We start from the raw sequence: 230,686 nt of genomic DNA on the forward strand, positions 1-230,686 counted from the left end.
CCGGTGGAAACAGCAACCAGTGCAGAGTTCTTGAAAGCACCGGTGGCAAAGGCATTGGCTTCGCCATTATATATCGCCACCTCAGGCATACCGATGCCCGCCTTTTCAGACAGGGCCTTGACAGTATTGACCAGCCAGAGCTCGGTTGATGTAGATGGAGACTCAATGACCCTGGCACCCGTTGACCATTTCGCCATGGGCTTGCTGATCAACAACGAGAATATGGCTCCGGTAAAACCGACAACCAGGGAAAATGCCAGCAGGGTCGATAATTGCAGGCCATTTGCCGTCAAAAAACGGTTCACGCCCAACACGGACAGTACGACAGACATGACGGCAATCACCGCCAGATTTGTCAGCAAGAACAAGACTATGCGTTTCATGAACACCTCCCTAAGGAACACACGATTCATGCTCTGTTAAATATGGCTTAAGCGCGCGTTTTCAAGGCAGCGTCTTCAAGCCAGAGACCATTGCTCCCACACAGGCCTGGCCATTTTTGGCAAAGGGAGCAAACGCCCTATATCGACCTCGGCATCCTGGGGAGAATGAAAATCAGAACCACGTGAGGACAAGAAACCATAATGAGCGGCAATCCTGGTGTACTCATCATACTGATCCAGCGTATGGCTACCGGTCACGGTTTCTATTGCCAGGCCACCAAGATTCTTGAATTCAGTAAAAAAGGCATCGTAAGCAAGCGGACTAAGATCATAGCGCCCCGGGTGCGCCACCACGGCCACACCACCGGCACCACGTATCCAGCCCACTGCCTCTGCCAGTGTCGCCCAGCGATGCGGTACAAAACCTGGCTTGCCATCTGCCAGATAATGCCTGAATACATCGGACACCGTGGCGCAGGCACCAATCTCCACAAGGTAACGGGCAAAATGCGAACGCGAAATCAGATCAGGGTTGCCGACATATTTGAGCGCACCTTCATAGCTATTGGCTATACCTGCCTTGCTCAGCAGCTCTGCCGCCATGTCACGTGCACGACGCTCACGGCCTGAGCGTGTTTGCGCCAGGCCATTGACCAGGCCAGGATTGGTTTCATCGATATTGAGGCCAACAATGTGGATAGTCTTGCCAGCCCAGGTAATCGAGATTTCCACCCCGGGAATATATCCCATACCCAGGTCCAGGGCGGCAGCACGCGCCTCAGGGATGCCACGCACCTCATCATGATCAGTCAGCGCCCAGACATCCACCCCATTTAACTTGGCGCGCTCCGCCAGTTGCGACGGCGTCAATACACCATCAGAGACGACGGAGTGACTATGTAAATCGGCATTTAATTCTGGAGATAACATGATGAGTACGGTGGAAAATCAGGCTGGCGGTGTTGATCTTTTCCAGACTGCCTGTTTTAGCCAGGAATTGCTTGTGCGTGCATCTATACATCGTGCACCTCTACACCGCCCTACTGAAGTATTGTACTCTCCAAGACAGGATCGTGCTGCACTGCACGATCCTTTGCCTTTATAGCATGACTTACAGCTTCATCTCTACACGCAATGTCCAGGTGGTATAGGTCTTGGATGTGTTGTAGTCAATACGATCTAGCGTGTCCGAGTTCACTATACTGCCACTCTGATAATCATTGGCCCGCAGATTATTGGCGGACAGGCGCACTTGCAAGTTTGGATTGAATTTCCACAAACCGTACAGGTCTACTTGACGTTTGATACCAGTCTGGTTGATCTGGACGTTGCTGCTTTGTATTTCGTAGGCTGGCGTCCAGTTGATATTTCCACCAACAGTCAGCGGAATACCTGCAGGACGATAATCAAGACCAAAATTGGCAGTTTGTGTAGGTTGCTGGTCAAGGCGATTATTAGGCCCTTTGATATCATCTACAGTAGACCAGAAATGGCTATAGTTGCTGCGCACATCAATAGCCGGGCCATCAGGGAAGAATTCCTGCAACTGGAATTTAGCTTCCAATTCTATGCCCTTGGTCGTTGCGTGACCGATATTCACAGGTTTGGAAATTTGGCGCGTCTTGTACAAACCATCTACCAAATCCAAAACCTGAACCGGATCTGTGCTTCTGCGTATCAGATTATTGATATCGCGAACAAAAAAGTTAGCACTGATAATACCTGCGCGCGTCAAATAATGTTCAAAAGCGAGATCAATACCTTTGGATAACTCCGGCTTCAAGAATGGATTGCCGGTACGGTCAGGGCGATAAAAGCTGTTTTGATTGGAAATGCTAGTCACAGCGATCAAATCATTCAGTGCTGGAGCACGGTAGCTTTGAGTCAGGCTGGCTCTGATCTGATCCTTGCCAGCACCAGGAATACGCCAGACACCATGCAAGACCGGGCTCCAGACACTACTGGTATTTTCTATCGCATTACCACCCACCGTGCTGCTGGTCCTGATGCCTTCCCAGCGCAAACCTGCGTAAGCAGAGAATTGTGGATTGATATCAAATTCGTCCTGTGCAAAAACAGCCAGGCGACGAGTATTGGCATCCAGGTTGTCACCGGATTCGGCAAACTGCGGCTTACCATTATCGATAGAAATACGGGTCTGGCTGCGCTTGCCCATTTCCAGATCCCAACCTGCCGCCAGTGTATGTCCTTCGCCATAAGGCATGGTGAACTTACCGCCAGTATTGATACTGCTGTCTTTGGTATTGTTGACATCACTGATCACGTCTATCTGCTTGCCATCCTTATCAAACTGGTAGCGCAAGGAATTGCTATCCATCTTGCCCAGGCCACCACCAAATTTGATATTCAGTTTGGAGTTCCCTTCAAACTTATGCTGCCAGTTACCAAAACCGCGCAAGAATGTTGTTTCTGCATGCGAAGCTGAGGTTGCCAGCGCAAATGGTTCAGTAGTGATGGAGGGATCCTGAGTGCGCAGAGTCGCATTAACGTCACTTCGATTATTAGAGTCACTACGTGAATTCATCAAAAATGGTTGCACCATCAAGGTATCGCCATTTTCAAATTTGTAGTTGAAGCGCGGCGTCAAATGTATGCCTGTCGTTTTCCTGTTAGTCTGATCGTATTGATTCTGTATCAAAGTATCATTACCAGCGGGATTTTTTTCGTTGGTAAAAGTACTGCCATCATCATGCTGACGATTCTGAAAAACAGAACCACTCAAGGCATACGACAAACTACCCATTTCGCCGGGCACTGTCAGCGACACATTCGGTGCCAGCCTGCCCTGTTCATAGCCCATGGATAATTTCAAATCGATATCTTTTTGCTTGTACTCTTCCCGCAACACAATATTGATGGTGCCAGCAATCGCCTGGGTGCTGTATTCAGCCACGGTACCGCGGATGATTTCTATGCGTTCTACCTGGTCAGGTGTCAGGCTGTCCATGGAGAAGCCGCGTGGCGCACGTTCACCATTGAGCAGTATCTGGGTATAACCATTGCCCATGCCACGCATGCGTATGTCACCGCCACGACCTGGCCTGCCACCGACGGTGACACCGGGCAGGCGTTTCAACACCTCACCGAGATTGCTGTCGCCATTTCTATCGAGTTCTTCACGGCCAAAGATAATCTTGGCGGCGGTCGATTGACGGCGCTCTGCCTGGTCAGTACGACCTCCACTGATGGTGACTTTTTGTATATTGTCCTTGCTGGCTGCTTCAGTTTTTTTGTCACCTGTCCTGGCCTTGGCCTTCGCATCCTGAGAATTTTCTTCAGTGCTTTTTACGGTTTCTGGTGGAGTAGTTTGCGCATAAGCAAACGTGGTCACTGAGAAAACACTGGCAACCGCCAGTGTCAGGGTACGCAATCTAAATTTTGGATACATAGGCTTCAAACAAGAAAATACAAAACTGCATGAGCACAGGCAAACCTGTACTCTCATGCCAAGATTGTATTTTTAAGCAAGCTTGAATACCAGCAAACACCGGTTCATATTTGTATAGAATTGAAACAGTGGGCTGGTGATGGTTACTTTGTGATACCAGACAAAACCTGAGGCTTTCAAGTCTTACGGAAGCGCCATAGGGCAATGGTGCCAAAAACTGCGGCAAAAGCCAGTTGCACGCCGACTGCTGGCAAAGCAGCATCCAGACCCAGGCCACGCCAGGTCATGGCATCGAGACCATCGACAGCCCAGCGTGTAGGCACGATCAGGGTCAGGCTTTGCAACCATTGCGGAAACATGAAAGACGGCATCCAGGCACCGCTGAGCATGACCATGATCAGAGTTGCAAACACCGATATGCCACGCGCCGCCTCAGGGGTTTTGCCAAAAGCAGCAATCAAAACCAAAGCTGGCTGTCATCAGGGAAAAAGAAATCACCACACCTATAAAGCCGGGCAGACTTCCCGCTATATGCACATTGAATACGAAGACGGCCACCAGGAAAATAAAACACATAAGGCCACAGGCAATCAAGGCACATGACAAGGCCCTGGCGATCAGCACCGTGTTCAAGCCAACTGGCGCGGCCAGCAAGCGGTTCCACAAACCCAGCCGCCTCGCCAGCAGTATACCTATGCCCGCATCTATCGCCATGAATAAAATAAACTGCACACTCATGCCTGCAAATGAATGAGCATAACCATTATATTTATTGGTGACTGGGTCACCTGCGGTCATAGCCTGATCCTTGGTAACAAAGGGCATGCTCAAGCCAGTATTTGCGGCCTTTGCTGATTTTGCTGCACCTGTTGATTTTGCAGCAGAAGCGCTAGCTGAATCAGCAGTTGCAGCAGTATCTGCGACTTCAGTTTTTTGCTGGCTAAGCTGGAATTTTTTCAGACTGCCAAGGAAGTCATGCAGCTCACCTTTATTTTTATTGGCATCATCCATCTTCTCCAGCTCTTGCAGGCTCTGGTCTATGTACTTGGTGCCTGACTTGCCACCAAACATTTCAGCACTGACACTTTGCATGACTTGCTGCGTCAGCATGCCCTTGACCATGGCCAGCACTGCAGTTTGCGAAGGGTCGTAAAAAATAAGCAGCTCCGGCTTTTCCCTGCCACCAAACAAGGCCCCGCCAGCCTGGTCACCAAATTTCTCAGGTATCAGGACTGCCATATTGAGCTTGCCTTTCAGTACCAGAGCCTTGGCTTCTTCCAGGGGCAATTCTTTAACCGACAGAGTGGTCTCTTCCTTCAAACCCTTCACTATTTTCTGGCTGATCACATGATCATCCTGACTGATCACGGCGATCTCTATCTTGGCCGCATCTTTAGCCTCTCTGCCACCAGTGACAAATCCAAAGAATGCGCCCAACAGGATAGGCATCACCAGATTAAGCAATAGAGCGCGACGGTCCGCCAGGAACAGTATCAGGTCTTTTCGTATCAGTGCGATCAGGGCAGTCATTATGGTTCCTCAGTATTTCGCATTCTTATTGGAGGGATTTCAGGCGCAAATTCAGAGAAAATCAGTCGCGCAAGCTACGCCCTGTCAGTGTCAGGAATACCGCTTCAAGATTGGTTTTTGCGGTCGCAAAATGATTGGTTTGATACCCGGCTTTTGCCAGCCAGCCAAGCAGACCTAAAGCGATCTCATGCTCAGTCAAAGTCACATCCAGATGCTTGCCCTGGTCTGACATATGCACACTATCTACACCTGGCAAGACACTCATGGCAGCAACATCTGCCTCAGTGATCTGCGTATTCAAATCTAATTGCAACGCTGCCTTGGCAGGCAAACGACGGTATAAATCTGCCGGGGTTTCATTGGCGATGACTTTGCCATGATCAATAATGACGATATGGTCAGCCAGGCGCTCAACCTCTTCCATGTAATGACTGGTATAGATAAGCGTGCGGCCTTGTGCCTTGAGTACATCCAGGCTGTCAAAAATCGCATTGCGGCTTTGCGGGTCGACACCTACAGTCGGCTCATCCAGTATCAATAATTCTGGATCATGTAAGAGTGCTGCGGCAATATTCAGGCGACGCTTCATACCACCTGAAAACGTCGAGGGTTTATCGCCTGCCCTGTCTGCCAGATTGACCAGTTCCAGCACAGCATCGCAGCTCTGTTGCAGCTTGCTGCCAGACAGGCCATACAAGGCACCAAACAATTTGAGATTTTCTCTTGCCGGCAATTCGTCATACAGCGCCAGGTCTTGCGGCACCAGCCCTATCTTGAATTTAACCGCATTATTGCCGCCCCCCATGGTCTGCCCATCCAGCAACACCTTGCCCTGTTCAGGCTGCAGCAAGCCACAAATCATGCTGACCGTGGTTGACTTGCCCGCTCCGTTTGGCCCTAGCAAACCCAGGGTTTGCCCGCGTTCAATAGTAAATGAAACATCATCAACGACCTTGCGTGCGCCATATGATTTAGTCAAGTTCTGTACATCCAGCAGCGTGCTAGCCATGGGATTTGCCTTAATGGAGAACAATTGAACACAATTTAAAGAACCATTGTCAGCAATGGTAATTCAAACAATGCTTTTACAGCAAACAAGAATCCTGACTATGCGCGAGTTTGCAACAGATGGGGCAATACCAGGGGTAAAGACATAAAAAAAACCTGCTTATTTGAAGTAAGCAGGTTTTCAGGTTCAGCCTGCCGTTTTCAGGCATGCTTTGATCTTCATGATCAGTCGGCGCGATCTGCCAGATTCAGGTTCAATTGCGAACGCAGCAAGTCTTCAGTATCTGGGCGCGGGCTATTACGCGCTGTTTCCAGCTTGTCGAGATAACCAGACGTCACATCACCCGTGATGTAAAAACCATCAAAGCAGGATGCTTCTATGTTTTTCAACAGCGGATTAACATCGGAAATCGAGCGCTTCATTGCCGCCACATCCTGATACACCAGCGCATCGGCAGTGATTTCACGACAGACTTCTTCTTCACTACGGCCATAGGCGATCAATTCACTGCGGGTAGGCATATCGATACCGTAAACGTTAGGGAATTGCACCGGTGGCGCAGCAGAGGCAAAAATCACACGCCTTGCACCAGATTCGCGTGCCATTTGCACGATTTCACGGCTGGTCGTGCCACGCACGATGGAATCATCAACCAGCAAGACACTCTTGCCCTTGAATTCAGAACCGATGGCATTCAACTTTTGGCGTACAGACTTACGACGCACTGCCTGGCCCGGCATCATGAACGTGCGGCCTATGTAGCGGTTCTTGATAAAGCCTTCGCGATAATCAAGGTTCAATTTTTGCGCCAATTCCATTGCAGATGGGCGGGAAGAATCAGGGATAGGCATGACAACATCAATTTCACCATCGCGGAATTGATTGCGCACTTTGTCGGCCAGGTATTCACCCATTTTCAGGCGGGTCAGATACACCGACGCGCCATCGATGATGGAATCAGGACGGGCCAGATACACATATTCAAATGCACATGGGTTCAAGCTAGGATTATCTGCACATTGCTGAGTGTGTAACTTGCCATCCATATCAACGAACAAGGCTTCACCCGGTTCTACGTCACGCAGGAACTTGAAGCCCAGGCCTTCGAGCGCAACTGATTCGCTGGCGATCATGTATTCAGTGCCGTTTTCGGTCTGTGAAACACCGACACACAAAGGACGGATACCAAAAGGGTCACGGAAAGCCAGCAAGCCATAGCCAGAGATTTGCGCAACGACGGCATACGAACCACGTACACGCCTGTGCAGCATGGCAACTGCGCGGAACAGGCCTTCAGGATCAAGTGAATAGCCGCTGGTGACTTCCTGTATCTGATGCGCCAGGATATTGAGCAAGACTTCAGAGTCAGAATCGGTATTCAAATGACGGCGGTCATTCTTGAACAGCTCTATCTTCAGCTCCACTGCATTGGTCAGGTTGCCGTTATGCGCCAGCACGATACCAAATGGTGCATTGACATAAAACGGTTGCGCTTCTTCTTCACTGGTGGAACCGGCGGTTGGATAACGTACCTGCCCGATACCTACATTACCAGGCAAAGAACGCATATTGCGTGTACGGAAAACGTCACGCACCAGACCATTCGCTTTATGCATGGCGAATTTATTGCCATGGTTTGTTGCGATACCAGCTGCGTCCTGACCGCGGTGCTGCAACAATAGCAGCGCGTCATAAATCAGTTGATTGACAGGATTATTTGAGAATACGCCTACGATGCCACACATGGTGGACTCCTAAAAAAAACAATTAAAACTTTACATGCTCCGAAACCGAGGCCGGCAGCAACGGAATCACCGTGCGCGCTGCGGTTTCTGCAAGAGGGCTAAGCCACGCATGGGTCCAGAACGGCTGTTGCGGTATGGATGTCATACCGCACACCAACACGGCTGCCAACACCAGTATGCAACCACGCGCCAGACCAAACAGACCACCCAGGCCCCGGTCTGCCAATGTCAGGCCGCTGGCCTTGATCATGGCATCCACCGCCATCATGATCAGCGCCATCAACAGGCGCACACCGATAAACAGGGCAATAAAGGCAACGATCAAGCGCAACATCTGGCCAGGCACCATGGATGGCAACCAGGTCGCCAATACATCACTATAGGCATTGGCAACCACAAATGCGACCACCCAGCTAACCAGCGACAAAATTTCTTTAATTAAACCGCGCAGCGTACTGATCACGATGGAACAAACCAGGATCAGCAGCACGAGATAATCAAACAATGTCACGCCAGATATTCCTTACTCATTAGTTAGGTGGCAGGCTGGCACTCAGGCCCAGCTTGCTTAATTTGGCGCGCATTTTATCTGCCTCTTCTTTGGAAGCAAAGGGGCCTACCCTGATCCTTGTCACTTCACCATTCGTGGTGATGATCTTTTGCGTATATGAACGTATATTCGCCGCATTCAGCTTGGCTTGCACTTCATCCACTTTGGATTGTGTAGAAAACGCGCCCGCCTGCACCGTGTAAGATGATTTTTCTGCAGGTTTGTCTGCGGCTTCCGGCTTGCTGACTACCGGCTTGGTAGCTGGCGGAGTTTTACCTTCGAGTATGGCCAGCGCACGGGCGGCTTCATCATCGGCACTACCAGGTTTGGCAACAACTGGTTTTACATCAGCTTTTTCAGTTTTTTCAGGCTTAGCAGGCTTGGCTTCAGCTTTAGGTTCATTTTTTGCCGCAGCCACATCCTTCTCCACCGCTTTGGCTGGAGCTGGAACTGGCTTTACCTCAACTTTTGGTTCAGGTTTGCTTTCTGCTTTTACTACAGGTTTGGTTTCTGTCTTAGTTTCAGGTTTTGCTTCTGTCTTTACCTCAGGCTTGACTGGCTTGGCCGTTGCTGGCGCAGTCTGGGCCAGCGTAGTACCGCCCGCAGTAGTCATGGACTTGACCTGTCTGTCGGCACCATCAGTGGCAGCGACTTTGTTTTTTGGCGTCGCTGGTACTTCTATGATTTCTTCAGGCGGCTCATCTGGCAGCTGTTTTTTGGATTTTGGTGCAACAGCGTCGGCAGTGATATCCGGCGTCTTGTCCTTGGAGGGAATGCGGACATTGATGTCATCAGGCAAAGGCTTGGGATCAGAATCCAGGATCATGGGCAAGCCTATGATGGCAGCAAGTGCCAGAGCAACGGCGCCTATCAAACGGCGTCTGGCACGTTTTTTCTCCGGCAATATGGGGTCATCGACCTTGGAGCGCCTTCTGGGCTCGGCCTTTTTTGTCCTGGAACGAGTTTCGATACTCTCTTCTTCAGCGCGGGAACGGAATTCGCCACTATCCTGAGTATCGGAAGTTTCTTGCTTCTGTGTAAAACGCGAGAGCAAACCCATGTGCAAATTTCTGGTTGGTTAGCCAACTGGTCTATCAACACAATCGTCAACAAACCAGTCCGCAAAAAACATCAATGGAGAGAAGAACGACGGGCGCGCATCACACCTGCAACCGTCAAAAACGATCCAAAGACCACTATTCTATCATTTTCGCCTGCCTTGCTGATGGCCTCTGCATATGCCAGCTCTGGCGACTCGAAACCAGTGACGGTTTTTTCAGTATCTGCCAGCACGCCAGCGGCGACCAATTTGTCTTTCAGTACCTCAACTGGGGCCGCGCGCGGCAAAGGCAAGGCCGTGACGCACCAGTGATCGACTTTTTCTTTCAATTGAGCAATCACGCCATCAATGTCCTTATCGAGCATGGAACCAAATACCGCGTAGGTATAGGCATGAAAACCCATATTGTCGAGATTTTGTGCCAGCGTAGCGGCGGCGTGCGGATTATGCGCTACATCCAGCACCACGGTAGGGCGACCTGGCATGACCTGGAAGCGACCCGGCAAATCCACCATCACCAGACCAGTACGCACTTCTTGCGCGCCGACTGGCAGTTCAAGCTTCAGTGCTTCCAGCGCGGCCAGCACGGCAGACGCATTCAAGAGCTGGTTGGCACCGCGCAAACTGGGATAGCCAAGGGAATTACGGCGCTGGCTGCGGCCCGCAAAATTCCATTGCTGCTTATCACCGTTATAGTTGAAATCGCGGCCAAACAGCCACAAGTCAGCACCTATGGCATTGGCATGGTCTATCAGGGACTGTGGTGGCAAAGGGTCACCACAAATCGCTGCCTTGCCCGGGCGGAAGATACCGGCTTTTTCAAAGCCTATCTTTTCGCGGGTATCACCAAGGTAGTCAATATGGTCGATATCAATGCTGGTAACAACGGAGACATCGGCATCAATGACATTCACCGCATCCAGGCGACCTCCGAGACCAACTTCGAGGATCACCACATCAAGCTTGGCATCAGCCAGCAATTTGCAAATTGCCAACGTAGTAAATTCAAAGTAGGTCAGCGAAATATCGCCACGAGCCTCTTCAACCGCATTGAAAGTAGAGATAAAGACATCGTCCTTGACCATCTCGCCATTGATGCGGGCACGCTCATTGAAGTCAAGAAAATGTGGCTTGCTGTAAAGGCCAACACGGTAACCGGCCTGCATCAGCACCGCTTCGAGCATGGCACAGGTAGAACCTTTGCCATTGGTGCCAGCGACCATGATGACAGGGCAATCATAGTGGATCGCCAGTTTGTTCTTGACCGCAGCAACGCGGTCCAGGCCCATGTCGATTTCTTTGGAATGGCGGGTTTCAAGTACGGCCAGCCAGTCAGCCAGGGTGGCAGGTAAATTTGTCATAAGATAAAAAAAGCCCGAACAAAATGCTTCGGGCTTATTAGGTATTCACTATAAATCAGGAAGATACTGCTTCAGCGGGCTGGTTTTGCAACAGCGCCAGCAACCGCGCGATTTCTTCACGCATCTTGCGACGGTCAACGATCATGTCGATCGCGCCTTTTTGCAGCAGGAATTCAGAGCGCTGGAAGCCTTCCGGCAATTTCTCACGCACGGTATTTTCAATCACGCGTGGGCCAGCAAAGCCGATCAAGGCTTTAGGCTCGGCAATCACTACATCGCCAAGGAAGGCGAAAGAAGCGGATACGCCGCCCATGGTAGGATCAGTCAGTACAGAGATGAAAGGCAATCTCTTTTCAGACAACTTGGTCAGCATGGACGTGGTTTTTGCCATCTGCATGAGGGACAACAAGCCTTCTTGCATACGTGCACCGCCGGTAGCCGTAAAGCAAATGAAAGGTACTTTTTGCTCCAGCGCTGCTTGCGCACCACGCACAAACCGCTCACCGACGACAGAACCCATGGAACCACCCATGAATTCAAACTCGAAACAAGCAGCAATCACAGGTACTGCCATGATAGAACCACCCATGACTACCAGAGCATCGGTTTCACCGGTAGTTTCCAGCGCATCTTTGAGGCGATCAGGGTATTTTTTGCTGTCTTTGAATTTCAGTGTATCGATAGGCAAGACTTCCTGGCCGATTTCATAACGACCACCTGCATCGAGCAATGCATCCAGACGTTCACGTGCGCCTATGCGCAAATGATGGCTGCATTTTGGGCAAACATGGATATTGGCTTCCAGATCAGAACGATACAGCACCGCTTCGCAAGAGGGGCACTTGACCCACAAACCTTCAGGAATCGACTTACGATTTGCAGATTCCGAGCGTTGTATACGCGGCGGCAACAGTTTTTCTAACCAACTCATGTTTTCTCCTTATGGCCGCCAGGCTGTCTTTTTAACAACCCGGCATCAGGTTCATTCTGGTAAAAGAACCAGTCAGGCGCGTATTTTACTCGTCCAAAGCCTGTCTGACACCAGAAATAAAGCTTTTCACTGCAGCAACTGCGGCAACTATGTCTCCACGCGGGGTATTTTCCAGTTCCTGAATGATGCGCGAGCCTATCACCACCGCATCCGACACTGTCGAAATAGCTCTCGCCGTCGCCCCGTCACGTATGCCAAAGCCCACACCTACTGGTACTTTGACATGCCTTTTGATACGCGGGATCATGGCGGCAACCGCATCCAGATCCAGTGCACCAGAACCGGTAACACCTTTCAGTGACACATAATACACATAACCACTGGCAATTTTACCAACTTGCGCAATGCGCTCATCGGTCGATGTCGGTGCCAGCAAGAAAATGGTATCCATCCCCTGTTGCTGCATTTTACTTGCAAATTCTTCACATTCTTCCGGCGGGTAATCCACTACCAGCACACCATCCACCCCAACTTCAGCAGCCTTGGTGATAAAAGCATCCTGCCCCATGCGCTCTATGGGATTGGCATAACCCATGAGCACAACTGGTGTCTTTTGATTACTTTGCCGGAATTCGCGGACGAATTGTAATACATCCCGCAAGCCAACTCCAAATTGCAGCGCTCTTTCAGAGGCGCGCTGAATGACAGGGCCATCCGCCATGGGATCAGAAAACGGCACGCCCAGCTCGATAATATCGGCCCCGCCCTCGACCAGAGCATGCATTAAAGGTACAGTTAACTCAGGCGCGGGATCACCTGCGGTGATGAAAGGGATTAAACCTTTTTTATTGCTGGCCGCCAAAGCAGCCATGGTATTTTGAATTCTTGACATCTTGTTGGTCCTTATTTGATGCGCTAACAACAATGTGATGGCATCAATCTCAATTCTTGATAGGGAAGACATGCAGGCCGCATCTCTGCATATGCGCCTGCATGTTTTGCTCAATGGCTGATCAGAACTTCAGTCCCGCCCGTTCGGCTACGGTATGCATGTCCTTGTCACCACGACCAGACAGATTTGCCAGGACTATCTTATCCTTAGGCAAAGTCGCTGCCAGCTTGGCGGCATAGGCAAGAGCGTGACTGGATTCCAGCGCAGGGATAATGCCCTCTATACGGCAACAGTCATGAAAAGCCTTGAGTGCCTCATCGTCAGTAATGGTCACGTACTGCGCGCGACCACTTTCCTTCAACCATGCATGCTCAGGCCCCACACCCGGATAATCAAGACCCGCCGACACAGAATGAGTTTCTATGACCTGGCCATTTTCATCCTGCAGCAAGTAAGTACGGTTACCATGCAGTACGCCAGGTGAGCCTGCTGTTAGCGAAGCAGAATGCTTGCCGCTGTCCAACCCTCACCTGCCGCCTCGACACCGATGAGCCTGACTTGCTGATGATCAATGTAAGGATAAAAAATACCCATGGCATTCGAGCCACCACCTACGCAAGCCACCACATAGTCTGGCTGACGTCCGGTTTGCTCAGGCATCTGCCATAAGCATTCTTCACCGATAACGGACTGAAAATCCCTGACCATCATCGGATAAGGATGCGGACCGGCCACCGTGCCTATGATGTAAAAAGTATTATCGACGTTCGCGACCCAGTCACGCATGGCTTCGTTCAGCGCATCTTTCAGGGTCTTGGAACCGGACTCTACCGGCACCACGGTCGCACCAAGCAACTTCATGCGATACACGTTTTGCGCCTGGCGCTTGACGTCTTCCGACCCCATATAGACCACGCATTCGAGTCCAAATCGGGCACAGATAGTGGCAGTAGCCACGCCATGCTGACCCGCACCAGTCTCAGCGATGACACGCGGCTTGCCCATGCGCTTGGCCAGCAAAGCCTGGCCGATCACATTATTGATCTTGTGGGCGCCGGTGTGATTCAAGTCTTCACGCTTGAAATAGATTTGTGCCCCACCCATCAGATCAGACCAGCGTTTGGCGTGATACACAGGTGATGGGCGACCGACAAAGTACTTCAATTCATTGCGAAACTCCTCCAGAAATTCAGCATCATGCTGGAATTTGGCATAGGCTTCTTTAAGTTCAGTCAATGCATGAGTCAGCGTCTCGGACACAAAAGTGCCGCCAAACTGACCAAAATGACCACGTGAATCGGGTAAATGATATTGAGCTGACTGATAAATTGCCTGACCGGCGATAGACTGGCGCTCGAACTGAGCATCCAAAGACTGGAGTTCTTTCATTTTCTTTCCTTCAAACTGGCTTGAAAGCGATGCGCCAGGGAGATACCCCAGATACCATCACTATTCCTGATTGTCTGCCAGACGCACCGCTGCGATAAACGCACGTACGCTGACCTCATCCTTGATACCCTTTGCCGCTTCGACACCACTACTGATATCGACCGCAAACGGGCGAACCTGACTAACTGCGCCAGTCGCGTTCTGTACGCTCAATCCACCACTTAAAACGACCCGAGGCGCGAGCTCTTTTGGAATGAGAGACCAATCAAAAACCTTTCCACTACCGCCATACCCATCAACATGGGTATCTAGCAATAAACCACTGAATAAAGGACTAGCCTTACGATAAGACTGTTCACATTCTAGCAAATCCTCAGGCCTTGTGTCAGCTTTGACGCGATAGGCACGAATAAAAGGACGATTGACACAAGCGGCCAGGCTCGCGCATTGCGCAGGCGTTTCATCGCCGTGGAATTGCAGCAATTGCACAGGAGCCTTGCTGATGACATCTTGCAAGCCTGCTTCATCGATATTGACGAACAAGCCGACCGACATGACGAAAGGAGGAATGTCGCGCAACAAAGCGCCGGCAGTATCAGGTGTAACATAACGCGGGCTGGGTGGATAAAACACGAAACCAAGGGCATCAGCCCCAGCCGCGACAACGAATCGCACATCTTCTGACCGGGTTAAACCGCAAATCTTGATTCTGGTTCTGTGTTGCATGGTACTTCCCAATGTAAAAATTTTTTCCATTCAAACTACTGCAAATTTTTGTGGCGCTCCGCAATCGCCAGTATCAAACAGGGGCAATTTACTTTGCTTCGGTATTACCCTTAAAGAATCGGGGTACCATTAATTTTTGCCTGTACACAAATCCAATAAGAACAAGCCCTATCAATGCCACCATAAAATATGGCAAACCAAGGCAGACGTTGATAACAGAACCAGCCAGCCAGGCATATAAAACATACGAAGCCGCGTTACTGCCCTTACGGGAACGATATGCGAGCCACACCGGAGGAAGTAAAACTTCCAATACAATCAGGAAATTTAGCGCATTTATGTCGTCGAACATAGTCAGACTTTTTTAGGTTAAAGGGCCAAAAATCATCACTCAGGATTAACTGAAAACCAAGACTAGATACAACACTACGGTAGCGACAAACAGCACGAGCACATGACTAGTCTTATTTTTTGGGTTAATCACAACTGCGTACGTAGTAAATCCAAACGCCGCACAGAATATCTTCAGGATTTGCACTGTAACCACAGACAAATGCGTTTCAGCAGGAGGCTCAGCCAAGAGCCCAATTACAAAACCAACAATTCCCAAACAGATAATTAGCTTTCTTTCCAAACTTAATCGCTGTTTTACCTGCATATTTTCCATAAGTATCCTTTAGTGCCATCAACAAGCCAAGCGCAAGCGATTGACACTACAAAGTAGAATGTTACCCATCAATTATCACAATATCAGGATATTCTGGAAAGTGCTCGTTTATAAAAAACTGGGAAATGATAATTGGCACACGCAATTTTCGAGCGCTTGAGTATATGCGGAGGCAATCAATTGATTGAAGCATGCGATAATCGATTACCATTTCATTCATAGACACCATGAATTCACCCGCGACAAAACCGCTCATTACCCGGCTATTCGGACTGGATATTTGCAATATGCGTTTTGCAGAGGCCAACCAGCATTTGCTGGAAGTTGCCAGCAAGCGTGACCATGCCAGCCGCGTGGTGGTGACGCCAAATGTGGATCACATGACCAAGCTCGAATATGAGCCTGAATTCAAGACCCTGTACGCGACTTCAGATTATATTTTTGCCGATGGCATGCCGATAATCTGGGCCAGCAAAATGTGCGCCCTACCCTTGCCGGAACGTGTGACTGGTGCGGACCTGTTTGTGTCGCTATGCCGGGGCTGTATAGAAAAAGATTTGTCTATTTTTGTTTTAGGCGGCATGCCGGGGCAAGAAAGCCTGTTGCTGGAATCATTCGCCAGGACTTACCCCGGCCTCAAAGTTGATATTTTTTGCCCATCCATGCAGTTCACTGCCGACGGTGCCGAAAGTGATCTGGCGATACAGCGCATACAGGCTGCAAAACCAAATATCCTTTTCATTTGCCTGGGCATGCCCAAGCAGGAAAGACTGGCATTTCGATATCGTGCGCAATTCACTAAAAACAATGTGCCATTAATATTGTGCGTAGGTGCGGCGATGGAGTTTGCATTGGGGCAGAAAAAACGTGCCCCGCTATGGATGCAAAAGACAGGCATGGAATGGTTCTGGCGCCTGGCAAGTGAACCGCGCCGTTTATGGCAACGCTACACGACACAAGCCTGGCGCTTTGTCGGGCTATTGCTGCGTGAGAGAAAAATACAAAAACAAATGCGCTGAACTCCAAAAACATTCCAGCAAGTTGCACTCTGAGTTTGGGTAAAACGATAAAAAAACCGCACAGATAACAATCTGTGCGGTTTTTTCTTGGGAGCTTATCTACTGCTTATCTTTACAAACTTATGCCACTTTTTTTGCATCGAAGAATTGTTCATCTTCAGTAGAACCATGCAAAGCGGTCGTAGAAGACTTACCTTGCTGGATAGTTTGTGTCACTGCATCAAAGTAACCAGTACCAACTTCACGTTGATGTTTAACGGCTGTAAAGCCCTTTTCTGCTGCTGCGAATTCTGCTTCCTGCAATTCAACGAAGGCAGACATCTGGCGGCGTGCGTAGCCATGTGCCAGGTTGAACATGCCGTAGTTCAATGCATGGAAACCTGCCAGTGTGATGAACTGGAATTTGTAGCCCATTGCGCCCAGTTCTTTCTGGAATTTAGCGATCGTTGCATCGTCCAGGTTTTTCTTCCAGTTGAAAGAAGGTGAGCAGTTATAGGACAGCAATTTACCTGGGAACTTGGCGTGGATAGCATCAGCAAATGCCTTCGCAAATTCCAGGTCAGGCTTGCCAGTTTCACACCAGATCAAGTCAGCATATTCTGCATAAGCCAGGCCACGGGAAATCGCTTGTTCCAGACCTGGTTTGGTTTTGTAGAAACCTTCAACCGTGCGCTCACCTGTGCAGAAAGGCTGGTCGTTAGGATCGACGTCAGATGTCAGCAAATCAGCGGCTTCAGCATCAGTACGGGCCAAAATCACGGTGGATGTGCCCATGATGTCAGCAGCCAGACGTGCTGCGTTCAGTTTTTCAATGGCTTCACGTGTAGGAACCAGAACCTTGCCGCCCATGTGGCCGCATTTTTTAACGGAAGCCAGTTGATCTTCAAAGTGAACACCAGATGCGCCTGCTTCGATCATGGCTTTCATGAGTTCAAAGGCATTCAAAACACCACCGAAACCGGCTTCAGCATCAGCCACGATAGGGGCGAAGAAGTCGATGTCATCTTTGCCTTCAGACCATTGAATCTGGTCAGCGCGTGTCAGTGTGTTGTTGATGCGTTTGACAACCAGTGGTACAGAATTGGCTGGGTACAGGGATTGATCAGGATACATTTCGCCAGCAACGTTGGCGTCGCCCGCAACTTGCCAGCCAGACAGATAGATGGCTTTCAAGCCAGCTTTAACCTGTTGCATGGCCTGGTTACCAGTCAGCGCGCCCAGGGCATTGATGAAAGGCTCGTTATTCACCAGATCCCACAATTTGATCGCGCCGTTTTTGGCGATGGTGTGCTCAACCTTCATGGAGCCGCGCAGGCGAACTACGTCTTCTGCCGTGTAATTACGCTTGATACCATTCCAGCGTGGATTGGTATCCCAGTCTTTTTGCAATTCTGCTACTTGTTGTGCGCGAGTTGTCATATTTCTCTCCTGTGGGCAAATCAAATGAAAAGGTGCATCCGTTGAGAGAAATAATAGAGTATTTTTTGCGGAGCAACAAGGTCTTATATAAGACATATGACAAATATTTAATCGTTTAAAATCAAACACTTAAAATTCATTTTTTGCGATATGAAATTATATTTCTTAGAATGAGAAAAATAATTTGTGCGGCGAGACAGAGATTTTTCACAATATGAAAAGTTGATTTCACATCATAAAATTTGGCAATTCAGTTTTTTATACAAAGAAAATTAAGTTTCAAATTCCCTCGGGAAACTGGAAGTTTTTAGTGCAGAACACGCGGATGCCACCACTGCACCCACAAGCCTCTCAAGAGACTCATTAACAATCTCAACAACAAGCTTAAAACATGCTTATTAAAAGGAGGACTTAAGCAACACTGCCCCAAAGCTTGCAGTTTACCGTACCCCAATTCGTCATGCCCGCGCAGGCGGGTATCCATGCCTGATCGCCGCCCCACCTGCATTACAAGCTCCGAGATTGATCAACGATGGATTCCCGCTAAAAGCACGCGGGAATGACGGCTTGAGATGCTCTGTATTGATTGCGCTCATTGTGATCTATGCATGGCCGACGTAAAAACCCGTCAATGCCAATTTTGCTTAAGTCCTAAAAAGGCTTATTCGAGCACAATCTCGTACCATGGCGATGGGAAGTCAAAGTCGAGCTCAAAACCATCCGGCTTTTTCCTGATGGCAGAACTGGCCAGTGCCTTCATGCGCACACCATTTCCATCCAGCGGATACACCGTCATCTTTTTGCTTTTGCTGGCGTGGAATAACTTGACCGGGATACGCTCCAGCCATACAGGCGCAAGGCCTTCCAGCGAACCCGAAGGTTTTCTGGCTGTTGCAGGATCAGGCTCCAGCGTCCACCCCCCAGATTGCCCCTCATAATTTATCAATTGTTTAGGACGTTCAGGTTGGACGCCAGCTTGCGTGGTCGTTGTAGCACCACTCAATACCAGCAACAGGTGGCGACTATGCTTCAAAGGCAAAGCATCGCGGCTGCTCAGCATAATGACGCCATATTGCCGCCCTTTTTCTGAGAACACAGGCAGGTATTTATCTGCTTCCATAGTGACAGAGCCCGGTGCTTTGCGCCCCGCGAACAGGCGCGTATAAGCAGTTTCTGCTGCCAGCCAAGGGCCAGATTCACTGTAACGTAATTGCCCCCCGGCAGGGGCCCAGGTCATATCATCTTCATGCCACAAGCTGGCAGTGTGCTGTACCGGTCCGACCGGCCTGGCTTGCGTGCCATACATCATGGCTACACGGGTATAAAAAGCATGCCGGTAATCAATACCGTATTGCGCCTGTAGCCAGGCAGGCATTCCACCGCCACTGACACCATCACGCAAAGCGCCCAGCATGGTGCGCTCTTCAGGTGCCAGGCTGATATTCATCTGTGTTGGCAATGGCTGCACCTGGTATTGTCTGAACAGGGCCGCCGCCATGCCGCTGACCACGAGTTGACCACTGTGGCCGCTAAGCCCAAAACTATCCGGCACGGGCCGCCATACATCACCATCAATGTAATGGAAAAGAAACAGCCCATCCCAATCCTGGGCGCTGGCAAACGCACTCATGACGGGCAGAATTTCTGCCGACTGCCGATTTGGAAAAGCCTGATTGAATTCACTGACCACAAAGGGCTTGCGCGCATCACGCACATAGGCTCGTTGCAACAGTGATTGCCAACCTTCACGCAAGACAGAGCTATTGCGTATGCGCCAGTCATTCCTGTCCCACTCCTTATGCGGAAAATCATAGTGATCTACATAGAAGTGCTCATCGACATAATCCATCTGCTGCTGCGCATCGGCCAGTGCCACTCCACCGAAATACATTTGTGTACCAGTCACAGGCAATAAGTCCCCAGCTTCCTGCCGTATAGTCTTGCGGATGAGGTTTAAATATTGCTGATCAAGATCGGACAAAAACCGTACATAGTCGAGCACCCTGCGGCCATTGCCCTTTTGATGTGGGCGGTATTGCTGCTGCAAGGAGACTGGCGTCTCCCAACCTAATTTATTGATGGCGCGTCGTGAAAAACGCTGCACGCCCGCAACCCAGCCTTCGCCATACTCAAGTATGCTGGCCTCTGATGACTTGACATTGATGACGCCTTTGCGCGGCATTGAACAGCTATCCCATAGCTTGCAGGCATTGTCGGCATGTCCATGCTGGCGCAGCACCCATTTTTGCCAGTGCTGCTGCAAGGCTCTTTCATATTCCCCTGTCAGGCCGTCGAGTTGCTTTCTTTGCCAGGCACCCAGCAAAGAAGATTCATTATTGATTTCAACCATGGCCAGGGCAGGATCATCCTTGAGTTCCAGCCTGCGCAATAGCTGCTGCACATACTCGCCCTGAAGACTGATCATGCGTGACTCAAACAAATGCAGTGGATGGCTGGCAAAAGGCATTTGTTCACCCGCCATCAAAGGCGTGACCTGATCAACCGCCGGGCGAAATTGATAGCCCACATGCAGGTTCAGATTGACATACAGGCCCTCGGCCTTGAGTGCATCAATAAACACACGCAAACGCCGCAAGGCTGTCTCATTAAAACTGGGGTAAGCGGCTGTCGTCAAAATACCACGCGGCTGCTCCAGGCTATCACTGAGAACACTGTCCAGATGATGCAGGCGAACTGCATTAAAACCCAACTTGCGCAAACGACGGGCGATTTTTTGTGCGTCTTTCTCTTCAGGGAAGTTCGCCACACCAGACAAGCTGATGCCAAAGAAGCGCACGCGGGCGTCGTCTTTGGTGCCGCCCCTGCCATCTGGCCCAATTCGGTAAAAATGCCCTTGTTTGACAAATACCCTGTCAGCAGCCTCCAGGGCATGATTCATGCCACCAAAATCCACGACTGGTGACAGGGCATCCTCATTGACTTCAAAACGGTACCAGGCGAGATCACCCGCTGCCGCAAAAGGTGGGCAGAGACAAATCAGGCTCAATAAAGCCAATCTGAAGGTGAACGGGACGTGAAATCGAAAATACTTCATAGTTTGGGGCGCAACAGACAAGGTAGCCATTAGAATATCGCACAAACACATGACATTAGTATTGAGAAATGCAAAATTTGTCCGTACTGCCCGGCAATACCAGCCTGAACCTGCTGGAAACCAGAATCGTCAAACTGATGATCGTTCTGTTCGTGGTTTTTTCCCTGTTACCTTATGGCATTTCCTGGGATTACACCGGCTCGTCTGCATTGACCATGGAAGGTTCGCTAACCACAAAACTGCAGTGGGGTGGCCTGTTTTTGCTGGCAACATTCATCCTGTATCGTCATTTACCCGAAGCCTTGCAAGATGTGCGGGCGATGAATCCCTTTCTGGCCTTCGTGTTGATATGGTGTCTGGCATCAAGCATCTGGTCGCCCTTGCCAGCGACGACCTTCAAACGTGCGATACAGCTCTATGGCCTGGTGATGATAGGTTTCAGCATACAGCTCGCTGAACATCCTTTAAAAATAATGGTGACCTATGTCTTGTATACCTTGACGGGTATGCTGATACTGTCCTTCTTTATGGCTGTTGCTGTTCCCAGCATAGGCATAGACTATGACCTCGGAGGTGCCTGGCGCGGTGCCTTGTCGCAAAAAAATGAGCTGGGCCAGGTTGCTGCCCTCAGCATTTTATTATGGCAAATCAAGGCGTGCAGAGAGACCGTGGGTATCCGCAGCCTGGCGCTGGGCATATTGTTTTCTTTTTTCATGCTGGTCATGAGTAAAAGCTCGACCAGCATGATCATCACCCTGCTGACTTCTGGCGTTTTCCATCTGCTGCGCAAGCGTCATATTTCGTCATCCTATTCATTAACACGGGCCAGCCTGGTCATTATTTGCCTGTTGACGATCGCTGTGTATGTCTTTTTTATGCAAGAATCGCGTCTGCCTACCTGGCAAGAAGCTGCATCACCTATTGCCAGCCTGTTTGGTAAAGGGACGGACCTGACCGGTCGTACCGATGTCTGGCAACTGGTAGAGATGGAAATCAACAAACACTATCTGTTTGGTCTGGGCTATGGCGCATTCTGGCTGGGGCCAGACAGTCTCTCGCAATTCGTCATTGATGCCCTGCACTGGATCCCCTTGCAGTCTCACAATGGCTATCTGGACATCCTCAATGAGCAAGGGCTGATTGGTTTGATACTGGTGATACTCACCCTGTTAATGCAGGCAAAAATGCTGATTACGCTTTCCCATCAGGACAGGCAGCAAGCTGCCTTCTGGTCCGCCATGCTGGTCGTCGTCGTGATTACCAATTTCACCGAAAGCAGCCTGTTTCGCGGCTTTGTATTCCAGAATGTATTCTTTATCTTCAGCCTGATTGCGGTCAGCTCATCGAGCCGGAGATTCAAACTCGCTAAATCAAACTCAGCAAACTCAGACCATTAATTTGCGTCCAAGGTTCTGAAAAGTCTGTTCTATGTAACGGTATGACAAGTGGGATAACATCAGCGAAAGCACCGTGATAAGTGCGATTCTGGGCAGTGTAGTCAGCTCCGGCAAAAAATGCGCGACGCTATGTGTTATCAGCCAGTGGTACAGGTACAGGGAATAACTGATACGTCCCAGATAGACGACGGGTGGCAGTTGCAGGAAATTGTTCAAGGCATTTTTTTCAAATACCAGCATCGGGAACATATAGAGCAAAGCCACCCCCTGCAAAGAGTAACGCAAGGATTCACGAAACTCTTCGTTACGGATAGCTAGTGTCATCAACATTAAAAAGGCACCACACAGAAAGGTCTGCTGGCGTGATAGCTTGGCAAAAAAAAGTGGGTAGTACACCTGTATGATAGCCAAGACCACTCCATACAAAATGGAATCAGCGCGGGTATCGGTCGCTGTATAAATTCTGTAATGCGGCAAATGATCCAGACCGATGGCCAGCACCAGATACACACGCCAGGCCAGCATCGCCAACAGGATTACCGCGATCAGACTCAAGAAGCGTTTTGGCAGGCGGATAAAACCGATAAACAAAAAAGGGAAAACAAAATAAAAATGCTCTTCCACTGCTAACGACCAGGTTATCGCCAGGGGTTGCTTGATCAACTCACCGCTGAAGCTGGAATAAATGCCGTAGTAATTCGCAAAATAAAAAAATACCGAGGCAACTTCTTTTTGCGGTGGCAACTCTCCGACAACAGCCATCAATGCCAGCGATATCAGCACAAAAAACAACAAGGCCGGTGTCAGCCTGAACAGCCTGCGCACATAAAAATTACGTATGCTCACACGGCCACTGGTATCCCACTCTGCCAGCATCAGTTTGGTGATGATGAAACCGCTGATGAAAAAGAATATCGTCACGCCCAGGCCACCAGGGAAGAGATGACCAAATCCTATATGCGACAGGAAAACCAGTGCAATGGATAAGGCACGCAAGCCATCCAGTGCCTGTAAGCGTTGGGATTGATGGGCCGTCATGAGTTATTTCTTTGCTGGCTGGCTGCCATAGGCATGGCTGGCGCTACCCCAGAAATAACTGAGTTTGCCCAGTTGAGAAGCCGCTACCCTGAGCCAGGTGAAGCTGCGCAGGAATTTAAAAGGTAACAACAGCAAGGCGAATAACAAGGCCAGCACAAATTGCGCGCAGGCCCGGGCACTTAGCAACAGCGCGGAACTGATTTTTTTGCCACCTTCAAGCATCGCCAGTTCGGTCCGGATGAATAATTGCCCGGTGCGGTAAGACCTTTGCAATAGCCATTTTGCGGTAGCCCTGTCGGCCGGAATAAATTCGTCAGCAGGAGCTTCATCGCACCAGACCATGACAGCACCCAGTTTATCCAGGCGGCGAAACAACATGGTATCTTCCCCACCCGTCGTACCAAAGGCGGGGTCAAACGGGCCTATGCCATCTTTTTGGGATGCAGCTATATCCTGCAATATTGAACGACGGACAAGCACGTTGCCACTACGGGCGTCCTTATGATCTATTTTTGTGCCGGTAGGCATGCGGCGGCGGTCAAAATAGCCACCCTCACGTATCCAGGCCGGTGTACTTTCTGAGTACTCAGGCAGCACCGGTGCAAATACTACGTCCGCATGTTCAACTTTTTGCACTTTCAGCAATTGCTCCAGCCAGTCTGGCACAGGCACTTCGTCATCATCAATCATGACTATCCATTGTCCGCTGGCTGCGGCAATAGCTGCATTTCTGGCAAGTGAAATATTTGAATTTGCCAGATTCAGCGCCTTGAGGCTTCCGGCGAAGACAGTTGCCATTTCAGCCAGCACGGCCGCAGCAGACTTGTTGACGTCATTATCAACAACCACCACTTCAATAGCCACGTCCCGTAAAGTTTGCGTCAAGATAGCTTGCAACAAGCGCCGTAACAATTCCGGCCTTTTATAAGTGCAAATGCAGATACTCAGTTCAGGCATTATGAACTCAGCTTTTCCGCCGGAATAGTCTGGACAGCAAACGCATTACCCAGGTGAATGGCGCAAAACGTACTGTCCCTGCAGGCTCATATTGATTGAAAATCGTTCCCAGCACCTCGACACCGGCTGCCTGCATGTCTGCCTTGGCCTGACGAAGCTCATCGACATAGGTATGGTCTTTTCTGGCTACCAGCAAGACGCTGCCGGTCTGATGCGCAACCATCTGGGCATCCGATGCCAGGGTCGCTGTATGGGTATCAACCACGAAAGCATCGAACTGATCAGAACAGGAATCGAGCAATTCACGCATGCGCGGTGCACGCAAAATCTCCAGAGGGTTAGGCGGTTGCGGCCCGGCTGGCAAGAAATGTAAATTGGGCATCAGCTGTATCAGGGCATCGGATGCTTTAATACGCCCGGCCAGTACAGAAGACAGACCATCCGGCTTGCCGAGTGAGAAATATTCATGCAGCTTACCGCTACGCAGATCAGCATCTATTAACAAAGTACGCTTACCAACTTGCGACAAGGCGATAGCCAGGCTGGCTGCCATATAGGATTTGCCATCGCGGCGAGCCGGGCTGACCAGGGTGATCTTGATTTTCTCCTGGCCGCTGAACTTCAACAGCAACTCACTGCGTAGACGGCGGATTTCTTCTGCCTCCTTACTGAAAGGGAAGTAAAAGAATTTCAAAGACTTGTCGGCACTGCCGTTAATCAGGTCCTTGGTTGAATACCCGAACTGCTCGCCCAAAGCCTGATCAAGCTGGGTCTGACTCAGGTAACCCAGCGCCAGTGCTGCATCACCAAACCTGAGTTTTTTTTCTTTTTGCAGTTGGGCGATCTGGTCGATCTGCTCAGGCGTGAGCAAACCTTTTTGCAGGAATAACTCGCCGAGCCGGCCTATTTTAGAGGCTGGTGGATTCATGGTTTCAGCTGTTTGCATGCAAACCACCCTCACCCTGTCCATTGCCGCTCAGTTTCTCATCAAATCCAATTTTTGCCATCACAGGTTCATCAAATTCACGTTCCAGATCTTCCAGGCAGCGCACGCGGCGGTTCATCAATTCGAGCAGGAAGGCCAGGCCAAAGCCAAACACGATGCCAGCCAGCAAGCCAAACACTAGGTTATTGCGCAGCAGTGGCTTGGCATGCTTCTCCGGCAGCTCTGCCCATTGCATGACTGAGGCATTTGAGATGGCCACATTACTGGTCATCAGCAACTCATCAAATTTTTGTATGGCGGCGTTGTAAATCTTTTGCACGCTATCAAGCTGACGCTGGTAAGAGCTGATGACATCCCTGTGTTTCTTGTTTTCAAACGTCTTTTTCTGATAGCTGGCGATCTCTGTTTCTATAACTTTTTCCTGCTGGCTCAGGCGCGCTTCAGAGGCACCAAGCATTTCAAATGCAGTGGCAGACTCTCTTTTGAGTTTGTCCAGCAGCGCCTGCCTCTCGTCATTGATCGCCATGTATTTGGGATGACGCACGCCCAGAGTAATCTTGGCATTGGCCAACTGTGTATCAAGCGAAATCAGGGCGGCTTTCAGGCCTGAGATATGGCCTATGCCAGCAATCTCAGGGATATCTGACTCTGGATTACCTTCGCGTACGAGTTTTTCCAGCGACTGGCGCTTCGCCTGGGCTTCCACTTTTTGAAGTTGCACATCAATCAGGCGCACACTCAAGGCATTCATTTGCTTGGATTCGATGTCAGCCCTCTCATCGACATCAACAATCTGATATTCCTGCTGGTAAGCCGTCAGTTTTTTTTGCAACTCATCAATCTGCCGGCTCATGGACTCTAGCTGGGCGTTGTATTGATCACGCCTGGCCCTGGCTGGTGCATTCATCATCTCCAGCGACAAATCTATATAGGCCTTGACGACAGCATTGGCAACTTCTTTGGCATGCTTGGGGTCACTCGATGAATACTGAATTTCTATGACGCGGCTATTCTTGTGCGGCGACACATCGGTATTCCTGACGATGGATTCAGCCAGTGCGCGCAAGCCGCGCTGCTCGCCATACCTTTGTACAAAGCGCTTGGCCTCTGGCGTGGTCTGCAAGCCCAGTGCCTGTATCACGCGTTCAGCAACCTGTACGCTCTTGATAACATCGAACTGGGTCTGCAGATAACTTTCATCCTGCATGGGGTGGAATTGGCGGCCACCAATAGGGTCATTGACGCGGTAATCGATAAAAATATCTGCTACCGCCACATAAGTCTTGGGCAAAATCAAACTGGCAACGGCCGCACCAACAACAGCGACTATCATGACAAAGGCGATTAACAGCTGGCGCGCCCGCAACATTGCCCCTATCTGGGCGAAGGACAAGACCAATTCACTTGGGGAGGTTTTTATCATACGCGTCAGAATATTCTTTCGTTGATAAATACCACATCGCCCGGCAATACCCGGTCGGCAATACCTGCAGAAATTTCGCGCAACTCGCCACTGTCTGTCTTGCGATGGATGATGATGCGCCGCACCGAACCTCGTTCAGTCACCCCGCCGCCTATGGACAAGACCCGCATGACATTCAAATCATCTTCCATAGGGTACATACCAGGACGGCGTACCTCACCATAGACATAAAAGTTCTTTAATTGAGGCACGAACAAAACATCATTCGGCTGGATTTTTTGTGCCAGCTCTGGCGCCAGCTTTGTTGCGTCCAGCTCCAGTTTGACGGATGCATATTCTTGCAATTCCGATGCAGGTTTGCCGGGTTCACGGCGCAAGATACGCAGGCTTTTCTCGGCTTTCTGTGAAACACCACCGGCCAGGCTCAAGGCTTCCAGAATGCTGATTTGTCCTGTCAGGGGATAGCGCCCCGGCCGCAATACTTCGCCGAGGACTGAAAAAGTCCTGCTTAGCTGTTGTATGACCTTGATGGAAACCCTGGGATTTTTAATGTATTGCCCCTGCTCCAGCTTTTTTGCGAAGGTGGCGGCAATTTCTGTTGCTGTACGGCCTTTGACTTCCACCGTACCCACCAGCGGCAAGGTGATGATGCCACTCTCGCCGATGGTGACATCGGCGGTCAGGTCGGGCTGTCCGAATACAGTAATAAGCAACTGATCGCCCTCGCCTATGACATCGGAGGCTGCATCGCCAGGCATGTCATCTGTGGCATTCTTTGCCGCGTTTGGTACGGGCACAGATGCTGTTGCTGGTGCTTTGTCTGCCTGAGGTATTTGCAACAACTGACTTTCCAGTTTCATGCCATTTGCAGGGATAGTCTTGATCTCTTGCGCCTGCACCTGCCCGATAAATGCAAACGCCAGCACTGCAGGCAGTAGTTTGCGGGCAGTTATCTCAGTAAAAGCAGAAAATTTGGACCAAATTGTCATCTGAATCAGGCATTTCTTATAAAGAACTTCATTTTATATTGCAATAGTAAGAATAGATGCAAATTTTTGTCAGGACAACAAAACCCTGTCGCAATAAGGCGGCAGCTTGATTGGCATTGCTATTTAATTACAAAAATTAACCTTTATTGAATTGTGGGCAACTCAAAGCTCAGTTAACATGCAAATAAAAGTAAGAAAGACTAATTATGCAAAGCCCGAGCACACAGCCATCAGCAAGTCCTGCCAGAGTGGTACCTCTGGTCATCATTGCGCCAGTGCGTGATGAAGCGGACCTGATCAGGCTGACGCTGGACTCCATGGTTGCCCAAACCGTCAAACCGGTAGAGTGGATCATCGTCGATGATGGTTCACAAGATGGCACCGCTGACATCGTACGCGAATATGCTGCCCAACATCCATTCATCAGGCTGGTACAACGCCCAGACCGGGGTTTTCGCAAGGTGGGTGGTGGCGTGGTGGCAGCCTTCAAATTTGGCATTACCCAGATTGAGCATCAGGAATATGAATACATCGCCAAACTTGATGGCGACATGTCATTTGGACCACGCTACCTGGAATGCATGTTTGAGCAATTTGCCCAGGAACCCAAGCTGGCCGCCGTATCCGGCAAGGTTTATCGCGAAGAAGAAGGCAAGAAGATAGAAGAAATCATCATTGATGAACATGTCGCAGGTCAGTTCAAGCTCTACCGCAGAACGGCATTTGAAGAAATTGGTGGTTTTGTCGAAGAAGTCTTGTGGGATGGCATAGATGTCCACACTGCCCGCATGAAGGGCTGGACCACCAAGAGCTTCTTGCATCCTGATGCGATACTCATGCATCACCGCCTCATGGGTTCGTCCGACAAAAATGTCTATCGTGGCCGCCTGCGTTGGGGGCGTGGCATCTGGTTCATGGGTTATCACCCTCTGTACGCACTGGCCTCAGGTATTTTCCGCATGCGCGAGAAACCATTTGTCATCGGTGGCTTGTTGATTATTGCTGGTTATCTCGGCGCTGCAATCAAACGTGCGCCCAGATATGACAATCCTGAATTCAGAGAGCATTTACATCGCTGGCAGTTGGGACAAATCAAAAAACTCTTTTCAGGGCAAAAAAACTAAACATGCAGGCCAGGTAATTTGTTTTAAAAACCACTGCAGCATCCCCAGGAATATCAGCGAAAAACCTTACCACCATGCTCAATGCTTCACCCGCCTCCAACACCTCACAATCAGCGCAAATTCTGGCAGCGTTTACTGGTGTCGCGTTTGGCATAACGACTTACCTGACGCTACTTGGCATCATCCTGTATTCAGACCATAGCGATATCGAAATTTTTGGCGTGCGCATGCTGATTGCAGGCCTCTCCAGCATCATCGTTTTCTCCAGCCAGCAACTATTGGGCACACTGCAAGAAAAGCATGTACTGGCCGCCTTCCCCAGCATTACCGCTCGCTGGTTTGTGGTGTTCATGATCGTGCTGATGAGCGCCTACGTCGATAAGTCTGCTGAAAGACTATCACGCGCCATCATGCTGATCTGGCTGTTTACCACGCCATTCACGCTTTTGCTGACGGCACTGATCATGCGCAAGCTGGCAGTGTTCTATTACTCAAATCCTTCAAGACGACGCAAGGCCGTACTGATCTGGTCTAATTCAGCCTGCGCCGACCTGGTAGAGTCACTGCGCAACACCCCTCTGGCCGCGATAGATTTTGTTGGCTTTTTCGACAACCGCAATGAATCCCGCCCGCCCAGCAACCTCGAAAGACTGGGTGATCTGAGTGACGCAGCCAATTGGATCGTTGATGCCGAGACTGGTCATGTGAATGTCGATGTAGTTTTCATAGGACTGAACACCAAGGAACCACCGGAACTGGCAGAGATCATCGCGATTCTGGAAGACAGCACTGCATCCACGTACTTTGTACCTGAATCGCTGATCTTTGGCATGCCAGGCATACAATTGCGTGAACTGGCAGGTCGCCCCGTGCTGGCATCAACAGAGACTCCTTTCATAGGTCTGGCCGCCCTGCCCAAACGCTTACTGGACTTGCTAGGTTCTTTCTTTGGTCTGATTGCTCTGTCGCCCATCATGCTACTACTCGCAATAGGCGTTAAACTGAGTTCCCCCGGATCCGTGTTTTTCAAACAGGTCAGGTATGGCATTGCCGGGCGGCCTATCAATGTTTATAAATTTCGCAGTATGCGGCAGAGCAAGCCAAATGAGCGGGTGGTTCAGGCTACCGTTGGTGATCCGCGGGTTACCAAATTTGGCCGCTTCCTGCGTCGTTCTTCACTGGATGAATTGCCACAACTCTTCAATGTCCTCAAGGGTGAAATGAGCCTGGTCGGCCCCCGCCCTCATGCAGTTGAACATAATGAGTTGTACCGCAAGCTGGTCAGTGGCTATATGTTCCGCCATAAGATCAAACCTGGCATTACCGGCTGGGCACAGGTCAATGGTTTGCGTGGCGAGACCGAGACCCTGGAGAAAATGGAAGAGCGCATTGAATATGATCTTTACTACATCCAGCACTGGTCAGTCTGGCTGGACATCGTGATTATCTGGCGCACCATCAAGGTAGTGCTAGGCGATAAAAACGCTTATTAATACAGATTTACTGATACAGGCTTACCTGGCAGTCTGGCGCAATTTACGTAAGTGTTGCCCGAAACTGGAAGCTTTCAATTTTTGCTTAGCGTGATACAACCCAGCCTGTAAGTTGCTCAAAATAGCCGGTGAGCTGACAGCCCCCTCGCACAATTGATTTGCGCCCGTGGCAAAACGCAGTTTGTATGGCTGGTCGCCCCGGCCCAAATCTATCGTAGTGATACCTGTTTGTGCGGCATGTCTGGCACATTGCGCCAGCAAGATCAAACCTGGCGAATGCTCGGCAAAGTCTGTGTGATACCAGGGGAACCAGTAATGCATTACCTTGCCGGAACACATACCAAAATGGGCCGCGATCAACGTATCTCCCGCATACAGCGTTGATAGCATGCCGGCAAAATCAGGCGCATTTGCGGCCCTGATTTCATCCATAACCCGCCTGACCCAATCCAGCCTGAAAATATCATGTTCAGCCCCGACAGTGCGCTGGAACTGATCGCGCTTGCCAGCGATCAAAGCAGCAAAATCAGTGTCGCTGCTGCTTTGCAAGTCAAAACGCAATTCACCAAACTTTTTGCTGAGCTTGCGTTCATTGGTAGCGACTTTTTTTAAGAGCGAGGCGTCGCGCATTTCTGTCAGGCGCTGCGCGTACACATCAAAGCCTCCCGTCAAATCCAGGATATGCGACTGACTATGTGTCCACGCATACTGGCTGAACTTACCTAAACCGGAAGGCATGTGATTAAAGGAAAAATAGCGGCACTGCATGGCGCTCAAGGCATCAGCGATGTGCAATTCCAGAGATGCATCGCACACCGGCCCCTGATAATCTGCCAGAAAATCACCTACGGAGACAGCGCGAAAACTACTCAAGGCATGAAAGGGCCAGATACCGACGACAACGCCTGCATCTTCCACTACCAGAATGCGGACATCATCCCTGGCATTGGCGATAATGGTGGTGAAAGCCGGAGAATAATATGGGCTATCATAGATAATGCTTTGACTGCGCAACTCCGCCCAGCGCGCCACTATAGGCGCGTCGAGTTCTTTTGCACTGATCAACCGGAATTTCATTTAGCCTTGCCCCGCCGGATAAAAATAAGTCTGCAGGCTCTGTTGTAAACCATTTTCTATACTTTGATCAACCAGACTCGACAATTGGCTCTCGCGGGTTGAATCGAACACAAACAGGCGATAAATATCTGACAGGCGCAAGCTCGCAGGGTTGACCAGCATGATCCACAATTCAGCCCCTGCTTCGTTTTTGCGTAACCAAAAGCGGCTGCGTGAAGCGGTGGTTTCAACCTTCACCCTGGCAACCCAGCCAGCTTCTGCCATACGTTCCAGCAAACCCTCAATTTCATCTATACCCAGTCTGGTCTCGGTACGTATGGTATTCACGCTCACGGCTGCAGTAGCATCTGCCAGACGGGCATCAACCAACACTTGCAAGATACTGACCGCATCTTCAAAAGCACTGCCTGGTGTGGGCACATGCCACCAACGTTCGAATTTGACGACAGGCAAAGCAGCAGCGATGACCGCGCCAATCAGGATGATCAACCAGGACACATAAATCCAGACCAGAAACAAAGGTACAGCTGCCAGGGCACCATACACGATAGTGTAGGTAGGAAACTGAATCACAAAGCTGGCGAATATGCGCTTGGCAATTTCAAATGCCAGCGCTGCAAACAGACCTCCCCAGACTGCATCGCGCCACTCAACCGCACGGTTGGGCACGATCAGATACAGCAAGGTAAATGCACCTGTCGTGAATGCAATTGAAGTCAGAGTATAAAATACCGCACCCAAAAACGGCACAGCCCCCACTACCCCACTGGTGGCAGTAAACAGGTAAGACGTGCTGGAGATGGAAACACCCACCAGCAAAGGTCCCAGAGTAACAATCGCCCAATACACCAGCAGCCTTTGCAAAGCCGGGCGCGGGCGCTTGACCTGCCAGATCTGGTTGAATGACTTGTCTATCATTGCCATGGTGGTAATGGCGGTCACCATCAGGGCCACGCCACTGATGGCAGAAACGCGGGTCGCCTTGGTGGCAAACTGCGTCAGATAACCCAAAATCGTATTGGAAATCCCCTTGGGCATCAGACTTTGAATAAAATACGCTTCCAGCGAAGTGCGGAAGGTATTAAATAGCGGGAAAGCTGTAAAAATGGCAAATGCTACAGTCAGGATAGGTACCAGGGCCAGTACCGTGGTAAAAGTCAGGCTACCGGCAACCTGTGGCAAACGACCTTCCTGCAAGCGCTGCAGGGCAAATTTGAAGAGATTGAGTATTTGTTTCCACGACAGACCACGCATAGTTTTACAGCCAGAGAGATGAATGCCTCGATTTTAACGAGAGAGCAAAGAAAAAGGCTTCTATAATACAAGCATGACTACACAAGAACTCACGATTTTAGTTTTATTTTACTCACGGCATGGCAATACCAGAAAAATGGCAGAATTTATTGCCCAGGGCATAGAAAGCGTGCCGGGCTGCAATGCCCGCCTGCGTACTGTGCCAGCCGTTTCCACAGTGGCAGAAGCAACCGCCTCTGATGTACCGTCAGATGGCGCACCCTATGTGGAATTGTCTGACCTCAAGGAATGCGCCGGGCTTGCCATGGGCTCACCCACCCGCTTTGGCAATATGGCGGCAGCCCTGAAGTATTTTCTCGATGGCACTGCCGCCGACTGGCTCTCTGGCACACTGACTGGCAAACCGGCCTGCGTATTCACCTCCACCGGCAGCATGCACGGCGGCCAGGAATCAACCCTGCTCAGCATGATGCTGCCACTGATGCATCACGGCATGCTGATGCTGGGCTTGCCCTATAGCCATGCTGAACTGATGACAACTTCAACCGGCGGCAGTCCTTATGGCGCAACTCATTGGGCAGGCCAGGATGGTGCACAAGCTATTTCAGAAGAAAGCCGCAAACTGGCAATCGCCCTGGGCAAACGCCTGGCAGAAGTCAGTAAAAAATTGCAGGCTGCAGCATGAGCACGGCCACACCAGAGAAAAAATATTACCTGCTCGCTTCTGCCAGCCTGATTGCCTTGCTGCTCCTGTGCATTTGCTGGGAATGGTTTCTGGCACCTTTACGCCCGGGTGGGTCATGGATGGTGCTTAAAACCCTGCCCTTGCTGATACCATTGCGCGGCGTACTCAAGCGCGATAACTACACCATGCAGTGGTCTTCGATGCTGATCTGGCTGTACTTCACCGAGGGTATAGTCAGGGCCTACAGTGACCGTAGCTCCCTGTCCGTAGCACTGGCTTTGGCTGAAGTTGGCTTGTCCATCTTGTTCTTTATTGCGGTCATCCTGTATTTACGCCCCTTGAAAAAAGCCGCAAAGGCGTTGGCAAAAGTGAATGCAGCAAATGTAGCAAAGGCAGCAGAACAGTGACCCCGGCAAGCGAAGACGATATCATGCACGCTGAATTTCTTGCTGATTGCATCAAGATTCTGGGCCATGATTTCGTCATCACGAATGCGTCAGACCAATACCCGTATTTGATGGACTGGCGCCAGCGCTATCTCGGCAAGGCAATGGCAGTGCTGCTACCAAAGTCTGCCGATGAAGTGGCAAGCCTGGTGCGGCTGTGCGCAACACATAAAATCGCCTGCGTACCACAGGGTGGCAATACCGGTCTGGTATTGGGCAGCATACCTGATCAGACAGGCCTGGCTGTAGTGATCTCCTTGAAACGCATGAATCGCATATTGGCGGTGGATGTCGCCAATAATACGATTACAGTCGAGGCTGGTTGCCTGCTGGCGCAGGTACAGACAGCAGCGAGCGAAGAGCAGAGATTATTTCCCCTGTCACTGGCCTCGGAAGGCAGTTGCACCATAGGTGGCAATCTCTCGACCAATGCTGGCGGCACCGCAGTTCTACGCTATGGCAATACCAGGGAATTATGCCTGGGGCTGGAAGTCGTCACTGCCCAGGGTGACATCTGGGATGGCTTGCGCGGCCTGCGCAAGGATAATACGGGTTACGATTTACGCGACCTGTTTATAGGCGCCGAAGGTACGCTGGGCATTATCACAGCCGCCGTGTTGAAATTATTCCCGCAACCCCGCGCCCAGATTACCGCATTCGCAGCACTTGATAGTGCGGATGCTGCCCTGGACCTGCTCAAGCACTGTCAACACGCACTGGGACCGACCCTGACTGCATTTGAATTGATCTCTGACTTCAGCCTGCAACTGGTACTCAAGCATTTCCCGCAACTACAGCATCCATTCGGGCGCAGCCATCCTCGCAGTTATCCTTATTATGCATTGCTGGAAATGTCTGACCACGAATCAGAAAGCCATGCAATTGCCCTCATCGAGCAAGTGCTGGAGCAAGCGATCAATGATGGCGACGCCGCCGATGCGGTCTGCGCAAGCTCGGTCAACCAATCAAGAACCTTATGGAAGTTGCGCGAGCATATTTCTGAAGCTCAGGCCAGGGAGGGGAAGAATATCAAGCACGATATTTCCATCCCGGTGTCGCAAATCCCACGCTTCATACACATCACGGATGCAGAATTAACAGCTGCATTTCCGGGTTGCCAGATCGTCTGCTTTGGTCATATGGGGGACGGCAACCTGCACTACAATGTCTCAGCGCCTGCTGGCAGCAGCGATGCGACATTCATCCTGCAACAGGCCGACATCAACCGCATAGTCCATGACCAGGTGCATCAGTTCAAAGGATCGATTTCTGCCGAGCACGGACTGGGGATGTTGAAACGCGATGAGATCAGGCTGTATAAATCCGGCTTGGAATTAAGCATGATGCGCGCCATCAAAATGGCGCTGGACCCACAGAATATTATGAATCCAGGCAAGGTCTTGTAAACCGCCTCAATGCATTTGCTGTACCAACTGCGTTGAGGCGAGAATAAATTTCAATTCGTCAATTGCCTAGGCGTATAACGGCGTGCCTGTGGGCCAGCCACTTCAGCAGCTTGCATATTGGTTGGCAACTGGAACACGCTGACTGCGCGCGTCAATTCTACGGCCTGCTCTTCCATACTCTCTGCCGCTGCTGCTGCCTGTTCAACCAAAGCCGCATTCTGCTGCGTCATTTCATCCATTTGCGTAATCGCCAGATTTACCTGTTCTATGCCTGAACTTTGCTCCTGGCTGGCTGCCGTGATCTCGCTCATGATGTCGGCCACATGCTGGACACTGGTGACAATCTCATCCATGGTCTTGCCTGCTTCATCGACGAGCTTGCTACCCTGATCAACCTTATCGACCGAGTCACTGATGAGGGATTTGATTTCCTTGGCTGCACTGGCACTGCGCTGTGCGAGATTACGCACTTCGGCAGCGACCACGGCAAAACCGCGACCTTGTTCACCGGCACGGGCAGCTTCTACCGCAGCGTTCAAGGCCAGGATATTGGTCTGGAAGGCGATGCCATCAATGACGCCGATGATATCGACGATCTTGCGTGAACTTTCTTTGATCGAGCCCATGGTATTGACCACTTGGCCTACGACTTCACCACCTTTTACTGCAACGCTGGAAGCCGAGACCACGAGCTGGTTGGCCTGGCGGGCATTGTCGGCATTTTGCCTGACGGTGCTGGTCAGCTCTTCCATGGAGCTTGCTGTTTCTTCCAGTGAACTGGCCTGAGATTCTGTGCGGCTGGACAAGTCGGCATTGCCTGAGGCAATCTCTTGCGAGGCTACGGTAATGGTTTCGGTACCTGTCTTGATCTTGGAGATCGTAGTCAAGAGATTTTCCTGCATCATTTGCAGGGAGTGCAACAGATCACCTATTTCATCCGTACCGCTCGCCTCTACATGCTGAGTCAAATCACCATTGGCAATCTGGTCAGCGATAATGGCAGAGCGTTTGATCGGGCCAGCAATGGTTCTTGCTATGAGCCATGCAGCAACAGAGCCTATGACTATCGTCAAAATACCAATAACCAGCATCCCCAGCCTGGCATTTTTGTAGTTGGTCAGCGACTCATCATAAGCAGCCTTCATCGCCTTGTGCTGTTGGCTGGCCAGCTCTGTCAGCGCCTGCATCCATTTTTCGTTTGGCGCATTGAATTCCGTCTGCAATACAGATGCTGCGTCGAAATAATTTCCTTCTGCGACCAGGCTTTTGATCTTGTTGGCAATCGCCAGCACCTGACGTTTTTGATCAAGAGAATTTTGCAGGGTATCTTTACCCTCTTTATCGTCTATTAATTTCTTTGCTGAAGTTTCAGAGGCATCATAGCCTTCCAGTATCTTGGCCAGCCTTTTGGTTTCGCGTTCGGCCTCTGCCATGTCACTGGGGGCCGTCATTTTGCGCAGCACCAGCGCCAGAGCCCGCCCCTGCTCACGCATATCCGTGGCAGCATCAAGACTGGCGACCTTGGTATTGAAAATATAATCCGTTGAAGCCTGCAACTGGCTCAGTCGAAACAAGCCAAGGACAAGCAAACCGCAGGACAGCAAGATGACCAGACCAAAACCCAGAGCCAGGCGACCACTAATCTTCAAACGTGACAATTGATTCATACATTTTCCTGAGTATCCGCAACTAACGAAGGATGAATATCAGATTAACAAGAGAAGAATTGAGAGTACCTCCCAATTTTTCCACGCACTCTGATTTTTATATTTTCAACACGCAAAACTTCAGAAAAAACCTGCTTCTACATGCACTCGTAATAGCAATTTGAATAGGCCTGCCAGTAAAGAATTAAGATCGAATTCCCTGAGCAATAAGTGGTACTACTTGCTCAGAGTATAGCCTGAAAAAAAGACCGTACACATGCGTCAATGATGACGAATTGCAACATCGACTCAAAATCACAACGCCTTTTTGCATACTCATTGCCCACTCAGGTATTTATGCACGCGGCAAAAACAATTCACAGCCTCAGATGAAAATTTATTTTCTATGGACCAGGTGTAGCCAGCTTGAACGACACCGTCTGCATGACCTGACCATCATCAAAACACAAGGAGCGTTCTGGCCATTGCAATGCAGCCAGCTTGCAATCCGACTCAGGAAAATCTTTATTTTTTCTCGCAGACCAGCGACCGCCAACAGAAAAGTCAACGCAAAACACATTGCCGGCTACACCATGCCATGCAAGCGGCGATGTATTCTCAAACAGGTCTTCGCCACCCTTGCCAACATGGACGCGGTCAAACGCATTGAAGCGACGCCAATAATGACCAACCACCACGGGCAGTTGCTCTGTGTATGCATTCCACCATTGCTCACGCCCCACAAAACGCCATTTGCCGCCAGAATAGAAAGGCTCATGCCATTTACTTTCTACTCCAGACGTCAGCACCCTCAAAGGATTATGCATTTGCATCAGAACATCATATGCTGCATGAGCATGCATGAATGGTGGCAGATGATCCGGGTTTTCCAGGCCGGGACTGTGTGCAGCCAGTTCAGCCTGCATTTGCGCAGAAAATTCCTGCGCCAACTGCCGCGTGTCGGCGTCCAGGCGGCGGTCATTTTCCATCACGCTGCCCAGAGCAAGATGACGTATTCCTTCTATATGCTCCGCGATCCATGCTGCGTGTACTACCCGCAGATCTTCGCGCTCAAGCGCAACGGGCAGAGATGCTAAAAAATTTAGGGTATCTGCTTTCTTTGCGGTATCCAGCCTTTTGAAAGGCGCGTACTTGGGTTCATCCCTGACTGCTCGCTCTTCAAAAAACCAGCCAGCACCATCTTTGGCACTACCGCGCAATAGATTCATTTCATGATTGCCCAATACCGCTACTGCCCTGCCCGCCTTGACCAGGCGCTCAAGCAATGCCAGCACAGCCGGGCTATCTGGTCCGCGATCGCAAAAGTCACCAACAAATACCAAGTTGCGCTCATCCAAGTGTTTGCCATCGGCATCATAACCAAGGTGATGCATCAAGTTGCAAAGGGCTTCATATTCGCCATGAATATCGCCAATAATATCCAGCGGGCCAGACGGCAGTTGTTGAATCAGACTCATCATTTTCCTTTTATTCTGTTACCACGCTACAGCTTTCCAGAAGCCATCAAAGTGACTGCATATCTTGCGGCAGCACAAAGTTGCAGTACCAGCAACTACCAACATCGAATCAATTTGATTTCATTTTAAATCCAATTGAATAATAGCATCAAATTGATTCGATGTTAAAATATTCGATACAATTCACCAACCGATCAGCATCATGCATCTGGAAACTCTGCCCGCAGCCCAGCGCGAACGTCTCGCATTTATAGAGTTTCGCTTGTGGTTTCTTGGTAACGTCACACGAAAAGACGTCATGGACCGTTTTGATATAGCCTCAGCGGCTGGCACGCGCGACCTGGTTTTGTACCGGGAACTGGCACCCGGCAATGTGCTGTATGAAGGAAAAATGTATCACTATCAGGAGAACTTCCAGCCCCTGTTTCAACATCAGGCAGACAGAGTATTGTCAGCACTGTGCTCAGGATTTGGAGATGGCGAGCGTGGCACTGGCACATCCTTGTTGGCACACGACATCCCCAACCGCCTGAATCAACCGGCACTGCAGGACCTGGCCAGAGTAACCCGCGCCATTCGTGGCGAATACCCACTAAGGCTGACCTATCACTCCATGAAAACCGGCCCATCCAAGCGGGAAATTGTCCCGTTGGCACTGGTGGATTCTGGCCTGCGCTGGCACGTACGGGCCTATGACAGAAGCAAACAAGAATTCCGCGACCTGGTACTGACACGCATGGATGACATCACAGATATCAAGCCAGGCGATAGAAGTCACGCGCTGCAAGCACATGAACAACTCGCTGCCGATGATCAATGGCAACGCATAGTCCATATCGAATTACAGCCCCATCCCTCGCACCAGCATCCAGAGTCCATCATGCGCGACTATGGGATGAAAAATGGCCAGCTCGAAGTCAAATTACGGGCTGCTATCGCTGGCTACGTCCTGCGTCAGTGGCAAGTCGATTGCTCACCAGATGGCAAACTTGACGGCAGCAACGCCAGATTGAGGCTGGCCGATCTGAGCGTGCTTGATGAGGTAAGTAATGCAGTACTGGCACCGGGATATCAGAAAATGAATATCTAGAAGATATGCGATCCCAACTCTTCTGCAATTTCATCACTACCATTCAATTTCAGAAACCAGGCAAAAGAAAAAAGCCCCTGAAGCAAGCGATGATGGCGAACTGCAACATTTACTCAAGTTGACATTACGTAAAATGAAGCAAATCAAATGGGAGCAGGATGCAAAGCCAGCGCCGCCAGCAATGCACTTTACCTTTTACACTTGCTGAAAAAAAGATTTTTGAGTTGATGAGACAAACACTACAGACGCACTACCCGACACCAGGAGCAGGCAAAACGAAGTAATTGCGCCACTCCTTTTTAGCAAGGTTCGACAATTAGCTCAGGGAATAGCAGACCAGCGCCGGCAATGCTCAAAGGCAAATTGTGAACCCCAGACTCCTGGCAGCACATCCGATTTGATCATGCCTATGAGTTCGGCGGTTTTACCCTTGTCTTTCGCATCACAGGCAAACTTGGCGAAGTGATTGATATTCCATGCATCGGGATATTTTTTCAATACATCGTCAATCCCTTTTTTCATAGTCGTCCAATCTACCTGTGATTCAGTAAACAGCCTGTTACGATATTGTGTCTGCGCGGCGTACCAGTAGATCCTCGCATACATACCATACCCTTCAACAGCCTCGGTACGCTCCAGCGCCTTACGAGCAAATTTCTCTATCGCATCAGCACTACCACCCCATTTGGGTGCGTAATAATCAATGGCATCAAAGTACAGAGGATAGAACTGAGGCATTTTACTGAGGCCCTCATCTATCAAGGCCTCCATCTTATTTTCTGGCCAGCTCTGGTACTTGGCGATTCCCTCCATTTGCTGGTACCAGTATGGATCCTTAGAGGCTATCTTTTTATGTGCTTCAAGATACACTCTCGCTTTTTCTACGTATGTATAGAATGGCTTCCAGTTTTTTTCTTGCACATCACCAGCAAAGCCACTACCTCTGGCGGTCCAGGCACGATTGATCAGCATTTCAGCATAAGCTAATTGAGCAGCAGCAGAATTAGGGTACGCTCTTTGCCATTTTTTTATGCGCCCTTCTATTCCAGACCATGCCTCGTCATCATTAGTGTTATGCCTGAATGATTTTGATAGCCCTACATAAAAGAGTGTTAACTTCCATAATCCACTCGACGTGCGGGCTTGAGGATCACGAAAAGCTGTTGCCATTTGCTCGAGCTCGGCAAATTTTCCGTTAATGGACAATTCTTTTACTTCATTCTCAATTTTTTCTCTATTCTCAGCTTCGTCGGCATAAGAAAATTGTGTGATCAATGTCATCAAGGACATGATCAAGCCCAGGCTAAGTTTTTTTAAATGCATTATCGGAGAACCTAAGTTTAAGTATATGCAAATAATCGCAAATTAATTCATGAATAGCAACTATTTAACAGGCACACACATAAAAAAACCCCTGCGGCGTAGGCAAGGGTTTTCATTATTTTTTGGCCTGCCCAGTAGGAATCGAACCTACGACCCCGAGCTTAGAAGGCTCGTGCTCTATCCAACTGAGCTATGGACAGTCTGTTGATGGCTAGCAAAACAGATGTTTGCGAGCCCAAAAACTGAAGGCTGAATAGTACATGGTATCGCTCTCACTTTCAAGAATGAAACCACTGCTGACAGCTAATTTACTTAGATTGCAGGTGGAATGCAATCTGCCAGGCGGCGGGCGCTGGTGGAGGCGAGTTCGGCGTCCACTGCTTCCACCATCACGCGCACCAAAGGCTCGGTGCCGGATGCGCGTATCAATACCCTGCCCCGGTCTGCGAGTTCGGCTTCAACCTTTTGCTTCTCTGCAACCAGCTTTTCATTTTTTTGCCAGTCGAAACCGGCTGGCACTTTGATGTTCAATAAGGTTTGCGGGAACAGTTGCAGATCATCGAAGCAGGCATCAAGGCTCTTACCGTTGCGCCTCAGAGCCGACAATACCTGCAGGGCTGAGACGATGCCATCACCGGTAGTATGCTTATCCAGGCACAGGAGATGACCAGAACCTTCACCGCCGAGCAGCCAGCCACGTTCCTGCATTTGCTCCAGCACGTAACGGTCACCGACTTTGGCGCGGGCGAAGCCCACACCGAGTTTTTTGAACGCCACTTCAACTGCCATGTTCGTCATCAAGGTGCCTACCACGCCCTCAACTTTGCCTATTGCCATGCGGTCCAGCACCATCAGGTACAGGAGCTGGTCACCGTTATAAATCTTGCCGTGCTTGTCCACCATCAACAAACGGTCAGCATCACCATCGAGGGCTATACCCAGATCGGCGTGATTGGCGCGCACCGCCAGTGACAAGGCATCTGGCGAAGTTGCGCCGACCTTGTCATTGATATTCAGGCCATTCGGTTGATTGCCTATGGCAATCACGTCTGCGCCCAGTTCATGGAAAACATGTGGGGCAATATCGTAAGCAGCACCATGGGCGCAATCAACAACGATCTTCAGGCCGCGCAAATCCAGCTCTGCCGGGAAGGTGCTTTTGCAAAATTCTATATAGCGACCATTCGCATCATTCAGACGGCGTGCCTTGCCCAGCTTCTCAGAGCTCACACATTGCATGGGACGTTCGAGCTCAGCTTCGATAGCCAGTTCAACCTCATCAGCCAGTTTGTTGCCGTTGGCCGAGAAAAATTTGATGCCATTGTCATCAAACGGATTATGCGAGGCCGAGATCACAACACCTGCTGACAAACGCAATGCGCGCGTCAGGTAAGCCACTGCGGGCGTCGGTGCCGGGCCAGACAGCATGACATCGACACCTGCGGCGGCAAAGCCAGCCTCCAGCGAGGCTTCCAGCAAATAACCGGAGATACGGGTGTCTTTGCCGATCAGGACTGTGGGGCGGGCGTCGCCGGTGACATTGGCTTGCGCCAGCACTTTGCCTGCGGCATAGCCGAGGCGCATGACGAAATCAGGCGTGATCGGTGCGACACCCACTTTGCCACGTATGCCATCTGTACCAAAATATTTTCTGCTCATATTCTTCCTGCTCATCAAGGGGATAATGCATCCCAGATTTTGTATGCATCGACAGTTTCTGCCACGTCATGCACACGGATAATGTTTGCGCCCATCTGTTTTGCCAGGAGGGCTGCTGCGATACTGCCTGCCATGCGTTCTGGTGCAGCCCTGCCTGTCAAACCACCGATCATGGATTTGCGTGAAACGCCAACCAGCACAGGCAAGCCCAGCTCTTGCTGGAATTGCGGCAAGTGCTTGAACATGGCTGTATTATGTTCCAGGGTTTTGCCAAAGCCAAAACCAGGATCAAGACAGATGCGATTGGCTTCTATGCCGGCATCTGTCAACGCATTCAGTCTATCGCGCAAAAAAGTTTTCACGTCCTGATTAACGTCTATATATTCAGGACTGACTTGCATGTCTTCTGGCGTGTTCTGCATATGCATGACACATAAGGCAGCTTCTGCATTTTGCACGGCAGCGATGGATGCAGGTGAGCGGAAGCCCTTGATATCATTGATCATATCGACGCCTGCAATCAGCGCTTCACGCATGACTTCGGGTTTGTATGTGTCTATGGACAAGGGTTTACCACAGTCACGCAAGGCATAGATGACAGGCATGACCCGGCTCAACTCTTCATCCAGCGGTAAAGGAGCAGAGCCAGGGCGGCTTGACTCACCGCCGATGTCGATGATATCGACACCATCTTCTATCATCTGTTCAGCACGGGCGATGGCGCTTTCGAGGTTCAGGTATTTGCCGCCATCAGAAAAAGAGTCAGGCGTGATGTTGAGCACACCCATGACCAGTGTTCTGGACTGGGCTCCACTTAAGGGATAGCGGAAACGGCCACATTGGAAATATTTCATTTTTTAAAAAGACTAAGGGTGAGGAATGACCCCCACCCTTGTACAAGAAATTCAAGAATTAATTGTGTGTTTTTTGTACGTCAGTTCAAGCTGGTGCAGTTGCATTAGGCGACACACCACCGGAAGAACTACCCGAGGAAGGACGGTTGCTTGACTGGCTCTGCTTTGGCGGACGTGGATCTATACCATTCATGATGTCATTAACCTGGTCAGCATCAATGGTCTCCCAATCCAGCAAAGCCTTGGTCATGGCCTCTACCTTGTCACGATTTTCTTCCAGAAGTTTACGCGACAAAGCATATTGAGTATCCAGAATACTACGAATTTCTGCATCCACTTTTTGCTGGGTTGCCTCGGAAATCGTTTTCGATGGGCCGCCAAAATAACCTTCACTCTGGCTATCTTCATAAACCATCACGCCCATGCTGTCGGACATACCAAAGCGCGTCACCATGGAACGTGCCAGTTTAGTAGCGCGAGAGAAATCATTGGACGCACCAGTGGACATCTGGCCTACAAAAATTTCCTCTGCAATACGACCACCAAACAAAATGGATATTTCTTCCAGCATTTTGTCTTTATAGCCACTCAGATTATCATGCTCAGGCAATTGCCAGGTTACACCCAGGGCAAAACCACGCGGCATGATAGTCACTTTATGGACGGGATCAGCCTTTGGCAAAAGCTTGGCAACCACTGCGTGACCAGACTCGTGATACGCAGTATTCCTGCGTTCTTCTTCACGCATGACCATGGAGCGACGTTCAGGGCCCATGTAGATTTTGTCCTTGGCATCTTCAAAATCCATCATTTCAACCAGACGTTTATTGCGTCTCGCTGCAAACAATGCCGCCTCATTGACCAGATTGGCCAAATCAGCACCAGAGAAACCTGGTGTACCGCGCGCCAGCACATCTGCCTTGACGTCCGCAGAGATAGGCACTTTGCGCATGTGGACATTAAGAATTTGTTCACGACCACGGATATCTGGCAAGCCAACAGAAACCTGACGGTCAAAACGGCCTGGGCGCAGCAAAGCTTTATCCAGTACGTCAGCACGGTTAGTAGCAGCAATCACGATGACACCGGAATTGGCCTCAAAACCATCCATCTCCACCAGCATCTGGTTCAATGTCTGTTCACGTTCATCATTACCACCACCCATGCCAGCACCACGATGGCGGCCAACAGCATCAATCTCATCGATAAAAATGATACAAGGTGAATGTTTTTTGGCATTCTCAAACATGTCGCGGACACGGGAAGCACCCACACCAACGAACATTTCAACGAAATCAGAACCGGAAATCGTGAAGAAAGGTACTTTTGCCTCACCAGCAATGGCGCGTGCGAGCAAAGTTTTACCAGTACCTGGAGGGCCGACCATCAACACGCCGCGCGGGATACGGCCACCAAGTTTCTGGAACTTGGTAGGGTCACGCAGGAAATCAACGATTTCACTTACTTCTTCTTTGGCTTCATCGCAACCGGCGACATCCGCAAAGGTCACATTATTGTTGGTGTCGTCCAGCATCCTGGCTTTGGACTTGCCAAAAGAGAATGCCCCACCCTTGCCACCGCCCTGCATCTGACGCATGAAAAATACCCAGACACCGATCAGCAAGAGCATCGGGAACCAGGAAATGAAGACTTGTGACAGGAAAGACTGCTCTTCGGGCTGTTTGACATCAAATTTGACGCCACTATCCACCAGATCACGTATCAAGCCCTTGTCCAGCACAGTAATCTGGGACTTGACCTTTTTACCTTCAGAATTGGTCGCCACGATGGTGCGGTTGGCCTCATCAATGGTCGCTTCCTTGATATGCTTGGACCTGACCTCATCGAGGAACTCGGAATACGCAACGGATGTAACGCCTATACCGCTGCTTTTTCCATCAAACTGCTTAAAAAGTGTAAAAAGCACCAGGGCAACCACCACCCATATAGCAGCTTTTGAAAACATATTATTCACGAGAACTCCTTGAACGCAGGATGCGCCATTTGATACTGTAAACGTTCATTCTACCCCCATTGGGTAGAGCTTGCTAGCCAGCATATGTTGGCAATATTGATGATTATCAAGAGGTAAATTCAATTATTCGGGATTTTTCAAGCCTTTTCCGAGCAAAAAGATCTCGGAAGACTTGTCTTTACTGGCTTTTGGCTTCTTGTTGAGTACAGTTTTGAACTCATCTTTAAATAATGTCACTATCGTGTTATAGCTGGGACCATGGAAGCATTTCACCAACAAAGCACCGCCCGGCTTAAGATGCGCCTTGGAAAAAGACACTGCGAGCTCGATAATATATTCGACACGCGCCGCATCAACTGTTGAGTTGCCAGACAGATTTGGGGCCATATCGGACAATACCAAGTCCACTTTGCGCCCCAACAATTTGGATTCCAATTGATCCAGCACTTCATCTTCACGAAAGTCGCCCTGGATGAATTGCACATCAGCGATAGGCTCCATAGGCAAAAGATCAAGGGCAAAAATCTCACCCAGGATGCCACCACCTTCTTTACCTGCGAGCTTATTCCTTACATACTGAGACCAGCTGCCTGGGGTTGCCCCGAGATCGACCACAACCTGCCCCGGGCGTATCAATTTTTCTGATTCATCTATTTCTTTTAGCTTGTAAACGGCGCGTGCACGATAGCCTTCCTTTTGTGCAAGTTTCACATAAGGATCATTAATATGGTCGTGAACCCAATTTTGATTGAATTTATTCTTTGCCATTCGCGTAAAATACTGCTTTTAAAGGAATTACTATGTTAAAACTTACGCCCGCTGAAAGAAGCGAACTCCGCTCCGAAGCACATGCACTGAAACCTATCGTATTAATCGGCGAAGCTGGATTGACTCCTGCTGTTATCAAAGAAATTGATGCTGGCCTGAATGCCCATGGCCTGATCAAGGTACGCGTATTTGGCGATGATAGAGAAGCACGCATAGGTATGTACGATACCATCTGCGCCGAGCTGAATGCAGCCCCAGTACAACATATAGGTAAACTTTTGGTGGTTTACCGTCCCAAACTGGAAGGCACAAAAGAAACCAAACTGGTTAAAAAAGGTAAAGGCATGCGCGAAGTTACTATCGTCAAGCCCAGCCCAAGCGGAACCAAAAAACCTACCGTGTCCAAAGTCATGGTCAAAGGCAATGAGCGCGTCACCCAGGGTGGCAATATCAAGCGCGCAAAACCACGCCAAAGCAGTGCAAAAAAATCATCTCTGGCCAACAGCTAAGCTTCAATACTGCTGACATCAATCAGTACAACCCGGCCTGACCTGGCCGGGTAATTACCTCTCTGTACGCTTAAACAGCTGTTGCATCAACCGCTGCAGAAATTCATATTCACAGACTGAATATGAATTGATTAAACGTACATCACATCCAGCACTTCATACTCGCGCACACCAGCAGGTGCCTGTACACCAACAACATCGCCGGCATACTTGCCTATCAAGGCTCGTGCGATAGGAGAAGTGATGGAGACCTTGCTCAATTTCAAGTCTGCTTCATCTTCACCAACGATCTGATAGCTGACTTTCTGCGAAGTTTCGAGGTCTTCCAGGTGGACTGTGGAGCCAAATACGACGCGCCCTTCAGCATCGAGTTCGCTAGGATCAATAATCTGCGCAGAACCAAGCTTGCCTTCGAGCTCAGCGATACGGCCCTCAATGAAAGCCTGGCGCTCCTTGGCGGCATCATATTCGGCATTTTCAGACAAATCGCCTTGTGCGCGTGCCTCAGCAATCGCATTGATCACATCTGGGCGCTCTTTGGTTTTCAGTTTATGCAATTCTTGTTTTAGCAATTCTGCACCAAACTTGGTGATAGGTACTGTACTCATGACATTCACACTTTTAAAAGTAAAAATACAGAGGCCACATCAGACACCAGCATTACCGATGCCATTTGTGACCTCTGTATCGAAGTTCATGTGTCCCGACCAAGTCAGGGACACTGTTATTTCTATCAGTTTAAGGTTTTATGCAGGCCTTGTAAATCATAAACATGCAATTCATTGAGATGACGCATGCCTTCGACCGCAGCTTCTGCACCGGCGATGGTCGTGAATGTTGTTGCACGGGCAATCAATGCAGAGGTACGGATAGCGCGTGAATCAGTAATGGCATTGCGCTTTTCTTCTACTGTATTGATGACCATGGCAATATCATTGTTCTTGATCATATCAACAACGTGTGGCCTGCCTTCGACAACCTTGTTCACCACTGACACAGGAATTCCCTCAGCAGCAATCGCGGTTGCCGTACCACGCGTGGCAACGATGGAAAAGCCCATCTCCACCAGATCTCGGGCCACTTTGACACCGCGTGGCTTATCACTGTTCTTGATACTCAGGAATACCTTGCCGGACGTTGGCAATTTCACGCCTGCTCCCAATTGCGATTTCACGAAAGCTTCGCCAAAGGTTTTACCCACACCCATGACTTCACCCGTCGATTTCATCTCTGGGCCAAGAATGGTATCAACGCCCGGGAACTTCACGAACGGGAATACGGCTTCCTTGACGCTGAAGTAAGGCGGCACGACTTCGGCACCGATACCTTGTGAATCAAGCGATTGTCCAACCATGCAACGTGCAGCAATTTTTGCCAGTTGCAAACCGGTCGCCTTGGATACATACGGCACGGTACGCGATGCACGTGGATTCACTTCCAGCACAAATACGACGTCCTTGCCATCTTGCTGCTGAATCGCAAACTGTACGTTCATCAGGCCAACGACATTCAAACCTTTTGCCATCAGCGCAGTCTGGCGCTTGAGTTCAGCAATGGTTTCTTGTGACAGGGAATATGGCGGCAAGGAACATGCGGAGTCACCAGAGTGAACACCAGCCTGCTCGATATGCTCCATGACACCACCAATGAAGGTACGCTCACCGTCAGACAGGCAATCAACGTCCACTTCAATCGCATCATTCAGGAAGCGATCGAGCAAGACTGGAGAATCATGCGACACCTTGACGGCTTCACGCATGTAACGCTCAAGATCACGTTGCTCATGGACGATTTCCATCGCACGGCCACCAAGTACATAAGATGGACGCACCACCAGCGGATAACCGATTTCTTGCGCCAGTGCCAAAGCATCAGCCTCCGTACGTGCTGTACGGTTAGGCGGTTGACGCAAGCCCAGGTCTTGCAGCATTTTCTGGAAGCGTTCGCGGTCTTCTGCAGCATCGATCATGTCTGGTGAAGTACCGACGATAGGAACGCCATTCGCTTCCAAATCCAGCGCCAGTTTCAAAGGTGTCTGACCACCATATTGCACGATGACGCCAACTGGTTTTTCTTTATCGACGATTTCCAGTACATCTTCCAGTGTCAGTGGTTCAAAATACAGACGGTCAGATGTATCGTAGTCGGTAGAAACGGTTTCAGGATTGCAGTTGACCATGATGGTTTCATAACCATCTTCGCGCATTGCAAATGCCGCGTGCACGCAGCAATAATCAAACTCAATACCCTGGCCGATACGGTTAGGACCACCGCCCAATACCATGATTTTTTTCTTGTCGGTCGGATTCGATTCGCATTCTTCTTCGTACGTCGAATACATGTAGGCTGTATTCGTGGCAAATTCACCGGCGCAAGTATCCACGCGTTTGTAGACCGGGCGCACGTTCAAAGCTTTACGCTTTTCACGAATCGCTGTATCTGTCGTTTTCAGCAATTTTGCCAGACGACGATCAGAGAAACCTTTTTGCTTCAGTTGCAGCATGAGGGCTTTGTCAACGCTGTCGAGTGACTGTTCATCCAGCCACAATTCGATATCGACGATGTCCTTGATCTGCACCAGGAACCATGGATCGATATGCGTCAGTTGATGCACTTCTTCCAGAGTAAAGCCTTGAGCGAAAGCGTCACCAACATACCAGATACGGTCCGGGCCAGGCTCACCCAGTTCTTTTTCCAGGGTCTCACGGTCCTGGGTTTTTTCATTCATGCCATCGACGCCAACTTCCAGGCCACGCAGGGCTTTCTGGAAAGACTCCTGGAAGGTGCGGCCTATCGCCATCACTTCACCAACAGATTTCATCTGCGTCGTCAGGCGGTTATCTGCCTGTGGAAATTTTTCAAATGCGAAACGTGGGATCTTGGTAACGACGTAATCGATGGAAGGCTCGAAAGAAGCTGGCGTAGCACCACCCGTAATTTCATTACGCAATTCATCGAGCGTGAAACCAACTGCCAGCTTGGCAGCAATCTTGGCAATAGGGAAACCAGTTGCCTTGGATGCCAGCGCAGATGAACGCGATACACGCGGGTTCATCTCGATGACGATCATACGGCCATCGGCAGGGTTGATGGAAAACTGTACGTTGGAACCACCGGTGTCAACACCAATTTCACGCAGCACTGCCAAAGAGGCATTACGCATGATCTGGTATTCTTTATCGGTTAGTGTCTGCGCTGGTGCAACCGTGATGGAGTCACCGGTATGCACACCCATAGGATCCAGGTTTTCGATGGAGCAGACGATGATGCAGTTGTCGGCCTTGTCGCGCACGACTTCCATCTCATATTCTTTCCAGCCTATCAACGATTCTTCGATCAGCAATTCATTGGTAGGCGATGCTTCCAGACCGCGCTTGCAAATCGTTTCGAATTCTTCCGGGTTGTAGGCAATACCACCACCTGTACCACCCATGGTGAACGATGGACGGATGATGACAGGAAAGCCCACATCCTTTTGCACTACCCATGCTTCATCCATGGAATGGGCAACGCCGGAACGCGCAGAACCCAGACCAATCTTGGTCATGGCGTTCTTGAATTTCAAACGGTCTTCAGCCTTGTCGATGGCTTCAGGAGAAGCACCGATCAGTTCGCAATTGTACTTGATCAGCACGCCGTTGCGATGCAAGTCCAATGCGCAGTTCAGTGCGGTCTGGCCACCCATGGTAGGCAGAATCGCATCCGGCTTTTCCTTGGCGATGATGCGCTCAACAACTTGCCAGGTGATAGGCTCGATGTAAGTCACATCGGCCATTTCCGGGTCAGTCATGATGGTTGCCGGATTGCTGTTAACCAGAATCACGCGGTAACCTTCTTCACGCAAAGCCTTGCAAGCCTGTGCGCCGGAATAATCGAATTCGCAAGCCTGGCCAATGATGATGGGGCCAGCGCCAATAATCAAAATACTTTTTATGTCGTTACGTTTTGGCATTCTCTTATTCTCCTGTCTTTGCCTTGGTCATCATCGCAGTGAAGCGGTCAAACAGGTAGGCAATATCATGCGGACCTGGTGAGGCTTCAGGGTGACCCTGGAAGCAGAAAGCTGGTTTATCAGTACGGGCAAAGCCTTGCAGCGAGCCATCAAACAAAGACACGTGGGTGACACGGCAATTGGCTGGCAAAGTTGCCGCATCGACTGCAAAACCGTGGTTTTGGGATGTGATCAATACCTGCTTGGTATCCAGATCCTGCACAGGATGGTTGGCACCGTGGTGACCGAATTTCATCTTGAGGGTTTTGGCACCAGATGCCAGCGCCATGATTTGATGACCAAGGCAGATACCGAAGGTAGGAACGCCCTTCTCTATCAATTCCTTCGCAGCAGCAATCGCGTAATCGCAAGGCTCAGGATCGCCAGGACCATTCGACAAAAACACGCCATCAGGATTCAGTGCCAGCACGTCAGCAGCGCTGGATTGCGCAGGCAATACAGTAACCTTGCAGCCGCGCTCGGCCAGCATGCGCAGGATATTGCGCTTGACGCCAAAGTCGAAAGCAACAACATGGAATTTAGGGTTTTGCAACTGACCATAACCCTGGCCCAATACCCATTCAGCTTCTGTCCAGTTGTATGCCTGCTTGACAGACACGACCTTGGCCAGATCCATGCCAGACAGGCCAGGGAAAGACTTGGCCAGTGCGATGGCTTTTTCAGCATCAGCACCTACCAGGATAGCACCACCCTGGGCACCTTTTTCACGCAAAATACGTGTGAGCTTGCGGGTATCAATACCGGCAATAGCGACAATATTTTGGGATTTGAGATAATCAGAGAGGGATTGTTCAGAGCGGAAATTCGATACCAGCAAAGGCAGGTCTTTAATGATCAAACCGGCTGCATGGATTTTGTCAGACTCTACGTCTTCGGCATTGACGCCGGTATTACCAATATGCGGATACGTCAGGGTAACGATCTGGGAACTATAACTGGGGTCAGTCAAAATTTCCTGATAGCCAGTCATTGAGGTATTGAAGACAACTTCACCTATGGTCTGACCGGCAGCGCCAATCGAATATCCAGTGAAAATGCTTCCATCGGCGAGAGCAAGTATAGCGGTGTCCTGGCCGGAACGAAGAAGGGACTGCGGAATGGGCAGCAAGGGCAACTCCTGTATTGTTACCGCCGCTGCGACGCCCCAAGCTGTCGTTTCCCTGGCCGCGCATGAATTGCCGCGCAGCCTGGAAAGATGATGGAGCGATGTGAATTTGGGTAGGCGCTACGGCGAGATTTCGGATTAGTTAAACCCTCGAATTATAGCGCGAAACGGCCCATCAGGCAAATACGAAATGCCTGATGGGCCGTGAAATTGCTTGCAAACTCAATAGTGTACGAGCGTGCGTTAATAATTTTCCAGAAATTATCCCTGACACCATCCCGCAAAACAGAATGTGTTATTCAATGTAAATATTTGAATTACAGACCCAGAGCAGCAATACCGGCTTTGGCGATTTGTGCATCTTCCGCCGACTTGACGCCTGAAACACCAACCGCACCAACGCATTGACCATCGACAATAATTGGCACGCCGCCTTCAAGCATGCCTTCCAGAGGGGCACTCAGGAAAGAATAACGGCCATTATTGATAATATCTTCATAGATTTTTGACTCACGCTTGCCCAGTGCGGCAGTAGCAGCCTTGGCTGGGGCAATTTGCGAAGAAATCGGGGCGACGCCGTCCAGACGCTGCAACCACATCAAATGACCACCATCATCTACGATAGCGATCACGACAGGCCAGTTATTGGCCTTGGCTTCCGCCTCGGCAGCAGCAGCAATCTTCTTGACATCATCCAGTGTCATCACGGGTTTTGTTTGCATAAATACCTCTCCATTAAATTCTGCGGATTGTACGCCAAGCAATTGCGCTTAGGTATACAAACAGTTTTTACCAATTTAGCCAGCTTATTGAGTCCTATTCAGCGCCAGGCCAGAAATCAGCCTGATACAAAACCCCTGACCATATTGTCATTATTTTAAGTAAATAGCGGAAACTTATTGTTACTCAGAAAGGTATCCCAAATAGTTTACATTTTTTCAGAGTTCGCTTACAGTTGAGCGGTTTTTCCAACCAGGTGCAAAGATGCTAATAACCGTTTCCAGAATATCAAGGAAAGCCAAATTAGTGCTTATCTCAACTATGCTGCTAGCAGCAGCGGCTAACCCAGCCTGGAGCGCAGACAATCCCTTCCCCGAGTCCTCGACCGCCTACACCAAACTGCAAGAAATCAAGCAACGCGCATCCGACCTCACAGTCAAAGCCATGGATTTGATGGGCATACGTTATAAGCGCGGCGGCAACTCACCTGAAAATGGCCTCGATTGCAGCGGTTTTGTCAGATATGTATTCAAAGATGTGGTCGGCGCCAATTTGCCACGCACCTCAGCAGAAATCAGTAAAGTAGGCGAACACGTAGAACAAAAGGATTTGCAGCCCGGCGATCTGGTTTTTATAACACGCTCAAACGCGGCTTTTCTCATGTAGGCATTTATCTGGGTGACAACAAATTCATCCATTCCCCTTCAGCAGGCGGCCAGGTCAGGGTGGAAAGCATGGACATCGCTTACTGGAAAAAACGCTTCAATGGCGCACGCCGCATCAATGATGATGAAGTCAAATAATTAGCATAAAAATAAATTATTTAGTACCAAGCAGTTCTAACTACAGATTTTCCCAACCTCAAAAAATAAAGGCAGAGCAAATCATGCCCTGCCTTATCTTCCCTCCTTTACCTCATCTCCGTCAGATCAGCGCTCCTGCATCGCCTTAATCTTTTGCTTAATCTCTGGCATCATTGCCATTGCCGCTTTTTCCCCTGCCAGGATAGCCAGATTGCGGCCATTAAAATCGTTACCCTTCATACCCGGCAATTCCGGGCGTATCACTATCTCGGCCTGCTTCAACTCAAACTGATTAATGCTCTGCCCCATGATGGCTACGGTTTGCAGTAACACATCAAGAGTCGCATTGGAAACCAGCGGCTCAGGCGGCGAAGAAATATTGACGGCAATCACCAGGTCAGCCCCCATTTCACGGGCAAAACGTACCGGCACTGGCGATACCAGACCACCATCAACATACAGGCGATCATTGATTTTCACAGGTTGAAATACGCCAGGCACAGCCGACGAAGCACGCACTGCCGCACCCGTATTCCCGCGCTGGAAAAGTACTGCATGGCCAGTTGCCAGGTCGGTCGCTACAGCACCAAATGGCTTGCGCAGTTTTTCTATCGGGGCTTGCACCACCAGACGGTTTACGTAGGCCTGCAGGGCATCACCCTTCAATACACCACTGGACTTGGAAAACAAAGGCAGCGACCAATCCGAGATGGTCACTTCATCCATGTCCAGGGCCATTTTTTGCAGGGCAAAACCATTATTGCCAGCCGCGTACATGGCCCCGACTACGCTGCCCGCACTGGTACCAACCACAACATCAGGATTGATGCCTTGCGACTCCAGCGCCTTGATGACACCTATATGGGCAAACCCACGCGCCGCACCGCCGCCAAGCGCCAGGCCTATGCGTATGGGCTTGAGTGTCTTTGCCGCAGGGATGGCGGGCGTCGCGGCAGGTGTTGCCTGTTGTGGCGAAGTATTGCAGGCAGACAGGCCAAATACCAGCATTACCGGCAAGGCGAGACGGACAAAAACAGAGTTTTTACCAGCAGCCAAAGCTGATGGACGGGAAAATAGACGCGACATGTGATTTCTAAGTTTCAACAGTAAATGAGGTGCAAGTTCCGGCGAAAGGGATTTTTTTGCAGGTGCGTGATTATATTTCTAAAATAGCCATAGCACCGGGCATGCTGAAAAAAACTGCTGAACAGACCAAATCACCATAGGCAGACTACCGATTTGATGAATTCACCTTCAAGCCAAATATCACAAAATCATGATATGCGGCATTCACATATTTATATGTCATGCCATAGAAATAATTAGTATTGATAATCCCGCACTTGTCGCGTAATTACCGACCCAATTATCCGGAAAGTCCCGCAACTTGCGGAGACACCATTCGTTAAACATTTGATGTCTGAAGCTACTCTTGAAAGATTTTATGAAAAAAATTTCCTGGCTACCGCCCCTCACTCCTATCGCGGCACTGGTAGCTCTTGCCCTGGCTGGCTGTGGCAGCAGCAACCCGACCACAACAACCAATGTAACGCCTGCCGTCGATCCCAACAGCATACCGGAAGGGACCGTCGTCAAACTGGCCCTGCTGGAAACCACGGATATCCATCAAAACATACTCAGCTACGATTATTACGGCCTGAAAGCCGATACCAGCCTGGGCCTGGAAAGAACCGCCGCCCTGATCAAGGATGCACGCGCAGAAAATCCCAATAATATCCTGCTCGACGACGGCGATGTCATACAAGGAACTTTGCTTGGCGATTATCAGGCACTGGCAGCACCCGTCACCTGCAGCGGCACACTAGCCATCTATAAAGTCATGAATGCCTTGAAATATGATGGTGCAGGCCTGGGGAACCATGAATTCAATTATGGACTGGGCTTTTTGAGTCAGATCACCAATACCGACTTTGGCCTGCCAGATGTCAGTAAAGCCGGCACCTGTGGCGCGCCTAACTTCCCACTGGTTTTGTCGAATGTTGTTGGCGCCAGCAGCCAGAAGCCGATCTTCAATCCTACTTCCATTATCAATAAACAGTTTGTCGCCACCAAGCCTGATGGCAGCAGCATGAATGTCAAGCTCAATGTCGGCATCATGGGCTTTGTGCCTCCACAAATCATGGACTGGGATCAAAAATCCCTGGCGGGCAAAGTCGTCGTCAATGGCGTGCAAGAATCTGCCAACAAATATGTACCTGAGCTGCGTGCCAAAGGTGCTGATCTGGTCGTCGCCCTGTCCCACGGCGGCCTGGATGCATCGCCCTACAGCCCAAAAATGGAAAACGGCAGCCTGCACCTGAGCACGACTGGTATCGATGCATTGATGCTGGGTCACGCCCATTTGATTTTCCCAGCACCTAAAGAAGTTGGTGCACCGGCCATCGATGCTTCGCTGGCTGCCCTGCCTGCTGCGATTGTCGATACCAAAAAAGGTCTGGTCAATGGCGTGCCAGCAGTCATGGCTCAAAGCTGGGGCCGCCGCCTGGGCATCATACAAATGACACTCAAATACCAGAGTGGTAAATGGGTAGTGCAAAAAGACCTGACCAATGTAGAAGCACGTGGCTTCAAGTATAAAGATGGCACCAACATCATTGACGCAGATGCCTCTATCGCGCCACTGGTTGACACCGAACACAAAGCCACCATCAACTACGCAACACAAGCACTGGGCACAACGACGGACTTTGAAATGTCTGCCTACTTTTCCCTGGTCGGCGATGTCTCTGCCATACAAATCGTCAATCAGGCGCAAATCGACTATGTGAAAAACTTTATCGCCACTTCAAATGATGCGACGATAGCCAGCTACAAATCCATCCCCGTCATTTCATGCAGCGCGCCATTCAAGGCAGGCCGCAATGGACCAACAGACTTTACTGACGTTGCACCGGGCGCCAGCCCAGCAACACCATTTGGTTTGCAAGTACGCAACCCAGGTGATCTTTACCTGTATGGCAATAACAATCTGCAAGCCGTCAAGATCAAGGGCTCTGACCTGAAGAACTGGCTGGAAACCGCAGCAAAACAATTCGGCCAGATAGACCCTGCACTGACGACTGAGCAAGACCTGGTGCCGTCTTATTCGACCATCTATAACTATGATGTGTTCTATGCAGACAATAATGCACTGATCTACCAGATCGATGTTACCCAGCCAGCAGGCAAGCGCATTGTCAACCTGACGTATGCGGGCAAGGCGGTAGGCGACAATGATGACTTTATCGTTGCGACAAATGATTATCGTGCCGGTGGTGGCGGTAATTTCCCTGGCATTGATGGCAGCAAGACCATTATCAAATCGCCAGATGCCAATCAGGCTGTGGTCAGCAATTTCGTCAAAAAACAAGGCAAGATCACCAGCACTGCCAATGGCACAGGCCAGAGCTGGAGTTTTGTTAAAGTAACGACCAAGGGACCTGTAATTTTGCGCTCTGCTCCAGGCAAGATTTCGGTTGCACAGGCCCTGGGCCTGAGCCGTGTCAAATCTGAGGGTGCCCTGGATGCCAGCGGCTTTGCCAAATATGCGATAGATTTAAGCAAGTAAACTCGCTGAAATTTGGCAAGAAAGTTTAGCAAGAAAGAACAAGCACGCACTTCAGTTTGAAGTGCGTGCCTACCAATAATGACGATATGCTTAACAACATAAGAATCAGTGCAGGCGTGGTACTACTATGCAGCCTGTGCGCCTGCGCACCGGTACCAACTACGGCAGAAATAGAATCTGCCGGCATACAGGCTTTGCACGCCCAACTGCCCTCCGCCATCGCCGCACTGCAAAAATGGGCATCTGCTGGCAATGCAGTAGCCCAGCGCGAACTGGGTCTGGCGTATGCAATACATCCTGAACAACAAGCCCAGGCTTTGCTGTGGCTGGAGCGTGCCGCAAAAAATCAGCATGGTGACGCAGAAGCGCAGTTTCAACTGGCAGAGGCCAACTATAAAGGTCGTCTTGGATTGACAAAAAATGAGTCGCAAGCCTGGAAATGGTATGAACTGGCAGCCAACAATGCTTATGGTAAAGCCAGTTTCATGCTGGCTCGCATGGCAAAATATGGCCAAGGCGTACCGCAAGATCTCACCTTATCTGTCAAATGGCTGGAAAAAGCCAGTGAGCAAGGCAATGCACAGGCCATGTTCCTGCTATCGAACGCCTATGCCGCAGGAGAAGGCGTCAAACAGGATCAGGCACTGGCCAGAAAGTGGCTGGAAGAATCTGCGGAGCTTGAATACCCGGTCGCCATCCAGGCCCTGGCCATGGAATTGGAAAGCGGCAGCAAGCACGTGGAAAAAGATCCGCTAAAAGCCAGACACCTGATCAAGGAAGCCTCGGATGAACGCCTGATGCGCTGGAACCGCTATCAATAAAAAAACGTCGCCAGCATGGACATCACTGCAAGTGCCATCATACAGGTGGCCAGCCAGCCCAATATTTTCAGCCTGCGGGTAATCACAAATTTACCCATGATGTCGGCCCTTGTCGCCATCAACATCATGACCACCATGATGGGAACAGAAATCACGCCATTGATGACTGCACTCCAGTACAGGGCCTTGATGGGGTCAATCGCCGTAAATCCCAGCGCAATGCCTATCACTGTTGAAAGCGCGATGATGGCGTAGAACTGCCTGGCCTGCATCGGTGTATCTTCGAGACTGTTTTTCCATTTGAATGCGCCGGCCATGGCATACGCAGATGAACCGGCCAGCACAGGTATTGCCAGCAAACCCGTGCCTATGATACCCGCACTGAACAGCATGAAAGCCAGGTCACCGGCGATGGGCCGCAAGGCCATTGCCGCCTGCGCAGAAGTCTGGATATCGCTCACACCATGCAAATTCAGCGTAACAGCGGTAGTCAATATGATGAAAAAAGCCACCAGATTGGAAAATGCCATGCCTATGTAGGTATCAAGCTTGATACGCTTGAGATTGGCTGGCGCCTGCTCAGGCGCCTGTATCAGTGGACGTGCCAGATGGTCAGCGCGCATCTCCTCCACTTCTTGCGAAGCTTGCCAGAAAAACAGGTAGGGGCTGATGGTCGTACCAAATACGGCCACCACTGTCGTGATGTATTCTTTTTTCCAGGACAGCTGAGGCATGACTGCCCTCTTAACAACGTCCAGCCAGGGTGTATGGACAACGAACACAGTGGCAACATACGCCAGCAAGGCCAATGTCAGCCATTTCAAAAAACGCACATAGCGCTGATAAGGAATAAATACCTGCAGCAGCAAAGATAATATGCCAAAACCAATTGCATACAGATGCGCCTTGCCACCCACGAGCAATTTCAAGGCCTCACCCATAGCGGAAATATCAGCCGCAATATTGATGGTATTGGCGATCAGCAGAAGTCCTACCACCGCATACAATAACCAGGCGGGATAATGACGGCGTATATTGGTAGCAAGACCATGACCGCTGACCCTGCCTATGCGGGCACTGACGATTTGTATCCCTACCATCAAGGGATAGGTGAACAATACCGTCCATAACATATTGAAACCGAATTGCGCACCTGCTTGCGAATAGGTGGCAATGCCACTGGGGTCATCATCGGCGGCTCCAGTAATCAGACCAGGCCCCAGTTTTTTCAACAGGGACGGTTCCCTGGTGTCTGCTGATGCATCTGTAGTCGGTATATTCATAGCGTGGTTCTTGAATGCGAGTGATCGCTTTTGATCTTATGGTCTTATGGACGTCTATGAGTGACATCCATACCTACGCCGCGGTATCCGGCAAAGCGGCTGGCCGAATCAAAAAAAGGTTCTCCACTGACTTGCAGGTATTGTATCGTGCCATCCGGTTTGCAACGCCGGTAAATAAAATCCAGGAATGGCCGGCGATTGGCGATATTGTCATCAAGTTTTTCACGCTCATCAACATCCCAGCCTTCCATGCCACCCTTTGGCGTTTTACCCAGCATGTCTTCCACACGTATGCCCAGCATTTCAAATACAGGCCCGGATACACTGGTGAAATTGCCGAACTGATCCTGCTCCCAGTACCAGTCAGAAGAAAGGTGGGTAAAACTTCTAAAGCGCGCTTCGCTGGCACGTAATTCAGCAGTACGCTCCAGCACGGTCTGTTCAAGACGTTTATTGTAGGTATCAAGCTGTTGATATAGCAAACGCACTTCCAGCATATTGTGTATGCGCGTCTGCACTTCCTGCAGATCAAAAGGTTTACTGACAAAATCCTTGGCACCTGCCTGCAAGGCACGTAGTTTGTGCCCCGGCTGAGCAGTGATCACCAGTACCGGCAAATAGGCATCAGCACTAATATTCTTTAATTCCTCCATCACCTCAAAACCATCCATGCCCGGCATTTGCAGGTCCAGCAATATCAGGTCATAGTTGTGCTCTATATGCAGTGCGCAAACCGTACGCGCATCCATGGTCGTGGTGATATTGGAATATCCGATGTTACGCAGCATTTGCTCCAGCAACATCACATTGGCTTTTTGATCATCAACGATCAGGATGCTGGCCTTAAGAATTTCGACTGTTTCAAGCATTTCATTCTTTCAAAATCGTTACTGCATCAACATTGCACTCCACTACATTTTCAGCTCAACTCAACTTCACTTTTTATTTGGCTGCACTCAATGTCACCTTTTTTACGCGCCAATCCGTGCTCTTTTGCGTGATGCAAAGCCAGATCCAGCGCATCCATAAATTCATTTACCTTGATAGGCTTGGTCAGGTAGCGGAAAAAACCAGCATCCAGGCCCTTAGCGATATCACGTGGCATGGCATTTGCAGATAAGGCCATCACAGGTATATGCGCAGTCAGCGGGTCATTTGCCAGAATCTTGAGCGCACCAAAACCACTGAGGCCTGGCAGATTAATGTCCATCAAGATCACATCCGGCTTGCAAATCTGTGCCGTACTGATACCAAGATGGGCATCAACGGCCGTCAAAAGTTTCAGATCGCTGCGACGCGCAATCAATTGTTCGACCAGAGCAAGATTGGCAGGATTATCTTCGACATAAAGCAAGCTACGCTGTGAAGAAGCATGAACCACTTTTTGCCCTAAGCCCGTTCCAGCCACAAATTCGTCCACACTCTCATCATGCAAAGCAGGAGCTGAAGCCAGGGCCAGCTCTATCCAGAACACACTACCAATACCAACATTACTTTCTACACCAATCGATCCACCCATAAGCTCAACCAGTTGTTTGGTCACCACCAGGCCGATACCTGTTCCCTCTTCATTTCCAGCGTCCTGCCCAAGGCGATTAAAGGGTTGAAACAGCTGTGCCATCTGCTCAGGCGACAAACCCTTTCCGGCATCCCTGACACTGATGCGCATCCGGTTATCACCATGCATGGCATATTCAACTGTGACCGTACCCTCGTGCTGGTTATATTTAATCGCGTTTGACAGCAAATTCACCATGACTTGCTTGAGCCTGGTACGGTCTGCAAATACATACAGCGGCACCTCAATAACTGGGAAAATCATGGTGATACCACGTGTTTGTGCTTGCGGCTCTATCATGGCCTGACAATCCAGCAACACATCAGCAAGCAAGATAGACTCTTTTGAAATGCTGACCTTGCCTGACTCTATCATCGCCAGATCCAGGATTTCATTAATCAGCCTCAACAGATACCAGCCTGCCTGCAATATCTGGTCTATCGATAACTTCTGGTTGTCAGAGGGTGGCGGATTGTCCGATGCCATCAATTGCGCAAAGCCGAGCACTGCATTCAGCGGGGTGCGCAATTCATGGCTCATGCTGGATAAAAACTCTGATTTGGCCAGATTCGCTTTTTCAGCAACTGCCTTGGCTAATTCAAGTTCTATATTGCTATTCTGTAGTCTTTGCTCAAATAATTTATATTCGGTGACATCCCTTGCAGACGCAAAAACGCCCTGTAGTCGACGCTCACGGTCATAGATGGTACTGGCATTGTAAGATATCCCGGTTTCCTTGCCGTCCTTCGCAACCGCTGTCAATTCGCAATTTGCGACCTTGCCAGTTTGCAGCGCGCGCTTCATTGCCAGCTCTGCAGCGGCCGGCTCGGTGAAATAATTCTTGAATGGCGCACCAATCAATTCATCGCGCGTACACCCGGTAATCGCTTCCATCTGATGATTGACGTCACTGATGACACCATTCAAGTCTGTGGTAATCAGGGCATCAATATTGGCTTCAATTAAAGAGCGCGTATAAAATTGCTGATCACGCAAGCGCTGATCCAGCAATGCCTGTTCTGCTTCCACTTGCTTGCGGGCGGTGTTGTCCGTACCTATCAACAGACTGCCGATGACCACGCCCTGCGCATCACGTAGTGCCGTGACAGAAACGATAGCCTGCAGACGGCTGCCATCACGACAGATATAGGTCAGCTCATGAATGTCTTCAAGACTGCGCATGGCCTTGAAGATCAAGGCATCAAAACCTAAAGCAACCGGTGTATTGAATTCTGCACTGAGCGCGCCGCCCTGGCAGCCAGCTCATCAGCATCAGAAATATCGGCAGGACTGATCAGGTTGACGACATCCGCAGCGTCATAGCCCAGCATGTGCTCGGCACCGACATTAAAAATCTGGATAAGACCTTGAGCATCCGTCGCAATGATGGAAAAGTTCGGGCTATTAAAGATGGCGTCCTGCAATGCCCCCATCTTGAGTAACACTTCGCGTACCTTGAGTGAGGTTTGCTCACCTTCCAGACGCCCCAGTGTGGCACGACGAATCTGCAAAGCCCAGAGCAATAAAAACACCAGCAAGAAACCAACGCTACCTACCACCAGTTTGATGCGAAATGCGGCTTTTAATTTTCGCTCATCGAGCAAGACCTGCTCATCGACAACCGCTTCAGTCAAAATATTCTGGATTTTGGAAGATGCCAGCAAACCCGTATGAAACAAAGCCCTGGCAGCGGCAAAGCCATGCGCGTCAAATTGTTTTTGGCTTTCTTGCATGATCGTCACTCGCTCAGCTACAGCCTCTTGTAACTGCTGTATGCGAGCCTGTTGCTGAACATTGTCGAGTGTCAGCCCTCGCAAATGCTGGATGACTAACGCAATGTCATCAAATCGACTATTGCGCTGCTTGATGAAAGCATCTTCTTTTGTCAGGAAATAGGCTTTTTGCCCATTCTCCGCCTCTGATAGTTTGGCACTCAGTTCACTGAGATCATCGATTACCTTGCGGGTATGGTCTATGGATTTGACCGCATCAAAAGGGACAGCAATATTCCAGGCTATGCCCCCTATCATCAGCAAGGCCAGCAAGGTGATACCAAAGCCGATCAGGGTCAGACGCTCTACCGAGATTGCCTTCATATATTTTCATTCACAGCAATCCTTCAGCAAATTGGAAATTCCGGCCAGTATTCAGAGACCTGCCCTGCTCTATATGCCGCCCTGTATATTGCTGCGTGCGTTGTTCTGCGCATAGCCGGTTTTTCTGACAATGGGGGCAGATGGAACAGGTATGGCTTTTCCCTGACGTTGCAAGACATCTGACAGCAGGCGGGCAAATTCTTTTTTTACCACGCCATAACACTCACATACATGCTCTTCCAGTCCCACGCGGTTGATGACATGAATATGTCCCCGCCGGTAACTGATAAAACCGTAATTCTGCAACCTGCCCGCAGCTTCAGTCACCCCTTCGCGCCGCACGCCCAGCATATTAGCAATCAACTCCTGGGTAATCGTCAGGTCATTGCCTGACATGCGGTCCAGCGTCAGCAAGAGCCAGCGGCATAGTTGCTGCTCGACGGAGTGATGGCGGTTGCATACTGCAGTTTGCGACATTTGCGTGATCAGGGCCTGGGTATAACGCAGTAATAAGCGTAATACCGGGCCAGCACGGTTAAACTCTTCCAGCAAGATATGCGCTTTAAGGCGATATCCATGTCCGCCAGTTTGTACAATCGCACGACTGGGCGTGGTGTCGCCCCCATAAACAGTGAAATTCCGACCAACCCCTCGTTACCGACACCGGCTATTTCCGAGGAGCCTCCGTTTTCCAGCAAATAATGTAGGGAAATAATTGCAGTTACCGGAAAATATACATATTGCAGCTTACCACCTGATTCGTACAAGACATCGCCGAGCAACATGGGCACCAACTCAAGATACGGAGCCAGGCGATCAAATTCGGTATCGAGTAATGCTGCCAGCAAATGATTTTGATTCGGGTCTATAGGACTGTCCATATCGAATTCCTGCATAAATTTATAAGGGAGCCCGAGGCACGCAAACGAGCCAACAAAATCTGCTCAGCATACTCAGCAACCCGACTCTATGGCCCTTAGGCGCATAGTGTCTGTTCGATATCACACATATAGAAATAATAATGCAAAGAAAACTCAGTGGCTCTCAGCAACTTAGCTTATTTCACTTGCTTAAACGAGCGCCATTCCTGCCAAATAATGGAAGCTACACTATGACAGTTTCACAAAAATAGTTACGTGCGCTAGCGTACATACAGCGGGAAATCTGCTTTTCATCCGGAAGACTTGGCTGAAAATACTTTTTTAAAAAATACTGTTATGTTCAATTGTCTTTTCTATCCGATCCTACTTGCCAAGACGCAGGACGAATCACCGCAGCACGACGGTCTGACTCACCCAAGACATGCAAAGGATCACCGCGAGGAATATCAGCAAGTAGGCGATCGAATTCCAGCTTGACAACGGCGTAACATTCACAGACCACCTTCTCCAGACCGGGGCGATCTACTACATCAATACGCCCGCGGCTATACTGTATCAAACCCAGTCTTTGTATATTGCCCGCAGCAGCAGTTACCCCCTCACGCCTGACACCCAGCATATTGGCTATCAATTCCTGCGTCATGGAAACAGAATCATAGGGCAAGCGGTCGAGACTCAATAGCAGCCAACGGCAAAGTTGCTGCTCTATGGAATGATGGCGATTGCATACAGCGGTTTGCGTCATTTGTGTGATCAACGCCTGAGTATAGCGCAGCAAGAGCCGCAAAAACGGTCCGGCGCGGTTAAATTCGTCCTTCAGATACTGCGCCTTGAGGCGATAGCCATAGCCTGCACATTGCACCACTGCACGGCTGGGTGTGGTTTCACCGCCCATAAAGAGAGAAATGCCAAGTATGCCCTCATTACCAACTATGGCTATTTCAGCAGAAGCACCGCTCTCAAGCACATACAGCAGCGACACGATGGACGTGGTCGGAAAATAGACGTAATTCAGGGTACCACCAGCTTCATACAAGGCCTGTCCCAGCGGCATTTCCACCAATTCCAAATGCAGGGACAGGCGATCAAACTCTGCTTGCGGCAAAGCAGCGAGCAGGTGATTTTGCAAAGGATTATGCGGAATGGTCATGGGCAGGGCTCTGAGCAGCCAACTCAGTTGCGAGTGGCATGGATTGTATAGACTGGATTATCTATCTACAGAGTAGCAGGTATGAGGCTGGCGTATGTGCGCCATCGCGCATATAAGTTCGATTTATGTCAACTTATTGAAAAAATCGGCAAGAGTCTTGCTATTACGCAGGATATATCAACCTTGGGCAAGCCGTTTGTCGCACGGCAGACTAAAACGAGTTCATTGTTGAAAAGGAATGGAAGTTAATAGTCGTGTAAATTCATTTTGTATGACGAAATAACATTCGCAAACCACTTTTTCCAGCCCCGCTCTGTCGATTACAACAATAGCGCCACGGCTATAACAAATCAGACCGGCGCGCTGCAAATTACCTGCCGCCTCAGTGACACGTTCACGACGCACTCCCAGAGCATTGGCAATTCTCTGCTGGGTAATATTCACCGACTCTGAAGATAGCCTGTCCAGGCTCAGCAGCAGCCAGCGACATAGTTGCTGCTCTACTGTATGATGCAAATTGCAAATGGCCGTCTGCGTCATTTGCGTGATGAGTGCCTGCGTATAGCGCAACAAGACCCGCAACAAAGGACCCGCGCGGTCAAATTCCTGCTTTAGCAACTGCCCCTTGAGCCTATAGGCAAAACCAGCGCTTTGTACAACTGCACGGTTAGGCGTCGTGTCCCCCCCATAAACAGGGATATGCCAACTACACCTTCATGGCCAACGGCAGCAATCTCGGCAGACACGCCATCTTCCAATACATAGAGCAATGAAACGATGGCTGACGTAGGGAAATAGACGAACTGCTGACGCACTCCTGCCTCATACAAAACATCACCAACAGCCATGGAAATCAGTTCAAGCCCACCCGATAGTGACGCAAACTCCGCTACTGGCAGGGCAGCGAGCAGATGATTATGCATAGGACTGGGGGAAGTGTGCATTAACGTTTTTGGCCTCAAAATTCCACCAGAGATTTTGTCACACAGACAAAGCCGGGTAGCGGAGCGCAAGCCTATCACGCCATGCAAAAATTTTATGCGCGCTTGCGCACACATATCACCTGGAATAAGTGATTTATCGAAATATTATCTGAATCACCGCAAGAAACAGGTAATTCATCAAGAAAACCTAGATCATTTTTAGTTCAACTGAAGAGCAAAAGCGGTCATAGAACTGGCGCTCAAGCCTCACGGGATCTGTTCAATTTTCTTGAAATAGTATGGAATGACAACCCAATAAAGCGACGTCATCTGGATAAGAAACTGAGAAAGCAAAAAGCCCGGTAATTAACCGGGCTTTTTGAAGCTAAGCAATTGATTTTCTTAGCGAATTCTGGGGTGACCGATGGGGTTCGAACCCACGACAACAGGAATCACAATCCTGGACTCTACCAACTGAGCTACGGCCACCACTGTATCGAGCACAAATATTGCAGTGCAAGAGAGCTACGCATTATACGAGGAATTTGGCTTGCTGGCAATAGCATTCTTGGTAATCAGGCCCATTACCACTCAAGCCATCAACTTCATAAGCCCTCTCGACACCACGTTACGACCTGCTGAACACGATGGATTGATCAGAATTTGCCACCACTACCAGCGCCCTCACGCTGGCGCCCCATACCGCCTTTGCGCTGTGGCGCCTCGCCGCTATCCGGGCGCTTGGCTTTGGGCACATCTGCGGTGGTACGCAAGGATGCATTGATGAACAATTGCAGGGCCTGACGTTGCTTGTCATCCAGGGCATCATTGAGCGTCAGTACCAGTTCACGCAACTGCTTGTTTTCTTGCAAGCTAGTTTGCTCTTCCTGCTCTATCTGCGGGTTCAGCTCACGCAATTCGATATTGTTTTGCTCCAGACGCAATTCCAGCTCAGATTGCAGGCGGTTCCGGCGGACATCGCGCTGATGCTGCATAGATGTCAACTTGCTTTCCGTCTGCTGCCATAGCAATTGCTGGTTGGCATTCAGGTTCAATTCCTTCTTCAATTCCCCCGCTTTGGCGAGCAAACTGTCCAGGCGCACTTCCATGACTGGCGTTGCATGTGCGAGGGATGCAAACAGGGTAAAACAAGCGTATAAAGCTATCTTGCGTAAGTTGATAGTGTGCATATCATTCCTGCCAATAAAAGTAGCGGGCATAAAAAAGCCCACGCATAAGAATGCGTAGGCGAAATCTCACTGAGGTAGTGAGTTGAAGGAGCGTGCAATGAAACATAATCAATATATTCCGACAAGAACCCAACTCCATCATGTATTACAAATTCTTACGAATACTCGGGTTTCATTTACAAATTAGCTCATGTATCAGACTTGAATTTGGCACGCTCAAACATATTCAACCATGATCACGCAGCAGAGGCTTGCACTTCTTGCCCGCGGTCGAAGGTAGTCACACTTTTCATGGCTAACGCAGCCTCCAGCAGCAATTCTGGCTGACCAGATGCAAGTCTTTTACTGTCTGACAGTATCTGGCGGAAAACACGCGCACCGACCAGGCCCATCATCAGTCCCAGCATGTGACGGATCACCGTATTCAGGCGCAGACCTTTGCCACCATTGCCATACAATTCCAGTTGTTGATAGATGTAGGGAATCATGTGCTGCAGAATTTCTTCCCTGCTTTTCACAGGCGTAGTATCGCCATAATAGCGCTCGTCAAAACTCGCCATGAAATAGGGATTGTGATAAGCCTCACGCCCTATCATGACCCCATCTACATGTTGCAGGTGCAAATCCATGTCTTCGAGGGTTTTGATGCCGCCGTTCAAAATGATTTCCAGATCAGGAAATTCTTTTTTCAGGTGATAGGCATAGTCATATTTGAGCGGCGGGATTTCACGGTTTTCTTTTGGGGACAAACCTTTGAGAATCGCATTGCGCGCATGAACAATAAAGGTCTTGCAGCCGGCATCAGCAACGGTGCCAACAAAATCACGCATGAATTCATAAGAATCGACTTCATTGATGCCGATGCGGTGCTTGACTGTGACGTCGATAGAGACCACGTCTTTCATCGCCTTGACGCTGTCAGCAACCAATTGCGGCTCTGCCATCAGGCATGCACCAAATGCACCTTTTTGCACGCGCTCAGACGGACAACCGCAATTCAGATTAATTTCATCATAACCCCACTGCTCACCGAGTTTGGCAGAATGCGCGAGATCAGCCAGCTCGCTACCACCCAGTTGCAGGGCAACCGGATGCTCGCCAGGATTAAACTCAAGATGACGTTGCACATCACCATGCAACAGTGATCCCGTGGTCACCATCTCGGTATATAACCAGGTATTGCGGGTGATATGGCGGTGAAACTGGCGGCAGTGCCTGTCAGTCCAATCCAGCATGGGTGCCACGGATACGCGGCGTGAGGGTAGTGCTTTTGTATTCACAATAAAACAAGACAGCAATTCACAATACCGTATTGTACCTTGTCATTGGGAAATCGACTTTAACTGGAACTCAAACTCACGACAACAGGAATAGCTATCCTGGACTCTACCAATTAGCTCAGCAGCAAAGAAATCAGGCTATTATTCAAACTTCTATCAAACTTTCACCAAATTCTTATCACGCTTTAAGCGCAGGCCTGTGCTGAGTCCCTTCGCCGCGCGTCATGAACAGCATGCGGCTGGGGGCAAAGATTTTTGCTGTATGCCAACGCCCCTTGGGCACCAGTACAGCCTCCCCTGCCTTCATGTGTATATGCTGAACCGCATCGTCGATCTCTATAAGAAAATCAGCGAGACCAGATAGTAAATAGACGAATTCGTCTGCCTGTGGATGCATTTCCCAGCTGGGCCAGTCTGAATCGCAACTGAACTCACTGATCAACCAGTGTTTTCCGAAAGCTTCAATATCCGACTCAGGCAAGCTCCAGAATGCCGGCCCTTCAGTCAAAACGGTGGCCAAGCCATCTGCAGCCAGTGCAACATAAGTTTTCTGGGACTCTATCTTCATGCTTAGCCTCCTTAAAGAATATGGTTCTTCCGCAAGAAACAGGCTATCCGCCTTCGAGAGAAGAAAATTCACATTACCAATTAGGCAATACTACATTAATACATTCAATTAAGCTTATTACAAGAAAAAAAGTATGCAGAGTGCGAGGCAATTAACGATGACAGTCGCAACAAACGCCAACCTGAAAGAAGATTTGATGGTTTTGTGGCGAAATATTTTTTGCGCCAACATGGCACCCGGCCAGCCGCAAGCAAGGCCACATAATAATAAAGTGCGCTCAGAGATTCTTGAAGCGCTCTTGCGCGCCGCCATTTTATCGATGCCATACATGAAGAATGCAATGAGACTCATGACGACATAGAGAACGCCAACGCCAGCCCACAGTATTTTATGAACGTCGTGCAACACAGAAAATGCTTCTGTCATTTGTTTGAAAAAACGCGCCAGGCAAGGAAAATGGAAGATGCCGGATTATTGCAGACCAAACATCATCAGTCCATTCTTATAAGCAATGCGCTCTGCCACATCTGCTGGCAACTCACTGAGCATGCGGCGATAAAAGGCGATCAATTGCGGCACTTCATCCCAGCGTGATGTAACCCAGGTATCGGTGCCAAGCACGAACCTGTCGGGATAGCGCAAAAACAGGCGTTTCCATTGCGGATTAAGGCTAGCGTTTTGCTCAAGATCGGAACGGAAAGACAGCTCACCAATCAGGTTGGGATATTGCGCAAACATGGCCTCGACTTTATCCAGTGAAGTACTCATGCCGGTATGTGCCCAGATCAGCTTGCCGCCGGGTGCGTGCTGCAAAATACGCTCTATTGCATCCTCATCGGAATGGGCATGCAACCACAAATCACAGGCCTTGGCCAGCCGGGCAATTTTTGCCATATAGGGTGCATCAGCATCCTTGCCAAAGATATGGAATTCACCTATGCCACGATAGATGCCGCGTTGCAGTTCTTTTTCAACGAAGCGCTCTATCTCGGGATTGGCAAACCAGTCATGCCTGTCGGGCTGCACTCTGTAGGGGCGCAGGAAAGGGATGATCCTGATATCAGGTGCATTTTGCGCAATCAAATCCAGCGTGCCATCATTCGGGCGACTGGTTGCCAATACCGCCCGTATACCAAGCTGTCGCCACAAGGCGATGACGCGTTGTGGTGACCAGGTACTGCGCGCCTCGATGTTGTAATGCATGTGGGCATCGAATATGGGCAAAGGTTCTGCTGCTGATGCAATAGCCGAAATCATGACCAGGGGGCAGGTCGATAAGAAACCCTGTAGTAGTCTTTTCATAGCCATGCTCCCTTTGCCAAATTTGATACCTCTTTTGAAGCAAGAATACACGCTATGAAGCAAGCGTCAACGCTCTGATTACAACATCCTGGCAATCAAGGCTTTTTCATGCCTGGCATCCAGCGGAATACGTACCTTATGCCCTGCCCCGCCTATGATGTTCAGTGGCTGATTATCGGCATTACGCATCTCGGCCAGCCTGATCATTTCATTGCCATTTGGTGAAATGATTTCTATCTCATCGCCAACAGCAAAGCGGTTTTTAACTTCGACTTCTGCCCAGCCATCTGTCACTTGCAAGACTTGCCCGACATACTGGCTGCGGTGTGCTTTTGACACGCCCTCCATGTAATTTTGGTGCTCTTGTGTATGATGGCGCTGATAAAAACCATCGGTATAGCCACGATTGGCGAGCCCATTCAACTGACCCAGCAAGTCAGTGTTAAACGGGCGACCAGCGACAGCATCATCTATCGCACGTCTGTAGGTTTGCGCGGCGCGGGCAACATAGTACAAGGATTTGGTGCGTCCTTCGACCTTCAATGAATCGATGCCAATTTTAGCCAGGCGCTCTACATGCTCAACAGCGCGCAAGTCTTTTGAATTCATGATGTAGGTACCATGCTCATCTTCAAGTATGGGCATGAACTGACCTGGCTTGCCGCTCTCTTCTATCAGGTAAGGCCTATCCGCCAATGGATGGCGTGGCATGTCGCCCATGGCAGAAAAAGATTGATTGGCTTCTTCCAGTGCCTGCTGGTAATTGAATTTGATACTTTCAACCGGGATGCGTGCCAGATCACCAGTTTCATTTTCTGCCGCATTTTCGACCTTGTAGTCCCAGCGGCAGGAATTGGTACAGGTACCCTGGTTGGGGTCGCGATGATTGAAATAGCCGGACAGCAGGCAACGGCCTGAGTAAGCTATGCACAGGGCACCGTGCACGAAAACTTCCAGCTCCATATCCGGGCATTGCTGGCGGATTTCCTCTATTTCATCGAGCGACAGTTCACGCGACAGGATCACACGGGTCAGGCCCATTTTTTTCCAGAATTTGACATCGGCCCAGTTGACGGCATTGGCCTGCACCGACAGATGCACAGGTATCTCTGGCCACTTTTCGCGCACCATCATGATCAAGCCTGGGTCAGCCATGATGAGGGCATCCGGCTTCATGTTGATGACCGGCTCCATGTCGCGCAGATAGGTTTTGAGTTTGCTATTGTGCGGGAAGATATTGCTGGCGACAAAGAACAATTTGCCACGCGCATGAGCACCGTCTATGCCCTGCTGCAATACATCGAGGGTAGAGAACTCATTATTGCGGGCACGCAGGCTATAGCGTGGCTGGCCTGCATACACCGCATCGGCACCAAAGTCGAAAGCGGCATGCATTTTTTCCAGCGAACCGGCGGGCAGGAGAAGTTCCGGGGATTTTATTGCGTTTTTTACTGAGGCGACAGACATGGCGGGGTAATCCGAAAAGAAAAATGTCCGCGATGATAAGCCCCTGCCCTGCCAGCTCAAAATTTACTTTTACAGAATTTGATGCAGATCAATCCCTGCGCATGTCAGTCAACTCATTGAAAACCAGCGCAGTCAATACAATAGCCCCACCTATCATGCTCGATTGCGCAGGCACCTCACCCGCACCCAGCCAGGCCCAGATCGGCGCCAGCAAAACTTCAAGCAAGGACAGTAAGGCGATCTCTGGCGCAGACAGGCTATTGGATGCCTTGACCATCAGCATACAAGGCAAACCTAACTGAAAAAATCCCAAAATCGCCAGAATGGCAATGTCGTGCATGGAGGTATGGAACGGCCAGGCCAATGGCAACATGATCAATGCCGACAAACTGCCGCCAATAAACACCGCAGGCACCAGATCTACGGCATGCCCGCCTTTTTTCAGGATGATGACGTTGATAGAAGATGCAAATGGGATACCCAGCGCGATCAGCATGCCTGCCAGACCGCGGCTGTCCACCCCGGTCAAACTGCCAGCAAACATCCAGCACATACCCACACCTGCGGCGGCAATTGCCCACCAGGTACGTGCGGGTATATGCTGGCGCAATATCATCCATGCAAGGAAAGCAGTGAACAAAGGTGTCAGGCTTTCCATGATGGAGGTATTGGCGACCGTGGTCATGGTCAGGGCAATCATGAAGCAGCTATACATGGTGGCCCACATACAACCAGACAAAAAGCCTATCTTGCCCAATAATTTAAGGCGCGGTATGAAAGCCCATTTGTATTGCCTGAGCATGACGCCTGCAATAAAAACTGCAGCAAAAAAACTGCGCCAAAAAGTAACTTCAAAATTACGTGCCACTTCGAGGTGACGGGTAAATACACCGGCAATACTCCACAAAGTAGCAGCACAAATCATCAGCATCACCGCTTTGCGGTGAGTCATTTTATTTTGCATGTTGATCCAAATAAAAAACCCGTTTGACCCTGGCCAAACTGGCTAGAGCAAAACGGGTTGATCTAGATGCGGCAGAATTGTCAGCCACATCAGTCAAAAGAAATCAGCTTATTCGCGTGATGCCTTTTTACGTTCGTGCTCTTTCAGGAAACGCTTGCGCAGACGGATACTCTTAGGTGTGACTTCAACCAGTTCATCGTCGTCAATAAATTCAACCGCGTATTCCAGGTTCAACTGGATAGGTGGCACCAGGCGTACCGCTTCATCCGTACCGGAAGAGCGAACGTTGGTCAATTGCTTGCCTTTGATCGGGTTCACAACCAGGTCATTGTCACGGGAATGGATACCAATGATCATGCCTTCATACACTGGGTCATTGTGGCTAACAAACATACGGCCACGGTCTTGCAATTTCCAGATAGCGTAAGCAACGGCTGCGCCATCATCTTGCGAAATCAGTACGCCGTTACGACGACCACCGAGTTCGCCTTTGGAATTGTCGACTGGTGCGTATTCATCAAACACGTGACTCATCAAGCCTGTACCGCGTGTTAATGTCATGAATTCGCCCTGGAAGCCGATCAGGCCACGTGCAGGAATACGGTATTCCAGACGAACACGACCTTTACCGTCCGGTTCCATATTTTGCAGGTCACCACGACGACGACCGAGTTCTTCCATGACGCCACCCTGGTTGACTTCTTCTACGTCAACTGTCAGGTTTTCATAAGGTTCGTGGCGTTCGCCATCCACCATTTTGAAGACCACGCGTGGACGGGATACCGCCAGCTCAAAGCCTTCACGACGCATGTTTTCGATCAGGATAGTCAGATGCAACTCACCGCGACCAGAAACTTCATACGTGGAATCGTCACCTTCAGCCTGCACAACACGCAAAGCCATGTTGGATTTCAATTCACGTTCCAGACGGTCACGGATTTGACGTGTCGTCACGAATTTACCTTCACGGCCAGCCAGTGGGGAGCTGTTAACCATGAAGTTCATGGTCAGGGTTGGTTCATCAATCTTCAACATCGGCAAGCCTTCTGGCGTGTCCGGTGCGCAGATGGTGGAGCCGATACCGATTTCTTCGATACCATTGATCAGGACGATGTCGCCAGCCAGTGCTTCATCAACCAGAACGCGGTCCAGGCCTTTGAAAGTCAATACCTGGTTGATACGTGCCTTGGTTGGCTTGTCATCAGGGCCATTCATCCAGACTACATCTTGCAAACCTTTTACACGGCCACGCAGGATACGTCCAACGCCGATTTTACCGACGTAGGAAGAATATTCCAGGGAGGTGATTTGCAATTGCAGAGGACCATCTGGATCATCTTCACGCGCAGGAACGTGCTTCAGGATAGCGTCAAACAATGGTTCCATATTGCCATCGCGCACTGTGTCTTCCAGACCTGCATAGCCTTTGAAGCCGGATGCGTAGACGATAGGGAAATCGAGTTGCTCGTCAGTTGCACCGAGTTTGTCAAACAATTCAAAAGTCGCGTTAACGGCTTTTTGTGGATCAGCGTTTTCACGGTCGATCTTGTTAACGACAACGATAGGTTTCAAACCCAGGGCCAGCGCTTTGCGCGTCACGAAACGTGTTTGCGGCATTGGGCCTTCTTGCGCATCAACCAGCAACAAAACGCTATCTACCATGGACAGAACACGTTCTACTTCACCACCAAAGTCAGCATGGCCTGGTGTATCGACGATGTTGATATGTGTGCCTTTGTATTCAACAGCACAGTTCTTGGACAAAATAGTGATACCGCGCTCTTTTTCGATATCATTCGAATCCATAACACGGGCATCAACCTGCTGGTTGTCGCGGAAAGTACCGGACTGACGCAATAACTGGTCAACCAGAGTGGTTTTGCCGTGATCGACGTGAGCGATAATGGCGATGTTACGAATAGCGCGTTTTGAAGTAGACATGATAGCGTTCTTATTGGGTAATTCTATGAGGTAAATCGGATAACCTGCGATTATAACATGTTGCAGCGCAAAAGTAGAAAAACTCCTATTATTTCAAGGAGTTGCTACCGCGCGATGACACAATTAATGTTCAGTGGCAATCAGGCGCTCGGGCGCGAGTATGCCGTATTCCTGTAACTGGGCAGAACCCAGCAACTGCCCATCTGATTCACGATAGACGCGAACGCGGCCAGTTTCAATGGGCAATGTGACTTCTTCTTTATTTAATGCCAGCCGCTGGCCGTGCAGGAAGCGACGCGACAGTTCATCTGTGAGGTAAACAGGATCAAAGCTGGACAACAAGGCATCAACCGGGGCCAGCAATGCCAGACGCTCGGGTTCTGGCAAGCTTTCAAGATGCTCCAGAGTAATGGATTTCTCCAATACCAGATGCCCCACACCGATACGGCGCAATTCTTTCAGATGTGCGCCGCAACCCAGCATTGCACCTATGTCTTCACCCAGCACCCGCACATAAGTACCCTTACTGCATTTAACCTTGAGGCTCAGGAAAGGCGCTTCGTAAGCCAGCAATTCCAGCTCATGAATGGTGACACTGCGCGCTTCACGCTCCAGCGTGATACCAGCGCGTGCGTACTCATACAAAGGTTTGCCATCACGTTTGAGCGCTGAATACATGGGCGGCACTTGCTGTATCGGGCCAGTGAATTGCTGTAAAGCATGCTGGATTTGCTCAATGCTGACGGCTACAGGCTTTTCTTCCAGCACTTCACCTTCCGTGTCCCCGGTTGTCGTCGTGACGCCAAGGTGTACCACCGTAGTATAGGTCTTGTCCGCTTCGAGCAAATCCTGGGAAAACTTGGTAGCTTCACCAAAGCACAGAGGTAGCAAGCCGGTAGCAAACGGATCGAGCGTGCCGGTATGTCCCGCTTTGGCGGCATTCAAAAAACGCTTGGCCTTGATCAGGGCGTCATTACTGGAAAAACCAACCAGCTTATCCAATAGTAATACACCGTGCACAGGAACACGCTTTCTTTTAATCTGCGGAGTCGTCATGTTGTCAGCAGCCCGTTACCAGGCTGCGCAATGTATCGTTCAGGATTTATTCTTCGCCGTCGTCTTTGGCGCGGGTGGCATTGGCTTCATCTATCAGCTTCGACATGGCCATGCCGCGAATAGTGGATGTGTCGTGCACAAAATGCAGTTGCGGCAAAGTATGGATGCGCAGACGCAAACCCAGTTGATTGCGCAAGAAGCCAGCTGCCTTGACCAGGGCCTCAACAGTATTCTTGACGGCCACAGGATCATCTACCAGGGTAGTGAAATACACTTTTGCATGGGCGTAATCGGGAGTCAACTGTACTTCAGTCAGCGTGATCATACCTACACGCGGGTCTTTCAGTTCAGACCAGATGATTTCTGCCAGGTCTTTTTGAATCTGGTCTGCTACACGCAGGCCCCGACCAGGAATATTTTTGCTATGTTTTGCCATAATTTTCTTACATCTCCATAAACCACAACCCCGGAACTAGTCCGGGGTTATCTTGAGTTACAGAGTACGTGCTATCTCTTGTACTTCAAATATTTCAAGCTGATCGCCAACCTGAATCTCGTTGTAGCCTTTCAGTGAAAGACCGCATTCCAGACCGGCTTTGACTTCTTTGGCATCGTCCTTGTAACGCTTGAGCGAATCCAGCTCGCCTGTCCAGGTAACCACGTTGTTGCGCAGCAAACGAACAGAAGAGGTACGTTTGACCATGCCATCGGTAACCAGACAGCCGGCAATCGCGCCAACCTTGCTGACCACGAAAACCTGACGAATCTCGACCATACCTATGATCTGTTCGCGTTTCTCTGGGGCCAACATGCCGGACAGGGCTGCTTTAACTTCATCTACTGCATCGTAAATGATGTTGTAGTAGCGAATGTCAACGCCGTTGGACTCTGCCAATTTACGTGCAGACGCATCAGCACGGGTGTTAAAGCCGATGATGACCGCCTTGGAAGCCACCGCCAGGTTGACGTCGGATTCGGAAATACCACCCACTGCTGCATGCACGACTTGTACACGCACTTCGCTGGTCGACAATTTGACCAGGGATTGCACCAGCGCTTCTTGCGAACCCTGTACGTCGGTCTTGACGATGATAGGCAAGTTCTTGACTTCGCCTTCGCCCATGTTTTCGAACATGTTTTCGAGCTTGGCCGCTTGCTGCTTCGCCAGTTTGACGTCACGGAACTTACCTTGACGGAACAAGGCGATTTCACGCGCTTTGCGCTCATCTGCCATGACCATGACTTCTTCACCAGCGGACGGCACTTCGGTCAGGCCTTGAATCTCTACCGGGATGGACGGACCAGCCTCTGAAATATTCGCACCATTTTCATCCAGCATCGCACGGACACGGCCATAAGAAGAACCAGCCAGTACCACGTCACCACGCTTCAAGGTACCGGACTGCACCAGGATAGTGGCAACGGTACCGCGACCTTTATCCAGACGCGCCTCAACAACCAGGCCTTTGGCAGGTGCATCTATCGGTGCTTTCAGTTCCAGCACTTCGGCTTGCAACAAAACGTTTTCCAGCAGGGAATCTATACCCAGACCAGTTTTTGCCGATACTTGCACGAAAGGTGAATCGCCACCGTATTCCTCAGGCACGACGCTCTCAGCGATCAATTCCTGGGTCACGCGATCTGCATTACCACCTGGTTTATCAATTTTATTGATAGCAACTACCAGAGGCACACCAGCTGCTTTTGCATGGGCAATCGCCTCTTTGGTTTGCGGCATGACACCATCGTCTGCTGCCACCACCAGAATAACAATATCCGTCGCCTTGGCACCACGGGCACGCATCGCGGTAAACGCTTCATGGCCTGGCGTATCAAGGAAAGTGATCATGCCACGCGGTGTTTCTACGTGGTAGGCACCGATATGCTGGGTAATACCACCGGCCTCACCAGATGCGACTTTGGCGCGACGGATGTAATCCAGCAAAGATGTCTTACCATGATCAACGTGACCCATGACAGTGACCACAGGTGCGCGCGGGAAGGATTCATATTCGCCGTGCTCTGTAGCATCCGTCAACATCGCTTCCGGATCATCCAGTTTGGCAGCAAAGGCTTTATGCCCCATTTCTTCGACCAGGATCATTGCTGTTTCCTGATCCAGCACCTGGTTGATCGTGCACATCTGGCCCAATTTCATCAAATGCTTGATGACTTCTGATGCCTTGACCGACATTTTATGCGCCAGCTCTGCAACCGTCAGGGTTTCTGGTACGAATACATCTTTGACGATGGCTTCAACCGGCGCCTGGAAGTTGGATTCACGGTCATCATGATGACTGTTGCGGCGACCTTTAGGACCGCCCTTCCAGCCATCACGACCACCAGAAGTATCACCACGTGTTTTCAGACCGCCGCCACGTTTCTTGGCAGCGTCTTCTTGCCAGGTTGATGACACATTGGCAGATTTGATTGCCTTCTTGTCGCCAACAGCTGGTTTTTTCTCGTCTTTTTTCTCGACTACTGCACCAGGTTTTTTCTCAGCCACTTTTTTATCAGCAGGCTTGTGCAAAGTACCTTCAGCAACCTTGGGAGCCGCCACAGGAGCAGGTTCCGCAGCTTTGGCAGGGCGACGTGCCGCATTCATCATTTCTTTGATTTGCGCAACTTCGTCAGCCACAGCTTTCCTGGCTTTTTCAGTAGCAGCAGCACGCTCAGTTGCTTCTTTGGCGTCAGCGGCGGCTTTTTTCTTCGCTTCTTCTGCTTCGAGACGTTTTTTATCTTCGTCAGCAGCAGCTTGAGCAGTTTGAGCGGCCGGCACAGGTTTTACCTCGGCAGGCTTGGCATCTGCAGGCTTGGCGTTAGCACTCGCATTAAGCGCCTTGGCGGCAGCAGCAGCCTGCTCAGCCTTGACGCGTTCAGCTTCTGCCTTGGCAGCCTCAGCCAGCTCAGCTTCACGCATGGCTTGCGCCTGGGCTTCTTTTTCTGCTTCGAGCTTGGCCAGTCGTTCCTGCTTCTCCAGCAATTCAGCTTCCTGACGTGCGATCAGCTCAGCTTCGCGACGCGCCTCTTCGTCAAGGCGAGCCTGCTCAGCAGCATCTACTACAGGTGCAGTTGTCTGCGCTTCATCTGCGGGAGCATCGTCACGCTTGACGAAAGTACGTTTTTTACGAACTTCAACCTGAATGGTACGAGACTTCCCAGTCGCATCGGCTTGCTTGATCTCGGTCGTTTCCTTACGAGTCAAGGTGATTTTTTTCTTTTCGGTGTCCGCAGAAACGCCATGGGAACGACGCAGATGTTCCAGCAATTTATCTTTGTCTTCCTTTGTCAGCGAATCTGACGTCGAGCTCTTACTGACGCCCGCCGCACGCAATTGCGTGAGCAGCAAATCTGCTGACATCTTTAGCTCGGTGGCAAATTGGGCTACGTTGTTACTCGCCATTCAGTCCTCTTTTTCTATGTGCGCGTTATGAGATTGAAACCCGTGAATTACTTAGCTTCTACGAGTTTCCAGGCTTTGGCTAACAATGCCTTGGCCTGATCATCATATTTAGCGTCGATGAGTTTCATCTCATCATCGGTCACATCTTCAAATGCATCTTTAATTAATTGACGTGCACGGTCTGCAGATAATGCCAAAATCGCGCCAAATTCGTCATAAGCCAATCCAGCGAAAGCCGCCAGGGTCTTGATACCAGCCAAACCCAGCTTGCCTGCAGTTACGCGGGTCATACCTTCGAGGTTGATTAATTCATCTTCCATACCTTCGAGACCTTCTTCAGAAGCAATTGCCTCTGTCAAAAGAGCGTCACGAGCGCGGTTACGCAACTCATTGACAGTGTCTTCATCGAAAGCTTCAATTTCCAGCATTTCGCTGATCGGTACGTAAGCGATTTCTTCCAGGCTGGAGAAACCTTCATCCACCAGGATGTCGGCGACTTCCTGATCTACGTCAAGTTTTTCCATGAACAGGCTGCGGATACCGGCAGTTTCTTGCTCGGCCTTATTCGCAGACTCTTCTGCCGTCATGATGTTGATTTGCCAGCCGGTCAATTCAGCGGCCAGGCGAACGTTTTGGCCACTGCGGCCAATCGCGATTGCCAGGTTTTCTTCATCAACGACGACATCCATGCCGTGCTTTTCTTCATCCACCATGATGGATGAAACATTGGCTGGTGCCAGTGCGCCAATCACGAATTGCGCCGGGTCTTCAGACCACAGCACGATATCAACACGTTCACCACCCAGTTCGCCGGTTACAGCCTGCACGCGTGAACCACGCATACCAACGCAAGTGCCAATAGGATCAATACGTTTGTCGGCGGTGTACACAGCAATTTTTGCACGCACGCCAGGATCACGTGCAGCAGACTTGATCACCAAGGAACCTTGCTCGATTTCCGGCACTTCCAGCTCGAACAACTTCATGATGAATTCTGGCGCTGTACGCGACAAGATAACTTGCGGACCACGTGCATTACGGTCTATGCGCAAAATATAGGCACGGACACGATCACCAACACGCAGATTTTCTTTGGGAATCATCTGATCACGTGGAAGACGGGCTTCAATCTTGCCAGATTCAACCACGGCTTCGCCGCGTTCCATACGCTTGATGGTACCTGTTACCAGGGAATCACCGCGCTCCAGGAAGTCAGCCAGGATCTGTTCACGCTCTGCATCACGGATACGTTGCAAGACGACTTGCTTGGTATCTTGTGCAAAACGACGGCCAAAATCGACCGATTCAATTTCTTCTTCGATGTAATCATCAACCTGAATTTCAGGATCGTCTTCCACTGCTTCAAAATGCAGGATTTCCTGATCTGGCAATTGCAGACCTGCCTCATCCGGCACCACGTGCCAGCGGCGGAAAGACCTGAATTCACCAGTATCGCGGTCGATTTCTACGCGAATATCAACTTCACCGGGAAAACGTTTTTTTGTCGCTTGCGCCAAAGCATGCTCCAGCGATCCGAAAACAACCTCTTCATCGACGTTCTTTTCACGCGCCAGCACATCCACCAATAACAACAAATCACGACTCATGCTTTGCGACTCCTAAAATCCACTTGCGGCACAAGGCGTGCCTTATCCACATCGGCGAGCGTAAACTCCAGCATGGCCGACCCATCTTTTACTTCAAATTCCAGCTTCAGATTTTCACCTTCAGGCTCATGCAAGATACCTTCAAAAGTCTTGCGATTTGGCGTGCCCGGCATGGGCATGCGCAATTTCACATTGGCTTTCTCACCAGCAAAACGCACGTAGTCAGCGATTTTCTTGAGCGGCCTGTCGAGACCGGGAGAAGAAGTCTCCAGGCGACTGTAATTGACGTTTTCCACCGTCAGCACATGCGATAACTGGTGACTGACTTTTTCGCAGTCTTCCACCGTGATATTGCCGCGCTCGAGGTCTTCCGGTAAAAAATCAATATAAACCCTGAACAAGCCGCGCTCGGCCTGCTCAAAATCCACCAGATCATATCCGGTACCGTTGACGGTTTTTTCTATCAAATCCAACAAAGCCAAACTTATTCTCCGAGAAACACACTGACAATTTGCAAACCGGGCGAAACCCGCTACAGGCCTGGCGATCCGGACTATTGAGCGTTGCACCGCAACTTACTCAACACGATATCAATCGCTAAAACCAAAAAAAAATGGGCAACTGCCCATCTTTTTTTGTAGCGCCCTGATTTAGGTTCAAATAAAGGCAAAATCTGCTAACTACAAGATTATAAACGATAAATTACCTCGTCGCAATGGAAAACGAGGTAATTTCAACACGTCGCACCACTGCAAAACGTGTAAAACAACCGAAAAACATTATGCGCCACGTGAGCGCCTGCGCGCTGCAATACCCTGACCTATGGCCTGACCGCTACCACGGGCAGTTGGGCCGCGACGCTGCTGGCCTGCGTCAGGAAAACCCAATGCTGTCTGCAAGGGATCTGGCTGACGGCTACGTTTTTTACCATTGGCGTTGTTGGCATTATTGCCAGCATTGCCGCCGGCTTTATTGCCGTACCCGTTGCCATTGGCGTTACCGCCACGGCCCGCACCGTATTCAGCACGGTCGCCACGACCGCTGGACATAGGAAAACCAACTTGCTTCTGGGTAAAAGGACCATTACCAAAACCTGGAGCCTTATTCCCAAATGGCTTGCCGCCTTTGCCTGGCGTGGCAGGCTTGTCACCACCAGCCTTTTCCAGACCACTCAACTTCAACAGGGCACGGACTGCATCTTCTTCCAGCTCTTCCCAACGACCACGCTTGAGGTTGGCAGGCAAGGTCATGGCGCCATAACGGGTACGGATCAGACGTGAAACCGTCAAACCCACTGCCTCAAACATACGACGCACTTCACGGTTACGGCCCTCACCAATGATGACGCGATACCATTTATTGACACCCTCACCACCACCGTCAGTGATCTTGGAGAATTGCGCCAGACCATCCTCGAGTTCGACACCTGCCAACAGGCGCTGACGCATACCCTCTTCCAGCTCACCGAGGGTACGCACGGCATATTCACGCTCAATACCATAACGTGGATGCATCAGACGGTTGGCCAGATCACCAGATGTGGTGAACAGCAACAAACCTTCCGTGTTGTAATCGAGACGACCTACTGCCAGCCACTTTCCTACTTTCATGGTTGGCAAGCTCTCAAACACGGATGCACGCCCCTCAGGATCATTGGTGCTGACGATCTCGCCAGCAGGCTTGTGATAAATCAGCACGCGCGGAGGTTTTTTACTGACTTTGCGCATAATGGGCTTGCCATTGATGCGGACCTGGTCAGTCGGCAAAATTCTTTGGCCAATATGGGCTGGCTCACCATTCACAGAGACACGGCCAGCAACGATCAGTTCTTCCATGTCGCGGCGCGAACCCAGGCCAGCCTCAGCCAAGACTTTATGCAATTTAGGTGCATCATCATCTGCAGTCAGATCACGGCGCACTGGCTTGCCACGGCCCTTGTCTTTGACATCATCAGCAACACCAGAATCAAATGCCTCGGATGTAACAAAAGAAAACACGTCATCGGCATTATTGCCTGCACCAGGGCGACCACCGCGAGCCTGCTGTTGCGGACGTTTGGATTTATTGGCACCTGCCTGCCCAGCATTTTGACGTGAGCCACGATCATTGCGGTCACCGCGCTCAGTACGTTCACTGCGGTCACCACGATCTGAACGCTCTGCGCGGTCGGCACGCTGGTCGGTGCGCTCTCCGCGATCAGCGCGGACTGGACGTTCAGTTTTTTCGCCGTTTTCAGTTTTTTCACTGCGCACTGTCCGTTCTGCGCGATCTGCCCTTGGCGCACGCTCTGTGCGGGGCGGACGTTCGCCACGTGGTGGACGTTCACTACGCTCGGCTATTTGCTCAGTACGCACAACCGGCTCGGCAACTACAGGAGCTTCAGGCGCGACTACTGCATGCTCTTCGACAACTTCCGCAAGCTTGGCTTTGGCACGGCTGGCACGTGGCGCTGCCCCAGGTTCTTTAGGAGTACGCGGCGCGCGCGGGGCACGCGCTTTTTTAACTGGCGCTTCTGCGACATCATCGGCTGGTGTTGTCACCACTACAGTTGCTACTGCTGCCTCTGCAGCCCCTGCTGATTGCTCTGCATTCGCTTGCTTAGGCTTGGATCGGCTTACACTAGTACGTGGAGTACGCACACCGCGCTTTGCCGGTTTTGCGTCATCACCAGCAGCCGGGCCATTGTCATTTGGGCCCGCACCATCAGCTTGGTCAGCATTTACATCTTCAGGATTCATTGGATTCATTCTTCAGTTCTATTGAAGGCAACTGACTCGCTGCAGCGCCCGATACACTATCCGGTGCCGCAGTATCGGCTACCTGATCACTCAATTGCGTGACAGGTTGAGAATCTCCCCCAACCTCACTTATTTCTTCGATTACTTGTTCGGCTATATCTTCGGTAATTTCTTTTACTATCTCTTCTGAAATTGCTACATTTTCTGCGTCGCTTGCAGCTTCAACGCGCTCTTCAGCGACAATTTCTACTGTCACATCAGTTGCAGGCAATGCATCTGAGGCATGATCCATCGCCACACCTGGCTCGGCGATAATCTCATCCTGCCCATGCAATTCTTGCCTATATGCAACTTCCGCATTCTGTGAGGTTTCAATCTGCTGTTGCTCATCTGGTGCTGCCTGCACCAATGACCCCGGTTCTTCTGCAAGTACCTCCGCAGCATCCGCCGACTCCTGCGCAGCATCAGAAGCATCTTCACCAGGCACATCCACATCCTCAGTTTGCTCTGCCAAAGGCACATCTTCAGCCACAGGCTCAACTTCTGCCGCATCTGCATCAACAGCGGCAAACATGCCGCCATCCAGCGCTGCCAACTCGGGTACAGCCTCTTCTTCTGCATCCCTCTTTACTTGCTGCAAAGGCGGCAACTGATCCAATGAAGACAGGCCCAGGTCATCCAGGAACTGCTTGGTAGTAGCGAACAGGGATGGGCGACCTGGCACATCCCTGTGGCCTATAGTTTCTATCCAGCCACGGTCTTCCAGTGTCTTGATCATCTGCGAAGCCACGGTCACGCCACGGATTTCTTCTATATCACCACGCGTCACTGGCTGACGATAAGCAATAATCGCCAGGGTTTCCAGCGTTGCTCTTGAATACTTTGGTGGCTTTTCCGGGTTCAGTCTGTCTATATAGGCGCGCATTTCCGGTTTACTTTGAAAGCGCCAGCCTGTAGATAAAGCTACCAGTTCTATGCCCTTGTCAGACCAGTCCTGGCGCAAGCCTTCCAGCATCAATTTGATAGTATCTGCGCCGACCACATCACCTTGATCATCCGCATCCTGGAACAGCTTTTTCATCGTATTGACTGTCAGCGGCTCTGGCGCGCATAACAAGGCTGTTTCGAGGACTCGTTTTGCCTCAGCAGTATTCATGCAATATTAAAGTACACGGGTTTATTTAGTTGATGTCATGCAACACGATAACTGATACTCAGTTACCATTTCGCTATTGTTCACATCAGTTTTGTATTAAATTTGTTGCCACCAACCTGGCAGCAACGCCCCTTATGCGGGCGGCTGGGACTGCATGGAGCGCGCAAAGAACTTAGCAGCGCACAATCCCTAAAATTAGTAGACACTGGATTGTAGTCCAGAAATTCACAGACGATCAAAAAATATCGTCAACAAACAATAAAAAAGCCACGCTGATACGTGGCTTTACTCATTATTTCCGTCTGCAAGCGGGGAAATCAAGCGAATTTCCGCATAGATCCCCACTTCTGCACCCAATCTGGAAAGCCAACCACAAGCCTTCCAACAACATCCTGCATACCATTGCAAGGGTGCGAGGGTAGCATGCATTAGGGAAGTTTGCACGGGAAAATCTGGGCAGATTGCATGCGATTCAAGTAAAACAAAGATCAAATTATATTTATATTAACAACACCAAATAAGATTTCATGAAACAATCACCATGTGATTTTCAATCAAACTGATGACAAACTATGTGTTTCATGACCATCTTAAGCACCAGTTCCGACTACGACCTGTCTCTTGCCAACAATGAGCTCATTCAGTTCGTAAAAAAACTACCCGGCATTCCAGAAGAAAAATATCTACGCTTCGAGAATAAATGGTTCCTCGCCTCAAATGCCGGATGCAGTTGCAACTTCAGGCATTTATCTGGCGACAGCATAGAGCTAGGATTTGGCGAACCAGAAGAATGGTTTCAAGAAGATCGCGACACTATTGAAGCAACACATCAAATTGCAGCAAGCATACGCATGCTGATACAGCAAGGAGCCAATGTGGATTGTCTTGATGCATGGGCACATGGACAAAATGATGCAGCAACACTAACCGACGACATCGAAGTCAATCTGGCCGAGGTCAGCGACGCCGCATTCCGTTTTTTTGAAGAATATCGCTTTTCTTTCACAATCAAAGCTTAATCTGACTGGCGCGCATAACTCACCGTCAGCATTTCCCATTGATGACCATCTGGCTGATTCCAGTAAATCATGCTGCCGCCATAATCAGTATTGATCTCCATATCCACAGGCCCGCGTACCGAGCTGCGATAGGGGATGCCCGCCTGCTTGATACGCCCCAGTATTTCATCAAACTTTTGCGGGCTGACGCGAAAACAAAAATGATAAACAGGGAAGTCTTCGTTAGCCTGGATAAAATCCAGTGTCAAGCCCTCATTCACAAATACCGGAGCAAACGGCCCCAAAGCCGTCGGCGCCCAGGGCACACCGAGCAGGTCAGCCAGCAACTTTGCCGAACCCAGCTTGTCATGCGAAGGAACGATAGTGTGATCAAGTTCAATACTCATGGCATTTCTCCTTGCCAGGCCGGGTTCAGGTTTTGTGACAGCATCTTGTATTTTACTTATTTTTTACAGAATTAAAAAAACACGCAAAATTTGGTTAAATTCACAATAAATTGCATTTTTTGCATAAAACATACACTTTGATTTTTCACGTGGACTTCAAGCAAAGATGATGCGTAAAATGCAATTAAATGCATATAAAGCAAGCCCATTCACGCCTGACAACTCAGGCAAAAAACCCCGATATCCAGGAAATAATTGCCAGAAACTTGCCGCACCATTTTTTGAAGTACTGCCTTCAGGAACGACTCGCTTCAGCCGCCGCTCATTGGCAATCGCATCCGACCAGCAGCACAGCCTTTCATGGGACATAAAAAATGTTTATTGCAAATCTCAAAATCGGCCAGCGCCTGTATTCAGGTTTTGGCATAGTTATCTTGATGCTGATTGCTGTTGTACTTATAGGCACCTCACGCCTGACTTTGCTCAACAGCGAAATCAACCTTACCGTCAATGACCGCTATCAAAAAATATATGTACTCAACGACGCCATCAAAAACCTGAATCTGCAAGCCAGGAATTTGCGCAATATCTTGCTCATGAGTGATGAAGCTGAAATAAAAAAAGAAATCGACAGCGTACAACAATCCTCTCAGGCGATTACCGTCGAACTCGACAAACTATCGACCACCATACGCAACCCAAAAGCCAAGGAGTTGCTCAGACTTACCATAGAACAGCGCACGCAATATATTCCCGTCAGAGACAAAATGATACAGCTCGTGACAGACGGCAGCAAAGACGAGGCAAAAGATTTTCTATTCAAAGAAGTTCGCCCCAAACAACTCAGTTACCTGGAAGCCATGGAGTCACTGATCAAGTTTCAAGAGGGATTAATGGCCGAGTCAGCCATAGAAACCAGGACAACAGCAGAATCAGCCACTCAGCTAATGATAGTCACTGGCATACTTGCCGCCATCATCAGTTGCCTTATCGCCTGGTCAATTACACGACGCATAGTCACCCCTATTAACAGCGCAGTAAAAATCGCCAAGACCGTTGCCAGCGGCGATTTGACCAGTGACATTGATGTCACCGGCAAAGATGAAATGGGCTCACTGCTGCGCGCGCTGGCTTTGATGAACAAGAACCTGATAGACATCGTCGAACAGATACGCAATGGCACAGACACTGTCGCTACCGCGTCCACACAAATCGCATCAGGGAATCAGGACCTGTCCGCCCGCACTGAAAAACAGGCAAGTGCACTGGAAGAAACCGCGTCCTCCATGGAAGAACTCACCAGCGCAGTCAAGCAAAACTCCGATAACGCCCTTGAAGCCAATCAGCTCGCACAAAATGCATCCGAAGTCGCCGTCAAAGGCGGTAATGTAGTCACGCGGGTGGTCGATACAATGTCTTCCATCAGTGAATCATCCAGGAAGATTGTTGACATCATCAGCGTCATAGACGGCATCGCCTTCCAGACCAACATCCTGGCACTGAACGCCGCAGTCGAAGCGGCGCGCGCCGGAGAGCAAGGCCGGGGATTTGCCGTGGTTGCTTCAGAAGTGCGCAATCTTGCCCAGCGCTCAGCAACCGCAGCAAAAGAGATCAAGCTCTTGATTGATACATCTGTAGAAAAAGTGAATGCGGGAAGCCAGCTTGTTGATGAAGCCGGCCAGACCATGGGGGAAGTCGTCAGCAGCGTCAGACATGTAACCCATATCATTGCGGAAATCAGCTCTGCCAGTGCAGAACAGACGGCAGGCATAGAACAGATCAACCGGGCCATTGTGGAACTGGATAACACTACCCAGCAAAACTCTGCCCTCGTCGAAGAAATAGCCGCAGCAGCCGAATCACTGCAGGATCAGGCAAGAAAACAAGCTGACGTTGTCAGCATATTTAAAACCAGCAACACCACGCCAACCACTGCCGCCAGGCTGCACAATATTTCCGAACATCCAAAAGCAGCGAGACAAGCGGTTGCACCAACAGTCATTGCATTACCAATGTCTGCATCAGCAAGAGAAAAATAGGCCACGAGTACCAGAAATATCACCAACCAAACTACGCCACAATTCCACGACCACGGCAAACGGGTTTTCACATCACACAAGCAGCAGGTGCGTGACAAGCAAGAAAAGCAAAAAGCCCTTGATCATTTCTGGTCAAGGGCTTGAATACTTGGTTGCGGGGGCAGGATTTGAACCTACGACCTTCGGGTTATGAGCCCGACGAGCTGCCAGACTGCTCCACCCCGCGTCTGAAGAATGAAACTATACATGATTTTGCTGCTCCGCGCAATTCTTTTATAGAATATGGACTTTTTCCGCGCTTTTACAGACAGATGTTACACTCTGCGGATTCGCCAATTTTGACTCTTTTTTACCCATGAAATTCTGCTCTGAATGCGCGTCCCCGGTGGTCTTGCAAATCCCTGTTGATGATACCCGCGAGCGTATTGTCTGCCCGGCTTGCGGCACTATCCATTATCAAAACCCGAAGATGGTGGTGGGTGCTATTCCCGTTTGGGAAGAAGATGGTGTCACCAAGATATTATTATGCAAGCGAGCCATAGAACCGCGTCTGGGCTTTTGGACCCTGCCTGCCGGTTTCATGGAAAATAATGAGACCACGGCTCAAGCAGCGCAGCGTGAAACAGAAGAAGAAGCTGGTGCCAATATCAAATTGCATGAGCTGTTTTCTATCTTGAATGTACCGCATGTACATCAGGTCCACCTGTTTTATCGCGCCACTCTACTGGATCTGAATTACGCCGCTGGAGTCGAGAGCCTGGAAGTAGCACTCTTCTCTGAAGAGCAAATCCCCTGGGATGACATCGCCTTTCCCACCACAGGCCATACGCTGAAGTTTTTCTTTGAAGACCTCGCGAAGGTCAGGGACGGCGGGCGCTTTCACATGCACGAGCATGATATTTTCAAGCCCATGCGGGATGGCTGAAATAACATTGGCCAGGCTAACATCAAAAATGGGCAAATTTTAATTTGCCCATTTTTTTCGATATCACCAACTGGTTTCGCGCTCTGCAGTTGATGAGATTTTGTGGATAGCCAAATCCGCACCTTCAAATTCTTCTTCAGGATCAAGGCGTATGCCTATGAATTTTTTCAGACTGGCGTAGATGATATAGCCGCCGACAAAGGCAATTGCAACGCCCATAATGGTGCCCAGCAATTGCGACATGAAGCTGACGCCACCCAGGCCACCCAGAGATTTCAGTCCAAAGATACCGGCTGCGATACCACCCCAGGCACCACACAGACCATGCAAGGGCCAGACGCCCAGTACATCATCGACCTTCCATTTATTTTGCGTCCAGGTAAACATCCAGACAAAGATCGCACCAGCCATGCCACCAGTGATCAGCGCCCCTAGAGGATGCATAAGGTCAGAACCGGCACACACCGCCACCAGCCCAGCCAGGGGACCATTGTAGGCGAAGCCAGGATCATTCTTGCCGAGGATGAAGGCGACCAGGGTGCCGCCCACCATGGCCATCAGTGAATTCATGGCAACCAGCCCATTCATTTTATCCAGGGTTTGAGCGCTCATGACATTGAAGCCAAACCAGCCCACCGTCAGTATCCAGGCGCCCAGCGCCAGGAAAGGGATGCTGGATGGCGGGTGGGCTGCGATTGCGCCATTCTTCATATAGCGGCCACGGCGTGCGCCCAGTAGCAGCACGGCAGGCAAGGCGACCCAGCCGCCAAAGGCATGCACAACCACAGAACCGGCAAAATCATGAAATTCCTCAGAGAACATTGCCTTCAGCCATGCCTGTATGCCAAAACGCTGGTTCCAGGCTATACCTTCAAAGAAGGGATATAACACACCGACCAGCAAAGCGGTAGCAATCAGTTGCGGGTGAAATTTTGCCCGTTCGGCAATGCCGCCTGAGATAATGGCGGGTATGGCAGCGGCAAAGGTCAGCAAGAAAAAGAACTTGACCATTTCAAAGCCGTTCTTAGCGACCAGCACCTCGGCACCTGAATAAAACTGCACTCCGTAAGCAATGGTATAACCGACAAAAAAGTAGGCGATGGTCGATACGGCAAAATCAACCAGTATCTTGACCAGGGCATTGACCTGGTTTTTCTTGCGCACAGTGCCCAATTCTAAAAACGCAAACCCCGCATGCATTGCTAAAATCATGATTGCGCCAAGCAAGATAAACAAAGCGTCAGCGCTGCTATTTTGTGCATTCATGCAAAATATCTCCCAATTTAAGTGCAAATCCGAATCAAAGATGCACTGATAAAGCAAAATGCATTCCAATTTGGTGCAATTCATAAGTGATTGATTTAATGCGATTTTTAAAACCTGGTTATTTAATGCACAAGTTTGATGCACTGAAATATGGCGTCTTTTTGGTGCAATCCATATTGGGGGCTGCATGATCCCCTGGCTGGAAACTGATAGCGCCTTCCCCCATCCGAGCACCGCACTGACAGACAAAGATGGCGCGGCAGGCTTGCTGGCGGCGGGTGCTGACTTGTCAGCCGGACGCCTGCTGTATGCCTACAAGAATGGCATCTTCCCCTGGTTTTCTGATGGGCAGCCTATCTTGTGGTGGTCAACCGACCCCCGCATGGTCTTGCAAGTGGAGGATTTCAAACTATCCGCAAGTCTGAAAAAGCGCCTGCGCCAGGTCTGCAAAGACCCGCGCTGGGAAGTGCGCTTTGACACTGCCTTCGAAGACGTCATGCGAGCCTGCGCTGCGCCGCGTGGAGAAGAACACGGCACCTGGATTTCTGACGACATCGTCGCGGGTTATTGTGACTTGCACAAGCTCGGTTATGCCCATTCCACCGAAGTCTGGCTGGATGGTGAACTGGTAGGCGGCGCCTACGGCGTTTGCATAGGCCGCATGTTTTATGGCGAATCCATGTTTGCCAGGGTGACAGATGCATCCAAGATAGCGCTGGCACATCTGGTATTTTTCTTGCGTGAACATGGGGTGAAAATGTTAGACTGCCAGCAAGAGACGGCACATTTGGCATCTCTGGGCGCAAAAGCGATCAGCAGAACCGAGTTTTTGCGCTGGGTAGAACATGCCAGTGCCTTGCCCGCGATTAGCAATTGGACCATAGTCAACAAGATCAGCCCGTGACCCAGCTTAACGAACTCCCATTCGCCAGCATACAGTTTTATGCGACGGCACCCTACCCTTGCAGTTATCTGGAAGGCTTGCAGGCGCGTTCGCAAGTGGCCACGCCTGCGCATCTGATTAATGCCGATGCATATTCAGAGCTGGTGAAGAGTGGCTTTCGCCGTAGTGGCATTTTTATTTACCGGCCTCATTGTGATAACTGCCAGGCTTGCACACCTGTTCGTGTGCGCGTCAATGAATTTGAAACCAACCGCAGCCAGCGCCGTGCCTGGAAAAAACATGGCGATCTGCATGCGCGCGTCAGCAGCCTCAGTTATGTGCATGAGCACTATGAGTTGTACCAGCGTTATCAGGGTGAGCGTCACTCTGGCGGCGGCATGGACAATGACAGCCGCGACCAGTATGCGCAGTTCCTGCTGCAAAGCCGGGTGAATACCCGTTTGGTTGAATTCAGGGATGACAACAATATCCTGCGCATGGTCAGCATCATTGATGTACTGACAGATGGCTTGTCGTCGGTATATACCTTCTATGACCCGGATGATGCGACGGCATCGTATGGCACTTACAATGTCTTGTGGCAGATAGAGCAAACGCGCTTGTTAAAGCTGCCCTATGTCTATCTGGGTTACTGGATCGCTGCCAGCCCCAAGATGGCTTACAAAACGAATTTCCGCCCCCTTGATGCCTTGATGCAGGGGCGCTGGCAGACTTTACGGGAGCTCTGACGCTCCTGCCCCGTCTGTCTTTCAAATTTTATTTTCAACTTTTCTTCCCCACCTATTTACATGCCTGCAAAACTTCTTTACTCCCTGATCCGCCCTGCCCTGTTTGCCATGGATCCGGAAAATGCCCATCACCTGACTTTACCTGCTCTGCAGCGCGCCAATCAACTTGGCTTGGGTGGTTTGCTGGGCAATAAACCTGCAGAAGATGTGCGCACAGTCATGGGTGTGCGATTTCCCAATCCGGTAGGTCTTGCTGCTGGCCTGGACAAGGACGGTGCGTATATTGATGGCCTGGCGGCAATCGGTTTTGGTTCCATAGAAATTGGCACGGTCACGCCTCGCGCGCAAGCGGGTAACCCCAAGCCACGCATGTTCCGCCTGCCGCAGGCAGATGCAATTATCAACCGCATGGGTTTTAATAATGGCGGTGTTGATGCCTTTGTCAAAAATGTGCAGGCTTCGCGTTTTTATCAGGACAAACAAGGCGTGCTGGGCCTGAACATAGGCAAGAATGCCGAAACACCAATAGAACGCGCTGCTGAAGATTACCTGCATTGCCTGACCAAGGTGTATCCCTATGCCAGTTATGTGACAGTGAATATATCTTCCCCCAACACCAAGAACCTGCGCCAGTTGCAAGGTGCGACCGAACTTGATGCCTTGCTGTCACAACTGAAGGAAGCGCAGCAAAAACTGGCGGATGAACATAAGCGTTATGTACCTGTTGCCCTGAAGATCGCTCCAGATATCGACGCAGAACAGATCAAGACCATAGCTGAAGCCCTGCTGCGTCACAAGATAGATGGAGTGATTGCGACCAATACCACCATCACCCGCGATGCCGTGCAAGGCTTGCCACACGCAGAAGAAACGGGCGGCCTGTCTGGCAAACCCGTGTTTGAATTATCCAACCGCGTGATCCGCGCCCTGAAGGCAGAACTGGGCGATGAGTTACCCATCATCGGTGTCGGCGGGATTTTTTCCGGTGCCGATGCTGTGGCTAAAATGCAGGCTGGAGCAGCGCTGGTACAAGTGTATTCTGGCCTGATTTATCAAGGCCCGGCATTAGTCAAAGATTGCGCAGATGCCTTGCGCGGACATAAATAATTTACCCCTATCATCATGAAGAAAATTTTACTTGGCAATAGCCAGTTGAATGTATCCACCATCTGCCTGGGCACCATGACTTTTGGTGAGCAAAACACCGAAGCAGAAGCGCACGAACAGCTTGATTATGCGCTGGAACGCGGTATTAATTTTATCGATACGGCGGAGATGTACCCGGTCATGCCGCGTGCCGCTACACAAGGCAAGACCGAGCAATACATAGGTAGCTGGATCAAAAAATCTGGCAAGCGTAATGAGATCGTACTGGCGACTAAAGTGGCTGGCCCCTCACGCGGCATGGGCTGGATACGCAATGGCGAAAATGATTTGAATGAAAAGAATATTCGTGCCGCCATAGAAACCAGCTTGCAACGCCTGCAAACAGACTACATCGACCTCTACCAATTACACTGGCCCAGCCGCAATGCCCCCATCTTTGGACAAAAACAATTTGATCCAGCGCTGGAAAGACCCTGTACAGATATCGCCGAAACAGTGGCGGTATTGAATGCCCTCGTTAAGGAAGGCAAGATACGCGCTTTTGGCGCATCGAATGAAACATCCTGGGGTGTCAGTGAGTTTATCAAGCAGGCAGAACTGCAAGGCGCAGCGAACATCGCCAGCATACAAAATGCCTACAACCTGGTGAATCGTTCATTTGAACAGGGTCTGGATGAAACCTGCTTCCGTGAAAATGTCGGTTTGCTGGCGTATAGCCCGCTGGCGTTCGGACAGCTTACCGCCAAATATACTGACGATGCCAAGGCCCATGGCCGCCTGACAATATTCCCGCCAACCTGGAGCCCACGCTACATGCGTGCCAGCGTATTTGAAGCCAGCAAACGTTATGCGGCTCTGGCGCGTGAACATGGATTGACGCCAGCACAACTGGCACTGGCCTGGTGTTATTCGCGCAGCTTTGTCGCCAGTACCATCATAGGTGCGACTAATGTGACACAGTTGAAGGAGAATATTGATGCGCTGGATGTAAGGCTCAGTGACGAAGTCATGGCAGGCATCAACCGTATTCACGAAGAGCTGAACAACCCGGGTCAGTAATATTATCGTGGTGGAACGTCGGCAAAATAATAACTCCGGCAAAAAGTTTTCAACAGGCATAAAATACAAGCGCAATTGCAACAAATGCCTATTGATCCTTTTACCGGAGAACCGAGATGTCCCAATTGCGTATTAATATTATCAAATCCCTCATCTGCTTTTTTGCCATCTCTGCGTTGCTGATTGTTTTTCTGCGCAGCCTGGTTCCAAATATTTCCCCATTACGTGTATTCCCTTATATTGCGCTGGGCATTTTTGTATTTGCCTTTGCGCTATACCTGACTATCATCATCAGGGGTGGTTTTAATCAGTGGAGTATCAATAAGGGAGCTATTGATCCTGCATGGCTGTGGTTTGCTGCAAACCCACCGGGGCTGGATTCCATCACCAACAACAATACCCCAGCAGCAATGTCACAAGATGCCATTGATACCAGCTCAGCTACAAGTATCGCTTGCAGTATTGACATGGCAAGCTCTTGCCAGACATCAAGTATGGACAGCGGGAGCAATTAGCAAATTTCCGTATGGGCTGGTACGCGTGACGCGTGAATAAGCACCACGCGCCATTCTGCACTCCCATGTTTATGATTATTTTTGCGGCCTGACTGGCAGCGGCACATTGCACAGGTCTATATACCCTGCTGGCACTTTATACCAGTCACCGCCGCGGTTTCTTTGTGCATCGATAATTGATTTGAAAGTTGCAGTGTCAGTGCGGATGATTTCCAGCTTGCTGCGCTCTGCCTCTGGCACATCGGCTGCTATTTTCATGCTCTTTATCGGCGTGCGCTCTTCGGCTTTCTCATAAAAACCCAGAGGTCCGGTTCCGCGAGGCAAGGTCGTCAGCAATTCCATACCCTGCATGACACGGCCCACGACAGTGATGTTCCTGTCCAACTGTCTTGGTGCGTGACCAGTAACGACATACAGGGAAGTGCCATCACCACTATTGGCATCAGTACCACGGGCAACGCCGACAGTCGCGTAGCAATGTGCGAGCCATGCAGCGCCTGACCTGGGGTCTCGCCCTGCTGGAAAACCATTGGCATGCCCTACTTGCGGCGCATAGCCATCGACATCCGGTAATCGGGTAAATGGCAAGTTGGCTGGATATTTGACAGTGAATTCGCCTGTAAGCTTGCGCTTGGCTGTTTTTACTTCCCGTTTCTCATCCGGGTCTGCCCATTGCGCGACATAGTTTTCTTGAGAACGCACAATAGCCAGGCCGTCAAAATAGCCTTCGCGTACCAGTGCCTTGATATTTTGTGCATGATTGGGGGCAAAATTTGGTGCCAGCTCTATGATGACACGGCCTTTGTCCAGATTCAGGTACAGCGTATTTTCAGGATCAAGCGGCCTCCAGTCAGTGGCCTTGGAATCTTTAAGGATATCACCAAGATTCAGTTTGGATGCCTGCACTGCCTTGACTGGCGGGTTCTTGGCTTTAGCTGGTGCAGCTTGTACGGTAGCAGACAAGCACAGGCCTGCGACCAGGCAAGTTATCAAGGATTTTCCAGCGGGCACAGCAACAAAACGTAAAGACATTATTCGACTCCGGTAAAGTGCACAAAGAAACAGAGGACCATTGCCGCTCAGGCAAGAAGGGGTGACCTTACGCGAATGAATTAATTTTGTCCATATACCCCCAATATATCTAACTAGCTACTTGGCTTATTATTTGGGTCAAATATGCTATTTCCTGGCTCTTCTCATTGTAATATTGCAAAATTCCGGCGAATCCGGTAAAACCTGATTCAATCTTTTATATCAAGGAGTCCTTGTTTGAAACCTCAACTTCACGCACCTACCGGTGCATTTGTGGGCGCATCATGGGCCGCGTTGTTTATAGGTGCAGCCACTTATTTTGCTGGCGTCTGGAATGCAGAGATGCAATTGAATGAAAAAGGTTATTACTTTACCGTCTTGATGTATGGCCTGTTTGCTGCCGTTTCCCTGCAAAAATCAGTACGCGACAAACTCGAAGGGATACCTGTTACCGGCATCTACTTTGGTCTGTGCTGGCTGTCGCTGGGTTTATCCATACTGTTGCTGGCTGTAGGTTTGTTCAATGCAACACTGGGCTGGAGCGAAAAAGGTTTCTTTGCCATGGCATTCTTGCTGAGCCTGTTTGCTGCTGTTGCAGTACAAAAAAATGTGCGCGATATCAAGCTGCTCAAACCTGACCCTGATACCTTGCCCATGCATGATGGTCACGAAAACTGATTTCTGGCTAAAACATAGAACGAAAAGCTCATCGTGAATAATGATGTTCCCAAAAATGGTGACTTTGCCGCTTATCTGGAAAGCCTGGGCAAGCAAAGCACAGCAACTGCGCCACAACATCCTGAGCCAGACTATGGCTTGCCCGCTTTTCAAGCCAGTCAAGAATTGACTTTCGAGGAAAAATTGCACCTCCAAGAACTTGCTGAACTTCCACCTGTAGCAGACGATGATTTATTGACTCAAGCCCTGGCAACTGCCGGGGATGGGCTTGAATATGGTCTGGATGGAGAGGCTGGTGACGATACTGGCATTGCAGATTTCGTTGCGCAGGCCAGTCCGCAGGATAAGCCAGAAGGTGAACAGGTGGCTCTGGCATTTCTGGGTGAACATACCCTGAACCTGGCAAATCAGGCACGACCAGAAGAACTGAATGAGCTGCCACCAATCTCTGAAGAAGAATTGATACAACAGGCACTGGCTAGTCCAGCAGATGAGGAAAATAGCTCACCAGACTAAAACAGTCGTCACAAAGAAAAAGAGCCTCCATTTGAAAAAATGCAGGCTCTTTACGTTTTACTGGAATCAGCCGTAAGCCAGTGACAAATGCCCTGCACGGACACTTGCAGTGGATTTCACTTCCACCTGCATGGAGTTTTGCAGGGAAGCGATAGAGCCACCGGCACGATACTGGAAGCTGACTTGCAACAGATCACCTTCTTTTACCGCAACCGGATGCGCCAGTGGCAAGGCCATATAGTGATTCAACCAGTCGATGGTGGATGAGGTTTCCATCAATACCGCCAGGATATTCTTGGTCACAAAACGCAAGGCACTGACCGTTCCCGATTTTTCTATGGTAAAACTGCCCTCCCATTTGATTTGCAAGTCATTGGGTTGACTGAAATCAATAATGCTGTACAAGGCCGGTTGCGCCAACTCTATCGTGTCGGCAGAAAAAACGCCCACCTGCTGAAACTGGATAATCGGCGCCTGATAGCCAGAAAAATCATTAGCCTGTTGCAAAGGCTGCACTGCCATGACGACGGCTTCTGGTATAAACACTGGCAATGGACCGCCAAATTTTGCAGCATAGCGCTTTTTAAAATTCTCGATGACTTCCACCTGTTTTTCACGCAGCATCGCGACATGGATCATTTCGCAAATGACGATATCGACAGGTTCTGGTGGCAGGTATTCAAAGGCATCGGCGTGAATGACTTCAACTTTTTCACCATCACGGTTCATGGCCAGCAAGCGACGTGCCTCATCCACCATGTCAGGATTAAATTCTACGCAATACACCTTGGACGCCGCCTGTGCAGCAAACCACGACAAAACGCCTGTCCCCCCACCCAACTCCAGCACCTTGGCTCCCTCAAATACCTGGCGGCGTATCGCCGCCTTGAAGTTGTCCATACGGTTCAGGTCCATCAGCATATTGTGATGGTATTGCAGGGGGATAAACTGGCCCAGGTAGCAACTCTCAGCCTCGCGCTCTATTAACATGTTCACTCCTTCATTTCTATTTTCATCATGTGGCTGCCATCTGAAGAGTTCTGCAGGACGGTCAATTTTTCGCCAGCAACACACAACGCCAACTTCGCTGAGTGTATGGCTTGAAAGAATGATTATCCTTGGCTTATCAGGAAATGATGCACAGAGCTAAGCAGCGAAACTGTATCAATTCTTGCGTATGCGAAAGATGGCCGCATGCAAAGCATGTTTACCAATTAACTTTATGCAAAGAAACGGATACGCGCAATGCCAGTTTTGAAAAAAACAAATAAAAGGATTTAAAGAACAGATGAACTGACGATCAGTTTGATTTTGGACGCTCACAGCGACCATCCTGATATGCCTGTGGCAGTTGCTCCCAGCCCTCACCCGGCGAAGTCTGGGAGCAAACCACATGAGCATTGAGTTTGCTGCGCCACTTATACCAGGCGGCTGGCGCAGCATGCGTCGGGGTGACGAGTAATACCATGCTCAGCACAATTATCTTTCTGAACATGATCATACTTGTCACTCCCGGATTTCTGGTTAATAAAGGCTTAGCTTAGCGCTGTAGTTGATAACGCACGATAAGCTGCGAGTTCATCAATCGTCAAGATCACGATGTCGTGAGTCACGGCATATTCTATGATTTGTCCGCCCTTGGCCATGCTGCCATCCGGGTTCATCAATTCACATAATACCGCTGCCGGAGACAATCCTGCCATGATAGCCAGATCAACAGAACCTTCAGTATGACCACGCCGGCTGAGTACACCACCAGGTGCAGCCCGCAAAGGAAAGACATGGCCAGGCCGGGCCAAATCCTCAGGTTTGGCATCTGCTGCGATGGCAGTCAGGATAGTCGTGACGCGGTCAGCCGCAGAAACACCGGTAGTCACGCCTTGCTTGGCTTCTATCGACACTGTGAAAGCGGTGCCGTAGCGGCTTTCATTGTGGCTGACCATGGGCGGCAGATCGAGTTGCAGCAACTTGTCGTCAGTCAGACACAGGCAAACAATACCGCTGCAATCGCGGATCAGCCTGGCCATGGATTCAACGGTGATTTTTTCTGCGGCAACAATAAGATCGGCTTCGTTTTCGCGGTCAAAATCATCCATGAGCAACACGGGACGGCCATTGCGCAAGTCTGCCAACGCTCTGGACAGGCGCTGCTCAAAAGGACTGAGGGATAAAATTTCCGGCTGGACGGAAACAGGGAATGGGACAGTAGTATTGGTATTACTAATAGCATTGAACATAATGAAACGCTCCGGCAAAAGTGAATGTGCAAAAGACGTTTCAGGGAGTAAAAAACGAATAGCCAAACACCAACGCCCATGGTTTTCACCACAGGAGTTTTGTATAAGGCGCATCTTCTCTCATCCGGACTATGACCGTCGGCCCTGGAATCTCACCAGATCTGCTGACCTTGCAAACTGATACAAACACATTGCAACAGTTTTTACTGCAAGCGCTCGCGGGCTTGTTCACTCGCATTGCCAGGGCAATACTGTGAATTTACCGCCGGTGGGGAATTACACCCCGCCCTGAAGACGTACAACCTGCCGAGATATTCGGCACGAGAATTATACGCAAAAATGACATTACTGTTTGAACAAGCATTAATCCGGCGCATCATTCACAGATATTCTATTTATAACTACAAGATATATAAGCCCCAATATCCCTTCATGCGAAAAACATATATTCACATGAGAATTGTTAAAAATATTGTCTGAATTGACTCGCATTTCCACATGGCAACATCTATTCTTATTTCAAAAGGCATTCCAGCCTTTTCCATGGCAGCAGCCTTACAAATCGCACCCGGACAAACTTCTGACGAGATGGCGGATTATATAAAGCATCAAAATTGCACACTTTTTGCATGAATTATTATTACTTAAATAATTTAAGCTGATTCTGCGAATTAAACTAAAGGCAATATCAGTCCAGCGATTTTATATATGTCAAATACGTATATAAGCAAATGAATACTAAGTAGTTTGGAATAAAGCCTGAATTCATTACGATGCACCTACTTTGCGCGAGGCGATATGACGTTAACCTATATATTTTCGGGATTTGCAGTTGGCACCCTGGTCGGCCTGACCGGTGTAGGTGGCGGCTCACTGATGACTCCCCTGCTTACCTTGCTGTTTGGTGTCTCACCAACAGTGGCGGTAGGCACCGACCTCGCCTTTGCATCGATTACCAAGGCAGCGGGTACTTTTACCCACAGATTGCGTGGCACTGTTGAATGGCATGTGGTACGCCTGCTGTGCTACGGCGCTTTACCTGCCGCCGTCATTGCGACCCTGTTTCTCAAGCACTTTGGCGCACTGGACAAGGAAATAGGCCAGCTCATACGTTACTCCATCGCTGTTTCTGTGCTACTGACGGTGGTTGCCTTGCTGTTTAAAGGCAAGATGCTGAACTGGCTCAACAAGCACCCTGAAAAACAACTGCATGGCAAAAACCTGGCTGCAGCCACGATCATTGCAGGCGCAGTATTAGGCACACTGGTGACGATATCCTCCATCGGTGCTGGTGCAATTGGCGCAACACTGCTAGTCATGCTGTATCCACGCATGTCTGCCGCGCATATCGCCGGTACTGATATCGCCTATGCTGTACCTTTGACAGCCATTGCCGCTTTTGGTCACTGGTGGCTGGGGTCCATAGACTGGGTCTTGCTGGGCAGCCTGCTGATAGGTTCTTTGCCCGGTATTACCCTGGGCTCCATGGCTGCGCGCGCCGTGCCAGAAAAATTTTTACGTGGCCTGTTGGCAACCACCCTGACTCTGGTTGCCGCCAAGCTAGTCCTTTGACTCTATTTGCAAACGCGTATTTACAGACGCATTTTATGGGTAATTAAAGATGTATCGTTACGACCAGCACGATCACCAAATCATCAAGGAACGTATTGCACAATTCCGTGACCAGGTTAGCCGCCGGCTCTCGAATGAATTGAGCGAAGATGAATTCCGTATTTTGCGTCTGCAAAACGGCCTGTATATGCAGCGTCATGCCTATATGCTGCGGGTGGCCGTGCCTTATGGCATGCTGTCGTCTAATCAGGTACGCAAGTTTGCCCATATCGCCCGCAAATATGATCGTGGCTATGGTCACTTTACGACACGTCAAAATATCCAGTACAACTGGATTAATCTCGAAGATACACCAGACATTCTGGAAGAGCTGGCATCGGTAGAAATGCATGCCATCCAGACTTCTGGCAACTGCATGCGCAATATCACTTCAGATGAATTTGCCGGTGTTGCTGCCGATGAAGTGATAGACCCACGTGCCTATGCAGAAATCCTGCGTCAATGGACTACCTTCCATCCGGAGTTTGCCTACCTGCCACGCAAATTCAAGATCGCCATCAATGGTGCCAAAGAAGACCGTGCCGCGATTGCGGTACATGATATAGGCCTGACCGTCGTACACAATGAAGCTGGCGAAGTTGGCTTCAAGGTCATGGTAGGCGGTGGCATGGGCCGCACGCCTATTTTGGGTAGCGTGATACGCGAATTCCTGCCATGGCAGCATGTCATGACTTATCTGGAAGCGATCTTGCGTATCTATAACCAGTACGGTCGTCGCGACAATATCTACAAAGCACGCATCAAGATACTGGTGAAAGCCATAGGTGCAGAGGATTTTGCCCGTCAGGTAGAGGAAGAATGGCAAGACATCAAGGATGGCCCGGCCACCCTGACAGAAGCAGAATTGAAACGCGTAGCCAGCTATTTCACGACGCCAGACTATGAAAACCTGCCTGCGCAAGATGCTGCTTATGAACAACATTTAAAAGACAATAAATCCTTTGCCAACTGGGTCAAGCGTAATGTCAAACCACACAAGGTGGCTGGCTATGCAGCCGTGGTCTTGTCACTGAAGAAGCCAGGCGTGCCTCCGGGTGATGCCAGCTCTGAGCAAATGGATTTCATCGCTGATCTGGCCGATCAATACAGTTTTGGCGAACTCCGTGTCACGCATGAACAAAACCTGGTGCTGGCTGATGTCAAAATCGCTGACTTGTTCACCGTCTGGCAAGAAGCCAAGGCCCATGGCCTGGCAACACCAAACATCGGCTTGCTGACCGACATGATTTGCTGCCCCGGCGGTGACTTCTGTGCGCTGGCAAATGCCAAGTCCATCCCTATCGCCCTGGATATCACGGACCGTTTCAACGACCTTGATTACCTGCATGATATCGGCGATATCGAATTAAATATGTCTGGCTGTATCAATGCCTGCGGCCATCACCATGTCGGCAATATCGGCATTCTGGGTGTGGATAAAGACGGCAGCGAGTTTTACCAGGTATCCATCGGTGGAGCACAAGGCAATAGCGCTGCCATTGGCAAGATCATAGGCCCTTCTTTTGCTGCTGGACAAATGCCGGAAGTGATAGACCGCATCATCCAGGTGTATGTACGCGACCGCCTCGAAAACGAGCGCTTCATCGATACAGCACAACGTCTGGGCATCGCACCATTCAAGGAATTTGTGTATGCAACGCCGATACGTACCAATGAGCATCATGGTGAAGACGCCGGTACTGCAGTCAGCTACTGAAATTAAGAAAGTGCAACATGCGAGAAATTATTAAAGATAAAGCCATCGTCAGCGACGACTGGACCGTACTGCGCCTGACCGAGAATGAAACACCGGATGCCGTCAGCGTACCTGCGGGCAAAGTCATCATCCCGCTGAAAGTATGGTTGCTGCAACGCGAAAGCCTGCTGAGCCGTACTGATATTGCTGTCTGGTTTAGCAGCGATGAACAGGCTAAAGAATTGAAGGACGATATCAACCGCTTTAAGCTGCTGGCGGTAGATTTCCCTAAATTTGCCGATGGCCGTGGTTATTCCATCGCCTATAACCTGCGCTCACGTTTCAACTTTACTGGCGAATTGCGCGCCATAGGTGATGTCTTGCGCGATCAGTTGTTTTACATGCAGCGCGTGGGCTTCAATGCATTTGCCACACGGGAAGACAAGAATATCCATGATGCCATCAAGGGTTTGACTGATTTTTCTGAAAAATACCAGACCTCATGGGATGAAAAAAATCCCCTGTTTCGTCGCGCCGAACGCACAGGAGCACAGGCATGAGTGATTTTCAAGAGCGGCTTGCTGCAACACAGGCTATATTGGAAAGAATCGCTGACGAATTTGAACCAGCGGTATTTGCTTCCAGCCTGGCGGCAGAAGACATGGTGTTGACTGACCTGATCTTGCGCAAGAAATTGAATATCACAATTTTCTCGCTGGAAACCGGTCGCCTGCATGCAGAAACTCTGGGCATGCTCGATAAGGTCAAGGAAACTTACGGCACAGAAATCAAGCTGTACAAACCGGATGCTGCCGCCGTAGAAAACTATGTCAGCCAGCACGGCAAAAATGCGTTTTACGACAGCGTCGAAATGCGCAAGGAATGCTGCCGCATACGCAAGGTAGAACCACTGAAACGTGCCCTGGCAGCCAACAAGGCCTGGGTCACAGGCCAGCGTCGTGCGCAGTCTGCAACACGTACTGAGTTGGCGATACAGGAAGATGATGCAACACATGGCCTGCAAAAGTTTAATCCTTTGGCAGATTGGTCAGAAGATGATGTCTGGCACTATCTCAGAAGCAACAATGTGCCTTACAATCCTTTGCACGACAAAGGATATCCATCGATAGGCTGTGAACCCTGCACCCGCGCCATACAGCCAGGTGAAGATGTCAGGGCTGGGCGATGGTGGTGGGAAAACCCCGATTCCAAGGAATGTGGTCTGCATGTGGTGGATGGCAAGCTGATCCGAATTAAACAAGCTGTCTGAAGAAGAAAAATCATGAATACTGTCGTGGAAAACCATTTTATTGATGCTGCGAGCAATCGCCACCTGGATTGGCTGGAATCCGAAGCCATCCATATCATGCGCGAAGTCGCGGCTGAATGCAGCAACCCTGCCCTGCTGTTTTCTGGCGGCAAAGACTCCATCGTCTTGCTGCGCCTGGCAGAAAAGGCTTTCCGCCCGGGTAAATTTCCTTTCCCCCTGGTACATATTGATACTGGTCATAACTTCCCTGAAGTCATCGCCTTCCGTGACAAGCGGGTTGCCCAGTTGGGTGAACGCCTGATCGTTGGTTCTGTAGAAGAATCGATACGCCGTGGCACAGTACGCCTGCGCAACCCGGCAACCGACTCACGCAATGCAGCACAAGCCGTGACCTTGCTGGAAACTATTGCAGAGCATAAGTTCGATGCCTGCATAGGCGGTGCCCGTCGCGATGAAGAAAAAGCCCGCGCCAAGGAAAGGATATTCTCTTTCCGCGATGAATTTGGTCAATGGAACCCGAAGGCACAACGCCCGGAATTGTGGGACCTGTATAACACCCGCGTGCACGCTGGTGAAAACATGCGCGTCTTCCCTATCTCCAACTGGACTGAACTCGACGTCTGGCAATACATCGCCCGCGAAAAACTGGAATTACCACAAATTTATTTTGCCCATGAACGCCAGGTCATCCCGCGCAATGGCTTGCTGGTGCCACTGACTGACCTGACGCCGCCACGTGATGGTGAAACGGTAGAGACGCAGGTCGTGCGCTTCCGTACTGTGGGTGATATCTCCTGCACCTGCCCGGTATCGTCTGACGCCGCTACAGTAGAAGCCATCATCGCTGAGACTGCGATTACCCAGATTACAGAACGTGGCGCCACACGCATGGATGACCAGACATCAGAAGCATCGATGGAAAAACGTAAAAAAGAAGGATATTTCTAATGAACGCCGTAGAACAATTGACTGCCGCCGTTGGTAGAGAACGTGGCCTGTTGCGCTTCATCACGGCGGGTTCAGTGGATGATGGCAAGAGCACTTTGATTGGTCGCCTGCTGTTTGACAGCAAGGGTATTTTTGCTGACCAGCTTGATGCCATTTCACGCGCCAAGCACAAGCGCACCGTTGGTGACACCATAGACTTGTCCCTGCTGACGGATGGACTGGAAGCAGAACGCGAACAAGGCATCACTATTGACGTGGCCTATCGCTACTTCGCGACACCAAAACGCAAGTTCATCATCGCCGATACACCTGGCCATGAACAATACACGCGCAATATGGTGACTGGTGCATCGACTGCCGATGCAGTCATCATTTTGATCGACGTGTCCAAGGTCAAACTCAATGATGACGGCAGTGTCGATTTGCTGACGCAAACCAAACGTCATTCCACCATTGCCCATTTGCTGCAGATTGAACATGTGATCGTCGCTGTCAACAAGATGGATCTGGTGAATTACGACCAGACTGTATATGAGCGCATCATTGGCGCCTACCAAGAGTTTGCTGATCAACTGGGCCTGAAAGACATACGCCCTATCCCGCTGTCTGCCCTGGCGGGTGACAATGTCGTCACAGCGAGCGAAAAACTGGCCTGGTACAAGGGCCCGACGCTGATAGAGTTACTGGAATCCTTAAACGTCTATGATGCCTGCCACGACGAACCTTTCCGCTTCCCGGTGCAACTGGTGGCACGCCATAATGGCCATGAAGCAAATGATTTCCGTGGTTACATGGGCCGTATTGAAGCTGGCAAGGTCAGCAAGGGCGATAAACTGCTAGTGCAACCTGGTGGCCAGACTGCCACCGTCAAAGACATTCTGACGCTGGATACTTCGCTTGACACTGCCGTCGTCGGCCAGTCAGTGACTATCTTGCTGGATGAATATGTAGATATTTCACGCGGCGACATGCTGGTGGGCGCGGACCGCCCTGCGACGCTATTGAAAACCGTCAAGGCTGATTTGTGCTGGTTGTCAGAAGATGCGCTGGATATACGCCGCAAATACTGGCTCAAGCACACCACCAGGCAAGTCGCCGCCAGAGTCACTGGCATTGATACCCTGCTGGATATCAATACGCAGGAACGCCGCCCTGCCGACAGCCTGAAGCTCAATGACATCGCCACCGTCACCCTGAATGTTGCCCAAGCACTGGCAGCCGACGATTATCAGGACTTACGCTCTACTGGTGCGTTCATCCTCATTGACGAAGTGACACACCAGACCGTGGCAGCAGGCATGATAAGACTGGCCTGAGCCATGCAAGGTGCTCAGGGCAAGGTTTATCTGATAGGTGCAGGCCCAGGTGCTGCGGACCTGATTACGGTACGTGGTGCCCGTCTGCTGGCACAGGCAGACGTGGTGCTGTATGACGCCCTGGTCACGGCAGAGATGCTGGATCTGTGCCCGCAGGCAGTCAAAATCTCGGTGGGCAAACGCAGCGGACAACGCTCTGCTGCGCAAGAGCACATCAATCAGCAAATGCTGGAATGCGCGGCGCAATATGCCCTCGTCGTTCGCCTCAAGGGCGGTGATCCCATGCTGTTTGGCCGTGCTGATGAAGAACTGACTGCGCTGGAGTCAGCAGGCATAGATTACGAAATCGTCCCTGGCATCACGACGGCACTGGCGGCGGCAGCCAGCGTCAGGCAACCGCTAACCAAGCGCGGGGTAGCACGCAGCGTCGCCCTGTTCACCTCCAGTACCGCACCTGGCGAAAGCGCAGATACCCGCATACCTGAATGCGACACTCTGGTACAATACATGGGTGGCAGGGAAGCCACGCTGACAGCGCAACGCATGCTGGCGGCCAATTTCCCTGGAAATTTGCCTGTGGTCATCATAGAAAATTGCAGTCGTCCCAATGAATGTAGCCAGGCCTTGAGTCTGGATGAATTATCCAAAGGTCTGCCCATCAGCACAGGGCCGGTATTGGTGATGATGGGTGAAGCAATGCGGGCACGTACTGTCAAATCATCGTGACAATGACGCTCGAATAAGACTAAGGTGGCAACCTTACACCAAGTCTGCGTGCCATTAATTGTAATATCCCACCATCTCGCAGTTGTTCATACAATTCGTCGTAGCGCAGGCGTAATTGCTCACAATTGGCATTTTTACAGTAAGCCAGATAACCATCCTGCATATCCATGAAGGGCTCTATCATTTGCAATTCATTGCCGATGCCCATGGTTTTCATGGTCGCTTCGGTATTGCGCATATTACTGGCCAGATAATCGACGCGCTTTGCCAGCAACATATTGAGGCCATTGGTCAGTGTGTTGGCGACCACAGGTTTGACGGTGGCGCGCAGGCTCTCAAACTGGGGGCCATATACCCAGCCATTGATGACACCAAGTTTGAGACCAGGCATGCTGGCATAATTGCCATCCCAGCTCAGGTCTGATCCTTTGCGTATATACAAGGCCATGATGTCGCGATAAAAAGCACGCCTGGCGAACCCATACTTGGCTTCTCGTTCTGCGGTTTTATACGGGCCTATGAGTATCTGTGCCTGCTCATGTTCGACCATCCATTGCGCCCTGGCCCAGGGGTAAATTTCGAATTTGACTTCATCGCCATTTTGCCTGGCAAGCGCACGTATGATGTCGGCACCCAGACCGGTAAATTCACCAGTGGGAGTGCGTTCAAATACATTGGCGAATTCTGTACCGACTGCCAATACCTGGCCAGCATGAGCCAACGTGACAGGCCGTGCGAAAACAAGTGCCAGCAAGGCAATTGAAAATACTGTTTTCAACTGGATCATACTTTTTCCTGCATTCAGGGCCAGCATAGAAATAGCATTATTGATGAACTATTGATGAGCAATAACCTTGCACTCATTTACCAGGAATAGCAACCGCCTTCATGGCAGGCGTCACAATTGGCTCAGGCAATAATCACGTATCGCCTGCAAAACCGTTTCATCTTCGCCAACAGCATTTACTATCTTGAACTGCAAACCAGGATGGCTTGCACGTATCGTCTCAGCCAGCACAGGCAAATCCCGCAGGACGTGACCACCCTGTCCCAAAAAAACAGGAGCCAAAGTGATACTTGTGCATCCGTCTGCGACCAGTTGCGCGGCCAGCTCTGGTAGCGATGGCGTCATGAATTCCAAAAATGCCAGAGCCACGGTGACGTCTGGCAAGCTCGCTTGCGTCATGGTTTGCAGACGCTGGAAAGGCGCAGCCCAGCGCGGGTCGCGGGCGCCGTGGGCAAACAGGATCAGGGCTGATTTATTTGCCATCAGTTTCTTTCAACATAGCGCAGGCCTAATGAGGCAATAATAAGGAACAGGATACTCGGCACCACCGCAGTCACCAGCGCAGGCCAGGTATTGAGCAAGCCCACATGCGAGAACAAGGCATTGATGAGGTAAAAAGTCATACCTATCATGATGCCGCTGAAAATCTTCAGACTGACACCACCGCTGCGCACATGCAGGTAAGCAAACGGTAGCGCCAGCGCCATCATGACCAGCGCCGCAAATGGATAAGTGATTTTTTTCCAGAAGGCGATTTCATAGCGTTCACCATCCTGTTTATTATCAGCCAGATGCTTGGTGAACGCGGCCAGATCGGTTGCCGACATGCGGTCAGGATCAGCAAACAGTACTGACAAGATATCTGGTGTGACTTCTGATACGACGTCACGGCTTGCCAGCTTCTCGCTCTTGACAGCGGCAATATCTTCACTGGTCAGGGTTTTGGGGAAAGAAGTTTCTATCACATCGGAAAGTCGCCAGATGTTCTTGCCCATGTATTCAGCATCCGTCGCTGTCATTTCACGCGACAGGTGGAAGTTTTTATCAAACTCGAATATCTTGACGCTCTTCAAATGGCGGTTGGGCAGAATTTCTTTGACATTCAAAAAACGGGAGCCGATGATGTCGCCGGTCAAACCATTTTCCCGCACCAGGTCCTTGGTCCACAAGCCGGTACGGAATTCCTGCTCCAGTGATTCACCGATGGCGCTGAGTTTCATTTTCTCGGCAAACTTGCTGGAAACCGGCGAAATGACTTCGCCAAACAAGAAAGTCAACAGAACGAAGATCATACCTATCTTGAGCAGGATACTACCCGCCATCATGGTGGACATGCTGGATGCACGCATGATGGTGAATTCAGAATTGGAAGCAAACTGCGCCAGTACATAAATCGTCCCGATCAGCACCGCAATAGGCATGAATTCATAGATACGGCCAGGCCAGCCCAGCAACACATAAATCACGGCATGTTTAAGCTGATAGCCACCCCGGTTCACCGAAGACTGTAATTCATTGACCAGGTCGAAGAAGGAAAACAAGGCCAGCAAAGCCAGCATGACGAACAGGACCGAGCGTAATATCTCAACGCCAAAATATCTTTGTAAAATTTTCATGCTGGGCACTTTTCCTTACCGCGCAAACCTGATTTAAAACGTACCCACAACATCAAAGGGTGCCAGCGGCTATTCACTTTCAAACGCCATAAAAACATGCAGAGAGTCAGGACAGCCACAAACAAGTGATGTGGCCACCAGGCCATGCCGAAACTGCTACGTTCCTGTACGACCAGCGCCTGCAGGATATTCGTGACTGACAGGTAAATCACTACCAGCAGCAGCGCAACAATCAGATTGGCAGAGCGGCCGACACGCGGATTAACATAGCCCAGCGGGATAGCCAGCAGCAACAGCACCGCGCACATCAACGGCAAGGATATGCGCCACAACAGCTCGCCGAACTTGGTACTGTCCAGATTTTCCACCAAAGCTGTCAAGGGCATGGATTTGGCTGATTTGTCCCCGGCGATACTGGCATTCTGGCTGGATATCAGCACGCCATATTTTTCGAACTGCATCATCTGGAAATCAGGCGCAGTTGGCAAGCCGTCGTAGCGACGCCCTTTGCTCATGACCAGGAACTTGTCGCCAGCCTTGTCGATTTCCACCATGCCTTCTTTGGCAACGACGATACTGGAACGGCCATCTTTATAGGTATTGATGAAAATGTTTTGTACTTTACTGAGGTCGCCTGCCACTTCTTCGACAAAGAAAATGCGGTCAGATGAGGCAGACTCCTGGAACTTGCCCGGTGCCACCTTGGCAATATCAGAGCGTTTTTCAAAGCGCTCGCGGAATTCCACATTTTGTTGATTGGCCCAGGGAGTGACGATAAAACTCAGCAAGCCAGTCAGAATGACCAGCGGGCCGCCGAAGCGCAAAACCGGCTTTATCCATTGGGTCAGGCTCAGGCCAGAGGCAAACCAGACCACCATTTCAGAATCCTGGTAACTGCGGGTCACCACCAGCAAGACCGAGATAAAGCCCGTCAGCAGCAGCAAGATATGCATGTTCATCAATGCGGTAAACCCGATCAGGGCAACCACGTCAGCAGACGCAACCTTGCCTCCTGCGGCTTTTCCAAGGATGTTAATAAGCATCACGGAGATCGTGATGGTGAACAGAGTTGTGAAGACTGCGCCGGCGGCACTGTTTAATTCACGTCGAAGCGCGCGCTGAAAAATCATGAGTAGGATTATAATGTCTGTTTTACGAGACTTACAAAGAGGAGTAATACGTGGACTTTAGCATAAAAACAATCGACGCAAAAAGTGCCTCGACTGCCCATAAAGCAATTAAGACAGGCTGCATCGTCGTTGGCGTCTATGAAAACAAGAAACTTTCTGCCGCTGCAGCAGGTCTGGACAAGTCCGGCGACATCGCCGCCGCCCTGAAATCTGGCGATATCACAGGCAAAGCGGGTACGTCCCTGCTGTTGCGCAAATTGGCTGATGTGGCTGCAGAGCGCGTATTGCTGGTAGGTTTGGGTGAAGAAGCAGCTACCGTTGGCGAAAAAGCCTACAACCAGGCGGTACAGGCTGCTGCCCGTACCCTGGCTGGTCTGGGTGCCAATGATGCAGTCATCGCCCTGCCTGCGGTCAAAGACCGTGACCTGGGCTGGTCTGTACGCGCTACGGTGCTGGCTTTCCGTGAAAGCATTTTCCGTGCTGATGGCCTGAAAAGCAAAAAAGACCCCTCAACCACTGGCGTCAAAAAGGTTGCCATCGCTGTTGATGCTGCAGACGCAACTGCTGCCAAAAATGCACTTGTACAGAGCGTAGCCCTGGCCAATGGCATGGATTTGACCAAAGAACTGGGTAACCTGCCACCAAATATCTGCACACCAACGCACTTGGCCAATACGGCCAAGAAAATCGCTACCGACTACAAAATGGTCGCTGAAGTGCTGGACCGCAAACAGATACAAGCCCTCAAAATGGGTAGTTTCCTGTCTGTCACCAATGGCACGGTAGAGCCGCCGAAGTTCATCGTGCTCAAGCACAATGGCGGCAAAGTCAAGGATGCCCCAGTTGTTCTGGTCGGCAAAGGCATTACTTTTGACTCCGGCGGCATCTCGCTGAAAGCCGGTGCAGGCATGGATGAGATGAAATACGACATGGGCGGTGCAGCTTCTGTGCTGGGTACCATGCGTGCCATCGGTGAAATGAAGCTGAAGCTGAACGTCATCGCCGTCATCCCTACTTGCGAAAACATGCCTTCTGGCAGCGCAACACGTCCTGGCGACATCGTCACGTCCATGTCTGGTCAGACTATCGAAATCCTGAATACGGATGCCGAAGGTCGCCTGATCCTGTGTGACGCCCTGACATACGCAGAACGCTTCAAACCAGCAGCCGTAGTCGATGTGGCAACACTGACTGGTGCTTGCGTGACTTCCCTGGGTCACCATAATTCTGGCCTGTTCACCCGACATGATGAAGCGCATGACCAACTGGCAGCAGAATTGCTGGCAGCGGGCAAGCAAACTGGCGATACAGCATGGCGCATGCCTATCGAAGAAGCGTATAACGAGCAACTGAAATCCAATTTTGCTGACATGGCAAACATTGGCGGACCAGCCGGTGGCAGTATCACGGCAGCCTGCTTCCTTGAACGTTACACCAAGAAATACACCTGGGCTCATCTGGATATCGCCGGCACAGCCTGGAAATCTGGTGCAGCCAAGGGCTCTACTGGCCGTCCAGTGCCTTTGTTGACGACATTCCTGATCAATCGCGCAGGCTGATACTTGTCCGTGTTGAGATGAAATGAAAAAGCCGGGGTCTGATCTATTCAGACCCCGGCTTTATTTTTGCTGTCATCAGGGCTGGAACCAAAGCTCAGAGCGGCTGAGAGGCATGTTTGCAGGATTGAGAAAAGGGTTTTGCAATTCCAGCACCGTTCTTTGTTTCAGGGCGGCTCTTTGTATGGCGACCTGGTGATATTTGAGAAAAATTTTCTCGAACTGGCCATTACGCACCATATTTTCCAGCCCATTGTTCAGGTCTTCGGCAAACCGGCGCTTGCTGGGAGCGACAAAGAAGTAGTAGGCAGCAGGATAATGCAGGGCGATGTCCTGGCTGATGACAAGATTTTTACCGGCGTGCAATTCCTGTTCTTTCCAGATTTCCATGATAGACCTGGGAAAGTAATCAAAGCGCCCGGCTTCCAGCATGCTGAACAAAGCTTCATAAGAATTAGCTGTATTTACCTTGAGACCATTGTGCTCAAGGATTTTGACGTCTGGCCAATCCTGCTCTTGCCCTGCAGAGTAGTTCTCCATGTCCCGCAAATTTCTGATGGTTTTGAACATCTGGCGGTTTTCACTGAGAACAAAGGGGATGCGCCAACCGAGCAAGCCTTTGTCTATCGGTATTTTAATGGCGATCAGCGCTTTTTCTCTTTCATCCGTGGACATGCTCCACAAGAGATCAACTTGACCCGTGCCATATTTCATCTCATGCACGGCCCGGCCTTGCTGCATGGTCGCCTTGCTAGGTACTAGCTGGTACTTATTGGCGGACGAAGCCAGGGCCTCGGCCAGTAATTCGTGGATATAATCAAAATGACTATCTGTCTTGGCCGCTGGACGTGGGTAACGTATGACTGTGATATCTGCATAGACAGCCCGGGTGCCAAAGATCAACATGGCGGTAAACAGGATTACTGAGCACTTGCGCATAGTGTGTCTAAAAAGGAAGCTCATCGCTGCATTTTAGTCTCTTTCCAAGATGAAATAAATTGCAGGCACAATGAAAAAGTCAAAGATTGAAAAGTCTTATCACCCAATGCAAGCTGGTTTGCGTGCTAGTAAATATCCCTTGAATTCCAAACTCACAACATCGTATAAAATACCATGCGTATAAACTCGTTTAACACCTCAGACCAGCTTACCGGTAAATTGAACGACACCTCACACTAAAATAAGTAAAAACACACATGAAATTAGTCACCTGGAACGTAAACTCCCTGAAAGTCAGACTGCCACAAGTCTTGCAATGGCTGGAAACCAATCCTGTCGATGTGCTGTGCATACAGGAAACCAAGCTCACCGACGACAAGTTCCCTCAGGCAGAGATAGAAGCGGCAGGTTATCACGTCGCTTTTACTGGTCAGAAAACCTATAACGGTGTGGCGATTTTATCGAAACACGCTATGACGGATATACAAAAGAATAATCCGCAGTTTGAAGATGAACAGCAACGCATCATTGCCGCCACCATAGAAGGCATACGCGTCATCTGTGCCTATGTGCCGAATGGCCAGGCGCCGGATTCAGACAAGTTCCAGTACAAATTGAAATGGTTTGCGGCATTGGAAAACTGGGTCAGGGAAGAAATGACACGCCATCCCAAACTGGCTGTATTGGGTGACTACAACATCGCCCCGGAAGACCGGGATGTGCATGATCCTGCCGCCTGGGTGGGCATGAACCTGGTATCACCAGAAGAAAGGGCGGCGCTAACAAGCCTAATGAGCCTGGGGCTGAGTGACAGCTTCCGCCAGTTTGAGCAGGCAGAAAAATCCTTTAGCTGGTGGGATTATCGTGCTCTCGGTTTCCGTCTGAATAAAGGTGTACGCATAGACCATATCCTGCTGTCCGCAGAATTGGCGAAGCAGTGCACCTCCTGCGTTATCGACCGCGTACCACGCAAGTGGGAGCAACCATCGGATCATGCGCCGGTGATTGCTACCCTGGCTTGAGCTTTAGTCAACAAATTCAACAAATTTTTCGTCAACAAGTTTAATCGTCATATCCCAGACTGGGTGCAGAAGCCTTATTCTTCGCCCAGCTTGATTTGGCCGACGCTATACGGGGACCAGAAGCTGAATCTTCCATACGGAAGGCCGACATTGCAGTTTTCAACAAGTTGGCCTGCTCTTCCAGTGAGCCTGCCGCCGCAGCAGCTTCTTCTACCAAGGCAGCGTTTTGCTGGGTTGCCTCATCCATGTGCGCCAGCGCCACATTGACCTGCTGAATACCATCGCTTTGCTCTACCGAGGCAGTGGTAATTTCATTGATGATGGCAGCAACCTGATCAACCGCAGAGACGATGCGATTCATGGCTGCACCAGCTTTATCCACCAGCTCTGAGCCTTCGCTGACTTTATTGACCGAATCTTCAATCAGGTTCTTGATCTCTTGCGCCGCAGCAGCACTGCGTTGTGCCAGGGTGCGCACCTCACTGGCAACCACCGCAAAGCCACGCCCCTGCTCACCTGCCCTGGCCGCTTCCACCGCCGCATTTAAAGCGAGGATATTGGTCTGGAAGGCGATACCTTCGATGACGCTGATGATATCGACAATCTTGCGTGAACTGTCACTGATACCTTGCATGGTCGTGACCACCTTGCCCACCACCTCGCCGCCCTGGGTTGCGACATCTGAGGCGTTGACCGCCATCCTATTGGCTTCGCGAGCATTGTCAGCATTATTGCGTACGGCCTCGGTCAGTTCTTCCATGCTTGCTGCAGTCTCTTCCAGCGAAGATGCCTGTTGCTCGGTACGGCCAGACAAATCCATATTGCCAGTCGCAATTTCTGTCGCACCGACAGTAATGGAATCGGTCGCCTTGCGTACATCGACAACCATGACGCGCAATTGCTCAAGGAAGCGATTGAAGGCCGATGCAGTCTGGGCCACTTCATCATCGCCTTCGACATCTATCTTACGGCTCAGATCACCGCCACCAGCGGCGATGTCTGACATCGCATCGCGCACCCTTTGTAAGCCAGCCAGCATGCGGCCCACCAGCAAGGTGGTCAAAGGCATGATCACACCCAGCAAGATCAACAGGACAACGGCTGAGAGTATCAGCAACTGATCCAGGGCTTCCAGCGCTTTTTTCTTGTCTATGACCAGTGCCAGGTAAATATCAGAACCGGTAATTTGTTGCAAAAGCATGAAATGCGCTTTGCCGCCTATCTCGGTCAATATCGGGTCTTTTTGTTTGGACAGGTTAGCCAGATTATCCAGTGCCAGATCAGGGGTAATTTCCTTTGCCATTTTCATGACCCTGGCCTGATCTGCATGTGCCAGCACCTGGCCGCTCTTGTCCAGCAAGAAGGCATAACCGCCGCCCGCCAGTTTGATGGTCAAAATCTGGTCAACAATCTTGGTCAGGAAAACATCAGCACCCACCACGCCGCCCTCACCGCCTTTGACAGGTGCGGCAAAAGTGATCATCAGGCCAGGTGGCGCGACGCCCATATAAGGCGATGTGACGATGGGCTTTTTGGCTTCCATGGCAGCTTTGTACCATGGGCGCACGGTAGGGTCGAAACCAGCAGGTGGAGGGTCAGGCGGGATATTCGTGAACTGCTTGTCAGGCTGGCCTTGATACACACTGAGAAAACTGCCACCGCCACGCATCATGGTCAGACTGGCCTGCAAATCTGCGCCATTACCCAGGCCTTGCGACAAACTGTCCATCATGGACAAATTGGTTTGTATCCAGTTACTCAGTACAGCGTTATAGCCAGCAGCAACACCACGCATTTCGTTATTCAGGTCATTCTCTATCTGGGATTTCATCCTCAGATAACTGCCTATAGTCAGGACTATGGTACAAATTGCGAGCAATAATCCTATTACAAAAATGAGTCTGGCCTTGAGTGATTTCATAGCTTCCCCTGAGTACGGATATGAATAAGTGACGAGACTTTGCCCAAGCAAATCCTGATGCGCACCTATACGCACCAAGAAAAGCTCAATGCCCTACAACAATATTACGCCGCAGACTACGCTATGTGAGAAAAAATTTATCCGATTTATTACTTTGTAAAACAAGTTCACAAGTCTGTCGGTTTGCAACATCAATCCGGCTTAAATCAACTTGATTAAATTCTTGCTCACAGACAAGGAAATGCGACTAGGCTTTTTAAGGCTGCCGCTTTACACTGTGCATTTCCCTGGAGTCAACAATGATCATCATCACGACAGAAAGACTCAGTCTGCGCACTATCACAACAGATGATGCGGCGTTTTATCTGACACTGGTGAATGATCCTGCCTTTATCACCAACATACGTGACAAGGGCATACGCACGCTGGAAGAAGCAAGGACAGATATCATCAATGGCCCCATGGCAAACCAGGAAAAGATAGGTTTTAGCCTGTATGTGATGGAACGCAAGGAAGACGGGCAGGCAATCGGCCTGTGTGGCCTGGTCAAGCGGGAAACCTTGAAGAATGTGGATATAGGTTATGCCCTGTTACCGCAATTTACAGGACAGGGCTATGCCAGGGAGGCCGCCAGGGCGACGCTGGATTACGCGCATACGCATTTGCGCATAAGCAAACTGGCTGGCATTACTTCACCTGACAATGGCCCTTCCAATCAATTATTACAAGACCTGGGCTTTCAGCTGGAAGCTGTGGTGGTATTGGCAGGTGAAAGCAGAGATACCAATTTATATGGGTATGAGTTTTAAATTGGCATCCATGTGATCACAAAGAAGCATTACAAGAAGCGGTCGAGTATCTTGCGGCTGTGCTTGTCTATCTCATACATGTCACGTATCAGGAATTGTATGCCGTGATTGTCGGTAATCAATAGCGATGTCTTGCCGATGCGGCGTATGTCTTCATCACCCTTGAGGACAAAATCAGTCTCGCCGCGGTCGGTTGCTACCTTCCAGGTACATGGCAGGGCAAAGCTGGTAACGCTGATGATGTTGCTGATCTCGGGCATGAATTCGCGCCCTTCGAGCTCTTCCAGTACCAGTTCACGCGCATCCGCCGGCAGGTCATCTAGCTGGTCTATCCATGCTACTTCGCGCCCGTCTGTCAAGACCAGGGAAATACCTTTCAATGGTGACTGGATAGGAAATGCCCGCACCGGACTGACACCCTCAAATACTTCGTCATCCTCATTACTGAGTATCAGTTTGCCGAAAGAATTGCGGGTCAGGGTAAATTTTGTTGTTGTCATGTTTTACTCCTCGACCAATTCAGCATTACGGGCTTGCGCCTGATAGAGATTATAGTAAGCACCTTCTTTAGCCATCAGTTCATCATGGCTGCCCACTTCGACTACCTGTCCCCTGTCGAGGACAACCAGACGATCTGCCTTGTGCAAGGTAGACAATCTATGCGCAATCGCGATCGTGGTACGACCTTGCACCAGGTTATCAAGGGCTTTCTGGATTTCTTTTTCTGTTTGTGAATCGACAGAAGAAGTCGCTTCATCCATGATCAGGATACGCGGATCTATCAGCAAGGCGCGGGCAATCGAAATACGCTGGCGCTCACCGCCCGACAAGCCCTGACCTCGCTCACCGACCATGGAGTCATAACCCTGCGGCAGACGCAAGATGAACTCATGCGCATGGGCAGCACGGGCAGCGGCGATGATTTCATCCCTGGTGGCATCTGGTTTGCCATAGGCGATATTTTCGGCAATCGTGCCAAAGAACAGGAAAGGTTCCTGCAAGACCAGGCCGATATTGCTGCGGTAGTCAGATACGGCGAAAGAGCGTATATCAACACCATCGAGCAAAATCGCCCCTTCAGACACGTCATAGAAGCGGCAAATCAGGTTCACCAGGGTGCTCTTGCCAGAACCGCTGTGGCCGACCAGACCTATCATTTCACCGGGCTTGATACTGAGATTGATACCGCGATTGACAGCGCGGTTGCCATAACGGAAACCGACTTCACGCAATTCTATCTGGCCTTTGATTTCTTTTACTTTTACCGGATTTTGCGGATCAGGCACGCTCGATACATGGTCAAGAATGTCAAAAATACGCTTGGCAGCCGAGGCAGATTTCTGCGTCACGGATACGATGCGGCTCATGGAGTCAATACGGCCATAGAAATTACTGATGAAAGCCACAGCGGCTACCAGAGAGCCGACGGTGATATCGCCTTTTGAAATCTGCCAGATACCAAAACCCCAGACCACCAGAATACCGAGATCTGTGAGGAATGATACCGTTGGTGAAAACAGCGACCAGACCTTGTTGAGCTTGTCGTTAACCGCCAGATTATGCTTATTGGCTTCACGGAAGCGGGCAGCCTCACGCTTTTCCTGCGCAAAGGCTTTGACCACACGTATGCCTGGAATAGTATCAGCCAGGACATTGGTGACCTCACCCCATACCCTGTCTATCTTTTCAAAACCGGTACGCAATTTGTCACGCACCAGATGGATCATCCAGGCAATGAATGGCAGTGGCAACAAGGTCACCAGGGCCAGCTTGGTATTGATCTGCAACAGGAAACCGGCTGTCATGATGAACATCAACACGTCCGTCGCAAAATCCAGCAAGTGCAGCGACAGATAAACGCAAATGCGGTCACTTTCGCTACCTATGCGCGACATCAGGTCACCGGTACGTTTGCCGCCAAAATATTCGAGAGACAATTTCAGCAAATGCTCATAGGTAGCAGTACGCAAATCTGCGCCTATGCGTTCTGACACCAGCGCCAGGATATACGTCTTGCCCCAGCTTAGCAGCCACGCAATCACGGCTGAGCCAAGCAGACCGCCGATATAAAACACCACCAGTTTGGGATCAACATGCGCACCGTTTTGATAGGGAATCAAGACCTCATCCGTCAGCGGCTTGGTCAGGTAACGCGGGATCATGTGCGCAGCCGTACCAAGCAACATCAGCGTGAAGCCTATGAACAGTTGCAAGCGGTAAGGATGGGCAAAGCGCCACAGCCGCAACAGCGTCCATGTCGATGGCGGTGTATAGATGACCTTGGTGCAGACAGGGCATTCTTCCTGGTCCGGTTCCAGTACAGCTTTACAGCTGGGGCAAATATTTTGCTCTGCCCGCACAACCGGCTTGCCAGTAATATGACTTTGTAATTGTTCCTTGAACTGGTCCAGCAGGCGTATCGCATGCAGATTCTGACCAAGTGTAAAACGCCAGCTCCCTTGCAAGCCCTGTTCATCGACGAGTTCCAGGTGGCCAACACCGGCATGATCATGATGACTTAATTGCAAGCCCTGGCGAAAATACCATGCTTTCCAGTCTGTTTCACCTGGGGACCTGACCAGCAAGCGCTGGTCTGTAACTACCAGCAAGCCCTTGCGGAAGCGAAGTTTGTTGTCAAGGTCAACCTCCAGGGCAGTTAAAACGTTCTCGCCTCTGGCGATCTGACTGTTCAGATCAGCCTGCCAGGATACTGGAATTGATGCAACTGGCTGCTCGGGACTGAATTGTGTTGTGGTCATCGTGAAACGAACTCCGGCTCAAGAGCTGGTCCCGAATCAAATCAGGACATTAATTTTAGTAAAACAGATCACTTGCTTTCCGTTTCAGGCATAAGCCATGTCACGGAAGCAGCAATTTACGGTATTCTATCGGAAGAAAAATAATCAGATAAATCTGATCAAGAGGATGAACTGCTTTTGCGCTGGCGCGCAAGTATATCAGCAAGCGTGCCTTTCCAAGCCGCTTTCAACAGGATATGCGAAGTAACATTGTAGCTATAGCAAGATTTTCAAGACACCAGAAAATCTCATTTAGCCTAGCCAGCCCAGGACATGGTGCATTCAGGGAAAACGAAGAAACGCTCTAAAAATGACAAGACCTGGTCTGCATAAACCCGGCTTATAAAAGTTTACATACATGACAACAAACAAGAAAGACATCCGCATTCTCAGCGCAACGCACTTGCGTGGCCCGAATATCTGGACTTACCGCCCTGTCATTGAAGCAGTGCTGGATATCGGTGAGCTGGAAGAATTTCCATCGAATAAAATCCCCGGCCTGTATGAGCGTCTGACGACCTGGTTGCCTGGCATCATAGAGCATCGCTGTGGTGTCGGTGAGCGTGGCGGATTTTTGGAGCGCCTGCGTGAAGGCACCTGGTCTGGTCATATCCTTGAACATGTTGTACTTGAACTGCAAAACCTGGCTGGCATGCGTACTGGCTTTGGCCAAACCCGCTCTACCAATGTAGTCGGCGTGTATAAAATGGCCTTCCGTACCCGTGAAGAACAGGTAGGTCGCGCAGCCCTGCAAATTGGCCGCGACTTGCTGATGGCCGCAATCGAAGACCAGCCTTTTGACTTGCAGACCAAAGTCACCGAATTGCGTGAACTGGTCGATGACCGTTGCCTGGGCCCAAGCACAGCCAGTATCGTTGATGCAGCCACAGAGCGCCGCATCCCCTCCATACGCCTGACAGATGGCAATCTGGTGCAACTCGGCCATGGTGCTGCACAGCGCCGCATCTGGACAGCAGAAACTGACCGCACCAGCGCGATTGCTGAAAGCATCGCCAGTGACAAGGACCTGACCAAGACCCTGCTGCAATCCTGTGGTGTGCCTGTCCCAGAAGGTTCTCTCGTGCGCAGTGCGGAAGAAGCCTGGGAAGAAGCGCAGGATATCGGTCTGCCGGTCGTTATCAAGCCTTATGACGGCAACCATGGCCGCGGTGTTTCGCTGAACCTGATGAGCAAGGAAGACGTGATTGCCGCCTACGAGCTGGCTTCACGCAAGGGGGACAGCAAAAGCGTCATCGTTGAACGTTTCGTCACTGGTGATGAACACCGCGTGCTGGTAGTTGGTAACGAGGTCGTTGCAGTCGGCAAAGGTGAGTCGCTGTGGGTCACAGGCAATGGCAAATCGAATATTACTGAACTGGTCGATGACCAGATCAATACTGACCCGCGCCGTGGTACGACAGAAGACTGCCCGCTGAATGCGCTGGACCCGGCAGCAGGCGCAGAAATCATTCTCGAATTAAAACGTCAGGGCATGGATGCGAATTCCATTCCGCTGGCCGGACAAAAAGTATTGATACAGCCTAACGGCAATGTCGCTCTTGATGTCACCGATAAAATCCATCCTGATATCGCTTATGCAGCGACACTGGCCGCGCGTATCGTCGGCCTGGATATCGCCGGGGTTGATCTGGTGGCAGAAGACATTTCCCGCCCCATGGCGGAACAAGGTGCGGCAATTATTGAAGTCAATGCCAGCCCAGGCTTGCTGGCCCATATCAAACCCGCCAATGGCGAAGGCCGCCCGGTTGGCAAAGCCATCATCAATCATTTGTTTGCGCCTGAAGAAAGTGGCCGCATCAGCATCGTCGGTGTTGCCGGCACCAAGGGTTGCAGCCTGATTGCCCGCCTGATCGGTGCCCTGATCAATATCAGCGGCAAGGAAACCGGCGTTGCCTGCGCCCAGGGTCTGTTCCTGAACAAGCGTCTGGTCACCGATGGTGATTGCGCGAATTGGGAAGCTGGCCAGAGGCTGCTGATCAACCGTTCTGTAGAAGCCGCCGTATTTGAAACCAATGCCAAAGCCATGCTCAGCGATGGCTTGGCCTATGACAAATGCGCGGTTGGCGTCGTTACTGACCTGGATGGGCATGCCGACCTTGGCGCCTACTACATAGACAGCCCGGATCAGATGCGCAAAGTCTTGCGTACCCAGGTGGATGTCATTTTGCCGGATGGCGTCGCGGTATTGAATGCTGCCGACCCTGCGGTGGCAGACCTGGCTGAGCTCTGCGATGGCAAGGTTATTTTTTATGGCAAGGATCCGTTGCTCGAAGCCATCGTCAATCATCGCGCCCTTGGTGAGCGTGTAGTATTTTTGCGTGATAACAATATCGTGCTGGCAGATGGTGAAACTGAAACTGCTCTGTTGCCGCTGAGTTCACTCAAGCCTGCCAAGGTCGCCCAGGCGGAAAGTGTACTTGCGGCTGTTGCTGCGGCATGGCACTGAACATCACACCAGAGCTCATCGGTGCAGGTCTCAGGACGTTTGATTCCAGCAAGAAAGCGCCTTACTGATTGCATTAAGCATCATAGTGCGGATGCCAAGCCTGGCCTCCGCATAAATACAAGATATATTGTTTACTCTTAGAATTTGCTATTTATCTGATGGTGTGATTTCTGGTGCTTGCATGCTCAGGCTGTAAAAATCAGTACACCCTCGTTTGACGCCCTTTTCAACAGGATTAAGTTTTATGGAAGTATCACGCATCCGTGCCCTGCGCGGTCCCAATCTCTGGAGCCACCATACGGCCGTAGAAGCGATTGTTGCCTGCACAAATGAAGAGATGTCAATTGCCGGTCTGAATGGCTTTGAAGACCGTTTGCGCGCCCTGTTCCCGCAACTCAGCATCTTGCAGCCGACGGGCCATGATGATGCCATCCCATGGCCCATGTGTTTGAATTGCTGACCCTGGGCCTGCAGGCTGAAGCCGGTTGCCCGGTCACCTTCAGCCGCACTACGCAAACCCTGGAAGCAGGTATTTTCCAGGTTGTAGCTGAATACACGGAAGAAGCCGTAGGTCGCCTGGCCGTGGAACTCGCAGAAAAACTCATCAATGCCGCACTGAATGACCAGGCCTTTGATTTGCCAGCAGCACTGGGGCAATTACGTGATCTCGATGAAGATGTACGCCTGGGGCCATCTACCGGCTCCATCGTCAATGCTGCCGTTGCCCGCAACATCCCTTACCGCCGCCTGACCGATGGCAGTCTGGTCGCCTTTGGCTGGGGTAGCCGCCAGCGCAAGATACAGGCAGCAGAAATGGATGGCACCAGTGCGATTGCAGAAGCCATTGCACAAGACAAGGAACTGACCAAGAAACTCTTGCATGCCGCTGGCGTACCTGTGCCTTTGGGCCGTTCAGTATCCGACCCGGATGATGCCTGGGCAGCAGCACTTGAAATCGGCCTGCCTGTGGTGGTCAAACCCAAGGATGGTAATCAGGGTAAAGGCGTGACCGTCAACGTTACAACACGCGAACAACTGGATGCAGGCTTCCATGCCGCCAGCGAATTCCGCGATGACATCCTGGTCGAGCGCTTCTTGCCCGGCAATGACTTCCGCCTGCTGGTGGTGGGCAACAAACTGGTTGCCGCTGCCCGTCGTGACCCGCCGCAAGTGGTGGGTGATGGCAAGCAAAGCGTGCGTGAACTGGTCGAGCAAGTCAATAAAGACCCGCGCCGTGGTAGTGGTCACTCTACTTCCCTGACCAAGATACGTTTTGATGATATCGCCCTCGCCAGCCTGGCAAAACAAGGCTTTGTGGCGGATTCCATTCCACCCAAGGGACAGCGGGTGGTATTGCGCAATAATGCCAATCTCTCTACCGGTGGCGCAGCGACCGATGTGACAGATGATGTGCATCCTGAAGTTGCGGCCCGCGCAGTGGCTGCCGCACAAATGGTGGGGCTGGACATCTGTGGTGTCGATTTGGTCTGTGACAGCGTCTTGAAACCGATAGAACAGCAAAATGGCGGCATCGTTGAAGTCAATGCTGCGCCAGGTTTGCGCATGCACCTCTCTCCTTCTTTTGGCAAAGGCCGACAGGTCGGTGAAGCGATTATCGCATCGATGTTTGATGACCATGACGATGGCCGCATCCCTATCATTGCTGTTACCGGCACGAATGGCAAAACCACGACAGTACGTCTGATTGCCCATCTGTTGACAGCCAGTGGTTTGCGTACAGGCATGACCAATACGGATGGCGTCTATGTTGCAGGCCGCCAGATTGATAGCGGCGATTGCAGCGGCCCGCGCAGTGCCCGCAATGTCCTGTCCCACCCGGATGTTGATGCAGCCGTGTTTGAAACTGCCCGTGGCGGCGTCTTGCGTGAAGGCCTGGCTTATGACCGTTGCCAGGTTGCAGTCGTCACCAATATCGGTTCTGGCGATCACCTTGGCCTGAACTACATCACCACGGTAGAAGACCTGGCCGTATTAAAACGCGTCATCGTGCAAAACGTTTCCGACAACGGCTATGCCGTGCTGAATGCGGCTGACCCTATCGTTGCGGCCATGGCCAGCAATTGCCCGTCTGCCGTGATCTTCTTTGCCGCAGACCACCAGCATCCCGTCATGGCAACGCACAGGGCTCAGGGCAAGCGGGTGGTATATATAGAAAACGGTCATCTGATCGCCGCAGAAGGCAAGACACGCCATAGCGTGCCACTGGCTGATATCCCTATAACCCGCAATGGAAGCATAGGCTTCCAGGTCGAGAACGTCATGGCATCCGTGGCCGCTGCCTGGGCAATCAATATTGACTGGGACAGCATACGCGCAGGCTTGTTGTCGTTTGCCAATGAAGCCGACAATGCGCCTGGCCGCTTCAATGTCTTCAACTTCCGTGGTGCAACCCTGATTGCCGACTATGGTCACAATCCGGATGCGATACTGGCACTGGTGCGCGCGGTAGAAACCATGCCTGCCAAACGCCGCTCTGTCGTCATCAGTGGTGCCGGTGACCGCCGTGACCAGGACATACGCCAGCAGACTGAAATCCTCGGCGAATCCTTTGACGACGTAGTGCTATACCAGGATCAATGCCAGCGTGGCCGCGCAGACGGTGAAGTTGTCGCCCTCCTGCGTGAAGGCCTGAAGCAGGCAACAAAAACTTCACGCATCGATGAAATCAATGGTGAATTCATCGCGATTGACCTGGCCATGGACAGACTCGAGGCAGGCGACCTGTGCCTGATTCTGATAGACCAGGTAGAAGAAGCTTTGGCGCATATCGCCAAGCGTGTTGCAGCAGGCTAAGCTGTCTACATTCAGCAATAAAAAAGCCGGGTCACTCACCATGACCCGGCTTTTTTGCGTAATTTCTTCAGGTGTTGCGGCCCGCCATGACGCCGCCATCTACATCCCATATTGCGCCTGTCACCCAGGCCGCTTTATCTGAGAGCAGAAAGCTAATAGCTTCCGCCACATCTTGAGGTGTACCGATACGGCCTATGGGGTGAAAACCATTAAAACCTTGCAGGGCAGCAGGAATATCTGCCTTGGGAATGAAACTTTCATACACCGGCGTCTCGACCACGGCGGGCGATACCGCATTCACCCGAATATTGGCAGAGGCAAGTTCCATGGCCAGGTGCTGGGTTAGTGAATGCAGGCCTGCCTTGGCCATGGAATACGCAGATGAGGGGGTCGCCGCAATCGCCTGCTTTGCCCACATAGAACCTATGTTCACGATAGCTCCTGCGCTGCCGCTGGCTATCATATTGGCCGCAACTTTCTGGGTAATAAAGAACAAGGCCTTGTTCAAAGCCTGGTACTGGTCATAATCACTTTCACTGTGTTCAAGAAAAGCCTTGGGGGAAAAAATGCCCGCCGCATTCAATAGCAAATCGATGTCCTTGTGTTTTTCATCAAGCGTATTCAAAAACTGCGTTACATCCTCTGCCCTGCTTAAATCTGCAGTCAGTGCAGTCACTTCCCCGGACAGAGACAATTGTTGTTGCGCAGATTCGGCTTTGTCCCTGCGCTTGCCGACGATCACCACCTTGCCACCCTGATTGAGTACCATGCGCGCAGTTTCCAGCCCGATGCCGCTGGTGCCACCTATGACCAATAGTTTCTTGCCTTGGAAATCAGTATTCATTAATTACTCCTTTATTTCAAACACTACAATTACCTACCTATCGAATGGTAGTTTACATACGTAAAAAAATGCCAGTCTCAGACTGACACGGTGGAAAGAAAAGTCTGCGCAATTTCAGCCGGCCCTTGAGTGGTCCGCATGCCACGCCCCAGCACCATCGCCCCTTCGAGCGCACTCAGATAGGTTTGTGCCAGCGAGTCTGCAGCGCAATTTTTTGTGACCAGGCCAGCATGCTGGGCATCGCCTATAATCTGGGCCAGCCAGTCAAGGTTGACCTTAAAGAAGCGCGCCACTTCATCCGCTGCAGATTCAGGCAGGGAACCAGATTCAGCACCAAGCATGCCGCAAACACAAAGACGCTTGTCACGGTTAAAGGTTTGCTCAAAAACGGCAGCATAAGCACGCAGTCTTTCGACTGGACTGGCATGACGGCCTTCTATACCGAGTAATTCACCACGAAATACATGGGTATAGCGCTGCACCAATACAGAAACCAGATCCTCTTTTCTGGGGAAATGGTGATGGATACTAGGTTTTTTGATTCCTACCAGCTTGGCAATATCATCGTAGGAAAAACCGTTATAACCTTGTTGCTGTATCAGCCCCTGGGCGACATCAATAATGCGCTCTGCCATGGGTGAGATTTCTGAAAAATGCTTCATGCTCTATTTACCTGAGATGTGTTCGCCACACTTTTACCGTCTAGTTGGTAGGCATAATAGATATTATGCTTTGCTGTGTCAAGCAACTTTTTTTGTGCTAGTGCAAGCATGCCAGCACCTGACTCGACATCAGGCGCAGGCAAAATAAATACTCAGATCAAAAAACCTTTGGACTCAGCGCCCGCATTACGCAAACCGGCAAGCGGCACTTGCTTGTCATTGACGATTTCACCATCAAGCATCAGCGAGGTATAGCGCAAGCAGCAAACCCGCAGGAAAGAAGAAAAATTATCGATCTGGCCACGGTAGGCAATCAACTCATCATACAGTTTGGTGATGAGTTGATTGGTATTCATGCCGTCGCGTGTGGCGATTTCTTCCAGCACATTCCAGAATATCTTTTCCAGCCGTATGGAAGTCACCACACCATGCAGGCGTAAGGAGCGCGCCCTGGATTCATAGAGTCCAGGGTCGGCTTTGACAAAAATCTCACACATGTTTCCTCCCGCACATCGTCAAGATTTATTTTCTGACGATTATACGGTACTTGCCTAATTTACAAACTTGCTTACAAGCTTATTTCAGTGCCCAGCAATGTCAGGAACTGCCCTATCCAGGCTGGATGTGCTGGCCAGGCAGGTGCGGTCACAAAATTCTTGTCAGTGACTGCTTCAGTTACAGCGATATTGGCATAGTGCCCGCCTGCCGCCTCGACTTCTGGCTGACAAGCCGGATATGCTGAGCACTTAATGCCTTCCAGCACCCTGGCGGCAGCCAGTATCTGCGCACCGTGGCAAACTGCGGCTATCGGCTTATTGGTCTGAGCAAAATGCTGGACGATGGCAATCACTTGTGGGTTCAGGCGCAAATATTCTGGCGCGCGGCCACCAGGTATCAGCAAGGCATCATAATCCTGCGCCTTGACACCGGCAAAGTCGTGGGTGATGCTGAATCTATGACCTGGTTTCTCGGTATAAGTCTGCTGGCCTTCAAAGTCATGGATGGCGGTAGCCACATAGTCACCGGGCTTTTTGTCAGGGCACACTGCGTGTACTGCATGCCCAACTGCCAGCAGGCTTTGAAAAGGCACCATGGCCTCATAATCTTCTACAAAATCACCGACCAGCATAAGAATTTTTTTGGCTGCCATGATGTCTCCTGAATCTTGGTTTGAAGGAGACCCATTGTTGAGCAAATTTCAGCATCGCAGGTAATGACGGGTTACTACATGGCTCAAGAGATTTCCGTCTGGAAATTAACTATATTTTGCGCATTCTTATTGATATTTTGCGACGTATTAATCAAACAGTAACAGGAACTCGTATAAAATCAATTCATGCTCTGGAATTCGATCATACGGGGCGGGTATCGTTTATAGCCTGGAGACAACATGGCAGAAGCAGGACCGCTGTATAAAAATCGGGTATTGTTGCTTACGCAAACCTTTTTCATCATCGATAACAAAGAAGAGTTATTGATCGGTGCCCATAAGTACGACTTCGACATCCTGTTTTTTGACCAGATGAGCAGTTTTGTAAAGGCAGTCCAATCTTCCGAAGGTCATGACCTGTTCGTGATAGACCTTGATGTGCTGTACAACATGCAGGATGACATGCAGCACACCCGCCGCCAGACCATGTTCCTCAGCGACTTGCTGCAGCGTCTGCCAGATGACCAGAGCTATATCTACCTGCAGACCGTGCGCCAGGGCGAGCGCTTCTTGCTGCAACAAAAACTCGTTGATAGCAATTGCATGGCCTACGCAGAAAAACCCATCACCAATGAGGTGCTGGTCGATAAGCTGTTCAATATCTTTGCCCGCCAAAAGCGCGGTGAGACTAATACCATCGTGCTTTGCGGCGAGCTATCTTCACTCGACACTGCCCTGCTGGCAGAAAACCATATAGAACTGCTGCACAATCCCGATGCACGTTCTTTGCATGTGCGCGTCAAGGAAGCCCAACCAGATATCGTGCTCATTGATGAGGCCCAGTATTTGCAGACAGAAGCCTTGGTACGCGTACTCAAAAAGAATATAGAATTTGACCCCAGCCGCGAAATCATCCTGCTGCAAAGCCGCCCTGATCCGGCCATGGCCAGGCGCGCACTTGATAGCGGCTTTGATGAAATACTAACACCCAGCGACGCTGATGTACTGACACGCCAGCTACTGAACCGCGTCAATAAAATTCGCGCCAGCAAAGACCTGATCAGCCGCGACCGCGCCACTGGATTGTTGAATAAAGTCGGTTTGCAGAAAAAGGCTCAGGAATGGATACGCCGCGCCAGTCGCGAAAACAAACCGCTGGCCTACGGCATCATCGACATCGACAAGTTCAAGAACATCAATGACACCTGGGGCCATTACTTTGGCGACATCGTCATCAAGCGTTTGTCTTTGGTCTTGTCCGCACAACTGGGCGAGCAAGATTTACTCAGCCGTTTTGGTGGCGAAGAATTTGTCGTGGTTTTCTGGGATTGCACACCGGCACAAGGCAAACAAAAACTCGACGCCTTGCGCGAAGCCTTTGGCAAAATCGTCTTCGAAGTCAAACCCGGTGAAAATAAAAACTTCAGCTTCAGCGGCGGCATCGCCGACTTTCCGACCTGGAATACCGAAAATGCCATGTTCTTGCAGGCAGATGCGATGCTGTATCAGGCCAAGCAAGGTGGGCGGAATCAGGTTTGTGTTAGTGGCAAATAAGCTACCCAGACTTCTTAAATTTGTTGCGTGTTGATATGCGCCAACGGAAGGCTGCAGGCTCGTTGAGCCCACATACCATCCTCCCAGGAAAAGATAGGTGACGAAAGTAATTTTCCTGTACCTGGCCATTCTCTACCGCGCGGAAGGCTTCTTTTAAAAAACAGTGCGCTTACAGGCTCATGTAGCAAAACATATTGACTCGCGAGACGCAATCGCCTCCTGCGCAGTTGGTGCATTGATACAGGCTTCTCCCATCCCCACTGAGGAAATGGTTTCTTCATTGAGTTCCTGTACTCAAGTATCAATACTCTGGTCAATTGGCGCTTTAATTCTATCCTGCCCATGCGCGCGACTGGCTTTCTCCAAGGATGTACAGGCCGGAATTCACGCTGTTTTAGCATAGGCAAATAGTATCAAAAATCAGTTTACGAGTATTTTATGTACTCTTTTTTATATGCATCAACGCAGCGCTGTCTAGACTGACGAAGTGACTCACCTTTTTTTGCAAGCGGATAACCAATTGAACTTAAGAATTCATTGCAATCATTTATATCAAACAAAGACATGTGATCCAAAGAATCTTCATATGTAAGCAGCCTGCCATCTTTACCATAGAACAGGCATGGATCGAAAACACGCCTAGTGTAGTAATAATTGGGATGATTACTTTCTTTATCCAAATCAACATCTGGCTTTTTCTTTACTATTGATAAATAGGTAAAGAACATAGTGATACAAATCAACCAAGGACCAAGCAAAAAACACAGGAGGGCCACTATATCGCTACGAAAACTCAAAGCGACAACGCACAAGAAAAGTAAACTAATCAATAACGAAAAAATTGCCTTATCCCCTCTTCTATGCATAAACATGACTATCAACAAAATCAGTGAAGCAGCCAAGGGAAATAAAATAACAACAAAAAGTAATATTATGGAATCTGAAGAACTAAAATACATGCATACCTCTATTTGATACCACGAATAAAGCTAATGCCACTCGTCTCGTGAATAGTATTAATCCGCCTGCTGCATCTTTTGCTCAACTTACACTCTTTCAGGCCTTGTTGATAAAAGTACCTACAACTCAGCCCACTGAATCATGCCCACCCGCACCAAACAACTGCTCCTTGACATGCGCTAACTGATCCCTGACCTGGGCCGCTTTTTCAAACTCCAGGTTCTTCGCATGATCCAGCATGAGTTTTTCCAGGCGCTTGATTTCGCGGCTGATCTGTTTCTCGCTCATGACTTCATAACGCGCCTGTTCTTGCGCTACTGCCAGTTCTTCCCTCGCCTCTTGTGGATTATAGACGCCATCGATGATGTCCTTGATCTGCTTGCGTATGCCTGTCGGCGTAATATTATTGGCCAGATTGAAGGCCAGTTGTTTGTTACGACGGCGCTCGGTTTCGCCAATGGCGCGGCGCATTGAGTCGGTGACCTTGTCAGCATACAATATAGCCTTGCCGTGCAGATTACGCGCAGCACGACCTATGGTCTGGATGAGACTGCGTTCAGAACGCAGGAAACCTTCTTTGTCTGCATCAAGGATAGCCACCAGTGACACCTCAGGGATATCCAGCCCTTCGCGCAGCAGGTTGATGCCGACCAGCACGTCAAAAGTGCCGAGGCGCAGATCGCGGATAATTTCCACCCTTTCTACGGTATCGATATCGCTGTGCAGATAGCGCACCTTGATGCCGTTTTCATTGAGGAATTCGGTCAACTGTTCTGACATGCGCTTGGTCAAAGTGGTGACCAGTACCCGTTCGTGCTTTTTGACGCGCTCGATAATCTGGTTCATCAAGTCATCAACCTGTGTCAATGCCGGGCGCACTTCTATCTCTGGATCTACCAGGCCTGTTGGCCTGACCACCTGCTCCACTGTCTGGTCGGAATGCTGGTCTTCATAATCACCTGGTGTAGCTGAAACAAATACGGTCTGGCGCAATTTGCTTTCAAATTCTGCAAACTTCAGCGGGCGGTTATCCAGCGCCGATGGCAGACGGAAGCCATAATCGACCAGATTGGTTTTGCGCGCCCTGTCGCCGTTGTACATGCCATTCAACTGGCCAGTCAGCACATGCGATTCATCCAGGAACATCAGCGCATCTGGCGGCAGATAATCGACCAAAGTTGGTGGCGGTTCACCAGCCTGGGCACCACTAAGGTGACGTGAGTAATTTTCAATCCCCTTGGTGAAACCAATCTCGGCCATCATCTCCAGATCAAAGCGGGTGCGTTGCTCTATGCGCTGCTCTTCTATGAGTTTGTTTTCACGGCGAAAGAAGTCGAGGCGCTCACGCAATTCTTCCTTGATGGTCTCGATGGCCCGCAAGACTGTTTCGCGCGGTGTCACGTAGTGAGAACTTGGATAGACTGTAAAGCGCGGTATCTTTTGTTTGATACGCCCGGTCAGCGGATCAAACAATTGCAGGTTTTCGATTTCATCATCGAACATCTCCACGCGCACAGCCATCTCGGCATGTTCTGCCGGGAAAATATCAATGGTGTCGCCACGCACACGGAAAGTACCACGTCCAAAATCAACTTCATTGCGCTTGTACTGCATTTGTATCAGGCGGGCAATGACATCACGCTGGCTGACCTTGTCCCTGGCTCTCAGAGTCAGGATCATCTTGTGGTATTCGTTCGGGTTACCAATACCATAGATGGCAGAGACAGTAGCCACAATGATGACATCCCGTCTTTCCATCAGTGATTTGGTACAGGACAGACGCATCTGTTCTATATGCTCATTGATCGCAGAATCTTTCTCAATGAACAAGTCGCGCTGCGGTACATACGCTTCTGGTTGATAGTAATCGTAATAACTGACAAAATACTCTACCGCATTGCGTGGAAAGAATTCCCTGAACTCACTGTACAACTGTGCTGCCAGGGTTTTATTAGGTGCAAAGATGATGGCCGGCCTACCTGTCCTGGCGATCACGTTTGCCATCGTGTAAGTCTTACCCGACCCCGTCACTCCCAGCAGTGTCTGAAAAAACAAACCGTCACTGATACCCTCAACCAATTGTGCAATTGCCGCTGGCTGATCACCCGCTGGCTGGAACATTTGATACAACTGATAAGGTGAATCAGGGAAACTGATAAATTTTGATTCGTCCAACTGTTCTGACAAAGCTGTTGAATTAACTGGTGCTACGGCCATGATGCGATTACCTTTGCTAAAATAGGTGGCTGTATTATGCAATCTGCCTCATTCCAACCATTACTGTCGGCAACGACAAATATTTCCATATTATCACGATGACTGCTTCCACATCTTCACCCCTGTTTTCCGCCATAGAAATGGCCCCCCGCGACCCTATCCTGGGCATCACTGAAGCCTTTAATGCTGACCAAAACCCTGCCAAGGTCAATCTGGGTGTAGGCGTTTATTATGATGACAATGGCAAGGTACCATTGCTGGAATGCGTCAAAAAAGCCGAAGCTATTTTGATGGAAAAATTCGCTCCACGCACTTACCTGCCTATCGAAGGCCTGGCTGCCTATGATAAAGCGGTACAGGAACTGGTGTTCGGTGCTGACAGCGATGTCGTCAAGGAAAAACGTGCAATTACTGCCCAGGCTATCGGCGGTACTGGCGCGCTGAAGCTCGGTGCAGACTTCCTGCAACGCTTTACACCAAATTCTGAAGTATGGATCAGCGACCCAAGCTGGGAAAACCACCGCGCCCTGTTTGAATCGGCTGGTTTTAAAGTCAACTCTTATCCTTACTATGATGCAGCGACACGCGGCGTCAATTTCGCTGGCATGCTGGATGCATTGAAATCCATGCCTGAAGGCTCCATCGTATTGCTGCACGCTTGCTGCCATAATCCAACCGGTGCTGACCTGACTGATGATCAATGGACAGACGTCATTGCCGTAGTTACTCAGCGCAACCTCATCCCTTTCCTCGACATGGCTTATCAGGGTTTTGGTGATGGTATCGAAGCGGATGGCAAAGTAGTACGTCGCTTTGCTGAAGCTGGCGGCGCTTTGTTTGTCTCGAATTCTTTCTCCAAATCCTTCTCTTTGTATGGCGAACGTGTCGGTGCCCTGAGCATTGCGGCATCCAGTGCAGAAGAAGCAGCGCGCATCATGTCGCAATTGAAACGCGTGATCCGTACCAATTATTCCAATCCACCTACCCATGGCGGCCAGGTAGTAGCAACTGTGCTGGCAACACCAGAACTACGTCAACTATGGGAAGAGGAACTGGCAGGCATGCGCGTACGTATACGCGAAATGCGCAATGCCTTTGTCAGCAAGCTCAAGGAACAGGCTCCAGGCCATGATTTTGATTTTGTGGTCCAGCAGCGCGGCATGTTCTCGTATTCTGGCCTGACAAAAGAACAGGTTGGCAAATTACGTGAGAACAATTCTATCTATGCGGTTGATACGGGCCGCATCTGTGTAGCTGCCCTCAATAACAAGAATATAAACAACGTTATTGAAGCAATTACCAAGGTTCTGTAATTCACCAAGACTTGCGTATTGACAAATCAGGGGTGAGCGAATATAATTTTTGTCTCTGTTCCCTGATAGCTCAGTCGGTAGAGCGACGGACTGTTAATCCGCAGGTCCCTGGTTCGAGTCCAGGTCGGGGAGCCACAGAATTCGAAGTAAGTAGTGAACTTATCAAAAAATCACTGCGAACGAAGCAATAAGTATTAGTTTATAAAGTTTAACGAAGATCATCAAATCTTCTATTCCCTGATAGCTCAGTCGGTAGAGCGACGGACTGTTAATCCGCAGGTCCCTGGTTCGAGTCCAGGTCGGGGAGCCAAATTTGTAAAAGCAGAGTTACTTGCTAATGCTCGTAACTCTTTTTTTTCCGCCAGATTTGTCTGGCAGAGCATGAAAAAGCGAAATCCTGCAACGGGTTTCGCAGCAAGAAATGAAGTGAGCAGTGAACTTGACAAAAATCACTGCCAAAAAGAATGTAGTAAAAGTTTTATGAAGATCATCATATCTTCTATTCCCTGATAGCTCAGTCGGTAGAGCGACGGACTGTTAATCCGCAGGTCCCTGGTTCGAGTCCAGGTCGGGGAGCCAAATTTAGAAAAGAGTTACTTGCCAGAGCCAGTAACTCTTTTTTTTCCGCCCTGCCCTTATCAGGCATGACGGACAAGTAATACAGAGTTCAGAGTTTCATGGGCCAGGCTTTATGTACGCGGCGTAAATAGCGGTTCGAAACAACTCAAGAATTCAGGTGAACAAATACCGGTTGACGTACTATCCCGGGCAAAGAAAATCGTACAAGTATTTCCCCATCCTTTCGCAGCAAACTCCCTCGACGTTTTGAAAAAATCTTATCGACGATTTTGATAGTCAACTATCAAACGGCATTCAATCAACATCACCGGGTTCTGGTGCTGTTTTTTTACCCGTCAGCATGGCCTTGACGAGGTTTTCGCGGTGTTGCCAGCCGGTATAGATGGCACCCAGCACATGCAGGGCAATCAGGCCAACCATGGTCCAGGCGATAGCGACATGCACGCGCACTGGCCATGCATAACCCCAGAGCAAGTCCGTACCCATGGCCCAGCCGGTCAAAACCAGCAAACCCACACAGGATAGAAGTGCGAGCATCATCCAGCCCCCAGGGGATTGTGGCCTATGTAACGCGGGGCCTTGGAATGAATGACCAGACGCAGATACTGCAGCGTTGCCGGAACCGGCTTAAGGAATTGACTGAAACGTGCATAACGGTTGCCGATGCCGCCCCAGAACAGGCGTATAAGTACCAATACGCCAGCACTGTAGCCCACGTATTCATGGACAGAATTGGTCATGCCGCTGGTGATCCATGCGGCGATGATGGCAATGACCTGCGCCCAGTGCATCAGGCGCACAGGCAAGTCCCATACGGGCGTATCCCGTACGGACGGATTATTCTTCAACGCGTTCGAATGTGACCGGGTTGAAGAAGGCTTCTACACGCTTGCCCTTAGGGTCTTTGGCATAGACTTCGTAGCAGCTGGTGGTTTTTTCCATACGGCGGATTTGCCAACCTTCCTTGACCAGTTTTGCTTCCAGTTCTGTATGTGGACGCCATTTTTCTTTTGGCTCGGTGGTGCATTTGACGTCGCCGTGCGCCCAGGCGCTGCTGGAAGACATGGCAAATACTACAGGGACAATTGCAGCAAAAATAGCTTGTTTATTCAATCTCATGGATAACTCCTGACAATGTAAAGTAAATTAAGTAATTGCCCAGCGGCGCAACAAGTTGTGGTAAACGCCCGTCAGCCTCAGTAGCGCAGAATTTTGCGCATCCACCAGGGGCGTCAATTTTTGTATGGACTGATCCAGATCGTACAGCATGCTGCGCTCAGCCTCATCACTGACCATGCTTTCTATCCAGAAAAAGGACGCCACTCTTGCACCCTCAGTCACTGGCGCAACCCTGTGCAGGCTGGAAGAAGGATAGAGCACCATGTCGCCAGCTTCAAGCTTGACGGTCTGCGCGCCAAAGTCGGTTTCGATTTCGAGCTCCCCTCCTTCATATTCATCAGGCTCGGCCAGGAACAGGGTTGCAGACATATCACTGCGCAGGTTTTGGCGGGTACCAGGCATCATCATGACGGCACTGTCGACATGCAGGCCATAACCGCCGCCATCCTGATAGCGATTGAATTTTGGCGGATAAATTTTTTGTGGCAAGGCGGCAGAAATAAACACGGGATGCTCACCGAGTTTGCGCAGGATATGATTGCCAAGCTGTATCGCCAGATCTGATTCATCATCTATCTGCAGATTGTTCTTGACCTGCGAGGCAAGCGTACCTGCCGTGCGGGTACCATTCTGCCAGTCAGCCTGATCCAGGTAACTGCGGAACTGCCGCACCTCATCCTTGCTCAATACCCCTTCAATCACATTCAGCATAAATCCATCCCGTCTTTCGTCAATTCACTCGTTACGTCCGCTACATTCGTTACGCAGCAAAGTGGCCTTGTCTATATCAGTCAGAGTGGCACATCCGGCCTGGGCCATGCATATCTCCAGCTCTTCCCGCAACAGCTTGATCATATGCGCCACTCCCAGCGCACCGGCAACACTGAGCGCATACATCTGCAGTCGCCCCACCAATACCGCATTGGCACCCAAAGCCAGGGCCTTGAAAATATCAGCACCTGAACGTATGCCACCATCCAGCAACAAGGGGAAATCTTCGCCGACAGCAGCGCGTATTGCAGGCAATACGACGAGACTGGCAGGCGCACCATCAAGACTGCGGCCACCATGATTGGAAACAACAACACCCGCCACACCTGCCGCCTTCAGGGCCAGTGCATCATCGGGATGCAAGATGCCCTTCACCCATACAGGCAAGGATGTTTGAGCCAACAACCATTCCAGATCTGGCCAGCCTGGTGCAGCATGCATCGCCCCCTGGAAGATACGGCTGTCATCTGCGGTAAGTTGCACGGGCACATCGGCATCTGTCGATTGCAGGTTAAGCGCAACGCAGTCGGCTGGCATGCGGAATCCCGCCGCCATGGCGCGTGCACTTGCCACCTGTATCGATGCGTCCAGCGTCACGACAATCGCGCTGTAGCCAGCCGCCTCAGCCCTTGCCAGCAGGTTGCGCGTTGCGTCGTGACTGGTTTGAAAATACAACTGAAACCATTTATGCGGGCCAGCAGCCTGCGCAACATCTTCCAGCAAGCTGGAGGACAAGGTGCTACATACCATGCAAGTGTCAGTCGCACTGGCAGCGCGGGCGGTGTCGATTTCACCAGCCGGATGTGCCAGCTTTTGAAAAGCAACGGGTGCCAGCAAAATGGGATGAAGGAAACTTTGATTACCAAGGCTAAGCCGCGTATGCCCGGCGGTGACATCGCGCAAAACGCGGGGATAGACTGACCATTGCGAAAAAGCTGCCAGGTTGGCAGTAACAGTCAGGTCGCGCCCGCTGCCACCTGCTACATAGGCGTAGCTGGGTGCGGCCATGCTACGCTGTGCTGCAAACTCATAGTCCTGGGCACAGCGTATGTCTGGCGGGATAACAAGATTAGCAGGGTTTTTCATTACTGAAAATTATAAATAAAGAACCCGTATTCTAGCTGAATCGCAAGAACCCACTGCTGTAGATGACATGGGCCCTTGCTCTCCATCAAATGTTTACATTTCGTAGTTCAGAGTGAAGCGAACAGCGCGTGCGTCACCTTTGTACAGGAATGCGCCAGAACGATATACCGCTGTGTAGTAGTCTTTGTTAGTCGCATTCAGGACGTTGACACGAACGTCAAAACGGCGGGAGAAGCGATAAGCAGCAAACACGTCATACACGGTAAAGCCAGGTACTGGTTGTGAGCACAGGCCTGCAGTTGTGTAACCAGCTGCCGTATCTGGCTGACCACCGCAACGGTCACTCTCGTGACGGGCAACGCCGCCAAACGAGAATGCATTCGTCAACTGGTACTTGGCTTGTGCCGAGAAAGTCTTCTTGGCAAAGTTACTCAAAGGATTGCCAATATTGGCTGCTGTTGTCGATGCCAGTACTTTGGAGTCCATGAATGCCGCACCAAACTGTACAGACAAATCTTCAGTCAGGTTGCCACTCAGGCCAAATTCCACACCTTGCACCCGGTTTTTACCTGTATTGAAGGTGCCGACCGTATCGTAGTTGGCACCTTCCATCACGTCTTTTTTCGTAGTTTGGAACAAGGCTGCTGTTGCCAGCAATTTGTCATCCATCAAGTTCCATTTCAGGCCCAGCTCGTAGTTGACTGAGGTTTCTGGCTTGGCACCGGCGATCTGGTTTTGGTACAGCACTGCGCCACCGTAACCACTGCTGGTACCGGCATCAGCTTCACCGCCATTGATGTCTTGTGCGCTGGCGACAGAACCGTAGGCGATCAGTTTAGGTGTGATCTTGTAGCTCAGGCCAAAATGACCGTTCAGCAAAGTATCTTTGTAGCCATAATCACCAGTGATCACGCCAGTGGTGTTATTACGACGAGTCAGGCTCAGATCAAACGAGTCTGCACGTACACCGCCGAAGGCAGTGAATTTATCAGTCAGATCAACTGTATCCATCAAAGTCAGGGCCAGCGCCTTGATGTGCCAATCCTGGTTCCAGCTCAGACGGGTGGAATTACGGCCAGCCAGATTGCTCAGGTTGGCAACAGGTGTGCCGTTGCTGTCTGTGAAGCAGTAGCCATTGTTAGCACCAATACCTGCCGTGGTTTTGCAGTTGAACGTACCTGTGTTGGTGATGCCATAAGTACCGGAGACAACTTTGTGGTCAGCATATTCAGCACCGAAGATGAATTCATGCTTCATGCCGCCAATTTGCTTGTCCCAGCGCAGGTTGGTCTGGTGAGCAAAGTAATCGATATCTTGCCAACCGGTGTGGCCGCCATCAAGAACCCCGGTCGTGTATGCCACACCTGTCGTGCCGTTGTAACGGGTTGCAGAAGATGCACCTGTCGTGACATAGCCGTTACTGGATTTGCCATAACGTGTCAGGCTGGTGATTTTCATATCTGGAGCAATGGTCCAGTTGACACGTGCTGTGACAGTATCGACATCAGATTTCAGGAAATCATTGGTCTGGCCATAGACCGGGACATTGGTCGCAGGGAAGCGGCTAGGCACGGTACCAACCAGGTAGTAACCCAGGTCTGGTGATGTGTCTTTGGTACGCAGACCATAGTAGTCCAGTGTCACAGACAGGTCTTTGCTGACTTCATACAGACCAGACAATGCAATACCTTTGCGTGAACGGTTGGCTGGTGAACGATTAGGTACATCTTCATCGCCATACAACAAGTTGGTGCGCAATGCGAAATGTTCGCCAAAACCTTTGTTGATGTCAGCAGAAATACGTTTTTGTGAATCGCTGCCTATGCCTATGGAAACACGCTCAAAGTCATGGTCCAATGTTGCTTGTTTGGTGATCGCATTGATCGCACCACCGGCAGTACCACGGCCAGCGAAGCTGGAATTTGGGCCTTTGGAAATTTCCAGTTGTTCAACAGCGAAACTTTCGCGTGTTGACATGCCTGGGTCGCGCAAGCCGTCGACGAACACATCGCTGCGTGCTTCCTGACCGCGGATGATGTAACGGTCGCCAAAGGCATTACCGTTTTCACCAGTACCCAATGTGATACCTGGCTGTGCACCCAGCACTTGTTTCAAGTCTGTCAGGCCAGAATCATCCAGCGCAGCACGGGTCAGCACAGAAATTGTCTGTGGTGTTTCTGCCAGCGGACGTGTGTGACGAGAATCAGCAGAAGTCCTGGCTTTGTATGGGGAACCAACTTCTGCATTTGGATTGGACTCTACGCGCTTGCCCAGGATTTCTACTTCTGGCAATTTTTCTTTTTGTGTCTTGGTAGCAGGTGGCGTTGTATCTTGTGCCATCGCAAGCACAGGCATCAGCATCGCGCTGGAAATACCCAAGGCCAAAGTAGTTTTTTTCATGGAACCAAATACCTGATCATCTGTGTCACGTAGGCTTTTTGGTTTCTGCGCTTGCGAGTGCTTCATGTAAGTCCCTGATTTTTTAAGGAAATTATTGGAAAGATTATTTTACTGCGGGTACATTAAGAATTAATACGAATGATACAATTATTAACAATGAGAATCAATATCATTTACATTTGCGATTGTTAAATACCTTTTCCTAGCCCCCCCTCATGACAGCATCAATTCACATGGCCTATCAATAAAAAAGCCCCGCAACATTTGGTTGCGGGGCTTTTGTCCTGACTCGTTTTATCTGGTTATTTCCGATGAAACGATCTCAAACTACAAGCTCAACTTGCTTCTGTTGCGATGGCAGCAGCAGACTTGCCAGATAGTTTGCGCCTGATTTTTCCCAGTAAATGCTCAAAGTCATCAATGTAGGTGAACACTGCGGGCACCACCAACAAGCTCAACAGAGTTGAGGTAATCAAACCACCGATTACTGCAATTGCCATCGGCGAGCGGAAGCTGGGGTCAGCACCCCAGCCCAGGGCCAGCGGCATCATGCCTGCCCCCATGGCTATCGTTGTCATGATGATGGGGCGGCTACGCTTGTGGCAGGCATCGACCAGGGCATCAAAACGGCTCATGCCTGCTTCCCTTGCCAGCACCGCATAATCAACCAGCAGGATAGAGTTCTTGGTGACGATACCCATGAGCATGATCAGACCTATCATCGATGGCATGGACAAGGCACGCCCTGTCACCAGCAAGGCCACGAAGGCACCACCTATACTCAAAGGCAAGGCAGCCAGGATAGTCACCGGTTGCAGGAAATCCTTGAACAGCAGAACCAACACGCCATAGATACACAGCACACCAATCAACATGGCGATACCGAAGCTGGCAAACAGGGCCTGCATCTCCTGCGCATCGCCAAGCTCAGCAATACTGACTGACGGTGGCAGGTTTTTCATGCTCGGCAAGGCGCGCGCTTCTTCATTGACTTCACCCAACTGACGGCTGCCCAGCTCTACATCCAGCGTCACATTGCGCTTGCGGTTCAAACGGTCTATCTGCGCGGGGCCAGATTCCATGGTGACAGTAGCAACGCTACCCAACATGACAGGGCCATTTTTACCAGGCACGGTCAAACGCTCTATCTCAGCCAGGTTTGCCCTGAAGCTGTCTGGCAACTTGACGCGGATAGGCACCTGGCGTTGTGACAGATTCAGCTTTGGCAAAGCCTGGTCATAATCACCTGCTGTCGCCACACGCACAGTTTCACCTATAGAAGAAGCTGTCACACCCAGGTCCGCTGCCCTGGCTGAATCGGGGCGCACGATAATCTCAGGGCGCACCAGTGAAGCACTGGAACTGACATTACCCACACCTTTGAGTGTACGCAATTCCCTCTCCACTTTTTGTGCTGCTTCAAGCAAAGCCAAGGGGTCTTCACTTTGCAAGACCAGTTGCATCTTGACGCCAGTATCCGGTGGGCCAACAGTAAACCTGGCACCAGAAATATCTGCTATCCCGGTACGGATTTTGGCGTCAATATCCGCGATCGAATCTTTGCGTTTATTTCTGTGTACTGCGGTCACCGTCAAGACTGCGCGTCGTGCTTCCGCTGCCGCGCCTGGCGCAAAAGCATCGCCACTTGAACCACCACCGATAGAACTGAAGACATTGATAATCTCCTTGTTCTTCATGATGGCGATCCGGGCTTGCTCAGCGACGGCACGGGTTTCTGCCAGAGTACTGCCCGGTGGCAGCTCGATATTGACCTGTGTTTGTGCGCGGTCTGCAGAGGGAACGAAACCGGTTGGCAGCAAACCTACCAAGGCAATCGAGCAGACAAAAAATACCGTGGCAGCCGCCATTGTGATGAAGCGGTGACGCAGGCACCACTGCATGGTTTTCATATAGCGTGTCATGAGCCAGCCATCGGCCTGACCATGTTCGCCAGACTTGCCGGGCTTGGGCGACTTCATGATGTAAGCCGCCATCATCGGCGTCAGCAAACGTGCCACTACCAGCGAAGCCAGGATCGCAATCACCGCCGTCCAGCCAAACTGCTTGAAGAACAGGCCTGGCACGCCACCCATGAAGGCCGTTGGCAAGAATACTGCTACCAGGGCAAAGGTGGTGGCAATCACCGCCATGCCGATTTCATCAGCCGCTTCGGTTGCCGCCTCCATTGGTGTTTTACCCATGTGCAAATGGCGGGCAATGTTTTCAATTTCCACAATCGCATCATCAACCAGCACACCCACCACCAAAGCGAGGGACAACAAGGTCACGGTGTTGAGGGTATAACCAAAATACTTGAGGCCGAGGAAAGTAGGTATCACGGACAAGGGCAAGGCAGCAGCAGCCACCAGCGTTGCACGCCAGTCACGCAAGAACCAGAATACCACCAGGATAGCCAGCAATGCACCTTCGTACAGCAAGTCCATCGAGCCATCGAAGTTTTCTTCTACCGGTTGGGCATTGTCTATGGCTTCATGAAACTTCATGTTCGGATGCGCAGCCTGCAATTCATCGACTGCGGCATGTGAACCCCTGGCGACATCAACTTCACTGGCACCCTTGGTACGGAACACTTCAAAGCCGACCACGGGTTTGCCATCGAGTGTTGCCACAGAGCGTGGCTCGCTGACGGTATCAAGTACGCGCGCCACCTGATCAAGGCGTATATGCCTGCCATCTGGCAAGGGAATATCCAGTACAGCCAGCTCAGCCGCTGTCTTGACGGTGGCAATGGTGCGCACGGATTGCTCGGCCCCACTGACATCACCACGACCACCCGGTGCCTCTTGCTGCACCAGCTTCAAACGACGGGAAACATCAACAGCTGCAACATTGAGTGCAGCCATTTTGTCAGTATCAAGTTCAACCCGCACTTCACGGCTGACACCACCCATGCGCCTGACTGCACCAACACCAGGTACGGCACGCAAGCGTTTTGCCACGGTGTTATCAACAAACCAGCTAAGCTCTTGTTCATCTGGCTTGCTGCTTTCACCAGCCACGACTTTACTGTCCTTGCCATCTTCCGCCGCTTCTACGGTATAAGTCATGATGACGCGGCCAGCAGTAGATGCCTTGGTCACGGTAGGGTCACGCATTTCGCTGGGCAAGTCGGCGCGCACGGTTGCCACTGCATCACGCACTTCATTGACTGCGTCTGAAATCACTTTTTCCAAAACGAATTCGACCGTGACTTCAACATCACCATCGAGCACTTTGGTGTAAACGTTTTTTACGCCTTGCAGTGAAGCGACTGCATCTTCTATCTTGCGGGCGACCTCAGTTTCCAGCTGCGCCGGTGCGGCACCAGACAAAGGTGCGCTGACGGTGACGATGGGTAATTCAATATCCGGGAAATCCTGGACTATGGTAGAGCGAAACGACAATATCCCTGCCAGCGTCAGCAAGATAAACAGCATGATCGCCGGTATGGGATTTTTAATGGAGAGGGCAGAAAAGTTCACATGATCCCCTTAGTTTTTTACGGCAGCTACTGTGGCTGCGCTGGCTGCAGCAGCATTGGCTGGCTTGGTTGCGGCCACAACTTTTACCGTATCGCCATCATTGAGGAAGCCTGCGCCGCTGGAAACAATCGTGCTGTCTGCATTCAACCCAGAAACCACTTCCACCAGATCGCCTTGTGCATTGGATACCCTACGCCCGGTATGCAATTTGATTTGTGTGACGCGACCATCAGCATTAAGGCGGAAGGCATAGCTGAAGCCATCCCTCACCACCACTGCCTGTTGTGGTATGGTCAAGGCTTGTGAGCTACCCATCACAAATTCACCCTTGGCATACATGCCAGGCTTGAATGCCAGAGAGGCCGTGGCTGCCTGTGGTTTGGCTGTACTGTTTGCGTCTGGCACCAGATCAACATACACCAGCCCCATCCTGGTTTGTGCATCTACTGTCGGTGATACCACCCTGACCTTGCCTTTCCATTGCGTGCCGCCAGGTGCGGTAACGACGGCTTCTGTACCCGGCACTATTTTTGCCATTTCACTGGCTGTTACCTCAGCACGCCATTCCAGGCGGCCCTGACGTATCATGCGGAATAATTCTGCGCCATTACCGACGACAGAACCCAGGGTAGCTGCACGCGCCGTGATGATGCCGCTGTCGGGCGCAAGAACGCGGGTATGACGCATGCGCAATTGCTGTGCTTCTACGCTGGCCTTGGCCGATTCCACCCTGGCTTTGGCGGTTTGTTCTGCCGTCAGGTATTGGCCTACTTGTTGGGCACTGAGTGCGCCGCTGGTTTGCAAGGCGCGGGTACGCTCTGCATTGGCTGCGGCATCAGCAAGATTGGCCTGCGCTTCTGCCAGGCTGGCTTGTGCCAATGCCAAATCAGCTTTGACGGTTTCGCTGGCAAAGCTGACCAGTAACTGGCCGCGCTGCACCACATCACCTATATTGGCATGCAACTCCTGTATGCGCAGACCTGTTGCTTCTGAACCGATCAAGGCTTCCTGCCAGGCAGCGACACTGCCATTGGCGGCGAGTTTAATGACGAGATTGCCGCTGCTGGCCTTAGTCGTCGTCACTGTCAACGCCGGCTTGACCTTGGCGGCAGGTGCAGAGGCACTGGCTGCCTTGGGCGGTTCATCAGCCGCATTGGATGTCGCTGACAGCCAGACGCCACCGGCGCCAACAGCGATCATGCCAGCCAGGCTCAGGGATAATGGTTTGCGTGAAATGAATTTCATCATGTCTGATACGCTTTCTGTTTAATTTTTAAATTCAGGAATTTGTCTGTGGTTGGGTAGCAGCCTGCGCATCCAAGTCCCAGCCACCGCCAAGCGCACGATATAGCGCGATCCAGGCACGATTTCTTTCCAGCTGCAAGGCGATCAGGGCAGACTGTGAAGCGAAGGCGCTGCGCCTTGTATCTTCGAGTTCCAGCAAGCTGGCCATACCCTTGTTGTAACGCTGCGCCGTTGCCTGTAAAACCTGGTCATATCCCTTGGCTGAAATTTCAGAATCAAGGCGACGGGCGTCTGTGCTGTTCAGGTTCACCAGCGCTTCTTCGACCTCGCGTACCGCCTGCCTGACCTTGCCGTGATAATTGCTGCTGGCATTCAGGTAGCGTGCCTTGGCAGCTTCAATATTGGCCGTGGTCTGGCCGCCATTGAATATCGGCAAGGTCAAAGCCAGAGGGCCGACTGACCAGGTATCCATCCTCGTCGTACTGCCCGCAACGTCATAGCGCATGGTACCGATGGAACCGCTGAGCGTCAGACGTGGATAGCGATGTGCTTCTGCAGCACCGACCTGGGCACTGGCGGTTGCCACTTCTTTCTCGGCCGCGTATACGTCCGGTCTTTGTGCCAACAATTGTGCAGGCAAGGTGGTAACAGCCAAAGGCAGCAGGTTCTTAAAACTGGCCTGGGCAATTGTCAGCAATTGCCTGAGCTCAGGCTCTGGTTTGGCAGTCAGTGCGACCAGGGCCTTTACATCTAGGTCGCACAATGCGGCCTGTTGTATGGCACGACTATTACCTTCGGCAGCGCTGGCGCGTGCCAGTGCGGATGTCGCACTGGAGGACATGCCTGCCTGGGCACTGAGTTCAGTCAGCCTGGCAGTTTCTGCGCGTGACTTGGCGTCTTGCCAGGTCAGGTCTGCCGTTTGCTGGCAACTGATGACAGAGAAATACAGTTGCGCTACTTCAGCCGCTACCGATATCCGCGCATCATGCCAAAGCGCCTGCGTACCTTCCAATTCTGCCTGGGCAGCCTGATTAGTGGCGCGGTTGGCGCCAAACACATCGATTTCCCAAGCTGTCTGCAAGCCAGCTTGCGACGTGGTGGCAACTGGCATACCTGGCTGGTTTTTTGCCCGAGTTGCATTGGCAACTGCGTCAAGCGAAGGTAACAGTGTAGCGCCACTGGCAACTCTTGCTGCCCTGGCTGTTTCTATGCGTGACCAGGCCTGTGCAATGGTCGGGCTTACCTTCTGTGCCGACTCGATCAGCTCCAGCAAACTGGCATCACCATTGGCTTGCCACCAGTTGCGCAAATCAGTATTTTTTTCGGTAGCTGGCAATACCGCTTGCCATTGTGCAGGCACGCTGCCATTACTGGATGTAACCGGACTGGCGGTCGAACATGCTGTCAGCGCTACGGCAATGACAGGAATTAAAATGGAACGTCGTATAGTCATATCGCTGTCGGAGAAGTTAATTTATCAGTGTCAGTTTTTGCTATCAAGCGGCGCCGCTTTTCATCTTCACACATGGCGATAGCGTAATCGACCAGGCGCGAAGCATAAGCATCAATTGCCTTGGGTTTGGCGATCAACGCCGGTCTGGTCGCCTGTATCACGTCACCGCTGATCAGCAGTGAAATCGCCAGGCCGGTAATTGAAATCGCCAGCCTGTGTACATCATCATCTGCCTTGGTGATGCCAAGATAGCGGCACAAAAGTCTGACAAAGCCCTGGTGCGAAGGCTTGATGACGGTGTCAACTTCTTCCACCCACAGGCCTGTGGGTTCCAGCATTTCGCGGAAATGCAGCTTCATGCAGGTTTCCATGATTTCGCCCTGCTTTAGCGAATCGGTAAAAGTGCTGATCAGTTTCAGCAAAACAGCACGCATGTCTGCAACGTCCGCTTCAAATATCGCAGGATCGACATTTGGATTGGTACGCGGGTCATTGAACACTGCATGGTACAAACCGGCTTTATCAGAAAAATAATAGCTGATGGCAGAAATATTGACGTCGGCCGCCTTGGCAATTTCACGTATCGAGGTTTTGGCATAGCCTTTTTCGGCAAACAAGATCAGGGCCGCATCCAGCAGACGTGTACGCGCCTCCATGCCATCGACACGCAAAATCTTTCCATCAGGAGTAGAAACCTGGCTATCTGGCTGGGCCCGCTGAGCTTGTTGCGCTGCGGTTTTTTTCTGACTGGGTATTTTCATGCGAAGCATACTAACATATAAATCAAACGTTTGATTTAACTATTCCATTCAAGAGTACCAGACCTTTACAAATTGCAATTCAAAAACTCTACATATGACGAACAGACAAATCCTTGTTATTCATAAGGATGTTGCCCGTTGTCACTGCATAGTCACATTGCAGGTTTAGGCTTCGGCCTAATGCTTTCACAAACTCATTTGGTATCTCAAAATGACCCTGCTTACCTCCCCCGCCATACACCTGCTACGCAATTTTAAAATTGCCCACAAGCTCAGTTTTGTCGCCCTTGCCTTTGCTGTGCCCTTGCTTGTAGTGCTGGCTCTGCTGTTTCAAAACCTGCGTGAAGATGTATTGCAAACGCAGGCAAAGCAAGTCGCGATTAAAAGCATCGCGGCAAAAAATGATCTGCGCCTGCTGATACAAAAACAGCGCGCCCTGCAACACATGCGACTGCTGGGTAACAAACAACTCACAGCCAGCATCACTGAAAACCAGGGCAAGATAAACGCCCTGCTAAAACAAACTGATCAGGCCAGCCCGACCAAAAATCTGTGGGCTACGCTACTGGCAAAAGAGCCACAATTCAAGTCAGCAGAAAGTTTTATTGAATATACCAAGCTGTTAAATTCGCTGGAACTTGAGATGGCAGAAATTGCCAATAGTTCAAAGCTGGCACTGGACAGTGATTTAACAACCCATCAACTGGTCAGCATCTATATCAATACCCTGCCGCAGATAGAAGAGAAGTTGTCCGTCATTGCCGGTCGTGGTGCGGCTTACATAGACACAGGTTTGTTTGAGGCTGGCGAAGATGTGATGCTCAATTCTCTGCACATGCTGGTAAAGCTGAACTTATCCGAGCTTGCCATGAGCATGCAGAATCTGGGTGGGTATGGGGAAGCCTATGCATCAACAAACACCACCATGCAGGCCAGCATTGCTGACGCAAAAAAATTCCTCGAGCGTTCACAGGATGAAGTACTGGCATCCGTCAATCAAAGCAGCGGTGATGCATTCCTCCAGGCAGGTACAGATAATCTGAACAAACTGGCCGCGACCAAAACAGCGATAGCTGGCCTTATCGCAAGCAATCTGGCGCAAAAAATTGAAAAGGCTAATCAATATGCCTGGCAAATGTCCGCAGGCATTATCTTACTCTTGCTGATCGCCAGTTATCTTCTGATGGCGATCTATCAGGCCTTAACGATGGACGTCAATACCTTGACAAAAGCAATCGCAGAAACTGCCGCCGGCAATTTACAGAACCGCGTCAGCAGCAACGGCAAAGATGAACTGGCGCAGTTAATCAATTCCGTCGGCAGGATGAATGTGGAGTTGAGTAACCTGGTCGCCAATATCCGCCACAGCGCACAAACGGTGGATATCATTGCGAGGGAAATTCACGATGAAAACACCGACCTGGCCAGCCGCACTGAGAGCCAGGCCAGCTCCCTGCAGCAGACAGCCTCTGCAATTGACGAACTGACCGCCACCATTACCGAGAATGCTGGCAACCTGGCGCAAGCAAACAGCCTTATGCATAGCTCGGCTGAACGCGTGCAACAAGGGCTGGAAGTCATGGAGAGCAGCATCTTGTCCATGCAAACCGTCAGTGCAAGCTCCAAAAAAATTACTGAAATCATCGGCGTCATGGATGGCATTGCCTTCCAGACCAATATCCTGGCACTGAATGCTGCCGTGGAAGCTGCCAGGGCTGGTCAGGAAGGCCGCGGCTTTGCCGTAGTGGCTGCAGAAGTACGCAACCTGGCACAACGCAGCGCGAATGCAGCAAAAGAGATTAAGGGCCTGATCGCTTCTTCAGGCCAGGCAGTGGAAGCTGGCAGCAAAATGATTAACACGGCAGGCCAGACCATGCGCAATATTGCCGACAATGTGGAGGTGGTGACCGAACTCATCAAACAAATCGCCAAAGCCAGCCAGGAACAAAGTACAGGAATTTCTGACGTGAACCAGGCGATAGGCGATATTGATCAAATCACACAAGATAATACCCGGCTGGTGGAAATGGCGAGTGAATCTACTGCAAAGCTGGAAGAACAGGCTGCCTCCCTCGGTGCTGCAGTCAGCGCATTCAAAACTCTGGAGGTGGTCACCACAGAAGCGCAGCGACTACATCTGGCCAGCAGCACTGAGGACCGCTTGGCGCTGACAGTAGCTAAAGTACATGGGACAAGAGTAGAAGAGAAGAAAAAACTGGCAGCATAAGACAATGCCGCCTTCTGGGTGGCATTTGTCATGTGCATGAAAAAAGCCACCGGGCAAATGCACTGGTGGCTTTTTTTGGGAATGACAGTTTGTTTTGCAGGTTTATTTCGCTGCCGACCGTCTCAGACCTTCAGCAAACCCAGGATGGATTGCAATTCATCCCTGATCTGATGCAGATTCACCGGTTCTTCAACTGGCTCATTGGATGCCGACTCCGCATGACCGCCATTGACGTTGAGTTTATTTCTCGCGCCATTGATGGTAAAACCCTGCTCATATAATAATTCGCGGATACGGCGTATCAGCAGCACTTCATGATGCTGATAATAACGGCGGTTACCGCGACGCTTGACCGGCTTCAGTTGCGTAAATTCCTGCTCCCAATAACGCAGGACATGCGGTTTAACGCCACACAATTCACCAACTTCGCCTATCGTAAAATACCGCTTGGCCGGGATGGGCGGCAGTACAAAAGACTCAATCTTGATTTCAGTCATGGAAAATATCAGGCAGCATGGGCAAGAGGTTGATTACCGACATCATCGACCATGCCCTTGAGTTTCTGGCTGGCATGGAAAGTGACGACACGACGTGCAGTAATAGGAATTTCTTCACCGGTTTTAGGATTGCGACCAGGACGTTGCGGCTTGTCACGCAACTGGAAATTGCCAAAGCCGGACAACTTGACGGCCTCGCCCCTTTCCAGTGCATCACGGATTTCATCAAAAAAAGTTTCTACCATGTCCTTGGCTTCGCGCTTGTTCAAACCTACATGTTCAAACAGGAGCTCGGCCAATTCTGCCTTGGTCAAGGTAGGCAATTCCTTTTCCGCCTGTGACCGCGCCCGGGCTTCCTGCATTGCGCGATTCAAATCAGCATCCAGCACCGACTGGAACTCGGCGGAAATCACATCATTCATCTCGAAACTCTTCTCAATTAATACTAACAATTACAGACAAGATCAACGCAGTTTGGCAGCAAATTGCTGACTCGCAGCTTGCACCAGGGCTTGCATTGCAGCCTCCACTTTATCGTCTTGCAGCGTACTTTGAGTATCTTGCAAGCTAAAGCGGAAAGCAAGACTTTTCTCATCTGCTTCCAGACCTTTTCCACGATATTCATCAAACAAAACAAAGCCTTGCACGATTTTACATGCTTCGTTCTGCTGCGATTCCTGCTTGAAAACATCCAGCAGATTTTGCACTACAACTGTCTGTTTGACAACTAGCGCCAGATCGCGGGTCACTGCCTGGAACTTGGATATTTCCTGATATGAGGGCACCTGCACTTGTTGCAAGGCTGTCACATCGACTTCAAATACCACCGGCGCCAAAGGCAGGTCATATTTTTGCTGCAGACGCGGGTGCAATTCACCAATAAAGCCAACGACTTTACCGTCAAATTCTATGCTTGCACTGCGGCCTGGATGCAGGGCGACATGCTCATTTTTAACAAAACGCAGGGCACCTGGTGCAAACAAGGCCTCAAGATCAGCCTTGATATCAAAGAAATCAACATTGCGGGTATCCTGACCCCACTGCTCTTCTGCTACCGGGCCATAGGCCAAAGCTGCCAGGCGTTTAGGCTGGTGATAGCCAGCCACTTCCAGCGGACCATCCTGCACGCCAGCATCTTGCAAATACACTGCGCCGATTTCAAAAATACGGACGCGATTCAGTTTACGGTTCAGGTTATAGCGAGTATTGGCTACCAGGCTACCTATCATGCTGGTACGCATGACACTCATCTGGCTGGCGATAGGATTGAGCAATTTAACTGGCGCATCATTGCCAGCAAAATCTTTTTCCCATGCTTCTTCAACGAAGCTGTAATTCACGACTTCCTGATAATCCTGGTCAGCCACGAGGCGACGCACGGCAAACAGCGAACGCTGGTTTTCTGGTGCGATCAGCATGGCATTGGCAGCTACTGGCGGCAGTGCAGGAATATTTTCAAAACCATATACACGCGCTACTTCTTCGATCAGATCTTCTTCGATTTCTATATCGAAGCGATAAGATGGCGGTGTCACCAGGAACTCACCTGGCTGCTGGGTGAACTGCAAACCCAGGCGGGTGAAAATATCAGCAATCCTGGCATCATCCAGCGCCACACCGATGACTTTCACGGCGCGTGCGGTACGCAGCTTGACTGGCGGACGTTGTGGCAGGTTGACTATCTGGTCATCTACCGGACCCAGCTTGACTTGTTCTGCGCCACCACAAATCTCAACGATCAGGGCGCTGATACGTTCTATATGCTCAACGATGGAGGCAAAGTCTACACCGCGCTCAAAGCGGTGCGCTGCATCGGTAGAGAAATTGAAGCGACGGGCACGGCCCTGTATCGCTTGCGGCCACCAGAAAGCAGCTTCCAGATAAATGTTTTGCGTATCCAGTGTTACAGATGTGGAATCACCGCCCATGATACCGGCCAGGGATTCGATTTCTTTATCATCAGAAATAACACCAACCCAATCATCTACCTCAACAGTATTGCCGTTCAAGAGCTTCAGCGATTCGCCAGCTTTACCCCAACGCACTTCCAGGCCACCATGGATTTTGTCCAGGTCAAACACATGGGAAGGACGACCAAGTTCCAGCATGACATAGTTGGAAATATCGACCAGCGCAGAGATAGGGCGTTGACCACTGCGTTCCAGCCTTTGCTTCATCCATTCCGGCGTCGCGGCACGGGCATTGACGCCACGGATAACACGACCGGCAAAACGACCGCACAGATCAGGAGCGCTGACTTTAACTGGCAGGGTTTCTTGCAAAGTCACCGGCAGCACGACAGCCTCTGGCAATTGCATGGCTGTACCAGTCAGGGCAGATACTTCACGTGCCACGCCGAGTACCGACAGACAATCCGCCTTGTTAGGTGTCAGCTTGATGGTGAATTTCAGGTCATTGAGTTGATAGTAATCACGGAAGTTCTGACCGACAGGCGCATCAGATGGCAAGTCCATCAAACCACCGTGGTCCTCTGACAATTTCAATTCACGGGCTGAACACAACATGCCGTAAGACTCTACGCCGCGCAGCTTGCCTATCTTGATTTCAAATGGTTTGCCATCTGCACCAGGTGGCAGGACGGCACCGACCATGGCGCACGGCACTTTCATGCCCACGCGTACATTCGGTGCGCCACAGACGATATTCAAGAGACTGCCTGTGCCTACATCGACCTGGCAGACATTGAGTTTGTCAGCATCAGGATGCTTGGCGATTTCGCGGATTTCCGCGACCACGACATTGTTAAATGGGGGAGCAACCGGCTCCACCTCTTCGACTTCCAATCCCGACATGGTGAGCATATGGGACAACTCATCCGAAGTCATCTTCGGATCGACCATGGTACGTAGCCAGTTTTCAGAAAATTGCATAATTCAGCCGTCTAATGTTGGATGCAGGGCGCGATGCGCCACTCAAAAATTCAGGGATGCGCTGTGTAATTCTTTTAGTTGAATTGCTTCAGGAAGCGCAAATCGCCTTCGTAGAACAGGCGCAAATCATTGACGCCATAACGCAGCATGGTCAGGCGTTCGAGACCGGAACCAAAGGCGAAGCCTATGTATTTTTCCGGGTCCAGGCCCATGTTACGTACCACGCTAGGATGTACCTGACCAGAGCCAGACACTTCCAGCCAGCGGCCTTTCAAAGGGCCACTGCCAAAGGCGATATCGATCTCGGCGGAAGGTTCCGTGAATGGAAAATACGATGGGCGGAAACGCACCTGCAAATCGTCAGTTTCAAAGAAGGCTTTGACGAAATTCAGGTACACGCCTTTGAGGTCAGCAAAGCTGATGTCTTCAGCAATCCACAAGCCCTCAACCTGATGGAACATCGGGGAGTGCGTGGCATCGCTATCGACGCGATAAGTACGACCAGGTGCAATAACCTTGATCGGCGGTTTGTTCATACGCGCATAACGCACCTGCATGGGGCTGGTATGGGTACGCAGCAATAATTGTTTGCCCTGGCTATCTTTGCCATCGACATAAAAGGTGTCCTGCATGGAACGCGCAGGATGGTTTTCAGGACTATTGAGCGCGGTAAAATTGGTCCAGTCCGTTTCGATTTCGGGGCCATCTGCAACGTCAAAACCGATGGAACGGAAGATTTCTTCAACGCGCTGCCAGGTACGCATGACAGGGTGGATACCACCAACGCCACGGCCACGGCCCGGCAAGCTGACATCGATCGCTTCTGCATTCAGGCGTGCCTGCATTTGCGCATTCGCCAGGGCATCGCGTCTTTCAGTCAGGGCTTCTTCTATCTGTACTTTGGCGGCATTGATCACTGCGCCCTGTACTTTTTTTTCCTCTGGTGGCAATTTACCCAGACTTTTCATCTGTTCTGTAATCTGACCACTCTTACCAAGGTAAAGCGCTTTCGCGTTCTCTAATGCTGCAGCGTCATTTGCTGCCAGAAAATCAGCACGTGCCTGGCTGACGATTTGATCTAAAGGGTTCATGCCTTGTTCCCGCTTACTGTGAAGCTGAAATAATGATCTGAAAACAAAACGGGGCATAGGATTCAACCTCTGCCCCGCTTGATATTTGCAACTGGCTTGCGCCAGTCACTACGACTCACTGATTGCGATCACTAGAACCTATTTACGATCTTACTGCGCGTGCGTGATCGGGGCTCATGTGCTGCTCAAAATGCTCGTGTACTACAGTACACTCCGCTTTTTGCGCTGCTCTTCACCCCGCTGACGCTCGCTCGCTACAGATCGTAAGCAGGTTCTAATGTGATTAGGCAGCCAGGTTAGCTTTGACTTGATTAACAATCGCAGCGAATGCTGGTTTGTCAGTCACAGCCATGTCAGCCAGTACTTTACGGTCGAGTTCAATCGCGGCTTTTTTCAGGCCGTTCATAAACACGCTGTAAGTCAGGCCATGCTGACGAGCCGCTGCATTGATACGCGTGATCCACAAAGCGCGGAATACACGTTTCTTGTTGCGGCGATCGCGGTATGCATATTGACCAGCGCGCATAACTGCTTGCTTGGCAATACGGAATACCTTACTGCGACGACCACGGTAACCTTTAGCAAGGTTAAGAACTTTCTTATGACGGGCACGAGCTGTAACCCCACGTTTTACTCTAGGCATAATAACTCCTTAAATAATGAGTATGAGGTTAAGCTGTTGGCATCATGCGCATGACGGAAACCATGTTGGTGTCATGAACACCTACAGCACCGCGCAATTGACGTTTGTTCTTGGTAGTTTTCTTGGTCAGGATGTGACGTTTGAAAGCTTGACCGCGTTTAACGGTACCACCTGGACGGACGCGGAAGCGCTTCTTGGCGCTGCTTTTCGTCTTCATTTTTGGCATAGTACTATCTGTCTTTTAAGACAGCTCCACTTTTATATGATGGTAGGTGGCAGCAACAATCGCTACTCTTGGATGCCTACTTCTCACTTATTGTGACCCGCTGTTAAGGCGGGTCTGTCGTAATGCGCGCTGATGCGTGCCTCACAAACTCTAACCAGAAACAAGCAAAAACTTATTTCTCTTTATTTCTTTTTCTTAGGCGCCAGTATCATGATCATCTGACGACCTTCCATCTTTGGAAACTGCTCGACCTGGCCATACGGTTCCAGATCAGCCTTCAAACGCTCCAACATACGCATGCCGATTTCCTGATGCGCCATTTCACGACCACGGAAACGCAGTGTGATCTTGGTCTTGTCGCCATCATCCAGGAACTTGGTCAGATTACGCAATTTGATATTGTAATCACCATCATCTGTACCCGGACGGAATTTGACTTCCTTGACCAGAATGACTTTTTGCTTCAGCTTGGCTTCGTGAGCTTTTTTCTGCTCCTGGTATTTGAACTTGCCGTAATCCATCAAACGGCAAACTGGCGGCTGCGCCGTCGGCGCTATTTCCACCAAATCAACATTGGCCTCTTCCGCCAAGCGGAAGGCTTCACCCAGTTTTACGATGCCCAGAGGCTCGTTCTCAACGCCGGATAAGCGCACTTCTGGCGCTGTAATTTCACCGTTGATGCGATGTGACTTGTCAGTAGCTATTGCAGTTTCCTTCGAAAATAATAATAAAAAGCTATGCAGCCCTGTTTAAAACAGGGTCGCTGCTAATCTGTTAAACCTTGGTTTCAACTTCGTTTTTCAAACGAGCTATAAAGGCGTCCAGAGGCATTACCCCCAGATCCAGATTGCCACGCGTACGCACAGCCACTGTATTGGCATCCCTCTCTTTATCGCCTATCACGAGGATATATGGCAGTTTTTGAATGGAATGCTCGCGTATTTTATAGGTAATTTTCTCATTACGCAAATCAGTATTTACTCTAAACCCTTGTTTCTTCAGGATTTCTGCAACAGATTGTGAATACTCAGCCTGCGATTCCGAGATATTCAGGACAGAAACCTGTACCGGCGCCAGCCACAAAGGCAAGGCAGCAGCATGATTTTCTATCAAGATACCAATGAAACGCTCCATGGAACCCACAATCGCACGGTGCAACATGATAGGCACTTTGCGGCTATTGTCATCTGCGACATATTCTGCACCCAGACGGCCTGGCATGAAGAAATCGACCTGCATGGTACCAACCTGCCATGGGCGACCCAGGCTGTCTTTCAGGTGGTATTCAATTTTAGGACCATAGAAAGCACCCTCACCCGGCAATTCTTCCCACTCAACACCACAAGAACTCAAGGCGGTACGCAGGGTAGCTTCTGCCTTATCCCAGATTTCATCGCTGCCGATGCGGTTTTCAGGGCGCAAGGCGAGCTTGATGAAAATCTTGTCAAAGCCGAAGTCTTCATACACTTTCATCGCCTGTGGATGGAAAGCCATTACCTCATCCTGAATTTGCTCTTCAGTACAGAAAATATGGCCATCATCCTGAGTAAAGCCACGCACGCGCATGATGCCATGCAGTGCACCAGACGGCTCATTACGGTGGCATTGACCAAACTCACCGAAACGCAGCGGCAGGTCGCGATAACTCTTCATGCCAGAATTGAAAATCTGTACATGGCCCGGGCAGTTCATAGGCTTCAGGGCATATTCACGGTTCTCGGATTCAGTGACAAACATATTGTCTTTATAATTCTCCCAGTGACCAGTCTTGCCCCACAGGCTTTTATCCAGAATCTGCGGGCCCTTAACCTCTTGATAGCCACAGTCCTGATAGACCTTGCGCATGTATTGCTCTACTTGCTGCCAGATAGTCCAGCCCTTGGCATGCCAGAACACCAAGCCAGGTGCCTCATCCTGGAAGTGGAACAAGTCCAGTGCCTTGCCGAGTTTGCGGTGATCGCGCTTTTCCGCTTCCTCCAGCATGTGCAGATAAGCTTCCTGATCTTCTTTCTTGGCAAAAGCAGTGCCATAGACACGTTGCAACATCTCGTTTTTGGAATCACCACGCCAGTAGGCACCGGCCAACTTCATAAGCTTGAATACTTTGAGCTTGCCAGTGGATGGCACGTGCGGGCCACGGCACAAGTCAGTAAAATTACCTTCTGTATACAGCGAGACATCCTGGTCAGCAGGGATCGATTCTATGATCTCGGCCTTATAGGCCTCACCTATAGATTTGAAGTAGGCAACAGCCTCATCACGCGGCAAGACCTTGCGTGTAACTGGCTCATCCTTTTTGGCCAACTCAGCCATTTTCTTTTCTATCGCCACCAGATCATCCGGTGTGAATGGGCGCTTGTAGGAAAAGTCATAGTAAAAACCATTTTCGATGACCGGACCAATAGTGACTTGCGCATCTGGATACAACTCCTTGACAGCATAAGCCAGCAAGTGAGCAGTCGAGTGACGTATCACTTCGAGGCCATCAGCATCCTTGTCCGTGACGATGGCCAGATCCGCATCAGCATCAATCAGATGCGAGGTATCGACCAGCTTGCCATTGACGCGACCAGCCAGAGCAGCTTTTGCCAGGCCAGCACCGATGCTGGCAGCGACTTGCGCCACCGTTACCGGCGCATCGAATTGTCGTTGCGAACCATCAGGAAGTTTTACTGAAACCATGTCACTCTCCAAAGCGGAAAAATACAAAAAGAATTGAGATAAAAGATGAGTCTAAAAAACGCAGACGAAAAAAAAGCACGGCTAGCCGTGCTTTTTCAGTTTGTTTCAAACGAAAAGTATCCTCGACTAGAGTCGCTCCCAAACCAGTTTAGTGGTAGTTCGCGGTGTCATAACCAGGGATGCCTTTCTCGCTCTTAACTATAATGTTTTAATAATTTTAAATCCGTTGGTAGGCACGATTGGACTCGAACCAACGACCCCTACCATGTCAAGGTAGTGCTCTAACCAGCTGAGCTACGCGCCTAAGAAACAAGAGTATAGCAGAGCCTTTAGGAAAATTGCTAGTCCCCAAGGCAAAATATTTCCACGCCCTGTATAAACCTGAATATCAAGACTGCCTATTTAGCTCTATCAACTGAAAAAACAGCATCCATAAAATTGCCATGTATATATATGACCCAGCCTTAGGCTACACTAATGCCATATTTAACACAGCACCATACTCTACATGACCTCCCCCTCTCATCATCAGAGCAGCGAACATTTGCATGACCACAGGCGCGGCGATGCCGAGCACAGACATTATTTTGAAAACCGCAGCCAGAAAATCCTCGCCTGGGCCCTGGGTCTGACCTTGGGTTTTGCCGGCGTAGAAGTCGCGTTTGGTTTCATTTCCAATTCCCTGGCTCTGATCTCTGATGCCGGCCACATGGTGACTGATGCAGCCGCACTTGGCCTGGCTCTGCTGGCACAAATCATCGCCAAGCGTCCGCCGACGGCAAAAAATTCTTTTGGCTTTGGCCGCGCAGAAGCACTGGCTGCCTTTGTCAATGGACTGGTGATGCTAGGTGTCATCATATGGATATGCAAAGAAGCGGTACAACGCTTTTCCACGCCAGAGACTGTGCAAGGTGGTACTGTCATGCTGGTGGCTGGCATAGGTCTGGCAATCAATATCGTGGTTGCCTGGGTGCTATCCCACGACAAGGACAGCGTGAATACCAAGGCCGCCCTGGTACATGTCATGGGCGACTTGCTGGGCTCTGTCGCAGCCATCATCTCAGGTGCAGTCATTTACAAAACCGGCTGGATGCAAATCGACCCTTTGCTATCGATTTTTGTTTCCCTGCTGATTTTGAAATCCACATTCTCAGTATTGAAGGAGTCTTACCACTTCCTGATGGAGGGCGTACCCCATCATATAGACTATGTACAAATCGGTAATGATCTTGAAGAGATCAATGGCGTCCTGTCGGTCCACGACTTGCATGTATGGGAAATGTCACCCGGTTACCCTGCCCTGATCGGCCACCTGGAAATTGAAGACCTTAGCGCCTGGCCTCGCATACTGGAAAGTGTCAAAACCATGCTGCTCAGTAAGCACAAGATTGATCATATAACTTTGCAGGCAGAGGTAAGCGAAGAGGAAGAATGATACGGCTTCGCAGCCTTTATAATTATGACTGTCGCACAAGATGCGCACTTAACACTGGATAGCGCCCAGCAAGGGCGACATCAAGCTTACGCAAATAACTGCTACCAAATTTACCGGCCTCAAGACCATTTACCAGCGATGCTGGAATATCAACAACATATTCTGGCGTCAATGAAGCAAGCCCCATGGCGATCGCCGCAACACTGTCGACATCGCCACCAAAATTAACGCAATCGAGCAAGAGTGTTGACATGCAGCGATTAGCCTGCAAGGCTGTATTGACCGCATGCAAAGTTTGCAAGGCATCGCATTCAACTTCAGCAGCCCAATCGCCTCGCAATATGAAGCCTGTGATTTCCAATATAAAATCAGGCAACTCGACCAATTTTGCCTTGTCATATAAAAGTGCATGCGACATGAGTGCAACAACATGCGAAGACAAAATACCTTCAGCCGTGTTGTGAGTCACCATGGCCTGCTCGCTTGCAGCTTGCGCCAACACATTTTTATCTGCGATCAAACCCAATGGAACCGAACGCATTGCAGCACCATTGCGACGGCTTTCTGGTGAAATTCGCTGTCTGAGATCAGCGCCATTCACGCACAAATCCAGTAAACCCTGCAAGCCTTTGGCATACCCCTGTCGCTGGTCGCGTTTATAACATCTGACATAGGCATCGGCAAATGCGTCACTTGAATAATCGCTATTCGCCAGCAAGACTTCGGCAACCGCGATACTCATCTGCGTATCATCAGTATAGCAACCTGCTTGTATCCCCAGTTCATGTGGCACGTAACTTTCAAGTGTATTACTGCGCATGATTTTCTCGCGCCCGCAAAACTCAAACCCAGCACCATAGGCATCGCCTATCGCTATCTCCAGTAACAAATTACTTCTCCACTCGCTTCAATACTGGCAAGCTCATATGTTTGAAATTCAATTCCTGCGCACTTCCAGCACACCACTGACTTCATGCAAGACATGCAGCGCCTTTTGCAATTGTGTAGTGCCGCCTATTTCTACAGTAAATGACATACGTGCCTGCGCTTTTGCACTCTGGGTATTGACGCCTATCACATTGATTTTTTCACGGGAAAATACCTCGGAAATATCACGCAGCAATCCCTGGCGGTCTTGCGCCAGCACAAAGATATCGACGGGATAAACTGTGTCCTTGCCATGATCGCCCCAGGTCGTCTGTATGACGCGCTCGGGTGCCTTATTACGCATCTCGGCAAAATTCTTGCAAGTCAGGCGGTGTATGGATACGCCCTTGCCACGGGTAACAAAACCGACGATATCATCTGGCGGTGCCGGTTTGCAGCAACGCGCCAGTTGCGTCATCAAGCCTTCAGTACCGACCACCAGCACGCCGGATTTGGCGCCTTGCGTGACGCTGGATGCACGGCTTTTATTGGTGAAGCTGAGTTCATCCGGCTCAACTTCCGCCACATTCTCACGCAAGACTGTTTCAATTTGCCTGAGACTGAATTCATCTTTACCAACGGACAGGAAGAGATCATTGACATCAGCAAAACCCAGCTTGCGTGCCAGTTCTTCAAGATTGACTGCAGTCTTGCCTTCGCGTTGCAAAGTTTTTTCTACCAGGGCACGGCCATTCGACAGGGTCTCTTCCTGATCGATGGCATTGAACCATGCGCGGATTTTGGTACGCGTGCGGGTACTCGCAGAATAATCCGGCGAGAGCCAGTCACGCGATGGGCCAGCCTGGGAAGAGCCTACTTTGAGAGTGATAATCTCTACCGTCTGGCCATTTTGCAAGGGCGTATTCAACGGCACCATGACATTATCAACCCGCGCGCCACGGCAGCGATGGCCAACATCGGTATGCAGGTGATAGGCAAAATCCACGGGCGTGGAATTGCAAGGCAATTCTATGACGCGGGCCTGCGGGGTCAGCACATAAATTCTGTCATCAAGGCTGGCGGCCTTGAGTTTTTCTACCCATTCGCGCTGCAACTCTTCCTGCTCAACGACGACATCGGTGACGTCAGTTTTCCAGGCCAGCAATTGCCTGAGCCAGGCGATTTTTTCATCGTATTCCTGGGCTGAAAAATTCGAGCCACCCGACTCTTTATAACGCCAGTGTGCCGCCACGCCATACTCTGCAAACTGGTGCATTTCACGCGTACGTATCTGCACTTCCAGCGGCCTGCCATCTTCTACCACCACAACCGTATGTAATGATTTATAGCCATTCGGCTTGGGGCGAGAAATATAGTCGTCAAACTCTTTGGGTATCGGTGTCCAGGCATTGTGAACCAAGCCTAAGACAGTATAGCAATCCTTGATATCATCAACGATAACGCGAAAAGCGCGCACGTCGTACAACTCATCAAAGTTGACGGACTTGCCCTTCATTTTTTTCCAGATGCTGTAGATATGCTTGGGCCGCCCTGACACTTCGGCCTTGACGCCAGCTATCTGCAATTCCTTGTTCAGCCTTTCTATCGCATTGACAACAAAGCTCTCACGTTCCAGGCGCTTTTCTTCCAGCATTTTGGCAATGCGCTTGTATTGTTGTGGCTCGAGGAAACGGAAAGACAGGTCTTCCAGCTCCCATTTGAGTTGCCATACTCCGAGGCGGTTTGCCAGCGGCGCATACAAGTCCATGGTTTCACTGGCATATTGCTGAGCCGCGCCATCTTCGCGCTTGCACTCAGCAAAATAACGCAAGGTAGTCACCCGGGATGCCAGGCGCACCAGCACCACGCGCATGTCGGTGGCCATGGCCAGCACCATCTTGCGCAGGGTTTCCATCTGGCTGGCGGCTTTTTCGGCAGCGTCTTTGCCACGGCCTACATCATGCTGCGTCAGGGCAGCTTCACGCAGCTTCATCAGACGGCGTATGCCGGTGACCAGATCAGCGATCTCCTTGCCAAAGCGGATTTCTATCTGCTCTGCTGCAATCGGGTTCAATTCTGGCAATTCAAACAGGATGGCAGCGATACGGGTATCAACATCGGTACGCAACATGGCCAGCGTCGCCACCACACCATTCACAAATTGCAAGGCATTTTGCTCTGTGATGACGCACTTGTTGGCATACAAAGGAGTGACATATTCCAGCGCCGAAATGACGCGCTCTGCGTCAGCTTCGGACAAGCCTTCCAGCAAAGCTGCTTCAGTTGCTGTGGTCGAGATTGATACCATATGATTTATATCTGTGCTGCAGTGACAACGACTTCAATGAGCCAGGCAGGATTGGCCAGTTTAGCTTCTACAGTGGCACGCGGTGGTGTATTGCCTTGTGCAACCCAGGCATCCCACACCTGGTTCATGCCACCAATGAGGCTGATGTCAGATAAAAATATCTGGCAACTGAGGATGCGCGACTTGTCGCTGCCTGCTTCAGCCAGCAAACGGTCAATATGGGCCAGTACTTGCGCTGTTTGCCCTGCGATATCCTGGCTGGCATCATCAGGGATTTGGCCGGCGAGATAGACGACTTTATTAAAAATCGCGGTTTCAGACAAACGTGGGCCTACATGAAATCTTTGGATACTCATTTTTTGACTCTATTTTTCAACTTATTTCTGGTTCAATAAAAAATCAACAGCTACCGCTATCTGATCAGGCTGCACAAACGTCGGTGCATGTCCCACGCCGGCAAACTCCACCAGCCGGGCACGCGGGCCACGCTGCGTCATCGCCTGCGCTGATTCAGCCGTCAGCAAATCTGACTCTGCGCCACGTACCAGCAAGGTCGGGCAGCTTATTGCATCATACGCTGTCCACAACATGGTCTGGGCAATTGCTGCCAATTCTGGCGTGCTGGCCTTGATAGGCTGCGCGAGACCCAGATCATAGTGTCGTACCCATTGCCCCTGCTCATTTTGACGCAGAACATCCCTCGCCAGTTTTTCCCACTGAGCCTCGCTATGTGGGCCAAAGGAAATCGAGATCGCCTTGATATAGGCTTGCGCTTCCTCAAAACTGTCAAAGCGCACATCCTGGCCTATGTAGTCGCCTATCCTGGCAAGTGCATCAGGATTAAGCACGGGCCCCACATCATTCAGAATCAACTTTTTGATGGGATTGTCAGGCAGGCTCGCAAGACTCATGCCTATCAGGCCACCCATGGATGTACCAAACCAGTGCACGGTCTGTGCGTCCAGCCTGGCCAGCAAGCTGACCATGTCGCTGACATATTGCGGGATCTGGTAATGCATGGGATTGCGCAAACGGCCTGAATAGCCACGCCCTACCACGTCAGGGCACACCACACGGTACTCATTGCATAATGCCACGGCCAGGGAATCAAAGTCCTCAGCCACCCGCGTCACACCGTGGACACAGACCAGGACCTTGGGATTAAGCGGGTCACCCCACTCTTTGTATGACATGGCGTGCAAGCCGGTAGGCGAGATACATTGCACTGATTTGCGTCTTGCCTGCATGGATTTTCCTCGTGAACAGTATTTTTACTAGCGCTTATGAGCGACATTTTACCTTTCGTTGCGCTTAAAATCATTGTTAACTGTTGGCATACATGTTTTTTTAACAAAAGAACATGCACTGACTGGCATTAAAACCAAACTTCCCTTGCAAAAAACGACATCTCAGGAGACAGCATGGCAGCATCTTTCCTCACCGGTAAAACCGCATTGGTAACAGGATCCACATCAGGCATAGGTCTGGGCATAGCCCGCTCACTGGCTGCCGAAGGCGCGAATATCATTTTCAATGGCTTTGGCGACAGACAGGAAATACAGACTTTGCAAACTGCCGTAGAAAACGAATTCGGCGTGAAAACGGCCTATCACAACGCCGACATGAGTAAAGCGACAGAAATCGAAGCCATGATGGCCTACGCTGATAGTAACTTTGGTGGTGTCGATATCCTGGTCAATAACGCTGGCATACAACATGTGGCCAATATTGAAGACTTCCCGGTAGAGAAATGGGATGCCATCATTGCCATCAACCTGACATCAAGCTTCCATACCACCCGCCTGGCCTTGCCGTACATGAAGCAAAAAAACTGGGGCCGCATTATCAACCTGGCATCCGTACATGGACTGGTTGCCTCTGCACAAAAATCTGCCTATGTAGCAGCCAAGCATGGTCTGATTGGCTTTACCAAGACCACGGCACTGGAAACTGCGCAAACAGGCATTACCTGCAATGCGATCTGCCCGGGTTGGGTATTGACACCGCTGGTACAAAAACAGGTCGATGCGCGCGCAGAAAAAGACGGCGTTGATAATGAAACCGCAAAAAAACGCTTGCTGGCTGAAAAACAGCCTTCAGGCGAGTTTGTCACACCTGAGCAACTGGGTGCACTTGCCGTATTTTTCTGCAGCGCAGCGGCAGATCAAATCCGTGGTGTAGCCTGGAATATGGATGGCGGCTGGGTAGCACAATAAGCCACAGAACAGAACTACGGTGCATCAAAGTATTTAGAACTCATTTCATAGATAGGGATGAGTTCGAACAAGGCGATTTGGGATGCAGTGCTAGGCCTAAGGTGTGTACGCTGCGCAGCTAAGGCGTCCGCCTTTGCAAGCGAGGGGGTGACACACTACGCGCAGCAATGCGCCCAAATCGTCAGTTCCCGAAGGGTTTGCCTCATAACGCGCGCTGGACTGCGTTGGACTCGTTGTCAATAGGCAAAGCTATTGACTGCCTAGTCCGCCTTGCCAGCCCGCGTTATGAGGCAAACGCATCTCACCCCTATTTATGAAATGAGTTCTAATTTCACTGGTAGCATCCCTGGGTTCAGATGTATAGTTTCATCACTGATATGAATAGGGAGTACCCATGCAAACTGCAATACATGCAATACGCATCGTCCTGGTTTCTGCAACTTTACTGAGTGCCGCCACTTGTACTGCGGCAGACAAAATGAAGCCTGGCCTGTGGGAAATGACAACCAAGTCAGATGCCATGAAGGCCATGCCCAAAATCCCGCCTGAGCAACTGGAAAAAATGAAGCAGATGGGCATCAAAATGCCTGATATGCAAAACGGTGCGATGGTGAGCAAGGTCTGCCTCACCAAGGAAATGGTAGATCAGGAAAAACCGCCAACCGGGGGCCGTGAACAGCACTGCCAGAACAAGAGTTTCAACCGCTCTGGCAATACCTATACTGCCGAGATGGTCTGCGACAGCCCGGACATGAAAGGCACAGGTATCGTCAAGGGCAGCATGACTCCTGATAGCGTGAACTCGGTTTATGATTTCAAAGGCGTCTCGCACGGCAAGCCAATTGATCATCATATGGAAACCACAGGCAAATGGCTGAGCGCTGATTGTGGCGGCACCAAACCTTTCACCATGCCGCCGAAAAAATAAATCTCTTTCGTTGCTCAACAATAACAAAAAGGCCGGTGCATGACACCGGCCTTAGTTTTTAAGTCCCCCTGAATATCAGGCTACTGCACTGACGTCCAGTGTTGCCTCGGTCTTGGCGATGATTTCTTCTTTGCTGACGCCGCTGGCCAATTCAACCAGTTTCAAGCCCGCCGGGGTCACATCAATGACACCGAGGTCAGTGATAATACGGTTGACCACGCCCACGCCCGTCAATGGCAGATTACAGGCTTTCAATATTTTGTGCGCATCGCCCTTGGCGACATGCTCCATCAGCACAACGACACGACCTACACCTGCGACCAAATCCATCGCGCCGCCCATGCCTTTGACCATTTTGCCAGGTATCATCCAGTTGGCCAGGTCGCCATGTTCGCTGACCTGCATCGCCCCCAGAATAGCCAGATTGATCTTGCCGCCACGTATCATGGCGAAAGAGTCAGCTGAGCTGAATATGGAAGAACCCGGCAAGGTCGTTACTGTTTGCTTGCCAGCATTGATCATGTCGGGATCAACCTCCTCTTCAGTTGGGAATGGGCCTATGCCGAGCAAGCCATTTTCTGACTGCAGCCAGACTTCCATGCCTTGCGGCACGTGATTGGCGACCAGGGTAGGCAAGCCTATGCCCAGGTTAACGTAAAAACCGTCTTGCAATTCTTGTGCTGCACGCGCAGCCATTTCATCACGATTCCATGCCATGTCTTGTCTCCTGCTATCTTATTTCGATGGGCGTACGGTACGCTGTTCTATACGTTTTTCTGGATTGGCATTAACGACAATGCGCTGTACGAAAATACCTGGTGTGTGGACTTCATCCGGGTCCAGTTCGCCAGTTTCTACCAGTACCTCAACCTCGGCTACGGTGATCTTGCCAGCCATCGCTACATTGGGATTGAAGTTGCGTGCGGTCTTGCGATATACCAGATTACCGGCCTTGTCAGCCTTCCAGGCTTTGACCAGAGAGACCTCGGATACCAGTGAGCGTTCCATCACATATTTCTGTCCATCAAATTCACGGATTTCCTTGCCGTCGGCAACTATCGTACCCACACCGGTCTTGGTAAAAAAGGCCGGGATACCGGCACCACCAGCACGCAGCTTTTCTGCCAGCGTGCCCTGTGGGGTGAATTCCAGTTCGAGTTCGCCAGCCAGGTACTGACGTTCGAATTCCTTGTTTTCACCGACATAGGATGAAATCATTTTCTTGATCTGGCGGGTCGTCAGTAACTGGCCCAGGCCAAAACCGTCTACACCGGCGTTATTTGAAATAGCGGTCAATTCCTTGACACCGGAATCGCGCAAGGCAGCAATCAGCGCCTCAGGTATGCCACACAGGCCAAAACCGCCTACAGCGATAGTCTGACCGTCCTTGATAATGCCAGCCAGGGCACTGGCTGCATCAGGATAAACTTTGTCCATATTGTCCCCTCTCCAGGTTGTAAATCGATATTTTTTTTGTCAAATGACTGCCTGCAAATTACCGCAAACAGCCACACAAATCATTAGTCTTACAGGATATGATGCTGCGTTATACTGCGCAATACCGTAAAAATACGCCTTTACCAGTAACCTGTCAGTGGACCGCAGAAATGAACGCAGCACAGCCCATCGATTTTGAATCCATATTTCAACACGCACCTGTCGGTATGTGCGTGTCGCAAAACCGTATTATCCAGGCTTGCAATGATGATCTGGCCAAAATGTTTGGCTATCAAAAAGATGAATTGCTGGGCAAGTCTTTTCTGGTACTTTACCCCAGCCCCGACGAATTTGAACGTACCGGAGCCAGGATCACGCCCATCATGAATGCCAAGGGCTATTATTCTGACGAGCGCATCATGAAACGTGCCAATCAGGAGCTGTTCTGGTGCCACGTCTCAGGCCGTGGCCTGAACAAGGACAACCCTCATGCTGCCGGTATCTGGACTTTTGAGGATCTCAGTGCAAAACGCTCCGTCACCGCCGAACTGACACCAAGAGAGCGCGAAATTGCTGCCCTGCTGGTAGAAGGTAAGACCAGCAAGCTGATTGCCCGCCAGATAGACCTCAGCCCCAGGACAGTGGAAATGCACAGGGCTAAACTCATGCGCAAATTCAATTCAGCCACATCCAGCGAACTGGTGCACAAATTGCTGGGCATCATGCGTTGAGCGCTGCAACAAGCTCAAATACAGAGGCGGGCCTGGCCCGCCCCTTTCGTCATTTATTTACATCATACATAGCTCAAGGCAATTCAAATCTTCGCAGTCCTGGATAGACGTTTTGCGACCTTGATTTCACTGAGTTTTTGCTTGATGGCTTCAGGCAAGGGCTCGGATTTACCCGTCTCGGCAGATACCCACACCACTTTAGCCCCACCCTCGGCATACAGGGCATAACCATCACCGACTGAACGCATTTCCTGTATGGTTTCAAAACTGCTGCGGCCTGCTGCGCCGATATAGGTACACACTTCCACCTGTCCCGGATATTTCAGGGGCTTCTTGAAGGTGCAATAGGCATTGACGATCACCGGGCCATTACCCTTGTCATCCGGCAGGCACCCCATCATGCTCAGCCATTCTATCCGCGCCTGCTCCATATAACGGAAATACACGGTATTGTTGACATGGCCCATGGCATCCATATCTCCCCACCGGATAGGAATGGTGACGGTATAGACCAGTTTCTTTTCCGTGACCTTGTTCTCTATCATTGCACGCTCATACCGTCATCGGCAGTAACGATGGCACCATTGAGGAAGCGGGATTCTTCCGCCGCCAGCAAGAGCAACAAACCATCGAGGTCTTCTGGTGTACCAACACGTTTTCTTGGCAGCATATCGACCAGTTTCTGACCTGCATCGGTAGAGAAATAGTCAGAATTGATTTCAGTCGAAATATAGCCTGGGCAAATCGCATTCACATTGATACCATACTTGCCCCACTCCACTGCCATGGCCTTGGTCATGTGCACCACGGCGGCTTTGCTCATGCAGTAAATGCCTATTTGCGGCAAGACGCGCAGACCGGCTACTGAAGCGATATTGATGATGCGATGTTGTTTTTTTGGATCACCCTTGTGACGGGCGATCATGCGCTTGGCCGCTTCCTGCGCGACGAAAAACGCACCGCGCTGATTGGTATCCATGACATAGGCATAATCATCAGGCGTCACATCGACCAGGCGTTGTGTGGTAGATACACCAGAATTATTGATGAGGATATCGATAGGACCAGCCTCAGTCTCTGCATGGGCAATCGCTGATTTGATGCTGCCGTAATCCGTAACGTCCAGAGCAACCACATGGGCAGCGCCGCCTTCAGACTCGATCTCGGCACGCAATTCCTTGAGCCTGTCTATACGGCGCGAGGCCAGCACGACCTGCGCACCTGCCTGTGCCAGGATTTTGGCAAACCGTGCGCCAAGGCCGCTGGAAGCGCCAGTTACCAATGCAATCTTGCCTTCGAAATTGACTTCTATGCCCATCTGATTCTCCACGAATAATTTGAATAAGCTTACTACTCTATCTACCCGCTATGATGACATACTGATTATGCTTGTGTTGTATGGATTTGAATTAGTTGAGGATATTTACAGAAATTTTCCTGTCATTTCACATGATCTTGATGCACACCAAAGTTGGCTCTGCGATAATTCCGAGTGTTTTGTACATCCACAACAATAAAAATTCGAGCACACCCTCGCTTGCGCAATACATTCACAGCAGATAACATGCTGAGAGCAAATAAGCACGCTCGTTCGAAAATCTTCAGAAAGTGAAAATAGCCATGACACAAAGCATACTTGAACAGTACGGCCCACGCGACGCGATGGAATATGACGTCGTCGTCGTCGGTGGCGGACCCGCTGGCCTGTCAGCAGCCATCAAGATCAAGCAACTGGCCGCAGAAAAAGGTACGGAAGTCTCAGTTTGCGTACTCGAAAAAGGCGGTGAGCCTGGTGCCCACATCCTGTCTGGTGCCGTCATGGACCCCAAGGCCCTGACTGAACTCTTTCCCAACTGGAAGGAAATGGGTGCCCCCTGAACACTGAAGTGACAGAAGACCGCGTTCTTATCCTGACAGAAACCAAGGCTTACCGCACGCCTAACTGGATGCTGCCAGCCTGTTTCGAGAATCATGGCAATTACATCGTCTCGCTGGCCAATGTGACCCGCTGGCTGGGTCATCAGGCCGAAGCGCTGGGCGTAGAGGTATTCCCAGGCTTTGCTGCGGCAGAAGTCTTGTATAACGAAGATGGTTCCGTCAAAGGTGTTGCAACTGGCAATATGGGCGTAGATCGCCACGGCCAGCCCTCCTCTTCTTTCCAGCTTGGCATGGAGTTGCATGCCAAGTACACGCTGTTTGCTGAGGGTGCCCGCGGTCACCTGGGCAAGCAAGTCATTGCCAAATACGATTTGAACAAGGGCAAAGACCCGCAATCTTATGGCATAGGTATCAAGGAATTGTGGGAAATCGATCCCAAACAACATAAGCCAGGCCTGGTCGTGCACACGACCGGCTGGCCCCTGATGGACCAGTACAGCGGTTCTTTCCTGTACCACCTCGAAGACAATCTGGTGGCAGTTGGTTATGTGGTTGGCCTTGCCTATGAAAACCCTTACCTGTCGCCTTACGAAGAATTCCAGCGCTTCAAGACCCATCCCGCTATCCGGACCTTCTTTGAAGGCGGCAAGCGCGTTTCTTATGGTGCACGTGCCATTACTGCCGGTGGCCTGCAATCCTTGCCCAAACTGGTGTTCCCGGGTGGTGCATTGATAGGTTGCGATGCTGGCTTCCTCAATATGAGCCGCATCAAGGGTAGTCACGCTGCGATCAAGACCGGCATGCTGGCCGCCACTGCCGCATTTGAAGCAGTATCAGCCAACCGCCAGCATGATGAGCTGAGTGCTTATTCAACTGCGTTCGAGCAATCCTGGCTGCATGAAGAGCTGTACACTGCGCGCAATGTCAAACCCCTGCTCAAGCGCGGCACTTATGGTTCACCACTGGTATGGCTGGACCAGGTGGTCTTGCGCGGCAAGGCACCGTGGACGCTGCATCACAGCAAGGCTGATCATGAATGCCTGCGCCCTGCTTCAGAATTCACGCCCATCGTTTATCCAAAACCCGATGGCAAGCTGACTTTTGACCGCCTGTCTTCGGTGTTTATTTCCAATACCAACCATGCGGAAGACCAGCCCATTCATCTGACCTTGAAAAATGCCGATATCCCGGTCTCAGTCAACCTGGCAAAATTTGCCGGACCTGAGTCACGCTACTGCCCGGCTGGAGTGTATGAATTCGTGAAAACCGAAGAAGGCGCTGACCGCCTGCAAATCAATGCGCAAAACTGCGTGCATTGCAAGACCTGCGACATCAAGGACCCGACACAGAATATCGTCTGGGTGACGCCTGAAGGTGGGGGAGGTCCCAATTATCCAAACATGTAGCATGAGGTGCTGATTTAGCTACTGCGCCGCCTTACTTTTAGCCTGCTGTTTTTGCAAAATCGTCGCCGTACGCTTGTACGACTGCGCTTCTTAACTAAAATTAAGACCGCTCGCTACGCTTACTCAGCGCCTCCTGTTACGGAAATTGGATAACAGAAACCAAACGAAAAAGCCGCTAATTAGCGGCTTTTTCGTTTTCAGAACTTTTTGCAATTCCTAACTGCAATCACCACTTACCGGCCAGGATTTTCTCCAGCCAGAATGTGCCTATGACGGTTTTCACGTCAGTGATCTGGCCGGATTTGATCCAGTCCAGCATTTCTGGCAATGTGGCGGTGAATACTTCGAGGAACTCTTCTTCGTCCAGGGCAGCCTGCCCTGCTGTCAGGCCTTTGGCCAGGTAGATGTCCAGATGTTCGTCGGAGTAAGCGATGGCGTTGTGTATGGTGCAGACGAAAGACCAGTCACTGGCTGTATAGCCAGTTTCTTCGCGCAACTCGCGCTGGGCGCACAGTAAGGGGTCTTCACCTTCATCTATCTTGCCAGCAGGGAATTCTATGAAGACCTGGTGTAAAGGATAGCGGAACTGTTTTTCCAGCAGGATGCGACCATCGTCAAACAAGGGAATGATAACCACAGCGCCAGGGTGACGTATGTATTCACGGGTGGCAGTCTGCCCATCCGGCAAGGACACGACATCTTTATCAACCTTCAGAAAACTGCCTTCATACACCAGCTCACTGCTGATCTTGTCTTCTTGCAGATCAAGTTTGCTCGTGACTTTCTCAACCATGATCGCGCTTCAGGTAACGGTACACAAAACCGGGGAAAGCCAATACCAGGAACAGGCAAGCATTGATGGCGTAAAATTCCCATCCTTGCGGAAAGCGGTTACCTGCGGCAGACTCAAGAACAAAGGCGATTCCACCGACACAGAAATACAGGATGATAAGTTCAAGGAGGCGTAACCACAAGGACTTGACCTGAACCATATTTAATTGCGCCGATAGTTCGGGCTGTGCAGGCATGGGGCGCATGGGCGCCTCATTCGTGGTAATTGCTGCCGCATTTGCATCGTCGTCTGTAGTTTCTGCAACAATCAAATTGGCTGCAGATGAGGACGCGGATTTCCAAAAGAAAATAGATTTGAGAAATGCAAAGCGCTGCAAGCCTATGATAGCAAAGCAGCGCTCATTCAAAAAAGGCAGGTTGGCAGCCAAAACTGCCAACACGATGATCAACCAGCTTGATGCAGAATTACCCACTGCTGGCCGTATCAGTATTTAAGTGTATTGGAGATGGCGTTCACGCAGGCTGTCATCAGCGAGCCTGGCAAAATACCCATGACCACGACAATCAGGCCATTCACACTCAGGACCATGCGCATGTCAGCGCTGGCAACGATAGGGCTATTATCTACCGGATCATCAAAATACATGAGTTTGACGATACGCAGATAATAGAAAGTACCTATCAGCGAGAACAGTACTGCAACGATAGCCAGCCACAATTTGCCAGTCGATAAGACCGCCTGCAGAACAGACAGCTTGGCATAGAAGCCCATCATAGGTGGAATACCAGCCAGCGAGAACATCAACAGCAGCATGACGAGGGCAAACCATGGATTGCGCTTGTTCAGGCCTTTCAGGTCTTCCAGGTTTTCTGCTTCAAAACCTGAGCGTGCCAGCAACATGATGACGCCAAAAGTACCCAGCGTCGTCAATACATAGGTGATGCTGTAGAACATGGAAGAGCTGTAAGCATCGACTGCCAGGTCAGAATTACCATTTGCCACGCCAGACAACATGCCCAGCAACATGAAACCCATTTGCGAAATGGTGGAATAAGCCAGCATACGCTTCAAGTTGGTTTGCGCTATCGCGGTCAGATTACCTATCGCCATCGACAAGACCGCCAGCACTACCAGCATCTGTTGCCAATCCACCGCCAGCGGGAACAGGCCCTCGACCAGCAAGCGGAAGGTAATTGCAAACGCGGCCAGTTTAGGTGCACCACCCAGTAGCAAAGTCACCGCAGTTGGCGCACCCTGATACACGTCAGGTACCCACATATGGAAAGGAACCACACCCAGTTTGAATGCCAGACCCGCAACCAGGAAAACGATACCGAACACCAGGATGGTTTTGTTTGCCGTAGCTGTTGCAGTGACTTTAACAACTTCATTCAACTGCAAAGAGCCAGTAGCACCGTACAACATGGAAATACCATACAACATGAAACCGGACGCCAGCGCACCGAGGATGAAGTACTTCATCGCCGCTTCAGTAGAAACAGTATGGTCGCGACGCAGGGCAACCAGGGCATACAGTGACAGGGACATCAATTCCAGACCCAGATAGATCACCAGGAAGTTGTTACCAGAAATCATCACCATCTGGCCCAGCAAGGCAAACAGGGCCAACACATAGTACTCACCACCAAGGTGGGTATTGGTCATCGCACGGTCGCTGACGTACTGGCGGGAATAAATCAGGGTCACGCCTACTGCAATGTAAGAAAACAGTTTCAGCAGTACGGCCATGGGGTCAGAAACGAACATATTGTTACTGACGTATTCCGACTTCACCGGATCAGCGAATGTCACTGTCAGGACACCACAGATCGTCAATGCCAGTATGCTGAGCGCATAAGTCACATTGCGTTTGCTGTCCGGCAAAAACATATCAGTCAGCAAGATGCCGCAAATCGCCAGCAGCAAAAAGATTTCAGGGTAAAGTGGTATCAGGTTCATATTATTCAATTTTTACTAGCATTGATCTGCTGCCACGACTATCTGATACAGACTGCCGTGGCTTGCGTATCCAAATTCCCGGTCAAGGTATCAGCTTAGGGACTGCCACATGTCGCAACAGATCGGCTACCGACACCTGCATTGCATCTGTAAATGGCGCCGGATACAAACCCATCACCAATACCGCTATTGCCAACACACCCAGCATGAAGAATTCACGTTTATTCAGGTCACTCAGGTGAGCTACATGCTCATTCGTGATATTGCCAAACACAACGCGCTTGACCATCCACAAAGAGTAAGCTGCACCAAAAATCAGGGCTGTTGCTGCCAGCATGCCTATCCAGAAATTAAACTGCACCGCACCCAGGATAACCATGAACTCGCCGACGAAACCGGAAGTTGCCGGCAAGCCGCAGTTAGCCATGGAGAACAGCACGAACAAGGCAGCAAATTTAGGCATGGTATTAACCACACCACCGTAGTCAGCAATTTCACGGGAATGTACGCGGTCATACAAGACACCGATACACAGGAACATCGCGCCAGAGATAAAGCCGTGGGAAATCATTTGTACGATAGCGCCCTGCACTGACATGTCGTTAAACATGAAGAAGCCCAGAGTCACAAAGCCCATATGCGCAATCGAAGAATACGCCACCAGCTTTTTCATATCTTTTTGTACCAATGCCACCAGGCCGATGTAAATAACAGCGATCAGCGACAACGTGATCATGAAACCTGCCATGTAATGGCTGGCGTCAGGAGCGATAGGCAAAGAGAAACGCAGGAAACCATAAGCACCCAGTTTCAACATGATGGCTGCCAACACCACAGAACCACCAGTAGGCGCTTCTACGTGAGCGTCTGGCAACCATGTATGTACTGGCCACATAGGAACCTTGACTGCAAACGCCATCAGGAAGGCGCAGAAAATCATGATCTGGGTCGTCAACGGCAAAGGCAGTTTATGCCATACCAGGATATCGAAGGAATGACCCGCTTTCAGGTACAGGTAGATGATGGCAACCAGCGTCAGCAGAGAGCCCATCAGTGTGTACAGGAAGAACTTGAATGCAGCATATACACGGTTCGGGCCACCCCAGACACCGACGATGATGTACATAGGGATCAGCGTGGCTTCAAAGAAGACATAGAACAACATGCCATCAGTTGCGCAGAACACACCTATCATCAGGCCAGACAAGATCAGGAAGGCACCCATGTACTGAGCGACTTGTTTTTCTATGACTTCCCATGCAGCAATTACGACGATTACGGTGATGAAAGCTGTCAGAGGCACCAGCCACAAAGAGATACCGTCTATGCCCAGTGCATAGAACACATTGAAGCGTTCTATCCAGCTGTATTTTTCAACAAACTGCATGCCATGCGCAGCATTGTCAAACAGCTTGATCAAAGGCAGCGTGACAATAAAGCTGCAGATAGAACCGATCAGTGCAACACCGCGCACCAGGGAGGGATTGTTATCGCGCCCGAATGCCAGTATGAAGATACCGAAAACTATCGGTAACCAGATCGAAAGGCTAAGTAGAGTAGAAGTTGACTGCATAGTAATTATCTTTTTATAGCCGTGGTCACTTATTTAGCAAAGGGAAACAGCACTGTATAAGCCAGGAATCCCATCACGCCGAGTATCATCACAAATGCATAGTGATAGATATAACCACTCTGCAAATGACGTATCAGTTTGGAGACCCAGCCAACCAGTTTTGCGCTGCCGTTAACTACCAGGCCATCGATAAGGCCTTTGTCACCAATATTCCACAAGCCACCACCGAGTACACGTGCACCACCAGCAAACACGATCTCGTTGAAGCGATCCATGTAGTATTTGTTGTCCAGCAAAGTGTAGAGTGGCATGACGGCATTCTTGATCTTGGCTGGAATTTCAGGCTTGACCATGTAGAACACATAAGCAGTCACCACACCAAACAGTGCCAGCCAGAATGGTGGCGTCAGGAACGAGTGCAAGCCCATTGCACCAGCACCATGGAATTCATGATGCAGCTCTTCCATTGCGTGATGTGCTTCATTAACAAAGATCACGTCCTTGAAGAAGCCGCCAAACAGCATGGGTTCAATCGCAATCGCACCAATAAACAGCGAAGGAATTGCCAGCAAGACCAGTGGCAACCAGACAACCATAGGTGACTCGTGTGGTTTTTGACCTGGAGCCAGACCATGATGATGATCGTCATGGTGGTCGTCAGCAGCATGGTGATCATCTTGATGATCATGGGCATGCGCCTTGCCAAAGTTTTCCTTACCGTGGAAGACCAGGAAATACATGCGGAAGGAATAGAATGCCGTGACAAACACACCTGCCAGCACAGCAAACTGCGCAAAACCGGCACCTGGTAAATGACTAGCCTGCACTGCTTCAATAATACTGTCCTTGGAATAGAAGCCGGACAGGAAAGGCGTACCTATCAATGCCAGAGAACCAGCCAGGGAAGTCAGCCAGGTGATAGGCATGTATTTTCTCAAGCCACCCATGTTGCGGATGTCCTGATCATGATGCATACCGATAATCACGGAACCCGCACCAAGGAACAACAGCGCTTTAAAGAAGGCATGTGTCATCAGATGGAATACCGCAACCGAGTAAGCAGAAGCACCCAGTGCCACTGTCATATAACCCAGTTGTGACAACGTGGAATAAGCCACGACGCGCTTGATATCGTTCTGGATGATGCCCATGAAACCCATGAACAGCGCAGTAATCGCACCTATCACCAGGATGAAGGACAAGGCAGTGTCAGACAATTCAAACAATGGTGACATGCGTGACACCATGAAGATACCTGCGGTAACCATGGTCGCCGCGTGGATCAGTGCAGAAATCGGGGTCGGGCCTTCCATCGAGTCTGGCAACCAGACATGCAGAGGGAATTGTGCAGACTTACCCATCGCACCGATGAACAGGCAGATACAGGCAACAGTGATCAACATCCAGTCAGTGTGCGGCAACAACATCGCTGCCAGTTCATTTTTCTTGGCGAATACTTCAACATAGTTCATGGAACCAGTGTTAGCGACCAGCAAGCCTATGCCCAGGATGAAACCAAAGTCACCAACACGGTTGACCAGAAAGGCTTTCATGTTGGCGTAGATTGCCGTTGGTTTGGTGTACCAGAAACCGATCAGCAAATAAGAAACCAGACCCACAGCCTCCCAGCCAAAGAACAATTGCAGGAAGTTGTTACTCATGACCAGCATCAGCATGGCAAAGGTGAACAGGGAGATATACGAGAAGAAGCGGTTATAGCCTTCGTCTTCTGCCATATAGCCTATGGTGTAGATATGCACCATCAGCGACACAAAGGTCACGACGCACATCATCATGGCTGTCAGGCTATCAACCATGAAGCCAACTTCCAGCTTCATGTTGCCGACCTTCATCCATTGATACAGGGTTTCGTTATAGGTTGCGCCATCCATCACGGCAGACAAGGTCATGCAGGAGATGATCAGTGCAATCAGTACACCAAGTATGGTGACTGTATGCGATACCTTGCGGCCAACCACATTGCCAAAAAACTTCGTTCCTAGCAGACCTGCAATAGCAGACCCGACCAGGGGCGCCAGTGGTACTGCCAATAATAATTGTGGGTTAAGTTGCCCCGCCATGATGACCCTTTGTTAGCTTTATTACTTTTCTAAATCGCCAGCCTATACCGGACTACCGGACTGCCGCAGCAGACGGCAATCCGCACCATTAACCTGATTAACCTTTTAATGCATCCAGATCTTCGACATTGATGGTATCCAGATTACGGAACAAGACCACCAGAATCGCCAGACCTATCGCTGACTCAGCAGCAGCGACGGTAAGTATGAAGAACACGAATACCTGCCCTGCTGCATCACCCAGATAATGGGAGAACGCGATGAAATTGATATTCACGGCCAGCAACATCAATTCAATCGCCATCAGCAAGACGATGATGTTTTTACGGTTGAGGAAAATACCGACGATGGAAATCGCAAACAGGATTGCGCCCAAAATCAGGTAATGCGTCAAACTCAAAGTCAAAGCCATTTAAGCCTCCGGATTCACAGTAGCTGCCGCAGCAGTGGCATTATTCTCGGCGCGTTCGGATTCAGCTTTCATGCTGACGATACGGATACGGTCCTTGGCTTTTACTTTGACTGCCGCAGCAGGATCAAAATATTTGCTGTCTTTGCGACGACGCAAAGTCAAAGCAACTGCAGCGATAATAGCCAGCAACAGGATCGCCGCTGCAACCTCAAAAGCAAACTGGTAATGCGTGAAAATTTCCATGCCCAGGTACTTGGTGTTACCTATCTTGTCAGCTGCTGCCGGTACATGATTGTCCGGACGCAAAAAGCCGCGCAGCAAGACTGCCGACATTTCCAGTACGATAATGACACCGACTGCCGCAGCCAATGGAAAGTGACTCCAGAAACCTTCCCTGAGTTTGTCGAGATTGATGTCCAGCATCATCACAACGAACAAGAACAGCACCATGACCGCACCTACATACACCAGTACCAGCACGATAGCCAGGAACTCAGCTTTCAACAGCAACCAGATACCTGCAGCGTTGAAGAAAGTCAGCACCAGGAACAAGGCCGCATGCACGGGGTTACGTGCAGAAATGACCTGGATCGCAGCGACTATCATGATCGCTGCGAAAACATAAAATAAAACGGTAGTAAATTCCATATCGAACCAGGTCCAGTTAGCGGTATGTGGCATCAGCGGCGCGCGCTGCTGCAATTTGTGGCTCGTAACGATCACCTACAGCCAGCAACATCTCTTTGGTGAAATACAGGTCACCGCGTTTTTCACCGTGATATTCCAGTACATGGGTTTCCACGATGGAATCGACCGGGCAAGACTCTTCGCAAAAACCGCAAAAAATGCACTTGGTCAGGTCAATGTCATAACGGGTAGTACGGCGGCTGCCATCAGCACGTTGATCAGATTCGATCGTAATTGCCATTGCCGGGCAGACTGCTTCACACAATTTACAGGCGATGCAACGTTCTTCCCCGTTCGGGTAGCGACGCAGAGCATGCAGACCACGGAAACGTGGAGACTGAGGTGTTTTTTCCTCAGGAAATTGCACCGTGATCTTGCGGGCGAACATATAGCGGCCTGTCAGGGCGAGGCCCTTGATCAGTTCGCGCAGCATCAGGCTGCCAAAAAAATCCTTGATTGCTTCCATTTTTTTAGCCTCTTACTTCCAAATATTCCAGGATGTCTGCATCCATGCTGCGACGATAACCAGATAAACAATGGTCAGCGGGATAAATACTTTCCAACCCAGACGCATGATCTGGTCATAGCGATAGCGTGGGAAAGATGCGCGTGCCCAGATAAACATGGAAACCACAACAAAAGTCTTGATACCGAGCCAGATCCAGCCAGGAATGAAATCCAGGAAGCTGAACGGTGCAGACCAGCCGCCGAGGAACATCAAAGATGCCATGGCAGAGATCAGAATCATGTTGGCGTATTCAGCCAGGAAGAACATGGCGAAAGACATACCAGAGTATTCAACCATGTGACCGGCAACGATCTCGGATTCACCCTCAACCACGTCAAACGGATGGCGGTTGGTTTCAGCAATACCGGAAATCACATACACCACGAACATAGGCAACAGCGGCAACCAATTCCATGAGAACAGGTTGAAACCATGGCTGGCGGCAAAACCCTTGGTCTGCGCATTGACGATATCCGTCATATTCAAACTGCCAGATACCATCAGCACGATAACGAGTACAAAGCCCATGGCGATTTCATAGGAAACCATTTGCGCAGATGCACGCATGGCACCAAGGAAAGCATACTTGGAGTTGGATGCCCAACCGGCGATGATGATGCCGTAAACTTCCATCGAGGTGATTGCCATGATCAGCAGCAAGCCTGCATTGACGTTTGCCAATACAGTTTCAGGGCCGAAAGGAATCACCGACCAGGCTGCCAGCGCAGGCATGATGGTCATGATAGGAGCCAGCACGAACAAGACTTTATTGGCCTTGGCGGGGATGACGATTTCTTTGAGCAACAGCTTCAGCGCGTCAGCAATAGGTTGCAGCAAACCCGCAGGCCCCACGCGGTTAGGACCAAGACGGATATGCATCCAGCCTATCATCTTGCGTTCCCACAAGGTCAGGTAGGCGACGCAACCCATGACTGGCAAGGTGATGCAGACAATCTTGAGGAAGGTCCACAAAGGCATCCAAGCAGCCCCCAGATAGTGCTGACCAAATTCATGGATAGAGAGCAGCAAATTCATTATGCACGCTCCAGTTTGATGGCACCGAACATGCCGTCCAAATTACTTGTCAGGCTATGGCCTGCAGCGATCCTGACCACATTATCAGGCAGAGATTTATCTATTCCGACGGGGATCAGGGTAGAACCTGTTTTGCTCAGTCTGACCATGTCACCTTCGGCGATGCCGAGCTTGCTGGCATCAGCAGAGCTGATCCATGCTTGCGGTGCACGTGCATCGGCTGTCAGTTGCAGGGATTCTGCACGGCGTACGATAGCGTCTGTGCTGTAAATACCAACGTCAGCAATACGTTCCATGCCAGCAGCTGCGTTAGCAGGAACTGATGGAGCCAGTTTGGATGAGTTGTTCAACTGTGTAGTCAGGTCAGCTTGCGTCAATACTGTTGCGCGCACAGCTTCTGCTGTCTCAAAATCAAAGTTGTCCAGACCCAGCAAATTGCCAAGTACGCGCAAGACTTTCCATGCAGGACGGGTATCGCCTAGAGGTTTGACCACACCGTGGAAACTTTGTGCACGGCCTTCGCAGTTCACGAAAGTACCGGATGTTTCTGTGTAAGGTGAAACTGGCAGCAAGACGTCAGCATATTCAGCGCCGTGCTTGAATGGCGACATGACGACAACCATTTCAGCACTATCCAAAGCTGCCTTGGCTTGTACCGGATGCGCGCTGTCAAGCAAAGGCTCGGCGTGCAAAACGATGTAAGCTTTTTTGGCTTCAGTGAATACTGGTTTGGCATTTTTGGCAGGGATCGCATTTGCGAGGTAGCCGCCAACAGTGTTTGCCGCTTCTGTCAGATAACCAAATTCTGTAGCTGCGTTTTCGGCTATCCACTGTGCCAGTGCATGCAATTGCGATGCTTCTGGATGGTAAGACGCTGCATTACCGAGGAATACACCGGCATTGCCGGCCAGCAGGCTGGCCGCAATTGCTTCTGCTTTTGCAGATGCTTGTACGGCTTCGAAGCCAGCTGGTTTGGCGATTTCTTTTTTGACTGCGATAGCAACGGCAACTTCAGCCAGGAAGGCTGTCCACAGCGATGGAGCTACGATTGCATTATTCGCCAGCTTGATGAGCAATTCATCATTCGTTGCGTGCAGGATGTTCAGCTTGGCACCCATTTTTACTGACTGACGCAGACGCGCTGCCAGCAAAGGATGGTCTTTACGCAGGAAAGAACCGATCACGAAAACGTTTTTCAACTGACCAAATCTGGCGATGCTGGTACCCAGCCAAGGCTTGACAGAAGAATCCAGCGCAAAGTCAGACTGACGCAGACGGAAATCAACATTATCAGAACCCAGGCCACGGACAACGAGTTGCAGCAGTGTCAGTTCTTCCAGAGTGGAGCTAGGTGCAGCAACCGCGGCGATAGCATCAGCGCCATGTTCATGCTTGACGTTACGCAGACCATGCGCGACATATTCCAGCGCTGTCTGCCAGTCAGTTTCCTGCCATTGGCCGCCCTGCTTGATCATGGGCTTGGTCAGGCGTTCTGTGCTGTTCAGTGCTTCGTAAGAGAAGCGGTCTTTGTCAGAAATCCAGCACTCATTGATGTCTTCATTTTCCAGTGGGACCACACGCATGACCTTGTTGTTCTTGACCTGAACTATCAGGTTGGAACCCAGGCCATCATGGGCACTGACCGATTTACGGCGTGACAATTCCCAGGTGCGGGCGGAATAGCGGAAAGGCTTGGATGTCAGTGCGCCGACTGGGCACAGATCGATCATGTTGCCGGACAATTCGGAATCAACCGTTTTACCGACGAAGGAAGTGATTTCAGAATGCTCGCCACGGTTGAGCATGCCCAGTTCCATGACGCCAGCAATTTCCTGGCCGAAACGTACGCAGCGTGTGCAGTGTATGCAACGACTCATTTCTTCCATGGATACCAGAGGACCTACATCCTTGTGGAAAACCACGCGTTTTTCTTCTTCGTAGCGGGATGCCGTGCCACCGTATCCAACTGCCAGATCCTGCAGTTGACATTCACCACCTTGATCGCAGATAGGACAATCCAGCGGGTGATTGATGAGCAGGAATTCCATCACTGCTTTTTGTGCTTTTACTGCCTTGTCGCTGGAAGAACGGACGATCATGCCCGGCGTAACCGGAGTCGCGCAGGCAGGCAAAGGTTTAGGTGCTTTTTCAACCTCAACCAGACACATGCGGCAGTTGGCCGCAATAGATAATTTTTTGTGATAGCAAAAATGCGGGATGTAAGTGCCAAGCTTATTGGCAGCATCCATCACCATACTGCCCTCTTGGACTTCGACTTTTTTGCCGTCTATTTCGATTTCAACCATGGTCTACTCTAAGTGTGCTAACCGAAGCTGGCTTACATGTAAGTGGGCACCAAGCAATGCTTATGCTCGATGTGATATTCAAATTCTTCGCGGAAATTCTTGATCATTGCGCGTACCGGCATCGCAGCTGCATCACCGAGGGCACAGATAGTCTTGCCTTGAATATTGTCAGCAATGGAGTTCAGCATATCCAGATCATCCGGACGGCCATGACCATGCTCTATCCTGTGCACCATGCGATACAACCAGCCGGTACCTTCGCGGCAAGGTGTGCACTGACCACAGGATTCTTCAAAATAGAAATAAGACAGGCGCAACAGTGACTTGACCATGCAGCGTGTTTCATCCATGACGATGACAGCACCAGAACCCAGCATGGAACCGGCCTTGGCGATGGAGTCATAATCCATGTCAGTCGCCATCATCACATCACCAGTCAATACCGGCATGGATGAACCACCAGGTATCACTGCCTTGATTTTTTTACCGTCACGCATGCCGCCAGCCAACTCCAGCAAAGTGGCAAACGGCGTACCCAAAGGTACTTCGTAATTACCAGGTTTTGCTACGTCGCCAGACATGGAGAAAATCTTGGTGCCGCCATTGTTAGGCTTGCCTAGTGCAGCGTATTTCTCACCGCCCATGGCCAGCACAAAAGGTACGGCTGCAAAAGTTTCTGTGTTATTGATCGTGGTTGGCTTGCCATACAAACCAAAACTGGCCGGGAAAGGCGGCTTGAAGCGTGGCTGCCCTTTCTTGCCTTCCAGCGATTCCAGCAAGGCTGTTTCTTCGCCGCAGATGTAGGCGCCATAGCCGTGGAAAGCATGCAACTGGAAATTAAAATCGGAACCGGCGATTTTGTCACCCAACATGCCCGCAGCGCGCGCCTCTTCGATCGCTTCCTCGAAACGGTCGTAGTCAGCAAAAATTTCACCATGGATATAGTTGTAACCTACCGTGATGCCCATGGCGTAAGCGCCTATGGCCATGCCTTCAATCAGCGCATGCGGGTTATAACGGATGATGTCGCGATCCTTGAATGTACCAGGTTCACCCTCATCTGTATTACAGACCAGATATTTTTGACCAGGGAACTGACGTGGCATGAAGCTCCACTTCAAACCGGTAGGAAAACCAGCACCACCGCGACCACGCAAGGAAGAAGCCTTCAACTCAGCAATGACTTGCTCAGGAGGGATTTTTTCATTCAGGATACGCTTCAGGGATTCATAGCCACCACGTGCTACGTAATCTTGCAGATGCCAGTTTTTGCCATCCAGGCCAGCCAATATCAAAGGTTTAATATGGCGATTATGCAGACTCGTCATTATTTAACCTCTTTCAATTCATTGACCAGACCGTCAATTTTTTCATTCGACATGAAGCTGCACATACGCTTGTTATTCACCAGCATCACAGGTGCGTCACCACAGGCACCCATGCATTCACCCTCAACCAGTGTAAACTGGCCGTCTGCCGTAGTTTCCCTGTAATCGATGCCGAGTTTTTGCTTCAGATGATGTGCTGCACGTTCGCCACCAGACAAGGCGCAAGGCAGATTGGTGCAGACCGAAATCTTGAACTTGCCCACCGGCTTGGTGTTGTACATATTGTAGAAAGTCGCGACTTCCTGCACTGCTACTGCGGGCATGCCGATGTAGTCAGCCAGAGTCTGCATGACTTCCGGGGAAACCCAGCCAGTTTCATCCTGCGCAATAGCCAATGCGGCCATCACAGCGGACTGCCGCTGGTCAGCCGGGAACTTTGCAAGTTCACGATCAATTTTTTTAAATGCCTGCTCTGATAACACCATAGCTAATGCCTCGATTCGACGTCCTCAGGACGCCGCTTTATCTGTCAATCTCACCAAACACAATATCCTGAGTACCGATGATCGTTACCGCATCAGCAATCATGTGACCTTTTGCCATTTCATCCAAACCCTGCAAATGCGCGAAACCTGGCGCACGGATTTTCAGACGATAAGGCTTGTTAGCACCATCGGACATCAAGTAAATACCAAACTCACCTTTTGGATGCTCAACTGCGGCATACGCTTCGCCAGCAGGAACATGAAAACCTTCAGTGAACAGTTTGAAGTGATGGATGAGTTCTTCCATATTCGACTTCATGTTCACACGATGTGGCGGTGCAACTTTGTGGTTATCAGTAATTACCGGGCCCTGGTTATTTCTCAGCCACTCTACGCATTGTTTGATGATGCGGTTGGACTGGCGCATTTCTTCCACGCGCACCAGATAACGGTCATAACTGTCACCATTGACACCAACTGGAATATCAAAATCCAGCAAGTCGTAAACTTCATACGGCTGCTTCTTGCGCAAATCCCATTCGATACCGGAGCCACGCAACATAGGACCAGTAAAGCCCATGGCCATGGCACGCTCAGGCGACACTACGCCGATACCAACCAGACGCTGTTTCCAGATACGGTTGTCGGTCAACAGTGTTTCGTATTCATCGACATATTTTGGGAAACGGTTGGTGAAGTCTTCGATGAAATCCAGCAGAGAACCCTGACGGTTTTCATTCAGCAACTTCATCGCTTTTTCATTCTTCAAAGCTGATGTCGTGAATTGCGGCATTTGATCCGGTAAATCACGATACACACCACCTGGACGATAGTAAGCAGCATGCAAACGTGCGCCTGAGACTGCTTCATAGCAATCCATCAGATCTTCACGTTCACGGAATGCGTACAGGAACACCGCCATCGCACCCACGTCCAGAGCATGCGCGCCTATCCACAGCAAGTGGTTCAGCAGACGCGTGATTTCATCAAACATGACGCGGATATACTGCGCACGCAAAGGCACTTCCAGACCCAGCATCTTTTCTATGGCCATGACATAGGCATGTTCATTGGCCATCATGGACACATAGTCCAGGCGATCCATGTAAGGCACAGATTGCAGGAAAGTTTTTTGCTCAGCCAGTTTTTCAGTCGCACGATGCAGAAGACCAATGTGCGGATCAGCACGTTGTATCACTTCACCGTCAAGCTCCAGCACCAAGCGCAACACACCGTGCGCAGCAGGATGCTGAGGACCAAAGTTCAGGGTGTAATTCTTAATCTCAGCCATTATTTCATCCCGTAATTTTCTTCACGAATCACACGCGGCACATTTTCGCGCGGCTCTATCGTGACAGGCTGGTAAACAACGCGCTTTTGATCTGCGTCATAGCGCATTTCAACATAGCCGGAAACTGGAAAATCTTTACGGAATGGATGACCGATGAAACCATAGTCGGTCAATATACGGCGCAAATCATTGTGACCATCAAACAGAATACCAAACAGGTCAAACGCTTCGCGCTCATACCAGTTAGCCGCATTCCAGATATCGATCAGCGAAGGCACGACCGGCATTTCATCATCCGCTGCAAACACGCGCACACGCAAACGCCAGTTATGTTTAATCGACAGCAAGTGTGAAACTGCAGCATAACGTGCACCTTCCCACAAACCATCGCCATAAGCAGAATAATCGACACCACAAAGGTCGATCAATTCTTCAAAACTGGTTTCCGCATGGTCACGCAAAGTGCGCATCACATCCAGATAAGCAGTTGCAGAAACCACGATGGTGATTTCACCCAGCGCATTCTTCAAGTCCAGAATACGCTCACCCAAGACATTTTTACTGCTGCCTCAAGGTTTTCCAGTTTGGTAGTCATAATTTATTATTGCCCCAGCGATCGCGCGATTAACGAGCAATGGTATTGGTACGTTTGATCTTGTTTTGCAACTGTATGATGCCGTACATCAGCGCCTCAGCGGTTGGCGGGCAACCTGGCACATAAATATCAACTGGCACAATACGGTCACAACCACGCACTACTGAATACGAATAATGGTAGTAACCGCCACCATTGGCGCAAGACCCCATGGAAATCACCCAACGCGGCTCAGCCATCTGGTCATACACCTTGCGCAACGCAGGCGCCATTTTGTTGCATAGCGTACCGGCAACAATCATGACATCAGACTGACGCGGCGATGGACGAAACACAACACCAAAGCGATCCAGATCATAGCGTGACGCACCAGCGTGCATCATCTCTACCGCACAGCAAGCCAGACCAAAAGTCATCGGCCACATGGACCCGGTACGCGTCCAGTTAATCAGCTTATCGGCTGTTGTCGTAACAAAGCCTTCGTTCAATACACCTTCAATTGCCATAATCCATCACTCCCAATCCAGAGCGCCTTTTTTCCAGATGTACCAAAATCCAACGCCAAACTCGAGCACGAAGCCAAACATAATCAGAAAACCTGTCCAACCCAGGTCACGCATTGCCACACCCCAAGGGAAGAAGAATGCCGTTTCCAGATCAAACAAAATAAACAGAATCGCGACCAGGTAATAACGCACATCGAACTTCATGCGCGCATCCTCAAATGCCTCAAAACCGCATTCGTAAGCAGAATTTTTTTGTGAGTCTGGTTTGTATGGAGCAAGAACACGCCCAGAATTTGCGGCACCACGCCAACGGCGATACCAACCAGAATAAAGAGAAGAACTGGGAAATAATTTTCGAGGTTCACGTTAGGCTACCTGTAATTGAATGCCAGATTGAAGCGAGATGTTTCTCAAGATCAGACAACAAGAAACATCCACTTCCTCGACTGGGCCAGCAAAGAAAACTGACCCTATTTTTTTGGTGCCGACGACGAGACTCGAACTCGTACAGCTTTCGCCACTACCCCCTCAAGATAGCGTGTCTACCAATTTCACCACGTCGGCTTAAGCCCAGCATTCTACTATGTATAGCCTCATTGTTCAACGCGCAATTGCAGCAATTCAATGTTTTTTGCTGAGCAAAATCAATTTATTTTGGAATCTGACCAGACTGAGCCGCAGAAGAGGCAGGCACAGATGCCGCAGATGCTGCACTTGCAGCAGGAGCCGATGCTGGCGCACTGGCCGCAGCGGCATTAGCTGCTGGCTGAGAAACGGTAGTAACACCCTCCATCACACCACCAGAAGGCTTGCGTGCACCGGTACTAAACACCGCCAGACCCAAAGTCGCCGCAAAAAATATCGCAGCAGCTATACCCGTTGCTTTGGACAAGAAATTCGAAGAACCCGTCGCACCAAACAAGCTACCAGAAGCGCCAGAGCCAAAAGAGGCACCCATATCAGCACCTTTACCGTGCTGCAATAAAACCAGACCAATAATTGTCAAAGCAGACAGAATCTGAATAACGATGACCAACGTGTGTAAAGTTTGCATTCAAAACATCCAAGTAAAAATTAAGTACTACAATAAATCAATTAACTGGCAGCGATGATCGCAAGAAAATCTTGTGACTTCAGTGCAGCCCCACCAATCAAACCACCATCAATATCGGGCATTGCCAATAACTCCTTGGCATTTTCCGGCTTCATGCTACCACCATACAAAATCTGTACTTTTTCTGCCGCCCCAGCGTCACGGGCAGCTACTTGCTGACGCAGGAAACGATGCACTTCTTGCGCCATTTCAGGCGTTGCGGTTTTACCCGTACCAATTGCCCACACCGGCTCATAGGCAATCACCAGACCAACAAGACTATCCAGCACATCCAGCACTGCATTCAACTGCGCAGCCACAACCGCATTTGTCTGACCACTCTCGCGCTGCTCCAGGGTTTCGCCCACGCAAACTATAGGCAAGACACCATGCTTCAATAATTGTTGAGCCTTGTGCGCTACCAGCTCATTTGTTTCAGCATGATAAGCACGGCGCTCAGAGTGCCCGACAATTGCATATTTACAAGCACAATCCTGCAACATGGAGGCGGAAATCTCACCTGTGTAAGCACCATGCGCATGCACAGATACATCTTGCGCACCCCAGCTCACAGCAGTACCGCTCAACAATTCTGCACATTGCGCAAAATAAGGCGCAGGAGCACAAACCAGCACATCACACTCCAAACTGGCAGGCAAACCCGCCTTGACTTCAGACAACAATGAACGGTTGGCAGCAAAACTACCATTCATTTTCCAGTTACCGGCTATTAAGGTGCGTCGCATAGTGAGCCAAAATATAAATAACCGTCTATTGTAGCCTTCGCCGCAGACAGGGTCAAACCAGCAAGACCAGTTTTTACATTCCGAAGTTACTATAAAGACATATTTACATCAAATTTATGACCAACATGGCAATTTTGCAAGCATCGGCACTTCCAGAGCAGGTTTAATCAAAAACAACAAGCAGCGGGCTAATCCAGAGTCAGCATGATTTTCCCTATATGCAAGCCCTCTTCCATCATTGCATGCGCCTGGGCAGCCTGCTCCAGAGGAAAAGCCTGGTGTATTACGGGGACGATTTCTTTTGATACCAGCAGCGGCCAGACATGTTCTTGCAGTTCTGTCGATATTTTTGCCTTGAAGGCAACAGAGCGCGGGCGCAGTGTGGAGCCCGTCACGGTCAAACGCCTACGCAAGACCTGCCCCAGGTCAAGCTCAGCCGAGTTACCACCAAGCAGCGCAATAATCGCCAGCCTGCCATCATCGGCGAGGCAATTGATTTCTTTTGGCACATAGGAACCTGCCACCATATCCAGAATGACATCAACACCCTTACCTGCTGTTAATTCCTTGACGACTTCGACAAAATTTTCGGTTTTGTAGTTGATACCGCGCTCAGCACCCAGTTTTTCAGTCGCTTTGCACTTCTCGTCCGATCCTGCGGTGGCAAACACTCTATGTCCCAATGCCTTGGCAATCTGGATTGCTGCTACACCTATACCTGAAGTACCTCCCTGCACCAGAAAACTTTCGCCAGGCGACAGATGCGCGCGCTGGAATACATTACTCCAGACAGTAAAATAGGTTTCCGGCAGCGAGGCCGCCTCTATCATGGACATGCCCGCTGGTGTCTTCAGGCACTGACCCGCAGGTGCCACGCAATACTCCGCATAACCCCCCCCTGCACCAATGCGCAAACCTGGTCACCCAACTCAAATCCACTATCCTGCACATCTCCACCTACTATTTCGCCAGCCACCTCCAGACCAGGCAAATCCGAGGCACCTGGTGGCACAGGATAAAAACCAAGGCGCTGCAAGACATCAGGCCGATTCACGCCCGCCGCTGCGACCTTGATCAATAGCTCCCCTTTGCCTGCCACTGGAACTGGCCTGGTGCAAATTTGCAAGACTTCAGGCTTGCCATATTGGGTAATTTCAATTGCGCGCATTTCAGTTTTCATCTTCAGCCTTTGTAGGAGTCCAGCGATACAGTACGCAATTGTAAGCCAATAAAAAACGCCCGTGCGAGACGGGCGTTTTCAACTCATTTGCAACTTATTTTTAATTCACTCAGCCCAAAGGCTGCGTGAATTTATTACTGCTGCTGTTGTTGCTGTTGTTGCGGCTGAGCTTGCGCTTCAGATTCAGAAGCAGCTGCTTTCATCGACAACTTGAAGCGACCGCGATCATCAGTTTCCAGCACTTTAACGCGTACTTGCTGACCTTCTTTGAGGTAGTCAGCAACTGCATTCACGCGCTCATTGGCGATCTGACTGATGTGCAACAAACCATCTTTACCTGGCATGATTTGTACGATCGCGCCGAAGTCCAGCAATTTCAATACTGTGCCTTCGTAGATTTTGCCAACTTCAACTTCTGCAGTCAACTCTTCGATACGGCGCTTGGCTTCCTGACCAGCTGCGGCATCAACAGAAGCGATAGTCACGACGCCTTCATCACTGATATCGATTTGCGTGCCAGTTTCTTCTGTCAGAGCACGGATCACTGCACCACCCTTACCGATCACATCACGGATTTTTTCAGGGTTGATCTTGATCGTGATCAGGCGCGGAGCAAAGTCAGACAATTCAGATTTGCCAACAGGTACGGCTTCCTGCATTTTACCCAGGATATGGATACGGCCCTCTTTAGCTTGCGCCAAAGCGACTTGCATGATTTCTTTGGTGATACCCTGGATTTTGATATCCATTTGCAGGGCAGTAATGCCTTCTGCAGTACCGGCTACTTTAAAGTCCATGTCGCCCAGGTGATCTTCATCACCCAGGATATCTGTCAGAACGGCAAACTTGTTACCATCCTTGATCAGGCCCATGGCGATACCGGCAACGTGTGCTTTCATCGGCACGCCAGCATCCATCAAGGCCAGGCAGCCGCCACAGACAGAAGCCATGGAAGAAGAGCCATTGGATTCTGTAATTTCGGATACCAGACGGACTGAGTAGCTGAAATCTTCAGGATCAGGCAGAGCAGCTTGCAACGCACGTTTCGCCAGACGGCCATGGCCGATTTCACGACGTTTAGGCGTGCCAACACGGCCTGTTTCGCCAGTAGCGAACGGAGGCATGTTGTAATGCAGCATGAAGCGGTCGGAGTATTCACCCATCAGCGCATCAATTTTTTGCTCATCACGAGCAGTGCCCAGAGTTGCAATCACCAGAGCCTGAGTTTCACCACGTGTGAACAGGGCTGTACCATGCGTACGCGGCAAAACACCAGTACGGATAGTGATAGGACGCACAGTGCGTGTATCACGACCATCAATACGTGGCTCGCCTTCCAGGATTTGGGAACGAACGATTTTCGCTTCCAGATCAAACAGGATATTGCCAACTTCAGATGAATCAGGAGCAGCTTCGCCTTTGGCAGCAGCTTGCTCAGCCAGCGCCGCAGCAACTGCAGACGTTGCCGCCTTCAATTGCTCAGTACGTGCTTGTTTTTCTTTGGTTTGATATGCAGTGCGCAACAGAGGTTCCGCAACCGCTGTAACAGCAGCGATCAGTGGCTCATTTTTTGCAGCAGGTGCCCACTGAACTTCAGGCTTACCACCGTCACGGACCAGTTCATGGATCGCATCAATCACAGCCTTCATTTGCGTGTGGCCGTAAACAACCGCGCCCAGCATGATTTCTTCAGACAATTGCTGCGCTTCAGACTCAACCATCAACACAGCCTGCTCAGTACCAGCAACAACCAGATCCAGCTTGGATTGTTTCAGTTGCGTTGCAGTTGGATTCAATACATATTGACCATCGATATAACCAACACGTGCCGCACCAACCGGGCCACTGAATGGGATGCCAGCAACGGAAATCGCTGCAGAAGCACCGATCATGGCTGCGATATCAGGATCGATTTCTGGATTGACAGACAAAACATGCACAATGACCTGAACTTCGTTCAGATAGCCTTCTGGGAACAGAGGGCGAATTGGGCGATCGATCAAACGGGAAGTCAGTGTTTCTTTTTCTGATGGACGACCTTCACGCTTGAAGAAACCGCCAGGAATACGGCCGGCAGCGTAAGTTTTTTCCATGTAATCCACGGTCAGAGGAAAGAAATCCTGACCTGGTTTTGCATCTTTTTTTGCAACTACGGTTGCCAGTACAACAGTATCTTCTATGGATACCATGACCGCGCCAGAAGCCTGGCGGGCGATTTCGCCGGTTTCCAGTGTTACCTGGTGTTGGCCGTATTGGAAGGTTTTGGTAATTTTATTAAACACAATGTGTCCTTTCTATTTTGCCGACAGATTTTCAGGCGCTGTCGTTCACCTCACCACGAGCAATCCGCCTGGATTGCTTTTTGCCTGTTTTTTAATATTTACATCAAAAACCGGGCTAAAACTGGAAAAAACTAAAACTCTAGATGGACAAAAAGCCTGCGGCAGTTAACTGACGCAGGCTTTTTGCTACAAATCTTTTGCTAAATTCAGCAAGAATTACTTACGCAAGCCGAGTTTTTCGATCAGTGAGCGATAGCGATTCAGGTCTTTACCTTTCAGGTAAGACAACAGACTCTTACGACGGTTAACCATCATGATCAAACCACGACGTGAGTGGTGATCTTTAGAGTGAGCTTTGAAGTGACCATTCAGATCATTGATACGTGCAGTCAACAGAGCAACTTGCACTTCAGGAGAGCCTGTGTCGTTTTGACCACGGGCATTGTCCGCTACGATAGCGGCTTTTGCGTTTTTTTCGATAGACATGATTTTCCTTAACATGCGATAACAATAGTCGAATGGTATTAACTATAACCATACAAACCATCATTATCGTGACATAACAATTCCGCCGGAATGACGGAACGCGTGACTATAACACCGTTTTTAGCCAGAATCAAATTTGCTTTAAATCTGGGGGTTCAACTTCTCTGTCTTGGATTGCAATTTATTCAATGCCGACAAATAAGCTTTCGCTGAAGCAACAACAATATCAGGATCAGCCCCCACGCCATTGACAATGCGGCCAGCCTTGGACAGGCGCATGGTGACTTCACCCTGGGACTGGGTACCAGTAGTGATCGCATTCACAGAGAACAACAGCAACTCTGCGCCACTCTGCACTTTGGAATCAATGGCATTGACGATAGCATCGACCGGGCCATTGCCATTACCTTCGCAAGTGACTTCCTTACCATCTGAAGTAAATACAACTTTGGCATACGGCAGCTCGCCCGTCTCAGACCGCTGGGACAAAGACACATAGTGGAAAGCATCGTTGTTGTGCGCATGCTCCTCATCAGACACCAGGGCAAGAATATCTTCATCGAATATTTCCGACTTGCGGTCAGCCAGTTCCTTGAAGCGGGCAAAGGCAGCATTGACTTCAGTTTCCGACTCCAGCGCTATACCCAATTCTTCCAGGCGCTGCTTGAATGCATTACGACCAGATAATTTACCCAACACCAGTTTATTCGCACTCCAGCCCACGTCTTCGGCACGCATGATCTCGTAAGTATCACGCGCTTTCAAGATACCGTCCTGATGGATGCCAGATGCATGGGCAAAGGCATTCGCACCTACCACGGCTTTGTTAGGCTGTACGGCAAAACCAGTGATTTGCGACACCAGCTTGGATGCAGGTACGATCTGGCTAATGTCTATGCCCAGTTGCAAATCAAAGTAGTCTTTGCGGGTACGCACTGCCATGACGATTTCTTCGAGTGCGGTATTACCTGCACGCTCACCCAGGCCATTGATGGTACATTCAATCTGACGTGCGCCGCCTATCATGACACCGGCCAGGGAATTGGCCACAGCCATGCCCAGGTCATTGTGGCAATGCACAGACCAGACCGCCTTGTCAGAATTGGGGATGCGTTCACGCAAAGACTTCAGCATATTGCCATACAGCTCAGGCACGGCATAGCCAACTGTGTCAGCAAAGTTGATCGTGGTCGCACCTTCTTTAATGACCGCTTCCAGCACCCGGCACAAGAAATCCATATCTGAGCGACTGCCATCTTCAGGACTGAACTCAACATCATCCGTAAAATTGCGGGCATAGCGCACGGCTTGTATGGCTTGCTCCAATACCTGATCCGGCGTCATGCGCAACTTCTTTTCCATGTGCAGAGGAGACGTTGCGATGAAGGTATGAATACGCTTGCGTTGCGCGGCCTGCAAGGCTTCTGCGGCGCGGGCGATGTCGCGGTCATTGGCGCGCGACAAAGAGCAGATCGTCGAGTCCTTGACGATGGAAGCAATCGCCTTGATGGATTCAAAATCGCCAGGAGATGCCGCCGCAAAACCGGCTTCAATCACATCGACCTTCATCCTTTCCAGTTGCTTGGCAATACGGATTTTTTCATCCTTGGTCATGGATGCGCCAGGGGATTGTTCGCCATCACGCAAGGTTGTGTCGAATATGATGAGTTTGTCGGCCATGCTATTGCTCCTGATATGATTTAAGTCTGAAATGTCGTAGATGTAAAACTGCAAACTGTGAATATTCTTTGACCTACCCTTGCAAGACGCACATGGGTGGCGAGACTACTCGAATTGTGGGTATAGGGGGATTTAGCGCGTGAACGCTAGTAGAGATGTCAGCAATAGCAGACCAGACAGGCCTGCCATAGTGTTTTTTGCTATTGATGTAGATGCGGAGTTCATGCCAAAGACTATAAGCGCAAAGGCAGAAAAGTGCAAGAATTTATAGCAGGAAAATCCTGTTTTTATGAGGCAGAAAAGCAAAAAAGCCGCAATACATTTTCTGCATTGCGACTTTTCTTGAAAAACACCGAATTTAATCTGGTCACGCGAGTTTTGATACCGGCTTATTTATCATCATGGTGATGATCATCAACACTGGTTTGCACAATGCTGACCGGCCTGCCCTTGCGCCAGCGCCACAGCAAGACAACATAGCCAGACAAGCCATACAGGACAAACAGGCCAAACAAGACCTTGGGTGGATCACTGACGACCGCAACATAGGCCAGCACGATGAGGAAAGGCGCAATGAATGGTACAGACTTACGCAGGTTCACGTCCTTGAAACTATAGAAAGGCACATTGGTCACCATCGTCAAACCAGCGAACAAGGTAATACTCCAGGTACTCCAACTCAAGTCACGTCCGAGAAAATGCAAATCTTCCATCAGCAAGACAAAGCCAGCAACCAGCGCGGCTGCCGCAGGACTGGGCAAGCCCTGGAAATACCGCTTATCGACTACACCAATATTGGTATTGAAACGTGCCAGCCGCAAAGCTGCGCCGGCGCAATAGACAAAAGCCGCCAACCAGCCAAGCTTGCCCATTCCCTTCAACGACCATTCATAAGCCACCAGTGCCGGTGCAGCACCAAAGGAAATCATGTCTGACAAACTATCGTATTGCGCCCCAAACTCACTCTGGGTATTGGTCATGCGGGCGACGCGACCGTCCAGACTATCCAGCACCATGGCCGCGAAAATCGCCAGGGCCGACCGGTCAAAACGTTGATCCATTGCCATGACAATCGCATAAAAACCGCAAAACAGGGCTGCAGTAGTAAACGCATTTGGCAATAAATAAATGCCGCGCCGCCTCTTGGGAGCGGTCTCTGGAGCAACGGCCTCAACAGATTGTTGCGTTTTGCGTATACCCTTGGGAAAAAGCTTGAAATTACCCTTGGGCTTGCGTCGATTAGGTGTGGACATGCGGTTATTTCGTAAAAGCTTGCCCAGTAACAACCGGACAATAGAAATCAAAAGTGTGGGAAGTATAACCGTGATTATTGGTCACGAAAACAATTCGCATACTTGCATGACATGCTTGTGACAGTAAAAAGCTGGCATAACAACATCCATATAAACAAAAATCGCCCTTGCGGGCGATTTTTAGTCTTCGAGCCGTCTGCGCTTGCAAGCGCAGACGAGATGATGCCCGGCGATCTGAAGAATTAATTCTTCGATTGATCAACTAGTTTGTTTTTAGCGATCCAAGTGCACTTGAAGGCGTAAAAAAGTCGTCCAAGTGGACGACTTTTAGCCTTCGAGCTGTGTGCGCCTACGAGCGCACACTGGATGATGCCCGGCGATCTTAAAAATTAGTTTTTGGATTGATCAACCAATTTGTTTTTAGCGATCCAAGGCATCATGGCACGCAATTTCGCGCCCACTTCTTCGATCTGGTGCTCAGCAGTCAAACGACGGCGGGAGATCAAAGTAGGTGCGCCTGCCTTGTTTTCCAGGATGAAGCTCTTCGCGTATTCACCAGTCTGAATATCTTTCAGGCACTGGCGCATGGCGTTCTTGGTGTCTTCTGTAACGACTTTAGGGCCAGTCACATATTCACCGTATTCTGCATTGTTGGAGATCGAGTAGTTCATGTTGGCGATACCGCCTTCATAGATCAGGTCAACGATCAGCTTCAATTCATGCAGACATTCGAAGTAAGCCATTTCTGGTGCATAGCCAGCTTCAACCAGGGTTTCGAAACCGGCCTTGATCAGCTCAACCGCACCGCCGCACAGAACTGCTTGTTCACCGAACAAATCAGTCTCTGTTTCTTCACGGAAGTTGGTTTCGATGATGCCAGCACGGCCACCACCGTTAGCCATCGCATAAGACAAGGCGATGTCACGAGCAGAACCGGATTTATCCTGATATACAGCGATCAGGTGAGGCACGCCGCCACCCTGGCTGTAAGTACCGCGCACAGTGTGGCCAGGTGCTTTAGGAGCGATCATGATGACGTCCAGATCAGCGCGTGGCACAACTTGACCGTAGTGAACATTGAAGCCGTGGGCAAATGCCAGTACTGCGCCTTGTTTGGCGTGAGGTGCAACGTTTTCAGCGTAAACCTGGGCAATGTTTTCATCTGGCAGCAAAATCATGATGACGTCAGCTGCTTTAACTGCGTCATTGACTTCAGCCACGTTCAGGCCAGCATTTTTTGCCTTGTCCCATGAAGCGCCGCCCTTACGCAGAGCAACAGTGACTTTACAGCCGGAATCATTCAAGTTCTGTGCGTGTGCATGCCCTTGAGAACCGTAGCCGATGATAGCAACGTTTTTGCCTTTGATCAGGGAGAGATCACAATCTTTGTCGTAGAAAACTTTCATTTTGTATCCTAATAATTAAGTATTTTTGTAGGGGGTGGCGTATGCCTGAAACTATTTTTAAACCTTGAGGATGCGTTCGCCGCGTCCTATGCCTGAACCACCGGTACGTACCGTTTCCAGAATTGCCGCACGGTCGATTGAATCGATGAAAGCATCCAATTTACCTTTATTACCGGTCAATTCTATGGTGTAGGTCTTTTCGGTGACATCAATGATGCGGCCACGGAAAATATCAGCGGTGCGCTTCATTTCTTCGCGTTCCTTGCCGACCGCTCTTACCTTGATCAGCATCAGTTCGCGTTCTATGTGCGCGCCCTCGGTCAGATCAACCACCTTGACTACCTCAATCAGGCGGTTCAAATGTTTGGTGATCTGTTCGATGATGTCGTCAGAACCAGAAGTCACGATCGTCATACGTGACAAGGTCGGGTCTTCGGTCGGTGCGACCGTCAGGGTTTCAATGTTATAGCCGCGCGCAGAAAACAGACCGACCACACGGGACAAGGCACCGGCTTCATTTTCAAGAAGGATGGAAATAATATGTCTCATTACAGATCCTCCGAACCCAGCAACATTTCAGTCAAGCCCTTGCCTGCCTTGACCATAGGCCAGACATTCTCGGTTTGATCAGTAATGAAATTCATGAATACCAGTCTGTCTTTCATGGCAAAGGCTTCACGCACTGCACCATCGACGTCTGCCGGGTTTTCTATCTTCATGCCGACGTGACCATAAGCTTCCACCAGCTTGGTGAAATCAGGCAAAGAGTCCATATAAGACTCAGAATAACGTGAACCATAATCAATCTGCTGCCACTGCCTGACCATGCCAAGGAAGCGGTTGTTCAACAGAATAATTTTTGGTGTCAGGTGATATTGCTTGCAGGTCGCGAGCTCCTGTATGCACATCTGTATCGAGGCTTCGCCAGTGATACAGGCAACAGTCGCATCTGGATTAGCCATCTGCACACCCATGGCGTACGGCAAACCGACACCCATGGTACCCAGACCACCGGAATTGATCCAGCGACGTGGTTTATCAAAGCGATAGTATTGCGCAGCCCACATCTGATGCTGGCCTACGTCAGAGGTAACGAAGGCATCGCCCTTGGTCACTTCCCAGACTTTTTCAACTACGGACTGTGGCTTGATGACTTCATTCGAAGTCGGGTATTTCAGGCATTCACGACCACGCCATTCATTGACCTGCTTCCACCAGGCAGCCAGTGCCTTGGGATCAGGACGTGTCTCAACCGTACTCAGTTGCGACAGCATTTCCTGCAACACGTCTTTGACATTGCCCACGATAGGAATATCAACCTTGACGCGCTTGGAAATCGACGATGGGTCAATATCAATATGAATGATCTTGCGCGGATGCGAAGCAAAATGCTTGGGATTGCCGATCACACGGTCATCAAAACGTGCGCCAATGGCGATCAGCACGTCACAGTGTTGCATGGCCATATTGGCTTCGTAAGTACCATGCATGCCTGGCATGCCGACGAATTTTTCATCACTGGCACGGTAGGCACCCAGACCCATCAGGGTATTGGTACATGGGAAGCCCAGCAAATCGACCAGCTTGTTCAATTCCGGCGCCGCATGCGCGAGTATCACGCCGCCACCGGTATAAATCATGGGGCGCTCAGCCTGCAACAGCAATTGCACAGCCTTGCGAATTTGACCTGCATGCCCTTTGTCGACTGGCTTGTAAGAGCGCATTTCGACTTCTTTAGGGTAGCTATAGGTAGTTTTGTGCATGCTGATATCTTTAGGGATATCCACCAGCACAGGACCTGGACGACCTGTCGTTGCTATATAGAATGCTTTTTTGACGGTCTCGGCCAGGTCCCTGACGTCTTTCACCAAAAAATTATGCTTGACGCAAGGACGGGTAATGCCAACGGTATCACATTCCTGGAAAGCATCCTGGCCGATAACGGCACTGGGCACCTGACCTGAAATGATCACCATGGGAATCGAATCCATGTAAGCAGTTGCCAGGCCAGTTACCGCATTGGTAACGCCAGGTCCAGAAGTGACCAGAGCCACACCTACTTTATTGGAGGAACGGGAATAAGCATCGGCAGCATGAACTGCAGCCTGCTCATGACGCACCAGGATATGTTGAAACTTGTCCTGATTGAAAATCGCGTCATAGATATAGAGTACGGCACCGCCCGGATATCCGAATACGTGCTCAACACCCTCTTCGGCCAGACACTTGACAAGTATCTCTGCGCCTGTAAATTCTGAACTCATAAATTGTGTCCTTTCAAGGTCCATAGGAGATTGATCGGATGTTCTTTCCTGGCGAAATCGACATGTAAATACCGGAAAGCTGAAATCCCTTTACGTGCGGTCACATTCCCCTTTACACATCCGTTGGATATGGTGCCAGGCAAGGCTTAGTGCACTCGTTCAATCAGTATTAAGGCTTTACAACGACAGACTTCTCACGCTTGTGGCATGGGTCAGAACAAACAGCTACTTAAAGCAAACTTGTCGACAACGGCATTGTGGGCTGTTACAGACAAGTATTTTGTGCCCCGAGATTTTGGAGCGGACTCACAAGGTACTGCGTCGCAGCAATTTGGTCAAGGAAAATTCTATAAGAAAAGAAACTTATTTGCCGTTAAAATGTTATCAAATGACAATAAACCACAAAATTCAGGACATAAGCACGTATTTTTGCTAGCATGTGCGCAATTTTGCATAGCCAGCTTCTTTAGCTCAACGCCATTGATCGCCATTGATCAAAGCCAATGCGTAACGACAATGAGGAAGCCGCGCCTGCTATAACAACGTAACTCAACGCAAAGCAAACGTAAAGCGCGTAACTGCCAACAATGGCCACAGACAAAGAATTATCCAGCTTTTTGGAAGGTGTAGAACGACGCGCTTTCAAACATGCTGTCTATACGGTAAGAAATGAAGAGTCTGCTCTGGACATTGTCCAGGAAGCAATGATCAAGCTCGCCGAAAAATACGGCGATAAACCGGCGGCAGAATTGCCCATGCTGTTCCAGCGCATACTGCAAAACACTATCCTGGATTTTTTTCGCCGGGAAAAGGTCAGAAACACCTGGGTCAGCTTGTTTTCCAGCATTACGCCGTCAAATAACCAGGACGACGATAATTTTGACTTACTGGAAAGTTATGCTGAAGAAGGCTCGGAATCATCCGAGTCCAGTGCCGACAAGATAGAACGTGAGCAAGTTCTTAACATAATTGACGAAGAAATAAAAAAACTTCCAGCACGTCAACGGGAAGCATTCCTCATGCGTTATTGGGAAGACATGGATGTAGCGGAAACCGCCGCTGCAATGGGTTGCTCAGAAGGTAGCGTCAAAACACACTGCTCCAGGGCAACACACGCATTGGCCGTCACGCTCAAGGCGAAAGGAATACACCTATGAATTACTCAAAAGAAGCAAAAGACCTTGAGTTTGCCTACAAGGTAAGACGGGCTCTGAATGAGTCTGCAGAAAGCCTGCCTGCTCCTACTCTGGACAGGTTGGCGCAAGCACGCAAGGCGGCTTTGGCACGCAAAAAGCAGGAAGCGCCTGCGGCAGTACAGGTATTCAAGGGCGTATTGGCTGGCAACTCTGGATTTTCTTTCCAGGGACCAGGTTCCTGGATGGGCAAACTGGGCCTGGCCCTGCCTTTGCTGGTGCTGGTTGTTGGCTTGCTGGGCATTTATGAATACGAGCAACAGCAAAACATTAATGAACTGGCAGATATTGATACTGCCGTCCTGGTGGATGAATTACCGCCAGCCGCCTATGTTGATACCGGGTTCAGTGCTTATTTGAACAAAACGGAGGAGTAGTAGTGACGTTTGCGTTAATACCGAATACTGTTTGTCTCATTATTCTGTCTCTTGCAATACCGCTGGCTTTTGCCGGCGGTATTTCTGTTCCTGCGTCCAATCCACAAAGCACAGCTAAAGCCAGCACTGGCCTGCTGGGTGGCAGCACTTTGAGCAAACCGCTGTGGACAGAACTCAGTGCAGCACAGAAACAGGCTTTGGCACCATTGAGTCCGGAATGGGACAAGATGTCAGAACTCGGTAAGAAAAAATGGCTGGGTATCGCCGATCGTTACGCAACGATGAAGCCGGACGAGCAAGCCAGGTTGCAAGAGCGCATGCGCGACTGGGTCAAACTGACCCCTGAGCAACGCATGGCTGCCCGCGAAAATTATGCAAAATCAACACAACTCAAGCCTGAGCACAAGTCGGCCCAATGGCAACAATATCAACAGCTGAGTGAAGAAGAAAAAAAACGCCTCGCAGATGAAAACCAGAAAAAGAAAAGTGTGACCAATCTCCCATCAGAATCTGTCAAGAATCCGAAAATCCTGACCCCAATCAAGGTAGGCCCGACGCCGCCTAGCACATCAGCGCCAGCAGTTAAAGTAATTACACCGCCTGCAACAGTGATTGCAGCTCCAGTCGCTTCATCTGTCATTGCCACACCGGCATCTACCGCTACCGATAGCACTGCTGCCAGCGCACCTGCGTCCCAAAACAAGTAATCCCGTGAATTCTGATCTGACTGCCCCAGCCATACGTCGCCGCCTGATTTGCATGGTCTATGAGGCCATGCTGCTGTTTGGCATCGTTTTTGTCTCCGGCTTTATCTTTGATGTGATTACGCAAAGCAAACATGCCCTGACCTTGCGTCATGCCCGCCAGTTCTGGCTGTTTCTCGTTATCGGAGCTTATTTTGTGTTTTGCTGGAGCCGCAGTGGCCAAACTCTGGCCATGCAGACCTGGCGCATCAAGGTGGTCGATCTGGATGGCAGCAAACTCCCCGTAGTCAAGGCCATTGTGCGCTACTGCCTGGCATGGATGTGGTTTTTGCCCGCCATGGCGCTGGACTATCAACTTGGCTTAAAAGAGTGGCAAATGGCTGGCGTGGTCATCGCCGGCATGCTGGCCTGGGCATACACCGCCCGTTTCGACAAGCAGGGCCAGTTCTTGCATGACCGTCTGGCCAAGACCAGATTGATCCATATTCCCTCAGAAATTGAGCTGAAAGCACAGTCAGGAACCTGATACTCTTTTGATGTTGCGCTTTCAATGTTATTCTTATGAAATAAATTATCGAGAAGAATGACATGCAACACAAAGCTCCTCGTCGCACCAGGGAACGCATACTTGAGTTATCCCTGCGCCTTTTCAATGAATTCGGTGAACCCAATATCACCACAACTGTGATTGCTGAGGAAATGAATATTTCCCCGGGCAATCTGTATTATCATTTCCGCAACAAAGACGACATCGTCAATTCCATCTTTGTGCAGTTCGAGGCAGAGATCAACAAGAAGCTGGCTTTCCCTGAAGGGCGCAAAGCCAATATCCAGGATATCTGGACTTACCTTCACCTGACGTTTGAACTGGTCTGGCGTTATCGCTTTTTCTACCGCGACCTCAATGACCTGCTCTCCAGGAACCGCAAGTTGGAACTGAATTTCAAAGAGATACTAACGCACAAGATCAAGGTCGCGACCGAATTGTGCAATGGCTTGCGCGCCGATGGTGAATTTGAAGCCAGCGATATCGATATCGACGCCTTGGCGACCAATATGGTGGTAGTTGCAACTTACTGGCTGTCGTATGAATATGTCCGTAATCCGCGCAAATATACCGAACTGCAAACTATGTCAGAGTCGCTGGCACGTGGCTGTTATCAGGTGATTGTGCTGATCAGCCCTTACCTGCGCGGAGAAACCAAGAACGTCTTTGAGAAACTGTCGCAAGACTATTTGCGCAAGATCAATCCAGCATGAAGAATATTTGCGTCTATTGCGGCTCTTCGCCAGGCATTACGGCAGACTATGCCATTGCAGCACGCCAACTGGCTGCTGAACTGGTCAGGCAAAACCTTGGCCTGGTGTATGGCGGTGGCAATGTCGGCCTCATGGGCGTCATTGCAGATGAAGTCATGCGCCTGGGCGGCAGAGTCACGGGTGTCATCCCCAAAGCATTGATGGATAAAGAAGTTGGCCATACTGGCCTGAGCTCCCTGCATGTAGTTGCCAATATGCATGAACGCAAGGCCATGATGGCCGATTTGTCGGATGCCTTCATCGCCATGCCCGGCGGCATAGGCACACTCGAAGAATTATTTGAAGTGCTGACCTGGTCGCAACTGGGTTTTCATGAAAAGCCTGTTGGTTTATACAATATCAATGATTTTTACCAAAAACTGCATGATTTTCTCCTGCACACGGTAGAACAGGGCTTCTTGCGGCCTGGCCATCTGGACTTGCTGTATGTGGAAACCGACCCAGCCCAGCTCTTGCAGAAGTTTGCCAACTATCGCCCGGTGCACGTGAAAAAATGGCTGGAAGTCAAAGACCTTTGATTTCTCTGCATGCCTGAAGCTTTACTCAAGGGCCAAAACCGCATGGCAAGGCCAAAAGCAGAGTAAAATGCGGCTTCATCCGACTTTTCGTGTTTATTTCAAATTATGAAATTTTCCAAGCAATTCTCTTTGTACGAATCCGAAGCAACCAACTTCATCAAAGACTTGAAAAAAACCAATCCTGCACTGGAGCAAAGCCAGCGCGATGGCCGTGCCCTGCTGTGGGACAAGCAAGCGATAGATCTGGATACGCAAAAACGCAATCTCGAATCGCGTATTAACCAGCAAGCCTACGTGTATCAAAACAAAGGCTAAGGCTAATACAGCCTGCCCTGATACCCAGATCAATCCGGAAAGCTAGTGAGCGCCACAGCAGCGTTAACCCCAACCGATTTACCCTTGGTTGGCGCAACCGACAGCACGCCTGATGTTGTCGATGGTCTGGCATTTGCCAAGCTGTATGGTGAGCCGCTGTTCAAGCTGCCGACAGATCTGTACATCCCCCCGACGCGCTGGAAATATTCCTGGAGGCATTTGAAGGCCCGCTGGATTTGCTGCTGTACCTGATACGCAAGCAAAACTTCAATATCCTTGATATTCCAATGGCGCAAGTCACACTGCAGTATCTGCAGTACGTCGATCAGATACGCAAACACAATCTGGAACTGGCGGCCGAGTACCTGCTGATGGCGGCCATGCTCATCGAGATCAAATCCCGCATGCTGCTGCCCTCCAACAAGAGCACAGACAGCGAAGAAGCAGATGATCCGCGCGCCGAACTGGTACGCCGCCTGCTCGAATATGAACAGATGAAGCTGGCCGCTTACGATCTCAATGCCGTACCACAACTGGGCCGTGATTTTTTGCATGCCCAGGTGTTTGTCGAACAAAACACCGTGCTGCACTGGCCGCATGTCGATATCGCTGACCTGCAGTCTGCCTGGGCAGATGTATTGAAGCGCGCTACGCTTGTCACCCACCATAAGATCAGCCGCGAAGAACTGTCTGTGCGCGAACACATGACGGGTATCTTGCGCAAGCTGCAGTCATCCAAGTTTGTTGAATTTTCAGATTTGTTTGACGTCAGCCGTGGTGCGCCAGTGCTGGTCGTGAATTTTGTCGCCTTGCTTGAACTGGCCAAAGAAACCCTGATAGAAATCACCCAGGCTGAAGCCTTTGCGCCTATTTATGTGCGCCTGGCCTATTCGCCTGCCTGATGGCAAGAACAAAAACCATTCCTCACTAAAGAGCCGTAACATGAAAATCATTTCCTCCATTGAAGAATTGCGCGACCAGTTAAGTGGACAATTGCGTACTGCATTTGTACCCACCATGGGCAATTTGCATGAAGGGCATTTATCCCTGATGCGGCTGGCAAAAAAACATGGCGACCCTGTAGTCGCCTCGATTTTCGTGAACCGCCTGCAGTTTGGCCCGAATGAAGATTTCGACAAATACCCACGCACTTTCCAGGCTGACGTCGAGAAGCTGGAAAAAGAAGGCGTGTATGTCCTGTTTGCACCGACTGAAAAAGACCTGTATCCAGAACCGCAAGAATACCGCGTGCGCCCACCGGATGATCTGGGCAATATCCTCGAAGGTGAATTCCGCCCTGGATTTTTCACTGGTGTCACCACCGTTGTACTAAAGCTGTTCTCTTGCGTGCAGCCACGCGTTGCCGTCTTTGGTAAAAAAGATTATCAGCAGCTCATGATCGTGCGCAATATGAGCAAACAATTTGCCTTGCCGACAGAAATCATCGCCGCCGAAACTTTCAGGGCAGAAGATGGCCTGGCACTATCTTCGCGCAATATGTATCTGTCACCCGAAGAACGCGCCGAGGCACCTGCCTTGTATAAAGTCTTGAATGAAGTCGCAGCAGAAGTACGTGGCGGCCATCTGGATATGTTTGAACTCGAACGTCAGGCCATGGCAAAACTGGCGACACGCAACTGGAAACCGGATTACATCTCGATACGCAAACGCGCCGACTTGCAACCACCATCTGCTGGCGATCTCGCCCAGCAATCACCGCTGGTGGTAGTCGCTGCCGCCAAACTGGGTGGCACACGCCTGATCGACAATCTGGAAATTTGATGCGTCGTTTTCAATTGCTAACAGGCAGCCTTGCGCTTGCAGCCTGCCTGACTGGGAGTCTTGCATCAACCAGTTCGTATGCTGCCATCACGGTACTGGATGATGCACAACGCCCAGTCACGCTAGAAAAACCTGCGCAACGCGTCGTCAGCCTGGCACCGCATATCACTGAGATGCTGTTCGAGGCAGGCGCGGCAAATAACATCATCGCAGTGACTGATTACAGTGATTATCCCGAGGCTGCGAAAAAACTGCCATCGATAGGTAATATTTTTGCACTGGACCTGGAGCGTCTGCTCTCCCTCAAGCCAGATCTGGTCATCGTCTGGGGTACGGGTAATGCAAAAATCCTGGCCAATAAATTGCGCAGCAACCACATTACAGTGTTTGAAAGTGAGCCCCATAATTTTGAAATGGTGGCAACTTCGATAGAAAGACTGGCGACACTGGCTGGTACTGAAAGTACTGGTAAAGCCAATGCCCAAAAATTCAGGCAGCGTCTCGACAATCTGCGCAAGACTTATCAATTGCCAGCAGGGGCAGCGCCGGTCAGCGTGTATTATCAAATGATACGCAGGCCTTTAATGACCATCAATGACACGCATATGGTGTCTGACTCCATACGTCTGTGCGGAGGCAAAAATGTGTTTGGCCAGCTCAAAGAGTTAAGCTCCACCATCACCAATGAAGCAGTGCTGGCGGCGAACCCTGATGTCATCTTCAGCAGCGGTGAAAATATCGACAGCATGGCAGACTGGAAGCAATACCCGATACTGACAGCCGTAAAGAAAAACAACTTCTACACAGTCAAAGGTGACTGGCTGAACCGCGCGGGGCCACGCATACTCGATGGCACCGAAGCACTTTGTAAACATCTGGCCGCAGCAAGAAGCAAATAAGCGCTGGCAGCAAACAATTTCTATTCAAGCGATAATGTTTGTCTTGCTTGCTGCCGCAAGCCTTACAGATTGATTGCTACTCATGCGCCAAGGTATTTTGTTTGCAGGCTCCGCGTATTTCCTCTGGGGCCTGTTCCCTATTTATTTCAAGACCCTGCACGACGTCCCTGCGCTGGAAATCCTACTGAACCGCATGCTATGGTCATTGCTATTCCTGGTTGGTGTGCTGACCTGGCGCAAGCAATGGGCCTGGGTCAGCACAGCCGTCAGACAACCAAAACTGATAGGCGGCTTTGCACTTAGCGCCGTACTTTTATCGGCCAACTGGTTTGTGTATATCTGGGCTGTCAATCATGGTCATATCGTTGATGCCAGCCTGGGTTATTTCATCACGCCTCTCGTCAATATCCTCATAGGCTCAGTCTTGCTGCGTGAGAAACTGCGTCCAGGTCAATGGCTGTCAGTAGCGCTAGCTGCTGTTGGCGTCGCTTGGCTGACCATACAGACAGGCCATCTGCCATGGATAGGCCTGGTGCTGGCAGCAACTTTTGGCACTTACGGCTTGCTGCGCAAGACTTCTGCCCTGGGTGCACTGGAAGGCTTGTCATTGGAAACCGCCCTGCTCTTCCCATTTGCCTTTGGCTGGCTATGCTGGATGACTTTGCAAGGACAAAACAGCTTCGTCGCCAGCAGCGTGGACATCAAAATGCTGCTGCTCATCAGTGGCCCTATCACTGCCATTCCCTTATTATTGTTTGCTGCTGGCGCCAGGCGCATACCGATGACGACACTGGGATTACTGCAATACATCTCGCCGCTGGTGCAGTTATTGCTCGGTGTGTGGCTATATCATGAACCTTTCGACCACAATAAACTGGCGGGCTTTATCGCCATTTGGGCAGCGCTGTTTGTCTATTCGGCAGAAGGTTTGTGGCGCAATTTCCGCACTGTCAAAATAGAAGCAAAACAAGGCAGCTAAGCGCCAATTGCCGCAAAAAGGCTATATAAATGGTTTCGTGTTAAACTGCGGCCTACGCTAGGGGTCCTGGACATAATATTTCCGGGTGAGAGAGTCCCTTTTACCTGATCTGGATAATGCCAACGAAGGGAAGCGCAAAGTCCCGGTCCCTCCTGCTTCTTTGTTTGCTCCCGCGCTGCCATCCACAACGCATTAAAAGCAAACCAAGAGCACATCATGTCTCACTTTACTGTACGTCCACACTTTTTACGTCCTACCATCATTGCCTGCGCTATCGCCCAGGCTTGCCTGTTGCTGTCATCTGCGCATGCCCAAAGCAGCGCAGGAAACGACAAATCCCTGCCAGAAGTGACTATCACTGGCAGCAAAGGTACAGAAAACAAGGTAGAGCGCAGCAAAGTCACAGGTTTTATCGATGCGGCACTGTTGGATACGCCTAACTCAGTCAATGCCTTCAGCACGGCACAGATGCAAGACCTGCGCATACGCCAGACTACGGATGCGATGAAATATGACGCCAGTGTCAATGATGCGTATAACGCCATTGGTTATGCCGAGCAATTCTCCATACGTGGTTTTGCCTTGGATAATTCCAGCAGCTACCGCAAGGACGGCTTTGCCATTCCCGGTGACGCTTCCATTCCATTGGAAAATAAAGAGCGTGTAGAAATACTCAAGGGAATAGCTGGCTTCCAGGCTGGCTTTGGCACGCCAGGTGGCATCATCAATTATGTGACCAAGCGCCCTGCCAGCTATGCCGTTCGCTCTGCCACATTTGAAATCAGCGAGCGTGGCACTGTATATGGCGCAGCGGACATCAGTGACAATTCCAGCGACAAGCAATTTGGCTTCCGCATCAATGCAGCGGGCGAGCGCCTACGCTCTTATGTCAAAGGGGCTGACGGTAACCGCCAGTTCGTTTCTGCTGCATTTGACTGGCACATCACACCACAAGCCCTGTTGCAAATCGATGCTGACTACCAGCACAAATCGCAATTGTCGGTACCAGGTTTTCAATTATTCAATGGCACTGATTTACCACGTGGCATCCCTGCTGACCTGATGCTCAATGCTCAGCCGTGGGCAAGACCGGTAGATACCCGCAACAGCAATCTTGGCCTGCGTTTTGAATATCAGATCAATGCTGACTGGCGCGCCAGTATCTCAGCCAACAAGCATGAATTCAAGCGCGATGACTACACCGCCTTCCCTTATGGCTGTGGTGCAGCCAATTTGTATCCGGGCTATTGCGCGAATGGTGACTATGATGTGTATGATTATCAAAGCGTGAATGAATCCAAATCGCTGTGGGGCACTCAAGCCCTGCTGAATGGCAAATTCAATCTGGGCGGCATGCAGCACGAGCTGGCTGTTGGCCTCAGCAATTCACAGCGTAAAGATTATTTTGGTGATTATGTGTATGACTATGCGGGCAGCAGCAATTTGTTCCGTCCTGTCAGCGTAATGCCATCTGCAAATAAAACCGGCCCGGTTTTGTTGCGCCGTACTGACAAGGAATGGTCCGCATTTGTACAGGACATTATCAGTCTGCAAAACAATCTGAAACTGCATCTGGGTCTGCGTCATCTGAACATCTCGCGCACCCAGCTTGATAATCCTGGCTATGACCAGAACAAGTTCCTGTCGACGGCTGCGCTGGTTTTCAAACCAGTACAGCAAGTTTCTGTGTACGGTAGTTTTGCCCAGGGACTGGAACATGGCGGCATCGCGCCATTCGGCACCAGCAATGCCAGCCAGATGCTGACCCCTGGCAAATCCACGCAAATTGAATTTGGTGTGAAGGCCGATGTGCAACGTGACCTGAGCCTGTCTGCAGCCATCTTCCGCATCAAGAAGCCGCTGGAATATACCAATAGCAGCAATACCTATGTCAGCAATGGTGAAGCCCTGCATACTGGCCTGGAGCTCTCTGCCCAGGGCAAGCTGACATCGCAACTGAATCTGGGTGCAAGCATCACTGCACTGGACGCCAAACAGCAAAACACCGGCATCATCAGCCTTGATGACAAGCGCGTCATGAATGTGCCGCGTTTCAAATCGACAGTCTATGCAGATTATGCGATAGCTGAAGTCAAAGGTTTGAATGTGAATGCGAGCTGGCAATATGCGAGCAGCAAGGCCTTCAGCCCGGACAATAGCGTTACAGTGCCTGGCTATCACGTTGTCAACCTAGGGGCCCGCTATGCGACGCAAATCGGCAATACGGCCACTACCCTGCGCTTTAATATCGATAATGCACTGGACAAGTTTTACTGGCGTGATGTGACGCAATCACTGGGTGGTTATTTATTCCCTGGGGCGCCGCGCACGTATAAAGTGTCAGCGCAATTTGATTTCTGATACTGCCCGATCCATTCAAAAAGCGATGCCAGTTTATCTCGCATCGCTTTTTTATTGCCTGCAGTACTGCTATTTAATACTTTTCAGTCTATCCGTGGCATTAGATAGAGAATATGTCATCCTTATAGCTCGCATTCAGACAAACCTATGGGTAAGGACATGATGAATACCTTCAAGTATATTTTTGTGATCGCAGGCAGTCTGCTCGCCAGTCTTGCAAGTGCGGAAGAAGTATTGAAATGCCGCGCCAATTTCCCTGATTTTGGGAATGGCAAGCACCAGTTTGAAATACAGATAGACAAACTGGCAGACGGCAAACTCGCAGGGGAAATCGACGGCAAACCCGCCAATCAGGATATCAAAATGAAAGAGTATTTGATATCACCTGCACTGGACTATGAGACAGATCCGTACTCAGCCGCTTTTGGCAAGCTCAATGAAGCAGAGACCGCTCTCATTCATATCCATAAATTGCAACAAGACCCCTATGCCGGACAAAAACCGCTGGTTTCATTCCCATTAAAGGAAGTGAGCAAGGTGCATTATTACGATATGGTCGGTGGTGCAGGCAGTAAAGCCAACAAATTTGGTGGCACGATACTTTTCGAGGCCTATAACAAATCAGGCAAGCGCCTGGGTCGTGTGTTCAGGTCCATCATGGTGGCGGATTGCATTTGATCGCATTTGATTGCATTTGATTGCATTTGCTTACCCCAGCTTGCCAGATACAATTCGTGAGGGCAAGGAGTGGTAAGCAGTACGCAGGAAAATTACACGTTCGCCCTGACCAGAAAATCTATGCCTATCTCACGCCAGGCTTCAATTTCTTTCTGCAGCCAGTAAGCAACTGTGGGGTGGACACTGACCCAGTCGCGTTTCATTTCAAGCTCAACACGCCCTTTCATTTTCAGGCGCACATCTTCAAAATCAATTTCTGCGCGTGAATGCATGAGCATCACCGCCAGACGCAGTGCCAGCACCGCCTTGGCAAAATCCTGGTCAGCAAGGCCATCACCGACCTTGCGCAGATTGCCTTTCTGACTAAGGATAAGCTTGCTCATCACCCGCTGCTCTCGCGTGGTAAAGCCTGCCATGTCGGCATTCTCTATCATGTAAGCGCCGTGCTTGTGATAACCGGTATGCGAGATCGCCATGCCGACTTCATGCAGGGTCGCACTCCATTGCAATAAGCGCACATAGGTGTCGCCAGCAGGTTTCAATTGCAGATACAGGGACTTCACCATGTCCGCCACCCGGTTCGCCCGCGACATATCGGTACGGAACAAATTGGCAAAAGACTGTACTGCAACTTCACGGCGGTCACGCTTGGTGGCGCGCAAATACAAATCCCACATCACACCCATGCGCAAACCGGCTTCTATGGGCAGCAGGACACTGATATTAAATTCTGTCATGAGGCCTATCAGTATGGCCAGGCCACCTACTACCATGGCAACGCGTTCTGGTTTGATGCCGCTTAACTCCAGTTGATCTATCTGCCCGCATTGCACACAATATTGTTTAAGTGCATTCAGGCTTTTCAAGGTCAAGGTGCCATCGCCGAGCCCACCTTTGCTGATCGCATCAGAAATCGCTCGCATGGTACCTGATGAGCCATAAGCCTTGCGCCAATGTTGTGGCTGATAAGGTGGTGCGGCATCTTCAAACATGGAGCGGGCTGACAGGACGGCAGCCTCAAATGCGGCATCCGTCAAACGCCCATCCGGGAAGAAGCTCGCGCTGTGCTTGACTGTCCCTATGCTGAAGGATTCTACTCTGAGTATCTCATGACCATGGCCAAGTATCACTTCAGTTGAACCACCACCGATATCCAGCACCAAACGACGCTCACCAGGTATCGCCACCGCATTTGATACGCCGATATAAATCAGACGCCCCTCTTCTTCACCTGAAATAACCTCGATAGGACAGCCTATGGCGGCCTCTGCCAGTGGCAATAATTGCGCCGCATTTTTTGCGATGCGTATGGTGTTCGTAGCGACTACCCGCAAGTTTTCTACCGGATAGGCATTCAGGATTTCACGAAAGCGCGCCAGGCAATTAATCGCTTTTTGCATGGCCTCTGGCGTCAGGTTGCCGTTTTTATCCAGGCCTGCTGCAAGGCGTATCGGGTCGCGCGCGCTTTTGATGACTTTGATGACATCGCCTTCATGCCGGGCAATGTGCATGCGAAAACTGTTGGAACCCAGATCAACGGCGGCCAGCATGCTTTCTATCCTTTACTGAATGTGAATATGACAATCAAAAAACGTACAGAAAAAACCAGGTGAATTACAGAATAAGCATAAATGATATTAATCATTTTTTATGACCTTACAGTGACCATGTCAAACTGCGGTGGTTAGTGCACCACAAATCTCAGGGCTGCACAAAAAATCTTCTCTGCATTGCTTCCAGTCCCGTGGTCTTCAGCACTTCGGCCAGACGTTCTGCAGGTCGTTTGGCTGGCAAGCCCTTGTATTCTGCCACGATGAGTTCGTTTTTCATCGAATGTTCCCATCCTACCAGTTCTGTGACCCTGACCTGATAACCATGCGCTTCCAGTTGCAAACAACGCAGCACATTGGTGATCTGGCTACCGAATTCGCGCGTGTGTATGGGATGACGCCACATTTCTGACAAAGGGTTATTTTTTACAGCATCGCCCTTGGACTTGCGCAACTCTGCCGCCACCTCTGCCTGGCAACAAGGTACCAGCACCATGAACTGGGCCTTCTTCTTGAGGGCAAACTGTATCGCATCATCTGTCGCTGTATCACAGGCATGCAAGGCAGTGACGATATCGATTTTTTCTGGCAAGGCAGATGAGGTAATCGAATCGGCAACAGATAAATTCAAAAAAGACATGCCAGGAAAATCCAGACGCTGCGCCAGCTCGGTGGAGCGCTGCACCAGTTCATCACGTGTCTCTATGCCATAAATCCTGGCCTTGCTTTGTGCTTGTTCTGACTTGAAGAACAGGTCATACAGAATGAAACCCAGATAAGACTTGCCCGCACCATGATCCACCAGGCTGATATCAGCATGGTCTTGCTGCAATTTCTGCAATAGCGGTTCTATGAACTGATACAGATGATAAACCTGCTTGAGCTTGCGGCGGCTATCCTGGTTCATCTTGCCATCACGCGTGAGGATATGCAGTTCCTTGAGCAACTCCAGCGACTGGCCAGGGCGTATTTCATGCTTTTCCGACTTATCCGCAGGGGCGGTACTGGCAGTTTTCTTTTTCATGGCTTTCATTCATCGTGCACTAACATAAGGTCCAGCATGATAAGGCATAAGCACTTACCCGGCAAAAAAAACAGGCTTGCGTCATACACAGAGGCTGTCAAATCAGGCTGTAATTTACCTTAACAGTCTTTCAGAGAAATTTCCCCCTCAAAAGCATGAATGACACAGTCTGTGTCAATTACACAATCATTAAAGGGCAAGCATGCATCATGGCAAAGTATTAGGACAAATAATAGCCTATTAGTGATTTAAGCTTTACTCGTTGCCTGCAGTATGAATGACAGCAACACACTCCCCTGATCAATAAGCAAGGACGCCCTATGAACACCATCGCCAAACACGAAATCGAACTGACAGACCCATCTGACCTGAAACGCCGCAGTTTGCTACAACTGGCTGCAGGGCTTGCCGCATCAACAACGGCAATACAAACAACAGCGGCCATATCATCTCCAGCTGCTCCCGCTGCAACAGGCAAACCCGGGGACTTTCACTTTTTGTCTGGCAACTGGAAAATCAAACACCGCCGCCTGAAAGACAAGGAATGGGATATCTTTGAAGGCGAAGCCAGCGTCATTGAAATAATTGGTGGCGTCGCCAGCATAGAAGAACTGCGCATACCCGCACGCGACTTCAGCGGCATGGGTCTGAGGTTGCTCGATACTGAGCGCAAGCTGTGGGCCGATTACTGGGTCAATGGAAAAAACGGCGTATTGAGCCCACCGCCATCCTGGGGCAGCTTCGTCAATGGCGTGGGCACCTGGGAATCGGAAGACAAGGATGGCGAGCAACCCATCCTGGTACGCGGCGTCTGGGACCAGATCACCAGCAATTCCTGCCTCTGGTACCAGACCATCTCACGCGACCAGGGGCAAAACTGGCAAGAGAACTGGGTCATGCATTGGCAGCGCGCCTGAGTCACACTGCATCACCCCAGACCAGAGGCTGCGCCACTTAATGCGCGGCAGCCCTGGAAAATACATTCATGATAATCACACCAGCCATGATGAACGCAATACCAATCAGGGCAGGCATATCAAGTTTTTGTCCAAATAAAAACCACCCTATGAGTGTGACCAGCACGATGCCAACACCAGACCAGACAGCGTAAGCCACGCCCACAGGAATAACTCTTAGGGTCAGCGATAGAAAGTAAAACGCCAGCCCGTACCCGAGCACCACCAATACAGATGGCCACAAGCGCGTGAAACCTTCGCTGGCCTTCAGTGACGAAGTAGCAATAGTTTCAGCAATGATGGCAAAGCCTAGTAACAGCCATTTATTCATGATGCCAGCTCCTGGAGTTGTTATTACTGATAGCTCACCCGATTGAAATACCGGCAATAACTTTATACTCAAAACTGAGTAAATACCGAAAGCAGAAAAGCAAAAAGCCAACCCCTTAAGATTGGCTTTTTTGCTATATGTCTTGGTAGGCCGTGCGGGATTCGAACCTGCGACCAACGGATTAAAAGTCCGCTGCTCTACCAGCTGAGCTAACGACCCAAAACTGCTTACTGCTAAAAAATTTAAAGACTTAGTAATGTGACCTAAGTCTTTTATGTTCGTGGTAGGCCGTGCGGGATTCGAACCTGCGACCAACGGATTAAAAGTCCGCTGCTCTACCAGCTGAGCTAACGACCCCCGAAAGACCAAAATTATAGTATGTTCCAGATACTCTGTCAACGGCGTTACTGGAATAAGAAAGGATAGGCCTGTCAGGCAGACTTGATTTTCCGGTCCTGCATAGGAGGATAGTATGCCATGCAGGAGATTCTGGCGTCGCCCTTACGCAACGCCATGATAAAGCCGGGCTTACTTCAATGCTGCCAAACGGTTCTTGGCCGCGTGTGCGGCTTCGGTGTCAGGGTATTTTGCCAGGACGCTTTCCAGTACTTTTTTAGCTGCTGGTTTTTCCTTGAGCTCTATGTGACAAGAAGCGATGTTCAGCAAGGCATCGGGTGCTTTGGGATGATCTGGATAACTCTTGACCACTTGCTGCATGTTTGCAATCGCATTGCGGAAATCGCGTTGCGCGAAATATGAGAAACCCAACCAGTATTGCGCAGATCCGGCAAAGGCAGATTGTGGGTAATTGGTGAGGAAGTTGGTATAAGCCGGTGCTGCCGCCTTGTAGTCACCTGCTTTGAACAGGGCCATGGCAGCATCGAAGGTGCGTTGCTCATTGACGTCAACTGTGGCTTCCTGTCCATCAACGGTCATGCGCTTTGGCTCGAGCTTGCGCACCCGGTTATCGAGATCAACATAAAAATCCTGCTGGCGCTTCTGGGCATTGGTAAGGTCGTTTGTCAGCACTTCTATCTGACCACGGAGTTTTGAAATTTCTGCGCGCAATGCTTCATTTTCATTCGCCAACTCCAGCACAGTACCCTTGTCTGCCTTGGTCTCGAGCTTGGAATCAAGCCTGGCATTGACCGCATCCACTTTTGCACGCAGGTCCAAGATGGCTTTGCGTGCCTCATCATCGTCAAAAATACCTGCAGAAGCCAGGCCAGGCAAGAATGCGCAAGACAGAGCGGCGGCGAGAATGGTAGTACGTAAGGAATTGAGTTTCATGGCGATCTGAAAAAATGAAAACGCGCAGCAGCTTCATGGCAAAGTTGCTGCGCCAAATGCAAAGAAAGCCTCAACAGAGGCTTTCAAATATGGGATTACTTGTACAGAATGTCTGCGCGACGGTTTTCTGCCCAGGAGGCTTCATCGCTACCAGTTGCCTTTGGTTTTTCCTTACCCAAAGAAACCGCTTCGATTTGCGCATCGGACACACCCAGCAAAGTCAGGGACTTGCGCACGGCTTCTGCACGTTTTTGGCCCAGTGCCAGATTGTATTCACGGCCACCACGTTCATCGGTATTACCCTGAATCAGGATATTACGGTTCTTGTTTGTCGCCAGGAATTTTGCGTGTGCATCAACGACTGGTTTGAACTCTTCTTTGACGGCATAGCTGTCATAGTCAAAATACACACTACGCTTGGCCAATGCACCTTGAGTCAGCGGATCAACAGTCGCGGTGACTTGTTTCACAGTGTTTGTATCTGCGCCGGCTGTTGCCATTGTGTTAGTGGATTTATCTTCGACTTTCTTTTCTTCCAGTGGTACTTTGGAAGCACAGGCTGTCATCAGAACAACGCTGGAAATCAAGATCGCCAGGGTTTTGGATTGGGAAGTAATACGCATTTTCTCTCCTGATTAAAATAGGTAAGCAAATATTAATAGTTAGTACTGCTTATTTCATGAAAGGACCCCAGGTGGGCTCCCGAAAATCTCCGGCCTGGACCGGTAATTTATATTTCACCTTGCCATCAATGGACACTACTGACAGCTCGCCGCGACGCCCAGAATCGGTTGCGTACATAATGTAACGTCCATTTGGTGAGAAACTCGGTGACTCGTCCCTGGTGGTATCAGACACTCTTAATTCCTGGCCGCTAGCCAAGTCCAGTACATATAACTGGAACTTGCCATCACGACGTGAAATATAAGCCAAAGTCTTGCCGTCGGGGGATATTCTTGGGGTGATATTGTACGATCCAGTAAAGGTCACGCGTTTGGGGTCTCCACCGCTTGCACTCATTTTATAGATTTGCGGGCCGCCACTACGGTCACTGAGGAAGTAAATCGACTGACCGTCAGCAGAATACTGTGGCTCGGTGTCAATGGAAGAACTGGAGGTCAGTTTTTGCAAATTGCCACCGCTGGCACTCACTGTAAAAATCTGCGTCTGCCCATCACGCGACAAAGCCACGGCCAGCTTGCTGCCATCGGGCGACCACGCAGGAGCCGAATTATTACCCTTGAAGTTGGCAACTTCAATCCTCTCGCCCGTAATCAGGTTTTGCACGAGAATCACCGGTTTGCGCTTTTCAAAGGAAACATAGGCGACCTTGGTACCATCTGGCGACCATGCTGGGGAAATAATAGGTTCAGAAGAGCGCAAAGCTGGTATTGCACCCTGGCCGTCAGCATCAGCCACTTCGAGGCGGTATTCAGCGCCCGCCTTGGTCACGTAGGCAATGCGCGTAGAAAATATACCGCGCACGCCGGTCAATTTTTCGTAGATGTCGTCAGCAATTCTGTGTCCCGCCAGGCGCACCCTGCTAGGTGGTGTGGTCTGAGAGAAGCCGGACAAGGTACTGGATTTCACAGTATCAAGCAGTTTGTAGCGGACATCAAAGCGGCCATCGGCCAGGCTTTGCACACTGCCGACAACCAAGGCATAGGCACCCTTGGCTTTCCAGTCACCAAAATTGATTGGAGAATTTTCGTTCAGGACCACGTTGGCATCGATGATTTTGAAGTAACCACTGCGACCAAGGTCATCCTTGATGATGCCGGTGACTTGTTGAGGAGTCAGTGCCTCGTCTGAAAAACCTGCAATGGCAATGGGAATCTGATTTGAGCCCACGCCTGCCACTTCAACCGTAATTTGCGCATAGGCAGAGCCAAGACCAAACCCGGATAAACTAGCAACGGTGACAATCACCGCAGCTACTGAAACTTTTTTAAAAATAGACATCATTGGTTTTTATTATTCCTTCATACGGTGAACCAGCTTCACGCTGGATGGAACTTGACCAGTCTTGTCGCGCGGAAATGGGGCTGATGCTTCTATGGCTGCCGCAACCGCGTCATCAAAAGCTGGAATCCCTGAGGATTTAACTTTGCGTATTGCACCACGGAGTGATCCATCTGGCAATAGGTTAATGGTGTATTCCACTGTAGGATTACCGACCGTGCTATCAATTCCGCCGTAACTTGTGTTCGACCTGACCTTGGCGGCAATTTTTGCGAGATAGCTTGGGTCACCTCGGTTATTGCCCGTCGATTTTTCACTGCTACCATTACCACCACTGTCGCTGGTGATAACAGGTTTGGTACCTCTGGCCAATTCCTCCTTAAAGAGTTTGTCGCTCTTTTCTTTTTCTTTGGCAGCAAGTCTCTTTTTCTCGGCCTCCTGAGCCAGTTTTTCTTCTTTGCGTTTTTGCTCGGCAAGTTTTTCCTGCTGTTCTTCCTTGCGTTTTTTCTCTGCGAGTTCGCGTTGATGCTCTTCTTCTTTTTTCTTTTCGAGCAATTTACGCTTTTTTTCCTGTGCCAGGGCAATTTCAGGGTCTTCCTGGCGCACTTCTTCCTTGACCGGCACAGGCTCTTTCGGTTTTTCTTCTACAACGGGCTCAGGAACAGGAACGGGCTTGGGGGCAGCTTCACGGGTGGTTATATCCCAGACCTCCGCCACGATTGCGCCGCTTTCCTTGTTTTGCCAGCGCACACCTATCCACAAAAAACTTAACAAAACGACATGCACAAGGGCGGCCAGCGCTATGGATCGCAATTGCCCCTTCTGATGTTGATGAAAATCCGGATGTACTTGCTTGGAAACCTGATTCATAGTCATTAAGACTTTATTTGCCCGACTTGGTTCCGGAAATGTTTACCATGTCAGTGACAAAAAATGCACATTAAAGTTGTAACAGCTGAAATTATAAACCGCAAAGGACTATTTCCCCATAATTCGTACTGAAGTACGGTACCAGCACCTTTATATATATTAACGCATAAGAAAAAACCAATCCGTGTAAAATTTGTAAGTGATTTGCGCATGTGCTAAAACTCACTTCATCAACAGTGCCTGGGCAAGCTCCTGAGAAGCCGGCTGATCTATATTTCCGCTCTTATATTTATATAAAAACAATATAAAATCAAAAGAAACTTACTCACTTATCCGAGCCGAGGACCATCATGTCACACTTACCCACCCCTGGTGCCGTTATCTATGCCAAGGACTTGAGCAAACTCAGCTGTTTTTACGAGCAAGTCCTGCTACCTGCTGCCACCCATGCCAATGACGACTACACCATACTTGAGTTGCCGCATTTTCATCTGGTCATCCACGCCATACCTGCACAGATTGCGCGCACTTTTGAAATCTCGGTTCCACCACAACTGAGGTCAGACACGGCTATCAAATTGATGCTGCCTGTTGCCAGTATCAGCAAAGCCAGGGGTGTTGCAGCCAGTCTTGGTGGCAAGGTAGATGCAGAGAACTACGAATGGGAATTCCAGCATTGCCGCATCTGCGATGGCTACGACCCGGAAGGCAATGTTATCCAGCTCAGGGAACATCTATCCAGATAAACGGCATAAAAATCCTGAAAGTTTGCGAGCCAATTTGAAACTTTCAATGCCATCGCATGTCCATCCTGTTCTTAACAAATTCAAGGGCATGGCAATGGAAAGCGCAGATAAGCTAAGCAAGATCACGATTTCTTTACACTGGATCACGGCAATCATCATCATGGCGCTATGCGCTGTGGGCTTGTATATGACACGTGCCGAGGCCTGGGCTCTGTACCCGGTTCATAAATCCGTGGGTGTGCTGGTTTTATTTGTTGCCCTGTTGCGCGTTTTCTGGCGCATCAAAAATGGTTGGCCAGCAGCGGCGGCAGACTACACGCAGCTTGAACAGCGCCTGGCAAAAATCATCAAATGGGTGTTGATCATTGCCACACTGGCTCTGCCCATGACAGGCATGCTGTTTTCTGGCGCCAGCGGCCATGGCTTTGGTATTTTTGGCCTGGTCATCGTGCCAGCCCAGCATATGCCAGGCAACCCGGATCAGGTATTGGCCTATAGCGAATTCTGGGCTGAAGCTGGTGAAGCCTTGCATCAAGCGACTGCCTACGTCCTGATTGCAGCAATAATCCTGCATTTGGCTGGTGCATTCAAACATCACTTCATAGACAAAGACGCTACCTTGAAGCGCATGCTGGGCAAGTAATTAACACGTTGATGCATCATTCCATGTTCAAACTGAGGCAAGGCTCACAGAGATGCATTGATGTGGCTCGCTTGCTGAGTCTGTCAAGAAAATATCATTGATCCAAAAAAATGAAATTTAAAGACCTCGCAACAACGGATATCAATACCTTGCTGGATATGCTCCTGGATTTGGGGAAGAGCGATGGCGTAGCCGAAATTCGCACAGATGCAGTCGCGCTTGAACTGGCCTTGTTTGGCGACCATCCAGCCATCTCTGCCAAATTTGTCATGATGGATGATGCTGTCGCCGGGTTTGTCATTTACTCCTGGAAATGGGGCACTTTTACTGGAGTGCGCGACATGTACATGCAAGCCATCTATGTGCGACCTGAATTCAGGCGTCAGGGACTTGGCCTGACCATCATGCAACATCTCGCCAGTATTGCTGTCGATGAAGGATGCTCAAGGATAGAATGGCTGACCGTCAAGGATAAACAGATGAGCAAGGAATTTTATGATTCCATCGGCGCTGTGGAAGCCAGCCACATGATGGTACGCCGCGTACAAGGCGATGCTCTGCGCAAGCTGGCTGGCTTGTGAACGACATGGAATTTTCTGGCAATACCTGGGCAATCGAAAACCGGGCCTTACCTTGCTTTGCAACAGGGTAAGGCCCGGGTAAGACTTGCATGCTCACATGCTTAAAATCATGTCAGCCGTTTCAGGCGCCGCAAGTACTGGCCTGGCGTACCTACATTCAGATAATCCTTGCCATCAAACACAAAGCTGCGTTTTTGCACTGTGCCGGTATAGGCACGCATGACATCGGCAAATACGTTCATGATGATCGTGCCGCCCAGATGCGGGTGATTGGTATCCATCTCTACTGTATAGGTGCCGAAATAAGCATACGGGCTGGCGGTGGCGAAGCTGTCTATCAGCAGGGAATGTGGTACCTCCCAGGGCTTTTGCGGTGTCAGCCAGGATGATTGTGGCTGGCCGCTGAAAGGGTCTGTTGGTATCGCCAGCGGCGGGTTTTGCGAGATCATCAGACTGAAGTGGCCGCTCTTGTCATACACCCAGTAACCGGCTGACGGATTCCCCCAGGGATAGGTTTTCTTGGTCGGGTCGCTGGGGTCGTCACCTATATCCCAGGCTTCGACCATCTCCCAGCTACCGATGAGGGTTTGTGCATTGAGGCTCATGTGAATTTCCTTCCACAATTTTGTGTGTACAAGCTATTTGGGGAAACCTTCATTAATCCAGGTCTGGAACATCGCAACCTGTTCTTTGGTAAAAGGCGGGTAAGGCGGTGGCGGCATGCCGCCCTGTAACTGGTTCAGTACCATGCTGGCATTAAGCCTGACATCATCATATTTGGTCAGGTCCAGCCGCCACATCATGGATGCGCGAAACTGATTGAACAGCGGCGCAATATCTTTTTCAAATGAAACCTGGCTCATGATGTCAGCTCCATATTATTGACAGAAATTTTCCAGACACAGCCGCTAGCGGCGCGTGCGCGTATATCTTTTGTTGCGGTGAATTCAAAGTCACCAAAATCGACCACATACATGAATGCACCATCTGGCGAGAAAGCGACATCGATGGGCCGGTGCCATGGTACTGACGCCAAAGCCGGCAATGCATGCTTGCTCCAGTCGCTGGTATCTACACGGATAAGATTACGCCCTACTCTTGGCCCCGGCGGCCCGGTCATCGGACGCTCATCGCCAAATTGCGCGACGATGAGATCACCAGCATGGCGCAGCCCGGCAGGTATTTGCGCCATTTTCACGGCACAGGCATTGACGTCGAAGGCCAGCAAAGGTATTTCTGGCGCTGGCAGTTCTGCATGATTAGCCAGCACAAAGGCCTGGCCTTCACCTTGCGGATTACGATAAACAGGTGCGTTAATAGGCAAGCCGCCGAGATAATCTGGCCAGCCATACCATGCTCCCGTTTTCACCTCAAACAGAAAGTCAGGGCAATTCCAGACTGGCCGTACACCGCGTACATCAGTGCCCTGCTCCGTTGCGATGAGTCTGCCATCCGGTAGGAACAGCAAACCAAAGGCATTGCGTATGCCCCAGGCCACCAGTTCCAGGCCTGTGCCATCCAGATTACAACGCATGATGCTGGCCGTGCATGGAGTCTGGCCTTGCAAGCGGGTTCCACCTGCGTGCACTTGTCCAAAGCGTGCAAATGCGCTGGAGGATATCTGCTGACCTTCAGGGGCTGTGACTGTCGCTACATGGTCACTGAGCTCGATGTCATAGCCGGGTATATCTGGCGCATGCCTGGTTTCACGCAGCCAGGCCAGGTCGTGCGAATCCGTACCTATGATGCCGCTGTTGGTCATGGCACCCTGGCCGAAATACATTTTATTGTCCGGCCCTACCGCCACCATATTGGTGTGGTAATTACCAAAGCCGGGCAAATCGTCGAGCAACACTGTCCAGTTACCGCTATGAATATCAAGGCGGCTAATGCGGCCTGGGTAACCGCCTTCAGAGATAATAAGGCTGTTGTCATGCCAGACCAGACCATTCACTGGCTGGCGCAAATTATTCAATAATTCCTGGACGCTGCCATCATCATTGACACTGAGTACCCGCCCGCCTTTGGCAGCACCATCAAATGGCAAACCCGTCTCTGCAATATATACCTGCCCGGCAGGGGAAACAGCCACACTGCTGGGAAAATTAAGATGGCGCACATAGGCATGCATGGCCGTGCGCTCGCTTTGGTCTTTTGGCATACTCAAGCGCCCAATCGTCAGTCGTTATACATCATGCGTACTGCCAGAAAGCACATATAAGCACCTGCCAGCAATTCCACACGCTTGGGCAAAAAATTACGTATCCAGTTGGCGAAATACAGGCCAAAGCAAGCCATGCCTGCACTGATGACACCGACGATAATGGCCGAATTCAACACGGGTGCACTGGAAAAGCTGACACCTGCGCCAGCGACGACATTGTCAAGACTCAGCGCCAGTGGCAAGCCCAGCAAAAAGCCTGGGTGATTGACAAATTGCGGCAAGCCCCTGGCTTCACTTCTGTAAGCCAGCCACAAGATAATCACACCGCAAACCAGCATCGCAAATGGTGCAAATGTCGAGGCAAGCGGCCCCAGCATGCTGATCAGGCCATGCCCGAGCATCAGACCAAGGATGGCCGCACCCATTTCACAGACACAGAACGCAATCGCCAGCATGTGTATGCGTTTGCGTTGCATGGGTAACAGCCCCAGCGAAGTGCTGGCCTGCAAATTGTCGAGCCCAGCGACAATACCAAATAAGATGACCTCAAGCATGTTGCTTCTCCTTGTCCTGCAAACCATAAATGCGCAATACGCCACCCTGCTTGCCGAATACCAACGCACCGGCCACCATGTAATTGCCTGCCACTGCCGGCCCCAGGCAATAGCCATAGCCGCCATTCATGCCACCAGTCTGGTCACCCAGATCATCCTTCCACAACATCTTGCCGGTATAGACATCAAAGGCATACACAGCCACTTTGGAGGTGGAAAAGAACACCAGGTCATTGACGACAACAGGTGAACTCAAACCGGATTCACCAGGCGTGCGATACATCGGTGGTTGTGACTCTATGTACAGACGCGGATCACGGTCATCCATGGCCCAGGCATCTTCCAGGGTTTCCCAATCCAGGGCACGCATGAAAGGGGTCGTGCGGTAATCAATCCCAGCTTCGACATTGTGATAATTATTGCCACCCACACCGATGAATAAACGACCCAGCGCAGTGTGCACTGCTGCCGTGCTGTAAGTGCCGGAATAATTTTCCTGGTCTTCTTCATCTGACTCCTGATTCGGCACATAGGGGTCCATACGCTGGTCATTCGGTGACACGTGCGGATCTACCGTGGGTATCTGGGAACCATCATTGTAATAAGGCAGCAGTTGCCGCCAGTTCAGCAATTCCAGTGTCGCTGCATCAAACCTGAAGAAACCACCGTTCTTGCAACCAGCAGTGACGATGCGGCGGCCATTGATCGTCATCAATGTCGGTGAGCCACCAAAATCAACATCGACATCAGTAGCACGATAACTGCTTTCTGCCGGTGGCTGGCTAAAGCCACGGAATTGGCCACTGGATGCATCCAGCGACAATATACCGTTGGAAAAACCTTTGCTGGGCAATGCACTGTCAGGCACAGGGTTGCCGGTTGCGCAGTACAGGCGATCCAGCCGCTCGTCGTAGGCAATTGATGACCATACCGAGGCGCCGCGTATGGCAGGATTATTTGGCCCGATGGAATACATGGCTGGCAAAGCGCCGCTCACAGATTCTGGCGGCAAGACGTTCGGCAAATTGGGCACACCTTCTTCGTACTGGCAGGTGCAGTATATCCATTGCACCTGGCCGGTCTGCGCGTCCATGGCATAGATAAAACCAAAGCAGCCGGGGTTTTCGCCTTCCCCCATGCCAACAAAGACAAGGCCATTAGCATTAGGGCCATCTGCAGCCGCAATCACCGGAGATGACCAGCCCGCTGCAGGCACGCCTGCTGACACATCGCCGAGATTGGATGTAGGTTGGTTGAAATCAGGATCAGCATGGCGCAAATCCACGACCCAGTTCAAACTCAGGTCTGTCGCATTCAGGCAATAGAACTTGCCATTGAAGGCGCTGAAATAGACTTTATTGTCCCACACAGCCGGGGTACAACCCATACCCATGAAGCCGTGCGTATCACCCTCTGTCGGGTCTATCGGCCATTCATAATGCGCCACTGTCCTGCCACTGGATAATTCTATTTTCATGAACTTGCCACCATTCGCACCAGGCAGTTCATGATTATTCGCCAGGCCCACGTACAGATAACCATCAACAATCGCAGGCACGGACAAGACCGGGCCAGGGATGGCTATATCGTGCAGTAATTTGAATTGATCAAGTGTGTCACGACTGATATCACTGCCCTGCACTTCACCCGTGTGCGCAGTATCGCCATGGAACATCCACCAGTTAGTTTGCGTCATTGCTGCTCTCCAGAATATCAGGCGGGAATATAATCAAATGTGGGACCGGCAGTCTGGCCAGGCACGACTTCCTGCGTCATCAGCAACTGCGCCTGCTCTCTGAGCGATTGCATGGACAGCAAGGCCAGTGCGAGATTGTCAGGCTGGCCGTTAAAGACATTGTGCAATTTGCGCAGCATGTCAGAGTAAGTGCTGTTGAAAGTCAGGTTCAGATCGGTAATGCGCGGCTTGCCAGCATAGCTATGCCGGTTTGGATTACTGATGACGGGGTAGATACCGCCAGCATCAAACTCTATGCGGTGGCCTTCAAATACCCAAGCTGGCTGGCCAGGTTTTGGTGTGGGGTTGGCGATCAGTTTGCGGCCATGATAAATCTCTGCATATTTGTAGTAATGCGCGAGTTCATGCTCAGGGTCCAGAGGGCTGATATCACTGCCTTCACCCTGTTCAACGATCATGTCTATCGCCGCCAGTGCCGTTTCCTCATCATAGACACCCTTGTTTTGCAATTCCCTGAAACCCGTCACCAATTGTTTTTCTGGTGGCCCGGTAAAGATATTGCCCATCTTCGACAATTCACATATCTCTTTTTTTATGTGTGCATAAAACTCGCCTATGGTCACGCCGTCTGCTGGTGGCGTATCGCCATCCACGGTTTTTTCCGGCTCCTCTATCACCATGAACACGTCGAGCAGCAATTGCTTGGATAGTGCAGCCAGAGGCACGATAAGGCTGTCCTCGACCGAACCTGGCAAGTTCCCAGGATAGTGAGGAATAAAGCGCGGATGATCAATTTTTGGATGCCCGCCTATGGCATTGAGGACATTGCAGTCCAGCGACATGTGCAGCATTTCCTGCTTGACGATGGATTTAATGAGATGGGCGGCCTCCAGATTCTGGTCTGTCTTGATCGAGTACAAGGCATACAGATAAGGCGGTATGGTCGAATGCTCCAGCTCTATGGCTGTCTGCAGGGAATGCTTGAGCAGCTTGAGCCTGTGATCAAAACTATTGTCACGGTGTTCTATTAACAGGTGCTTGAGGCGAATCATGAATTCTCCCGACGGGTAACAGTCCATTGACGCGAAATGCCAGCCTGAATATGGATGGCATATTTAACATTTTTACTAGCCTATTTAACATCATCCATCATGATTGCAAATTGCGCAAGTGATTATCTAAAAAACAAATAAAATTTAACAATCCTGTCTCTTTCATGCGGGAACAAGTATTTGACCTGCTTATCTGCATCACAACTGAAAGCCTTTCTTTGCAAACCTTGCAGAAGTCAATCTCGTCAAAAGTACTGAAATTCGATACGTTTTGTGCATGCAGACAGAGCCTGCGATTTTCCATTGGCATAGTTTTTTTATATTTGCGAGACTTCGCTCCGTGCTCTCCGCCGGGGAGTAGCAGCGCGGCGCAAATGCTGCGAGGACTGTTTAGCTTTTATTGATTAAAGGATCACCATGAAACACATATTTACACTGACAGCTATTGCTTTCTCCAGCTTGATGGCCATGTCATTCTCTGCTCAGGCACAGGACAAAACGGCGCAAGAACCAGAATCAACTGCCGTGGTCGGTGCCGGTGTGTTCTACGCACCCGAGTACATCGGTGCAAAGAAAAATCGCTTTGGCCCAGCTATCTATGGTGAATATCAAAACAAGAACGGTTTCTTTGCCAGCACCATGCGTGGCGTGGGTTTCGGTACGAAAGTAGATGATTTCTCATTCAGCGCAGCTCTGGGTTATCGTCCAGGCCGTGAAGATTCACGCGATTCCAAATCCCTGTTCAGCTCAGATGACTTGAAAGGCATGGGCAATATCTCTGGCTCAGCAACAGTCAACCTGCATGCAGGTACAACATTTGGTCCCGGGATCAAGGCAAGCGTAGATGCTAACCTGGCACTTTCGCACAGAGAGAATGGCAATGCCTACAAATTTGGTCTGGCAGCACCTGTATTCCAGACAGCAACAGACAGGGTAGAAATTGGTGGTAACCTGACTTACAGCGATGCGAAATATAACCAGACTTATTTTGGCGTAACGCCGACACAAAGCACCAATTCCGGTTATAAAACATTTGCTCCTAAAGCAGGTTTCTCACAGGCGATGGCAACAGTTGCATGGACCCATGTAATCGATAAAAACTGGTCTGTACGCAGTGCCGCCGGAGTATCGCAAGTGATGGGTGATGCTGCTGACAGCCCGCTGACGAAAAAGAAAACCAGCCCAATCTTGATGACTACCGTCAATTACGCTTTCTGATTTGCATGACGTGCATGACCTGACTCTTGCTTGAGCAAAAATACCATGGCCCTGATGATAGAAACATGATCATCAGGGCCATGGTCATTAATGTGCAGGAGATGAAACTGAGGCTGTCGCCGGTTTGGCACGCAAGGCAGTCATCACGCCAATAATCAATAAAACGATACCCAGCAAAACCATGGGTTCTGGCATGCGTTTATTGAGAATGAAGGCATAGGCCAGTGCGGCCAAGGTCTCGAATACGATGAGCTGACCGGCCAGGTTGGTGGGCAAGCGCTGGCTGGCCTGGTTCCAGCACATCGTACCCAGCCATGAGGCAAACAAACCGATGATCAGCATCAGGGTGATGAAGTATTGCGGCCGCGGGCCAAATGGCATGGAAAAATCCTGGCCAGTCACGCCCATGTATATCCATAATCCCGTGTAACCGAGCAAAGCCAGCGGCAAGGTTGCAACGCCCTGAGCACTGGCCCAGACCCTGGGGTTGCGGTCAGGATGATGACGTAGCCAGTCTGCATTTCTTAATGGGTACCAGGTCCAGCAGGCAACAGCAACCAGGGCAAACAGGCCGCCGATGATATAGGTCTGGATATTTTTGTTTGAAGCTGCCTGCAATGCCGCTATTTCCACGCTATTGACACAGGCAACACCAGCAAAAATCATCAATAGTGATGGCAACATGCGTCGCCAGGCGATGCTGCCGTCGCGCTGTGCATTGCGGTAATTGGCGGTAATGGCGATGACGACAGGTAGCGTACCTATCAACATGGTAGGCAATGGTGCGCCTGAACGCTGTATCGCGCTGGCCAGACAAAGGTAATACAGAATATTACCGACTGCTGCCAGCTTCAGCGCCTCTATCCAATCTGACTTGTTCAACAAACGCAATTGTCGCCTGTCCATCCAGGCGATAGGGAGAGTGATCAGGCCAAATGCCAGATAGCGGCCAAATGATTGTAAGGCAGCCGGGTATTCAGGCAAGAGCAAGGGGCCGATGAATACCAGCCCCCACATCAAACCTGCTGCCATCGCATATAAAACGCCGATACCCATACTGTTCATCCTCTGAAAAAAATCAGCTTAAAACAATGCGGGAAAGCAGTCTTGTACCAGATTGCGCTTGTGGGCAGTTTTTGAAGTGCGGGCTATGCACGCATTTGCTGTTGATAACGTGACGGTGTCACACCATACCGACGTACAAAAGCCTTGTTCAAATGTGACTGATCTGTGAGGCCAGTTGCGGCCGCCACCTGTGCCGGTGGCAAACCCTTGCTCAGCAGGCATTTGGCTTCATAGAGGCGCAAGGCCATCAGCATTTGCTGCGGTGTTGCATGATATTGCGCCTTGAAGCTGCGCAGAAAATGAAAGGGGCTAAGCCCGGCAACCAGTGCCAGTTGCTCAAGGCTGATTCGCTCTGCCATGCTGGCACGCATATAATCGAGCACCGTGGCAAAACGTTGTTTCGCCAGACCCGCTGGTGCTTGCGGCGCACTGGCAAAGCGTTTGAATTCAGACAGGATATCAAACAAGAGACTGTCAAAACTAAGCTTGTCAGTGGCTTGCCAGATTTGCTCCAGCATGACACCCAGCTTGCGCGCACTTCTGGCATCGTGCGCGACTGCATCCCTGAACCACCAGCCTTGCTCACCCGTGACTTCGGCCACGACATCAGGATCGATGTACATCATGCGATAACGCCAGCCGGTATCAGTTTCTGCCCTGCCAGTATGCAATTCATCCGGGTTCATCATCACGACTGAATCTTGCGGAGCCAGATGATCACTACCGAGATAACGAAAACGCTCTACCCCGCTGGCGATAGAACCCAGACCAAACGCTTCATGCGTATGCGGTTCAAAGGCATGGGCGACTATATGGGCGCGGTATAACTCCACACCTGGGCGATGTTGCGCCCTTTTGAATTCAGCACGGTCACTCACATGTTCAAAGCTTTCAGGCACACCAGGCATGGACAAAGCGCCGTCATTGTGATGAAGGCCTTGTTGTATGCTGGTGTGAATGTTTGCTCTGTCCATGAGATATTTTGTGCGCTTTTACAATACTGATTCAACACCACGGTTAGCCAGTTGATCAGCTCTTTCATTACCAGGGTGGCCGGTGTGGCCACGCACCCAGCGCCAGTCAATTTCATGGATGGTACGTGCAGCATCGAGTTGCTGCCACAGATCGACATTCTTCACTGGTGCCTTGGAGGCTGTTTTCCAGCCCTTGGCTTTCCAGCCTGTGATCCATTCGGTGATGCCTTTTAATACATACTGGCTATCGGTGTGCAGGGTAATATGACAGGGTCGCTTCAATGCGCCCAAAGCCTGTATCACTGCCATCAATTCCATGCGATTATTGGTGGTTTCTTTTTCGCCACCAAATAATTCTTTTTCTTTATTACCTGCCACCAGCAAAGCGCCCCAGCCGCCAACGCCAGGATTACCCTTGCAGGCACCGTCTGTGTAAATTTCTATATTATCCATTTGATACTTTTTGATTTGTTTGCAACTGGCAAGGCATGTGTACTGGATACCCGCTTTTGTTTCCATGCCGGTCCTATCAAATGCATGCCTTTGACTCTTTTCACGGCCTGCAATATATACACTGCGCCAAAATAAGGCCACCAGCGTTGCCCTGCTTTTTCCATGAAACGATAGCGTTGCAACCATTTTTCCGATTTGAAAGGGGGAGCATAGCAACCAAAATCGCTGCTACCCACTTCCATATTCAATAACTTCAACCAGTCCTTCAAACGCGGCGGGCTGATGAACTCACCCTCTTTGGGCAGGAAATAATTCTTGCTCAAACGTCCGGTCGCCTGTCTTGCCCCCCACAGGCTGGCACGGTTAAAGCCAGTGATGATAACCCGGCCCTCTGGTATCAATACCCTCTCCACCTCGCGCAATATCTGGTGTGGTTCCTCAGCAAATTCCAGCACATGCGGCAAGACGATCAAATCTATGCTGTGTGCATCAAAAGGCAGCTCAGCAAAATCATGCACGACCACAACAGGTCGCTTTTGCCCCGGCTGGTTTTCGTCAGGCATACGGGAATTGGTCAGCCAGCGATGTGGCATGCGACTGGCTGCCAGCGCATCAATTTGCGGCAAACCTATCTGCAAGGCATTGAAACCAAAGATATCGACCGTCAATTTATCGAGCATGGCCTGCTCCCATTGACGGATATAGCTACCTGCCGGCAGCTCTAACCATGCTCCAAGGTCTATAATGTTTTTTTCCAAAGCATCCATGCCTGATATGAAGAATTCCCTGAGTATATTGACTGTCCCCGCCTTTGACGACAATTATCTATGGATTATCCATGACGGCCAGCATGCTGCCGTCGTTGATCCTGGCGATGCCATGCCAATTTTACAAGCCCTGACGCAGCATCAACTGACATTGTCCGCTATTTTACTCACTCATCATCATGCCGATCATATTGGCGGTGTGCCACGTCTGCTCGAACACGCTGCAGTGCCCGTATTTGGCCCCACCAATGACAAGATCGCCGTAGTCACGCAAAAGCTGCAACAAGATGATGTAGTGACCGTGCCCGGCATCAACTTAAAGTTGAAGGTGCTGGACGTTCCCGGCCATACACTGGGTCATATTGCCTATTTCGCCCCTGAGCAGCATTGGCTGTTTTGTGGTGACACCCTGTTTGCCGGCGGCTGTGGCCGCCTGTTTGAAGGTACGCCCGCACAGATGCTGCATTCGCTAGAGCAACTGGCTGCCCTGCCCGATGATACGGCAGTATATTGCGCCCATGAATATACGCTATCCAATCTGCGTTTTGCCAAAGAGGTAGAGCCTGATAACCAGGATTTGCTGGAGCGCATCAAACGCGAACAAGCCAGGCGCGACCAAGGCATACCTACGGTGCCTACCCAGATAAGCCTGGAAAAACAGACCAATCCATTCTTGCGCAGCCGCGAAAGCACAGTCATCAGCCGCCTTTTGGAAAGCGGTAAAATCCCTGCCGTACAAAATGATGTCAGCCATTTCGCTGCCTTGCGTGAATGGAAAAACCGCTTTTAAGTTCGCTTTCAGGTACGCTTTTAAAAACACATTGCAATGCATTTAACAGAAATAAATACGACTCACGCAGCAAAATCTTTGGCCCTGTTTTGCAAGGTTGTCGATAACTTTGGTGATATAGGCATTTGCTGGCGCATGGCCAGGCAACTGCAGCAAGAACATCGCATCGCCGTCACGTTATGGGTAGATGATTTACGCAGCTTCCAGCGCATCTGCCCACCAGTGAATATTGATGCCGAAGTGCAGGAAATTGCGGGCGTTACCGTCAGATACTGGCGCGATCAGCAAGGCACATTTACAGTTGCTGACATTGCCGATATCGTCATAGAGTTTTTTGCCTGCGACATACCGCCAGGCTATATCCAGGCCATGGCACAGTGTGAGCCACGCCCGGTCTGGCTCAATCTGGAAGGCTTGACGGCAGAGGAATGGGTAGAAGGCTGCCATACCCTGCCCTCGCCCCATCCTTCCTTGTCATTGACCAAGCATTTCTTTTTTCCCGGCTTCAATAACAAAACTGGTGGCTTGTTGCGCGAAGCCAGCCTGGACCACGAAAGAGCTGCATTTCAAGCTGATACTCAGGCCGTCGCTGCCTTCTTGCAGCAATTGGGGCTGACTGAAACTGAGATCAAGAGCACAAAAGTATCGCTGTTTTGCTACCCACATGCACCTGTGGCTGATTTACTCAAGATATGGCAAAAGGCTGACCAGGCCATGACTTGCCTGGTGCCTGAAGGCGTCGCCAGTGAAGCAATAGCAGCATTTTTGGGGCAGGCATCCAAAGCAGGTGTCAGTGGCAGTCAAGGTGCATTGACTGTGCGTGTACTGCCATTCATCCCCCAGGCAGATTACGATAAATTGCTGTGGGCCTGCGATATCAACTTTGTCCGTGGTGAAGACTCATTCGTGCGGGCGCAGTGGGCCAATAGACCCTTCATCTGGCATATCTATCCTCAGGATGAAAACCTGCATCATGTGAAATTGAAGGCATTTTTAAAAACCACTACATCTGTCTCGGCAAGCCTGGTTACCTTGTCACATGCCTGGAATGGCGTCAGCCACCCGCCACTGGACTGGGCGGAAATATGGCAGGCCTTTCAAGCCGACCTCCCTGAAATTGCACAGCTTTCTGGCAATTGGCAGGAAAAAATGCGCGAAAATGGGGATATGACGGGCAATTTATTGAAGTTCGTCAATGCAGTTAGGGTGGCAAGCCAAAAAGATGCAGTATAATGTTGGGTTAATTTTTAACCTGTTTTAAATCTCAATCAAACGTGGGCTTGCGGTGATTTTTTGCCAGTAGGCAACAGATGATTTTTATGCAACCTACTTTTTACGTATACTCGCTATGAAATTTGCAAAAGAAATTCGTGTTGGCAACATCATTATGGTCGATAGCAAACCAATGATCGTATTGCGCTCTGATGTCAACGGCTCCAGCCGTACAGGTTTCACTTACAAGTGGAAAATGAAAAACCTGTTGACCAACAGCCCACAAGAAAACGTCTTCCGTGGCGACGACAAGTTTGACGTAGTTGTATTGGACAAAAAACCAGTTACTTATTCTTACTTTGCTGACCCACTGTTCGTATTCATGGATCAAGAATACAACCAGTATGAAATCGAAGCAGAAAACATGGGCGAATCCATCAACTACCTGAAAGATGGTATGGAATGTGAAGCCGTTTTCTACGACGGTAAAGCGATCTCTGTTGAATTGCCTACAACGATCGTTCGTCAGGTTATTTACTCTGA

At 50.3% G+C, this 230,686-nt stretch carries 201 protein-coding genes, 10 tRNA genes, 11 pseudogenes and 2 riboswitches (2 of these 224 running past the window's edge); of the genes and pseudogenes, 70 read left to right on the forward strand and 152 right to left on the reverse strand.

Going from position 1 to position 230,686, the window contains the following annotated elements:
* Both htpX and UNDYM_RS14570 read right to left on the reverse strand, forming a co-directional pair.
* Positions 1-383: the beginning of a protease HtpX gene (gene htpX, locus UNDYM_RS14565; protein ID WP_162041684.1), read on the reverse strand. Its footprint begins 493 nt before the window's first position; the window shows 383 of its 876 coding nt (coding positions 1-383); the start codon lies at positions 381-383; the stop codon falls past the left edge of the window.
* A gap of 75 nt (positions 384-458) precedes the next feature.
* A complete protein-coding gene (locus tag UNDYM_RS14570; RefSeq protein ID WP_162041685.1) occupies positions 459-1,313 on the reverse strand; it encodes a 3',5'-nucleoside bisphosphate phosphatase in 855 nt (284 codons plus the stop codon).
* Position 1,314: 1 nt separating this feature from the next.
* Here UNDYM_RS14570 and UNDYM_RS14575 point away from each other — a divergent pair, with 1 nt between their 5' ends.
* Positions 1,315-1,488: a hypothetical protein gene (locus UNDYM_RS14575; RefSeq protein WP_162041686.1), complete on the forward strand. Its 174-nt coding sequence runs from the start codon at positions 1,315-1,317 to the stop codon at positions 1,486-1,488.
* 6 nt (positions 1,489-1,494) lie between these two features.
* On the opposite strand, the gene UNDYM_RS14580 is transcribed toward UNDYM_RS14575, so the two are convergent.
* From UNDYM_RS14580 to UNDYM_RS14630, 12 genes and pseudogenes are all read right to left on the reverse strand, one after another.
* Positions 1,495-3,792, reverse strand: coding sequence for a TonB-dependent siderophore receptor (locus UNDYM_RS14580; RefSeq protein ID WP_162041687.1), 2,298 nt, complete (start codon positions 3,790-3,792; stop codon positions 1,495-1,497).
* Positions 3,793-3,968: 176 nt separating this feature from the next.
* Positions 3,969-4,259, reverse strand: coding sequence for an ABC transporter permease (locus tag UNDYM_RS30710; RefSeq protein WP_232064074.1), 291 nt, complete (start codon positions 4,257-4,259; stop codon positions 3,969-3,971).
* Positions 4,225-5,322 (reverse strand): ABC transporter permease, encoded by a 1,098-nt coding sequence (locus tag UNDYM_RS14585; RefSeq protein WP_232064075.1) that lies wholly within the window; start codon positions 5,320-5,322, stop codon positions 4,225-4,227. Before UNDYM_RS14585 ends, UNDYM_RS30710 begins: the two co-directional genes overlap by 35 nt.
* Positions 5,323-5,383: 61 nt before the next feature.
* Entirely contained in the window at positions 5,384-6,331 is a 948-nt protein-coding gene (locus UNDYM_RS14590; RefSeq protein WP_162041688.1) for an ABC transporter ATP-binding protein, read from the reverse strand.
* A gap of 224 nt (positions 6,332-6,555) precedes the next feature.
* Entirely contained in the window at positions 6,556-8,076 is a 1,521-nt protein-coding gene (purF, locus tag UNDYM_RS14595) for an amidophosphoribosyltransferase (protein WP_162041689.1), read from the reverse strand.
* 22 nt (positions 8,077-8,098) lie between these two features.
* Positions 8,099-8,587, reverse strand: a complete 489-nt coding sequence (locus tag UNDYM_RS14600) for a CvpA family protein (RefSeq protein ID WP_162041690.1) — start codon at positions 8,585-8,587, stop codon at positions 8,099-8,101.
* Between the two features lie 19 nt (positions 8,588-8,606).
* Entirely contained in the window at positions 8,607-9,686 is a 1,080-nt protein-coding gene (locus tag UNDYM_RS14605) for an SPOR domain-containing protein (protein WP_162041691.1), read from the reverse strand.
* Between the two features lie 71 nt (positions 9,687-9,757).
* Positions 9,758-11,047 (reverse strand): bifunctional tetrahydrofolate synthase/dihydrofolate synthase, encoded by a 1,290-nt coding sequence (gene folC / locus UNDYM_RS14610; RefSeq protein WP_162041692.1) that lies wholly within the window; start codon positions 11,045-11,047, stop codon positions 9,758-9,760.
* Positions 11,048-11,102: 55 nt separating this feature from the next.
* Entirely contained in the window at positions 11,103-11,978 is an 876-nt protein-coding gene (gene accD, locus UNDYM_RS14615; protein WP_162041693.1) for an acetyl-CoA carboxylase, carboxyltransferase subunit beta, read from the reverse strand.
* A gap of 85 nt (positions 11,979-12,063) precedes the next feature.
* Positions 12,064-12,870, reverse strand: a complete 807-nt coding sequence (gene trpA / locus UNDYM_RS14620) for a tryptophan synthase subunit alpha (RefSeq protein WP_162041694.1) — start codon at positions 12,868-12,870, stop codon at positions 12,064-12,066.
* Between the two features lie 121 nt (positions 12,871-12,991).
* Positions 12,992-14,259 (reverse strand): annotated as a pseudogene (gene trpB, locus UNDYM_RS14625) (tryptophan synthase subunit beta).
* A gap of 60 nt (positions 14,260-14,319) precedes the next feature.
* Entirely contained in the window at positions 14,320-14,985 is a 666-nt protein-coding gene (locus UNDYM_RS14630) for a phosphoribosylanthranilate isomerase (RefSeq protein WP_162041695.1), read from the reverse strand.
* An 894-nt stretch (positions 14,986-15,879) separates the two neighbouring features.
* Between UNDYM_RS14630 and UNDYM_RS14635 the strand changes: the two genes are divergently transcribed.
* Entirely contained in the window at positions 15,880-16,671 is a 792-nt protein-coding gene (locus tag UNDYM_RS14635; RefSeq protein ID WP_232064076.1) for a WecB/TagA/CpsF family glycosyltransferase, read from the forward strand.
* A gap of 120 nt (positions 16,672-16,791) precedes the next feature.
* On the opposite strand, the gene aceA is transcribed toward UNDYM_RS14635, so the two are convergent.
* The gene (gene aceA, locus UNDYM_RS14640; protein WP_110253821.1) at positions 16,792-18,090 is read right to left on the reverse strand and encodes an isocitrate lyase; all 1,299 of its coding nucleotides are present in this window, start codon (positions 18,088-18,090) and stop codon (positions 16,792-16,794) included.
* 661 nt (positions 18,091-18,751) lie between these two features.
* Entirely contained in the window at positions 18,752-21,097 is a 2,346-nt protein-coding gene (locus tag UNDYM_RS14645) for a cellulase family glycosylhydrolase (RefSeq protein ID WP_162041696.1), read from the reverse strand.
* 116 nt (positions 21,098-21,213) lie between these two features.
* Between UNDYM_RS14645 and UNDYM_RS14650 the strand changes: the two genes are divergently transcribed.
* Complete coding sequence (locus UNDYM_RS14650) at positions 21,214-22,542, forward strand: O-antigen ligase (RefSeq protein WP_162041697.1); 1,329 nt, start codon at positions 21,214-21,216, stop codon at positions 22,540-22,542.
* Here UNDYM_RS14650 and UNDYM_RS14655 read toward each other — a convergent pair.
* From UNDYM_RS14655 to UNDYM_RS14675, 5 genes are read right to left on the reverse strand one after another with little or no spacing between them, the layout of a single operon-like run.
* The gene (locus UNDYM_RS14655; protein WP_162041698.1) at positions 22,531-23,580 is read right to left on the reverse strand and encodes an acyltransferase; all 1,050 of its coding nucleotides are present in this window, start codon (positions 23,578-23,580) and stop codon (positions 22,531-22,533) included. The two genes, UNDYM_RS14650 and UNDYM_RS14655, sit on opposite strands and share 12 nt — an antisense overlap.
* A 3-nt stretch (positions 23,581-23,583) precedes the next feature.
* Entirely contained in the window at positions 23,584-24,537 is a 954-nt protein-coding gene (locus tag UNDYM_RS14660) for a glycosyltransferase family 2 protein (RefSeq protein ID WP_162041699.1), read from the reverse strand.
* A 7-nt stretch (positions 24,538-24,544) separates the two neighbouring features.
* The gene (locus tag UNDYM_RS14665; protein WP_162041700.1) at positions 24,545-25,483 is read right to left on the reverse strand and encodes a polysaccharide biosynthesis tyrosine autokinase; all 939 of its coding nucleotides are present in this window, start codon (positions 25,481-25,483) and stop codon (positions 24,545-24,547) included.
* Positions 25,470-26,906, reverse strand: coding sequence for a Wzz/FepE/Etk N-terminal domain-containing protein (locus UNDYM_RS14670; protein WP_162041701.1), 1,437 nt, complete (start codon positions 26,904-26,906; stop codon positions 25,470-25,472). The genes UNDYM_RS14665 and UNDYM_RS14670 overlap by 14 nt, the downstream gene beginning before the upstream one ends.
* 5 nt (positions 26,907-26,911) lie before the next feature.
* Positions 26,912-27,895 (reverse strand): polysaccharide biosynthesis/export family protein, encoded by a 984-nt coding sequence (locus tag UNDYM_RS14675; RefSeq protein WP_162041702.1) that lies wholly within the window; start codon positions 27,893-27,895, stop codon positions 26,912-26,914.
* A 206-nt stretch (positions 27,896-28,101) separates the two neighbouring features.
* On the opposite strand from UNDYM_RS14675, the gene UNDYM_RS14680 reads away from it, so the two are divergent.
* Positions 28,102-29,019, forward strand: coding sequence for a glycosyltransferase family 2 protein (locus tag UNDYM_RS14680; protein ID WP_162041703.1), 918 nt, complete (start codon positions 28,102-28,104; stop codon positions 29,017-29,019).
* A gap of 74 nt (positions 29,020-29,093) precedes the next feature.
* Positions 29,094-30,512 (forward strand): undecaprenyl-phosphate glucose phosphotransferase, encoded by a 1,419-nt coding sequence (locus UNDYM_RS14685; protein WP_162041704.1) that lies wholly within the window; start codon positions 29,094-29,096, stop codon positions 30,510-30,512.
* Positions 30,513-30,533: 21 nt separating this feature from the next.
* On the opposite strand, the gene UNDYM_RS14690 is transcribed toward UNDYM_RS14685, so the two are convergent.
* Both UNDYM_RS14690 and UNDYM_RS14695 read right to left on the reverse strand, forming a co-directional pair.
* Positions 30,534-31,589, reverse strand: coding sequence for a GNAT family N-acetyltransferase (locus tag UNDYM_RS14690; protein ID WP_162041705.1), 1,056 nt, complete (start codon positions 31,587-31,589; stop codon positions 30,534-30,536).
* Positions 31,590-32,843 carry a YihY family inner membrane protein gene (locus UNDYM_RS14695; RefSeq protein ID WP_162041706.1) on the reverse strand — a complete coding sequence of 418 codons (1,254 nt, stop codon included), beginning with the start codon at positions 32,841-32,843 and terminating at the stop codon, positions 31,590-31,592. It abuts the gene before it with no gap.
* Positions 32,844-32,916: 73 nt separating this feature from the next.
* Between UNDYM_RS14695 and wrbA the strand changes: the two genes are divergently transcribed.
* Genes wrbA through UNDYM_RS14710 form a run of 3 tightly spaced genes read left to right on the forward strand, consistent with a single transcriptional unit; the run spans position 32,917 to position 35,380 of the window.
* Positions 32,917-33,528, forward strand: a complete 612-nt coding sequence (gene wrbA, locus UNDYM_RS14700) for an NAD(P)H:quinone oxidoreductase (RefSeq protein ID WP_162041707.1) — start codon at positions 32,917-32,919, stop codon at positions 33,526-33,528.
* Complete coding sequence (locus UNDYM_RS14705; RefSeq protein WP_162041708.1) at positions 33,525-33,935, forward strand: DUF2069 domain-containing protein; 411 nt, start codon at positions 33,525-33,527, stop codon at positions 33,933-33,935. The genes wrbA and UNDYM_RS14705 overlap by 4 nt, the downstream gene beginning before the upstream one ends.
* A gap of 23 nt (positions 33,936-33,958) precedes the next feature.
* Positions 33,959-35,380 carry an FAD-binding oxidoreductase gene (locus UNDYM_RS14710; protein ID WP_162041709.1) on the forward strand — a complete coding sequence of 474 codons (1,422 nt, stop codon included), beginning with the start codon at positions 33,959-33,961 and terminating at the stop codon, positions 35,378-35,380.
* 50 nt (positions 35,381-35,430) lie between these two features.
* On the opposite strand, the gene UNDYM_RS31230 is transcribed toward UNDYM_RS14710, so the two are convergent.
* The gene (locus tag UNDYM_RS31230) at positions 35,431-37,047 is read right to left on the reverse strand and encodes a methyl-accepting chemotaxis protein (protein WP_162041710.1); all 1,617 of its coding nucleotides are present in this window, start codon (positions 37,045-37,047) and stop codon (positions 35,431-35,433) included.
* 383 nt (positions 37,048-37,430) lie between these two features.
* Positions 37,431-38,504: a metallophosphoesterase gene (locus UNDYM_RS14720; RefSeq protein ID WP_162041711.1), complete on the reverse strand. Its 1,074-nt coding sequence runs from the start codon at positions 38,502-38,504 to the stop codon at positions 37,431-37,433.
* 202 nt (positions 38,505-38,706) lie between these two features.
* Between UNDYM_RS14720 and UNDYM_RS14725 the strand changes: the two genes are divergently transcribed.
* Positions 38,707-39,594, forward strand: coding sequence for a YafY family protein (locus UNDYM_RS14725; RefSeq protein ID WP_162041712.1), 888 nt, complete (start codon positions 38,707-38,709; stop codon positions 39,592-39,594).
* 321 nt (positions 39,595-39,915) lie between these two features.
* On the opposite strand, the gene UNDYM_RS14730 is transcribed toward UNDYM_RS14725, so the two are convergent.
* The 6 genes from UNDYM_RS14730 to UNDYM_RS14755 form a co-directional block, all read right to left on the reverse strand.
* Positions 39,916-40,884: a DUF4034 domain-containing protein gene (locus UNDYM_RS14730; protein WP_162041713.1), complete on the reverse strand. Its 969-nt coding sequence runs from the start codon at positions 40,882-40,884 to the stop codon at positions 39,916-39,918.
* A gap of 156 nt (positions 40,885-41,040) precedes the next feature.
* A tRNA-Arg gene (locus UNDYM_RS14735) sits at positions 41,041-41,117 on the reverse strand.
* A 112-nt stretch (positions 41,118-41,229) separates the two neighbouring features.
* Positions 41,230-42,576 carry a phosphoglucosamine mutase gene (gene glmM / locus UNDYM_RS14740; protein ID WP_162041714.1) on the reverse strand — a complete coding sequence of 449 codons (1,347 nt, stop codon included), beginning with the start codon at positions 42,574-42,576 and terminating at the stop codon, positions 41,230-41,232.
* A 14-nt stretch (positions 42,577-42,590) separates the two neighbouring features.
* A complete protein-coding gene (gene folP / locus UNDYM_RS14745; RefSeq protein ID WP_162041715.1) occupies positions 42,591-43,430 on the reverse strand; it encodes a dihydropteroate synthase in 840 nt (279 codons plus the stop codon).
* An 85-nt stretch (positions 43,431-43,515) separates the two neighbouring features.
* Positions 43,516-45,405, reverse strand: coding sequence for an ATP-dependent zinc metalloprotease FtsH (ftsH, locus tag UNDYM_RS14750; RefSeq protein ID WP_162041716.1), 1,890 nt, complete (start codon positions 45,403-45,405; stop codon positions 43,516-43,518).
* Between the two features lie 123 nt (positions 45,406-45,528).
* Positions 45,529-46,173 (reverse strand): RlmE family RNA methyltransferase, encoded by a 645-nt coding sequence (locus UNDYM_RS14755; RefSeq protein WP_162041717.1) that lies wholly within the window; start codon positions 46,171-46,173, stop codon positions 45,529-45,531.
* Between the two features lie 32 nt (positions 46,174-46,205).
* Here UNDYM_RS14755 and UNDYM_RS14760 point away from each other — a divergent pair, with 32 nt between their 5' ends.
* Positions 46,206-46,682, forward strand: coding sequence for a YhbY family RNA-binding protein (locus UNDYM_RS14760; protein ID WP_110253841.1), 477 nt, complete (start codon positions 46,206-46,208; stop codon positions 46,680-46,682).
* Between the two features lie 131 nt (positions 46,683-46,813).
* On the opposite strand, the gene greA is transcribed toward UNDYM_RS14760, so the two are convergent.
* The 4 genes from greA to UNDYM_RS14780 all read right to left on the reverse strand — a co-directional run bounded on the left by greA (position 46,814) and on the right by UNDYM_RS14780 (position 52,521).
* A complete protein-coding gene (gene greA, locus UNDYM_RS14765) occupies positions 46,814-47,290 on the reverse strand; it encodes a transcription elongation factor GreA (protein WP_162041718.1) in 477 nt (158 codons plus the stop codon).
* Positions 47,291-47,415: 125 nt separating this feature from the next.
* Positions 47,416-50,634 (reverse strand): carbamoyl-phosphate synthase large subunit, encoded by a 3,219-nt coding sequence (gene carB / locus UNDYM_RS14770; protein WP_162041719.1) that lies wholly within the window; start codon positions 50,632-50,634, stop codon positions 47,416-47,418.
* A gap of 4 nt (positions 50,635-50,638) precedes the next feature.
* Complete coding sequence (carA, locus tag UNDYM_RS14775) at positions 50,639-51,793, reverse strand: glutamine-hydrolyzing carbamoyl-phosphate synthase small subunit (protein ID WP_162044636.1); 1,155 nt, start codon at positions 51,791-51,793, stop codon at positions 50,639-50,641.
* A 323-nt stretch (positions 51,794-52,116) separates the two neighbouring features.
* Complete coding sequence (locus tag UNDYM_RS14780; RefSeq protein ID WP_162041720.1) at positions 52,117-52,521, reverse strand: heme-binding protein; 405 nt, start codon at positions 52,519-52,521, stop codon at positions 52,117-52,119.
* Between the two features lie 319 nt (positions 52,522-52,840).
* On the opposite strand from UNDYM_RS14780, the pseudogene UNDYM_RS14785 reads away from it, so the two are divergent.
* A pseudogene (locus UNDYM_RS14785) lies at positions 52,841-53,322 on the forward strand (C40 family peptidase).
* A gap of 126 nt (positions 53,323-53,448) precedes the next feature.
* On the opposite strand, the gene UNDYM_RS14790 reads toward UNDYM_RS14785, so the two are convergent.
* Complete coding sequence (locus UNDYM_RS14790) at positions 53,449-54,330, reverse strand: patatin-like phospholipase family protein (protein ID WP_162044637.1); 882 nt, start codon at positions 54,328-54,330, stop codon at positions 53,449-53,451.
* A gap of 436 nt (positions 54,331-54,766) precedes the next feature.
* Here UNDYM_RS14790 and UNDYM_RS14795 point away from each other — a divergent pair, with 436 nt between their 5' ends.
* Both UNDYM_RS14795 and UNDYM_RS14800 read left to right on the forward strand, forming a co-directional pair.
* Positions 54,767-56,890 carry a bifunctional 2',3'-cyclic-nucleotide 2'-phosphodiesterase/3'-nucleotidase gene (locus UNDYM_RS14795; protein ID WP_162041721.1) on the forward strand — a complete coding sequence of 708 codons (2,124 nt, stop codon included), beginning with the start codon at positions 54,767-54,769 and terminating at the stop codon, positions 56,888-56,890.
* Between the two features lie 86 nt (positions 56,891-56,976).
* A complete protein-coding gene (locus UNDYM_RS14800; RefSeq protein ID WP_162041722.1) occupies positions 56,977-57,711 on the forward strand; it encodes a tetratricopeptide repeat protein in 735 nt (244 codons plus the stop codon).
* Here UNDYM_RS14800 and UNDYM_RS14805 read toward each other — a convergent pair.
* From UNDYM_RS14805 to scpB, 23 genes and pseudogenes are all read right to left on the reverse strand, one after another.
* Complete coding sequence (locus UNDYM_RS14805; protein WP_162041723.1) at positions 57,705-58,994, reverse strand: NRAMP family divalent metal transporter; 1,290 nt, start codon at positions 58,992-58,994, stop codon at positions 57,705-57,707. The two genes, UNDYM_RS14800 and UNDYM_RS14805, sit on opposite strands and share 7 nt — an antisense overlap.
* 44 nt (positions 58,995-59,038) lie before the next feature.
* Positions 59,039-59,863 (reverse strand): response regulator, encoded by an 825-nt coding sequence (locus tag UNDYM_RS14810; protein ID WP_162041724.1) that lies wholly within the window; start codon positions 59,861-59,863, stop codon positions 59,039-59,041.
* Between the two features lie 50 nt (positions 59,864-59,913).
* Positions 59,914-61,734 (reverse strand): PAS domain-containing hybrid sensor histidine kinase/response regulator, encoded by a 1,821-nt coding sequence (locus UNDYM_RS14815; RefSeq protein ID WP_232063495.1) that lies wholly within the window; start codon positions 61,732-61,734, stop codon positions 59,914-59,916.
* 26 nt (positions 61,735-61,760) lie between these two features.
* Positions 61,761-62,648: a CHASE3 domain-containing protein gene (locus tag UNDYM_RS30725; RefSeq protein ID WP_232063496.1), complete on the reverse strand. Its 888-nt coding sequence runs from the start codon at positions 62,646-62,648 to the stop codon at positions 61,761-61,763.
* Positions 62,649-62,717: 69 nt separating this feature from the next.
* Positions 62,718-63,529, reverse strand: a pseudogene (locus UNDYM_RS14825) (Crp/Fnr family transcriptional regulator).
* A 340-nt stretch (positions 63,530-63,869) separates the two neighbouring features.
* The gene (locus tag UNDYM_RS14830; RefSeq protein ID WP_162041725.1) at positions 63,870-64,679 is read right to left on the reverse strand and encodes a Crp/Fnr family transcriptional regulator; all 810 of its coding nucleotides are present in this window, start codon (positions 64,677-64,679) and stop codon (positions 63,870-63,872) included.
* Between the two features lie 222 nt (positions 64,680-64,901).
* Positions 64,902-65,623: pseudogene (locus UNDYM_RS14835) on the reverse strand (Crp/Fnr family transcriptional regulator).
* A gap of 392 nt (positions 65,624-66,015) precedes the next feature.
* Positions 66,016-66,091 (reverse strand) — tRNA-His (locus UNDYM_RS14840).
* Positions 66,092-66,258: 167 nt separating this feature from the next.
* Entirely contained in the window at positions 66,259-66,792 is a 534-nt protein-coding gene (locus tag UNDYM_RS14845) for a hypothetical protein (protein WP_162041726.1), read from the reverse strand.
* A 236-nt stretch (positions 66,793-67,028) separates the two neighbouring features.
* Entirely contained in the window at positions 67,029-68,072 is a 1,044-nt protein-coding gene (gene dusA / locus UNDYM_RS14850) for a tRNA dihydrouridine(20/20a) synthase DusA (protein WP_174244945.1), read from the reverse strand.
* Between the two features lie 178 nt (positions 68,073-68,250).
* Positions 68,251-68,640 carry a cupin domain-containing protein gene (locus tag UNDYM_RS14855; protein WP_162041727.1) on the reverse strand — a complete coding sequence of 130 codons (390 nt, stop codon included), beginning with the start codon at positions 68,638-68,640 and terminating at the stop codon, positions 68,251-68,253.
* 117 nt (positions 68,641-68,757) lie between these two features.
* Positions 68,758-69,066, reverse strand: a complete 309-nt coding sequence (locus tag UNDYM_RS31375; RefSeq protein ID WP_162041728.1) for a DUF1294 domain-containing protein — start codon at positions 69,064-69,066, stop codon at positions 68,758-68,760.
* Between the two features lie 45 nt (positions 69,067-69,111).
* Positions 69,112-69,942, reverse strand: coding sequence for an amidohydrolase family protein (locus tag UNDYM_RS14865; protein WP_162041729.1), 831 nt, complete (start codon positions 69,940-69,942; stop codon positions 69,112-69,114).
* 78 nt (positions 69,943-70,020) lie between these two features.
* Positions 70,021-71,409, reverse strand: coding sequence for a tRNA 5-hydroxyuridine modification protein YegQ (yegQ, locus tag UNDYM_RS14870; RefSeq protein ID WP_174244946.1), 1,389 nt, complete (start codon positions 71,407-71,409; stop codon positions 70,021-70,023).
* Between the two features lie 88 nt (positions 71,410-71,497).
* Positions 71,498-72,373, reverse strand: coding sequence for a DMT family transporter (locus UNDYM_RS14875; protein ID WP_162041730.1), 876 nt, complete (start codon positions 72,371-72,373; stop codon positions 71,498-71,500).
* 108 nt (positions 72,374-72,481) lie between these two features.
* Complete coding sequence (gene typA / locus UNDYM_RS14880; RefSeq protein ID WP_162041731.1) at positions 72,482-74,314, reverse strand: translational GTPase TypA; 1,833 nt, start codon at positions 74,312-74,314, stop codon at positions 72,482-72,484.
* A gap of 123 nt (positions 74,315-74,437) precedes the next feature.
* On the reverse strand, positions 74,438-75,370 hold the full coding sequence (gene truB, locus UNDYM_RS14885; protein WP_162041732.1) for a tRNA pseudouridine(55) synthase TruB: 933 nt from the start codon (positions 75,368-75,370) through the stop codon (positions 74,438-74,440).
* 46 nt (positions 75,371-75,416) lie between these two features.
* The gene (rbfA, locus tag UNDYM_RS14890) at positions 75,417-75,806 is read right to left on the reverse strand and encodes a 30S ribosome-binding factor RbfA (protein ID WP_162041733.1); all 390 of its coding nucleotides are present in this window, start codon (positions 75,804-75,806) and stop codon (positions 75,417-75,419) included.
* A gap of 57 nt (positions 75,807-75,863) precedes the next feature.
* Positions 75,864-78,773 carry a translation initiation factor IF-2 gene (gene infB / locus UNDYM_RS14895; protein ID WP_162041734.1) on the reverse strand — a complete coding sequence of 970 codons (2,910 nt, stop codon included), beginning with the start codon at positions 78,771-78,773 and terminating at the stop codon, positions 75,864-75,866.
* Positions 78,774-78,820: 47 nt separating this feature from the next.
* A complete protein-coding gene (nusA, locus tag UNDYM_RS14900; protein ID WP_162041735.1) occupies positions 78,821-80,380 on the reverse strand; it encodes a transcription termination factor NusA in 1,560 nt (519 codons plus the stop codon).
* The gene (rimP, locus tag UNDYM_RS14905; protein WP_162041736.1) at positions 80,377-80,862 is read right to left on the reverse strand and encodes a ribosome maturation factor RimP; all 486 of its coding nucleotides are present in this window, start codon (positions 80,860-80,862) and stop codon (positions 80,377-80,379) included. Before rimP ends, nusA begins: the two co-directional genes overlap by 4 nt.
* Before the next feature lie 297 nt (positions 80,863-81,159).
* Complete coding sequence (locus tag UNDYM_RS14910) at positions 81,160-83,118, reverse strand: pseudouridine synthase (RefSeq protein WP_162041737.1); 1,959 nt, start codon at positions 83,116-83,118, stop codon at positions 81,160-81,162.
* Entirely contained in the window at positions 83,108-84,199 is a 1,092-nt protein-coding gene (scpB, locus tag UNDYM_RS14915; RefSeq protein WP_370529327.1) for an SMC-Scp complex subunit ScpB, read from the reverse strand. The genes UNDYM_RS14910 and scpB overlap by 11 nt, the downstream gene beginning before the upstream one ends.
* A 656-nt stretch (positions 84,200-84,855) precedes the next feature.
* Between scpB and UNDYM_RS14920 the strand changes: the two genes are divergently transcribed.
* Positions 84,856-85,293, forward strand: coding sequence for a hypothetical protein (locus tag UNDYM_RS14920; protein ID WP_162041739.1), 438 nt, complete (start codon positions 84,856-84,858; stop codon positions 85,291-85,293).
* On the opposite strand, the gene UNDYM_RS14925 is transcribed toward UNDYM_RS14920, so the two are convergent.
* Positions 85,290-85,679 (reverse strand): VOC family protein, encoded by a 390-nt coding sequence (locus UNDYM_RS14925; protein WP_162041740.1) that lies wholly within the window; start codon positions 85,677-85,679, stop codon positions 85,290-85,292. The two genes, UNDYM_RS14920 and UNDYM_RS14925, sit on opposite strands and share 4 nt — an antisense overlap.
* 374 nt (positions 85,680-86,053) lie before the next feature.
* Between UNDYM_RS14925 and UNDYM_RS31235 the strand changes: the two genes are divergently transcribed.
* The gene (locus tag UNDYM_RS31235) at positions 86,054-87,718 is read left to right on the forward strand and encodes a methyl-accepting chemotaxis protein (RefSeq protein ID WP_162041741.1); all 1,665 of its coding nucleotides are present in this window, start codon (positions 86,054-86,056) and stop codon (positions 87,716-87,718) included.
* Positions 87,719-87,867: 149 nt separating this feature from the next.
* Here UNDYM_RS31235 and UNDYM_RS14935 read toward each other — a convergent pair.
* Positions 87,868-87,944 (reverse strand) — tRNA-Met (locus tag UNDYM_RS14935).
* A gap of 129 nt (positions 87,945-88,073) precedes the next feature.
* Here UNDYM_RS14935 and UNDYM_RS14940 point away from each other — a divergent pair.
* Positions 88,074-88,643: an NUDIX hydrolase gene (locus tag UNDYM_RS14940; protein WP_162041742.1), complete on the forward strand. Its 570-nt coding sequence runs from the start codon at positions 88,074-88,076 to the stop codon at positions 88,641-88,643.
* A 63-nt stretch (positions 88,644-88,706) separates the two neighbouring features.
* Here UNDYM_RS14940 and UNDYM_RS14945 read toward each other — a convergent pair whose 3' ends face one another.
* On the reverse strand, positions 88,707-89,909 hold the full coding sequence (locus UNDYM_RS14945; RefSeq protein WP_162041743.1) for an ammonium transporter: 1,203 nt from the start codon (positions 89,907-89,909) through the stop codon (positions 88,707-88,709).
* Between the two features lie 187 nt (positions 89,910-90,096).
* On the opposite strand from UNDYM_RS14945, the gene aat reads away from it, so the two are divergent.
* The 5 genes from aat (at position 90,097) to UNDYM_RS14970 (ending at position 94,222) form a co-directional block, all read left to right on the forward strand.
* On the forward strand, positions 90,097-90,813 hold the full coding sequence (aat, locus tag UNDYM_RS14950; RefSeq protein ID WP_162041744.1) for a leucyl/phenylalanyl-tRNA--protein transferase: 717 nt from the start codon (positions 90,097-90,099) through the stop codon (positions 90,811-90,813).
* Positions 90,810-91,541: an arginyltransferase gene (locus UNDYM_RS14955; RefSeq protein WP_162041745.1), complete on the forward strand. Its 732-nt coding sequence runs from the start codon at positions 90,810-90,812 to the stop codon at positions 91,539-91,541. The genes aat and UNDYM_RS14955 overlap by 4 nt, the downstream gene beginning before the upstream one ends.
* Positions 91,542-91,601: 60 nt before the next feature.
* Entirely contained in the window at positions 91,602-92,648 is a 1,047-nt protein-coding gene (locus tag UNDYM_RS14960; RefSeq protein WP_162041746.1) for a quinone-dependent dihydroorotate dehydrogenase, read from the forward strand.
* Between the two features lie 15 nt (positions 92,649-92,663).
* Positions 92,664-93,707: an aldo/keto reductase gene (locus UNDYM_RS14965; protein ID WP_162041747.1), complete on the forward strand. Its 1,044-nt coding sequence runs from the start codon at positions 92,664-92,666 to the stop codon at positions 93,705-93,707.
* Positions 93,708-93,823: 116 nt separating this feature from the next.
* A complete protein-coding gene (locus UNDYM_RS14970) occupies positions 93,824-94,222 on the forward strand; it encodes a hypothetical protein (RefSeq protein ID WP_162041748.1) in 399 nt (132 codons plus the stop codon).
* 75 nt (positions 94,223-94,297) lie between these two features.
* On the opposite strand, the gene UNDYM_RS14975 is transcribed toward UNDYM_RS14970, so the two are convergent.
* Positions 94,298-95,254 carry a peptidylprolyl isomerase gene (locus UNDYM_RS14975; protein ID WP_162041749.1) on the reverse strand — a complete coding sequence of 319 codons (957 nt, stop codon included), beginning with the start codon at positions 95,252-95,254 and terminating at the stop codon, positions 94,298-94,300.
* A 237-nt stretch (positions 95,255-95,491) separates the two neighbouring features.
* Between UNDYM_RS14975 and yiaA the strand changes: the two genes are divergently transcribed.
* Positions 95,492-95,932, forward strand: coding sequence for an inner membrane protein YiaA (gene yiaA / locus UNDYM_RS14980; protein WP_162041750.1), 441 nt, complete (start codon positions 95,492-95,494; stop codon positions 95,930-95,932).
* Positions 95,933-95,965: 33 nt separating this feature from the next.
* A complete protein-coding gene (locus UNDYM_RS14985; RefSeq protein ID WP_162041751.1) occupies positions 95,966-96,448 on the forward strand; it encodes a hypothetical protein in 483 nt (160 codons plus the stop codon).
* A gap of 66 nt (positions 96,449-96,514) precedes the next feature.
* Here UNDYM_RS14985 and UNDYM_RS14990 read toward each other — a convergent pair whose 3' ends face one another.
* The 3 genes from UNDYM_RS14990 to ribB all read right to left on the reverse strand — a co-directional run bounded on the left by UNDYM_RS14990 (position 96,515) and on the right by ribB (position 98,685).
* A complete protein-coding gene (locus tag UNDYM_RS14990) occupies positions 96,515-97,438 on the reverse strand; it encodes a methyltransferase domain-containing protein (protein ID WP_162041752.1) in 924 nt (307 codons plus the stop codon).
* A 310-nt stretch (positions 97,439-97,748) separates the two neighbouring features.
* Positions 97,749-97,943 (reverse strand): hypothetical protein, encoded by a 195-nt coding sequence (locus UNDYM_RS14995; protein WP_197741956.1) that lies wholly within the window; start codon positions 97,941-97,943, stop codon positions 97,749-97,751.
* 40 nt (positions 97,944-97,983) lie between these two features.
* Positions 97,984-98,685 (reverse strand): 3,4-dihydroxy-2-butanone-4-phosphate synthase, encoded by a 702-nt coding sequence (gene ribB / locus UNDYM_RS15000; RefSeq protein ID WP_162041754.1) that lies wholly within the window; start codon positions 98,683-98,685, stop codon positions 97,984-97,986.
* A 108-nt stretch (positions 98,686-98,793) separates the two neighbouring features.
* A riboswitch (FMN riboswitch) is annotated at positions 98,794-98,985 on the reverse strand.
* A gap of 198 nt (positions 98,986-99,183) precedes the next feature.
* Between ribB and UNDYM_RS31095 the strand changes: the two genes are divergently transcribed.
* The 8 genes from UNDYM_RS31095 to cobA all read left to right on the forward strand — a co-directional run bounded on the left by UNDYM_RS31095 (position 99,184) and on the right by cobA (position 106,252).
* The gene (locus UNDYM_RS31095; protein ID WP_255456483.1) at positions 99,184-99,318 is read left to right on the forward strand and encodes a hypothetical protein; all 135 of its coding nucleotides are present in this window, start codon (positions 99,184-99,186) and stop codon (positions 99,316-99,318) included.
* Between the two features lie 165 nt (positions 99,319-99,483).
* Positions 99,484-100,257, forward strand: a complete 774-nt coding sequence (locus UNDYM_RS15005; protein ID WP_162041755.1) for a sulfite exporter TauE/SafE family protein — start codon at positions 99,484-99,486, stop codon at positions 100,255-100,257.
* A 49-nt stretch (positions 100,258-100,306) separates the two neighbouring features.
* Positions 100,307-102,013 (forward strand): nitrite/sulfite reductase, encoded by a 1,707-nt coding sequence (locus UNDYM_RS15010; RefSeq protein WP_162041756.1) that lies wholly within the window; start codon positions 100,307-100,309, stop codon positions 102,011-102,013.
* A 17-nt stretch (positions 102,014-102,030) separates the two neighbouring features.
* Positions 102,031-102,552 (forward strand): DUF934 domain-containing protein, encoded by a 522-nt coding sequence (locus UNDYM_RS15015; RefSeq protein ID WP_162041757.1) that lies wholly within the window; start codon positions 102,031-102,033, stop codon positions 102,550-102,552.
* On the forward strand, positions 102,549-103,262 hold the full coding sequence (locus tag UNDYM_RS15020) for a phosphoadenylyl-sulfate reductase (protein WP_162041758.1): 714 nt from the start codon (positions 102,549-102,551) through the stop codon (positions 103,260-103,262). Before UNDYM_RS15015 ends, UNDYM_RS15020 begins: the two co-directional genes overlap by 4 nt.
* 12 nt (positions 103,263-103,274) lie before the next feature.
* A complete protein-coding gene (cysD, locus tag UNDYM_RS15025; protein WP_162041759.1) occupies positions 103,275-104,210 on the forward strand; it encodes a sulfate adenylyltransferase subunit CysD in 936 nt (311 codons plus the stop codon).
* The gene (locus UNDYM_RS15030) at positions 104,210-105,526 is read left to right on the forward strand and encodes a sulfate adenylyltransferase subunit 1 (protein ID WP_162041760.1); all 1,317 of its coding nucleotides are present in this window, start codon (positions 104,210-104,212) and stop codon (positions 105,524-105,526) included. Before cysD ends, UNDYM_RS15030 begins: the two co-directional genes overlap by 1 nt.
* A 3-nt stretch (positions 105,527-105,529) precedes the next feature.
* On the forward strand, positions 105,530-106,252 hold the full coding sequence (gene cobA / locus UNDYM_RS15035) for a uroporphyrinogen-III C-methyltransferase (protein WP_162041761.1): 723 nt from the start codon (positions 105,530-105,532) through the stop codon (positions 106,250-106,252).
* Between the two features lie 19 nt (positions 106,253-106,271).
* On the opposite strand, the gene UNDYM_RS15040 is transcribed toward cobA, so the two are convergent.
* From UNDYM_RS15040 to lptF, 4 genes are all read right to left on the reverse strand, one after another.
* Positions 106,272-107,039: an ABC transporter substrate-binding protein gene (locus UNDYM_RS15040; protein ID WP_162041762.1), complete on the reverse strand. Its 768-nt coding sequence runs from the start codon at positions 107,037-107,039 to the stop codon at positions 106,272-106,274.
* A 111-nt stretch (positions 107,040-107,150) separates the two neighbouring features.
* Complete coding sequence (locus UNDYM_RS15045; RefSeq protein WP_162041763.1) at positions 107,151-107,522, reverse strand: sirohydrochlorin chelatase; 372 nt, start codon at positions 107,520-107,522, stop codon at positions 107,151-107,153.
* Positions 107,522-108,655 carry an LPS export ABC transporter permease LptG gene (gene lptG / locus UNDYM_RS15050; RefSeq protein WP_162041764.1) on the reverse strand — a complete coding sequence of 378 codons (1,134 nt, stop codon included), beginning with the start codon at positions 108,653-108,655 and terminating at the stop codon, positions 107,522-107,524. The genes UNDYM_RS15045 and lptG overlap by 1 nt, the downstream gene beginning before the upstream one ends.
* Positions 108,652-109,785: an LPS export ABC transporter permease LptF gene (gene lptF / locus UNDYM_RS15055; protein ID WP_162041765.1), complete on the reverse strand. Its 1,134-nt coding sequence runs from the start codon at positions 109,783-109,785 to the stop codon at positions 108,652-108,654. The genes lptG and lptF overlap by 4 nt, the downstream gene beginning before the upstream one ends.
* A 50-nt stretch (positions 109,786-109,835) precedes the next feature.
* Here lptF and UNDYM_RS15060 point away from each other — a divergent pair, with 50 nt between their 5' ends.
* Positions 109,836-111,344: a leucyl aminopeptidase gene (locus tag UNDYM_RS15060; RefSeq protein ID WP_162041766.1), complete on the forward strand. Its 1,509-nt coding sequence runs from the start codon at positions 109,836-109,838 to the stop codon at positions 111,342-111,344.
* Positions 111,345-111,419: 75 nt separating this feature from the next.
* Here the strand turns inward: UNDYM_RS15060 and UNDYM_RS15065 are convergent, their stop codons facing one another.
* A complete protein-coding gene (locus tag UNDYM_RS15065; protein ID WP_162041767.1) occupies positions 111,420-112,280 on the reverse strand; it encodes an ABC transporter substrate-binding protein in 861 nt (286 codons plus the stop codon).
* A 257-nt stretch (positions 112,281-112,537) separates the two neighbouring features.
* Here UNDYM_RS15065 and xth point away from each other — a divergent pair, with 257 nt between their 5' ends.
* The gene (xth, locus tag UNDYM_RS15070; protein ID WP_162041768.1) at positions 112,538-113,302 is read left to right on the forward strand and encodes an exodeoxyribonuclease III; all 765 of its coding nucleotides are present in this window, start codon (positions 112,538-112,540) and stop codon (positions 113,300-113,302) included.
* A gap of 40 nt (positions 113,303-113,342) precedes the next feature.
* Here xth and UNDYM_RS31240 read toward each other — a convergent pair whose 3' ends face one another.
* Complete coding sequence (locus tag UNDYM_RS31240; RefSeq protein ID WP_162041769.1) at positions 113,343-115,223, reverse strand: methyl-accepting chemotaxis protein; 1,881 nt, start codon at positions 115,221-115,223, stop codon at positions 113,343-113,345.
* Between the two features lie 299 nt (positions 115,224-115,522).
* Between UNDYM_RS31240 and UNDYM_RS15080 the strand changes: the two genes are divergently transcribed.
* Positions 115,523-116,032, forward strand: a complete 510-nt coding sequence (locus tag UNDYM_RS15080; protein ID WP_162041770.1) for a GNAT family N-acetyltransferase — start codon at positions 115,523-115,525, stop codon at positions 116,030-116,032.
* Between the two features lie 29 nt (positions 116,033-116,061).
* Here UNDYM_RS15080 and UNDYM_RS15085 read toward each other — a convergent pair whose 3' ends face one another.
* Both UNDYM_RS15085 and UNDYM_RS15090 read right to left on the reverse strand, forming a co-directional pair.
* Positions 116,062-116,532 carry a DUF1854 domain-containing protein gene (locus UNDYM_RS15085; protein WP_162041771.1) on the reverse strand — a complete coding sequence of 157 codons (471 nt, stop codon included), beginning with the start codon at positions 116,530-116,532 and terminating at the stop codon, positions 116,062-116,064.
* 3 nt (positions 116,533-116,535) lie between these two features.
* Complete coding sequence (locus UNDYM_RS15090; protein WP_162041772.1) at positions 116,536-118,791, reverse strand: ABC transporter ATP-binding protein; 2,256 nt, start codon at positions 118,789-118,791, stop codon at positions 116,536-116,538.
* Between the two features lie 397 nt (positions 118,792-119,188).
* Here UNDYM_RS15090 and cphA (UNDYM_RS15095) point away from each other — a divergent pair.
* Positions 119,189-121,365: pseudogene (cphA, locus tag UNDYM_RS15095) on the forward strand (cyanophycin synthetase).
* 176 nt (positions 121,366-121,541) lie between these two features.
* Positions 121,542-124,111: pseudogene (cphA, locus tag UNDYM_RS15100) on the forward strand (cyanophycin synthetase).
* Between the two features lie 67 nt (positions 124,112-124,178).
* On the opposite strand, the gene UNDYM_RS15105 reads toward cphA (UNDYM_RS15100), so the two are convergent.
* From UNDYM_RS15105 to UNDYM_RS15120, 4 genes are all read right to left on the reverse strand, one after another.
* Positions 124,179-124,955, reverse strand: a complete 777-nt coding sequence (locus tag UNDYM_RS15105) for an SDR family NAD(P)-dependent oxidoreductase (protein WP_162041773.1) — start codon at positions 124,953-124,955, stop codon at positions 124,179-124,181.
* Positions 124,956-125,032: 77 nt separating this feature from the next.
* Positions 125,033-125,617, reverse strand: coding sequence for a TetR/AcrR family transcriptional regulator (locus UNDYM_RS15110; RefSeq protein WP_162041774.1), 585 nt, complete (start codon positions 125,615-125,617; stop codon positions 125,033-125,035).
* Positions 125,618-125,769: 152 nt separating this feature from the next.
* Positions 125,770-126,114 carry a ribbon-helix-helix domain-containing protein gene (locus UNDYM_RS15115; protein ID WP_162041775.1) on the reverse strand — a complete coding sequence of 115 codons (345 nt, stop codon included), beginning with the start codon at positions 126,112-126,114 and terminating at the stop codon, positions 125,770-125,772.
* A gap of 71 nt (positions 126,115-126,185) precedes the next feature.
* Positions 126,186-126,767 (reverse strand): DJ-1/PfpI family protein, encoded by a 582-nt coding sequence (locus UNDYM_RS15120; RefSeq protein ID WP_162041776.1) that lies wholly within the window; start codon positions 126,765-126,767, stop codon positions 126,186-126,188.
* Between the two features lie 240 nt (positions 126,768-127,007).
* On the opposite strand from UNDYM_RS15120, the gene UNDYM_RS15125 reads away from it, so the two are divergent.
* Positions 127,008-128,321, forward strand: a complete 1,314-nt coding sequence (locus tag UNDYM_RS15125) for a diguanylate cyclase (RefSeq protein ID WP_162041777.1) — start codon at positions 127,008-127,010, stop codon at positions 128,319-128,321.
* A gap of 425 nt (positions 128,322-128,746) precedes the next feature.
* Here the strand turns inward: UNDYM_RS15125 and UNDYM_RS15130 are convergent, their stop codons facing one another.
* Together UNDYM_RS15130 and uvrB are read right to left on the reverse strand one after the other, a co-directional pair.
* Positions 128,747-129,280 (reverse strand): hypothetical protein, encoded by a 534-nt coding sequence (locus tag UNDYM_RS15130; RefSeq protein WP_162041778.1) that lies wholly within the window; start codon positions 129,278-129,280, stop codon positions 128,747-128,749.
* A gap of 127 nt (positions 129,281-129,407) precedes the next feature.
* Entirely contained in the window at positions 129,408-131,498 is a 2,091-nt protein-coding gene (uvrB, locus tag UNDYM_RS15135) for an excinuclease ABC subunit UvrB (protein WP_162041779.1), read from the reverse strand.
* Between the two features lie 98 nt (positions 131,499-131,596).
* Here uvrB and UNDYM_RS15140 point away from each other — a divergent pair, with 98 nt between their 5' ends.
* From UNDYM_RS15140 to UNDYM_RS15155, 4 genes are all read left to right on the forward strand, one after another.
* Positions 131,597-132,811, forward strand: a complete 1,215-nt coding sequence (locus UNDYM_RS15140; RefSeq protein ID WP_162041780.1) for an amino acid aminotransferase — start codon at positions 131,597-131,599, stop codon at positions 132,809-132,811.
* A 59-nt stretch (positions 132,812-132,870) separates the two neighbouring features.
* Positions 132,871-132,946 (forward strand) — tRNA-Asn (locus UNDYM_RS15145).
* Positions 132,947-133,045: 99 nt separating this feature from the next.
* A tRNA-Asn gene (locus UNDYM_RS15150) sits at positions 133,046-133,121 on the forward strand.
* A gap of 193 nt (positions 133,122-133,314) precedes the next feature.
* A tRNA-Asn gene (locus UNDYM_RS15155) sits at positions 133,315-133,390 on the forward strand.
* Between the two features lie 294 nt (positions 133,391-133,684).
* Here UNDYM_RS15155 and UNDYM_RS31380 read toward each other — a convergent pair.
* From UNDYM_RS31380 to UNDYM_RS15200, 9 genes and pseudogenes are all read right to left on the reverse strand, one after another.
* Positions 133,685-134,181, reverse strand: a pseudogene (locus UNDYM_RS31380) (cytochrome b/b6 domain-containing protein).
* Positions 134,182-134,227: 46 nt separating this feature from the next.
* On the reverse strand, positions 134,228-134,509 hold the full coding sequence (locus UNDYM_RS15165; protein ID WP_162041781.1) for a PepSY domain-containing protein: 282 nt from the start codon (positions 134,507-134,509) through the stop codon (positions 134,228-134,230).
* Positions 134,510-134,536: 27 nt separating this feature from the next.
* A complete protein-coding gene (locus UNDYM_RS15170) occupies positions 134,537-135,220 on the reverse strand; it encodes a Fe2+-dependent dioxygenase (RefSeq protein ID WP_162041782.1) in 684 nt (227 codons plus the stop codon).
* Positions 135,221-135,244: 24 nt separating this feature from the next.
* Positions 135,245-136,366 carry an alpha-hydroxy acid oxidase gene (locus UNDYM_RS15175; protein WP_162041783.1) on the reverse strand — a complete coding sequence of 374 codons (1,122 nt, stop codon included), beginning with the start codon at positions 136,364-136,366 and terminating at the stop codon, positions 135,245-135,247.
* Between the two features lie 93 nt (positions 136,367-136,459).
* Entirely contained in the window at positions 136,460-138,832 is a 2,373-nt protein-coding gene (locus UNDYM_RS15180) for a TonB-dependent siderophore receptor (RefSeq protein WP_162041784.1), read from the reverse strand.
* A gap of 269 nt (positions 138,833-139,101) precedes the next feature.
* Positions 139,102-142,248, reverse strand: coding sequence for an efflux RND transporter permease subunit (locus UNDYM_RS15185; RefSeq protein ID WP_162041785.1), 3,147 nt, complete (start codon positions 142,246-142,248; stop codon positions 139,102-139,104).
* A gap of 9 nt (positions 142,249-142,257) precedes the next feature.
* Positions 142,258-143,496, reverse strand: coding sequence for an efflux RND transporter periplasmic adaptor subunit (locus tag UNDYM_RS15190; protein WP_370529329.1), 1,239 nt, complete (start codon positions 143,494-143,496; stop codon positions 142,258-142,260).
* A gap of 31 nt (positions 143,497-143,527) precedes the next feature.
* On the reverse strand, positions 143,528-144,946 hold the full coding sequence (locus UNDYM_RS15195; protein ID WP_162041786.1) for an efflux transporter outer membrane subunit: 1,419 nt from the start codon (positions 144,944-144,946) through the stop codon (positions 143,528-143,530).
* Complete coding sequence (locus tag UNDYM_RS15200; RefSeq protein ID WP_162041787.1) at positions 144,943-145,707, reverse strand: CerR family C-terminal domain-containing protein; 765 nt, start codon at positions 145,705-145,707, stop codon at positions 144,943-144,945. The genes UNDYM_RS15195 and UNDYM_RS15200 overlap by 4 nt, the downstream gene beginning before the upstream one ends.
* A 211-nt stretch (positions 145,708-145,918) precedes the next feature.
* Here UNDYM_RS15200 and UNDYM_RS15205 point away from each other — a divergent pair, with 211 nt between their 5' ends.
* Entirely contained in the window at positions 145,919-147,934 is a 2,016-nt protein-coding gene (locus UNDYM_RS15205) for a methyl-accepting chemotaxis protein (RefSeq protein ID WP_162041788.1), read from the forward strand.
* A gap of 122 nt (positions 147,935-148,056) precedes the next feature.
* On the opposite strand, the gene UNDYM_RS15210 is transcribed toward UNDYM_RS15205, so the two are convergent.
* The 9 genes from UNDYM_RS15210 to UNDYM_RS15250 form a co-directional block, all read right to left on the reverse strand.
* On the reverse strand, positions 148,057-148,431 hold the full coding sequence (locus tag UNDYM_RS15210; protein ID WP_162041789.1) for a MerR family transcriptional regulator: 375 nt from the start codon (positions 148,429-148,431) through the stop codon (positions 148,057-148,059).
* An 8-nt stretch (positions 148,432-148,439) separates the two neighbouring features.
* Positions 148,440-148,853, reverse strand: a complete 414-nt coding sequence (locus tag UNDYM_RS15215; protein ID WP_110253938.1) for an integration host factor subunit alpha — start codon at positions 148,851-148,853, stop codon at positions 148,440-148,442.
* Between the two features lie 42 nt (positions 148,854-148,895).
* Positions 148,896-151,322, reverse strand: a complete 2,427-nt coding sequence (pheT, locus tag UNDYM_RS15220; RefSeq protein WP_162041790.1) for a phenylalanine--tRNA ligase subunit beta — start codon at positions 151,320-151,322, stop codon at positions 148,896-148,898.
* A gap of 74 nt (positions 151,323-151,396) precedes the next feature.
* Positions 151,397-152,413, reverse strand: coding sequence for a phenylalanine--tRNA ligase subunit alpha (gene pheS, locus UNDYM_RS15225; protein ID WP_110253940.1), 1,017 nt, complete (start codon positions 152,411-152,413; stop codon positions 151,397-151,399).
* A gap of 283 nt (positions 152,414-152,696) precedes the next feature.
* Entirely contained in the window at positions 152,697-153,056 is a 360-nt protein-coding gene (rplT, locus tag UNDYM_RS15230; RefSeq protein WP_110253941.1) for a 50S ribosomal protein L20, read from the reverse strand.
* Between the two features lie 28 nt (positions 153,057-153,084).
* Positions 153,085-153,282: a 50S ribosomal protein L35 gene (gene rpmI / locus UNDYM_RS15235; RefSeq protein WP_162020098.1), complete on the reverse strand. Its 198-nt coding sequence runs from the start codon at positions 153,280-153,282 to the stop codon at positions 153,085-153,087.
* A 182-nt stretch (positions 153,283-153,464) separates the two neighbouring features.
* A complete protein-coding gene (infC, locus tag UNDYM_RS15240; RefSeq protein ID WP_110253943.1) occupies positions 153,465-153,986 on the reverse strand; it encodes a translation initiation factor IF-3 in 522 nt (173 codons plus the stop codon).
* A gap of 70 nt (positions 153,987-154,056) precedes the next feature.
* Positions 154,057-155,964, reverse strand: a complete 1,908-nt coding sequence (gene thrS, locus UNDYM_RS15245) for a threonine--tRNA ligase (protein ID WP_162041791.1) — start codon at positions 155,962-155,964, stop codon at positions 154,057-154,059.
* A gap of 227 nt (positions 155,965-156,191) precedes the next feature.
* Positions 156,192-156,268 (reverse strand) — tRNA-Val (locus tag UNDYM_RS15250).
* Between the two features lie 204 nt (positions 156,269-156,472).
* On the opposite strand from UNDYM_RS15250, the gene UNDYM_RS15255 reads away from it, so the two are divergent.
* Positions 156,473-157,399 carry a cation diffusion facilitator family transporter gene (locus UNDYM_RS15255; protein WP_162041792.1) on the forward strand — a complete coding sequence of 309 codons (927 nt, stop codon included), beginning with the start codon at positions 156,473-156,475 and terminating at the stop codon, positions 157,397-157,399.
* 22 nt (positions 157,400-157,421) lie between these two features.
* Here the strand turns inward: UNDYM_RS15255 and UNDYM_RS15260 are convergent, their stop codons facing one another.
* From UNDYM_RS15260 to UNDYM_RS15275, 4 genes are read right to left on the reverse strand one after another with little or no spacing between them, the layout of a single operon-like run.
* Entirely contained in the window at positions 157,422-158,288 is an 867-nt protein-coding gene (locus UNDYM_RS15260) for an ADP-ribosylglycohydrolase family protein (protein ID WP_162041793.1), read from the reverse strand.
* Positions 158,289-158,336: 48 nt separating this feature from the next.
* Positions 158,337-160,574, reverse strand: a complete 2,238-nt coding sequence (locus tag UNDYM_RS15265) for a bifunctional (p)ppGpp synthetase/guanosine-3',5'-bis(diphosphate) 3'-pyrophosphohydrolase (protein WP_162041794.1) — start codon at positions 160,572-160,574, stop codon at positions 158,337-158,339.
* A gap of 5 nt (positions 160,575-160,579) precedes the next feature.
* A complete protein-coding gene (locus UNDYM_RS15270; protein ID WP_162041795.1) occupies positions 160,580-160,930 on the reverse strand; it encodes a RidA family protein in 351 nt (116 codons plus the stop codon).
* A 21-nt stretch (positions 160,931-160,951) separates the two neighbouring features.
* A complete protein-coding gene (locus UNDYM_RS15275) occupies positions 160,952-161,821 on the reverse strand; it encodes an alpha/beta fold hydrolase (RefSeq protein ID WP_232063499.1) in 870 nt (289 codons plus the stop codon).
* 174 nt (positions 161,822-161,995) lie between these two features.
* Here UNDYM_RS15275 and UNDYM_RS15280 point away from each other — a divergent pair, with 174 nt between their 5' ends.
* Together UNDYM_RS15280 and UNDYM_RS15285 are read left to right on the forward strand one after the other, a co-directional pair.
* Positions 161,996-162,790 (forward strand): 3-hydroxybutyrate dehydrogenase, encoded by a 795-nt coding sequence (locus UNDYM_RS15280; RefSeq protein WP_162041796.1) that lies wholly within the window; start codon positions 161,996-161,998, stop codon positions 162,788-162,790.
* A gap of 394 nt (positions 162,791-163,184) precedes the next feature.
* Positions 163,185-163,718, forward strand: coding sequence for a DUF3617 domain-containing protein (locus tag UNDYM_RS15285; RefSeq protein ID WP_162041797.1), 534 nt, complete (start codon positions 163,185-163,187; stop codon positions 163,716-163,718).
* A 75-nt stretch (positions 163,719-163,793) separates the two neighbouring features.
* On the opposite strand, the gene UNDYM_RS15290 is transcribed toward UNDYM_RS15285, so the two are convergent.
* Positions 163,794-164,435: a CoA transferase subunit B gene (locus UNDYM_RS15290; protein ID WP_162041798.1), complete on the reverse strand. Its 642-nt coding sequence runs from the start codon at positions 164,433-164,435 to the stop codon at positions 163,794-163,796.
* An 18-nt stretch (positions 164,436-164,453) separates the two neighbouring features.
* Positions 164,454-165,155 carry a CoA transferase subunit A gene (locus UNDYM_RS15295; RefSeq protein ID WP_162041799.1) on the reverse strand — a complete coding sequence of 234 codons (702 nt, stop codon included), beginning with the start codon at positions 165,153-165,155 and terminating at the stop codon, positions 164,454-164,456.
* Positions 165,156-165,325: 170 nt separating this feature from the next.
* Here UNDYM_RS15295 and UNDYM_RS15300 point away from each other — a divergent pair, with 170 nt between their 5' ends.
* Complete coding sequence (locus UNDYM_RS15300) at positions 165,326-165,886, forward strand: LuxR C-terminal-related transcriptional regulator (RefSeq protein WP_162041800.1); 561 nt, start codon at positions 165,326-165,328, stop codon at positions 165,884-165,886.
* Between the two features lie 83 nt (positions 165,887-165,969).
* On the opposite strand, the gene UNDYM_RS15305 is transcribed toward UNDYM_RS15300, so the two are convergent.
* Positions 165,970-166,431 (reverse strand): thioesterase family protein, encoded by a 462-nt coding sequence (locus UNDYM_RS15305; protein ID WP_162041801.1) that lies wholly within the window; start codon positions 166,429-166,431, stop codon positions 165,970-165,972.
* Entirely contained in the window at positions 166,428-167,204 is a 777-nt protein-coding gene (locus tag UNDYM_RS15310) for an SDR family oxidoreductase (RefSeq protein WP_162041802.1), read from the reverse strand. Before UNDYM_RS15310 ends, UNDYM_RS15305 begins: the two co-directional genes overlap by 4 nt.
* Before the next feature lie 302 nt (positions 167,205-167,506).
* On the opposite strand from UNDYM_RS15310, the gene UNDYM_RS31385 reads away from it, so the two are divergent.
* Entirely contained in the window at positions 167,507-167,764 is a 258-nt protein-coding gene (locus tag UNDYM_RS31385) for an NAD(P)/FAD-dependent oxidoreductase (protein WP_370529331.1), read from the forward strand.
* Between the two features lie 290 nt (positions 167,765-168,054).
* Positions 168,055-169,170, forward strand: coding sequence for an electron transfer flavoprotein-ubiquinone oxidoreductase (locus UNDYM_RS15315; protein ID WP_370529486.1), 1,116 nt, complete (start codon positions 168,055-168,057; stop codon positions 169,168-169,170).
* A gap of 226 nt (positions 169,171-169,396) precedes the next feature.
* Here the strand turns inward: UNDYM_RS15315 and UNDYM_RS15320 are convergent, their stop codons facing one another.
* The 27 genes and pseudogenes from UNDYM_RS15320 to UNDYM_RS15455 form a co-directional block, all read right to left on the reverse strand.
* Positions 169,397-169,963: an NUDIX domain-containing protein gene (locus UNDYM_RS15320; protein ID WP_162041803.1), complete on the reverse strand. Its 567-nt coding sequence runs from the start codon at positions 169,961-169,963 to the stop codon at positions 169,397-169,399.
* Positions 169,956-170,435, reverse strand: coding sequence for a DUF2818 family protein (locus UNDYM_RS31390; protein ID WP_370529332.1), 480 nt, complete (start codon positions 170,433-170,435; stop codon positions 169,956-169,958). The genes UNDYM_RS15320 and UNDYM_RS31390 overlap by 8 nt, the downstream gene beginning before the upstream one ends.
* 11 nt (positions 170,436-170,446) lie before the next feature.
* Positions 170,447-171,922: an NADH-quinone oxidoreductase subunit NuoN gene (nuoN, locus tag UNDYM_RS15335; RefSeq protein ID WP_232063500.1), complete on the reverse strand. Its 1,476-nt coding sequence runs from the start codon at positions 171,920-171,922 to the stop codon at positions 170,447-170,449.
* A gap of 82 nt (positions 171,923-172,004) precedes the next feature.
* Positions 172,005-173,495 (reverse strand): NADH-quinone oxidoreductase subunit M, encoded by a 1,491-nt coding sequence (locus UNDYM_RS15340; RefSeq protein ID WP_162041805.1) that lies wholly within the window; start codon positions 173,493-173,495, stop codon positions 172,005-172,007.
* Between the two features lie 29 nt (positions 173,496-173,524).
* Positions 173,525-175,576, reverse strand: coding sequence for an NADH-quinone oxidoreductase subunit L (gene nuoL / locus UNDYM_RS15345; protein ID WP_162041806.1), 2,052 nt, complete (start codon positions 175,574-175,576; stop codon positions 173,525-173,527).
* Between the two features lie 97 nt (positions 175,577-175,673).
* Positions 175,674-175,988: an NADH-quinone oxidoreductase subunit NuoK gene (gene nuoK / locus UNDYM_RS15350; protein WP_162041807.1), complete on the reverse strand. Its 315-nt coding sequence runs from the start codon at positions 175,986-175,988 to the stop codon at positions 175,674-175,676.
* The gene (locus tag UNDYM_RS15355; RefSeq protein WP_162041808.1) at positions 175,989-176,636 is read right to left on the reverse strand and encodes an NADH-quinone oxidoreductase subunit J; all 648 of its coding nucleotides are present in this window, start codon (positions 176,634-176,636) and stop codon (positions 175,989-175,991) included.
* A gap of 16 nt (positions 176,637-176,652) precedes the next feature.
* The gene (nuoI, locus tag UNDYM_RS15360; protein WP_162041809.1) at positions 176,653-177,141 is read right to left on the reverse strand and encodes an NADH-quinone oxidoreductase subunit NuoI; all 489 of its coding nucleotides are present in this window, start codon (positions 177,139-177,141) and stop codon (positions 176,653-176,655) included.
* A gap of 12 nt (positions 177,142-177,153) precedes the next feature.
* Positions 177,154-178,218: an NADH-quinone oxidoreductase subunit NuoH gene (gene nuoH, locus UNDYM_RS15365; protein WP_162041810.1), complete on the reverse strand. Its 1,065-nt coding sequence runs from the start codon at positions 178,216-178,218 to the stop codon at positions 177,154-177,156.
* Positions 178,218-180,524, reverse strand: coding sequence for an NADH-quinone oxidoreductase subunit NuoG (gene nuoG, locus UNDYM_RS15370; RefSeq protein ID WP_162041811.1), 2,307 nt, complete (start codon positions 180,522-180,524; stop codon positions 178,218-178,220). Before nuoG ends, nuoH begins: the two co-directional genes overlap by 1 nt.
* A 32-nt stretch (positions 180,525-180,556) precedes the next feature.
* The gene (nuoF, locus tag UNDYM_RS15375; protein WP_162041812.1) at positions 180,557-181,852 is read right to left on the reverse strand and encodes an NADH-quinone oxidoreductase subunit NuoF; all 1,296 of its coding nucleotides are present in this window, start codon (positions 181,850-181,852) and stop codon (positions 180,557-180,559) included.
* On the reverse strand, positions 181,852-182,337 hold the full coding sequence (nuoE, locus tag UNDYM_RS15380) for an NADH-quinone oxidoreductase subunit NuoE (RefSeq protein WP_162041813.1): 486 nt from the start codon (positions 182,335-182,337) through the stop codon (positions 181,852-181,854). The genes nuoF and nuoE overlap by 1 nt, the downstream gene beginning before the upstream one ends.
* Before the next feature lie 37 nt (positions 182,338-182,374).
* The gene (locus UNDYM_RS15385) at positions 182,375-183,628 is read right to left on the reverse strand and encodes an NADH-quinone oxidoreductase subunit D (protein WP_162041814.1); all 1,254 of its coding nucleotides are present in this window, start codon (positions 183,626-183,628) and stop codon (positions 182,375-182,377) included.
* Positions 183,628-184,223: pseudogene (locus tag UNDYM_RS15390) on the reverse strand (NADH-quinone oxidoreductase subunit C). Before UNDYM_RS15390 ends, UNDYM_RS15385 begins: the two are co-directional and overlap by 1 nt.
* Positions 184,224-184,252: 29 nt before the next feature.
* Positions 184,253-184,729, reverse strand: coding sequence for an NADH-quinone oxidoreductase subunit B family protein (locus UNDYM_RS15395; RefSeq protein ID WP_162041816.1), 477 nt, complete (start codon positions 184,727-184,729; stop codon positions 184,253-184,255).
* Between the two features lie 6 nt (positions 184,730-184,735).
* Positions 184,736-185,094: pseudogene (locus tag UNDYM_RS15400) on the reverse strand (NADH-quinone oxidoreductase subunit A).
* Positions 185,095-185,208: 114 nt separating this feature from the next.
* Positions 185,209-185,293, reverse strand: a tRNA-Leu gene (locus tag UNDYM_RS15405).
* Positions 185,294-185,378: 85 nt separating this feature from the next.
* Entirely contained in the window at positions 185,379-185,783 is a 405-nt protein-coding gene (gene secG, locus UNDYM_RS15410; protein ID WP_162041817.1) for a preprotein translocase subunit SecG, read from the reverse strand.
* Between the two features lie 41 nt (positions 185,784-185,824).
* On the reverse strand, positions 185,825-186,568 hold the full coding sequence (tpiA, locus tag UNDYM_RS15415; protein ID WP_162041818.1) for a triose-phosphate isomerase: 744 nt from the start codon (positions 186,566-186,568) through the stop codon (positions 185,825-185,827).
* 188 nt (positions 186,569-186,756) lie between these two features.
* Positions 186,757-187,736, reverse strand: a pseudogene (locus UNDYM_RS15420) (NAD(P)H-quinone oxidoreductase).
* Positions 187,737-187,882: 146 nt separating this feature from the next.
* Positions 187,883-190,030 (reverse strand): polyribonucleotide nucleotidyltransferase, encoded by a 2,148-nt coding sequence (gene pnp, locus UNDYM_RS15425; RefSeq protein WP_162041819.1) that lies wholly within the window; start codon positions 190,028-190,030, stop codon positions 187,883-187,885.
* A gap of 216 nt (positions 190,031-190,246) precedes the next feature.
* The gene (gene rpsO, locus UNDYM_RS15430) at positions 190,247-190,516 is read right to left on the reverse strand and encodes a 30S ribosomal protein S15 (RefSeq protein WP_110253976.1); all 270 of its coding nucleotides are present in this window, start codon (positions 190,514-190,516) and stop codon (positions 190,247-190,249) included.
* Positions 190,517-190,657: 141 nt separating this feature from the next.
* On the reverse strand, positions 190,658-192,196 hold the full coding sequence (locus UNDYM_RS15435) for a 2-isopropylmalate synthase (RefSeq protein ID WP_162041820.1): 1,539 nt from the start codon (positions 192,194-192,196) through the stop codon (positions 190,658-190,660).
* 389 nt (positions 192,197-192,585) lie between these two features.
* A complete protein-coding gene (gene pssA / locus UNDYM_RS15440; RefSeq protein WP_162041821.1) occupies positions 192,586-193,449 on the reverse strand; it encodes a CDP-diacylglycerol--serine O-phosphatidyltransferase in 864 nt (287 codons plus the stop codon).
* A 389-nt stretch (positions 193,450-193,838) separates the two neighbouring features.
* Positions 193,839-194,855 (reverse strand): ketol-acid reductoisomerase, encoded by a 1,017-nt coding sequence (ilvC, locus tag UNDYM_RS15445; RefSeq protein WP_162041822.1) that lies wholly within the window; start codon positions 194,853-194,855, stop codon positions 193,839-193,841.
* Positions 194,856-194,912: 57 nt separating this feature from the next.
* Positions 194,913-195,404: an acetolactate synthase small subunit gene (gene ilvN / locus UNDYM_RS15450; RefSeq protein ID WP_162041823.1), complete on the reverse strand. Its 492-nt coding sequence runs from the start codon at positions 195,402-195,404 to the stop codon at positions 194,913-194,915.
* Positions 195,404-197,119 carry an acetolactate synthase 3 catalytic subunit gene (locus UNDYM_RS15455; RefSeq protein ID WP_162041824.1) on the reverse strand — a complete coding sequence of 572 codons (1,716 nt, stop codon included), beginning with the start codon at positions 197,117-197,119 and terminating at the stop codon, positions 195,404-195,406. Before UNDYM_RS15455 ends, ilvN begins: the two co-directional genes overlap by 1 nt.
* A 207-nt stretch (positions 197,120-197,326) precedes the next feature.
* Between UNDYM_RS15455 and UNDYM_RS15460 the strand changes: the two genes are divergently transcribed.
* The 14 genes and pseudogenes from UNDYM_RS15460 to UNDYM_RS15525 all read left to right on the forward strand — a co-directional run bounded on the left by UNDYM_RS15460 (position 197,327) and on the right by UNDYM_RS15525 (position 208,245).
* A complete protein-coding gene (locus UNDYM_RS15460) occupies positions 197,327-197,659 on the forward strand; it encodes a hypothetical protein (protein ID WP_162041825.1) in 333 nt (110 codons plus the stop codon).
* Positions 197,660-197,706: 47 nt separating this feature from the next.
* Complete coding sequence (locus UNDYM_RS15465; RefSeq protein ID WP_162041826.1) at positions 197,707-198,276, forward strand: RNA polymerase sigma factor; 570 nt, start codon at positions 197,707-197,709, stop codon at positions 198,274-198,276.
* On the forward strand, positions 198,273-198,689 hold the full coding sequence (locus tag UNDYM_RS15470; RefSeq protein WP_162041827.1) for a DUF3619 family protein: 417 nt from the start codon (positions 198,273-198,275) through the stop codon (positions 198,687-198,689). The genes UNDYM_RS15465 and UNDYM_RS15470 overlap by 4 nt, the downstream gene beginning before the upstream one ends.
* A 2-nt stretch (positions 198,690-198,691) precedes the next feature.
* Positions 198,692-199,396, forward strand: a complete 705-nt coding sequence (locus UNDYM_RS15475; protein WP_162041828.1) for a DUF3106 domain-containing protein — start codon at positions 198,692-198,694, stop codon at positions 199,394-199,396.
* A 4-nt stretch (positions 199,397-199,400) separates the two neighbouring features.
* Positions 199,401-199,919, forward strand: a complete 519-nt coding sequence (locus UNDYM_RS15480; RefSeq protein WP_232063501.1) for an RDD family protein — start codon at positions 199,401-199,403, stop codon at positions 199,917-199,919.
* A 62-nt stretch (positions 199,920-199,981) separates the two neighbouring features.
* The gene (locus UNDYM_RS15485; RefSeq protein WP_162041829.1) at positions 199,982-200,653 is read left to right on the forward strand and encodes a TetR/AcrR family transcriptional regulator; all 672 of its coding nucleotides are present in this window, start codon (positions 199,982-199,984) and stop codon (positions 200,651-200,653) included.
* Entirely contained in the window at positions 200,650-201,231 is a 582-nt protein-coding gene (locus tag UNDYM_RS15490; protein ID WP_162041830.1) for a TIGR00730 family Rossman fold protein, read from the forward strand. Before UNDYM_RS15485 ends, UNDYM_RS15490 begins: the two co-directional genes overlap by 4 nt.
* A 105-nt stretch (positions 201,232-201,336) precedes the next feature.
* On the forward strand, positions 201,337-201,546 hold the full coding sequence (locus UNDYM_RS15495; RefSeq protein ID WP_162041831.1) for a DUF3460 family protein: 210 nt from the start codon (positions 201,337-201,339) through the stop codon (positions 201,544-201,546).
* A 45-nt stretch (positions 201,547-201,591) separates the two neighbouring features.
* Positions 201,592-202,448, forward strand: a pseudogene (locus tag UNDYM_RS15500) (ScpA family protein).
* 40 nt (positions 202,449-202,488) lie between these two features.
* The gene (gene panC, locus UNDYM_RS15505) at positions 202,489-203,328 is read left to right on the forward strand and encodes a pantoate--beta-alanine ligase (protein ID WP_162041832.1); all 840 of its coding nucleotides are present in this window, start codon (positions 202,489-202,491) and stop codon (positions 203,326-203,328) included.
* A complete protein-coding gene (locus UNDYM_RS15510; RefSeq protein ID WP_162041833.1) occupies positions 203,328-204,227 on the forward strand; it encodes a cobalamin-binding protein in 900 nt (299 codons plus the stop codon). The genes panC and UNDYM_RS15510 overlap by 1 nt, the downstream gene beginning before the upstream one ends.
* Positions 204,228-204,309: 82 nt before the next feature.
* Entirely contained in the window at positions 204,310-205,206 is an 897-nt protein-coding gene (gene rarD / locus UNDYM_RS15515) for an EamA family transporter RarD (protein ID WP_162041834.1), read from the forward strand.
* A 49-nt stretch (positions 205,207-205,255) separates the two neighbouring features.
* Positions 205,256-205,354: riboswitch (TPP riboswitch) on the forward strand.
* A gap of 68 nt (positions 205,355-205,422) precedes the next feature.
* Positions 205,423-207,567, forward strand: coding sequence for a TonB-dependent siderophore receptor (locus UNDYM_RS15520; RefSeq protein ID WP_162041835.1), 2,145 nt, complete (start codon positions 205,423-205,425; stop codon positions 207,565-207,567).
* 162 nt (positions 207,568-207,729) lie between these two features.
* Positions 207,730-208,245, forward strand: a complete 516-nt coding sequence (locus tag UNDYM_RS15525) for a hypothetical protein (RefSeq protein WP_162041836.1) — start codon at positions 207,730-207,732, stop codon at positions 208,243-208,245.
* Between the two features lie 92 nt (positions 208,246-208,337).
* On the opposite strand, the gene UNDYM_RS15530 is transcribed toward UNDYM_RS15525, so the two are convergent.
* On the reverse strand, positions 208,338-209,795 hold the full coding sequence (locus UNDYM_RS15530; protein WP_162041837.1) for a Ppx/GppA phosphatase family protein: 1,458 nt from the start codon (positions 209,793-209,795) through the stop codon (positions 208,338-208,340).
* 151 nt (positions 209,796-209,946) lie between these two features.
* A complete protein-coding gene (locus UNDYM_RS15535; protein ID WP_162041838.1) occupies positions 209,947-210,819 on the reverse strand; it encodes an SAM-dependent methyltransferase in 873 nt (290 codons plus the stop codon).
* A 320-nt stretch (positions 210,820-211,139) separates the two neighbouring features.
* Between UNDYM_RS15535 and UNDYM_RS15540 the strand changes: the two genes are divergently transcribed.
* Complete coding sequence (locus UNDYM_RS15540) at positions 211,140-211,736, forward strand: DUF1579 domain-containing protein (RefSeq protein ID WP_162041839.1); 597 nt, start codon at positions 211,140-211,142, stop codon at positions 211,734-211,736.
* A gap of 37 nt (positions 211,737-211,773) precedes the next feature.
* On the opposite strand, the gene UNDYM_RS15545 is transcribed toward UNDYM_RS15540, so the two are convergent.
* The 7 genes from UNDYM_RS15545 to UNDYM_RS15575 all read right to left on the reverse strand — a co-directional run bounded on the left by UNDYM_RS15545 (position 211,774) and on the right by UNDYM_RS15575 (position 216,108).
* The gene (locus UNDYM_RS15545) at positions 211,774-212,106 is read right to left on the reverse strand and encodes an SMR family transporter (protein ID WP_162041840.1); all 333 of its coding nucleotides are present in this window, start codon (positions 212,104-212,106) and stop codon (positions 211,774-211,776) included.
* A gap of 143 nt (positions 212,107-212,249) precedes the next feature.
* Positions 212,250-212,325: transfer RNA gene (locus tag UNDYM_RS15550), tRNA-Lys, on the reverse strand.
* 62 nt (positions 212,326-212,387) lie between these two features.
* Positions 212,388-212,463, reverse strand: a tRNA-Lys gene (locus UNDYM_RS15555).
* 171 nt (positions 212,464-212,634) lie between these two features.
* Positions 212,635-213,396 (reverse strand): tol-pal system protein YbgF, encoded by a 762-nt coding sequence (gene ybgF, locus UNDYM_RS15560; protein WP_162041841.1) that lies wholly within the window; start codon positions 213,394-213,396, stop codon positions 212,635-212,637.
* A gap of 95 nt (positions 213,397-213,491) precedes the next feature.
* Entirely contained in the window at positions 213,492-214,019 is a 528-nt protein-coding gene (gene pal, locus UNDYM_RS15565) for a peptidoglycan-associated lipoprotein Pal (protein ID WP_162041842.1), read from the reverse strand.
* A 49-nt stretch (positions 214,020-214,068) separates the two neighbouring features.
* Positions 214,069-215,358 (reverse strand): Tol-Pal system beta propeller repeat protein TolB, encoded by a 1,290-nt coding sequence (gene tolB / locus UNDYM_RS15570; protein ID WP_370529334.1) that lies wholly within the window; start codon positions 215,356-215,358, stop codon positions 214,069-214,071.
* 12 nt (positions 215,359-215,370) lie between these two features.
* Positions 215,371-216,108, reverse strand: a complete 738-nt coding sequence (locus UNDYM_RS15575) for a cell envelope integrity protein TolA (protein WP_232063502.1) — start codon at positions 216,106-216,108, stop codon at positions 215,371-215,373.
* A gap of 470 nt (positions 216,109-216,578) precedes the next feature.
* Between UNDYM_RS15575 and UNDYM_RS15580 the strand changes: the two genes are divergently transcribed.
* The 3 genes from UNDYM_RS15580 to UNDYM_RS15590 all read left to right on the forward strand — a co-directional run bounded on the left by UNDYM_RS15580 (position 216,579) and on the right by UNDYM_RS15590 (position 218,198).
* The gene (locus UNDYM_RS15580; protein ID WP_162041844.1) at positions 216,579-216,974 is read left to right on the forward strand and encodes a hypothetical protein; all 396 of its coding nucleotides are present in this window, start codon (positions 216,579-216,581) and stop codon (positions 216,972-216,974) included.
* A 94-nt stretch (positions 216,975-217,068) separates the two neighbouring features.
* Entirely contained in the window at positions 217,069-217,617 is a 549-nt protein-coding gene (locus UNDYM_RS15585) for a cytochrome b (protein ID WP_162041845.1), read from the forward strand.
* A 110-nt stretch (positions 217,618-217,727) separates the two neighbouring features.
* Entirely contained in the window at positions 217,728-218,198 is a 471-nt protein-coding gene (locus UNDYM_RS15590; protein ID WP_162041846.1) for a GNAT family N-acetyltransferase, read from the forward strand.
* Positions 218,199-218,305: 107 nt separating this feature from the next.
* Here UNDYM_RS15590 and UNDYM_RS15595 read toward each other — a convergent pair whose 3' ends face one another.
* From UNDYM_RS15595 to UNDYM_RS15620, 6 genes are read right to left on the reverse strand one after another with little or no spacing between them, the layout of a single operon-like run.
* On the reverse strand, positions 218,306-218,803 hold the full coding sequence (locus tag UNDYM_RS15595; protein WP_162041847.1) for a lipocalin-like domain-containing protein: 498 nt from the start codon (positions 218,801-218,803) through the stop codon (positions 218,306-218,308).
* Positions 218,804-218,836: 33 nt separating this feature from the next.
* Complete coding sequence (locus UNDYM_RS15600; RefSeq protein WP_162041848.1) at positions 218,837-219,061, reverse strand: hypothetical protein; 225 nt, start codon at positions 219,059-219,061, stop codon at positions 218,837-218,839.
* Entirely contained in the window at positions 219,058-220,359 is a 1,302-nt protein-coding gene (locus tag UNDYM_RS15605; RefSeq protein WP_197740910.1) for a sorbosone dehydrogenase family protein, read from the reverse strand. Before UNDYM_RS15605 ends, UNDYM_RS15600 begins: the two co-directional genes overlap by 4 nt.
* Positions 220,360-220,376: 17 nt before the next feature.
* A complete protein-coding gene (locus UNDYM_RS15610) occupies positions 220,377-220,916 on the reverse strand; it encodes a manganese efflux pump (RefSeq protein WP_162041849.1) in 540 nt (179 codons plus the stop codon).
* Entirely contained in the window at positions 220,909-222,612 is a 1,704-nt protein-coding gene (locus tag UNDYM_RS15615) for a PQQ-binding-like beta-propeller repeat protein (RefSeq protein ID WP_162041850.1), read from the reverse strand. The genes UNDYM_RS15610 and UNDYM_RS15615 overlap by 8 nt, the downstream gene beginning before the upstream one ends.
* Before the next feature lie 17 nt (positions 222,613-222,629).
* Positions 222,630-223,664, reverse strand: a complete 1,035-nt coding sequence (locus tag UNDYM_RS15620) for a ferritin-like protein (protein ID WP_162041851.1) — start codon at positions 223,662-223,664, stop codon at positions 222,630-222,632.
* Positions 223,665-224,081: 417 nt separating this feature from the next.
* On the opposite strand from UNDYM_RS15620, the gene UNDYM_RS15625 reads away from it, so the two are divergent.
* Positions 224,082-224,882 carry a MipA/OmpV family protein gene (locus UNDYM_RS15625; RefSeq protein WP_162041852.1) on the forward strand — a complete coding sequence of 267 codons (801 nt, stop codon included), beginning with the start codon at positions 224,082-224,084 and terminating at the stop codon, positions 224,880-224,882.
* 87 nt (positions 224,883-224,969) lie between these two features.
* Here the strand turns inward: UNDYM_RS15625 and UNDYM_RS15630 are convergent, their stop codons facing one another.
* The 4 genes from UNDYM_RS15630 to UNDYM_RS15645 form a co-directional block, all read right to left on the reverse strand.
* Positions 224,970-225,938, reverse strand: coding sequence for a DMT family transporter (locus UNDYM_RS15630; RefSeq protein WP_162041853.1), 969 nt, complete (start codon positions 225,936-225,938; stop codon positions 224,970-224,972).
* A 92-nt stretch (positions 225,939-226,030) separates the two neighbouring features.
* A complete protein-coding gene (locus UNDYM_RS15635; RefSeq protein WP_162044646.1) occupies positions 226,031-226,855 on the reverse strand; it encodes an AraC family transcriptional regulator in 825 nt (274 codons plus the stop codon).
* Between the two features lie 84 nt (positions 226,856-226,939).
* Positions 226,940-227,374, reverse strand: coding sequence for a ribonuclease HI (gene rnhA, locus UNDYM_RS15640; RefSeq protein ID WP_162041854.1), 435 nt, complete (start codon positions 227,372-227,374; stop codon positions 226,940-226,942).
* Positions 227,362-228,141, reverse strand: coding sequence for a class I SAM-dependent methyltransferase (locus UNDYM_RS15645; protein ID WP_162041855.1), 780 nt, complete (start codon positions 228,139-228,141; stop codon positions 227,362-227,364). Before UNDYM_RS15645 ends, rnhA begins: the two co-directional genes overlap by 13 nt.
* On the opposite strand from UNDYM_RS15645, the gene gloB reads away from it, so the two are divergent.
* The 3 genes from gloB to UNDYM_RS15660 form a co-directional block, all read left to right on the forward strand.
* Positions 228,119-228,931, forward strand: a complete 813-nt coding sequence (gene gloB, locus UNDYM_RS15650; protein ID WP_232063503.1) for a hydroxyacylglutathione hydrolase — start codon at positions 228,119-228,121, stop codon at positions 228,929-228,931. The genes UNDYM_RS15645 and gloB overlap by 23 nt on opposite strands.
* 36 nt (positions 228,932-228,967) lie before the next feature.
* A complete protein-coding gene (gene earP, locus UNDYM_RS15655; protein ID WP_162041856.1) occupies positions 228,968-230,164 on the forward strand; it encodes an elongation factor P maturation arginine rhamnosyltransferase EarP in 1,197 nt (398 codons plus the stop codon).
* Positions 230,165-230,279: 115 nt separating this feature from the next.
* Positions 230,280-230,686, forward strand: partial view of an elongation factor P gene (locus UNDYM_RS15660; protein WP_110254008.1) — the 5' portion only. 169 nt of this gene lie beyond the right edge of the window; 407 of the gene's 576 nt are visible here — the first part of the coding sequence; its start codon is at positions 230,280-230,282; its stop codon lies off the right edge, out of view.

It is taken from the genome of Undibacterium sp. YM2 (assembly GCF_009937975.1).
Taxonomy (GTDB): Bacteria; Pseudomonadota; Gammaproteobacteria; order Burkholderiales; family Burkholderiaceae_D; genus Undibacterium.

Bases quoted from the DNA above. Each gene is read 5' to 3' on its own strand.
- UNDYM_RS14570 (WP_162041685.1), bottom strand. From the start codon at position 1,313: ATGTTATCTCCAGAATTAAATGCCGATTTACATAGTCACTCCGTCGTC.
- UNDYM_RS14575 (WP_162041686.1), top strand. From the start codon at position 1,315: ATGAGTACGGTGGAAAATCAGGCTGGCGGTGTTGATCTTTTCCAGACT.
- UNDYM_RS14580 (WP_162041687.1), bottom strand. From the start codon at position 3,792: ATGTATCCAAAATTTAGATTGCGTACCCTGACACTGGCGGTTGCCAGT.
- UNDYM_RS14585 (WP_232064075.1), bottom strand. From the start codon at position 5,322: ATGACTGCCCTGATCGCACTGATACGAAAAGACCTGATACTGTTCCTG.
- UNDYM_RS14590 (WP_162041688.1), bottom strand. From the start codon at position 6,331: ATGGCTAGCACGCTGCTGGATGTACAGAACTTGACTAAATCATATGGC.
- purF (WP_162041689.1), bottom strand. From the start codon at position 8,076: ATGTGTGGCATCGTAGGCGTATTCTCAAATAATCCTGTCAATCAACTG.
- UNDYM_RS14605 (WP_162041691.1), bottom strand. From the start codon at position 9,686: ATGGGTTTGCTCTCGCGTTTTACACAGAAGCAAGAAACTTCCGATACT.
- folC (WP_162041692.1), bottom strand. From the start codon at position 11,047: ATGACAAATTTACCTGCCACCCTGGCTGACTGGCTGGCCGTACTTGAA.
- accD (WP_162041693.1), bottom strand. From the start codon at position 11,978: ATGAGTTGGTTAGAAAAACTGTTGCCGCCGCGTATACAACGCTCGGAA.
- trpA (WP_162041694.1), bottom strand. From the start codon at position 12,870: ATGTCAAGAATTCAAAATACCATGGCTGCTTTGGCGGCCAGCAATAAA.
- UNDYM_RS14630 (WP_162041695.1), bottom strand. From the start codon at position 14,985: ATGCAACACAGAACCAGAATCAAGATTTGCGGTTTAACCCGGTCAGAA.
- UNDYM_RS14635 (WP_232064076.1), top strand. From the start codon at position 15,880: ATGAATTCACCCGCGACAAAACCGCTCATTACCCGGCTATTCGGACTG.
- aceA (WP_110253821.1), bottom strand. From the start codon at position 18,090: ATGACAACTCGCGCACAACAAGTAGCAGAATTGCAAAAAGACTGGGAT.
- UNDYM_RS14650 (WP_162041697.1), top strand. From the start codon at position 21,214: ATGCAAAATTTGTCCGTACTGCCCGGCAATACCAGCCTGAACCTGCTG.
- UNDYM_RS14655 (WP_162041698.1), bottom strand. From the start codon at position 23,580: ATGACGGCCCATCAATCCCAACGCTTACAGGCACTGGATGGCTTGCGT.
- UNDYM_RS14660 (WP_162041699.1), bottom strand. From the start codon at position 24,537: ATGCCTGAACTGAGTATCTGCATTTGCACTTATAAAAGGCCGGAATTG.
- UNDYM_RS14665 (WP_162041700.1), bottom strand. From the start codon at position 25,483: ATGCAAACAGCTGAAACCATGAATCCACCAGCCTCTAAAATAGGCCGG.
- UNDYM_RS14670 (WP_162041701.1), bottom strand. From the start codon at position 26,906: ATGATAAAAACCTCCCCAAGTGAATTGGTCTTGTCCTTCGCCCAGATA.
- UNDYM_RS14675 (WP_162041702.1), bottom strand. From the start codon at position 27,895: ATGACAATTTGGTCCAAATTTTCTGCTTTTACTGAGATAACTGCCCGC.
- UNDYM_RS14680 (WP_162041703.1), top strand. From the start codon at position 28,102: ATGCAAAGCCCGAGCACACAGCCATCAGCAAGTCCTGCCAGAGTGGTA.
- UNDYM_RS14685 (WP_162041704.1), top strand. From the start codon at position 29,094: ATGCTCAATGCTTCACCCGCCTCCAACACCTCACAATCAGCGCAAATT.
- UNDYM_RS14690 (WP_162041705.1), bottom strand. From the start codon at position 31,589: ATGAAATTCCGGTTGATCAGTGCAAAAGAACTCGACGCGCCTATAGTG.
- UNDYM_RS14695 (WP_162041706.1), bottom strand. From the start codon at position 32,843: ATGCGTGGTCTGTCGTGGAAACAAATACTCAATCTCTTCAAATTTGCC.
- wrbA (WP_162041707.1), top strand. From the start codon at position 32,917: ATGACTACACAAGAACTCACGATTTTAGTTTTATTTTACTCACGGCAT.
- UNDYM_RS14705 (WP_162041708.1), top strand. From the start codon at position 33,525: ATGAGCACGGCCACACCAGAGAAAAAATATTACCTGCTCGCTTCTGCC.
- UNDYM_RS14710 (WP_162041709.1), top strand. From the start codon at position 33,959: ATGCACGCTGAATTTCTTGCTGATTGCATCAAGATTCTGGGCCATGAT.
- UNDYM_RS31230 (WP_162041710.1), bottom strand. From the start codon at position 37,047: ATGAATCAATTGTCACGTTTGAAGATTAGTGGTCGCCTGGCTCTGGGT.
- UNDYM_RS14720 (WP_162041711.1), bottom strand. From the start codon at position 38,504: ATGAGTCTGATTCAACAACTGCCGTCTGGCCCGCTGGATATTATTGGC.
- UNDYM_RS14725 (WP_162041712.1), top strand. From the start codon at position 38,707: ATGCATCTGGAAACTCTGCCCGCAGCCCAGCGCGAACGTCTCGCATTT.
- UNDYM_RS14730 (WP_162041713.1), bottom strand. From the start codon at position 40,884: ATGTCCTTGATGACATTGATCACACAATTTTCTTATGCCGACGAAGCT.
- glmM (WP_162041714.1), bottom strand. From the start codon at position 42,576: ATGAGCAGAAAATATTTTGGTACAGATGGCATACGTGGCAAAGTGGGT.
- folP (WP_162041715.1), bottom strand. From the start codon at position 43,430: ATGAAATATTTCCAATGTGGCCGTTTCCGCTATCCCTTAAGTGGAGCC.
- UNDYM_RS14755 (WP_162041717.1), bottom strand. From the start codon at position 46,173: ATGGCAAAGAATAAATTCAATCAAAATTGGGTTCACGACCATATTAAT.
- UNDYM_RS14760 (WP_110253841.1), top strand. From the start codon at position 46,206: ATGTTAAAACTTACGCCCGCTGAAAGAAGCGAACTCCGCTCCGAAGCA.
- greA (WP_162041718.1), bottom strand. From the start codon at position 47,290: ATGAGTACAGTACCTATCACCAAGTTTGGTGCAGAATTGCTAAAACAA.
- carB (WP_162041719.1), bottom strand. From the start codon at position 50,634: ATGCCAAAACGTAACGACATAAAAAGTATTTTGATTATTGGCGCTGGC.
- UNDYM_RS14780 (WP_162041720.1), bottom strand. From the start codon at position 52,521: ATGCAAACAAAACCCGTGATGACACTGGATGATGTCAAGAAGATTGCT.
- UNDYM_RS14790 (WP_162044637.1), bottom strand. From the start codon at position 54,330: ATGCTGGTATTTGGCCTGTCTGCCTGCAATACTTCGCCACAACAGGCA.
- UNDYM_RS14795 (WP_162041721.1), top strand. From the start codon at position 54,767: ATGAAAAAAATTTCCTGGCTACCGCCCCTCACTCCTATCGCGGCACTG.
- UNDYM_RS14800 (WP_162041722.1), top strand. From the start codon at position 56,977: ATGCTTAACAACATAAGAATCAGTGCAGGCGTGGTACTACTATGCAGC.
- UNDYM_RS14805 (WP_162041723.1), bottom strand. From the start codon at position 58,994: ATGAATATACCGACTACAGATGCATCAGCAGACACCAGGGAACCGTCC.
- UNDYM_RS14810 (WP_162041724.1), bottom strand. From the start codon at position 59,863: ATGCTTGAAACAGTCGAAATTCTTAAGGCCAGCATCCTGATCGTTGAT.
- UNDYM_RS14815 (WP_232063495.1), bottom strand. From the start codon at position 61,734: ATGCGCAGTCTTGAAGACATTCATGAGCTGACCTATATCTGTCGTGAT.
- UNDYM_RS30725 (WP_232063496.1), bottom strand. From the start codon at position 62,648: ATGAAGGCAATCTCGGTAGAGCGTCTGACCCTGATCGGCTTTGGTATC.
- UNDYM_RS14830 (WP_162041725.1), bottom strand. From the start codon at position 64,679: ATGACCATTCCGCATAATCCTTTGCAAAATCACCTGCTCGCTGCTTTG.
- UNDYM_RS14845 (WP_162041726.1), bottom strand. From the start codon at position 66,792: ATGCACACTATCAACTTACGCAAGATAGCTTTATACGCTTGTTTTACC.
- UNDYM_RS14855 (WP_162041727.1), bottom strand. From the start codon at position 68,640: ATGAAGATAGAGTCCCAGAAAACTTATGTTGCACTGGCTGCAGATGGC.
- UNDYM_RS31375 (WP_162041728.1), bottom strand. From the start codon at position 69,066: ATGACAGAAGCATTTTCTGTGTTGCACGACGTTCATAAAATACTGTGG.
- UNDYM_RS14865 (WP_162041729.1), bottom strand. From the start codon at position 69,942: ATGAAAAGACTACTACAGGGTTTCTTATCGACCTGCCCCCTGGTCATG.
- yegQ (WP_174244946.1), bottom strand. From the start codon at position 71,409: ATGTCTGTCGCCTCAGTAAAAAACGCAATAAAATCCCCGGAACTTCTC.
- UNDYM_RS14875 (WP_162041730.1), bottom strand. From the start codon at position 72,373: ATGCAAAATAAAATGACTCACCGCAAAGCGGTGATGCTGATGATTTGT.
- typA (WP_162041731.1), bottom strand. From the start codon at position 74,314: ATGTCTACTTCAAAACGCGCTATTCGTAACATCGCCATTATCGCTCAC.
- truB (WP_162041732.1), bottom strand. From the start codon at position 75,370: ATGACGACTCCGCAGATTAAAAGAAAGCGTGTTCCTGTGCACGGTGTA.
- rbfA (WP_162041733.1), bottom strand. From the start codon at position 75,806: ATGGCAAAACATAGCAAAAATATTCCTGGTCGGGGCCTGCGTGTAGCA.
- infB (WP_162041734.1), bottom strand. From the start codon at position 78,773: ATGGCGAGTAACAACGTAGCCCAATTTGCCACCGAGCTAAAGATGTCA.
- nusA (WP_162041735.1), bottom strand. From the start codon at position 80,380: ATGAGTCGTGATTTGTTGTTATTGGTGGATGTGCTGGCGCGTGAAAAG.
- UNDYM_RS14910 (WP_162041737.1), bottom strand. From the start codon at position 83,118: ATGAATCCTGAAGATGTAAATGCTGACCAAGCTGATGGTGCGGGCCCA.
- scpB (WP_370529327.1), bottom strand. From the start codon at position 84,199: ATGAAAAAGCTGTTCCAGGATGCGGATGATCAAGGTGATGTGGTCGGC.
- UNDYM_RS14920 (WP_162041739.1), top strand. From the start codon at position 84,856: ATGACCATCTTAAGCACCAGTTCCGACTACGACCTGTCTCTTGCCAAC.
- UNDYM_RS14925 (WP_162041740.1), bottom strand. From the start codon at position 85,679: ATGAGTATTGAACTTGATCACACTATCGTTCCTTCGCATGACAAGCTG.
- UNDYM_RS31235 (WP_162041741.1), top strand. From the start codon at position 86,054: ATGTTTATTGCAAATCTCAAAATCGGCCAGCGCCTGTATTCAGGTTTT.
- UNDYM_RS14940 (WP_162041742.1), top strand. From the start codon at position 88,074: ATGAAATTCTGCTCTGAATGCGCGTCCCCGGTGGTCTTGCAAATCCCT.
- UNDYM_RS14945 (WP_162041743.1), bottom strand. From the start codon at position 89,909: ATGAATGCACAAAATAGCAGCGCTGACGCTTTGTTTATCTTGCTTGGC.
- aat (WP_162041744.1), top strand. From the start codon at position 90,097: ATGATCCCCTGGCTGGAAACTGATAGCGCCTTCCCCCATCCGAGCACC.
- UNDYM_RS14960 (WP_162041746.1), top strand. From the start codon at position 91,602: ATGCCTGCAAAACTTCTTTACTCCCTGATCCGCCCTGCCCTGTTTGCC.
- UNDYM_RS14965 (WP_162041747.1), top strand. From the start codon at position 92,664: ATGAAGAAAATTTTACTTGGCAATAGCCAGTTGAATGTATCCACCATC.
- UNDYM_RS14970 (WP_162041748.1), top strand. From the start codon at position 93,824: ATGTCCCAATTGCGTATTAATATTATCAAATCCCTCATCTGCTTTTTT.
- UNDYM_RS14975 (WP_162041749.1), bottom strand. From the start codon at position 95,254: ATGTCTTTACGTTTTGTTGCTGTGCCCGCTGGAAAATCCTTGATAACT.
- UNDYM_RS14990 (WP_162041752.1), bottom strand. From the start codon at position 97,438: ATGTTAATAGAGCGCGAGGCTGAGAGTTGCTACCTGGGCCAGTTTATC.
- UNDYM_RS14995 (WP_197741956.1), bottom strand. From the start codon at position 97,943: ATGTTCAGAAAGATAATTGTGCTGAGCATGGTATTACTCGTCACCCCG.
- ribB (WP_162041754.1), bottom strand. From the start codon at position 98,685: ATGTTCAATGCTATTAGTAATACCAATACTACTGTCCCATTCCCTGTT.
- UNDYM_RS31095 (WP_255456483.1), top strand. From the start codon at position 99,184: ATGGCAACATCTATTCTTATTTCAAAAGGCATTCCAGCCTTTTCCATG.
- UNDYM_RS15005 (WP_162041755.1), top strand. From the start codon at position 99,484: ATGACGTTAACCTATATATTTTCGGGATTTGCAGTTGGCACCCTGGTC.
- UNDYM_RS15010 (WP_162041756.1), top strand. From the start codon at position 100,307: ATGTATCGTTACGACCAGCACGATCACCAAATCATCAAGGAACGTATT.
- UNDYM_RS15015 (WP_162041757.1), top strand. From the start codon at position 102,031: ATGCGAGAAATTATTAAAGATAAAGCCATCGTCAGCGACGACTGGACC.
- UNDYM_RS15020 (WP_162041758.1), top strand. From the start codon at position 102,549: ATGAGTGATTTTCAAGAGCGGCTTGCTGCAACACAGGCTATATTGGAA.
- cysD (WP_162041759.1), top strand. From the start codon at position 103,275: ATGAATACTGTCGTGGAAAACCATTTTATTGATGCTGCGAGCAATCGC.
- UNDYM_RS15030 (WP_162041760.1), top strand. From the start codon at position 104,210: ATGAACGCCGTAGAACAATTGACTGCCGCCGTTGGTAGAGAACGTGGC.
- cobA (WP_162041761.1), top strand. From the start codon at position 105,530: ATGCAAGGTGCTCAGGGCAAGGTTTATCTGATAGGTGCAGGCCCAGGT.
- UNDYM_RS15040 (WP_162041762.1), bottom strand. From the start codon at position 107,039: ATGATCCAGTTGAAAACAGTATTTTCAATTGCCTTGCTGGCACTTGTT.
- UNDYM_RS15045 (WP_162041763.1), bottom strand. From the start codon at position 107,522: ATGGCAAATAAATCAGCCCTGATCCTGTTTGCCCACGGCGCCCGCGAC.
- lptG (WP_162041764.1), bottom strand. From the start codon at position 108,655: ATGAAAATTTTACAAAGATATTTTGGCGTTGAGATATTACGCTCGGTC.
- lptF (WP_162041765.1), bottom strand. From the start codon at position 109,785: ATGATTTTTCAGCGCGCGCTTCGACGTGAATTAAACAGTGCCGCCGGC.
- UNDYM_RS15065 (WP_162041767.1), bottom strand. From the start codon at position 112,280: ATGCGCAAGTGCTCAGTAATCCTGTTTACCGCCATGTTGATCTTTGGC.
- xth (WP_162041768.1), top strand. From the start codon at position 112,538: ATGAAATTAGTCACCTGGAACGTAAACTCCCTGAAAGTCAGACTGCCA.
- UNDYM_RS31240 (WP_162041769.1), bottom strand. From the start codon at position 115,223: ATGAAATCACTCAAGGCCAGACTCATTTTTGTAATAGGATTATTGCTC.
- UNDYM_RS15080 (WP_162041770.1), top strand. From the start codon at position 115,523: ATGATCATCATCACGACAGAAAGACTCAGTCTGCGCACTATCACAACA.
- UNDYM_RS15085 (WP_162041771.1), bottom strand. From the start codon at position 116,532: ATGACAACAACAAAATTTACCCTGACCCGCAATTCTTTCGGCAAACTG.
- UNDYM_RS15090 (WP_162041772.1), bottom strand. From the start codon at position 118,791: ATGACCACAACACAATTCAGTCCCGAGCAGCCAGTTGCATCAATTCCA.
- UNDYM_RS15105 (WP_162041773.1), bottom strand. From the start codon at position 124,955: ATGAATACTGATTTCCAAGGCAAGAAACTATTGGTCATAGGTGGCACC.
- UNDYM_RS15110 (WP_162041774.1), bottom strand. From the start codon at position 125,617: ATGAAGCATTTTTCAGAAATCTCACCCATGGCAGAGCGCATTATTGAT.
- UNDYM_RS15115 (WP_162041775.1), bottom strand. From the start codon at position 126,114: ATGTGTGAGATTTTTGTCAAAGCCGACCCTGGACTCTATGAATCCAGG.
- UNDYM_RS15120 (WP_162041776.1), bottom strand. From the start codon at position 126,767: ATGGCAGCCAAAAAAATTCTTATGCTGGTCGGTGATTTTGTAGAAGAT.
- UNDYM_RS15125 (WP_162041777.1), top strand. From the start codon at position 127,008: ATGGCAGAAGCAGGACCGCTGTATAAAAATCGGGTATTGTTGCTTACG.
- UNDYM_RS15130 (WP_162041778.1), bottom strand. From the start codon at position 129,280: ATGTATTTTAGTTCTTCAGATTCCATAATATTACTTTTTGTTGTTATT.
- uvrB (WP_162041779.1), bottom strand. From the start codon at position 131,498: ATGGCCGTAGCACCAGTTAATTCAACAGCTTTGTCAGAACAGTTGGAC.
- UNDYM_RS15140 (WP_162041780.1), top strand. From the start codon at position 131,597: ATGACTGCTTCCACATCTTCACCCCTGTTTTCCGCCATAGAAATGGCC.
- UNDYM_RS15165 (WP_162041781.1), bottom strand. From the start codon at position 134,509: ATGAGATTGAATAAACAAGCTATTTTTGCTGCAATTGTCCCTGTAGTA.
- UNDYM_RS15170 (WP_162041782.1), bottom strand. From the start codon at position 135,220: ATGCTGAATGTGATTGAAGGGGTATTGAGCAAGGATGAGGTGCGGCAG.
- UNDYM_RS15175 (WP_162041783.1), bottom strand. From the start codon at position 136,366: ATGAAAAACCCTGCTAATCTTGTTATCCCGCCAGACATACGCTGTGCC.
- UNDYM_RS15180 (WP_162041784.1), bottom strand. From the start codon at position 138,832: ATGAAGCACTCGCAAGCGCAGAAACCAAAAAGCCTACGTGACACAGAT.
- UNDYM_RS15190 (WP_370529329.1), bottom strand. From the start codon at position 143,496: ATGATGAAATTCATTTCACGCAAACCATTATCCCTGAGCCTGGCTGGC.
- UNDYM_RS15195 (WP_162041786.1), bottom strand. From the start codon at position 144,946: ATGACTATACGACGTTCCATTTTAATTCCTGTCATTGCCGTAGCGCTG.
- UNDYM_RS15200 (WP_162041787.1), bottom strand. From the start codon at position 145,707: ATGAAAATACCCAGTCAGAAAAAAACCGCAGCGCAACAAGCTCAGCGG.
- UNDYM_RS15205 (WP_162041788.1), top strand. From the start codon at position 145,919: ATGACCCTGCTTACCTCCCCCGCCATACACCTGCTACGCAATTTTAAA.
- UNDYM_RS15210 (WP_162041789.1), bottom strand. From the start codon at position 148,431: ATGACTGAAATCAAGATTGAGTCTTTTGTACTGCCGCCCATCCCGGCC.
- UNDYM_RS15215 (WP_110253938.1), bottom strand. From the start codon at position 148,853: ATGAATGATGTGATTTCCGCCGAGTTCCAGTCGGTGCTGGATGCTGAT.
- pheT (WP_162041790.1), bottom strand. From the start codon at position 151,322: ATGCAATTTTCTGAAAACTGGCTACGTACCATGGTCGATCCGAAGATG.
- pheS (WP_110253940.1), bottom strand. From the start codon at position 152,413: ATGAACCCTTTAGATCAAATCGTCAGCCAGGCACGTGCTGATTTTCTG.
- rplT (WP_110253941.1), bottom strand. From the start codon at position 153,056: ATGCCTAGAGTAAAACGTGGGGTTACAGCTCGTGCCCGTCATAAGAAA.
- rpmI (WP_162020098.1), bottom strand. From the start codon at position 153,282: ATGCCAAAAATGAAGACGAAAAGCAGCGCCAAGAAGCGCTTCCGCGTC.
- thrS (WP_162041791.1), bottom strand. From the start codon at position 155,964: ATGGTTTCAGTAAAACTTCCTGATGGTTCGCAACGACAATTCGATGCG.
- UNDYM_RS15255 (WP_162041792.1), top strand. From the start codon at position 156,473: ATGACCTCCCCCTCTCATCATCAGAGCAGCGAACATTTGCATGACCAC.
- UNDYM_RS15265 (WP_162041794.1), bottom strand. From the start codon at position 160,574: ATGGTATCAATCTCGACCACAGCAACTGAAGCAGCTTTGCTGGAAGGC.
- UNDYM_RS15270 (WP_162041795.1), bottom strand. From the start codon at position 160,930: ATGAGTATCCAAAGATTTCATGTAGGCCCACGTTTGTCTGAAACCGCG.
- UNDYM_RS15275 (WP_232063499.1), bottom strand. From the start codon at position 161,821: ATGCAGGCAAGACGCAAATCAGTGCAATGTATCTCGCCTACCGGCTTG.
- UNDYM_RS15280 (WP_162041796.1), top strand. From the start codon at position 161,996: ATGGCAGCATCTTTCCTCACCGGTAAAACCGCATTGGTAACAGGATCC.
- UNDYM_RS15285 (WP_162041797.1), top strand. From the start codon at position 163,185: ATGCAAACTGCAATACATGCAATACGCATCGTCCTGGTTTCTGCAACT.
- UNDYM_RS15290 (WP_162041798.1), bottom strand. From the start codon at position 164,435: ATGGCATGGAATCGTGATGAAATGGCTGCGCGTGCAGCACAAGAATTG.
- UNDYM_RS15295 (WP_162041799.1), bottom strand. From the start codon at position 165,155: ATGGACAAAGTTTATCCTGATGCAGCCAGTGCCCTGGCTGGCATTATC.
- UNDYM_RS15300 (WP_162041800.1), top strand. From the start codon at position 165,326: ATGAACGCAGCACAGCCCATCGATTTTGAATCCATATTTCAACACGCA.
- UNDYM_RS15305 (WP_162041801.1), bottom strand. From the start codon at position 166,431: ATGATAGAGAACAAGGTCACGGAAAAGAAACTGGTCTATACCGTCACC.
- UNDYM_RS15310 (WP_162041802.1), bottom strand. From the start codon at position 167,204: ATGGGCATAGAAGTCAATTTCGAAGGCAAGATTGCATTGGTAACTGGC.
- UNDYM_RS31385 (WP_370529331.1), top strand. From the start codon at position 167,507: ATGACACAAAGCATACTTGAACAGTACGGCCCACGCGACGCGATGGAA.
- UNDYM_RS15315 (WP_370529486.1), top strand. From the start codon at position 168,055: ATGGAGTTGCATGCCAAGTACACGCTGTTTGCTGAGGGTGCCCGCGGT.
- UNDYM_RS15320 (WP_162041803.1), bottom strand. From the start codon at position 169,963: ATGGTTGAGAAAGTCACGAGCAAACTTGATCTGCAAGAAGACAAGATC.
- nuoN (WP_232063500.1), bottom strand. From the start codon at position 171,922: ATGAACCTGATACCACTTTACCCTGAAATCTTTTTGCTGCTGGCGATT.
- UNDYM_RS15340 (WP_162041805.1), bottom strand. From the start codon at position 173,495: ATGCAGTCAACTTCTACTCTACTTAGCCTTTCGATCTGGTTACCGATA.
- nuoL (WP_162041806.1), bottom strand. From the start codon at position 175,576: ATGGCGGGGCAACTTAACCCACAATTATTATTGGCAGTACCACTGGCG.
- nuoK (WP_162041807.1), bottom strand. From the start codon at position 175,988: ATGGCTTTGACTTTGAGTTTGACGCATTACCTGATTTTGGGCGCAATC.
- UNDYM_RS15355 (WP_162041808.1), bottom strand. From the start codon at position 176,636: ATGGAATTTACTACCGTTTTATTTTATGTTTTCGCAGCGATCATGATA.
- nuoI (WP_162041809.1), bottom strand. From the start codon at position 177,141: ATGGAAGCAATCAAGGATTTTTTTGGCAGCCTGATGCTGCGCGAACTG.
- nuoH (WP_162041810.1), bottom strand. From the start codon at position 178,218: ATGAATTTGCTGCTCTCTATCCATGAATTTGGTCAGCACTATCTGGGG.
- nuoG (WP_162041811.1), bottom strand. From the start codon at position 180,524: ATGGTTGAAATCGAAATAGACGGCAAAAAAGTCGAAGTCCAAGAGGGC.
- nuoF (WP_162041812.1), bottom strand. From the start codon at position 181,852: ATGACGAGTCTGCATAATCGCCATATTAAACCTTTGATATTGGCTGGC.
- nuoE (WP_162041813.1), bottom strand. From the start codon at position 182,337: ATGGTGTTATCAGAGCAGGCATTTAAAAAAATTGATCGTGAACTTGCA.
- UNDYM_RS15385 (WP_162041814.1), bottom strand. From the start codon at position 183,628: ATGGCTGAGATTAAGAATTACACCCTGAACTTTGGTCCTCAGCATCCT.
- UNDYM_RS15395 (WP_162041816.1), bottom strand. From the start codon at position 184,729: ATGGCAATTGAAGGTGTATTGAACGAAGGCTTTGTTACGACAACAGCC.
- secG (WP_162041817.1), bottom strand. From the start codon at position 185,783: ATGCAAACTTTACACACGTTGGTCATCGTTATTCAGATTCTGTCTGCT.
- tpiA (WP_162041818.1), bottom strand. From the start codon at position 186,568: ATGCGACGCACCTTAATAGCCGGTAACTGGAAAATGAATGGTAGTTTT.
- rpsO (WP_110253976.1), bottom strand. From the start codon at position 190,516: ATGTCTATCGAAAAAAACGCAAAAGCCGCTATCGTAGCGGACAATGCC.
- UNDYM_RS15435 (WP_162041820.1), bottom strand. From the start codon at position 192,196: ATGGCCGACAAACTCATCATATTCGACACAACCTTGCGTGATGGCGAA.
- pssA (WP_162041821.1), bottom strand. From the start codon at position 193,449: ATGTCCACACCTAATCGACGCAAGCCCAAGGGTAATTTCAAGCTTTTT.
- ilvC (WP_162041822.1), bottom strand. From the start codon at position 194,855: ATGAAAGTTTTCTACGACAAAGATTGTGATCTCTCCCTGATCAAAGGC.
- ilvN (WP_162041823.1), bottom strand. From the start codon at position 195,404: ATGAGACATATTATTTCCATCCTTCTTGAAAATGAAGCCGGTGCCTTG.
- UNDYM_RS15455 (WP_162041824.1), bottom strand. From the start codon at position 197,119: ATGAGTTCAGAATTTACAGGCGCAGAGATACTTGTCAAGTGTCTGGCC.
- UNDYM_RS15460 (WP_162041825.1), top strand. From the start codon at position 197,327: ATGGGTCAGAACAAACAGCTACTTAAAGCAAACTTGTCGACAACGGCA.
- UNDYM_RS15465 (WP_162041826.1), top strand. From the start codon at position 197,707: ATGGCCACAGACAAAGAATTATCCAGCTTTTTGGAAGGTGTAGAACGA.
- UNDYM_RS15470 (WP_162041827.1), top strand. From the start codon at position 198,273: ATGAATTACTCAAAAGAAGCAAAAGACCTTGAGTTTGCCTACAAGGTA.
- UNDYM_RS15485 (WP_162041829.1), top strand. From the start codon at position 199,982: ATGCAACACAAAGCTCCTCGTCGCACCAGGGAACGCATACTTGAGTTA.
- UNDYM_RS15490 (WP_162041830.1), top strand. From the start codon at position 200,650: ATGAAGAATATTTGCGTCTATTGCGGCTCTTCGCCAGGCATTACGGCA.
- UNDYM_RS15495 (WP_162041831.1), top strand. From the start codon at position 201,337: ATGAAATTTTCCAAGCAATTCTCTTTGTACGAATCCGAAGCAACCAAC.
- panC (WP_162041832.1), top strand. From the start codon at position 202,489: ATGAAAATCATTTCCTCCATTGAAGAATTGCGCGACCAGTTAAGTGGA.
- UNDYM_RS15510 (WP_162041833.1), top strand. From the start codon at position 203,328: ATGCGTCGTTTTCAATTGCTAACAGGCAGCCTTGCGCTTGCAGCCTGC.
- rarD (WP_162041834.1), top strand. From the start codon at position 204,310: ATGCGCCAAGGTATTTTGTTTGCAGGCTCCGCGTATTTCCTCTGGGGC.
- UNDYM_RS15520 (WP_162041835.1), top strand. From the start codon at position 205,423: ATGTCTCACTTTACTGTACGTCCACACTTTTTACGTCCTACCATCATT.
- UNDYM_RS15525 (WP_162041836.1), top strand. From the start codon at position 207,730: ATGAATACCTTCAAGTATATTTTTGTGATCGCAGGCAGTCTGCTCGCC.
- UNDYM_RS15530 (WP_162041837.1), bottom strand. From the start codon at position 209,795: ATGCTGGCCGCCGTTGATCTGGGTTCCAACAGTTTTCGCATGCACATT.
- UNDYM_RS15535 (WP_162041838.1), bottom strand. From the start codon at position 210,819: ATGAAAAAGAAAACTGCCAGTACCGCCCCTGCGGATAAGTCGGAAAAG.
- UNDYM_RS15540 (WP_162041839.1), top strand. From the start codon at position 211,140: ATGAACACCATCGCCAAACACGAAATCGAACTGACAGACCCATCTGAC.
- UNDYM_RS15545 (WP_162041840.1), bottom strand. From the start codon at position 212,106: ATGAATAAATGGCTGTTACTAGGCTTTGCCATCATTGCTGAAACTATT.
- ybgF (WP_162041841.1), bottom strand. From the start codon at position 213,396: ATGAAACTCAATTCCTTACGTACTACCATTCTCGCCGCCGCTCTGTCT.
- pal (WP_162041842.1), bottom strand. From the start codon at position 214,019: ATGCGTATTACTTCCCAATCCAAAACCCTGGCGATCTTGATTTCCAGC.
- tolB (WP_370529334.1), bottom strand. From the start codon at position 215,358: ATGTCTATTTTTAAAAAAGTTTCAGTAGCTGCGGTGATTGTCACCGTT.
- UNDYM_RS15580 (WP_162041844.1), top strand. From the start codon at position 216,579: ATGTCACACTTACCCACCCCTGGTGCCGTTATCTATGCCAAGGACTTG.
- UNDYM_RS15585 (WP_162041845.1), top strand. From the start codon at position 217,069: ATGGAAAGCGCAGATAAGCTAAGCAAGATCACGATTTCTTTACACTGG.
- UNDYM_RS15590 (WP_162041846.1), top strand. From the start codon at position 217,728: ATGAAATTTAAAGACCTCGCAACAACGGATATCAATACCTTGCTGGAT.
- UNDYM_RS15595 (WP_162041847.1), bottom strand. From the start codon at position 218,803: ATGAGCCTCAATGCACAAACCCTCATCGGTAGCTGGGAGATGGTCGAA.
- UNDYM_RS15600 (WP_162041848.1), bottom strand. From the start codon at position 219,061: ATGAGCCAGGTTTCATTTGAAAAAGATATTGCGCCGCTGTTCAATCAG.
- UNDYM_RS15605 (WP_197740910.1), bottom strand. From the start codon at position 220,359: ATGCCAAAAGACCAAAGCGAGCGCACGGCCATGCATGCCTATGTGCGC.
- UNDYM_RS15610 (WP_162041849.1), bottom strand. From the start codon at position 220,916: ATGCTTGAGGTCATCTTATTTGGTATTGTCGCTGGGCTCGACAATTTG.
- UNDYM_RS15615 (WP_162041850.1), bottom strand. From the start codon at position 222,612: ATGACGCAAACTAACTGGTGGATGTTCCATGGCGATACTGCGCACACG.
- UNDYM_RS15620 (WP_162041851.1), bottom strand. From the start codon at position 223,664: ATGATTCGCCTCAAGCACCTGTTAATAGAACACCGTGACAATAGTTTT.
- UNDYM_RS15625 (WP_162041852.1), top strand. From the start codon at position 224,082: ATGAAACACATATTTACACTGACAGCTATTGCTTTCTCCAGCTTGATG.
- UNDYM_RS15630 (WP_162041853.1), bottom strand. From the start codon at position 225,938: ATGGGTATCGGCGTTTTATATGCGATGGCAGCAGGTTTGATGTGGGGG.
- UNDYM_RS15635 (WP_162044646.1), bottom strand. From the start codon at position 226,855: ATGCCTGGTGTGCCTGAAAGCTTTGAACATGTGAGTGACCGTGCTGAA.
- rnhA (WP_162041854.1), bottom strand. From the start codon at position 227,374: ATGGATAATATAGAAATTTACACAGACGGTGCCTGCAAGGGTAATCCT.
- gloB (WP_232063503.1), top strand. From the start codon at position 228,119: ATGTTTTTTTCCAAAGCATCCATGCCTGATATGAAGAATTCCCTGAGT.
- UNDYM_RS15645 (WP_162041855.1), bottom strand. From the start codon at position 228,141: ATGGATGCTTTGGAAAAAAACATTATAGACCTTGGAGCATGGTTAGAG.
- earP (WP_162041856.1), top strand. From the start codon at position 228,968: ATGCATTTAACAGAAATAAATACGACTCACGCAGCAAAATCTTTGGCC.